The 230,686-nt window shown below is 48.1% G+C and carries 187 protein-coding genes, 14 tRNA genes, 7 rRNA genes, 1 other RNA gene and 1 pseudogene (2 of these 210 running past the window's edge); 58 read left to right on the forward strand and 152 right to left on the reverse strand.

Annotated elements, in window-relative coordinates; all coding sequences use genetic code 11:
* From tyrA to ubiT, 10 genes are all read right to left on the reverse strand, one after another.
* Positions 1–260: the start of a bifunctional chorismate mutase/prephenate dehydrogenase gene (gene tyrA, locus L9P36_RS10975; RefSeq protein ID WP_237466786.1), read on the reverse strand. 883 nt of this gene lie to the left of the window's left edge; 260 of the gene's 1,143 nt are visible here — the first part of the coding sequence; the start codon lies at positions 258–260; the stop codon falls past the left edge of the window.
* 30 nt (positions 261–290) lie between these two features.
* A complete protein-coding gene (locus tag L9P36_RS10980) occupies positions 291–1,364 on the reverse strand; it encodes a 3-deoxy-7-phosphoheptulonate synthase (protein WP_237466788.1) in 1,074 nt (357 codons plus the stop codon).
* A gap of 262 nt (positions 1,365–1,626) precedes the next feature.
* Entirely contained in the window at positions 1,627–2,508 is an 882-nt protein-coding gene (locus tag L9P36_RS10985; protein WP_237466790.1) for a DUF7916 family protein, read from the reverse strand.
* Positions 2,505–2,852 carry a PTS lactose/cellobiose transporter subunit IIA gene (locus L9P36_RS10990; protein ID WP_237466792.1) on the reverse strand — a complete coding sequence of 116 codons (348 nt, stop codon included), beginning with the start codon at positions 2,850–2,852 and terminating at the stop codon, positions 2,505–2,507. Before L9P36_RS10990 ends, L9P36_RS10985 begins: the two co-directional genes overlap by 4 nt.
* Positions 2,852–4,174 (reverse strand): PTS sugar transporter subunit IIC, encoded by a 1,323-nt coding sequence (locus tag L9P36_RS10995; protein WP_237466794.1) that lies wholly within the window; start codon positions 4,172–4,174, stop codon positions 2,852–2,854. Before L9P36_RS10995 ends, L9P36_RS10990 begins: the two co-directional genes overlap by 1 nt.
* Positions 4,175–4,198: 24 nt before the next feature.
* Positions 4,199–4,510 carry a PTS sugar transporter subunit IIB gene (locus L9P36_RS11000; RefSeq protein ID WP_237466796.1) on the reverse strand — a complete coding sequence of 104 codons (312 nt, stop codon included), beginning with the start codon at positions 4,508–4,510 and terminating at the stop codon, positions 4,199–4,201.
* Positions 4,511–4,727: 217 nt separating this feature from the next.
* A complete protein-coding gene (locus L9P36_RS11005) occupies positions 4,728–5,726 on the reverse strand; it encodes a LacI family DNA-binding transcriptional regulator (protein ID WP_237466798.1) in 999 nt (332 codons plus the stop codon).
* A gap of 533 nt (positions 5,727–6,259) precedes the next feature.
* A complete protein-coding gene (locus L9P36_RS11010; RefSeq protein WP_237466799.1) occupies positions 6,260–6,622 on the reverse strand; it encodes a DUF2799 domain-containing protein in 363 nt (120 codons plus the stop codon).
* 45 nt (positions 6,623–6,667) lie between these two features.
* Complete coding sequence (locus L9P36_RS11015) at positions 6,668–7,123, reverse strand: GNAT family N-acetyltransferase (protein WP_237466801.1); 456 nt, start codon at positions 7,121–7,123, stop codon at positions 6,668–6,670.
* A complete protein-coding gene (gene ubiT / locus L9P36_RS11020; RefSeq protein ID WP_237466811.1) occupies positions 7,120–7,632 on the reverse strand; it encodes a ubiquinone anaerobic biosynthesis accessory factor UbiT in 513 nt (170 codons plus the stop codon). The genes L9P36_RS11015 and ubiT overlap by 4 nt, the downstream gene beginning before the upstream one ends.
* 176 nt (positions 7,633–7,808) lie before the next feature.
* Between ubiT and L9P36_RS11025 the strand changes: the two genes are divergently transcribed.
* The 3 genes from L9P36_RS11025 to L9P36_RS11035 all read left to right on the forward strand — a co-directional run bounded on the left by L9P36_RS11025 (position 7,809) and on the right by L9P36_RS11035 (position 11,835).
* Positions 7,809–9,878, forward strand: coding sequence for a putative bifunctional diguanylate cyclase/phosphodiesterase (locus L9P36_RS11025; protein ID WP_237466812.1), 2,070 nt, complete (start codon positions 7,809–7,811; stop codon positions 9,876–9,878).
* 65 nt (positions 9,879–9,943) lie between these two features.
* Positions 9,944–10,951 (forward strand): ubiquinone anaerobic biosynthesis protein UbiU, encoded by a 1,008-nt coding sequence (ubiU, locus tag L9P36_RS11030; protein ID WP_237466814.1) that lies wholly within the window; start codon positions 9,944–9,946, stop codon positions 10,949–10,951.
* A gap of 11 nt (positions 10,952–10,962) precedes the next feature.
* Positions 10,963–11,835 (forward strand): U32 family peptidase, encoded by an 873-nt coding sequence (locus tag L9P36_RS11035; RefSeq protein ID WP_237466815.1) that lies wholly within the window; start codon positions 10,963–10,965, stop codon positions 11,833–11,835.
* A 112-nt stretch (positions 11,836–11,947) separates the two neighbouring features.
* On the opposite strand, the gene punR is transcribed toward L9P36_RS11035, so the two are convergent.
* A complete protein-coding gene (gene punR, locus L9P36_RS11040; RefSeq protein WP_237466817.1) occupies positions 11,948–12,847 on the reverse strand; it encodes a DNA-binding transcriptional activator PunR in 900 nt (299 codons plus the stop codon).
* Between the two features lie 142 nt (positions 12,848–12,989).
* Here punR and punC point away from each other — a divergent pair, with 142 nt between their 5' ends.
* The gene (punC, locus tag L9P36_RS11045) at positions 12,990–14,186 is read left to right on the forward strand and encodes a purine nucleoside transporter PunC (protein WP_237466819.1); all 1,197 of its coding nucleotides are present in this window, start codon (positions 12,990–12,992) and stop codon (positions 14,184–14,186) included.
* A 131-nt stretch (positions 14,187–14,317) separates the two neighbouring features.
* On the opposite strand, the gene dnaJ is transcribed toward punC, so the two are convergent.
* The 3 genes from dnaJ to grpE form a co-directional block, all read right to left on the reverse strand.
* A complete protein-coding gene (dnaJ, locus tag L9P36_RS11050) occupies positions 14,318–15,463 on the reverse strand; it encodes a molecular chaperone DnaJ (RefSeq protein ID WP_237466821.1) in 1,146 nt (381 codons plus the stop codon).
* An 80-nt stretch (positions 15,464–15,543) separates the two neighbouring features.
* The gene (dnaK, locus tag L9P36_RS11055; protein WP_237466823.1) at positions 15,544–17,454 is read right to left on the reverse strand and encodes a molecular chaperone DnaK; all 1,911 of its coding nucleotides are present in this window, start codon (positions 17,452–17,454) and stop codon (positions 15,544–15,546) included.
* A 190-nt stretch (positions 17,455–17,644) separates the two neighbouring features.
* On the reverse strand, positions 17,645–18,283 hold the full coding sequence (gene grpE, locus L9P36_RS11060; protein ID WP_237466825.1) for a nucleotide exchange factor GrpE: 639 nt from the start codon (positions 18,281–18,283) through the stop codon (positions 17,645–17,647).
* Between the two features lie 230 nt (positions 18,284–18,513).
* On the opposite strand from grpE, the gene nadK reads away from it, so the two are divergent.
* From nadK to bamE, 3 genes are all read left to right on the forward strand, one after another.
* Positions 18,514–19,395, forward strand: coding sequence for an NAD(+) kinase (gene nadK, locus L9P36_RS11065; protein WP_237466827.1), 882 nt, complete (start codon positions 18,514–18,516; stop codon positions 19,393–19,395).
* A gap of 158 nt (positions 19,396–19,553) precedes the next feature.
* Positions 19,554–21,218: a DNA repair protein RecN gene (gene recN, locus L9P36_RS11070; RefSeq protein WP_237466829.1), complete on the forward strand. Its 1,665-nt coding sequence runs from the start codon at positions 19,554–19,556 to the stop codon at positions 21,216–21,218.
* 245 nt (positions 21,219–21,463) lie between these two features.
* Positions 21,464–21,820 carry an outer membrane protein assembly factor BamE gene (gene bamE, locus L9P36_RS11075; RefSeq protein ID WP_237466831.1) on the forward strand — a complete coding sequence of 119 codons (357 nt, stop codon included), beginning with the start codon at positions 21,464–21,466 and terminating at the stop codon, positions 21,818–21,820.
* Between the two features lie 74 nt (positions 21,821–21,894).
* On the opposite strand, the gene luxS is transcribed toward bamE, so the two are convergent.
* From luxS to L9P36_RS11190, 23 genes are all read right to left on the reverse strand, one after another.
* Positions 21,895–22,404 carry an S-ribosylhomocysteine lyase gene (gene luxS / locus L9P36_RS11080; protein WP_237466833.1) on the reverse strand — a complete coding sequence of 170 codons (510 nt, stop codon included), beginning with the start codon at positions 22,402–22,404 and terminating at the stop codon, positions 21,895–21,897.
* Positions 22,405–22,429: 25 nt separating this feature from the next.
* Positions 22,430–23,032 carry a transglycosylase SLT domain-containing protein gene (locus L9P36_RS11085; RefSeq protein ID WP_237467916.1) on the reverse strand — a complete coding sequence of 201 codons (603 nt, stop codon included), beginning with the start codon at positions 23,030–23,032 and terminating at the stop codon, positions 22,430–22,432.
* Positions 23,032–24,609, reverse strand: a complete 1,578-nt coding sequence (gene gshA / locus L9P36_RS11090; protein ID WP_237466835.1) for a glutamate--cysteine ligase — start codon at positions 24,607–24,609, stop codon at positions 23,032–23,034. The genes L9P36_RS11085 and gshA overlap by 1 nt, the downstream gene beginning before the upstream one ends.
* 139 nt (positions 24,610–24,748) lie before the next feature.
* Positions 24,749–27,586: a M16 family metallopeptidase gene (locus tag L9P36_RS11095; protein WP_237466838.1), complete on the reverse strand. Its 2,838-nt coding sequence runs from the start codon at positions 27,584–27,586 to the stop codon at positions 24,749–24,751.
* A 13-nt stretch (positions 27,587–27,599) separates the two neighbouring features.
* A complete protein-coding gene (locus tag L9P36_RS11100) occupies positions 27,600–28,016 on the reverse strand; it encodes a YqaA family protein (protein ID WP_237466840.1) in 417 nt (138 codons plus the stop codon).
* Between the two features lie 20 nt (positions 28,017–28,036).
* Positions 28,037–28,990 (reverse strand): NADP-dependent oxidoreductase, encoded by a 954-nt coding sequence (locus L9P36_RS11105; protein WP_237466842.1) that lies wholly within the window; start codon positions 28,988–28,990, stop codon positions 28,037–28,039.
* Positions 28,991–29,123: 133 nt separating this feature from the next.
* Positions 29,124–30,422, reverse strand: a complete 1,299-nt coding sequence (locus L9P36_RS11110) for a sodium ion-translocating decarboxylase subunit beta (protein WP_237466844.1) — start codon at positions 30,420–30,422, stop codon at positions 29,124–29,126.
* A gap of 8 nt (positions 30,423–30,430) precedes the next feature.
* Positions 30,431–32,215: a sodium-extruding oxaloacetate decarboxylase subunit alpha gene (oadA, locus tag L9P36_RS11115; RefSeq protein ID WP_237466846.1), complete on the reverse strand. Its 1,785-nt coding sequence runs from the start codon at positions 32,213–32,215 to the stop codon at positions 30,431–30,433.
* Positions 32,216–32,250: 35 nt separating this feature from the next.
* Positions 32,251–32,490: an oxaloacetate decarboxylase subunit gamma gene (locus L9P36_RS11120; RefSeq protein WP_290368709.1), complete on the reverse strand. Its 240-nt coding sequence runs from the start codon at positions 32,488–32,490 to the stop codon at positions 32,251–32,253.
* A gap of 467 nt (positions 32,491–32,957) precedes the next feature.
* Positions 32,958–33,034 (reverse strand) — tRNA-Arg (locus L9P36_RS11125).
* Between the two features lie 17 nt (positions 33,035–33,051).
* Positions 33,052–33,144 (reverse strand) — tRNA-Ser (locus tag L9P36_RS11130).
* A gap of 10 nt (positions 33,145–33,154) precedes the next feature.
* Positions 33,155–33,231, reverse strand: a tRNA-Arg gene (locus L9P36_RS11135).
* A 49-nt stretch (positions 33,232–33,280) separates the two neighbouring features.
* Positions 33,281–33,357 (reverse strand) — tRNA-Arg (locus L9P36_RS11140).
* 54 nt (positions 33,358–33,411) lie between these two features.
* Positions 33,412–33,488: transfer RNA gene (locus tag L9P36_RS11145), tRNA-Arg, on the reverse strand.
* Positions 33,489–33,542: 54 nt separating this feature from the next.
* Positions 33,543–33,619 (reverse strand) — tRNA-Arg (locus L9P36_RS11150).
* A 54-nt stretch (positions 33,620–33,673) separates the two neighbouring features.
* Positions 33,674–33,750 (reverse strand) — tRNA-Arg (locus L9P36_RS11155).
* A gap of 33 nt (positions 33,751–33,783) precedes the next feature.
* Positions 33,784–33,876, reverse strand: a tRNA-Ser gene (locus tag L9P36_RS11160).
* 214 nt (positions 33,877–34,090) lie between these two features.
* Complete coding sequence (gene csrA, locus L9P36_RS11165; protein ID WP_237466848.1) at positions 34,091–34,288, reverse strand: carbon storage regulator CsrA; 198 nt, start codon at positions 34,286–34,288, stop codon at positions 34,091–34,093.
* Between the two features lie 91 nt (positions 34,289–34,379).
* Positions 34,380–35,561, reverse strand: a complete 1,182-nt coding sequence (locus L9P36_RS11170; protein WP_237466850.1) for an aspartate kinase — start codon at positions 35,559–35,561, stop codon at positions 34,380–34,382.
* A gap of 18 nt (positions 35,562–35,579) precedes the next feature.
* The gene (alaS, locus tag L9P36_RS11175) at positions 35,580–38,162 is read right to left on the reverse strand and encodes an alanine--tRNA ligase (RefSeq protein ID WP_237466852.1); all 2,583 of its coding nucleotides are present in this window, start codon (positions 38,160–38,162) and stop codon (positions 35,580–35,582) included.
* A gap of 239 nt (positions 38,163–38,401) precedes the next feature.
* Positions 38,402–38,875 (reverse strand): regulatory protein RecX, encoded by a 474-nt coding sequence (locus L9P36_RS11180; protein WP_435532780.1) that lies wholly within the window; start codon positions 38,873–38,875, stop codon positions 38,402–38,404.
* Positions 38,872–39,930 (reverse strand): recombinase RecA, encoded by a 1,059-nt coding sequence (gene recA, locus L9P36_RS11185; protein WP_237466855.1) that lies wholly within the window; start codon positions 39,928–39,930, stop codon positions 38,872–38,874. The genes L9P36_RS11180 and recA overlap by 4 nt, the downstream gene beginning before the upstream one ends.
* Positions 39,931–40,055: 125 nt before the next feature.
* On the reverse strand, positions 40,056–40,538 hold the full coding sequence (locus L9P36_RS11190) for a CinA family protein (RefSeq protein ID WP_237466857.1): 483 nt from the start codon (positions 40,536–40,538) through the stop codon (positions 40,056–40,058).
* 334 nt (positions 40,539–40,872) lie between these two features.
* Here L9P36_RS11190 and mutS point away from each other — a divergent pair, with 334 nt between their 5' ends.
* Entirely contained in the window at positions 40,873–43,422 is a 2,550-nt protein-coding gene (gene mutS / locus L9P36_RS11195) for a DNA mismatch repair protein MutS (protein ID WP_237467918.1), read from the forward strand.
* 81 nt (positions 43,423–43,503) lie between these two features.
* On the opposite strand, the gene rpoS is transcribed toward mutS, so the two are convergent.
* The 13 genes from rpoS to rlmD form a co-directional block, all read right to left on the reverse strand.
* A complete protein-coding gene (gene rpoS, locus L9P36_RS11200) occupies positions 43,504–44,472 on the reverse strand; it encodes an RNA polymerase sigma factor RpoS (RefSeq protein WP_237466859.1) in 969 nt (322 codons plus the stop codon).
* A 74-nt stretch (positions 44,473–44,546) separates the two neighbouring features.
* A complete protein-coding gene (locus L9P36_RS11205; protein WP_237466860.1) occupies positions 44,547–45,518 on the reverse strand; it encodes a peptidoglycan DD-metalloendopeptidase family protein in 972 nt (323 codons plus the stop codon).
* 2 nt (positions 45,519–45,520) lie between these two features.
* A complete protein-coding gene (locus L9P36_RS11210) occupies positions 45,521–46,150 on the reverse strand; it encodes a protein-L-isoaspartate(D-aspartate) O-methyltransferase (protein WP_237466862.1) in 630 nt (209 codons plus the stop codon).
* Positions 46,151–46,174: 24 nt separating this feature from the next.
* Entirely contained in the window at positions 46,175–46,921 is a 747-nt protein-coding gene (gene surE / locus L9P36_RS11215; protein ID WP_237466863.1) for a 5'/3'-nucleotidase SurE, read from the reverse strand.
* The gene (gene truD / locus L9P36_RS11220) at positions 46,902–47,924 is read right to left on the reverse strand and encodes a tRNA pseudouridine(13) synthase TruD (RefSeq protein ID WP_237466865.1); all 1,023 of its coding nucleotides are present in this window, start codon (positions 47,922–47,924) and stop codon (positions 46,902–46,904) included. The genes surE and truD overlap by 20 nt, the downstream gene beginning before the upstream one ends.
* A complete protein-coding gene (gene ispF, locus L9P36_RS11225; protein WP_237466868.1) occupies positions 47,924–48,409 on the reverse strand; it encodes a 2-C-methyl-D-erythritol 2,4-cyclodiphosphate synthase in 486 nt (161 codons plus the stop codon). Before ispF ends, truD begins: the two co-directional genes overlap by 1 nt.
* 2 nt (positions 48,410–48,411) lie before the next feature.
* Positions 48,412–49,113, reverse strand: a complete 702-nt coding sequence (ispD, locus tag L9P36_RS11230; RefSeq protein WP_237466869.1) for a 2-C-methyl-D-erythritol 4-phosphate cytidylyltransferase — start codon at positions 49,111–49,113, stop codon at positions 48,412–48,414.
* A 6-nt stretch (positions 49,114–49,119) separates the two neighbouring features.
* Positions 49,120–49,419: a cell division protein FtsB gene (ftsB, locus tag L9P36_RS11235; protein ID WP_237466871.1), complete on the reverse strand. Its 300-nt coding sequence runs from the start codon at positions 49,417–49,419 to the stop codon at positions 49,120–49,122.
* Between the two features lie 212 nt (positions 49,420–49,631).
* Positions 49,632–50,933: a phosphopyruvate hydratase gene (gene eno, locus L9P36_RS11240; RefSeq protein ID WP_237466873.1), complete on the reverse strand. Its 1,302-nt coding sequence runs from the start codon at positions 50,931–50,933 to the stop codon at positions 49,632–49,634.
* A gap of 78 nt (positions 50,934–51,011) precedes the next feature.
* Positions 51,012–52,652: a CTP synthase gene (pyrG, locus tag L9P36_RS11245; RefSeq protein ID WP_237466875.1), complete on the reverse strand. Its 1,641-nt coding sequence runs from the start codon at positions 52,650–52,652 to the stop codon at positions 51,012–51,014.
* Positions 52,653–52,790: 138 nt separating this feature from the next.
* Positions 52,791–53,588, reverse strand: a complete 798-nt coding sequence (gene mazG, locus L9P36_RS11250) for a nucleoside triphosphate pyrophosphohydrolase (RefSeq protein WP_237466877.1) — start codon at positions 53,586–53,588, stop codon at positions 52,791–52,793.
* A 23-nt stretch (positions 53,589–53,611) separates the two neighbouring features.
* Positions 53,612–55,825, reverse strand: coding sequence for a GTP diphosphokinase (gene relA / locus L9P36_RS11255; protein ID WP_237466879.1), 2,214 nt, complete (start codon positions 55,823–55,825; stop codon positions 53,612–53,614).
* 72 nt (positions 55,826–55,897) lie between these two features.
* Entirely contained in the window at positions 55,898–57,226 is a 1,329-nt protein-coding gene (rlmD, locus tag L9P36_RS11260; protein WP_237466881.1) for a 23S rRNA (uracil(1939)-C(5))-methyltransferase RlmD, read from the reverse strand.
* A gap of 100 nt (positions 57,227–57,326) precedes the next feature.
* Between rlmD and barA the strand changes: the two genes are divergently transcribed.
* The gene (gene barA / locus L9P36_RS11265; RefSeq protein ID WP_237466883.1) at positions 57,327–60,119 is read left to right on the forward strand and encodes a two-component sensor histidine kinase BarA; all 2,793 of its coding nucleotides are present in this window, start codon (positions 57,327–57,329) and stop codon (positions 60,117–60,119) included.
* Positions 60,120–60,275: 156 nt separating this feature from the next.
* The gene (locus L9P36_RS11270) at positions 60,276–60,827 is read left to right on the forward strand and encodes a hypothetical protein (RefSeq protein WP_237466885.1); all 552 of its coding nucleotides are present in this window, start codon (positions 60,276–60,278) and stop codon (positions 60,825–60,827) included.
* A 61-nt stretch (positions 60,828–60,888) separates the two neighbouring features.
* Here the strand turns inward: L9P36_RS11270 and acpS are convergent, their stop codons facing one another.
* The 11 genes from acpS to rpoE all read right to left on the reverse strand — a co-directional run bounded on the left by acpS (position 60,889) and on the right by rpoE (position 69,899).
* Positions 60,889–61,275 carry a holo-ACP synthase gene (acpS, locus tag L9P36_RS11275; protein ID WP_237466886.1) on the reverse strand — a complete coding sequence of 129 codons (387 nt, stop codon included), beginning with the start codon at positions 61,273–61,275 and terminating at the stop codon, positions 60,889–60,891.
* 19 nt (positions 61,276–61,294) lie between these two features.
* Positions 61,295–62,026, reverse strand: coding sequence for a pyridoxine 5'-phosphate synthase (pdxJ, locus tag L9P36_RS11280; RefSeq protein ID WP_237466888.1), 732 nt, complete (start codon positions 62,024–62,026; stop codon positions 61,295–61,297).
* Positions 62,023–62,733 (reverse strand): DNA repair protein RecO, encoded by a 711-nt coding sequence (gene recO / locus L9P36_RS11285; RefSeq protein ID WP_237466892.1) that lies wholly within the window; start codon positions 62,731–62,733, stop codon positions 62,023–62,025. The genes pdxJ and recO overlap by 4 nt, the downstream gene beginning before the upstream one ends.
* Positions 62,734–62,748: 15 nt before the next feature.
* Entirely contained in the window at positions 62,749–63,654 is a 906-nt protein-coding gene (gene era, locus L9P36_RS11290) for a GTPase Era (protein WP_237466902.1), read from the reverse strand.
* On the reverse strand, positions 63,651–64,325 hold the full coding sequence (rnc, locus tag L9P36_RS11295; RefSeq protein WP_237466909.1) for a ribonuclease III: 675 nt from the start codon (positions 64,323–64,325) through the stop codon (positions 63,651–63,653). The genes era and rnc overlap by 4 nt, the downstream gene beginning before the upstream one ends.
* Positions 64,326–64,339: 14 nt before the next feature.
* Entirely contained in the window at positions 64,340–65,236 is an 897-nt protein-coding gene (gene lepB, locus L9P36_RS11300; protein WP_237466911.1) for a signal peptidase I, read from the reverse strand.
* 8 nt (positions 65,237–65,244) lie between these two features.
* Positions 65,245–67,041, reverse strand: coding sequence for a translation elongation factor 4 (lepA, locus tag L9P36_RS11305; protein WP_237466913.1), 1,797 nt, complete (start codon positions 67,039–67,041; stop codon positions 65,245–65,247).
* Positions 67,042–67,127: 86 nt separating this feature from the next.
* On the reverse strand, positions 67,128–67,598 hold the full coding sequence (locus L9P36_RS11310) for a SoxR reducing system RseC family protein (protein ID WP_237466915.1): 471 nt from the start codon (positions 67,596–67,598) through the stop codon (positions 67,128–67,130).
* A gap of 96 nt (positions 67,599–67,694) precedes the next feature.
* The gene (rseB, locus tag L9P36_RS11315) at positions 67,695–68,711 is read right to left on the reverse strand and encodes a sigma-E factor regulatory protein RseB (RefSeq protein WP_237466917.1); all 1,017 of its coding nucleotides are present in this window, start codon (positions 68,709–68,711) and stop codon (positions 67,695–67,697) included.
* The gene (locus tag L9P36_RS11320; protein WP_237466919.1) at positions 68,695–69,297 is read right to left on the reverse strand and encodes an RseA family anti-sigma factor; all 603 of its coding nucleotides are present in this window, start codon (positions 69,295–69,297) and stop codon (positions 68,695–68,697) included. Before L9P36_RS11320 ends, rseB begins: the two co-directional genes overlap by 17 nt.
* 20 nt (positions 69,298–69,317) lie before the next feature.
* Complete coding sequence (gene rpoE / locus L9P36_RS11325; protein WP_237466921.1) at positions 69,318–69,899, reverse strand: RNA polymerase sigma factor RpoE; 582 nt, start codon at positions 69,897–69,899, stop codon at positions 69,318–69,320.
* Between the two features lie 323 nt (positions 69,900–70,222).
* Here rpoE and nadB point away from each other — a divergent pair, with 323 nt between their 5' ends.
* Positions 70,223–71,845 carry an L-aspartate oxidase gene (nadB, locus tag L9P36_RS11330; protein ID WP_237466923.1) on the forward strand — a complete coding sequence of 541 codons (1,623 nt, stop codon included), beginning with the start codon at positions 70,223–70,225 and terminating at the stop codon, positions 71,843–71,845.
* Positions 71,846–71,965: 120 nt separating this feature from the next.
* Here nadB and hemL read toward each other — a convergent pair whose 3' ends face one another.
* Entirely contained in the window at positions 71,966–73,273 is a 1,308-nt protein-coding gene (gene hemL, locus L9P36_RS11335; protein ID WP_237466924.1) for a glutamate-1-semialdehyde 2,1-aminomutase, read from the reverse strand.
* A 150-nt stretch (positions 73,274–73,423) separates the two neighbouring features.
* Here hemL and erpA point away from each other — a divergent pair, with 150 nt between their 5' ends.
* Positions 73,424–73,765, forward strand: coding sequence for an iron-sulfur cluster insertion protein ErpA (erpA, locus tag L9P36_RS11340; protein WP_237466926.1), 342 nt, complete (start codon positions 73,424–73,426; stop codon positions 73,763–73,765).
* 93 nt (positions 73,766–73,858) lie between these two features.
* Here erpA and L9P36_RS11345 read toward each other — a convergent pair whose 3' ends face one another.
* Together L9P36_RS11345 and L9P36_RS11350 are read right to left on the reverse strand one after the other, a co-directional pair.
* On the reverse strand, positions 73,859–74,629 hold the full coding sequence (locus tag L9P36_RS11345; RefSeq protein ID WP_237466928.1) for an ABC transporter permease: 771 nt from the start codon (positions 74,627–74,629) through the stop codon (positions 73,859–73,861).
* Complete coding sequence (locus L9P36_RS11350) at positions 74,626–75,549, reverse strand: ABC transporter ATP-binding protein (RefSeq protein WP_237466929.1); 924 nt, start codon at positions 75,547–75,549, stop codon at positions 74,626–74,628. The genes L9P36_RS11345 and L9P36_RS11350 overlap by 4 nt, the downstream gene beginning before the upstream one ends.
* Positions 75,550–75,656: 107 nt before the next feature.
* Here L9P36_RS11350 and can point away from each other — a divergent pair, with 107 nt between their 5' ends.
* The gene (gene can, locus L9P36_RS11355) at positions 75,657–76,343 is read left to right on the forward strand and encodes a carbonate dehydratase (protein WP_237466931.1); all 687 of its coding nucleotides are present in this window, start codon (positions 75,657–75,659) and stop codon (positions 76,341–76,343) included.
* Between the two features lie 69 nt (positions 76,344–76,412).
* Here can and hpt read toward each other — a convergent pair whose 3' ends face one another.
* Positions 76,413–76,943: a hypoxanthine phosphoribosyltransferase gene (gene hpt / locus L9P36_RS11360; protein WP_237466933.1), complete on the reverse strand. Its 531-nt coding sequence runs from the start codon at positions 76,941–76,943 to the stop codon at positions 76,413–76,415.
* 201 nt (positions 76,944–77,144) lie between these two features.
* Between hpt and L9P36_RS11365 the strand changes: the two genes are divergently transcribed.
* Complete coding sequence (locus L9P36_RS11365; protein ID WP_237466936.1) at positions 77,145–77,750, forward strand: TetR/AcrR family transcriptional regulator; 606 nt, start codon at positions 77,145–77,147, stop codon at positions 77,748–77,750.
* 83 nt (positions 77,751–77,833) lie between these two features.
* Here L9P36_RS11365 and L9P36_RS11370 read toward each other — a convergent pair whose 3' ends face one another.
* The 7 genes from L9P36_RS11370 to tolC all read right to left on the reverse strand — a co-directional run bounded on the left by L9P36_RS11370 (position 77,834) and on the right by tolC (position 85,327).
* Positions 77,834–78,895, reverse strand: coding sequence for an ABC transporter ATP-binding protein (locus tag L9P36_RS11370; protein ID WP_237466938.1), 1,062 nt, complete (start codon positions 78,893–78,895; stop codon positions 77,834–77,836).
* Positions 78,892–80,514, reverse strand: a complete 1,623-nt coding sequence (locus L9P36_RS11375) for an ABC transporter permease (protein ID WP_237466946.1) — start codon at positions 80,512–80,514, stop codon at positions 78,892–78,894. The genes L9P36_RS11370 and L9P36_RS11375 overlap by 4 nt, the downstream gene beginning before the upstream one ends.
* A 76-nt stretch (positions 80,515–80,590) precedes the next feature.
* Positions 80,591–81,607, reverse strand: coding sequence for a Fe(3+) ABC transporter substrate-binding protein (locus L9P36_RS11380; protein WP_237466948.1), 1,017 nt, complete (start codon positions 81,605–81,607; stop codon positions 80,591–80,593).
* A 156-nt stretch (positions 81,608–81,763) separates the two neighbouring features.
* Positions 81,764–82,990 carry an ammonium transporter gene (locus L9P36_RS11385; RefSeq protein WP_237466950.1) on the reverse strand — a complete coding sequence of 409 codons (1,227 nt, stop codon included), beginning with the start codon at positions 82,988–82,990 and terminating at the stop codon, positions 81,764–81,766.
* Between the two features lie 10 nt (positions 82,991–83,000).
* The gene (locus L9P36_RS11390) at positions 83,001–83,339 is read right to left on the reverse strand and encodes a P-II family nitrogen regulator (RefSeq protein WP_237466952.1); all 339 of its coding nucleotides are present in this window, start codon (positions 83,337–83,339) and stop codon (positions 83,001–83,003) included.
* 217 nt (positions 83,340–83,556) lie between these two features.
* Positions 83,557–83,928 carry a YacL family protein gene (locus tag L9P36_RS11395; protein WP_237466954.1) on the reverse strand — a complete coding sequence of 124 codons (372 nt, stop codon included), beginning with the start codon at positions 83,926–83,928 and terminating at the stop codon, positions 83,557–83,559.
* 64 nt (positions 83,929–83,992) lie between these two features.
* Positions 83,993–85,327: an outer membrane channel protein TolC gene (tolC, locus tag L9P36_RS11400; RefSeq protein ID WP_237466956.1), complete on the reverse strand. Its 1,335-nt coding sequence runs from the start codon at positions 85,325–85,327 to the stop codon at positions 83,993–83,995.
* Positions 85,328–85,581: 254 nt separating this feature from the next.
* Here tolC and nudF point away from each other — a divergent pair, with 254 nt between their 5' ends.
* From nudF to rluA, 11 genes are all read left to right on the forward strand, one after another.
* Positions 85,582–86,220: an ADP-ribose diphosphatase gene (gene nudF / locus L9P36_RS11405; RefSeq protein WP_237466958.1), complete on the forward strand. Its 639-nt coding sequence runs from the start codon at positions 85,582–85,584 to the stop codon at positions 86,218–86,220.
* Between the two features lie 3 nt (positions 86,221–86,223).
* Positions 86,224–86,646, forward strand: a complete 423-nt coding sequence (locus tag L9P36_RS11410; RefSeq protein ID WP_237466959.1) for a DUF1249 family protein — start codon at positions 86,224–86,226, stop codon at positions 86,644–86,646.
* 4 nt (positions 86,647–86,650) lie between these two features.
* Positions 86,651–87,487 (forward strand): 3',5'-cyclic-AMP phosphodiesterase, encoded by an 837-nt coding sequence (cpdA, locus tag L9P36_RS11415; protein ID WP_237466962.1) that lies wholly within the window; start codon positions 86,651–86,653, stop codon positions 87,485–87,487.
* Positions 87,488–87,490: 3 nt separating this feature from the next.
* Complete coding sequence (locus tag L9P36_RS11420) at positions 87,491–88,072, forward strand: YqiA/YcfP family alpha/beta fold hydrolase (protein ID WP_237466964.1); 582 nt, start codon at positions 87,491–87,493, stop codon at positions 88,070–88,072.
* 78 nt (positions 88,073–88,150) lie between these two features.
* Entirely contained in the window at positions 88,151–90,034 is a 1,884-nt protein-coding gene (gene parE, locus L9P36_RS11425) for a DNA topoisomerase IV subunit B (RefSeq protein WP_237466974.1), read from the forward strand.
* Positions 90,031–91,854, forward strand: coding sequence for a GGDEF domain-containing protein (locus L9P36_RS11430; RefSeq protein WP_237466976.1), 1,824 nt, complete (start codon positions 90,031–90,033; stop codon positions 91,852–91,854). The genes parE and L9P36_RS11430 overlap by 4 nt, the downstream gene beginning before the upstream one ends.
* Positions 91,851–94,136, forward strand: coding sequence for a DNA topoisomerase IV subunit A (gene parC, locus L9P36_RS11435; protein ID WP_237466986.1), 2,286 nt, complete (start codon positions 91,851–91,853; stop codon positions 94,134–94,136). Before L9P36_RS11430 ends, parC begins: the two co-directional genes overlap by 4 nt.
* Before the next feature lie 114 nt (positions 94,137–94,250).
* Positions 94,251–94,979: a 1-acylglycerol-3-phosphate O-acyltransferase gene (locus L9P36_RS11440; protein ID WP_237466988.1), complete on the forward strand. Its 729-nt coding sequence runs from the start codon at positions 94,251–94,253 to the stop codon at positions 94,977–94,979.
* Positions 94,980–95,034: 55 nt separating this feature from the next.
* The gene (gene idi, locus L9P36_RS11445) at positions 95,035–95,580 is read left to right on the forward strand and encodes an isopentenyl-diphosphate Delta-isomerase (protein WP_237466990.1); all 546 of its coding nucleotides are present in this window, start codon (positions 95,035–95,037) and stop codon (positions 95,578–95,580) included.
* 165 nt (positions 95,581–95,745) lie between these two features.
* On the forward strand, positions 95,746–98,664 hold the full coding sequence (rapA, locus tag L9P36_RS11450) for an RNA polymerase-associated protein RapA (protein WP_237466993.1): 2,919 nt from the start codon (positions 95,746–95,748) through the stop codon (positions 98,662–98,664).
* Positions 98,665–98,814: 150 nt separating this feature from the next.
* Entirely contained in the window at positions 98,815–99,531 is a 717-nt protein-coding gene (rluA, locus tag L9P36_RS11455; protein WP_237467919.1) for a bifunctional tRNA pseudouridine(32) synthase/23S rRNA pseudouridine(746) synthase RluA, read from the forward strand.
* Between the two features lie 24 nt (positions 99,532–99,555).
* Here the strand turns inward: rluA and L9P36_RS11460 are convergent, their stop codons facing one another.
* From L9P36_RS11460 to L9P36_RS11490, 7 genes and pseudogenes are all read right to left on the reverse strand, one after another.
* Positions 99,556–99,798: a hypothetical protein gene (locus L9P36_RS11460; RefSeq protein WP_237466994.1), complete on the reverse strand. Its 243-nt coding sequence runs from the start codon at positions 99,796–99,798 to the stop codon at positions 99,556–99,558.
* A gap of 159 nt (positions 99,799–99,957) precedes the next feature.
* Positions 99,958–100,290: a hypothetical protein gene (locus L9P36_RS11465; RefSeq protein ID WP_237466996.1), complete on the reverse strand. Its 333-nt coding sequence runs from the start codon at positions 100,288–100,290 to the stop codon at positions 99,958–99,960.
* A 266-nt stretch (positions 100,291–100,556) separates the two neighbouring features.
* Positions 100,557–101,329: pseudogene (locus tag L9P36_RS11470) on the reverse strand (IS3 family transposase).
* 132 nt (positions 101,330–101,461) lie between these two features.
* Entirely contained in the window at positions 101,462–101,842 is a 381-nt protein-coding gene (locus L9P36_RS11475) for a RidA family protein (protein WP_237467920.1), read from the reverse strand.
* Positions 101,839–103,023, reverse strand: coding sequence for a MalY/PatB family protein (locus L9P36_RS11480; protein ID WP_237466998.1), 1,185 nt, complete (start codon positions 103,021–103,023; stop codon positions 101,839–101,841). Before L9P36_RS11480 ends, L9P36_RS11475 begins: the two co-directional genes overlap by 4 nt.
* 11 nt (positions 103,024–103,034) lie before the next feature.
* On the reverse strand, positions 103,035–104,291 hold the full coding sequence (locus tag L9P36_RS11485; RefSeq protein WP_237467000.1) for an MFS transporter: 1,257 nt from the start codon (positions 104,289–104,291) through the stop codon (positions 103,035–103,037).
* A gap of 109 nt (positions 104,292–104,400) precedes the next feature.
* Complete coding sequence (locus L9P36_RS11490; protein WP_237467002.1) at positions 104,401–105,711, reverse strand: MFS transporter; 1,311 nt, start codon at positions 105,709–105,711, stop codon at positions 104,401–104,403.
* Between the two features lie 382 nt (positions 105,712–106,093).
* Here L9P36_RS11490 and L9P36_RS11495 point away from each other — a divergent pair, with 382 nt between their 5' ends.
* Positions 106,094–106,738, forward strand: coding sequence for a helix-turn-helix transcriptional regulator (locus tag L9P36_RS11495; RefSeq protein ID WP_237467004.1), 645 nt, complete (start codon positions 106,094–106,096; stop codon positions 106,736–106,738).
* A gap of 169 nt (positions 106,739–106,907) precedes the next feature.
* On the opposite strand, the gene L9P36_RS11500 is transcribed toward L9P36_RS11495, so the two are convergent.
* A complete protein-coding gene (locus L9P36_RS11500) occupies positions 106,908–108,374 on the reverse strand; it encodes a Na+/H+ antiporter family protein (RefSeq protein WP_237467006.1) in 1,467 nt (488 codons plus the stop codon).
* Between the two features lie 389 nt (positions 108,375–108,763).
* On the opposite strand from L9P36_RS11500, the gene L9P36_RS11505 reads away from it, so the two are divergent.
* Positions 108,764–109,222, forward strand: a complete 459-nt coding sequence (locus L9P36_RS11505; protein WP_237467007.1) for a GNAT family N-acetyltransferase — start codon at positions 108,764–108,766, stop codon at positions 109,220–109,222.
* Between the two features lie 576 nt (positions 109,223–109,798).
* On the opposite strand, the gene L9P36_RS11510 is transcribed toward L9P36_RS11505, so the two are convergent.
* Complete coding sequence (locus L9P36_RS11510) at positions 109,799–111,145, reverse strand: hypothetical protein (RefSeq protein WP_237467009.1); 1,347 nt, start codon at positions 111,143–111,145, stop codon at positions 109,799–109,801.
* 948 nt (positions 111,146–112,093) lie between these two features.
* A tRNA-Leu gene (locus L9P36_RS11515) sits at positions 112,094–112,178 on the reverse strand.
* A 215-nt stretch (positions 112,179–112,393) separates the two neighbouring features.
* Here L9P36_RS11515 and L9P36_RS11520 point away from each other — a divergent pair.
* Complete coding sequence (locus L9P36_RS11520; RefSeq protein ID WP_237467011.1) at positions 112,394–112,906, forward strand: RDD family protein; 513 nt, start codon at positions 112,394–112,396, stop codon at positions 112,904–112,906.
* Between the two features lie 93 nt (positions 112,907–112,999).
* Here L9P36_RS11520 and lptG read toward each other — a convergent pair whose 3' ends face one another.
* Entirely contained in the window at positions 113,000–114,070 is a 1,071-nt protein-coding gene (gene lptG / locus L9P36_RS11525; RefSeq protein ID WP_237467013.1) for an LPS export ABC transporter permease LptG, read from the reverse strand.
* Complete coding sequence (gene lptF / locus L9P36_RS11530) at positions 114,070–115,170, reverse strand: LPS export ABC transporter permease LptF (protein WP_237467014.1); 1,101 nt, start codon at positions 115,168–115,170, stop codon at positions 114,070–114,072. The genes lptG and lptF overlap by 1 nt, the downstream gene beginning before the upstream one ends.
* A 194-nt stretch (positions 115,171–115,364) precedes the next feature.
* Between lptF and pepA the strand changes: the two genes are divergently transcribed.
* The 4 genes from pepA to L9P36_RS11550 are packed head-to-tail and all read left to right on the forward strand — an operon-like array spanning position 115,365 to position 120,520.
* Positions 115,365–116,876: a leucyl aminopeptidase gene (gene pepA / locus L9P36_RS11535; protein WP_237467017.1), complete on the forward strand. Its 1,512-nt coding sequence runs from the start codon at positions 115,365–115,367 to the stop codon at positions 116,874–116,876.
* 30 nt (positions 116,877–116,906) lie between these two features.
* Positions 116,907–117,356: a DNA polymerase III subunit chi gene (locus L9P36_RS11540; RefSeq protein ID WP_237467019.1), complete on the forward strand. Its 450-nt coding sequence runs from the start codon at positions 116,907–116,909 to the stop codon at positions 117,354–117,356.
* A gap of 6 nt (positions 117,357–117,362) precedes the next feature.
* A complete protein-coding gene (locus L9P36_RS11545; protein ID WP_237467022.1) occupies positions 117,363–120,221 on the forward strand; it encodes a valine--tRNA ligase in 2,859 nt (952 codons plus the stop codon).
* Between the two features lie 47 nt (positions 120,222–120,268).
* A complete protein-coding gene (locus L9P36_RS11550) occupies positions 120,269–120,520 on the forward strand; it encodes a hypothetical protein (protein WP_237467024.1) in 252 nt (83 codons plus the stop codon).
* A 1-nt stretch (position 120,521) separates the two neighbouring features.
* Here the strand turns inward: L9P36_RS11550 and L9P36_RS11555 are convergent, their stop codons facing one another.
* Both L9P36_RS11555 and rraB read right to left on the reverse strand, forming a co-directional pair.
* Positions 120,522–121,805, reverse strand: a complete 1,284-nt coding sequence (locus tag L9P36_RS11555; protein WP_290368697.1) for a YjgN family protein — start codon at positions 121,803–121,805, stop codon at positions 120,522–120,524.
* Between the two features lie 333 nt (positions 121,806–122,138).
* Positions 122,139–122,537, reverse strand: coding sequence for a ribonuclease E inhibitor RraB (gene rraB / locus L9P36_RS11560; protein WP_237467027.1), 399 nt, complete (start codon positions 122,535–122,537; stop codon positions 122,139–122,141).
* Positions 122,538–122,751: 214 nt separating this feature from the next.
* Between rraB and argF the strand changes: the two genes are divergently transcribed.
* From argF to L9P36_RS11580, 4 genes are all read left to right on the forward strand, one after another.
* Positions 122,752–123,750 (forward strand): ornithine carbamoyltransferase, encoded by a 999-nt coding sequence (gene argF / locus L9P36_RS11565; RefSeq protein WP_237467029.1) that lies wholly within the window; start codon positions 122,752–122,754, stop codon positions 123,748–123,750.
* A 360-nt stretch (positions 123,751–124,110) separates the two neighbouring features.
* The gene (gene pyrB, locus L9P36_RS11570) at positions 124,111–125,040 is read left to right on the forward strand and encodes an aspartate carbamoyltransferase (RefSeq protein WP_237467030.1); all 930 of its coding nucleotides are present in this window, start codon (positions 124,111–124,113) and stop codon (positions 125,038–125,040) included.
* A gap of 14 nt (positions 125,041–125,054) precedes the next feature.
* The gene (gene pyrI / locus L9P36_RS11575; RefSeq protein ID WP_237467032.1) at positions 125,055–125,528 is read left to right on the forward strand and encodes an aspartate carbamoyltransferase regulatory subunit; all 474 of its coding nucleotides are present in this window, start codon (positions 125,055–125,057) and stop codon (positions 125,526–125,528) included.
* Between the two features lie 168 nt (positions 125,529–125,696).
* Positions 125,697–126,083, forward strand: a complete 387-nt coding sequence (locus tag L9P36_RS11580; RefSeq protein ID WP_237467034.1) for a Rid family detoxifying hydrolase — start codon at positions 125,697–125,699, stop codon at positions 126,081–126,083.
* A gap of 75 nt (positions 126,084–126,158) precedes the next feature.
* On the opposite strand, the gene pmbA is transcribed toward L9P36_RS11580, so the two are convergent.
* A complete protein-coding gene (pmbA, locus tag L9P36_RS11585; protein WP_237467036.1) occupies positions 126,159–127,502 on the reverse strand; it encodes a metalloprotease PmbA in 1,344 nt (447 codons plus the stop codon).
* A 134-nt stretch (positions 127,503–127,636) separates the two neighbouring features.
* Here pmbA and yjgA point away from each other — a divergent pair, with 134 nt between their 5' ends.
* On the forward strand, positions 127,637–128,167 hold the full coding sequence (gene yjgA, locus L9P36_RS11590) for a ribosome biogenesis factor YjgA (RefSeq protein ID WP_237467045.1): 531 nt from the start codon (positions 127,637–127,639) through the stop codon (positions 128,165–128,167).
* Positions 128,168–128,260: 93 nt separating this feature from the next.
* Here yjgA and acnB read toward each other — a convergent pair whose 3' ends face one another.
* Entirely contained in the window at positions 128,261–130,858 is a 2,598-nt protein-coding gene (acnB, locus tag L9P36_RS11595; protein WP_237467047.1) for a bifunctional aconitate hydratase 2/2-methylisocitrate dehydratase, read from the reverse strand.
* Between the two features lie 314 nt (positions 130,859–131,172).
* Here acnB and L9P36_RS11600 point away from each other — a divergent pair, with 314 nt between their 5' ends.
* On the forward strand, positions 131,173–133,089 hold the full coding sequence (locus tag L9P36_RS11600) for a methyl-accepting chemotaxis protein (RefSeq protein WP_435532781.1): 1,917 nt from the start codon (positions 131,173–131,175) through the stop codon (positions 133,087–133,089).
* Between the two features lie 223 nt (positions 133,090–133,312).
* Here L9P36_RS11600 and lpdA read toward each other — a convergent pair whose 3' ends face one another.
* The 5 genes from lpdA to ampD form a co-directional block, all read right to left on the reverse strand.
* Entirely contained in the window at positions 133,313–134,740 is a 1,428-nt protein-coding gene (lpdA, locus tag L9P36_RS11605) for a dihydrolipoyl dehydrogenase (protein ID WP_237467051.1), read from the reverse strand.
* Positions 134,741–134,868: 128 nt separating this feature from the next.
* Positions 134,869–136,755: a pyruvate dehydrogenase complex dihydrolipoyllysine-residue acetyltransferase gene (aceF, locus tag L9P36_RS11610; protein ID WP_237467053.1), complete on the reverse strand. Its 1,887-nt coding sequence runs from the start codon at positions 136,753–136,755 to the stop codon at positions 134,869–134,871.
* A gap of 15 nt (positions 136,756–136,770) precedes the next feature.
* Positions 136,771–139,434, reverse strand: a complete 2,664-nt coding sequence (aceE, locus tag L9P36_RS11615; RefSeq protein WP_237467055.1) for a pyruvate dehydrogenase (acetyl-transferring), homodimeric type — start codon at positions 139,432–139,434, stop codon at positions 136,771–136,773.
* Between the two features lie 68 nt (positions 139,435–139,502).
* Positions 139,503–140,264 (reverse strand): pyruvate dehydrogenase complex transcriptional repressor PdhR, encoded by a 762-nt coding sequence (gene pdhR / locus L9P36_RS11620; RefSeq protein ID WP_237467056.1) that lies wholly within the window; start codon positions 140,262–140,264, stop codon positions 139,503–139,505.
* A gap of 358 nt (positions 140,265–140,622) precedes the next feature.
* Positions 140,623–141,174, reverse strand: a complete 552-nt coding sequence (gene ampD / locus L9P36_RS11625) for a 1,6-anhydro-N-acetylmuramyl-L-alanine amidase AmpD (protein WP_237467057.1) — start codon at positions 141,172–141,174, stop codon at positions 140,623–140,625.
* Between the two features lie 168 nt (positions 141,175–141,342).
* Here ampD and nadC point away from each other — a divergent pair, with 168 nt between their 5' ends.
* The 8 genes from nadC (at position 141,343) to yacG (ending at position 148,752) form a co-directional block, all read left to right on the forward strand.
* Positions 141,343–142,245: a carboxylating nicotinate-nucleotide diphosphorylase gene (gene nadC / locus L9P36_RS11630; RefSeq protein WP_237467060.1), complete on the forward strand. Its 903-nt coding sequence runs from the start codon at positions 141,343–141,345 to the stop codon at positions 142,243–142,245.
* 563 nt (positions 142,246–142,808) lie between these two features.
* A complete protein-coding gene (locus L9P36_RS11635; RefSeq protein ID WP_237467062.1) occupies positions 142,809–143,222 on the forward strand; it encodes a pilin in 414 nt (137 codons plus the stop codon).
* A 69-nt stretch (positions 143,223–143,291) separates the two neighbouring features.
* Complete coding sequence (pilB, locus tag L9P36_RS11640; RefSeq protein ID WP_237467064.1) at positions 143,292–145,001, forward strand: type IV-A pilus assembly ATPase PilB; 1,710 nt, start codon at positions 143,292–143,294, stop codon at positions 144,999–145,001.
* 14 nt (positions 145,002–145,015) lie between these two features.
* Positions 145,016–146,227: a type II secretion system F family protein gene (locus L9P36_RS11645; RefSeq protein ID WP_237467066.1), complete on the forward strand. Its 1,212-nt coding sequence runs from the start codon at positions 145,016–145,018 to the stop codon at positions 146,225–146,227.
* A 76-nt stretch (positions 146,228–146,303) separates the two neighbouring features.
* Positions 146,304–147,170: a prepilin peptidase gene (locus L9P36_RS11650; RefSeq protein ID WP_237467068.1), complete on the forward strand. Its 867-nt coding sequence runs from the start codon at positions 146,304–146,306 to the stop codon at positions 147,168–147,170.
* Positions 147,160–147,789: a dephospho-CoA kinase gene (gene coaE / locus L9P36_RS11655; protein ID WP_237467070.1), complete on the forward strand. Its 630-nt coding sequence runs from the start codon at positions 147,160–147,162 to the stop codon at positions 147,787–147,789. The genes L9P36_RS11650 and coaE overlap by 11 nt, the downstream gene beginning before the upstream one ends.
* 11 nt (positions 147,790–147,800) lie before the next feature.
* A complete protein-coding gene (zapD, locus tag L9P36_RS11660; protein WP_237467072.1) occupies positions 147,801–148,535 on the forward strand; it encodes a cell division protein ZapD in 735 nt (244 codons plus the stop codon).
* Positions 148,536–148,560: 25 nt separating this feature from the next.
* Positions 148,561–148,752, forward strand: coding sequence for a DNA gyrase inhibitor YacG (yacG, locus tag L9P36_RS11665; protein ID WP_237467074.1), 192 nt, complete (start codon positions 148,561–148,563; stop codon positions 148,750–148,752).
* Positions 148,753–148,776: 24 nt separating this feature from the next.
* Here yacG and mutT read toward each other — a convergent pair whose 3' ends face one another.
* Together mutT and secA are read right to left on the reverse strand one after the other, a co-directional pair.
* On the reverse strand, positions 148,777–149,172 hold the full coding sequence (gene mutT, locus L9P36_RS11670; RefSeq protein ID WP_237467077.1) for an 8-oxo-dGTP diphosphatase MutT: 396 nt from the start codon (positions 149,170–149,172) through the stop codon (positions 148,777–148,779).
* 76 nt (positions 149,173–149,248) lie between these two features.
* The gene (gene secA / locus L9P36_RS11675; protein WP_237467078.1) at positions 149,249–151,978 is read right to left on the reverse strand and encodes a preprotein translocase subunit SecA; all 2,730 of its coding nucleotides are present in this window, start codon (positions 151,976–151,978) and stop codon (positions 149,249–149,251) included.
* Between the two features lie 316 nt (positions 151,979–152,294).
* Between secA and L9P36_RS11680 the strand changes: the two genes are divergently transcribed.
* Positions 152,295–152,750, forward strand: coding sequence for a DUF721 domain-containing protein (locus tag L9P36_RS11680; RefSeq protein WP_237467080.1), 456 nt, complete (start codon positions 152,295–152,297; stop codon positions 152,748–152,750).
* A 23-nt stretch (positions 152,751–152,773) separates the two neighbouring features.
* Here L9P36_RS11680 and lpxC read toward each other — a convergent pair whose 3' ends face one another.
* From lpxC to csrD, 40 genes are all read right to left on the reverse strand, one after another.
* On the reverse strand, positions 152,774–153,691 hold the full coding sequence (gene lpxC, locus L9P36_RS11685) for a UDP-3-O-acyl-N-acetylglucosamine deacetylase (protein ID WP_237467921.1): 918 nt from the start codon (positions 153,689–153,691) through the stop codon (positions 152,774–152,776).
* A gap of 132 nt (positions 153,692–153,823) precedes the next feature.
* Positions 153,824–154,996 (reverse strand): cell division protein FtsZ, encoded by a 1,173-nt coding sequence (gene ftsZ / locus L9P36_RS11690; RefSeq protein ID WP_237467082.1) that lies wholly within the window; start codon positions 154,994–154,996, stop codon positions 153,824–153,826.
* Between the two features lie 32 nt (positions 154,997–155,028).
* Positions 155,029–156,285, reverse strand: a complete 1,257-nt coding sequence (gene ftsA, locus L9P36_RS11695; RefSeq protein WP_237467084.1) for a cell division protein FtsA — start codon at positions 156,283–156,285, stop codon at positions 155,029–155,031.
* 11 nt (positions 156,286–156,296) lie between these two features.
* Positions 156,297–157,076, reverse strand: coding sequence for a cell division protein FtsQ/DivIB (locus tag L9P36_RS11700; protein ID WP_237467086.1), 780 nt, complete (start codon positions 157,074–157,076; stop codon positions 156,297–156,299).
* 177 nt (positions 157,077–157,253) lie between these two features.
* Positions 157,254–158,738, reverse strand: coding sequence for a UDP-N-acetylmuramate--L-alanine ligase (gene murC, locus L9P36_RS11705; protein ID WP_237467089.1), 1,485 nt, complete (start codon positions 158,736–158,738; stop codon positions 157,254–157,256).
* Between the two features lie 8 nt (positions 158,739–158,746).
* Positions 158,747–159,802: an undecaprenyldiphospho-muramoylpentapeptide beta-N-acetylglucosaminyltransferase gene (gene murG / locus L9P36_RS11710; protein ID WP_237467091.1), complete on the reverse strand. Its 1,056-nt coding sequence runs from the start codon at positions 159,800–159,802 to the stop codon at positions 158,747–158,749.
* A 47-nt stretch (positions 159,803–159,849) separates the two neighbouring features.
* The gene (ftsW, locus tag L9P36_RS11715; RefSeq protein ID WP_237467094.1) at positions 159,850–161,061 is read right to left on the reverse strand and encodes a cell division protein FtsW; all 1,212 of its coding nucleotides are present in this window, start codon (positions 161,059–161,061) and stop codon (positions 159,850–159,852) included.
* A complete protein-coding gene (murD, locus tag L9P36_RS11720; protein ID WP_237467922.1) occupies positions 161,058–162,404 on the reverse strand; it encodes a UDP-N-acetylmuramoyl-L-alanine--D-glutamate ligase in 1,347 nt (448 codons plus the stop codon). Before murD ends, ftsW begins: the two co-directional genes overlap by 4 nt.
* Positions 162,405–162,417: 13 nt before the next feature.
* Positions 162,418–163,500, reverse strand: coding sequence for a phospho-N-acetylmuramoyl-pentapeptide-transferase (gene mraY / locus L9P36_RS11725; RefSeq protein WP_237467096.1), 1,083 nt, complete (start codon positions 163,498–163,500; stop codon positions 162,418–162,420).
* Entirely contained in the window at positions 163,497–164,858 is a 1,362-nt protein-coding gene (gene murF / locus L9P36_RS11730) for a UDP-N-acetylmuramoyl-tripeptide--D-alanyl-D-alanine ligase (RefSeq protein WP_237467098.1), read from the reverse strand. Before murF ends, mraY begins: the two co-directional genes overlap by 4 nt.
* Entirely contained in the window at positions 164,855–166,372 is a 1,518-nt protein-coding gene (murE, locus tag L9P36_RS11735; protein ID WP_237467099.1) for a UDP-N-acetylmuramoyl-L-alanyl-D-glutamate--2,6-diaminopimelate ligase, read from the reverse strand. Before murE ends, murF begins: the two co-directional genes overlap by 4 nt.
* Before the next feature lie 40 nt (positions 166,373–166,412).
* Positions 166,413–168,287 carry a penicillin-binding transpeptidase domain-containing protein gene (locus L9P36_RS11740; protein WP_435532745.1) on the reverse strand — a complete coding sequence of 625 codons (1,875 nt, stop codon included), beginning with the start codon at positions 168,285–168,287 and terminating at the stop codon, positions 166,413–166,415.
* Positions 168,284–168,604, reverse strand: coding sequence for a cell division protein FtsL (gene ftsL, locus L9P36_RS11745; protein ID WP_237467105.1), 321 nt, complete (start codon positions 168,602–168,604; stop codon positions 168,284–168,286). Before ftsL ends, L9P36_RS11740 begins: the two co-directional genes overlap by 4 nt.
* A gap of 2 nt (positions 168,605–168,606) precedes the next feature.
* Positions 168,607–169,560, reverse strand: a complete 954-nt coding sequence (gene rsmH / locus L9P36_RS11750) for a 16S rRNA (cytosine(1402)-N(4))-methyltransferase RsmH (RefSeq protein WP_237467106.1) — start codon at positions 169,558–169,560, stop codon at positions 168,607–168,609.
* Between the two features lie 237 nt (positions 169,561–169,797).
* An RNA gene (rnpB, locus tag L9P36_RS11755) (RNase P RNA component class A) lies at positions 169,798–170,190 on the reverse strand.
* Between the two features lie 339 nt (positions 170,191–170,529).
* Positions 170,530–171,975, reverse strand: coding sequence for a metalloprotease TldD (gene tldD / locus L9P36_RS11760; protein ID WP_237467924.1), 1,446 nt, complete (start codon positions 171,973–171,975; stop codon positions 170,530–170,532).
* A 7-nt stretch (positions 171,976–171,982) separates the two neighbouring features.
* A complete protein-coding gene (locus L9P36_RS11765) occupies positions 171,983–172,810 on the reverse strand; it encodes a carbon-nitrogen hydrolase family protein (protein WP_237467107.1) in 828 nt (275 codons plus the stop codon).
* Positions 172,811–172,813: 3 nt separating this feature from the next.
* Complete coding sequence (locus L9P36_RS11770) at positions 172,814–176,653, reverse strand: YhdP family protein (RefSeq protein WP_237467108.1); 3,840 nt, start codon at positions 176,651–176,653, stop codon at positions 172,814–172,816.
* A gap of 10 nt (positions 176,654–176,663) precedes the next feature.
* Positions 176,664–178,133, reverse strand: coding sequence for a ribonuclease G (gene rng / locus L9P36_RS11775; RefSeq protein WP_237467110.1), 1,470 nt, complete (start codon positions 178,131–178,133; stop codon positions 176,664–176,666).
* Positions 178,123–178,704, reverse strand: coding sequence for a Maf family protein (locus tag L9P36_RS11780; RefSeq protein ID WP_237467112.1), 582 nt, complete (start codon positions 178,702–178,704; stop codon positions 178,123–178,125). The genes rng and L9P36_RS11780 overlap by 11 nt, the downstream gene beginning before the upstream one ends.
* An 88-nt stretch (positions 178,705–178,792) precedes the next feature.
* The gene (gene mreD / locus L9P36_RS11785; RefSeq protein ID WP_237467120.1) at positions 178,793–179,281 is read right to left on the reverse strand and encodes a rod shape-determining protein MreD; all 489 of its coding nucleotides are present in this window, start codon (positions 179,279–179,281) and stop codon (positions 178,793–178,795) included.
* A complete protein-coding gene (gene mreC, locus L9P36_RS11790) occupies positions 179,271–180,131 on the reverse strand; it encodes a rod shape-determining protein MreC (protein ID WP_237467122.1) in 861 nt (286 codons plus the stop codon). The genes mreD and mreC overlap by 11 nt, the downstream gene beginning before the upstream one ends.
* A 41-nt stretch (positions 180,132–180,172) precedes the next feature.
* On the reverse strand, positions 180,173–181,216 hold the full coding sequence (mreB, locus tag L9P36_RS11795; protein ID WP_237467123.1) for a rod shape-determining protein MreB: 1,044 nt from the start codon (positions 181,214–181,216) through the stop codon (positions 180,173–180,175).
* Between the two features lie 124 nt (positions 181,217–181,340).
* Positions 181,341–185,582: a polymer-forming cytoskeletal protein gene (locus L9P36_RS11800; RefSeq protein ID WP_237467125.1), complete on the reverse strand. Its 4,242-nt coding sequence runs from the start codon at positions 185,580–185,582 to the stop codon at positions 181,341–181,343.
* Positions 185,583–185,657: 75 nt separating this feature from the next.
* Entirely contained in the window at positions 185,658–186,140 is a 483-nt protein-coding gene (locus L9P36_RS11805) for an MSHA biogenesis protein MshP (RefSeq protein ID WP_237467127.1), read from the reverse strand.
* Positions 186,130–186,891, reverse strand: coding sequence for a PilW family protein (locus L9P36_RS11810; RefSeq protein ID WP_237467129.1), 762 nt, complete (start codon positions 186,889–186,891; stop codon positions 186,130–186,132). Before L9P36_RS11810 ends, L9P36_RS11805 begins: the two co-directional genes overlap by 11 nt.
* Complete coding sequence (locus L9P36_RS11815) at positions 186,891–187,490, reverse strand: type IV pilus modification PilV family protein (RefSeq protein WP_237467131.1); 600 nt, start codon at positions 187,488–187,490, stop codon at positions 186,891–186,893. The genes L9P36_RS11810 and L9P36_RS11815 overlap by 1 nt, the downstream gene beginning before the upstream one ends.
* Complete coding sequence (locus tag L9P36_RS11820; RefSeq protein WP_237467132.1) at positions 187,477–187,974, reverse strand: type II secretion system protein; 498 nt, start codon at positions 187,972–187,974, stop codon at positions 187,477–187,479. Before L9P36_RS11820 ends, L9P36_RS11815 begins: the two co-directional genes overlap by 14 nt.
* Before the next feature lie 17 nt (positions 187,975–187,991).
* Positions 187,992–188,417, reverse strand: a complete 426-nt coding sequence (locus L9P36_RS11825) for a type II secretion system protein (RefSeq protein WP_237467134.1) — start codon at positions 188,415–188,417, stop codon at positions 187,992–187,994.
* Between the two features lie 51 nt (positions 188,418–188,468).
* Positions 188,469–188,990, reverse strand: a complete 522-nt coding sequence (locus L9P36_RS11830) for a prepilin-type N-terminal cleavage/methylation domain-containing protein (RefSeq protein ID WP_237467136.1) — start codon at positions 188,988–188,990, stop codon at positions 188,469–188,471.
* A 30-nt stretch (positions 188,991–189,020) separates the two neighbouring features.
* Entirely contained in the window at positions 189,021–189,497 is a 477-nt protein-coding gene (locus L9P36_RS11835; RefSeq protein ID WP_237467137.1) for a hypothetical protein, read from the reverse strand.
* Complete coding sequence (locus L9P36_RS11840) at positions 189,475–190,689, reverse strand: type II secretion system F family protein (RefSeq protein ID WP_237467167.1); 1,215 nt, start codon at positions 190,687–190,689, stop codon at positions 189,475–189,477. Before L9P36_RS11840 ends, L9P36_RS11835 begins: the two co-directional genes overlap by 23 nt.
* Complete coding sequence (locus L9P36_RS11845) at positions 190,689–192,470, reverse strand: GspE/PulE family protein (RefSeq protein ID WP_237467176.1); 1,782 nt, start codon at positions 192,468–192,470, stop codon at positions 190,689–190,691. The genes L9P36_RS11840 and L9P36_RS11845 overlap by 1 nt, the downstream gene beginning before the upstream one ends.
* A gap of 9 nt (positions 192,471–192,479) precedes the next feature.
* Positions 192,480–193,688 carry a tetratricopeptide repeat protein gene (locus L9P36_RS11850; RefSeq protein ID WP_237467178.1) on the reverse strand — a complete coding sequence of 403 codons (1,209 nt, stop codon included), beginning with the start codon at positions 193,686–193,688 and terminating at the stop codon, positions 192,480–192,482.
* Complete coding sequence (locus L9P36_RS11855; RefSeq protein WP_237467180.1) at positions 193,685–194,533, reverse strand: ExeA family protein; 849 nt, start codon at positions 194,531–194,533, stop codon at positions 193,685–193,687. The genes L9P36_RS11850 and L9P36_RS11855 overlap by 4 nt, the downstream gene beginning before the upstream one ends.
* A 3-nt stretch (positions 194,534–194,536) precedes the next feature.
* Positions 194,537–196,180 carry a pilus (MSHA type) biogenesis protein MshL gene (gene mshL / locus L9P36_RS11860; RefSeq protein ID WP_237467181.1) on the reverse strand — a complete coding sequence of 548 codons (1,644 nt, stop codon included), beginning with the start codon at positions 196,178–196,180 and terminating at the stop codon, positions 194,537–194,539.
* Between the two features lie 9 nt (positions 196,181–196,189).
* Entirely contained in the window at positions 196,190–196,516 is a 327-nt protein-coding gene (locus L9P36_RS11865; RefSeq protein WP_237467183.1) for an MSHA biogenesis protein MshK, read from the reverse strand.
* Positions 196,509–197,240 carry a type II secretion system protein GspM gene (locus tag L9P36_RS11870; protein WP_237467185.1) on the reverse strand — a complete coding sequence of 244 codons (732 nt, stop codon included), beginning with the start codon at positions 197,238–197,240 and terminating at the stop codon, positions 196,509–196,511. Before L9P36_RS11870 ends, L9P36_RS11865 begins: the two co-directional genes overlap by 8 nt.
* Entirely contained in the window at positions 197,237–198,706 is a 1,470-nt protein-coding gene (locus L9P36_RS11875) for a hypothetical protein (protein ID WP_237467186.1), read from the reverse strand. Before L9P36_RS11875 ends, L9P36_RS11870 begins: the two co-directional genes overlap by 4 nt.
* A gap of 153 nt (positions 198,707–198,859) precedes the next feature.
* Positions 198,860–200,833, reverse strand: a complete 1,974-nt coding sequence (gene csrD / locus L9P36_RS11880) for an RNase E specificity factor CsrD (RefSeq protein ID WP_354004725.1) — start codon at positions 200,831–200,833, stop codon at positions 198,860–198,862.
* 202 nt (positions 200,834–201,035) lie between these two features.
* Here csrD and L9P36_RS11885 point away from each other — a divergent pair, with 202 nt between their 5' ends.
* A complete protein-coding gene (locus tag L9P36_RS11885; RefSeq protein ID WP_237467188.1) occupies positions 201,036–201,860 on the forward strand; it encodes a LysR family transcriptional regulator in 825 nt (274 codons plus the stop codon).
* Here L9P36_RS11885 and L9P36_RS11890 read toward each other — a convergent pair.
* Both L9P36_RS11890 and mpl read right to left on the reverse strand, forming a co-directional pair.
* Positions 201,845–202,480 (reverse strand): flavin prenyltransferase UbiX, encoded by a 636-nt coding sequence (locus L9P36_RS11890; protein ID WP_237467190.1) that lies wholly within the window; start codon positions 202,478–202,480, stop codon positions 201,845–201,847. The genes L9P36_RS11885 and L9P36_RS11890 overlap by 16 nt on opposite strands.
* 3 nt (positions 202,481–202,483) lie before the next feature.
* On the reverse strand, positions 202,484–203,851 hold the full coding sequence (gene mpl / locus L9P36_RS11895) for a UDP-N-acetylmuramate:L-alanyl-gamma-D-glutamyl-meso-diaminopimelate ligase (RefSeq protein WP_237467192.1): 1,368 nt from the start codon (positions 203,849–203,851) through the stop codon (positions 202,484–202,486).
* A 153-nt stretch (positions 203,852–204,004) separates the two neighbouring features.
* Here mpl and fbp point away from each other — a divergent pair, with 153 nt between their 5' ends.
* From fbp to L9P36_RS11910, 3 genes are all read left to right on the forward strand, one after another.
* Positions 204,005–205,036, forward strand: coding sequence for a class 1 fructose-bisphosphatase (fbp, locus tag L9P36_RS11900; protein WP_237467193.1), 1,032 nt, complete (start codon positions 204,005–204,007; stop codon positions 205,034–205,036).
* A 65-nt stretch (positions 205,037–205,101) separates the two neighbouring features.
* Positions 205,102–205,632, forward strand: a complete 531-nt coding sequence (ppa, locus tag L9P36_RS11905) for an inorganic diphosphatase (protein WP_237467196.1) — start codon at positions 205,102–205,104, stop codon at positions 205,630–205,632.
* Between the two features lie 50 nt (positions 205,633–205,682).
* Positions 205,683–206,123, forward strand: coding sequence for a rhodanese-like domain-containing protein (locus L9P36_RS11910; protein WP_237467198.1), 441 nt, complete (start codon positions 205,683–205,685; stop codon positions 206,121–206,123).
* A 6-nt stretch (positions 206,124–206,129) separates the two neighbouring features.
* Here L9P36_RS11910 and tamB read toward each other — a convergent pair whose 3' ends face one another.
* Positions 206,130–209,894 (reverse strand): autotransporter assembly complex protein TamB, encoded by a 3,765-nt coding sequence (gene tamB, locus L9P36_RS11915; RefSeq protein WP_237467200.1) that lies wholly within the window; start codon positions 209,892–209,894, stop codon positions 206,130–206,132.
* Between the two features lie 12 nt (positions 209,895–209,906).
* The gene (gene tamA, locus L9P36_RS11920; RefSeq protein ID WP_237467202.1) at positions 209,907–211,625 is read right to left on the reverse strand and encodes an autotransporter assembly complex protein TamA; all 1,719 of its coding nucleotides are present in this window, start codon (positions 211,623–211,625) and stop codon (positions 209,907–209,909) included.
* Between the two features lie 117 nt (positions 211,626–211,742).
* Here tamA and msrA point away from each other — a divergent pair, with 117 nt between their 5' ends.
* Together msrA and L9P36_RS11930 are read left to right on the forward strand one after the other, a co-directional pair.
* Positions 211,743–212,297 (forward strand): peptide-methionine (S)-S-oxide reductase MsrA, encoded by a 555-nt coding sequence (gene msrA, locus L9P36_RS11925; RefSeq protein WP_237467204.1) that lies wholly within the window; start codon positions 211,743–211,745, stop codon positions 212,295–212,297.
* A gap of 143 nt (positions 212,298–212,440) precedes the next feature.
* The gene (locus L9P36_RS11930; protein WP_237467206.1) at positions 212,441–212,992 is read left to right on the forward strand and encodes a YtfJ family protein; all 552 of its coding nucleotides are present in this window, start codon (positions 212,441–212,443) and stop codon (positions 212,990–212,992) included.
* Between the two features lie 329 nt (positions 212,993–213,321).
* Here the strand turns inward: L9P36_RS11930 and rrf (L9P36_RS11935) are convergent.
* From rrf (L9P36_RS11935) to L9P36_RS11995, 13 genes are all read right to left on the reverse strand, one after another.
* Positions 213,322–213,437: ribosomal RNA gene (rrf, locus tag L9P36_RS11935) — 5S ribosomal RNA — on the reverse strand.
* Positions 213,438–213,532: 95 nt separating this feature from the next.
* Positions 213,533–216,423: ribosomal RNA gene (locus L9P36_RS11940) — 23S ribosomal RNA — on the reverse strand.
* A gap of 239 nt (positions 216,424–216,662) precedes the next feature.
* Positions 216,663–216,738 (reverse strand) — tRNA-Ala (locus L9P36_RS11945).
* A gap of 52 nt (positions 216,739–216,790) precedes the next feature.
* Positions 216,791–218,343 (reverse strand): 16S ribosomal RNA (locus tag L9P36_RS11950).
* A 288-nt stretch (positions 218,344–218,631) separates the two neighbouring features.
* Positions 218,632–218,747: ribosomal RNA gene (rrf, locus tag L9P36_RS11955) — 5S ribosomal RNA — on the reverse strand.
* Positions 218,748–218,755: 8 nt separating this feature from the next.
* A tRNA-Thr gene (locus tag L9P36_RS11960) sits at positions 218,756–218,831 on the reverse strand.
* A gap of 44 nt (positions 218,832–218,875) precedes the next feature.
* A 5S ribosomal RNA gene (gene rrf / locus L9P36_RS11965) occupies positions 218,876–218,991 on the reverse strand.
* A gap of 95 nt (positions 218,992–219,086) precedes the next feature.
* Positions 219,087–221,977, reverse strand: a 23S ribosomal RNA gene (locus tag L9P36_RS11970).
* A 294-nt stretch (positions 221,978–222,271) separates the two neighbouring features.
* Positions 222,272–222,347 (reverse strand) — tRNA-Val (locus L9P36_RS11975).
* 30 nt (positions 222,348–222,377) lie between these two features.
* Positions 222,378–222,453 (reverse strand) — tRNA-Lys (locus tag L9P36_RS11980).
* A gap of 4 nt (positions 222,454–222,457) precedes the next feature.
* Positions 222,458–222,533, reverse strand: a tRNA-Glu gene (locus L9P36_RS11985).
* An 85-nt stretch (positions 222,534–222,618) separates the two neighbouring features.
* Positions 222,619–224,171 (reverse strand): 16S ribosomal RNA (locus tag L9P36_RS11990).
* Together the 16S, 23S and 5S rRNA genes with 5 tRNA genes alongside form the textbook arrangement of a ribosomal RNA operon.
* A 599-nt stretch (positions 224,172–224,770) precedes the next feature.
* Positions 224,771–225,727 (reverse strand): glycosyltransferase, encoded by a 957-nt coding sequence (locus L9P36_RS11995; RefSeq protein WP_354004726.1) that lies wholly within the window; start codon positions 225,725–225,727, stop codon positions 224,771–224,773.
* 75 nt (positions 225,728–225,802) lie between these two features.
* On the opposite strand from L9P36_RS11995, the gene L9P36_RS12000 reads away from it, so the two are divergent.
* The 5 genes from L9P36_RS12000 to L9P36_RS12020 all read left to right on the forward strand — a co-directional run.
* Positions 225,803–227,170: a lipopolysaccharide biosynthesis protein gene (locus L9P36_RS12000; protein ID WP_237467208.1), complete on the forward strand. Its 1,368-nt coding sequence runs from the start codon at positions 225,803–225,805 to the stop codon at positions 227,168–227,170.
* Positions 227,170–228,597, forward strand: coding sequence for an O-antigen ligase family protein (locus L9P36_RS12005; protein ID WP_237467210.1), 1,428 nt, complete (start codon positions 227,170–227,172; stop codon positions 228,595–228,597). The genes L9P36_RS12000 and L9P36_RS12005 overlap by 1 nt, the downstream gene beginning before the upstream one ends.
* Positions 228,518–229,258: an acyltransferase gene (locus L9P36_RS12010; protein ID WP_237467212.1), complete on the forward strand. Its 741-nt coding sequence runs from the start codon at positions 228,518–228,520 to the stop codon at positions 229,256–229,258. Before L9P36_RS12005 ends, L9P36_RS12010 begins: the two co-directional genes overlap by 80 nt.
* Positions 229,258–230,385 (forward strand): glycosyltransferase, encoded by a 1,128-nt coding sequence (locus L9P36_RS12015; RefSeq protein ID WP_237467222.1) that lies wholly within the window; start codon positions 229,258–229,260, stop codon positions 230,383–230,385. The genes L9P36_RS12010 and L9P36_RS12015 overlap by 1 nt, the downstream gene beginning before the upstream one ends.
* A gap of 75 nt (positions 230,386–230,460) precedes the next feature.
* Positions 230,461–230,686, forward strand: the 5' portion of a protein-coding gene (locus L9P36_RS12020) for a hypothetical protein (protein ID WP_237467227.1). 137 nt of this gene lie beyond the right edge of the window; only the first 226 of its 363 coding nucleotides appear in the window; its start codon is at positions 230,461–230,463; its stop codon lies off the right edge, out of view.

Genomic DNA, 230,686 nt, shown 5'->3' on the forward strand with positions numbered 1-230,686 from the left:
TTTTCACTGGCATAGGACTCACGCATGGTGCGACGTAAAATATCTTCTATCAGATCCCCTGGCACGCCACGTTGTTCGGCCTCTTGTCGACGTGACGCGAGCATCGCCGCTTCACGATCCGGCGCATAGATAGGTAAGCCATGCTGACTTTTCACCACGCCCACCTCAGCGACCAAAGCCAAACGCTGAGCCAGTAAGTCGATCATTTGCTGATCAACGGCATCTATTTTGTCGCGCAATTGTGTCAGTTCTGCCACCATGCTGATTGCTTCCTTGTTAAGTGATCCTTGTTATCCCTTCATTCGTTCCATCAACGGCCCAGCGAGCTCTTGATAAGCATGACGTAATAGTTGCTCAGTGGTGTCCCAATCGATGCACGCATCGGTAATTGAAACGCCGTAAGCCATCTGATCAATGGGTAATTCTGCAGATTGGCAGCCTTCATTTAAATGACTCTCCAGCATAATGCCAGTAATTGATCGATTGCCATGTTTAATTTGGTGTACCACATCTTCCGCGACCATGGGCTGACGGCGATAATCCTTGCGCGAGTTGGCATGGCTACAATCCACCATCAAAGAGGCCGTCAGGCCAGCAGATGCCATCTGCTCTTCACACTCAGCCACAGATACCGCGTCATAGTTAGTACGCTTGCCACCTCGTAAAATCACATGACCATTGGGGTTGCCTTGCGTTTTCAGCAGAGCCACTTGCCCCTCTTGGTTGATGCCCATAAAGCGGTGGCTGGACGCCGCAGCTTGCATCGCATTAATAGCGGTATCTAAATTGCCATCGGTGCCATTTTTAAAACCCACAGGCATCGATAGGCCACTGGCCATTTCGCGGTGGGTTTGCGATTCAGTGGTGCGCGCACCAATGGCAGACCAGCTAAAGAGATCCGCTAAATATTGCGGACTAATAGGATCCAAGGCTTCTGTCGCCAGAGGGAGCTCCATCTCGGTTAAGTCCAACAATAGTTGGCGCGCAATACGTAGACCTTTTTCAATATTAAATGAGCCGTTCAGCTCGGGATCATTGATCAGACCTTTCCAGCCTACCGTGGTTCTCGGCTTTTCAAAATAAACGCGCATCACCAGAAGTAAACGATCACCCAACTCTTCTGAGAGAACTTTCAATTTTTTCGCATAGGCTTTTGCTGCGTCCACATCGTGAATCGAACAAGGGCCGCAAACCACCAGCAATCGTGGATCACGCTTATTTACGACATGGGCGATACTATGTCTTGCTGAGCGAATAAAGGCTTCGCCCTCAGCAGAAAGTGGCAATTCGGTTTTGAGTTGTTTCGGCGTGAGCAGAACCTGCTCGTCGGTAATATGGATATTGGTTAGCGCGTCGCGGTGCATAATCTTTACAGTCCTTATGGTGTCGCCTTGATGTTTCAACTCCATGAAACACCTGACCTATGGCCATCCACCTTACCAGCTTTGAATTCAATGACAAGTATTTGTACAAATTTAATTACCGCGTGTAATTAAATATTTACGGATCATGTGTTTTCATAAGAAGCTATTGGCAGAAAATGTAGTCGCGCCACAACAAAAAACGGCATGGATATGTTTATCGATATCCATGCCGTCGATTATATATTTTTAGGGGGAAACGCGCTTAGCGACGATTGGCCATTCGTTTATATTGATGTCGCCGACCACGAATCGTCAAACCTAAACGCATAATATTTTCTGGTGGTGCAATGCCCGCATAGCCGCCATCACCAATATGAACAATGTCTGCGCCAGCGGCCTTACAAGCAATACCGACTTGTTCAATATAGCTCTCCGTTGCCCCCTCCTGAGACGTACCAATCGCCAACATCCCTAACATGCCAGCTTGATGGACTGAGTGCATCATCTCGCAGGCCATATCCGGTGTCACACCTGGTGTGGTATATGGCGCGGGGAACATCATAATATCTGCACCTGCCTGCGCGAACTCAGGCACAATGGCGAGGTTGTAATCATTGCCCACACCACCACCATGCATCTTGCCAGCAATAATGATGATCTCATTGGATACACTTCGCGCTAAACGAATCGCATCTAAAATGGTTTCTTGGGTGACACAGTTCCCTGGGTTACCTGTGAGCATGATGTAATCCAAACCCAAATCGATAGCTCGCTGCACGGTTTCACGCGTAACGGTTCGCCCCACACACAAGTCTTTTACATCCGCAGGAACGGGTTCCAAGTTACAACCAATCATACGGCCAGTCGCCGCTTTAATATCGGCGATACTCATTTGCGCTTCAGGATCATCCAACAGCACCTTGATTTCAGGATTCATCACATCTAAACAGTTCAAGGTGATCATATCCGCGCCAAATGCCGCAGCAATTTCAGCACCAGAAACCACGTCCAATGGCGGCGTAATCGCGACGACGTTTTCCACCATCAAGGTACGCCCTTCTGAGCGACGAATGCTATCTACAATTTCAGCACGATTTGCGTTTGCTAAATCTGCTGCGGTGTAATCAAAAATACGCTTTTTCATGCAAACTCCTTTTCTCGAATCAGCTGATGAATACCGACAATCTCTGCTGCTAAATCACGACACAGCATGGTGGTCATAATGTGGTCCTGAATATGCGTCAAGATTAAAGTCATGGTGACTTTGCCTTCACCTTCATCAAAACCGATCAAGGATGTTTGTGAACGATGCACGTCAATCAGTGCTTGATCGCCTTCATTTAAACAACGACTCGCCTCATCAAAATGACCTTGCCTTGCCGCACTCATGGCCTCCATAAATGCGGCGCGCGCTTCACCAACTTGACACAGCAAGGTCATCAGAAACTCTTCAGTGATATCGTCACTTGACTGAATCGCTTGAACCATTATGCAGCCCCCTCAGCAGCTTGTGGCATCGCACCACTTGCTTGTGCATCCTCACGCGCTTTTTCTTCTGCCACTAACTGCTTTTCATGCACCTTTAAGAAAGGAAGGAAAACCAACGCACTGACTACAATACTGCTACATACAACCAAAATGGCAGTACCTGAATTGGTGGCAATCATCGCACCAATTGGTGCCGGCATGGTCCATGGTGGCAAGGCAATAATTTTTGCAACAAAACCAGTTTTAAAGGCAAGCCAAACAATGGTGGTATTCAGCGCTGGTGCCAATAACCAAGGAATGAAATAAAGTGGGTTCATGACAATCGGTGTGCCAAAAATCACGGGCTCATTGATATTAAAGGACCCAGGAATAACCGACATTTTACCAATGGTTTTGAGCTGCGTTGATTTAGAGAAGATCATCAAACAAACCAGACCCCAAGTACCACCCGCACCACCAACAAAAATAAAGAAGTCCATTACAGGGTTAATAAAGATATGAGGTAGCACCTCTCCGGCAGCCAGTGCCGCTTGGTTCGCTTCCAAGTTAATGAGCAGCATGGGTGCAATGATCCCACCGACCACAGAGCCACCATGAATGCCGCTAAACCACAACAATTGAACCAGTAAAACCGCAACCAGACAGGCGATATAAGAATCGGACGCCACGACCAATGGCTGGAACAAGGTCATTACCGCAGAAGGAATCTGAAGATCGTAATTCGCCAAGATAACGTTAATAGGCATGATCACCAATGAGATCACCACAATGGGAATCAAGAGATCAAAAGAGGCTGAAATTTTTGGCGGTACAGCTTCAGGCATCTTGATGCGAATATTATATTTAATCAGTAGTCGCTGCATTTCAGGCACTAACAAACCACAAATAATCGCAGTAAAGGCACCGGCGCCACCGAGATAAGACGCGGGAATACCACCATCTTTAATCGGGGCCGCTGCAAGTAAGAAAGCAAAGACGCTAAGCATCCCGGTGTTCATTGGTCGTAATTTGTAAGATTCAGCCAAGCTAAACCCCATACCAAAGGTGGCATAAATGGCAAAGATCCCCATGCTTAGATTGAATGGCGCCATAATATTATCCATGCCAATCATCGCAATCAGACTATGCCAACCGCCAAAGAACCATCCATTCGATGATGGCGGGTAAGCAAAAACTAAGAGTAGTGAACCCACAATCAAAAACGGCATACTTGAAACAAAACCATCTTTAATTGCATTGATATGGCGCTGTGCGGAAATTCTGCCCGCAATCGGTGCCACAGAGTTTTCAACAAAATGCATTGTTTTATCAATCAATGACATAATCCATTCCCCCAATATTCTCTATTATTGATGCTCGGAATAAAGGGCCATGGCTTGCTCAAGCACCACATCCCCTTTCATCATTCCGTAGCTCATCATATCGATCAGGCCACATCCCTTACCTTGGGCATTGGCCAACTGCTTAAACTCTTCAAATTTAAACTTCACTTGTGGCGCAACCAGACAAACATCACTACGTGCCATGCACTCTTCAAATTCAGCAATGGAATGCGCAGAAATTTCACATTCAATTCCCTTCATCTCAGCTGCCTGCTCCATTTTATTCACCAACATGCTGGTCGACATGCCAGCGGCACAACATAGAAATATTTTCATGCTATCCCTCCTATGGGTTTGTCCTTGAAAATGACTATAACCAAAAGTGAAACCGGTTACTGTAACCGGTTTCATTTCTGAATGTCATATCGCACAAATCGGCAGAATTTAATAAATTTATGTAATCTGTATCAAATATTTAAGGCGGGAAAATAAATGCTTTATTTATTTTTTATAGTGAAATAAATAAAGCATCAAACAATCGAAAGAATGGCATTTAAATTGCTGAAGTTGACTCGCGAATAATTAACTCACCAGCAAAGGATTCAGGCAAAAATATCTCTTGTGAGGTAATTAATTTTTTCGCCACATGCAGCGCACGGTCAATCATCTCTTGAATTGGCACGCTCATCGTCGTCAATGCAGGTGTCATATAAGCAGAGTATGGGTCATTATCGATCCCCATCACGGATACATCCGCAGGCACATTTATACCCGCTTCTTTGAAAGCATGAATACAACCCACAGCGATATCATCACCAGCGCAAATGACAGCCGTGCAATTCCCTAGGTTTGAAGCTAGATGTTTGCCCATCATATAGCCCATATCAATACCGTGCATGCTTTCAATAAACTGCCCTTTACATCCCAAATCGCTGTACTGATCGATACACTCAAGAAAGCTATTGAGCCGTGCAACGTAGGCATGGGTCTCCCAAGATGGGCCGACATAGGTAATATTTCGATGGCCAGACTCAATCAAATAAGTGACTGCAGCACGCATCAACTGACCTTGATTGAGAGAAATAGAGTAGCCCGCCTCTGGTGGCAACTGTCGTCCCACATGCACCATCGGAACATCAATATCATGATTTAATTCAATTAATTGCTCGACAGTCAGTAAACTACCGTGAAGTACAATCACGCCACATTTTTTTTCATGCAGCGAATAGATGGCTTCAATCTCTTTTTCTGGTTGTAGATGACCATCTGCTATCAGCAGTTGCTTACCCACCATCTCAGAGCTAAGTGAAGCCTGTTTGAGCAAAGTCCCCACATAACTTTTAGAAAAGTCAGACAGCATTAAGCCAATACTGGTACCTTCCTGTTTCGCCAAAGCCTGTGCGACAGAACTCGGGCGATAATTCAGTTGTTGAATCGCGTCTTGAACTCGTGCGCTTGTGCTTTCTTTGACTTGCCCTGTTCCATTGATTACACGCGATACTGTCGCTTTTGATACCCCGGCAATACGGCAAACATCATTGATCGTGGCCATGTGCTTTTCTTGCACCCTTCATCGTTTATGTCATTTCAGCGCTATTGCAGTACTGGTGACTAGGTTATTATTTTTATCGACTCATCTTACTATCCACAGAGTATTGCAAATTCAAAAATTGAACGCATGTATTTTCTGAGAATCTAAGCACAATATTATTAATATATTACACAATAATGATTTAAAAGCTGTGAGCGAATAATAAGTTCAATATCGTCAATGACTGTCAACAAACCTAAATTAAAGTAAACATCAGCCATACTGCATCGCGATCCATCTCAGCTTCTTTCTTATTGCCCCTCAACATTAAAACTAAGCACTCAATCGCACAATATCTTGTTAGCCAAAGTGATATAAAAAGTTATTTTTTTGCGCCATCTTCGATCCATCATCCATAGATAGATGATCAATCAAGCAATGCGATGCATCATCCATAGATAGATGATCAATCAAGCAATGCGATGCATCAGATACAAACGGCAAGGCTAAAAAAACCAAGCCGAGGCTTGGTTTTTACTGTGCGTCAGGATGGATTACCAATCGTGCAGGTCACTGTAGAAAGCCTGCTCCCAATTAGAGCGAAAGTGCGCGCCATCGGGCATATCATCACACTGACCGAGATAGTTCACTTTCAACACACCCAGTCGGTAGGCATTTTCAAGTTGGCAAAACTCAAGCAAACCCGCGGCATAGCCAGCATCATAGGCAGCTTGATCGACGGCCATTCCTTGACTGAGGTGAGCCAATGTATCAGCAGATTTTTGTTTATGCCCTTTTTGGCCATCATAGAAACCAGCCGCTTGCCAGTCGCCATCTTGTGCTAAATGACGAACTTCAGATGACACGCAACCTGTGAGTAGCACAACCAAACCTAGGAATATCGAACGCAACCACATACAGCCTCCTCATCGAAACAACAGAATTGGGTGGTCACCCCAAGCCTAGCTGCTCTTCTCCATTTTGACCAAAGTTGGCAACTGGAAGTGCGCCAATGCATCCATCCCCTGCTCGGAGACCTCAAAATCAGCCTGCATCAATTGCCACTGCTGATCTTGCCATTGGTAGTATTGACCATCTTGATGACGAGCACACAAGGCGCCATAGCCAAGCTCCATCAGCATTTCCGCAAGCTCAATACACAATGCACTTTGCTGTTCAATGCTTTCCGCGACTAAAGACACCAAAACAGCGCGTGGAAAATCTTCACACCACACAGAAAGCGCTGCGACATGGCCGTGCAGTTCGCCGTCATCATCCACCAGCACCACACTTAGCGCGAGCTCGCCAGATTCTCGCAACTGATGAAACATCTGCTGCTGCGATTGACCCGCATATTCAGCGATTAAGCTGTCGATATGTAGTTGATCAACCGGCGCTTCAGTACGAATGAGCATCATAATGCCATTGCCTTTGATTGTTGATGAGCCATACCTTGCTCGACAAAGCCAGAGAGTTTTACTAGTGGCCAACTCATATAACTTGGCATCGCTTGCCAATCGATGTTATCCATCAGATTTTTCAGCTCAAGTCCTAATTCAGTATCACCTTCAATTCTTAATCGACGCTGAAAAAACAGTGTATCCGGATCTTCCTTACGACCAGCCACCAAAATGAGATCATTGGTGTTGGCACTAAAGCTGACATCAAATTGCGGAACCTGCTCAGCCATCACCAATGCATTGTCAACAAAGCTGATATAATGCACCACATCCAAATCGGTCACTTCGAGTTTGAGCCAGCGATCGCTAAGAAAATCGAGATCGCCCTCTTCAATGGCTTCTGCAAAGAGGCGATTGAGCAGTGGCAATAACAGCTGTTGCTTGGCTCGAAATGGCATCAGTTTCGCAGGATGACGAAGAAATTGCGGCGCTTTAGCCACGCAAGCGGCGTGAAGTTGTTTAAACACAAAGGCTCCTCTCGATATCAATGACAGTTTTTTGCGCATTATGACTCAATTCGCTTCAATCATTTCATGCTTTGAGTCAAAAAATGTAACTTCCTGCCGATACAACTCAAGATTATTTTTAACACCCGCGTTATATTATGTTTTCCATCAATAACTCGCCCACAGTAGGACCGGCCATGCCAATCAATGCGCTGCACCAATGGTTTCCAACGCTCACTGAGCATAGCCCTTTCATTTTTGCTGTTTTAGATACCCAGCACCGTTATTTGATGGTTAACGACCGTTTCTGCGAACTCTGTGGATTGGCACGAGAAGCTATTATTGGCCAAACCGACCGCGACGTTTTAGGCGATCAGTTCTACGCCTGTTTTTCACCATTTTATCAGCGCGCCTTTGATGGAGAGGTGATTGAAGATGAAGTGGTGCTCAATGATGGATTGGGTGATACCGCGCTGCATTTTAGTCTCTCGCCAATGCTCAATGAGCAGGGAGATGTGCAAGCCGTGGTCATTCATGCCGCAGATACGTCTGAGCGCTTGGTGCTGAATCACTCAGTGACTGATGCAGAAGCTAAATTTGGCTTGCTCAGCCAGCTGATTCAAGAAGGCGTTTGTTTGCTCGATGGCGATGTGGTGATCTCAGCCAATGATCGCGCCGCTCAGTTACTCGGCGTGCCACATCGTCACGATTTAATCACCGAGTCTTTAGGGCATTTTTTATCAGAGCGCCATTCGGAGCGCCCGCTGGAAAATCTCGATAACCTGATCAATAGCCCATCAGCCATTGAGTGCACCACCCGTCGCCGCCATGAGCCACAAACCCTAACACTGTCGCTATCGCCAACCACCTCCATGGGTAGCCCTGCCACTCTGGCACTGCTCAGCCCGCTACCACAATCGGTCGCAGTGGCTCACCAACCCGTGGAAATGGCGACGGTTGACCCCTTAACGAGCCTGCTCAATCGCCATGGTTTTATGAGCCAATTGGATCGCATGGTGAATCAGCAACAAGCGCTGACCATGCTCTACCTCGACATTGATAACTTTAAAAATATCAATGACTCGCTCGGCCATCATATTGGCGATCGCGTGCTCAAAGAGATCGCCCATCGTCTGCAGCGTCTGCTGTCACCTGAAGTGGTCATTGGTCACTTGGGGAGTGATGAATATGCCATTTTACTGCCTTGTAATATCGTGCCCGAACAAGAAGCCTTAGGCATCGTTGAGCAGATCATCACCTTAGTGAAACGTCCTTTTGACCTACAGCATTTTCGTAAAAACCTCGCCTGCTCTATTGGCGTGGTGAGTTATCCCAAAGATGGGGCGAGCGCGCGTATTTTGCTACAAAACGCCGATACCGCCATGCATGAGGCCAAAAGCCAAGGGCGTAATCGTCATGTCATTTTTGATGAACTGATGAACAAAGAAGCGCGTAAACAACTTTGGCTTGAGATTGAATTGCAACGCGCGCTGCTGCACTCACGTTTGCAAGTTTTCTTCCAAGCCAAGGTCAGTGCGCGTGATTATTCGATCAATGGCGCTGAAGCTTTGGTTCGTTGGCATCACCCGGTTGAGGGCTTTATTAGTCCAGGACAATTTATTCCCGTGGCCGAGCGCTCCGGTTTAATTGAAGCTGTGGGCCGCTTTGTGATGCGTGAAGTGTTTAAAGCGGTCAAACGTTGGACCCAACTGGGCATCCTTCCGGGGCGCATTGCCATTAACTTATCACCGCAACAGTTTCGTAATCCGCAGCTAATGAGCTACGTCAAACGCTTGCAGCAAGAGTCCGGTGTTAACCCGCGCAACATTACCTTTGAGCTTACTGAAAACGCAGTGATGAGTGATAGTGAGCACGCACTACAAATGCTTGATCACATCAAAAAGCAAGGCTTTGCGCTGTCCATTGATGACTTTGGTACGGGTTACTCTTCACTGTCCTATTTGGCCCGTTTCCCGCTTGATGAGTTGAAAATTGACCGCGCCTTTATCTGCGCGCTGGATGACACGCCAAAACAGATCACCTTGGTGGAAAACATCATCAATTTAGGCAAAGCGCTGAGTATGAACGTGGTGGCCGAAGGGGTGGAAACGCGCGAGCAAGCGACCCTGCTGTCCAATTTAAATTGCGACTGTATTCAAGGATTCCACTTTTATAAACCCATTGCACAACATGAATTTGAAGCACTTTTGTTAAAGAACAGTAAACAAACCAAAACAAAAACCCTAAACCCTGTATCACATCAATAAATTCAAAGGGTCCCATGGTTACAATGCTGGCTTTGTAAATTGTCAGCACAAGGACCTTTGGGTTTATGGAGTTGCTTTGTCCTGCGGGGAGTTTACCTGCATTAAAAACAACCATTGATAATGGTGCCGATGCGGTTTATATCGGCTTTAAAGATGACACCAATGCGCGCCACTTTGCCGGTCTGAACTTTAGCGGCAAAAAACTCGACAAGGCGGTTGAGTACGTCAAAGACAAAGGAAAGAACATTCACGTTGCGCTGAACACCTTTGCGCACCCCGATGGTTACCAGCGCTGGACACAAGCTGTCGACTTGGCTGTTGCCAGTGGTGTCGATGCTTTGATTATCAGCGATATCGCGGTGCTGCAATATGCCGCCACGCGTTATCCTGATATGGAAATCCACCTTTCAGTGCAAGCATCAGCCACCAATGCGGCGGCGATTCGCTTCTATCAGCAAAATTTTAATATCAAACGTGTGGTGCTACCGCGCGTGCTCTCCATTCAGCAGGTCAAACAGCTTTCTCGCGCCACCGATGTAGAACTGGAAGTCTTTGCCTTTGGCAGCCTGTGCATTATGGCGGAAGGCCGCTGTTATCTGTCCTCTTATCTGACCGGTGAGTCGCCAAATACCGTGGGTGCCTGCTCACCCGCAAAATATGTGCGCTGGCAAGAAACCGCCAATGGCCTTGAGTCTCGCCTTAATGAAGTACTGATTGATCGCTACCAAGCGGGTGAGAACGCGGGTTATCCAACCCTGTGTAAGGGCCGCTTTGATATTGAGATGAATGGCCAACAGCAGCGCTACCATGCGCTGGAAGAGCCAACCAGCCTCAATACCCTAGCACTATTACCTGAACTATTTGCTGCCAATGTCAGCTCGGTCAAAATTGAAGGCCGCCAGCGCAGTCCGGCCTATGTCGAGCAAGTGACCCGCGTTTGGCGCAGCGCCATCGACCGCTATCAACAAGCGCCTGAGCTTTATCATGTAGATCCAAGTTGGAACCAGTCACTGGATAAAGTTTCAGAAGGCCAGCAAACCACGCTGGGCGCCTATCATCGTCATTGGCAATAGGATTTTTCGTTATGCAAATTGCGCTTGGACCATTGCTTTATTACTGGTCTAAAACCAAAGTTTTTGAATTTTACGAGCAAGCCGCTGATAGCCAAGCGGACATCATCTATTTAGGTGAAAGTGTTTGTAGCAAACGCCGCGAGATGCGCGTCAATGATTGGCTCACCTTGGCAAAGCAGCTCAATGAGGCGGGCAAACAAGTAGTACTCAGCACCATGGCGCTCCTTGAAGCACCGAGCGAGCTCAAGATCATGCAGCAATTGGTGGATAATGGTCAGTTTGCCATTGAAGCCAATGATGTGGGCGCGATTCAAATGGCGCATGAAGCGGGTATTCCTTTCATCGTTGGCCCTGCGATTAACTGCTATAACGCCGAAGTGCTAAAACTCTTTCTCAGCCAAGGAATGACGCGCTGGTGTATGCCCGTGGAGCTATCCAAACAGTGGCTCGATAATCTACTGGTGCAATGTGATGCGCTTGGTATTCGCGATCAATTTGAGGTTGAAGTGTTTGCCCATGGCCATCTGCCACTGGCCTATTCAGCGCGCTGCTTTACCGCTCGCGCCTTGGATCGCCCCAAGGATGATTGTAAAACCTGCTGCATCGATTACCCGCAGGGGCTTAAGGTGAACAGTCAAGATGGACAGACAGTGTTTACCCTCAATGGTATTCAAACACAGTCCGGTGATTGCTATAACCTGATCAATGAAGTGGCAAGTATGCGCGATCAAGTTAATGTATTGCGTATTAGCCCTGAAGGTGAACATGCCTTTGCATTGATTGAGCAGTTTAAACAGCAAATTACTCAGCCTTCAATTCAGCTGCTACAGTCGCATGAATGTAATGGTTACTGGCATGGCGGCGCTGGCTTTCATCAAATGTAAAGTGGTCAGTGACAACCCAGCGCCTGTCATACCATGATGCCGTCCCCATGACTCAATATAGCTTTTGAGTCATGGGGTTCCCAAAGCTCAAAAAGCTGTACGGCGTCATCCATTAGGCCAGCCAGTCTTGATAAAGCTGCGCTGAATTACCGAGATAACTCACCAACCACTGCACCAATTTGTTGTTCGGCGCTTGTCGCCAAGCCATACAGCAACGACTGGGTGGCAAACTCTCAGGTAATTGCCGAGCCACCAACTCACCACTGGCGAGCAAAGGTGCCGCGATATGACTTGGCATATACCCTACCCCGACGCCTTGGCGCAAACAGTGAATCGCACTAAACCAATTGGGCAAAAGTAATCGGCGCTGCTGCGGATAGTGCCAAGTATGACGTTTGGGTAATTCACGTGAGGTATCATCCAAACAAATTGCAGAATATTGGCTGACATCACTTTCTGTGAGTACGTCCATTTCCGCCAGCGGATGATCAGCGGCCAGCACAAAGGTCCAGTTGAGCTCGCCCATATCCACCACGCCATAATCACCGCTTACCGGTATCGCTGCGGTGGCGCCAATCACAATATCAGCGCGCTGCTGAGCCAAGGCTTCCCAAGTGCCATTAAAGACTTCCATATTGATCTGCAACTCGGCAAAGGGAAAGGTGCGATAAAAGTCATCGATTAACTGTTTTAACCGCTCGAGTTTGACCACATTATCTAGCGTCAAACAGACCTTATCTTGCCAGCCCTGGGCCATGCGTTGCGTTTGACTGCGGATCTCAGCCATTTGCCGTAATAGACCTCGCGCTTCTTGAACAAAAAGTTCACCGGCAGGCGTTAACTCCACATGCCGTGGCAAACGGCGAAACAGTACCACATCCAGCTGCTGCTCAATCTGGCGAATGTTGTAGCTCACTGCCGATGGCACTTTATTCAATGCCTGCGCCGCTGCACTAAAGCTTCCTAAGCGCGCCACCATATCGACCAGCTCTAAAGATTGCACAGAGAACATACACACCTTTCAAAAAATTTGATTGATAACTACAAATTTTAGCGCCACTGACAAATATTGAAAGCAATACAATAGCAATGCCTGATTTAATCTGGCTCAAAAAACAATAGAACAATGAATTATTTTGATTGGTGATGATGTTATGAAAGTATCTCCATTGACCCTACTTTATCTCGCACTGCTGTCGATGCTTGGTTTCATCGCTACAGACATGTACCTTCCAGCCTTTAAAGCGATGGAACAAAGTTTTGCAACTGGCCCTGAGGCCATTGCCCTGTCGCTTTCAATTTTCCTTGCCGGTTTGGCCATGGGACAAATTGTTTGGGGGATCTTGAGTGATCGCTTTGGCCATGCACGCATGCTATTTGCTGGCCTTGTGATCTTTACCATCGCATCACTGGGCCTGGCATTTAGTCAAAGTGTTTGGCAATTACTGGCGCTGCGCTTTGTGCAGGCCATTGGCGTCTGTGCGCCAACGGTCATCTGGCAAGCCATGGTGATTGATCGCTATGAAAGCAAAGTCAGCCAACAAATTTTTGCCACCATCATGCCGCTTGTTGCGCTCTCACCAGCCCTTGCACCGCAACTTGGTGTGCAGCTTGCCAACCACTTTGGCTGGCCAAGTATCTTTATGGCGCTCACCGTCATTGGTGTACTGCTTGCTTTGGCAACCCTCAAGCAGCCACATAGTGCACGTCAGAGCAACCCTGAACCACTTGCACGCGCCATGAAAAATCTAGTCAGCAACCGCGCTTATTTGGGCAATGTGATGATCTTTGCCAGTGCTTCTGCGGCATTCTTTGCTTATCTCACTGGCATGCCAGAGATCATGGCCAAAATGGGTTATAGCCCAGATGACATCGCTAGCAGCTTTATTCCGCAAACCATCGCCTTTATCGTGGGTGGCTACGGCGGTAAGTGGGCTGTACAGCGCTTTGGTGAAGGGATTGTGCTACGTTTGATGCTCTCGCTCTTTAGCTTATCAGCACTCACCATTCTGGCTGCGTCGCAATCTGGTATTAGCCAAATTTGGCCACTGCTTTCGCCATTTTGTTTGATTGCTGTGGCAAACGGCGCTGTTTATCCAATCGTGGTTAACCGCGCTCTATCGCAAGCCAAAGAGAGCCCAGCCATGGCTGCTGGTTTACAAAACAGCCTACAAATCTGTCTTTGTAGCTTAGCAAGCGCCATTGTTGCCCGTTTTGCCAGCCAAGCCCTAAGCGTGACGGGGATTGTAATTGCAGTTTGTTTTGTCACCCTTTGGTGCGGTTACTTCCTTGCCAAGCGCCCAGCGCAAAACGCTGCACCGCTAAATCAAGTGGCGAGTGATAAGCTTTAATCGCTTCACTAAAAGAACATAGCTAAAACGCAATATTCGAAAAGCTAAGTTCAAAAGGCTGATCTCTAAAGCCCAGATAAAAAAATCCCTCGCAAGCGAGGGATTTTTATTGGCTGTAAATCAGTGTTTGATTAACGCGTTAGATCATCAAAGAACTTTTTCACGCCATCAAAGAAACCTTCTGATTTCGGTTTGTGTTTTTTCGCTGAACTGCCACCAAGTGACTCTTCAAGCTCAGACAACAACTCACGCTGACGCTCGCTCAAGTTCACTGGAGTTTCAACCACCAGCTTACAGATCAAGTCGCCGACAGCGCCGCCACGAACCGATTTCACACCTTTGCCGCGCATGCGGAACATGCGACCGGTTTGGGTCTCTTTTGGTACTTTCAGTGCCACACGACCATTCAGGGTTGGCACTTCCACTTCACCGCCAAGTGCCGCCATGGTGAAACTAATTGGCACTTCGCAATAAAGGTTGTTCTGGTCACGCTCAAAGATTGGGTGCTGACGCACACTCACTTGAACATACAAATCACCTGCTGGTGCGCCGTTCTCGCCTGCTTCACCTTCTCCGGTCAAACGAATACGATCGCCTGTATCCACACCGGCTGGGATTTTCACAGAAAGCGTCTTGGTCTTTTGCACTCGGCCATTGCCATGACAATCACCACAAGGATCGCTAATGGTTTTACCGCGACCATGACAGCTTGGACAGGTTTGTTGCACCGCAAAGAAACCTTGGCGCATCTGTACTTGACCTGTGCCATGACAGGTACCACAGGTTGATGCTGAGGTGCCTTTCTTAGCACCAGAACCACCACAGGTTTCACAACCCACAAGGGTTGGTACTTCAATCTCTTTGCTGCAACCTGCAACTGCTTCTTCGAGGCTTAGCTCCATGTTGTAGCGCAAATCAGCACCGCGTTGGGCGCGAGGTTGACCACCGCCGCGACGACCGCCACCGAAAATATCGCCAAACACATCACCGAAGATATCACCAAAATCAGCGCCACCGCCGCCGAAACCACCGCCACCAAAGCCGCCATGGCCTTGTTCAAAAGCGGCATGGCCATATTGGTCATAGGCTGCTTTTTTCTGTGGATCGGTCAGAATTTCGTAGGCTTCTTTTACTTCTTTAAACTTCTCTGGCGCATCCGCATCATGGTTACGATCGGGATGGAATTTCATCGCCAATCGCTTATATGCTTTCTTAATATCGCGCTCAGAGGCATCGCGGCCGACGCCTAGCACTTCATAATAATCGCGTTTTGACATAAAACCTGTCTGCCTCTAATGCAAGGACGGGCGTATGAGAGTTCCCAAACGCCCGTGAATATCACAAGGATGATTGACGATTATTTTTTGTCGTCTTTCACTTCTTCAAACTCAGCGTCAACAACGTCATCGTCTTGGTTGCTTTGACCGTTGTCTGCTTGCGCTTGCTGTGCTTGTGCTTGCTGTTGCGCAATTTCCATTAGCTTTTGAGACGCAGCAATCAGCGCTTGTACTTTCGCATCGATTGCTTCTTTGTCTTCGCCTTTAGACGCAGTTTCTAGCTCGCTGATCGCAGTTTCGATTTGCGCTTTGTCGTCTGCACCCAGTGCATCGCCAGCTTCTTCGATTTGTTTGCGAGTTGCGTGAACCATTTGGTCCGCTTGGTTGCGAGCAGTAACTAGCTCTTCAAATTTCTTATCAGCTTCTTTGTTCGCTTCTGCTTCTTGCACCATCTTCTCGATGTCTGCATCGCTTAGGCCGCCAGAGGCTTGAATGGTGATCTTCTGCTCTTTACCTGTGTTCTTGTCTTTTGCTGATACGTGCAAAATACCGTCCGCATCAAGGTCAAAAGTCACTTCGATTTGTGGCATACCACGTGCAGCAGCTTGAATACCTTCAAGGTTGAACTGACCCAAAGACTTGTTGTAAGACGCTTGCTTACGCTCACCTTGAAGCACGTGAATGGTTACCGCGCTTTGGTTGTCTTCAGCAGTTGAGAACACTTGGCTCGCTTTTGTTGGGATCGTGGTGTTCTTTTCAATCAACTTGGTCATCACGCCGCCCATGGTTTCGATACCAAGAGACAGTGGGGTTACATCAAGAAGAAGAACGTCTTTCACTTCACCAGCAAGTACACCGCCTTGAACGGCTGCGCCCATTGCAACTGCTTCGTCAGGGTTCACGTCTTTACGTGGCTCTTTACCGAAGAACTCAGTTACTTTGGCTTGCACCATAGGCATACGAGTTTGACCACCAACAAGGATCACGTCGTTGATGTCGCTAATAGATAGCTCAGCATCAGCCAAAGCAACACGAAGTGGCTCAAGTGAACGTTGCACCAAATCTTCAACCAAAGATTCAAGTTTAGAGCGCGTTACTTTGATGTTCATGTGCTTAGGACCAGTTGCGTCTGCAGTCACATAAGGTAGGTTCACATCAGTTTGTTGCGCTGAAGATAGCTCGATCTTCGCTTTTTCTGCTGCTTCTTTTAGACGCTGCATTGCAAGTGGATCGTTACGTAGGTCGATGCCTTGCTCTTTTTGGAACTCGTCTACCAAGTAGTTGATTAGACGGTTATCAAAGTCTTCACCACCAAGGTGGGTATCACCGTTGGTTGCCAATACTTCAAAGGTTTTCTCGCCATCAACTTCATCGATTTCGATGATTGAGATATCGAATGTACCACCACCCAAGTCATACACAGCGATAGTGCGATCGCCGCCTTTCTTGTCCATGCCGTATGCCAATGCAGCAGCAGTTGGTTCGTTGATGATACGTTTTACTTCTAGACCTGCGATACGACCCGCATCTTTAGTTGCTTGACGTTGTGCGTCGTTAAAGTACGCAGGAACAGTGATTACTGCACCAGTTACCTCTTCACCAAGGAACTCTTCTGCAGTTTTCTTCATTTTTTTCAAAACTTCAGCAGAAACTTGTGGCGCAGCCATTTTCTGGCCTTTTGCTTCTACCCATGCATCGCCATTGTCAGCTTTTACAATGTTGAATGGCATGATTTTGATATCGCGCTGAACTTCTTCATCTTCAAAACGACGACCGATCAAACGCTTGATTGCAAATAGGGTGTTTTGTGGATTAGTAACAGCTTGACGTTTAGCAGGCTGACCAACCAGGGTCTCACCGTCGGTATATGCAATTACCGAAGGCGTAGTGCGATCGCCTTCCGCGTTCTCAATCACACGGGCTTTATCGCCGTCTAGTACCGCAACACAAGAGTTGGTTGTACCCAAGTCAATACCAATGATTTTACCCATCAGGTTATCTCCAAATATGCTTTACATAATCGCTCGCACCGCGAGCGTCATTTCATCTGAGTGGTGAGCCGTTATATTGCTTCACCTTGCTTATGGCTTTTAAATAAGGGCGCAAAAATCCTTTTCAAGGGTCAAAACAAAAAAAACTCGTCAAAAGACGAGTTTTTTTTCAATCAGTGGACAAACAACATTATGCTTCGACGTTGATATTGCCTTCTGGCGCCTTAGAGACCATTACCATCGCAGGGCGAATCACGCGATCATTCAAGGCATAACCTTTTTGCATCACCAACATCACAGTGTTAGGCGCAAATTCGCTGCTCTCTTGAATCGACATCGCTTGATGCTGCTCAGGGTTAAAGGCTTCACCATGCGGATCAATCGGCTGTAGACCATGCTTGCTGATTGCAGAAACCATGGTTTTTAGCGTCAATTCAACGCCTTCAATCATTGGCTTGATGGCATCATTTTCTTTGTCTGCCATCTCTACTGCGCGCTCCATGTTGTCGATCACTGGCAACAACTCACCGGCAAAACGCTCCAACGCAAATTTACGCGCCTTGTCGATCTCTTGTTCCGTTCGACGACGCATGTTTTCAACTTCTGCCGCAGCGCGTAGCACGCTGTCTTTTTGTTCTAATACCTTCGCTTCGCTGGCAGCAAGTTGCGCTTCAAGCTCCGCAACTTGCGCATGTAATGCAGCAAGCTCTTCGATTACATCGGCTTGTGCATCATCAGCATCGAATTCCTCGGCGATGACTTCAACGTCTGCGGTTTGGGCATCCATTTGGGTGTCGTCGTGTTGGTCTTTTTTATCTTCAGTGCTCATGGTTACTCCGAACAATTCATGGGTCTGATTGGCTGTAACATCACAGGCCAATTAAATTTTAATCACAGTTGAAGCTTATTATGGGGATCAATCTAAATGATTCAAGCGGTGCGCGATGACAATAGGCGACAATTGTGTGATGACAACGTTATACTGGCCAAGATCCACCAAAAGCATCTGATTTTCCTAGCATGTGGTGGACGCCTGACCCTAACGCGAAGGATGGCAACATGTCCCAACTTTTTTCAACCATCGCTTTAATTGGCAAACCCCGCGATGAGCAAGCCTGTGCGACCCACGTTGCCATTTATCATTGGCTGATCGCGCAAAATTATCAGGTGCTCATCGATTCACGTCTACGCGATGTTTTGCCCAATCTAGACGCTGAATTTACCGGCCTCGTTGAGCTTGGCAATCGGGCTGATCTTGCCATTGTTGTCGGAGGTGATGGCAATATGCTTGGCGCTGCGCGGGTGCTTTCCCGCTGTGATATCGCGGTGATTGGTGTCAATCGAGGCAACCTTGGCTTTTTGACCGATGTCGATCCAGATGAGTTTGAGCAAACCCTTGGCGCGATGTTGACTGGCGAGTTCACCACCGAGCATCGCTTTTTATTAGAAGCGGAAGTGCATCGCCATCAGCAAATGAAAAGCCACAATGCCGCGCTCAACGAAGTGGTTCTTCATCCGGGTAAAATTGCGCATATGATTGAGTTTGAGGTCAGCATCGATGACCAATTTGCTTTCTCTCAGCGCTCCGATGGTTTGATTATTGCGACGCCAACTGGCTCAACCGCCTATTCACTCTCCGGCGGCGGCCCAATTTTAGGCCCCAAACTTGATGCCATCACTTTGGTACCGATGTTTCCACATACCCTATCCTGCCGCCCATTGGTGGTCGATGCCAAACAGCGCATTCGCTTAACGGTTTCACCGAACAACCGCGATCGCCTTGAAATCAGTTGTGATGGGCAAGTGACCCTACCCGTCGCACCTGGTGATACCGTCGAAATATTCCAAAGTGAGCACCGCCTTAAGCTGCTACACCCTAAGGATTATAACTACTATCACACCCTGCGACGTAAGCTGGGCTGGTCCAGCAAGTTGTTTTAAATGGGCTGAAGATACAAAAATTGAATGAAATGCCTGTACATTTGTGCAGGCATTTTTGCGATCCACACATAAAATCTGCATACAGCCATTTACTGTATAAAATTACAGTTTATACTGTTCATTCAAACAGTGTGTTTGTTTAAACAGGATATGCATTCATGTTGGTTCAATTAACGATTTCAAACTTTGCCATTGTGAAATCCCTTGAGCTTGACCTCAAACCAGGGATGACCACCATTACCGGTGAAACGGGTGCCGGTAAATCCATCGCCATCGATGCCTTAAGCCTTTGCTTAGGTGAGCGAGCAGAGGCCAGTATGGTTCGCCCTGGTGAAGAAAAAGCGGAAGTGAGCGCTTGTTTTCGTATTGAGAAAAACCCAGCCGCCAAACAATGGCTCGATCAAAATGATTTAGAGTCTGGCGATGAATGCATTATGCGCCGCGTGATCACCAAAGAGGGTCGTTCACGCGCTTATATCAATGGCAACCCCGTACCTGCAGCGCAACTCAAAGCCCTCGGCCATACCCTAATCAATATTCATGGCCAGCATGCACACCAACTGCTGACCAAACCCGAATCACAATTGGCGATGCTAGATCACTATGCAGGCCACCACCGCCTATTACTCAACTGCCAAAGCCAATATCGCCATTGGCAGCAACAACGCAAAGTTTGGCAAGATGCCATCAACAACCAAGCGGAATATGAATCGCAGCGTCAATTGCTCGAATACCAAGTGGCCGAGCTCAATGAGTTTGCCTTAGCTGAGCAAGAGTACGCAGAGCTTGAAGCTGAGCATCAAATACTCGCTAACAGTGGCCAACTCAGCGAGCATTGCCAAGCTGCGCTAGCGGCGCTGAGCGAAGCTGAAGAGGGTCATTGCCAGCAAACACTCAATGCCGCAATTAAAGCACTTGAGCAGCTAAGCGAACTAGATGAGCGTTTACAACCGCAATTAACCATGCTGCATGAAGCAGCCATTTTGCTTAGTGAAACCAGCCAAGAGCTGTGCCGTTATCAAGATGATATCGAGATCGATCCGGCGCGTTTCGATTATATCGAAGAGCGTCTTGGACAGATCCATCGTCTAGCCAAAAAGCATCAAGTTGAGCCAGCACAACTCTACGCGCAGCACCAACAGCTACTGGCTGAACTTGAGAGTATTAGCGGTGGTGATGAGCGCATTGAAGCGTTGGAAGCGGCCTGCCAAGAAGCCGTGGCACAGTATCATGATGCCGCCATGGCGTTGAGCGATAGCCGCCAGAAATTTGCCAATACGCTCAATGATAAAATCAGCAAGAGCATGCATCAGTTAAGTATGGAAAAAGGTCAATTCAAAATTGATTTTGAGACCGACATTAGCCACGCCAAGAGCAATGGCATGGATAAGATCAATTTCTTGGTTTCCACTAACCCAGGCCAACCGCTACAAGCGCTAGTCAAAGTGGCCTCTGGTGGTGAGCTTTCTCGTATCTCATTAGCAATTCAGGTGATCACCGCACAGAAAATCGATACCCCAAGTTTGATTTTTGATGAGGTGGATGTGGGGATCAGCGGTCCAACTGCCGCCGTCGTGGGTAAGATGCTACGTAAGCTTGGTGATTCAACGCAGGTTCTATGTGTCACGCACTTGCCACAAGTGGCTGGCGCCGGCCATCAGCAAATGTTTGTCGCCAAGCGCAGTGAAGGTCAAAGCACAGAAACTAGCATGAGCCCACTCAATCAGCAGCAGCGTATTAAAGAACTCGCTCGCTTACTGGGGGGCAGTAAGATCACCGAGTCCACACTGGCCAATGCCCGCGAGCTTCTCATTGCCGCTTAATGAGCGCATGGTTATAGGCAGATGCCCAATTTAAGAAAGCCCAGCAAGCCGCTGGGCTTTTTCTATACTCAAAATCAATTCATCAACCAAATGCGTCGGGAACTCTTGCCCAAATAGGTGCTCTAACTGCAAGATATAGCAATGCTTTATCAGGCTTAACGCACGTTTCCTGATGCTCCTTTTTACAACATCGCGCGAACTTGTATACTATGCGCCTCTTACGGATAGGATTGAACTGAGTAGTTATGCGATTGAAAACCACTGTTGCCCTTATCTTTGCCCTGCTTCTCAGTGGCTGCGGCACCATTGCCGAAAAATTGGTATACCGCATTGATATCGACCAAGGTAACTATATCGAGCAGAGCGCTGTCGATCTGCTGCGTTTCGGCATGACCAAAGAACAAGTCGCATACGTGATGGGCTCCCCGATGATCGTCGAACCAAGCACGCCCGACACCTGGTACTTCGTGCAGCATATTGAAAAAGGCACTGGGGAAGTCACGCAAAAAACCTTGATTATCGATTTTGATAAAAATCAGCGCTTGGTCGGCTTTAAAGGTGACTTTACGCCAGGGCCTAACTTCTTTACCCCACTTCAGTAAAACCAATCAATACCCATAAAAAAACGCAGCGAAAGGCTGCGTTTTTTATTCACGTGAAAATTTGATAATCACGCTTATAGGGTGTCTAGAATTTCCTGTGGCAACGCCAACTCATCATTCTTATTCACCCCAATCCCTGAAGCCAAAACGGCTTGCGCAATGGCTTTCGCCTCTTCCAATGAGTGCATCACAAAGGTGCCACACTGGTAAGCGTTAAGCTCAGGAATTTGGTCTTGATTTGGCACTGCCAGTACATCGTTCATTGCGGCTTGCCATGCATCGGCAACTTGCTGCTCTGAAGGTGTACCAATCAGGCTCATATAGAAACCTGTACGGCAGCCCATTGGTGATATATCAATGATCTCAACGGCATCACCATTCAAGTGATCACGCATAAAACCAGCATATAAGTGCTCTAGGGTGTGAATCCCTTTTTCACTCAAAATATCTTGGTTTGGGCGACAAAAACGCAAATCAAAAACAGTAATGGTGTCGCCTTTGGGTGTGGTCATGGTCTTTGCCACACGCACTGCAGGCGCCTGCATACGTTTATGATCAACGGTAAAACTATCTAAAAGTGGCATGAGCAAACCTCTACTTGGGGGTGACCTAAAACGGCCACCAGCTTCGATTGTCTTCAAGCTCAGCACGGCACTGCTTTAACTGCCAACCGTACGTCTCTGCTTGCTTTTGAACTTTTCTAGCCACTTGCTGTACCTGTGGCTTATTGCGGTAAGTTCCACGCTGATAACCACCTCGCCCTTCATGATAGGCAAGGTATTGTCGGTAGGCATCCCACTTCGAGATGCCGAGCAAGCGATTTGTTTCTGAAGTATACCAACCGATAAACATCATCGCATCGGCAAAATCAGTACGAGAGCCACCATAATCCGTGGCTTTCTGAAAATCAGACCATGCGGGATCCTGCGCCTGTGCATAGCCGTAGGCTGAGCTTGGCCGTCCAAGCGGAATAAACAGGAACCACTTACGCGGTGGTCTGGCATCGTGCACATAGGCACTTTCTTGACGAACAAAGGCCATGGCCACTTGAATCGGCGTGCCATAGGCTTCATTCATGTCAACAGCCCCTTCATACCAATCTGGATATTGGCGAAAGATACTGCAAATATTATCCGGCTGCTGTGGCGGGGCATTGGCACAGCCAACCAGCAGCATGGCGGCACTGACAGCGAGTCCCTTCATCCATTGCATCACGAGTGTTGCGACTCCTTGAGATAATGGAAGTAGTTCGCCAAATACGCATCCAAGGAACCTTGGTCGGTGGCTTCCATCTCAGCTTGGCGTGCCAATGAATCCTGCGCTTCTTGACGAAATTGCGCTTCACTAATTTGACGATATTCGCCCTGCTGCAAAGATTCAGTATGGGATTTTGCCAATTTTTTACCCAAGCCAATCACACACTGATCTTGCTGAATCTGCTCAAGGATACGTGCAGATAAAGTCTTACTTGGATCAACCAACCAAGATGCCAATTCATCACAGGTTTGCTGATAATGCTGACCACCATTGACCTGATCAAAGAGTTCAGCAATTTGGCGAAGCTCAGCAAATACACGCTCGCCCCAAACACGCTGGGTCAATTGCTCGCCTTGACAGCCAATGGTCAACATCAAATCAGGCTGACGGCCACGCAAAATAATCTCTTGCCAGTTTTTGTGCCAGCACTGCTGCTCGCACTGACTCATGGGCTCAGATTCAGTCAATCCACACCAAGTGAGGAACAGATCAAGGAAGTACACTTGCTGACGAGTGAGGCCAACTGCGCTAAATGGATTCACATCCAAAGCGCGCACTTCGATATATTCCACCCCACCACGCGCTAGCGCATCCGATGGTTTTTCACCACTTTTTGCGACGCGTTTTGGACGAATCGGCGCATAGAGTTCATTTTCAATCTGCAGAATATTGGTGTTTAGCTGGCGATATTCACCATCCACTTTAACGCCAATTTCCGCAAACTTATCAGAAGGCAGATGAATGGCACGGCGCACCCCATCAAGATAAGCATTTAAGCTGTTAAAACTAATGGCCAGATCGCTTTGCTCGCTGTTGGTGTAACCCAAATCACTGAGGCGCAGCGCTGTGGCATAGGGCAAATACAAGGTGCCTTCGCCTGCTTTTTCAAAAGGCAAAGTACTGGCTTTGTCTTTGACAAAAGATTGGCACAACGCAGGTGATGAGCCAAAAAGATAGGGAATCAACCAACCAAAGCGGTAGTAATTACGGATCAGTGCAAAATAACCCTCAGAGGTAATATCTTCATCCGCTGACGCTTGTGGAAATACAATGGGCCAAAAATCAGTCGGCAAAGAAAAATTAAAATGCACCCCTGCAATAATTTGCATCAAGCTGCCATAGCGATTTTTCAAGCCTTGACGATACAGGTGCTTCATTTGCCCCACGTGTGAGCTGCCATAATCAGCCAACTGAATATCATCTTGATGTCCCACAAAACAAGGCATCGACATTGGCCACAGGTGTTCATCGCCAATCTCATTGACGGTGAAATGATGAATATCGCGCAACTGCTCTAAAAGCGTATCCACAGAGTGGCTCACCGGCGTGATCATCTCTAAAAGTGGCTCAGCAAAATCTGTGGTGATCCATTTGTGGGTCAGGGCTGATCCCAAGGTTTGCCCATGCGGTAACTGAGACAGCTCTCCCCGTTCGGTCAGACGCAAAGCTTCACGCTCGACGCCACGGCCAATCTGACAAAGCAATTGAGGCTGGGCAGCTAATCGATTTAGCCGCTGAGAAAAAGTGCTCAAAAGTGAATCCGAAAAAATGCAAACAATGGCGTTAGCATAATCTCTATCGGCGTGAATAGCCACGGTTAATCAATTGTTAGCAACCGCAAAATGGATTGTTGCGCAATTGATTCCGTGGCTTTGAAAACGTCAGTTTGGCTTACTTTTCAACCTGTAAAATACGAACTGGCAAACCTAGCGCTTTCAATTTGGCTTCCCATTTTTGTCGGTCGGCAACCACAATGATCTGATAGTCAGAGGGGCTAAACCACTTGGCCGCAATCGCGTTGAGTTCAGCTTTGCTGATATTTTGTACTCGCGCATTACGCGCGGCGATATCCGCAGTTTGCAGATCAAACTCAAGCAGCAGTTGCAGTAATTTGGCTTTATCCGCTGGCGTTTCATATTTCAGCGCTTCTTGCTGACCTCGCGCCAAGCGCATAAAGGCGACCTCATCATCGGTCAAACCATGCGCTGCGTATTGACTCATCTCTTTGCGAATTTCAGCAATGGTATCAGCGGTTGCATCAGCGCGCACATCTGCACCAAAGCTAATCACCCCGACCTCTTGGCCGCCATAGCTATAGCCCCAAGCGCCATAGGTGTAGCCTTTATCTTCACGCAAATTTTGGTTAATACGACTATTGAAATTACCCGCTAAGTTAAAGTTACTGAGCGAAATATCATAGCCCTCACCCAAAGCCTCAAAAGGCAAACCACGACGCACAAAGCGAATCACACTTTGCGGTGCACCCGGTTTATCCACCAGCCAAATCTGTGAGTGTTTATAACTTGGCATTGGCGCCAGAGGCGCCATCGCCACGCTATCGCCTTGCCAGCCATTGAGTGCGGCGAGCTTACTCATCATCGCTTGTTGATTGAGATCGCCAACCACCACAATATTGGCCCCCTGCGGACGATAATGGCTGCGATAAAACGCCTGAACATCTTCCAAGGTCAGCGCTTGCAATGTTTGCAACGTACCACTACTTGGATAGCGGAAAATAGACTGTCCGTAGAGCACTTCTTTACTGGCTTGATCTGCCAGCCAGCCCGGACGCTGCTGCTCATAGGTTGCGCCTTCTAGGGCTTGCTTTTTCACCCGCGCAAAATCTTCCGCTCGAAAACCCGGGGTCGCTAAGCTTTCATACACAATGGCAAGGGTGCGATCGAGATTTTTGGTCAGCGATGAAATCGCCACTGTGGTGTAGTAGGTATTCACGTTAAAGGATACGCTACTGCCTAAAGTCGCAAGCTCAGCATGAATGTCATCGGTACTGCGGCTTTGGCTCGACTCATTCATCATCGCCGCGGTCAGCTCAGCAATACCTGCCTGTGCAGTGCTTTGATAACGACGACCAGCTGGAATATTTAGCTGCAGCTGAATTGTTGGTGTCTCGGTGCTATAACTCCCCACCACTTGCACGCCATTGGTCAGATTTTGCTGCCATAGTTCAGGGACTTTCACCGCCACGGCTTGAGTCGCACTTGGCATCACAGTGCGATCGAAGTGACTTTGAATTGGCTGATAGTTAAGCGCGCTATGCTGTTTATCTGCGCTTAAATCACGCTTTTCAGGCCAGTAATTTTGCGGTGCTACGGCCCACTGCGTTTTGCCCTGCGGCACAATGCTAAGTACCACATGCGCTTTATTCTCAAGGTATTTGCGATATACCGCTTTGACATCATTCGCGGTGACGGCATTAGCCGCCTTCAAATCTTGAACAAAATGGTTGGGATCAGCAAAGAAGGTTTCACCTGCAGCCAACTGCGCGACTTTACCGTGCACACTTTGCAAGCCAAAGATCGCTGCGGCTTGGTTGCTACCCTGAATGCGCTTCAGATCTTTTTGCGCAATATCTTGCGCAGCAAAATCACTGAGATGCTGCATCAATTTTTTCTCGATCACAGCTAAGTCATGATTTGCTTGGCCATCACCCATGGCATACACCACAAAGTTACAAGACAGCTCAGCACAATCAGAGAAAGCGCCGACATCTAAGGCTTCGTTGGTCATCACCATGTTTTGGTATAGGTAACTGCTCACACCGCCACTGAGTAGATCAGCCATCATGGATAGAGATGCATCGTCTTGGCTACCCATGTAGCTAGTTGGCCAGCTCAGTACCACCATCGGCTGAATAATACGATCTTCAAGGGTGATATAACGGGTTTGATCTAAGGTCACTGGCCACTTGTCCGCGCGCTCAACCGCAGGACCGGCTGGAATTTCACCAAAATATTTTTCAACCCAAGCCAAGGTTTGCGCGGGATCGATATCCCCACCAATGGTCAATACCGCATTGTTAGGACCATACCAACGCATAAAGAAGGCTTTCAGATCGTTCACATCCACGCGATTCAAATCGTCGACATAGCCAATGGTTTGCCAAGAATAGGGATGCTGACGTGGATACATCGCCTCACCCAGACGTTCAAATAGCAAGCCATAAGGACGGTTTTCATAGCTTTGCGCGCGCTCATTTTTCACCGTTGAACGCTGCACTTCAAATTTGCGCTGCGACACCGCCTCAAGTAAAAAGCCCATGCGATCGGACTCTAGCCACAGCACTTTTTCAAGCTGATTGGCTGGCACTGTTTCGTAGTAGTTGGTGCGATCGCGATTGGTGGTGCCATTGAGCGTGCCACCGGCTTCGGTGATGATCTTAAAGTGCTGCTGATCGCCAACATGCGCAGAGCCTTGAAACATCATATGCTCGAAGAAATGAGCAAAGCCCGATTTACCTTCGACTTCGCGCGCAGAGCCAACGTGATAAGTGACATCCACATGCACCAATGGATCGGAGTGATCCTCCATTAAGATCACAGTCAAGCCATTGCTCAAACGATATTTTTGGTAACCAATGGCAAGAGAGTCCGGGTTTTCTTGGACCGACTCAATCAAAGTCACGCCCTGAGGTAAAGGTGGATTTGGCGCAATCAAACTGCACCCGCTTAATGCCAGTGCAACCCCGATAGAAATCAACCAATGCTTCACGCACACACTCCTTTTAATGCAATACGAACCATGCAATCAGTGCATAGCGCGTACTTTTACCTATCAACATAAAGGCCACTGAAGGCCATAACCGGCAGCGAAACCATCCTGCAGCCACACACAAAAGATCGCCAATAATCGGCAACCAACTCAATAACAACACACCAGTGCCGTAGCGCTGCAGGTAATCCAATGCTTTTTTTTGTTTTTTACTGGGCGACATTTTTTGTGGTAGCCAGCGGCCAATCGCGTAGTTGACCACACCACCCAAGGTATTAGCCAAACTTGCTAAAACAACCAACAACCAAGGTGCAGGAGACGTTTTAACCAACCAAAGCAATAACGCTTCAGAGCCGCCAGGGAAAAGCGTCGCACTGACAAAACTGCTGGCCATCAAGCTCCAAGCTTGCAGCCAAAATTCAGAACTCACACAAACTATCCAATGATCTATTATGGCGTGACATTATCCAGATCGAACAACATCTTGCCACGCGTATGACCGCTTTCAATGGCTCGATGCGCATCAGCGCCGCGATAGAGCGGATAAATATGGCTAATTTCCACTTTTAAATGCCCTGCCTCAACGCGATTGAGCATCTCATGTAAAGCTTTTGGCTCCGCTTCAACTAGCAATCCCTGTGCTTGCATGGCTAAGCGCTCAGCGGCTTCAATCACTTGCTGCGCGGTCACTGTGGGCAGCGTCACGACACGGCAATTGCTGTGGCCACATTGCAGCGCCGCTAGGCCAACTTCGCCACCGATTAAATCGATAATGACATCCACCGACTCACATTGCTCAGCTAGCGGTGCTTGTCGATAATCTAGCGCTATCGCACCGAGCTCTTTGACAAAATCCACATTGTCACTTGAGCAACTCGCTATAACCTGCGCTTGCATCGAGTTGGCCAGCTGAATAGCTAAATGCCCCACGCCACCCGCGCCAGCTAATATTAAAACGCGTTCACCCGGGCGAATATTGGCTTTGGCCAGCGCTTGCCAGGCAGTCAAACCAGCCAGCGGCAAGCCTGCCGCTTTTTGGCTCGACACATGATTCGGCACAGCGCAAAGCAAAGCGGCATCTACCGCCACATATTGACTATAACCACCACCAGTCATCACCAGTCCAGCAACGCGCTGGCCCACAGATAGACCTTGAACCTTAGTACCTAGTTCAACAATTTCGCCTGCTATATCAAAGCCAGGCGTCCATGGCAGCTGATCGCCATAACGCTGCGCCGCCCAGCCAAGACCTGCACGCGTTTTCGCATCTACGGGATTAATGCCCGCATACTCCACTTTCACCAGCACCTGATGCGCAGCCAAAGGCGGTAGCTCTGCATGGGCAAGTGTCAGAGATTCTGGAGGGCCAAATTGAGTTAACTGCAGCGCAATATTTTGAGGCATCACAAATCCTTGCTGATGGTTTTGCCAACACTTTACCGCACTTTACCGACAAAAAAATGGGCAAGCTGTGCGCTTGCCCATTTACATTGAAATTTTGTGCGATGTTTCGGTCTATCGCTGCGGCAAAATCGGGTTAACCCACCAATGCCAACAGCACACCCGCCGCCACTGCTGAGCCCAATACGCCTGCAACGTTTGGCCCCATGGCATGCATCAACAGGAAGTTCTGTGAATTTGCCTCAAGACCGACCTTGTTCACCACACGCGCCGCCATTGGAACCGCAGATACACCGGCCGCACCAATCAATGGGTTGATTGGTGAGCGACTAAAGCGGCCCAAAATCTTCGCCATAATCACACCTGATGCCGTACCGATACTAAAGGCCACTGCGCCCAGCACTAAGATACCAAGGGTTTCAAGCTGCAAAAATTGCTCAGCCTGAAGCTTGGAGCCCACGGACAAACCAAGGAAGATGGTCACTATGTTGATCAGCTCGTTTTGTGCCGTTTTCGACAAACGCTCCACCACGCCAGATTCGCGCATCAAGTTACCCAAGCAGAACATCCCAACCAATGGTGTGGCTTCTGGCAAAAATAAAATGGTTGCACCCAGCACCGCAAGTGGGAACAGGATCTTCTCTGTTTTTTTCACTTCGCGAAGCTGGTCCATCTTAATTTGACGCTCTTCTTTGGTTGTTAGGGCTTTCATAATCGGCGGCTGAATAATTGGCACCAAAGCCATATAGCTATATGCCGCTACCGCAATCGCACCCAGTAGTTCAGGGGCCAACTTTGATGCCAAGAAGATCGCGGTTGGACCATCGGCACCACCGATAATCGCGATCGCCGAAGCATCGGCCAAGGTAAATTCCATACCCGGAATATAGTTGAGCAAAATCGCACCAAACAGGGTGGCGAAAATACCAAACTGCGCCGCTGCACCAAGCAGCAACATTTTCGGGTTAGCAATCAAGGCGCCAAAGTCGGTCATTGCACCCACGCCCATAAAAATCAGCAAAGGTGCCACGCCCGAAGCCACCGCCACGGTATAAAAGGTGTAAAGCACGCCAGCACCATAGCCATGCTCAGCAGCCAAAGCTTTCGCGGCGGCAAGCTGAGTCGGATCGGCGAGCTTCATCGCTTGCTGAACCGCTTCTTTGCTGATGTCAGTGACACCGACAATTTGCGCGAACTCTTTCAATAGATTGAGATCGGCGGCATAAAGCGCATTATCCAAGGCGGAGTTGGCCAAACCCACGGCAGGAATGTTGGCCAAGATCGCACCAAAACCAATAGGCAGAAGAAGCAAGGGCTCAAAGCCCTTGCGAATGGCTAAGTACAACAACGTCAGGCCAACAGCCATCATCACCATTTGTTGCCACTGGAAATGAGCTATCCCTGTGCTTTGCCAAAGTGTGTATAAACCGTCCATGTCGTCCTCTAAGCTAGGTTCAACAGCGGCGTACCCACGCTCACCGAATCACCCTCTTTCACCAATACGTCCTGTACTTTGCCGCTGCGCGCAGCGCGTACTTCGGTTTCCATCTTCATCGCTTCAAGGATCAACAACACATCACCTTCTTGTACAGGATGACCCGGCTGAACCACCACTTTAAAGATATTGCCTGCCAAAGGCGCAGGAACGGCTTCCACGGAGCCACCTGCAACAGGTGCCGCAGCTGCCGCAGATTGCGTTGAGGCAGCAGCAGGCGCTACCGCAGCCACTTGTCCTTGAGGACCCACTTGTACATCAAACACTTCACCGTTGACGCAAACGCTGTAGCTTTCTACACCGCCTTGCATTGGTGCAGCAGCGACCACAGGCACAGCAACTTCAGCGCTTGGCGCAGGTTCAAAGGCATCTGGATTGCCACGGTTTTTCAGGAATTTGAGACCTACTTGCGGGAATAGCGCATAGGTTAAAACATCATCCACCTGCGCTTCAGCCAAGCTGATATTCTCATCTTTGGCTTTTGCCAGCAGATCGTCAGTTAACGTATGCAGCTCATTTTCAAGCAAATCAGCTGGACGACAAGTGATCGCCTCAGCGCCATCTAATACACGCGCTTGCAGCTCAGCATTGACTGGTGCTGGTGTTGCGCCATATTCACCTTTGAGCACGCCTGCCGTTTCTTTGGTGATGGATTTATAGCGCTCACCAGTGAGCACGTTAATCACCGCTTGTGTTCCCACGATTTGCGATGTTGGCGTCACCAAAGGTAAGAAGCCCAAATCTTCACGCACACGTGGGATTTCATTGAGCACTTCATCGATGCGATCCGCGGCGCCCTGCTCTTTAAGCTGGCCTTCCATATTGGTTAGCATGCCGCCTGGTACCTGAGCGATCAAAATGCGTGAGTCCACGCCCTTCATTGCCCCTTCCCATTTCGCATACTTCTTACGAACTTCTTTAAAGTAGGCAGCAATTGGTTCAAGCGCATTGAGATTCAAGCCGGTGTCTCGATCGGTCCCTTCTAGCATGGCAACAACAGTTTCTGTTGGCGTGTGGCCATAGGTTTGGCTCATAGAAGAGATGGAGGTATCCAGCACATCCACGCCCGCTTCAATAGCTTTAATCGCAGTTGCAGTCGACAGGCCTGTAGTCGCATGGCAATGCAGCGCAATTGGCACATCACAGCTTTGCTTAATCGCACGAATCAGATTTTCAGCTTCATAGGGCTTGAGCAAACCTGACATATCTTTAATACAAAGCGAGTGACATCCCAAATCTTCAAGACGCTTAGCGAGATCAGTCCAAGTTTCAAGGGTATGGAATTTACTGGTGGTATAAGAGAGTGTGCCCTGAGCGTGCGCGCCAACATCCACAGCCGCTTTTACTGCGCGCTGGAAGTTGCGAACATCGTTCATCGCATCAAAAATTCGAAATACATCCATACCGTTGGCATGTGAACGCTCAACAAATTTTTCAACCACGTCATCGGCGTAGTGGCGATAGCCCAATAGGTTTTGACCGCGAAGCAGCATTTGCATCGGGGTATTTGGCATCGCTTTTTTCAGCGTACGTAGACGCTCCCATGGATCTTCGCCGAGAAAACGAATACAAGCGTCAAAAGTCGCCCCACCCCAAGTTTCAAGTGACCAGTAGCCAACTTGATCTAACGCTTCAGCAATTGGAAGCATATCTTCAATACGCATACGAGTCGCGAAGAGCGACTGGTGCGCGTCACGTAATACAACGTCAGTAATCGCAAGAGCCTTGGACATTCTGCCAACTCCTTGTAGTAGTCAAATCCAAAAAATTATGAGGTTGCACGTGCACGGTATTGGTGCACAGCGCTGCTAATGGCTGCCACAACTTCGGGGCGAACCCCTTGTGCGGTTGGGCGAGGAGATGAGGATTGTTCAGCTTGCGGCTCCTCAGGAACCCATTTCGCCATCATATTGATGACGACAATCAGTAAGCTGAGAAACAAGAAAACAAATCCCATGCCGATCACCATCAATGCAGCAGCATCAATCAGTGCGGCGGTGATATCGATCGTTGGGCCGTTTGCGCCTTGTGACGCCGCGATAGTCACGGCATCCACCACAACTGTGGTCTCTGTCATTTGTAGCTTCCCTTCTTTCAAACTGCGACAGGCGCTAACGATTATCACGCAGCACCTATGCAGTCAAACCCGAGCGAGTCAAAATGCAGTTAACGAATCAGTTACGAAACAAAATACATTTTTGTTGCATTCGCTGCTCTTTTAAGCAACTAGAGTACCAAGAAACGACTGAAAAACGTTCAATCCACCTCACAGTTCCTTTCATTTGCTCAAATAAAAAAATTCGAATTGATACAGATCAGGAAATATCACGACAAAACCGTACGAAAAAGTGCAGAAAAACAGCGCGTTCCAAGCAGAGATGAAAATGTAAGAAATTGATAAATAGATAAGAATTGGGACAACGGAGAATCAATAGATATAAAAAAACCCAGTCCGAAGACTGGGTTTTGTAAGAATGGCGCGCTCGGGAGGATTCGAACCTCCGACCGCCTGGTTCGTAGCCAGGTACTCTATCCAGCTGAGCTACGAGCGCGCAAATCTAAAAAGGGATGGCGGTGAGGGAGGGATTCGAACCCTCGATACGGCTACAAACCGTATACTCCCTTAGCAGGGGAGCGCCTTCGGCCTCTCGGCCACCTCACCACACAAATAATGGCGCGCTCGGGAGGATTCGAACCTCCGACCGCCTGGTTCGTAGCCAGGTACTCTATCCAGCTGAGCTACGAGCGCGCAGAATTCATGTATTCTATTCAACTTATTGAAATAAGTCGAGAAAGAATGGCGCGCTCGGGAGGATTCGAACCTCCGACCGCCTGGTTCGTAGCCAGGTACTCTATCCAGCTGAGCTACGAGCGCGCAGAAATCTTTAAATTTTAAAATCAATCCGTGCTATACGAATTGAGAAAAGAATGGCGCGCTCGGGAGGATTCGAACCTCCGACCGCCTGGTTCGTAGCCAGGTACTCTATCCAGCTGAGCTACGAGCGCGCAGAAATCTTTAAATTTTAAAATCAATCCGTGCTATACGAATTGAGAAAAGAATGGCGCGCTCGGGAGGATTCGAACCTCCGACCGCCTGGTTCGTAGCCAGGTACTCTATCCAGCTGAGCTACGAGCGCGCAGAAATCTTTTAAATTTTGTATTCAACAAGCCAAAGCTTATCAAAAAAATAATGGCGCGCTCGGGAGGATTCGAACCTCCGACCGCCTGGTTCGTAGCCAGGTACTCTATCCAGCTGAGCTACGAGCGCGCAACGCTTCAATAAATTGAAGCGACGCAAGAATGGCGGTGAGGGAGGGATTCGAACCCTCGATACGGCTACAAACCGTATACTCCCTTAGCAGGGGAGCGCCTTCGGCCTCTCGGCCACCTCACCATCTTGCGGAGGCACATATTACTGTGAGGCCAAAATATGTCAAACACTTTCTGGCAAAAACTCTAGAACAAATGCACGGTTGCGCACTTTGCACTCAATTGGTTGCGATTTTGAACAATTTATTTAAAAAAGAGAAGTCAGTCACACTGACGAGAAGAAAAGATATTGCTAAATGACAGGCAAAAAGAAGGCCAGCATTTGCTGACCCATCTCTTTAGAAGTTACCTTGATTTGTACTATCGGTACCTTTCTCCGCTTGAATTCGCATATAGATTTCTTCACGGTGAACGGAAACTTCTTTTGGTGCATTCACACCGATACGAACTTGGTTGCCTTTTACACCAAGCACAGTGACTGTTACTTCGTCACCAATCATCAGCGTTTCACCAACGCGACGAGTCAAAATTAGCATGAGTCTGCTCCTTGAGTTATCTCAGTCTTATTATGGATAACGAATCAACGTTATATCGTTTCTTCCATTAGCAGCGGCAAGCGATTCCTGCTTAAGATACCGCGAGAAGCGGCGCATTATCTATAAATTCGTCACAAACCACAAACTTTTCATGAAGTAAAGTTGCAGCCTGCGGATAGTCATCGCTATCAACCGTCAGACTTAATCGACTGTCCGCTAATGAGTACTGGTGTACCGCAATACCCTGTAAAGATAGTGCCTCAATTGCATGATGACGAATCGTTTCCGCACTCTGTCCCACAATTGATAATGTAAACACCTTGATAATATGACGTATTCTTTGTTTTAACTCTAGCGGAATTTTGCCTTCATCTGAGTCACAAACGATTAACGTCACGTCATCAGCTTGCTCTTGTAAGAGTTGAAACTGAAGGTTTAGTTCCGTCAAATTCGTTCTAAATTCAATCAGATATTTTGATGGAATTGTGATTAGTAATTGAGCGACACCCGCAAGGCCAGCAATGGGTTTCACCGGACAGAGATGATCAAAGGTGACCAAGGTACTATGACCGGCGGTAAATGAGGATAAGACGCGCAGCGGAACATTCAACTCATAAGCGCTATGCACTGACTGATACTGCAACACCTTAGCGCCATGCTCAGCCATTGCCAGCATATCGGTAAAGCGAATACAGTCATGACGTACCGCACTCGGTACGATGCGGGGATCTGCGCTATAAACGCCATCCACGTCAGTAAAAATTTGGCACTCATCAGCCGCCAAAGCAGCCGCTAGTGCAACCGCAGTATAATCTGAGCCACCACGCCCCAGGGTGGTAATCTCCCCCATGGCATCACAGCCCTGAAATCCCGCGACAATCGCAACCGCACCTTCAGCTAAGTTGGCTTCAAGTGCAGCTGTGTCGATATTTTCAATCATTGCACCACCGTGCACTGATGAGGTGACAATACCAGCCTGCCCCCCAGTAAAAGAGCGCGCAGGGCAACCACGCGCACTCAACACAGTGGCCAATAACGACATCGAGACTTGCTCCCCCGTCGCCATTAGCATATCCAGCTCTCGAGGATTGGGCGTCGCAGATAGGCGATAAGCCATCTCAACCAAGCGATTGGTTTCTCCTGCCATTGCGGAAACCACCACCACCAATTGATGCCCTAGCGAACGAAGGGCCATCACCTGCTCTGCAACCGCCTCAATGCGCTCAAGCGAGCCCACTGAGGTACCACCAAATTTAAGAACCAGACGAGACACGATGTGCAATCACTCCGATTAGAGTTGTTCAGTCAACCAAGGCACCACTGAATCCAATGCCTGTGGCAATGCTGCCGCATCAGTACCGCCAGCTTGCGCCATATCTGGACGACCGCCGCCTTTACCACCGACTTGTTGGGCCACAAGGTTCACCAAATCACCCGCTTTCACTTTGCCGATCAAATCTTTGGTCACGCCAGCAATCAGGCCAACTTTGCCTTCGCTGACATTGCCCAGCATGATCACACCGCTACCCATTTGGTTTTTCAGATCGTCAACCATACCGCGCAATGCCTTGTTATCCGCACCATCAAGTTTGGCAACCAGCACTTTCACGCCATTGATCTCTTGTACTTTGTCAGTCAGCTTAGCGCTGGCTGCTGCTGCAAGTTTATCTTTGAGCTGTGCGATCTCTTTTTCAAGCGCTTTTGCTTTGACTGCAGCTTCATCAAGCTTCAGCTCAGCTTTCGCCGCTTGACCATCCAAGTAATCCAGCGCAGCTTCACCAGTCACCGCTTCAATACGACGAATACCTGCTGCAATACCACTTTCAGAAGTGATCTTAAATAGGCCGATATCACCTGTACTTGATGCGTGAACACCGCCACATAGCTCAGTTGAGAAATCACCCATGGACAGTACGCGAACTTGCTCGTCATACTTTTCACCAAACAGTGCCATCGCACCTTTTTGTTTGGCTGACTCAATATCCATGATATTGGTTTCAATACTGTGGTTACGGCGCACTTCAGCGTTAACCATGCGCTCAACTTCTTTCAGCTCAGCTGCGGTCACACCCTCAAGGTGCGAGAAGTCAAAACGTAGATTTTCAGCTTTTACAAGTGAGCCCTTCTGAGTAACGTGCTCACCCAATACTTTACGTAGTGCAGCGTGAAGCAAGTGTGTTGCAGAGTGGTTCAAGGTAATAGCGGCGCGGCGCGCAGCATTCACCAATGCATTGGCTTTGTCACCTTTCGCCATGACGCCTTCAGTCAACTCGCCGTGATGCGCAATGGCATTACCAAGCTTTTGAGTATCTTCAACTTTGAACAAACCTGATTCAGTATTGATCACACCCGCATCGCCACACTGGCCGCCTGACTCTGCATAGAAAGGTGTTTGATCAAGAATCAAAATCGCTTTATCACCCGCAGATAGTGCATCGACTTCTTGGCCTTCAACGAACATCGCAACCACAGCGCTCTCACCTTCAGTACCGGCGTAGCCGCAGAATTCTGTTTGCGCTTCTGTTTTGATTGCGGCGTTGTAATCGGTACCAAATTGGCCCGCTTCACGTGCACGTTGACGCTGCTCTTCCATGGCTTTTTCAAAGCCAACTTCATCGATGCTAAAGTCACGCTCGCGCGCTACATCATTGGTCAAATCAGCAGGGAAGCCGTAGGTATCATAAAGTTTGAATACGGTTTCGCCGTCCAGCACTTTACCGTCAAGGTTATCAAGTGCATCATTCAGGATCGCCATGCCGCGCTCGAGCGTGCGACCAAAGTTTTCTTCTTCGATACGAAGCACTTTCTCAACCACAGCTTGCTGGCGTTTGAGTTCTTGACCCGCAGAGCCCATTACCTCAGCCAGCACGCCGACCAATTTATGGAAGAATGCACCTTGTGCACCCACTTTGTTACCGTGACGCACTGCGCGACGAATAATGCGACGTAGCACATAGCCACGACCTTCATTTGAAGGCATCACACCGTCCACAATCAAGAATGAACATGAACGAATATGGTCAGCAATAACGCGTAGTGATTGATTAGAAAGGTCATCACAACCTGTCACTTCTGCAGCGGCTTTGATCAATGTTTGGAAAACATCAATTTCATAGTTTGAATGCACACCCTGCATGATGGCAGAGATACGCTCAATCCCCATGCCTGTATCTACCGAAGGTTGTGGTAGCGGCTCCATGGTGCCATCGGCATGGCGATTGAACTGCATAAATACGTTGTTCCAGATTTCAATAAAGCGGTCGCCATCTTCCTCTGCAGAACCTGGAGGACCACCCCAGATGTGGTCGCCGTGATCATAGAAAATCTCGGTACATGGACCACATGGGCCAGTGTCACCCATTTGCCAGAAGTTATCTGACTCATAGGCTTTACCACCTTCTTTATCGCCAATGCGAACGATGCGCTCAGCTGGAATACCAATTTTTTTATTCCAGATATCAAAAGCCTCATCATCGGTCTGATAAACAGTCACCAACAAACGCTCTTTTGGCAGTTTTAGAATTTCAGTCAGGAATTCCCATGCATAGCTAATCGCATCATCTTTGAAGTAATCACCAAAGCTGAAGTTACCTAGCATTTCAAAGAAGGTATGGTGACGAGCTGTAAAACCAACGTTTTCTAGATCGTTGTGCTTACCACCGGCACGAACACAGCGTTGTGCAGTCGTTGCTCGTGTGTAGGCGCGTTTTTCCAAACCTAAGAAACAATCTTTAAATTGGTTCATACCTGCATTGGTAAAAAGCAGGGTTGGATCGTTATGCGGTACTAACGATGAACTGTCGACGATCTGGTGTCCTTTGCTTTCAAAGAACTTGAGGTACGCATTACGAACCTCATCTGTGCTCATGTACATTGGCAAATCCTAAACTGGTTATGGTCTTCAACAGGTCGCTCTGCGACGATATAGACGCTGTTAGAAATTTTTTCGGCCAACATTGTAAATCAACCTTTGCCAATGCGGGAGCTTTTTAACCATTTCTACTAGATTTCTCGCCAATTTCCCCTTCATTTGCTGGCAGCAAGACAATGCACGAAAGGCCGAAGCAAGGCTTTCTTTTTTTTGATATAAAAAAACACCACATGAGGCGGTGTTTATTCAGATTCACGATGTATCTCTAGCGCATACTGTACTTGGTCAAAACTAAACCCGCGATAGAGTAAAAAACGCATTCGCTTGCTGCGATCCTTGGCATCAACAATCGGCGTTGGCAAACATTCCCCCCACTGCGAATATTTTCGCAAATAGGTCGCTCTTGCCAGTTCAAACCAATCGACCTCACAATGCGCTAGAAGCGATTCTATTAAATCTTGCGCCAACCCTTTTTGCTGCATTTGCTGACGAATACGTTGGACACCATGGCCTTTATCTTGACCATGACGAATCAACATTTCGCCATAGCGCTGATCATCAAGGTAACGGTGTTCAATGCAACTTTGTAGGGCAAGTTCAATTTCCGTTTCGCCAAAATGCAAACTGCGCAGTTTACTGCGCAGTTCGGCTTGGCTATGTTCACGACGCGACAGATAGTTGATTGCCGCATCGCGTGGATTTTGCCAACGACTCAGAAGGCTTCCCCTTCTTCAGACTCAGGTGATTCCACTTCAGCTTCTGTTGCCTGCGCTGAAGCGGTTTGCGGCTGCAGCAACAATTCACGAAGTGATTTGTCCAAAGCATCTGAAATCGCTGGATTATCAGCAAGGTATTTACAAGCATTGGCTTTACCTTGACCGATTTTATCGCCTTGATAGCTATACCAAGCACCCGCTTTATCAACAAATTTATGCTTCACACCCAGGTCAATGAGTTCACCCAAACGGTTAAAGCCTTGGCCGTAAAGAATTTGTGTATCCGCTTGTTTAAATGGTGCCGCAATTTTGTTCTTCACTACTTTAATGCGGGTTTCGTTACCAACAACCTCATCGCCCTCTTTAATCGAGCCAGTACGACGAATGTCCAAACGAACAGAAGCATAGAATTTCAGTGCATTACCACCGGTAGTGGTTTCTGGGTTACCAAACATCACACCAATCTTCATACGGATTTGGTTGATGAAAATACACATACAGTTGGACTGTTTCAGGTTACCCGTCAATTTACGCATCGCTTGCGATAGCATACGCGCTTGCAGACCCATGTGGCTGTCACCCATCTCACCTTCGATTTCAGCTTTTGGTGTAAGCGCTGCAACGGAGTCAACAACAATCACATCCACCGCGCCCGAACGAGCCAAAGCATCACAAATCTCAAGTGCTTGCTCACCAGTATCTGGCTGTGACACCAATAGCTGGTCGATATTCACGCCCAATTTCTGCGCATAGATTGGATCCAAGGCATGCTCAGCATCGATAAAGGCACAGGTTTTACCTTGGCGTTGCGCTGAAGCAATCAGCTCAAGAGTCAAGGTTGTTTTACCTGAAGATTCAGGGCCGTAGATTTCGCAAATACGCCCCATCGGTAAGCCACCAGCACCTAAAGCGATATCCAAGGCCAATGAACCAGTCGAGATGGTTTCTACATCCATGGTACGGTTATCACCTAAACGCATGATAGAACCTTTACCAAATTGTTTTTCGATCTGGCCTAGGGCCGCAGCTAACGCTTTTTCTTTGTTGCTATCCATTTGACTCTCCGAGGGGGAACCGACAATCTGTGAATTGCTGTTAAGTATACTGTCTACTTATACAGTGTCTAGTCCTGACCGCCTGTTTTTTTCAAAATTTGATTGATTCGATATTTTTCAGCAGATTAACTCAACTCTGTGAGTCGTTCACAGCAGCCTGCGATGGCATAGGCAACTGCTTGTTGACGTACTGCTTGGCGATCGCCAGTAAAGTGCTGACATTGACTTTTCACCCAGCCAGCATGATCAGCCCAGGCAAACCATACGGTGCCCACAGGCTTTTCGTCACTGCCGCCACCAGGGCCGGCAATGCCACTAATCGATACCGTGAGTTTTGCATTGGAGTGGGTAATGGCCCCCTGTGCCATTGCACGGACGACGGCATCACTCACCGCGCCATGGCGACTAATAAGCGCTTCACTCACGCCAAGCATTTGAGTTTTCGCTTCATTGCTATAGGTAACAAACGCGCGATCAAACCAAGCTGAACTTCCTGCGATATCGGTCAATGCCATGGCGACACCACCACCGGTACATGACTCAGCAGTGGCCATTTGCCATTGCTTAGCCAAAAGTAGCTGCGCCAGCTGTTGTCCTTGATGATTCATCTCATTCAACTCCTTTTTGCGCTCAGTGTAGCAGCTTCAATTGAAGAAAAAAGACATCCCCTCACTGTTTACAATAAACGCGAGAGAGCAGTAAAAATTAGGCGCCATTGATTGCTTAAAAATAGCTGAGACATGAAATCTATCGCAGCATTGTCAACGCACTGACACGCAAAAATAGCGCGAGAAAATAACGCTTCGCGCATAAAGATTGACCTTTTGAATGACTCGCATTGCTTTCTCTGCCTATCAAAAATATGATGCCTGCAGTCTCTTTGCTTCCAATCGCCGAGGATTTTTCGTGCCCAACTCTCGCCCTTTAGAATCACACACCCCAATGATGCAGCAGTACCTTCGCTTAAAAGCGGAGCACCCAGAGATACTGCTGTTTTATCGAATGGGCGATTTCTACGAACTCTTCTATGACGATGCCAAACGCGCTTCGCAACTGCTAGATATTTCACTGACTAAACGCGGTCAATCAGCTGGCGAGCCAATTCCCATGGCCGGCATTCCTTATCATGCCGTCGAAGGCTATCTGGCTAAATTAGTCCAGCAAGGTGAGTCAGTCGCGATTTGTGAACAAATTGGCGATCCTGCAACGAGTAAAGGCCCCGTCGAGCGCCAAGTAGTCCGTATCGTCACCCCTGGCACAGTAACCGATGAAGCCTTATTGGCAGAGCGTCGTGATAACCTGATTGCCGCCATTGTTCAGCAAGGCGAACACTTTGGCTATGCCACCTTAGATCTCACTTCGGGGCGTTTTCTGCTGAGTGAAATGCAAGGAGACGAGCGCATTCAAGCCGAGCTCGAACGCACTCATCCAGTCGAGCTGCTATTTGCTGAAGATTTAGCCGCTGTTGAATTACTACGCCAACGTGACGGCAATCGTCGTCGGCCCGTATGGGAATTTGAATACAGCACTGCGCGTAACCAACTTTTACAACAGTTTGGCACCCGTGATTTAGTCGGCTTTGGCGTTGAAGATTATCGCCTAGGTATTTGTGCGGCTGGCGCCCTATTGCAATATGTCAAAGATACCCAGCGCACAGCACTGCCACACATTCGTAGCCTGCAGCTGGATAGCCAAGATCACAGCGTGATCCTCGATGCCGCTACGCGCCGCAATTTGGAGCTTACCCAAAATTTGGCAGGCGGTTATGACAATACCTTAGCATCCGTGCTTGATTGTACGGTCACCGCCATGGGTAGTCGTTTGCTTAAACGTTGGATTCATCAACCCATTCGTGCCATTGAACCTCGTCAAAACCGACTTGATGCGATTGCAGAAATTAAAGATGGTTTGCACTTTGAGAGTATTCAGCCTGAGCTGAAACCCATTGGCGATATTGAACGTATTCTCGCACGCTTGGCACTACGTTCAGCCCGCCCTCGTGATTTGGCGCGTTTACGCAGTGCGCTTAATCAACTCCCTGTGCTACAGGACACATTATCAGCACTTGAACATCCACAATTAATGCAACTACGCAGCGCAGCTCAGCCGATGCCCGCAGTAGCTGAGCTATTAAATCGCGCCATTATCGAAAACCCGCCAGTGGTGATTCGTGACGGCGGCGTGATAGCCCCCGGCTATAGCGCGGAGCTTGATGAGTGGCGCGATTTAGCATCAGGTGCCACCGAATTTTTAGAGCGTCTTGAAGTTCGCGAGCGTGAAACGCACCAAATCGATACCCTGAAAGTAGGCTTTAACCAAGTGCACGGTTACTACATTCAAGTCAGTCGAGGGCAAAGCCACTTGGTGCCAAGTTACTATGTGCGCCGTCAAACGCTGAAAAATGCTGAGCGTTATATTATTCCGGAACTCAAAGCTCATGAAGACAAGGTGCTCAACTCAAAGAGTAAAGCCTTGGCCATTGAAAAACAACTTTGGGACGCGCTCTTTGATCTACTGATGCCTGAGCTAGAGATGCTACAAAATGCAGCCCATGCCATTGCCGAGCTTGATGTACTTTGTAACCTTGCTGAGCGTGCGGACCAACTGGGTTATTGTCAACCGACCCTAGTTACAGAGCCGGGTATTCAGATTGAAGCGGGTCGCCACCCTGTGGTTGAACATGTGATGCAAGACCCTTTTATTGCCAACCCAATTTTGCTCGCACCTGATCGCCGCATGCTGATCATTACCGGCCCTAATATGGGTGGTAAATCAACCTATATGCGACAAACAGCCTTGATTGCATTGCTGGCTCATATCGGTAGTTTTGTCCCGGCGCAAAGTGCTGTGGTGGGTCCCTTAGATCGCATCTTTACCCGTATTGGCGCATCGGACGATCTCGCCTCTGGCCGCTCAACTTTTATGGTCGAAATGACCGAAACTGCGAATATCTTACATAACGCTACCGCACATAGCTTAGTGTTAATGGATGAGATTGGTCGCGGTACCAGTACCTACGATGGCCTCTCATTGGCTTGGGCAAGCGCGGAATGGCTGGCCAAAGAAATCGGTGCAATGACACTCTTTGCCACCCATTATTTTGAACTCACTGAGCTACCACAATTAATGCAGGGTCTTGCAAACGTACACCTGGATGCCGTAGAGCACGATGACACCATCGCCTTTATGCATGCAGTGCAAGAAGGTGCGGCCAATAAATCCTATGGTCTGGCTGTCGCAGCCCTTGCGGGTGTGCCTAAATCCGTCATTCGCCAAGCGAAAATGAAACTGCATCAATTGGAAAATCGTGATTTAGCCGAATTACCAGCGGCGCAATCCAATTTACAACAAGCAAGTTCGCAACCTGTGCAAACCAGCTTATTTGCAGAGCCTTCAGAGCTTGAAATTGCACTCTCAGCCATTGACCCTAATGAAATGACGCCGCGCCAAGCATTGGATGCGCTGTATCGCCTGAAAAAAATCAGCCTCTGAACTCATACTTGAATCGAATGACTGAAAGCAAAAAGGACGCCAAGGCGTCCTTTTTATCAATATGAAGCTTTTCATAGGGGCTTAAGACATATTGAAAATCGCTTCAATATTTAATCCCTGATGGGTCAACATATCACGCAAGCGGCGCAAACCTTCAACCTGAATTTGGCGCACACGCTCACGGGTCAATCCAATCTCACGCCCCACATCTTCCAATGTTGATGCTTCATAACCTAGCAAGCCAAAACGACGCGCCAATACTTCACGCTGTTTTACATTAAGCTCACCCAACCAAGTGACGATAGATTCTTTGATGTCATCATCCTGCGTAACATTCTCAGGACCCGCCTGATTTTCGTCAGGAATAATATCAAGCAGCGCTTTTTCAGTATCGCCACCAATAGGGTTGTCCACCGAACTGATGCGTTCATTGAGCTTGAGCATCTTGCTGACATCTTCCACTGGCTTATCGAGACTAATCGCAATATCTTCAGCAGTTGGCTCATGATCCAGCTTTTGTGATAACTCACGCGCCGTTCGCAAGTAAACATTAAGCTCTTTAACCACATGAATAGGCAAACGAATCGTGCGAGTCTGGTTCATGATCGCACGCTCAATGGTTTGACGAATCCACCAAGTGGCATAAGTTGAGAAGCGGAATCCACGCTCCGGATCGAATTTTTCCACCGCGCGAATCAAACCAAGATTGCCCTCTTCAACCAGATCAAGCAGTGCCAGACCTCGATTGCTGTATCGGCGAGAGATTTTCACCACCAAACGAAGATTACTTTCAATCATGCGTTTGCGTGCAATTTCATCACCACGCAAAGCGCGGCGAGCATAGAGCACTTCTTCTTCGGCGGTTAATAGTGGAGAGTAACCAATTTCACCCAGATAAAGCTGAGTGGCATCCATGGTCTTCGTAGTGAGGGCATCTTGCTGTGCTGATTCCACCTCAGTAGACACTTCCTCTTCCGTATCTAGTTCGATGTCCTCGATATCAAGTTGCTCGATTGTGTCTAATTGCTTTACTGCGTTACTGCGGCTCATAGGCGCCTCCCCGTATCCAGATAGCAAGACAATACTGCGAAATTTGTCTCTCTCAGCCCGCCCTGCGCTATCTGTTAAGGTAGGTAACGCTGTGGGTTGACTGATTTTCCCTTGTAGCGAATTTCAAAATGTAAGCGAACATCCTGTGAACCCGAGCTTCCCATGGTGGCAATCTGCTCACCTGCAGCCACTCGCTGATTTTCCTTCACCAGAATTCGCTCGTTATGGGCATAAGCACTTAAATAATCATCATTGTGTTTGATAATAATTAAGTTCCCGTAGCCTCGTAATGCATTGCCGGCATATACCACTGCGCCTTTCGCTGTTGCTACAACGGGTTGGCCGCGGCGGCCTGCAATATCAATTCCTTTGTTCCCCTGTTCAGCATTGGAGAAGCGAACCACCACGCGACCTTTAGTTGGCCAAAGCCAATCGGTCACCTTTCCTGAAACCGCCGGCTTAGGTGCTGGTTTCGGCTTCATTGGTTTTTTCTCTGCTGCTGTCACCTTCGCCGTAGACTGTGTAGTACTTGGCTTGGGTTTATTGTTAACAGTTTGTTTATTTTTTGTTTGCTCAGAGTAACGAGTCGGCTTAGGTGAATCAAGACCTAAATTTGAGACAGGTGTCGAGATTACGGAAATTGTCCCTGAGATCGCTGTTGTTTTCGCAGTTGAACCAACATATTCCGCTACAACTTTTGGATCGGGATAGAAGTTGATCGCAGTGGTTCTAGAAGGAGTAGGATAAACGTACTTTTTTTGCCAAAGTCGCAGTTTTTGTCCCGGATAGATCGTGTAAGGATATGAAAGATCGTTGTTTTCTATAATTTCTTGCACATCTTTATCTGTGATGTAAGCAATGAAATAAAGGGTATCTCCCTGATTCACTTCGTAATAGCTACCTCGATAACTACCGCGCTGAAGATCATCATAATTTGGCCCTAAACCAGACACTGGTGCCGGCGACTGTGCACAGCCCACAAGGCCAGCAATCATACTAGCCAAGCCCAATTGTTTTAGCCAAAAGCGACCCCGATTTCTTTTCATACTTACCCCAGTGCACCCGCAACAAGCGGTACAAAATGCACAGATTCGATCAATTCTGTAACAAATGTGTCACCTGTGCGTGTCATGCGCTTCAATTGTTGCGCATTCTCACCCTCAGGTAACACCAATACACCACCATCTTTGAGCTGAGCTAAGAGCGCCTGCGGAAGGTAAGCTGCTGCTGCTGTTACCAAAATCGCATCAAATGGTCCTTTTGAAGCCCAGCCTTCCCAGCCATCCCCATGACGGGTTGAGACATTATGAATATCCAGCTGTTTTAAGCGACGTTTCGCTTGCCATTGTAGCGTCTTTATTCGCTCAACAGAAAAGACGTGGTTCACCAATTGCGCCAAAACTGCGGTTTGATAGCCTGAGCCAGTTCCGATTTCCAACACAATATCCGTCGGCTTCAAATTCAAAAGCTGGGTCATTTTCGCCACAATATATGGCTGTGAAATGGTCTGCCCTGAACCAATCGGTAAGGCATTATTTTCATATGCTTGATGGGCAAATGCTTCGTCAACAAATGACTCTCGCGGAAGATTTGCCATGCTCGCCAACAAGGTTTCATCATGAATCCCTTGGCTACGAAGAAAAGCAAGCAAGCGCTGCTTATCCCCTGGTACTGCCATGAATGTTCTCTCTTATTGTTGTTTTTAATCGAGCCACTGGCGCACATTGGCCATGGCTTGATGTGCTGTTAAATCTAAATCAAGCGGTGTAATGGATACCCAACCCTGATCGACAGCGTAAAAATCAGTGCCTTCACCCGCATCTTGCCGTCCGCCTGGGGGACCTAACCAATAGACGGTGTGTCCACGTGGATCAAGCTGTTTCACCATAGGCTCTGCGCGATGGCGTGCACCCAAGCGGGTCACTTGCATCCCCTGAATTTGCGCCAAAGGCAGATCTGGCACATTGACGTTCAAAACTTGCTTTAGCGCCTGCGGATTTTGCAGCCAACGGGTCACCAATTGCGAAGCAATGGCTGCTGCAGTATCAAAATGGTGTTTGCCCACCAAAGATAAAGCAATGGCTGGACATTGTAGAAAAAAGCCTTCAGTTGCAGCAGCGACAGTGCCGGAATAGAGCACATCTTCCCCCTGATTGGCACCATGATTAATGCCTGTTAATACTAAATCTGGCGGACTGCTCAGGAGCAATTCATTTAATGCAAAATGCACACAGTCTGTGGGCGTACCTTCCACTGCATATTGATTCAGCGCCACTTGCCGAACCCGCAGTGGCTGATCTAAGGTCAGTGAATTTGAGGCGCCAGAACGATTACGATCTGGCGCAACAACAGTCACACGCGAAACCAAAGGATGGGTTTCAATTGTTTGTGCAAGCGTCTGTAAGCCTTCAGCAAAAATGCCGTCATCATTACTCAGCAGAATATGCACGGCCATCCTCCGAGGTAAGCTGCGCAAGCTCACGCATCACGGTGGTGGCATAAGCACCCGCAGGCAGCGCAAAGGCAACCAACAGATCGCCCTCTTGCCATGACCATTGCATGGCTTGCGGATAAAGTAGCAAGGAACGGCGCTCTTGGCGCATACGGTTATCACGCAGTACCTGTAATAATTCTGGGTACTGATCCAAAATCGCTTGCTCAAACGCCTGCGCATCCGCTTGCGTTGGTAAGGCGTTATCACCCGCCATTGGGCCAGAAAGCAGCCAATCGGCTGGCATCTCACCTTGCCATGCTTGCGTTTGACCTTGCGCATCAATCAATAGATCGCCGGTCATTGGCGCTAAATTCATATCCGCAATCAAACGAGCAGAAAGCACTTCATTAAATAGATGACTACGTGCGGCTGAAAGATAAAAGCTACGCTTTTTCTTATCACGAACTCGAATTTCACCCGCGCCCCAACGCACGGCTTGCGTCACATTGTTACCATCGTGACCAAAACGCTGCTCACCAAAATAATTCGGTACACCTAAATCACGAATTTGGCTTAAGCGAGCATCGAGATCCTCTTTGGCATCAAGCTCAGTCACACGCAATTCAAAACGGTTCCCTTGCAGATCGCCAGGACGCAATTTTTTGTTATGACGACGCAGCGCCAGCACTTCTACACCTGGGTGCGTGGCCACAAATTCACTCAAATCAGGATCAGCTTGTCCTGGTAAATGAACACTCAGCCACTGCTCTGTCACGGCATGACGATCTTTTAAACCCGCCCAGCTGACTTCGCGAGATGAAACACCGCAGGCCTTTGCTAACTCATTAGCAACATATTGGGTATTTTCACCGGTTTTGCGAATATGCACCATCAAGTGCTCACCTTCGCCAGTGAACTCGTAACCCAGTTCTTCAACCACCACAAAATGTTCTGGTTTTGCTTTCAGTTTGCCAGTGCTCTTTGGCTCGCCAAAGCGATAGTGCCATGCTTGTTGCATTATTGATTCTCTTGTTTAGGCATTAGCAACACCACAGCTTCTGTGGCGATCCCCTCTTTTCTACCGGTAAAACCCAGCTGCTCAGAGGTGGTTGCTTTGACATTAATTTGATCGCGCTCAACGGCTAAATCAAGGGCGATGGTTTGGCACATCTGCTCGATATAGGGTGCCATTTTCGGCGCTTGCGCAATGATGGTGATATCCGCATTACCAAGCTGGTAGCCTTTTGCTTGCACCAATGCATAAACATGGCGCAGTAAGGCGCGGCTATCTGCCCCTTTAAATTGTGGATCAGTATCAGGAAAGTGCTTACCGATATCACCGGCCGCTATTGCGCCTAATAGCGCATCACTCAGTGCATGCAGAGCAACATCACCATCAGAATGAGCCAGCAAGCCTTGTTCATAAGGTATGGCAACACCGCCAATAATCACTGGGCCTTCACCACCAAATTTATGCACATCAAAGCCATGACCAATTCGCATCGCTAACTCTCCTGTTGGGCCCGGCGCATTAGATAAAACTGCGCTAAGGCTAAATCTTCGGGTTGGGTGATCTTGATATTATCGCCGCGTCCAGCTACTAACAGTGGGGCTAGACCATTGGCTTCAAATGCTGAAGCTTCATCGGTCAGCTGTAAACCACGCGCTTTCGCTGATTGCATATTGGCAATCAACTGCTTGGCTGGAAACAGCTGCGGCGTTAAAGCGTGCCATAAACCATTGCGATCCACACTATGATCACTGCACTGCTGGGCGTTAGCACTCTTCATGGTATCGCGCACTGGCATCGCTAGAATCCCACCCACAGGATGGTTAGTGGCTTGCTGAATCAGTTGATCAATATCTGCTAAATCTACGCAAGGGCGCGCCGCATCATGCACCAATGCCCAATCATCAGACGCAAGTTTGGCTAACGCTGCAAGCACCGAATCATCGCGCTCATCACCACCGATGACAGTTTCTACCTGTGGGTGCGCTGAAAGTGGCAAGGTTGCAAAATGTTGATCATTGGGATGCAAAGCAATCACCACCCGCTCTACGCGTGGGTGGCGCAATAATTGATGCACGGTATGCTCAAGTACGGTCTGCTCACCAATCATTAAATATTGTTTGGCGATATCCGCACGCATTCGCTGACCGATCCCTGCGGCAGGGACGACAGCAACAATAGAAATGGATTGTGTCACGGGTAATTACTCGGCTGTATCATCAAGATGACTTTCAGGCTCAATCACGCGGTAAAAGACTTCATCCGGCTTAATCATGCCAAGCTCATGACGGGCACGCTCTTCAATAGCGGCATTGCCTGATTTGAGATCATCAATTTCAGCCCACATTTGTGCGTTGCGCTGTTTTAACGCAACATTAGCTTGCGTCTCATGCGCAATATCTTGCTCAAGCTGATGATGATCACGCACCCCGTTCTTGCCATAGAGCAAAATACTACTCAGAAGCAATAATATAGCCGCAAAGAATAGGGTCAGCAGTCGCATTACTCGTGTTTACCTTAGGCTTCAAAGCCAACCGTGATTGAACGATAAAACTGAGGGCTAATCCTGCCATAAAGGCAGCATGGGCGCTAGCGTCTATGTCGCACTGGCGCATCCTCGCTCCATCTCAATTTTATCTTCTGCTGGCAAAAACAAAAACGCCCCGCAAAGCGAGGCGTTTTGTTCAGCTAAAAGCTAAGCCATTCAATAAAGAATTAAGCTTGGCCTTTCACTTCTTTAAGACCGTTGAAAGGCGCTTTAGAACCTAGAGCTTCTTCGATACGGATCAATTGGTTGTACTTAGCAACGCGGTCAGAACGGCTCATAGAACCAGTTTTGATTTGGCCGGCAGCAGTACCTACCGCTAGGTCAGCGATAGTTGCATCTTCAGTTTCGCCAGAACGGTGAGAGATAACTGCAGTGTAGCCAGCGTCTTTCGCCATCTTGATTGCAGCTAGAGTCTCAGTTAGAGAACCGATTTGGTTGAACTTGATAAGGATAGAGTTCGCGATACCTTTCTCGATACCTTCAGCAAGGATCTTAGTGTTAGTAACGAATAGATCGTCACCTACTAGTTGGATCTTGTCGCCAAGAAGTTGAGTTTGGTGTGCGAAACCAGCCCAATCAGACTCGTCTAGACCGTCTTCGATTGATTTGATAGGGAATTGCTCAACTAGACCAGCTAGGTAGTGGTTGAACTCTTCAGAAGTGAAGGTTTTGCCTTCGCCTTTCATGTTGTAGATGCCAGCTTCTTTGTCATAGAACTCAGATGCTGCACAGTCCATAGCAAGTGTTACGTCTTTACCTAGAACGTAGCCAGCTGCTGCAACTGCTTCTGCGATTACTTCTAGTGCTTCTGCGTTAGACTTAAGGTTTGGCGCGAAACCACCTTCGTCACCAACAGCAGTGTTGTAGCCTTTAGACTTAAGAACTTTTGCTAGGTTGTGGAATACTTCCGCACCGATGCGTAGTGCTTCTTTAAGAGTAGATGCGCCAACTGGTTGAATCATGAATTCTTGGATATCAACGTTGTTGTCTGCGTGCTCACCACCGTTGATGATGTTCATCATTGGTAGAGGCATAGAGAATACGCCAGGAGTGCCGTTTAGCTCAGCGATGTGCTCGTAAAGAGGCATGCCTTTTGCAGCAGCTGCTGCTTTTGCGTTTGCTAGAGAAACCGCTAGGATTGCGTTTGCACCGAAGTTAGATTTGTTTTCAGTGCCATCTAGATCGATCATGATTTGATCGATTTCAGCTTGTGCTTTCGCATCTTTGCCTAGAAGCGCTTGTGCGATTGGGCCGTTAACCGCTTCAAGAGCTTTAAGAACGCCTTTACCTAGGAAACGTGATTTGTCACCGTCACGTAGCTCAAGAGCTTCGCGTGAACCAGTAGAAGCACCTGATGGTGCTGCAGCCATACCTACGAAACCGCCTTCTAGGTGTACTTCTGCTTCTACAGTTGGGTTACCACGTGAATCGATAATTTCACGACCTAGAACTTTAACGATCTTAGACATTAATGTTTCCTCTCGTTGAATTTAAATGTCAAAACTAAAGGGGCGCTGCACCCTTGCAACTGCCCCATATCCTTTTATTTATTGCTCTAATTCACCGCGCTGATACTGACCAGCTGCTTTAACGAAACCAGCGAATAGCGGGTGGCCATCACGTGGTGTCGAGGTAAATTCAGGGTGGAACTGCGCAGCCACAAACCAAGGATGCGCTGGGTTCTCAATCACTTCCACCAGCTTCTTGTCCGCAGACAAGCCAGAGACTTTTAGACCAGCTTTTTCAATTTGCGGACGAAGATTGTTATTCACTTCATAACGATGGCGGTGACGCTCGTGAATGGTATCGCTGCCATAAAGTTCACGTGCTTTGGTACCTTTTTCAAGGTGACAAAGTTGTGAGCCTAGACGCATGGTACCACCCAGATCAGATTGCTCTGTGCGCTCTTCCACTTTACCTTCGCTATCCACCCACTCAGTGATCAAACCGACCACTGGGTACTTGGTCTCTTTATTAAATTCAGTTGAGTGTGCACCGGTCATACCCACAACATTACGTGCGTAGTCGATCAATGCCACCTGCATACCCAGACAAATGCCTAGGTATGGAATCTTGTTTTCACGTGCATATTGCGCTGCTTGAATCTTACCTTCAATACCACGGTCGCCAAAGCCACCAGGAACTAAGATTGCATCCAAACCTTCCAATACGCTCACGCCTTTGTTTTCGACGTCTTGTGAATCCACATACTTAATATGGACATTCAAACGATTTTTCAAGCCCGCATGTTTCAATGCTTCGTTTACAGACTTATATGCATCTGGTAGTTCGATGTATTTACCCACCATACCAATGGTCACTTCGCCCGTTGGATTGGCTTCTTCGTAAATCACTTGTTCCCACTCAGATAGGTCAGCTTCTTTTGCAGTGATACCAAAGCGGCTCACCACAAGATCATCCAAACCTTGAGATTTGATCAATTGTGGAATCTTGTAGATTGAATCCACATCTTTCATCGAGATCACAGCTTTCTCTTGCACGTTACAGAACAGTGCAATTTTCTTACGCTCGTTTGCTGGGATCATGCGATCGCTACGACAGATAAGAATGTCAGGCTGGATACCAATTGAAAGCAGCTCTTTTACAGAGTGTTGCGTTGGCTTGGTTTTCACTTCACCCGCAGCCGCAAGGTATGGCACCAAAGTTAGGTGCATAAACATCGCGCGCTCACGGCCTAGCTCAACAGCAAGCTGACGGATCGCTTCCATAAATGGTAGAGATTCGATATCACCTACAGTGCCGCCCACTTCCACGATCGCAATATCATGGCCTTGAGAGCCAGCGATCACGCGATCTTTGATCGCATTGGTGATATGAGGGATCACCTGAATGGTTGCACCAAGGTAGTCACCACGGCGTTCTTTGCGAAGTACATCGGCGTATACGCGGCCAGCAGTGAAGTTGTTACGCTTGGTCATTTTAGTGCGAATAAAACGCTCATAGTGACCAAGGTCAAGGTCAGTTTCAGCGCCATCTTCCGTGACGAACACTTCACCGTGTTGAGTTGGGCTCATAGTGCCCGGGTCAACGTTGATGTAAGGGTCAAGCTTCATCATGGTCACATTCAGACCACGAGCTTCTAAAATCGCTGCCAATGATGCAGCAGCAATACCTTTACCTAGTGAGGATACCACCCCGCCAGTCACAAAAATGTAATTCGTTGTCATGCGTAACCTGAGAATTGGTTTGTAAGAGGGTTTACAGAGTCTTTTACTGGACGGGAAATTAGTATACCAGAGCCCCTATCTTGCGACAACGTGAAAACTATCACAGACGCTCAACTAATTTGTTGTGGTATATCAAATTCACTCAGTCTGTTTGACTTTTTGCCAGTACGCTTCAAGGGTAGCCAAATCACACTGGCTCAGTTCTTTTTTTTCCGCGCGAGCAAAATCCTCAACACCGCGAAAACGTCGCATGAATTTATCATTGGCTTGGCGCAGTGCCATTTCAGGCTTCACACCCACATGACGGGCTAAATTAACCACTGCAAAAAGGAGATCACCCACCTCTTCTTGCACCTTGTGTGGATTGACTTGCGCCGCTTCAACCTCGGCCATCACCTCATCAATCTCTTCGCGAACCTTATCCACGACAGGCGGCAGTTGGTCCCAATCAAAGCCCACTTTGGCACAGCGTTTTTGAATCTTTTCCGCTTGCATCAAGGCAGGAAACTGACGCGGAATATCATCTAATAGATGCACTTGCCCTTTGGCTGCGCGCTCTTTCGCTTTTTCAGCTTCCCAAATCGGCGACACCGCCTCAGCGGAGCTTGGTGACAATGCAGTATTAGCAAAGACATGGGGATGACGACGCGTGAGCTTCTCTGCCAAATTGGTCAGAATATCCGCCATCTCAAAGTGACCTTGTTCTTTGCCCATCTGCGCATAAAAGATCACCTGAAATAGCAAATCCCCCAACTCATCTTTGAGCGCAGGCCAATCCTGTTTATCGATGGCATCTAGCACCTCGTAGGTTTCTTCGAGGGTATAGGGCGCAATGGATACAAAATCTTGCGCGCAATCCCAAGGACACCCCGATTGCGGATCGCGCAGCTGCGCCATGATGGACAAAAGGCGCTCTAGGTGTTGCTGCTCACTCATATGATTCGTTCCACAATCTTTGATTAGTACAAACGGCTGGCTTCGAGCACGTCATTAATGCCTTCGATGCGCAATGCAACGCGCTGCATGGTTTCCACATGGGCAAGCTCGAGCTCAAAATCCATCACGGTGAGATGCTGCTTGTAATCGGTACGGCTTTTCATACCCGCCACTTTGATTTTTTCATTGGCGAGAACCGTGGTGATATCTTTCAAAAGACCAGTACGCTCATTGGCAGTGACGCGTAAGGTCAGAAGATAGCTGCCTTTAAACTCATCGCCCCAGACGGTTTCAATCATGCGTTCAGGCGCATGGTGGCGCAGCTCTTCAAGCTGTTCACAATCAGCGCGGTGCACTGAAATACCGCGACCTTGGGTCACATAACCGACAATTTCATCCCCCGGAATCGGCTGGCAGCAACGAGCCAAGTGCGACATCAGGTTATCCACGCCTTGTACCACGATGGCATCTTGGCGCACTTTTTTACGTGGCTTGTTGTCAGTGTCACTGAGCTTTTCTAAAAGCTGCTGATCTTCCTCTTCCGCCGTTGGGCTATTGAGCAAGGTATTGAGATGATTGGTGAGCTGATGAATACGAATATCACCACTGCCCACACCAGCGCACAGCTCCTCAAGCGAGTTGACATTAAAACGCTTGGTGGAGTGTTTCTCCGCATCCTTGATCGATAAGTGCAGTTTCTCGAGCTCTGTTTCAAGGATCTCTTTCCCTGCTGCGATGTTTTTATCGCGATCTTGTTTGCGGAACCACGCGTGGATCTTAGCGCGTGCACGGCTTGATTTGACAAAACCTAAGTTTGGATTGAGCCAATCACGTGATGGATTGGGCTCTTTTTGAGTAATAATTTCGACCTGATCGCCCATGCTGAGCAAATAGGTAAAGGGTACTATACGGCCGCCGACCTTGGCACCAATACAGCGATGCCCCACTTCCGAGTGAATATGGTAAGCAAAATCGAGCGGTGTGGCTTCACTCGGTAGGTCAACCACATCGCCTTTGGGCGTAAAGGCATAAACGCGATCATCAAAGACTTGGCTGCGAAGCTCATCCAGCACTTCACCAGCATCTTGCATCTCTTCTTGCCATGCCAGCAATTTGCGAAGCCATGCAATTTTCTGATCATAGGCAGAGCGACCACTGCTGCCCTCTTTGTATTTCCAGTGCGCAGCGACGCCTAGCTCAGCATCATCATGCATCTGCTGGGTGCGAATCTGAATCTCAACCGTTTTACCGTTAGGGCCAAGAACTACGGTATGAATTGACTGATAGCCGTTGGGTTTAGGGTTGGCGACATAGTCATCAAACTCACTAGGAAGATGACGATATTTGGTATGCACCACGCCCAGCGCGGCGTAACAATCTTGCAGACGCTCAGCAATAATACGCACGGCGCGCACGTCAAAGAGCTCATCAAAGGCCAAGCTCTTTTTCTGCATTTTGCGCCAAATGCTGTAGATATGTTTAGGGCGACCATACACTTCAGCACGGATCCCGCCCTCTTTCATCGCCTCATCAAGGTCGGCAACGAAATGCTCAATGTATTGTTCGCGGTCAATACGGCGCTCAGCCAACTGCTTAGCGATGGTTTTATAGGTATTGGGGTGCTGATAGCGAAAGGCGTAATCTTCAATTTCCCATTTAAGCTGACCAATGCCCAAACGGTTTGCTAGTGGCGCATAGATGTTGGCACACTCGCGCGCGACCAACAGACGCTCTTGCTCATCATGGCTTTTCACTTCACGCAAATAACAGATACGTTCAGCAAGCTTGATGATCACGCAGCGGAAATCTTCCACCATGGATAGTAACATGTGACGCACGTGGTCCACTTGGCTCGACGACGCTGAGCCTTCCGTGGTGGCGTTGAGCTGACGAATGGCGGCCATCATCTGCACACCATCGATCATCTTAGCAATGCTACTACCGTGCTCTTCAAGGACAGTTTCACGGTCAAGGACGCCGGCTTCAACCAAAGGAAAGAGCAAGGCGGCAAGCAAAGTGTCACCATCCATACTCAAGGTATTGAGGATCTCCACCATCTCGCGGCCGCGCCACAGCAGCAGCTCGGCCTGCTCATGGCCGGATACGGCTTGCTGACATTGAGGATAAGCCTGTACTAATCGCTTGGCTATCGCATCATCCAATGCCAATAAATTCACCCAAGTCTGCCCATCAAGGGGCTGCGCATCGGTCAAATGCGCACCGCGAACTGCAACCATGTTCTTTCCTAATTCCTATACGCCATCAACGATCCTAAATGACACCACCCGCCCTTGGATGACCTCAATCTTTTAAGTTTCGCGAACAAAAAGCGCCATTGATTCTAAGTGGCCAGTATGCGGAAACATATCCAACATGCCAAGCCTTACCAGTCGATAGCCAGCGGCATAAAGTGCTTCACTATCCCGTGCCATCGTCGCTGAATGACAAGACACATAAACAATATGAGTAGGCGCTAAAGTAATGATTTGACTCATGACTTCACGCGCACCTGCGCGTGCTGGGTCAAGCAGCACTTTATCGACGCCTTGCTGCGCCCAATCAAACTTCGACACATCCGCACTGAGATCCGCATGATAAAACTGCGCATTGTTGATCCCTTGCGCCTTGGCATTTTCACGTGCGCGCAGCACCATCTCTTCAACGCCTTCAACACCAATCACCTGCTGGACATGCTTGGCCAGCGGTAAGGTGAAATTGCCGAGGCCACAGAACAGATCCAACACCCGATCGCTGCTTTTTAGCGCGAGCCAATCAAGGGCTTGTGCCACCATTTGGCTATTCACCTTGGCATTGACCTGCATAAAGTCATTGGGACCCACGGCAATTTGGCATTGCGCTACCTCATAGTGATCAGCATGCCCGAGCAAGCACTGATAATCTTTACTGCTTTCAGCAAAATAAAAATTCAGTTGGTGTTGCTTAGCAAATTCGAGCCACAACGCTTGGTCACAGGCTTTCATTGGCCCTTGGTGACGAAGGCTTAATTGTACGCCATTGGCCAGTAACGCCAGCTGAATATGACCCAGTGCGCGTTTCTGGCTATGCTTTGCAACCAAAGCTTGAAGCTGCGGTAATAACGCATTGAGCTCAGCAGCCAGTACCGGACAATCATCCACCACCACCACTTCTTTACTGGCGCGGGCACGAAAACCTAATTGATATTCACCTTGATGATTCGGCGCAATACTCAAACGCGCGCTGCGACGGTAGTGCCAGCAATCACCTTCAACGGGTTGTGCTTGCGCTGCCACGGCAGCTGCATCGCCACCTTGACGCATCAGCTGCGCTAGACTTTGCTGTTTATGCGCGACCTGCGCATCATGAGGTAAGTGCTGCAAATTACAGCCACCACAACGGCCATAGTGCGGACAAGCAGGCGCAACACGATCAGCGCTTGGCTCAAGAATGCGAATTAATTTCGCCTGAGCGTAGCGACGTTTATCTTCGATAATTTGCGCCAGCACCGACTCTCCGGCCAATGCGCCAGGAATAAATACCGCCTTGCCTTGCCAGTGTGCAATGCCCACACCTTGATGGTCTAAGCGCTCAACCTGCATGGTTTGATGCTGCTGCGAAACTGATTTTTTACGAGGTGTTGGCTTAAAAAAACGGGCCATGGTGCGGTGACTCACTGAATTGAAGATGAAAAATTGTCGAATGCGGTGAACTTCTTTAAGCTAAACGCAAGCTTGCTTATTCTCCCATAGATGATTGCCAATGACCAAGTATGGACTGCGCGCGCGCGTCATTACCCTTACCCTAGCCCCGACTTTGATCATCGGGTTACTCCTCAGTGCCTATTTTACGCTCAACCGTTATCACGACTTAGAAAATCAACTAGTCGAAACGGGCGCCAGCATTGTCGAGCCATTGGCGATTTCAACTGAATATGGCATGAGCGCCAATAGCCGTGAAGAGGTGCGTCGCCTTCTCAGCTATGTCCATCGCAAACACTCTGACATCATTCGAAGTATTGCAGTGTTTGACGATGACAACCGACTATTTGTCACCTCAAATTTTCACCGTAATTTTGATCTGCTGAAATTTCCTGACAATCAACCGATTCCGCAATCACTGTCCATTAGCCAGCACCAAGACCATTTGGTCTTACGCGCGCCCATTTTAGCCGAAGCGCGATTTGACCAAACCGACAATCAGGTCACCATGGCCGTACTGGGTTACGTCGCCTTAGAGCTCGATTTAGCGCCGCTTCGCTTAGCCCAATATCGTGAAATCAGCGTTGCACTCAGCGTGCTACTTTTTGGCCTGCTGCTTTCCGGACTCTTTGCCTATCGCCTATTAAAGGATGTTTCACGTCCAGTGCGACATATGGTCAATGTGGTGGACCAAATTCGCCGTGGCCATTTAAACGTGCGCATTGAAGGAAAATTACTCGGTGAGCTCGACACCCTGAAAAATGGCATTAACGCCATGGCTATTTCATTGTCCGATTATCATGTGGAGATGCAGCAAAGCATCGATCAGGCCACCTCTGATCTGCGCGAAACCTTAGAGCAACTTGAGATTCAAAACGTCGAGCTCGATATCGCGAAAAAACGCGCGCAGGAAGCAGCTCGCGTGAAATCAGAGTTCTTAGCCAATATGTCGCATGAACTGCGCACGCCGCTCAATGGGGTAATTGGCTTTACTCGGCAAATGCTCAAAACACGGCTCAGCCCAAGTCAGCAAGACTATTTACAGACCATTGAAAAATCAGCCAACAACCTGCTGACCATCATCAATGACATTCTTGATTTCTCAAAACTAGAAGCCGGCAAGCTGGTTCTAGAAACCATTCCTTTTGATTTCTACGACAACCTCGATGAAGTAGCCCGCCTACTTGCGCCAAGTGCCCACGATAAAGGCTTGGAGCTAACTCTTAATATCGATCCGGCGATTCCTGCGGGCTTGGTTGGCGACCCACTGCGCATTCAGCAAGTGCTCACCAACTTGGTGGGCAATGCGGTGAAATTTACCGAGCGTGGCAATATCGATATCAGCGTCGAGGTCAAAGCCCAACATGACGATGGTATTGAGCTGCAATTTATCGTGAAAGATAGCGGCATCGGCATCTCTGAGCGCCAGCAAGCTGAGCTATTTCAAGCCTTTCGACAGGCTGATGCCAGCATCTCTCGGCGTTATGGCGGCACCGGCTTAGGACTGGTGATCACCCAAAAATTAGTCTCTGAAATGGGCGGCGAAATTAATATGAAAAGCCGCCTACACAAAGGCTCAACGTTCTGGTTTAACCTGCGTTTGCACAAAACCGATTTACCCGTTTCTCAGCATTTGGATATTTCACAATTGCAGGGACAACGCATTTTGCTGATTGAGCCCAATCGCCAAGCTGCCGCCGTACTTCAGCAGCAGCTTAGCTTTGCCGGTTTGCAAGTCACCTATCGCTCAACCCTGCCCGAGCGCATGGTTCAACACGATTACGCCCTGCTCTGTCTCTCACCCGGACCGCAGCCACCAATCAGCAGTTTGCTGGCGCAAATTCAGCACATTCAGATGCACAGCAAACACTGTGTAGTGAGCCTACCAAGCACTGAACTTGCACTGTCAGAGCAGCTGCTCAATAGCGGCATCGATGCCTGCATTGGTAAACCGCTATCACCGCGCAAACTTTATGAAGCGCTGCTGAGTCATCGCCCGCAGCAACTTCTTTCAAATCCTGCGCCTGAAAGTGAAACGCCAAAGCTGCCACTACGCGTACTGGCTGTTGACGACAACCCAGCCAACCTCAAACTCATCGCGGCGCTATTACAAGAGCGCGTCGAGCAGGTCTATCGCGCCAGCTCTGGCAGACAAGCGCTACAACTGGCGCAGGATCATAGTTTTGATTTGATCTTTATGGACATTCAAATGCCCGAGATGGATGGCGTGACCACCCTTAAGCAGTTGCGACAGCTCAAACGCCATGGCCAGACACCGGTCATTGCCGTGACGGCTCACGCCATGGCAGGTGAGCGAGAGCGCTTGCTCGCTGAAGGAATGGATGACTATTTAACCAAACCCATTGAAGAAGCGATTTTGGAACAAACGCTGATTCGTTGGGGTGGACAAATGGATCCCGCAACACCATCACTCACCACACTAACCATTGAGCAACCGACGGTACCTGCACCCGTGCGCTCAACCAAGGTGATTGATTGGCCGCTGGCACTTCGCCAAGCAGCCGGTAAAGTAGATCTCGCGCGCGAAATGCTGAGCATGCTGATCGATTTTGTACCGCAAGTACAACAAGAGATAGAGCGCGCACTCAAGGATCTCAACACCGCGGATGGCCAAGCCCTCACCGCCATTATTCATAAATTGCATGGCAGCTGCGCCTATAGCGGAGCACCGCGGGTTAAAGCGTTATGCGCCACCCTAGAAACCGCGCTTAAATCGGGACAAACGTTGCCGCAACTTGAGCCTGAATTATCTGAGCTGGTGGATGAGCTGAAAAATCTGTGCAAAGCGGCGCCCGAATATTTGCAGCAACATACCGCGCAACATCCGCATTAACACAATGGCTGCAAATCGTTTTTGCTGCATTATGCAATCGAAGCCTCAGTGCATCGTTCACACAGGGACAGCGCACAAACTCTCACCAAGGCGATTTATTTTTTGTAGTGAATTAGGTATAACCACAGCCATTGCAAATCAGTGAGCATGAATCAAATGGAACAAAAGAGTGCGTCCTTTTTTCTAAAACGCGGCCTTAAAATCATCGTCTCTGCAATTTTTCCACCCTATGGTGTGTATTGGCTGATTCATAGCGGTTTGTGTCGAAACCACCCCAATCGCTTTAAATATGCCATTGCAGGAGGCGCGACTACCGCAGCGCTACTGATTGGTTATGTGCAATATATGCAGCACCAAGAATCCACACATGCCGCCTCTTTAGGGCTCAGCATGGAACAATATCGCGCTTATGCGGTTTGCGAAAAATACATGCCAGTTGCGCAGTTTTTGCAAATCGAAGCGGACGCAAAAGCGATGAACCGCCCTGCGGCCTATGAGTATTTATTCCAATGCGATTTAGCCAAAATGACGCCAAATGCACGTGCAGAATTTGAAGCCATGGCGGCCAAAGAAGGCTTAACCCTGCGTCAGCTTCACAGCTATGAGCAATTTAAAGAGCAGCTCTCTTTGGCTCAATACAAAGAAGCGCTCGATAAAAAAGCGAATAATCTGCCATCGGATGCAAATACCCCTGAAATCGCAGATTAGTCGCTCATATCAGCCATAAAAAAACCGCTCATTTGAGCGGTTTTTTTATGTGGTTTGCAGCCTATAAACGAGATTCAAAAATCACCGTCGCCACGGCATAGCGCTTTTCATCAGAAATCGATAGATGATGTGCAATATCGCCTTGCGCAGCGAGCAGAACTTGCGCCTGACCCGTAATCACAAGATAGGGCTTTCCCTGTTCATCATTGCGCACTTCAAAATCATGCAAACTCACGCCCGCAGCAATCCCTGTTCCTAAGGCTTTTGCCGCTGCTTCTTTAGCGGCGAAACGCTTGGCCAAATAACGTGCTTGGCGTTTTGAGTCGGTAAAACATTGATACTCAAATTCAGTCAAAATACGCCGAGCCAAACTGTCACCCGTGCGCTCAAGTGCCGCTTCAATACGTGCGATTTCAGCGATATCTGTTCCCAATCCAATAATGGCCATAAACTCTCGCGTAGAATTGTTAAGCGCGGGCGCTCTCAACCAATTGCTTCATATCAGCAACGGCTTTTGCCAAACCATCAAACAGGGCGCGGCCCATAATAGAATGGCCGATATTCAGCTCATAAATCTCAGGTAGCGCTGCAATCGCTTGCACATTGTGATAGGTCAAGCCATGACCTGCATTAACCATCAAACCAATGCTATGGGCATAACGCGCGCCTTCGGCGATCTCAGCCAATTCTTTGGCCTGCGCTTCTTCAGTTTCAGCATCTGCATAATGGCCAGTGTGCAGCTCAATAAATGGCGCGCCACAGGCTTTTGCCGCATCAATTTGCGCTTTATCTGGCGCGATAAAGAGTGACACTTTAATCCCAGCGGCGCTCATTTTTTCAGTGGCCGCTTTGACGCGCGCAAATTGCCCAACCACATCCAAGCCACCTTCAGTGGTTACTTCTTGGCGTTTTTCTGGTACCAAGCACACATATTCAGGCTGGGTTTCAAGGGCGATAGCGACCATTTCATCGGTCACGGCCATCTCAAGGTTCATGCGTGTTTGTAGAGTTTCACGCAAAATACGCACATCACGATCTTTGATATGACGACGATCTTCACGCAAGTGAATGGTGATGCCAGCAGCGCCTGCGCGCTCAGCGACTTCAGCTGCATGGACGGGATCGGGATATTTGGTGCCACGTGCATTTCGCAACGTTGCGACGTGATCAATATTCACGCCAAGTAAAGCGGGTTTCATGATGGACCACTCCTTCGCTGTGGTAAGAATAATTCTCTGCTTTTTAACGGCTTAGAGCCAAGATACGGCTTTAATGCTAAGCGTGTAAAGCGTTTTGCTGCCTGCAATTGGTCACGATCTGTAAACTCACGGCTGGCCAATGCTTTGAGCTGATGGCCAGTAAAGGACCACTGGCTGGGTTTTAAAGAGGCGATAAAGCCAAGCTGCTCGCGATAAAGGTAAGTCATGGTGTCGCTCACCGGCTCACCACTACCAGCGCAGTGCAAGAAATCAACACCATAGCCAAGATGCTCAAGCAGTGCTAATTCAAAGCGGCGCAACGCCGGCTCAGGATTATTGGCTTGCGCCAATTCGCGCAGCGCATTGAGGTAATCAAGGAAAAGTTCGGGATAGGATGTATGAGGTGCAAGCACACGAGCCAGCACCTCATTGAGGTATAAACCAGAATAGAGAATGGGGCCAAACAGGGGTAAACCCAAGCTCAGCGCTTCAGCATGGGTCAGAATCGGCAAACTGCCGCGGCCTGACCATTTTCCAAGCAGCGGAATAAAGGGCTGAAGTGCACCCTTCACACGCGAGCGTTTGGCTCTTGCCCCTTTCGCGATCACCGTCAGGCGACCCTCTTTTTCAGAAAAGAGATCAACCAGTAAGCTGGTTTCGCTATAGGGACGGCTATGGAGCACGAAGCAGCGTTGGAGTCCCTCCATCCCCCATATCCTTATTTAGAGATCGTCGATATAACCTAGGCTACGCAGCGCTCGTTCGTCATCTGCCCAACCTGATTTCACTTTCACCCAAAGCTCTAGATAGACTTTGCGCTCAAACAGCTCTTCCATATCCAAGCGCGCTTGACGACCAATGGTTTTGATCTTCTCGCCCGCTTTACCGATGATCATCTTCTTCTGACCTTGGCGTTCCACCAAAATCAGACCGTTGATCTCAAAACCATCGGTGGCAGGGTTATAGTCAAAACGCTCAATCTCAACTGTCACTGAATAAGGCAGCTCATCACCAGTAAAACGCATCAGTTTTTCACGGATGATTTCTGAAGCCATAAAGCGCTGTGAACGGTCAGTCACATACTCTTCAGGGAAGTGGAATGGCGCTTCAGGAAGATACTCACGTACACGTTTTTCAACGGCGTCTAAGTTGGTGCCGTGCTTCGCAGAAACAGGAATCACATCGACGAAATCCATCTTCTCAGAAAGCTGCTGCAGATGCGGGAATAGCTCTGCTTTTTCTCTCACGTTATCCACTTTGTTCAAAAGCAAAATGGTTGGGAAGTTAGACTTGCGCAGCTTGGTGAGTACCATCTCGTCATCAGCGGTCCACTGGGTGCCATCAACAAGGAATAGCACCAAGTTCACATCACTCAAACTGGAGTTGGCCGCACGATTCATCAAGCGGTTAATCGCGCGTTTTTCTTCAATATGAAGTCCCGGTGTATCCACATAAATCGCCTGATAATTATCGCGGGTATCAACCCCCATAATACGGTGACGCGTGGTTTGCGGTTTGCGCGAGGTAATCGAAATCTTCTGACCAAGCAGACGATTCAACAGGGTGGATTTGCCAACATTTGGTCGGCCAACGATGGCGATAAAGCCACAGTGTTCTTTTTCGATCATGCTTCTAACTGCTGTAGTGCCAACTCAGCTGCTGCCTGCTCTGCTTTGCGTCGGCTGCTGCCTTTACCAATGACAGGGGCATCCAGCCCAGCCACATCACATTGCACCGTAAACTGCTGGTTATGCGCCTCACCTTGAATATGAATCACGTTATATTCAGGCAATGGCTGACGGTGCCCCTGCAAGCGCTCTTGCAGGCGAGTTTTCGGGTCTTTTTGATTTACCCCAGGCTGAATTGTGCTCAATCGGCTTTGGTACCAGGCCAGAACAATGCTCCGAACCGTTTCAATATCACTATCGAGGTAAACAGCACCAATGATAGCTTCAACGGCATCGGCCAAAATCGACTCACGACGGAAACCGCCGCTTTTTAGCTCACCTGGGCCAAGGGCCAGATGATCGCCAAGCTCAAATTCACGGGCCAATTCGGCCAAGGTTTTACCACGCACTAAAGTTGCACGCATGCGGCTCATGTCGCCTTCGTTTACTTTTGGAAAGCGGTGGTAAAGGTCATCAGCAATGACCAAACTCAAAATTGAGTCGCCTAGAAATTCTAGACGCTCATTGTGCTGGCTGTTGGCGCTACGGTGAGTCAACGCCAACTGAAGGTGCTGAATGTTTGTAAATTGATACCCCAGCTTGCGCTGAAGTTTGTTATTAGGAGAAGTCATCGTCTCTAATTTGTTTATTCAATGGCACCAATGCGTTCAAAGCGAATGTTACTTGGAACAAAGCTTAAAACGCTCTCTTTTGGTCGGTTAAATTCAAAGCTAGTCCAGATTGCAACCGCTTTCCCCACCAAGTTTCCTTCTGGCACAAAGCCCCAGAAACGGCTATCAAAACTATTGTCGCGATTATCACCCATCACAAAGTAGTAACCCTCTGGCACCACCCATTCACCACGACCAGGAATCGGACGATAGTTCATCACAGGTGTTTCTACCGCAGGGTTTTTCAAAATCTGATAGGCGCGATCGCCCTGTTTTTCCGTTTGCTCCGTAAGCATCACCCCATCTTGGTAAAAACCACTAGGTTGCTGCTGACTTTGCGGCAAGATATGGCAAGTATGATCGCCTTTTGGCTGCACACACAAACGCTTATCTCGGCTATAACGAACAGTATCACCCGGCAAACCAATCACACGTTTGATGTAATCGGTATTTGGCTCTGGTGGGAATTTAAATACCACCACATCGCCATGCTCAGGCTCACCTGTTTTCACCAATTTATGACGAAAAACAGGATCGCGAAGACCGTAGGCAAATTTCTCCACCAGAATAAAATCACCTTCCAATAGGGTTGGCATCATGGATCCTGATGGAATTTGAAATGGCTCGTAAATAAACGAGCGTAGAATCAAGACAAAAGCCAATACCGGAAACACTGAGGCTGGCGTCTCAATCCATGATGGAATTGGAACCAGCTTATCTAGCGTTTTTTCATCAACTTGCTCACCAAGCTCCGCTTTAGCCTGAGCACGCTTTAACGCGCGCGCTGGCGCAAAACGAAACTTATCCAACGCCCACACAATACCTGTGGCAAGCGTTAGCAGGGTTAAAATGAGTGAAAAGGTATTGGCCATTGTTTGTCCTACTTATCCTTGCCCACGTGCAAAATGGCCAAAAACGCTTCTTGTGGCAGTTCGACGTTACCGATCTGCTTCATACGTTTTTTACCTTCTTTTTGCTTCTGCAATAGTTTCTTCTTACGGCTTATATCGCCACCGTAACACTTAGCGGTTACGTTTTTACGCAACTGCTTCACGGTTGAACGCGCGATGATATGGTTACCAATCGCCGCTTGAATAGCGATATCAAATTGCTGGCGTGGAATGAACTCTTTCATCTTCTCAACCAAATCACGACCACGGCCTTGTGCGTTGTCTTGGTGAGTGATCACCGCAAGCGCATCGACACGGTCGCCGTTAAGAAGAATATCCACACGCACCATTTTCGAGATTTCATAGCGCTGGAAGTTGTAATCCAAAGACGCGTAACCACGTGAGGTTGATTTCAAGCGATCGAAGAAATCAAGCACCACTTCCGCCATTGGAATATCGTAAGTCAAAGCGACTTGGTTACCGTGATACACCATATCCACTTGCATACCGCGTTTTTCGATACACAGGGTAATCACGTTACCGAGGTATTCACTTGGCACCAAGATATTACAGCGCGCAATCGGCTCACCGATGGTATTGATATCATTGACCGCAGGTAGTTTCGCAGGACTGTCGACATACAGCATGGTGCCGTCTGTCTTTTTCACTTCATACACTACGGTTGGCGCTGTAGTGATCAGCTCAAGATCATATTCACGCTCTAGACGCTCTTGAATAATCTCCATGTGCAACATGCCAAGGAAACCACAACGGAAACCAAAGCCAAGTGCTGCTGAGTTTTCTGGCTCATAGAACAAGGACGCATCGTTGAGGCTCAATTTACCCAGCGCATCACGGAAGTTTTCATAATCATCCGAGGAGATTGGGAATAGGCCCGCGTAAACCTGAGGTTTTACTTTTTTAAAGCCCGGTAGCGGTGTATCACTACCATTTTTCGCCAAGGTCAAGGTATCGCCCACAGGCGCACCAAGAATATCCTTGATACCACAAACAACCCAGCCCACTTCGCCGGTATTCAGTTCGTTCGTGTCGACTTGTTTTGGCGTAAAGATACCCAAACGATCCACACCCCAAACTTGGCCTGTGGTCATCACTTTGATCTTGTCGTTTTTCTTCAGTGAGCCGTTTTTAATGCGCACCAAAGAAACCACGCCAAGGTAGTTATCAAACCAAGAGTCGATGATTAGCGCTTGTAGTGGAGCATCTGGATCGCCTTCTGGCGCAGGAATACGCTTAACGATATCTTCCAGAACCAAATCCACACCAAGGCCAGTTTTGGCTGAGCACTTGGTTGCATCGAGAGCGTCAATACCAACAATCTCTTCAATCTCTTCTGCCACACGCTCAGGATCTGCCGCAGGCAAATCGATTTTATTGAGGACGGGCACGACTTCAAGGTCCATCTCAATTGCGGTGTAACAGTTTGCCAAGGTCTGTGCTTCCACACCCTGACCGGCATCGACCACCAATAGCGCACCTTCACAAGCGGCTAGAGAGCGGGATACCTCGTAGGTAAAGTCAACGTGCCCTGGAGTATCAATGAAGTTCAATTGATAGGTTTCGCCGTCATTGGCTTTGTAGTTCAGGGTCACACTTTGGGCTTTAATCGTAATACCACGCTCGCGCTCAAGATCCATTGAGTCGAGTACCTGGTCGGCCATTTCACGATCAGTTAAACCACCACATACTTGGATAAGGCGGTCAGATAAGGTCGATTTGCCATGGTCGATATGGGCAATAATCGAAAAGTTACGAATATGCTTCATGGATGGGCGTGAAAACTCGCAATTAAAAATGTATGTAAAATTCGAAGATCAATCTGGCGGATTCTAACCAATTTCCAATGCCGCGGCTATCTTTCGATGAAGGATTCACCACAGTTGGCCGCGGGTTGACTCAGAATGCGTAAAATTTGCGGCTGATAATGTAACTGTTGCTGCCAACGCTGCGCCAATCGACGACTCAGCCATAGCGAGCCAAGCGCAACCAACAGACCACCAGCAATCGCGGCAAGCTCGTGAGCAAAGAGCCACTGGCCCACAATCGCGCCAACAAATAAGCCTAAAATCGGCAACAGATAAACCAATGCGGCAGCATGCAGCAAAGAGCGCTCGGTTAGTCCAAGCTCAACTTGCTGTCCCACTTGTAGTGACAGTTCACTTTCAAGCTGCCATTGATGCACCTTGCCGCCAATCGCTTTTGAAACAACGCCAGTGGCACAATGACTTTGATGCTGACAATGACCACAGCTCGATTGCTGCGCACTCTGCAGCGTGATGCGTCGTCCTTGAATCGCCACCACAGTGGCAATAGCTTTCAACATAAATTGCGCCTTATCGAATCAAAGGGGCTCAAGTGTACCATAGAAAACAGGCGCCTTGGCGCCTGTTCAATGAGAGGAGATCACTTTGCCATGCCATTATTTCTCTGGTTTTGGCGCAGTTGACATGGCGCGAAAAGAGTCTGCGATTTTGCGCGCTGTCGTTGGTGGAATATCACCCACCACAGTGACCTCAACATCCCCCATCATATTGCTATAGAGGGTGCGACGGCCTTGGCGTGCCAGCTGCTCCTTAACGCTTAAACTATCAGCTTCCGCAACGTATACCGAGAAGCTAAACAAGCCATCACTAAACAGCATGCTCTCCACCGGACGCTCAGTCATAATCAAACGATGGCGATTTTCACTCACTGCAACAAAGCCTTCCGGCACCCAAGTTAGCTGCCAAGGCAATTTCAGATGATTTTTCTTCTCTGCACCTTTAATCGCAGGGGGTAACTTCATCTCCGCCATGCCCGTTGCAAGGAACTGACCAATACGCGGATCAACCGCATAGGCGATAGCGCGATACTGCTCTAAGGGCGCACCATTGCGATCCAATAAATCAGCGCGAAGCGGCAAGCCGGAGTGTTCATCAACCCACACCACGTAGCTGTAGCGCAAACCATCTTTAGAGGCGATACGAATCACTTGGCAAGCAGAGCCAGCCTCTCGGCCACGCCCAAGGGCGATAAAGTTATAATGCTTAGCAAGCTGCTCAACCTTCACTTGCAACAGTGCAGGCAAGGGGCCCACCATTTCACCGCTTCGCACGGTAAAAGGCTCAAGATTGTGCTCAAAGTAGCTGACATCATCACCGCGGCGAATTACTTCACGGCGCGGCCCAGATAAAAACAGCAGCTGCGCATAGCTTTCCCCTTGCTCAACGCCATGTCGATAACGCAGGGTTTCAATGCTGTTACTGCGCATCACATAGTAAGCCAGCTCATAGTTTTCTTGTGCCACCGCTTGCACCATCTGCTGCAAACGTTGCTCTGGTGGCATTGTTTTCGGTGCCGATTCACTCGGCGTATTACTTGCCTGCGCCGAAGCAATCAAACAAAAGGAGGCGAATAGGATCCAGCCTCGGCGAAACCAATTACTGTGCTGTTGCACCAATTTCCTGCTCCATGACCGGGGTCGCGTGTAAACGAAGCTGCAGCTCATGATCTTGCATCAATGAGTGAATACGGCGACGCTGCTGATCTTCCATTTGAATGTGCTGCGCATCGGATGTTTGTTCAGCATCGAGATTTAAGCTCACTGGCTCAGCACTACCAAAAAATGGCACGGTATGCAGCACTGGCTCAGCGCTTTGCACCGCTTGTGGCATATCGCCTTGGCCAGAATATTGCACGCCAAGCACCACAGCTAATGAAACACAGGCGGCAACGCCCATTTGTGCCAAGTTCGAAAACCAACTCGGTAAGCTACGTTTTGCTTGCACTGGCGTAGGCTGCGACTGCTGCAATGGCACCACATTCTCTTCGGCCACACCTTGATGTGCTGGCTCATCTTCAAGCGCTGCGGCAACACTGGCTGCAATATCAAATTGCATCGCTTCACCTTGCATCACATCGCGAATCAGATGATGGCGTTGCCACTGCGCCTGCATCGGTTGATCAAGGCAAAGTGTATCAATCGCCTCAGGCGTTTGATCTTCACCATCCATCAACGCGGAAATCTGAATTTGTTTAGACATAGTCAATACCCATCATCTGATCATTCAGGTTGCAATAAAGGTTCAATCTTTTTATCAATGGCTTCACGCGCGCGAAAAATTCGCGAACGCACCGTCCCCACAGGACAAGCCATAATCTGCGCAATTTCGTCATAGCTCAGACCGTCAATTTCACGCAGGGTGATCGCGGTTTTGAGATCATCAGGCAGCGCTTCAATGGTTGAAAAAATGACCTGCTTTAATTGCTCAGACATCATTCGGCTTTCAGGGTTCGCAATTTCTTTTAAAGCGTGACCGCCTTCGTAAAATTCCGCATCTTGCGCATCCACATCATGACTCGGTGGACGGCGACCCTGCGCCACTAAATAGTTCTTTGCTGTATTGACCGCAATTCGATAAAGCCAAGTATAGAATGCACTCTCACCTCGAAAACCAGGCAGCGCACGGTAAGCCTTAATAAAGGCTTCTTGGGCTATATCGGGAATATCACCAGAATTTTGGCAATAGCGGGCCACGAGGTTGCATACCTTGTTTTGGTATCGCACCACCAGCAAATTAAACGCGTTTTTATCCCCTTGCTGAACGCGCTCAACAAGGGCTTGATCCGTTATCTGCTCGCTCATTCGAGCACTCACTCCTCTATCCTTTCTCAATTGCGCTTTTCTTACGCCACAACTGTTTGAGCATGGCCATCGATTGGGCAAGCATGAGTAAGATAATACTTGGCGAAAAAAGTTCCGTTAGGGCGAAAAAATCAACATTAATTTTTAGCCCTTAAGATGCATCCGTACGCTTTATATGATAAAAATTGAGGCGAAAGAAGACGCCACTGCGACCCGTCCTCGGCGCATTCACACTATGCCTGAAAATGGCCATGCATAAAAGTGAGTCTCGACTTCAACGGATTTTGACTTGGGTGGCGCCAGTACAGGGAAAAGACAGATTTATGACAACTCAACGAGAGCACCTTTGTGACGTCCTCGTCATCGGTAGTGGTGCTGCCGGTCTCTCACTCGCACTTCATGTTGCCTCTCAATATAAAGTGATTGTTCTCAGTAAAGGTCCATGTAAAGAAGGCGCGACCTTTTATGCCCAAGGCGGGATTGCCGCCGTTTTTGATGAAACTGACAGTGTTGAATCGCACGTCGACGATACGATGATTGCCGGCGCCGGTTTATGCGAACGCGATACCGTACAATTTATTGCTGAAAATGCTAAAGAGTGTGTGCAGTGGCTCATCGATGGTGGCGTGCCATTTGATCGCGACGGCCAAGATAACGCCGGGAAGCCACGCTATCACCTCACCAAAGAGGGCGGCCATAGTCATCGCCGTATTTTGCATGCCGCCGATGCCACAGGTCAGGCGATGCAGCGCACCTTGCTCGATAATGTTCGCGACCATGACAATATCACCCTGCTAGAGCGCCATAATGCCTTAGATTTGATTACCCTTGGTCGTCAAGACAAGCAAATTGCGGGTGCCTATGTTTGGAACCGTAACGAAGAGCACGTAGAAACCGTACGTGCGAAATATGTTGTGCTTGCCACAGGCGGTGCGTCTAAGGTCTACCAATACACCTCCAACCCAGATGTATCTTCTGGCGATGGGATTGCTATGGCATGGCGCGCAGGTTGCCGTGTTGCCAACCTTGAGTTTAACCAATTCCATCCCACTTGCCTCTATCACCCAGACGCACGCAACTTTTTGCTCACCGAAGCGCTGCGTGGTGAAGGTGCTTACTTGCGCCGCCCAGATGGCAGCCGCTTTATGCCTGATTTTGATGCGCGAGAAGAGCTGGCACCGCGTGATATCGTGGCGCGTGCTATCGACTATGAGATGAAGCGCTTGGGCGCTGATTGCATGTATCTAGATATCAGTCATAAAGACGCAGCATTTGTGCGCAGTCATTTCCCAATGATTGATGAAAAACTGCGTGGCCTCGGCATTGATATGACCAAAGAGCCCATTCCTATTGTCCCAGCCGCGCATTACACCTGTGGTGGTGTAGTCGTCGATAAAAAAGGCCGCACCGATATCCACGGCTTGTACGCTATTGGCGAGGTGAGCTATACCGGCTTGCATGGCGCCAATCGTATGGCTTCAAACTCACTGCTTGAGTGCGTGGTTTACGCCAAAAGTGCGGCCGAGCATATTATGGATACCATCGCTCATGTTGAAGCGCCGCCGCGCTTACCAGCGTGGGATGAGAGCCAAGTCAACTGCTCCGATGAAGAGGTGGTGATCCAGCATAACTGGCATGAACTGCGCCTATTTATGTGGGACTACATGGGCATTGTGCGCACCGACAAACGTCTTGAGCGGGCGCTGCGCCGTATCAATATGCTCAAACAAGAGATCCACGAGTACTACAGCTACTTCCGTGTTTCAAATAACCTGCTTGAGCTACGTAACTTGGTGCAAGTGGCTGAATTAATGGTGCACTGCGCCATGCGCCGTAAAGAAAGCCGCGGCCTGCATTACACCTTGGATTATCCCGATATGCTACCTGAGTCTAAACCAACCATTTTGGACCCAGCTGAATTAATGAAAGCCAAGGATACGCATTAATGTCTTTACAGAGACTCAGCTACTTGTTTAGTCTCAAATGACAGCCAATAAAAAAACCGAGCAAGGCTCGGTTTTTTATTGGCTTTAAAATCGTATGTTGATTGCTGCAATAGTTGACGATTATTCGGCTGAATCCGCCAATTGTGCAAAGGCACGATCCATAGCTGACAAAGTGGCTTCAATTTCACGAGAGCCATGTGCCAAAGACATAAAGCTTGCTTCAAAGGCTGATGGTGCAAGATACACCCCTTGATCCAACATCAAGTGGAAGAAACGTTTAAAACGCTCAACATCACAACGCGTCACATCCGCATAGCAAGTCACGCTTGGTTGATCGGTAAAGAAGAAACCAAACATACCGCCCGCCGCATTGATCACCAAATCAATGCCATGGCGCTCAGCAAGTTGTTTCATGCCTGAGGTAAGCTGCTCAGTACGCTTTGCTAAGCGCGCCTCATTGCCCTCTTCAGACAAAATTTTCAAACAGGCATAACCTGCGGCCATGGCTACTGGGTTACCAGACAACGTCCCTGCTTGATAAACCGGGCCCGTTGGCGCGATATATTGCATCACATCTTTGCGACCACCAAAGGCACCCACAGGCATACCGCCGCCAATCACTTTACCCAAAGTGGTGAGGTCTGGTTTGACGCCAAAGTGCGCTTGCGCGCCGCCCAATGCCACGCGAAAACCTGTCATCACTTCATCAAAAATCAGCAGTGCACCAAATTCATCACACAGTGCACGCAAACCTGGCAGAAAATCAGGATTTGGCAAAATACAGTTCATATTGCCGGCAACTGGCTCAACAATGATGCAGGCAATCTCATCTGGATGCTGCTCAAAAGCTTGGCGTACAGAATTCAAATCGTTGTAATCACAAGTCAGTGTATGCTTGGCAAAATCCGCCGGTACACCCGGTGAGTTTGGCTGACCAAGGGTCAATGCGCCTGAGCCTGCTTTCACTAGCAAGCAGTCAGCATGGCCATGGTAGCAGCCTTCAAATTTAATGAACTTATCACGACCGGTAAAACCACGCGCCAAACGAATCGCACTCATGGTCGCTTCGGTACCAGAGTTCACCATACGTACCATCTCCATGGATGGCACAAGGGTGCTGACCAATTTGGCCATTTCAATCTCTTTGGCCGTTGGTGCGCCAAAGCTCAAACCACGACGGGCAGCATCAATCGCGGCATCGCGAACCACCGCATGGTTATGACCCAAAATCATTGGCCCCCATGAGCCAACATAATCAATATACGCATTGCCATCGGCATCAAACAGGTAAGCACCATCTGCGCGCTCAATAAAAAGTGGGTGACCACCAACCCCAGCAAATGCACGAACTGGAGAGTTGACCCCGCCCGGAATCACATCCTGAGCATCAGAAAAAAGTTGAGCAGATATTGCTTGTGAATGAGACATGACTGAATCCTTTAGCGGCTGTGCAAAGTGCTGGCATTGTATGCCCATTTGCTGCAAGATGCGAACCCTGCCGCAAACCGGTAAATACTTGAACGATTGACTCAGGTATTAGATAATCCCCCCTAAAAATAGGCGCAATGTGAGGCAACCATGAGTGATAACGCTATTCCTTTGGCATTTACCGATGCCGCTGCCAATAAAGTCAAAACGCTGATCGCGGAAGAAGAGAATCCAAATCTAAAATTGCGCGTCTATATCACCGGTGGGGGTTGTAGTGGCTTCCAATATGGCTTTACCTTTGACGAAAACGTCAACGAGGGTGATCTCACCATCGAAAAATCAGGTGTCACGCTGGTAGTTGACCCAATGAGCTTGCAATATCTGATTGGTGGTGAAGTGGATTACACCGAAGGACTGGAAGGCTCACGCTTTTTCGTCAACAACCCCAATGCCACCACAACCTGTGGCTGCGGTGCATCCTTTAGCGTTTAATACGCTTAAGAAGATGGCGAAATACAGCTTGCAACAAAAAACGCGCTTAAAGCGCGTTTTTTTATGGCCGTTATCATGGCTATCTGCGAGCTTTTAAGTTCTTAGCCCCACCCCTTTGCTAATCAAACGATAAGCCAAGGTATAAAGCAGCGCAATAAAGGCAAACAGCACGATAAAGGCATGACCAATGCTGATATCCGATACCCCTAAAAAGCCATAGCGAAACGCATTCACCATGTACACAATCGGGTTAATCTTAGAAACCCATTGCCAAACTTCAGGCAGCAAACTTAAGGAGTAAAAAACGCCGCCTAAGTAGGTCAGTGGCGTCAGCACAAAGGTGGGCACAATAGAGATATCGTCAAAAGTGCGGGCAAAGACTGCATTAATGAGCCCCCCCAAGGCAAACACCACCGCGGTTAAAAAGACAATGGCAATCACCACCGCCCAGTGCGCAATGGACAGTTTGACAAAAAATAGCGACACCGCAGTCACCAGCGCGCCAACAGCCAAACCACGGCACACGCCACCGCCAATATAGCCCAGAATAATCACATGATTAGGGACAGGTGCCACCAGCATTTCTTCAATATTGCGCTGAAATTTAGCGCTAAAAAATGACGACGCGACGTTAGAGTAAGAGTTGGTGATCACCGACATCATGATCAAACCCGGAACGATATAGGCCATATAACTAAAACCTTCCATATCACCAATTCGACTGCCAATCAGGTTACCGAAAATAATGAAATACAACGTCATGGTGATCACGGGAGGCACTAAAGTTTGCACCCAAATACGGGTAAATCGATTGATCTCTTTGTGAATAATGCTAACAAAGGCAATCCAGTAGGGATGACTCACTGTGCAACCTCCTGCGCTTGGCGTACCAATGTGACAAATAGTTCTTCAAGACGATTGGACTTGTTGCGCATCGATAGCACGTTCACCCCTTGCTCGCTTAAGGTAGCAAACAACATATTGAGCCCCATGGTCTTATCGACATCCACCTCCAAGGTGTTTTCATCAATTTGCCGCATCATCACCCCATCAATTTCAGGTGTTTTCAGCATCGGCGCCACATCCAAAACAAAGGTTTCTCGCTGAATTTTTGCCAGCAAAGCTTTCATGGAAGTGTGCTCAATCAACTGACCACGGTTGATAATGCCAATGTTACGACACAGCATTTCCGCTTCTTCCAAATAGTGGGTGGTCAAAATAATGGTGATCCCTTGCGCGTTAAGCTGCTGCAAAAACGCCCACATGCCGCGACGCACTTCGATATCTACCCCAGCTGTCGGCTCATCTAAAATCAGCAGTTTTGGCTCGTGCATTAAGGCACGCGCAATCATCAAACGGCGTTTCATCCCACCCGATAGATTGCGCGCTCGCGCATCACGCTTTTCCCAAAGCTCTAACTGCTTGAGGTATTTTTCAGCACGCTCAATAGCAACCGTACGCGGCACGCCATAATAGCCCGCTTGGTTCACCACTATCTGCAATACGGTTTCAAAGGGATTGAAATTAAATTCTTGCGGCACCAGGCCGAGGTGACGTTTGGCTTTTGATTTATCTGTCTCCAGATCATCACCAAAAATGGTCACGCGGCCGCCGGTGGGATTGACCAAAGAGCTGATAATGCCAATGGTGGTGGACTTGCCCGCACCATTGGGCCCTAGCAGGGCAAAAAAATCACCTTGAGCGACATTGAGGTCGAGCCCCTTAAGCGCTTGAACCCCACCGTCATAGGTTTTGGTCAAGCCTTCGATCTTTAATGCAAACATGATTTTCAATAATCTGTTACTAAAACATACAAAAAGAATACACAACTCGGATCTGTCTTGCAGCAAAGCCGTGTATAGTATGCTCGGTTAACGACGAAGAATGGATTATGCCTGATATCAAACAGATATTCGCCAACAACCAAGCTTGGGCGAACAAAATCAAGGATGAGCAGCCAGAGTACTTCTCTGAGCTAGCCAAGGAACAAACCCCAGAATACCTATGGATTGGTTGTGCTGATAGTCGCGTCCCTGCTGAGCGTCTCACCGGCCTACACAGCGGCGAACTATTTGTTCACCGTAATGTGGCCAACCAAGTGATTCATACCGATCTCAACTGCCTTTCAGTCTTACAATACGCGGTCGACGTACTTCAAGTCCGCCATGTTATTGTTTGCGGCCACTATGGCTGTGGCGGTGTCAACGCGGCCATTGATAATCCCAAACTGGGTTTAATCAACAACTGGCTACTCCATATTCGCGATCTTTATCTCAAGCATCGCACCGTTTTTGGTGGTATTCCACGCGATCAGTGGGGTGATACCCTATGTGAAATCAACGTCGCAGAGCAAGTCTATAACTTAGGCAACTCGACGATTTTGCAAAGTGCTTGGGAGCGCGGTCAGGACATTCGCCTGCATGGCTGGGTCTACGGGATTCACGATGGCGTACTTGGTTCCATGGGACTCAATGCCAATAGTCGCGAAAGTCTCGAAATCGCCTATCAAAGTGCCATGGCTCGTATTAAAGAAGCCGGCACTGGTCGATTAGAACTGACTGAAAAAGAATTTAAATAATCCAATAAAAAAGCGGCTTTAAAAGCCGCTTTTTTATTTTGAAATACTATCAGAAAAAATCGACCGCGATTATTCCTGTGGCACCACTTTACCGATAAATGGCAAATGGCGATATTTTTGCGCGTAGTCGATGCCCACACCCACCACAAATTCATCTGGAATTTGAAAGCCAATCCACTCAACTTTCACATCCACTTCACGGCGAGATGGCTTATCAAGCAACGTACAGATCTCAATTGAATTTGGTTCACGCAAACGCAAAATTTCGCACACTTTGCTCAAGGTATTACCGGTATCGATAATATCTTCAACCAACACAACATCTTTACCTTTGATGTCATCATCAAGGTCTTTCAAAATGCGAACATCACGTGAACTTTCCATGCCATTGCCATAGCTAGACGCGGTCATAAAGTCGATTTCATGCGTCAAATTCACCTGACGGGCTAGATCGGCTAAGAACACAAAGGAGCCACGAAGTAGACCAATTAAGACTAAATTCTCACTGCCTTGATAGCGCTCAGTGATCGCTTGACCCAATTCAGCAACACGGGCATGTACCTCTTGCTCTGAAATCATTACTTCGATGGTATGTTTCATTATTCCTCTCTACATTTGCGAAAAGCCAAGTGCTTTCCGAGATGGGTCACATTCTAGCAAAAAATAGCTGAAATAGTGAAAACACAGTCATTCGAAGTTTCGAGCTGATTCTCTAAATTAACATTGCTCGTCCGGTAACCAATTATTACTATTTATCTTATGCAACCACGACCCTAATTAGCAAAGGATTTGTATAAACAAATGGACACGTCAACCAAACGACGCCGCACCCGACTATCCCCAGAACAACGGAGAGAGCAGCTGTTAAATACGGCCATGGAGGTCTTTGCTCTACGTGGTATCGGCCGAGCAGGTCATGCTGAAATTGCTGAAATTGCCCAAGTATCTGTCGCAACCGTCTTTAACTATTTTCCAACCCGTGAAGATTTAGTCGACGTAGTGCTAGCGCAAGCTGAACGCGAATTTGCCTTGGTATTAAAGCGCTGTTTTCAGTCTGCAGAAACACCTCTCAAGCAGGGTGTCACTGCACTACTAGATGGCCTAATGGTCTCAGTGCAGCAGCAAGTTGCATGGGTTCGCGTTTGGTTTGAGTGGAGTACATCCACACGTGATGAAGTTTGGCCAAAGTTCCTTCAGGGTCACAATGAAACCAACCAATTCTTTATTGAAAGCTACGAAACAGCGAAGCGCCAAGGCGAAATTCGCACTGAAGCGCTTCAAGCAGATACCTTTGCAGACTACCTTCACGGCATTTGCTACGTGCTATTTATTCGCGCGACCGTCAGTCGAGATGAAGCTTTGATTCGTCGTAAAACCAATGAGTTTCTTGAGCTTATTTTTAACTAAAACTCAATTTTAGTTCACCCCGATTTTGCTCAAGCCTGCGTATCCCTCATGATGAGGGATACGCTTTTTTATATCCGTCTAATTTATCCCGCCAGCGCCATATCATCTTGGCTCGCATCCGTCGCAATGGCATGAACTGAATCAGTCAAAACCGTCACATGCGGTAAAGCTAATTCAGGCCAAAGCTGAGATTGTTGCGCCCAACATTGCTGCCCTTTGAGTTGCAGCTGATAAAGATGATAATCACCGCGAAATTGATGTTGAAGAATATCGGCTGCAACCCCCTGCTTGGCGATGCCAAGATGCTGTGGTCGAAGCATTAACTGCACCAGCGCGCCTGCCTTAAATCGCCGATTCAGACGCAGCGTTCCCAGCTCGCATTGCGCGCTCAGCCCAGAGTCATCCACTTTACCAGGCAACAAACTACAACGCCCGAGCATTCTTGCCACCATTTCAGTACTGGGTTGCTGATACAGCTGCTCTGGTGGACCCACCTGCAAAATACGGCCTTGATGCATCACCGCCACTTGGTCAGCAAAAGCAAAAGCTTCTTCTCGCGCGTGAGTGACAAATACCGCACTCACCCCTTCTAGACGAAAGATCTCCCGCAGCTCAGCAATCATTTCATAACGAACTTGCGAATCAATATTGGAAAAAGGCTCATCCAATAACAGCAATTTAGGTCGATTTGCCAAGGCACGAGCAATGGCTACACGCTGCTGCTGCCCACCAGAAAGCTGATGTGGATAGCGAGCGCCGAGCCCTTGAAGATGCACCAATGCTAATAATGCCTCGACTCGCGCAGCTTTTGCTTGGCGCGTCAATTTGCTCAGTGAAAAGGCAATATTCTCAGCCACAGTTAAATGGGGAAACAGCGCATAATCTTGAAAGATCATGCCAATTTGTCTTTGTTCCGGCGGCATATCGAATTGCTCACTGGCCACCAACTGTTGATGCAGATAAATCTCGCCTTGGCGAATCGGCTCAAGGCCTGCAATCGCTTTTAACAAGGTGGTTTTGCCGCAACCACTAGCGCCAAGCAAACACAGGATCTGTCCGGCTTCAAGCTGCAGTGAAAGATCGCGCAACACCACGGTATTTTGATAGTGGCAATGGATCTGTTTTAAATTTAAGGCAAGAGTCATGCGCGCTCCAAAGAACGATTCAACCAAATCAATGGGATCAATCCCACCGCAACCAACAACAACGCGGGCAGTGCGGCAATATAAAGCTGGTCATCCGATACGTAATGATAGACATGGGTGGCCAGTGTATTGAAGTTAAAGGGGGCCAAGATCAATGCGGCATTGAGCTCTTTCATCGACTCAATAAACACCAACATAGTAGCCACTAACAAACTGCGCTTTAACAGCGGAAGATGCACACGCCAGAACAGCGTGAGGCCATGGCAGCCCATAGTTTTTGCAGCCATATCTAAACTGGGTGAAAGCTTGCTATAACCACTCTCAATCGCACCAATCGCGACCGCAGCAAAACGAATCACAAAGGCAATCACCAAGGCGGCGATAGTTCCAGAGATAAATAAACCGAGCGGACGGTATCCCAAGGCAACCCATTGATCATTAACCCAGTGTTGCAGCGCACCCGCTGGCAATAAAATCCCAATCGCCAGTACCGTTCCCGGTACAGCATAACCAAAAGAAGCCAGTCGCATCGGCCATACCGAGCGCGGTTTGGTTGCATATAAACGATGATAAACATTCACCGCTAGTGCCAGTATCAGTGCCACTAGCGCGGCATAAATCGAAAGACTAAAGCTATGCCAGCTAATCTGCGCAAAATCATCATTCCAACTTTGCTGCCAATACTGCCAGCTGTAATCCACCAGCTGTAATACTGGGAAAATAAAGGCGGCAGCCAACAGTCCCCAACACCATAGTAAAGCGATGACTTGTCGCCAGCCGCGCAATATTTGTTTCTCGCTGCCCTGCGCTTGTCCCTTGGCAAACACTTTTAGCTGACGGCGGCTATAGCGCTCTAGCGCCAATACCAGAACCACAGCAAGGAGCATCAAGCTGGCTATTTGGCTCGCAGCATGGACCTGTGAGTATCCCAACCAAGCATCATAAACAGCCGTGGTGAGCGTGTGCACAGCAAAGTAATTCACCGTACCAAAATCACCCAGCGCCTCCATCGCCACCAAAGCGCACCCTACAACTAAAGCCGGTCTTGCCATGGGTAAATGAATTCGCCAAAAACGCTGCCAAGGTGTAACACCAAGACTGCGCGCAGCCTGCGTCATTGTTGCAGGCTGCTCTAAAAAAGCGGCACGCATTAACAAATAAATATAGGGATAAAGTACCAAGGCCAGGACAATCATCGCACCGGTTAAAGTGCGAATATCAGGAAACCAGTAATCATGAATAGATTGCCAACCAAACCATTGGCGCAGCGCGATTTGAATGGGGCCTGCATAATCAAACCAGTCGGTATAGATAAATCCAATGATGTAACCTGGCATCGCCAGTGGCAATACCAAAGCCCATTGTAAAAAAGATGCGGAAAAAAATTGATAGCGCGCCAGTAACCAAGCACAAGGCAATGCAAAAAAGGCAGCAAAACCAACCACACCCGCAGCTAAAAGCAGGCTATTTTTAGCATAAATAGGCAATACGGTATCAAGCAGTGAATGAAACACCGCTGTATCTGCGCTCAAGGCGCTGTAACCAATCGCCACGATAGGCGACACAACCAGCAACGCGACTAACCAAGTCAGCGCAGGCAATAGAGAAAAACGCTTCATATCTCTCGCTTACGCGCAAAAGGGGGCCATCGCCCCCTTAAAAAATTAATCCAAATGAAATGCTTTGATCTGCAATTTATAGGTCAAATTGAACTTCATCAAGTAAACGAATGGCATCACCATAGTGCGCAGCGATTTGCGGCAATGGCAAACTATCGATTTTAAATTCACCCCATGACTGCACTAATTCAGATGGCTGCACACCCACCTTAATTGGATGCTCATAGTTCACTTCCGAGTACATATGTTGCGCAACATCACCCGTTAAAAAGGCAATCAATTGCTCCGCATTAGCTTTGTTCGGCGCATATTTTGCAAGTGCAACACCACTGACATTTACATGTGTACCTTGTGCTTGCTGACCAGGGAAGTTGAGATAAACCGCATCAGCCCACGCTTTTTGTGATTCATCATTGAGCATTTTGCCAAGATAGTAGCTATTGCCTAAGGATAGATCACAAAGTCCTTCGCTGATTGCTTTGACCTGTGCGCGGTCATTGCCTTGTGGTTTACGTGCTAGGTTAGCTTTCAAACCTTCAAGCCACGTTTTGGTTGCCGCTTCGCCGTGCTCAGCAATCATCGCAGCCACCAAAGATACATTGTATGGATGCTTACCAGAACGCGTACAGATGCGCCCTTTCCACTGTGGATCAGCGAGATCAAAATAATCAAAATCAGCAGGTAAACGACCGACCCGATCACGAGATGAATACACACCACGGGCACGCAAAGTCAAACCCACCCACTGATTCTCTTTATCACGATACTTCGCAGGAATATTTTCATCAACCTCAGCAATATCAATCGGTTGCACTAAACCTTTATCAACTAAGTTGGTTAGACGACTAATATCAACGGTAAGAATAACATCGGCAGGGCTATATTCACCTTCGCTGGCTAAACGCTCAGCAAGGCCTTTTTTCGCAAACAGAACATTTACTTTAATCCCTGTTTGCTCAGTAAATTTGTCAAAAAGCGGCTCAACCAAAAACGGCTGGCGATATGAGTAAACATTCACTTCCTTGTCTGCGGCTTGCGCATAGCCAGTGAAGAAAGAAGCGACGAGCAATAGTGCTGATCCTAACTTTTTCATTTCAACTCCATAAAAGCTAACGATAATAATTATCAATTGTTTTTCGCGAGTATACGATGTTTCCAATTTGTTGCAAGCAATAATCAATTCAGTCAGCAGGCGAACAACAAAAAGCCCAGCAATCGCTGGGCCTTAAGTCTGTTACAAAAGGTATCGTTATTTGCCCATAAACTCTGGATAAGCCTCAATACCGCAGTCGTGTAAATCCATGCCACTGCGCTCTTCATCTTTACCTACGCGAATACCCACAGTTCTTTTAAGGATAAACCACAGCAATAAACTTGCACTAAATACCCAAGCAAAAATAACCAAAGCGCCTAGAGCCTGAATGGCAAAGCTTGCATCGGTATTGCTCACTGGCACTAAAATCAGCCCGAGCACACCACAAACCCCATGTACAGAAATGGCGCCCACTGGATCATCAATATGCAAGCGATCCAGTGCCACAATGCTGATGATCACCAGCACACCAGCCAGTGCGCCCACGGTCATTGCCCAAATTGGTGATGGTGATAGTGGATCAGCCGTGATCGCCACCAACCCAGCCAAAGCGCCATTAAGGATCATGGTCAAATCCGACTTACCCCAGCGCAATTTACAGAAAATAAGCGCCGCAACCGTCCCCGCTGCTGCCGCTGCATTGGTGTTTAAAAAGATCTGCCCTACTGCTTCAGCATTGGCGCGATCGGAAACCATCAATTGCGAGCCGCCATTAAAGCCAAACCAACCAAACCACAGCACAAAAGCGCCCAGTGTCGCCAGCGGCATACTGGAGCCAGGAATCGGGTAGATTTCGCCTTTCTTACCATATTTACCCTGACGAGCGCCCAGTAGCAGTACGCCAGCAAGCGCTGCAGCCGCACCGGCCATATGCACCACACCTGAGCCCGCAAAGTCAGTAAATCCTAGCTCACTTAAAAAGCCGCCGCCCCAAACCCAATAACCTTCAATAGGATAAATAAGGCCAGTCAAAACCACCGCAAAAGCCAAGAACGCCCAAAGCTTCATGCGTTCAGCCACCGCGCCAGAAACCACCGACATCGCAGTGGCAACAAAGACCACTTGAAAGAAAAAGTCAGATTCTAAAGAGTGATCGGCATCCGCAGCCTGATTACCAATAAGCGTGCCAAATGAGGGTAGCCAACTTCCCTCTGCGTTACCCACATACATAATGTTGTAACCCACCAGCAAGAAAACACAGCAAGCAATGGCATAAAGGCAGATGTTTTTCGTCAAGATTTCAGTGGTATTTTTAGCGCGCACCAAACCCGCCTCGAGCATGGCAAAGCCTGCCGCCATCCACATCACTAGCGCGCCAGATAAACAGAAAAAGAGAGTATCGAGGGCAAAACGTAATTCAGAAACAGAAATTGCAAGTTCCATGGGTCACTCCTTATAGCGCATCGTGGTCAAGTTCACCGGTACGGATTCGCACCGCTTGGGCAACATCACTGACAAAAATTTTGCCGTCGCCGACCTTTCCGGTGTAAGCCGCATCAATGATCGCTTGAATGACTGCATCCACTTCATCAGTGGCTGTGACCATGGTTAATTGTACTTTGGGAAGAAAATCCACTTGATATTCGGTCCCTCGATACAACTCTGTGTGCCCTTTTTGTCGACCAAAGCCCTTCACTTCGGTCACCGTCATCCCTTCAATCCCATGTCGTGCGAGGGCTTCTCTCACCTCTTCGACTTTAAAGGGCTTAATGATGGCTTGAATCATTTTCATCGCTGAGCTCCTATGGTTTCATCCATATCGTGTGACCTCACGCCCCACGCATAGCAAGCTGGTTTCAAATTTGATGCCAGTTTTTTAACACCTATTTTTCAACACCTTACAGCGATAACATCAAGGCATAAAAAAAGCGTGCACTGTTGTGGTGCACGCTTTCACTATTTTAGACCAAATTTTCACCCATCGCGGGAAAGGCGCAATTTCATTGCGCTCAAGCTGAATAGCGCTCAATAAATGCCAGCCAGCTTTGCATCATCTCAATAAAATCTTCAATACCACACAGCGCATAACTCTCGGCATCATAAAAATTATCCACTTCCTCAGGAAGCTCCTGCTCATGGTGCAAATGATGGGCGGTCAAACTCACTTCACCCGCTTCAAAATGAAGGTCAATTTCATGGCCTAACCGCTGCCAAGGCTGATCGGCCTCGGCCGCTTGCATTAATGCCGTAATGATCTGTTGCACAGCGATCGGCGAGCATGCGATCTCATCAATTAACCAGCGCCCTACCAATTCGTGCCCCATGGAAAATTGGGCACGATAGCCGCCATCAAAGGTGCTGTGGCGAAACTCATATTCCATGCAATTACTCTCTTTTAAACATAAAAAAAGCGCCGAGTTCGGCGCTTTTTCTCACGACATCGTTCTATTTACGCGTCGCTTTTTTTACCGTCAAGCTCTTGTTGATATCAACAATATCTTGATCGCTCAACGTACCCACTGCAAGTTTCAATTGCAGCACGCTGAGAATATAGTCGTAACGAGCATCGGCTAGGTTGCGATTTGCATCGTACAAACGGCGTGTCGCATCGAGCACATCAACAATGGTACGGGTACCCACTTCAAAACCAGCTTCAGTTGCTTTCAATGCACTACGCGCTGACACGACTGATTGCTGATAAGCACGCAAAGCACCCATAGTGGCATTGATATTGTTGTAGAAAGCACGGACATCCTTGATCACTTCGCGATAGCTCGCTTCAAGATCTTGGCTTGCCGCTACATACCCAAATTGCGCCTGTTTCACCTGTGAGCTCGTTGCACCACCACTAAAGAGTGGCAAGCTTGCATTGATGCCCATGGTGAGATCGGTCGCTGAGATTTCATCAGGCAAGGCACCAGGGACTGGGTGATCATTGTTTACATGGTTATGACCATAGTTGGCAGTAAAGGCAACGGTTGGTAGATGGCCACCTTGCGCCAAGCTAATTTGCTCTTTCGCACGATCGCGTGCAATGCGTTGCGCTAATAGCGTTAGGTTTTTCTCTTGCGCCGTGGCTTCCAAATCGGTAATCGGTGTGGTTTCACGCTGCGCTGAGAATTGACGGGTATTGAGCGCATTGATCTCTGCGTACTCTTGACCTGTCAATTCACGTAGACCTTCATAACTGTTGGTCAATGTGTTGCGCGCAATAATCTCTTGTGCCAATACGCTGTCGTATTGTGCTTGAGCATCATGCACATCGGTAATGGCTGACAAACCCACTTCAAAACGTTGTTTGGTTTGCTCTAACTGACGCCCTACAGCAGCTTTTTCAGCGCGGATAAAATCAAGGTTATCCATGGCGCGAAGCACTTCAAAATAAGCGGTCGCTGTACGTAAAATCAGACCTTGTTGCTGCGCTGCATAACCGGCATCCGCTTGACGCGCGCTCATCTCGGTAATATCTAGGTTGCTCCAGCTTTGTTGGTTATAAATCAGCTGGTTCAATGATACGCCTGCAGACAACACATCATTTTCATTGGCATCGCGGTTTGAAAGCGTCTTGTTGTAGCCTGCGGTCAAATCAATCTGAGGCAACAACGCAGCGCGTGATTCGTTGATGGCCTCAAATGCAGCATCCTTCTGCGCTGCTGCACTTAAAAGCTGAGGGTCATTTTCCTTTGCTTGCTGATAGACTTGCGCCAAGTCTTCAGCTGACACTAGATTGGCTGTGCCCGCCAAGGCCAAACCAATGGTCAGTGAAAGTAGCTTTTTCATCCGGTGCTGTTCCTAGAAAGAGTTGTCAATTTTCTTATACGATATACGAATTCGGTAACATATCCCAACCAAACTGACGGGAAACTGAATGCCGCCCTTTGATTTTGTTAAGTCTAGCCACGAAACATGAGAGTCACGAATGGAATTTCACTCACAAAACTTAACTAAAAATACAATTTTTATGAGAAAAGTTTAAGGCGATAATTGAGTTCCTCATCATGAGCTCGATACAATATGCTGCCCGAGGAGGAATCATGAGTTGTCACATGTCCGCACTGCAAGATGAACAATTTTACAGCAATCATGATGTAGAAATCATCCAAAAATCTCGTCATTACAATGGTTTTTTAAAAATTGACCATTACCAGTTTCGCCATCGATTGTTTGCTGGTGGCTGGAGTGACCCGATTGTGCGTGAATGTTTAGAGCGAGGCGACGCGGCAGCATTACTGCCCTACGACCCAATTGCTGACACTGTGGTGCTGATCGAACAAATTCGAGTGGGTGCGCTTGGCGGTGAACAGCCTTGGCAGCTTGAAATTGTTGCAGGAATGATAGATAAAGCTGAATCTGCTGAACAAGTGGCTCGCCGTGAAAGCGAGGAAGAAGCTGGCATCAGCATCGAGCGTAGTGAATCAATTTGCAGTTACTACCCAAGCTCTGGCGGCTGCACCGAAAAGCTGTATCTGTTTGTCGGCGAAGTCGATAGCACCAAGGCACAAGGCATTCATGGTTTGGCCGAAGAAAATGAAGATATTCGAGTGCATGTAGTGGCTCGCGAACAAGCGCTCAAATGGCTGCAAAACGGCCGAATTGAAAATGCCGCCAGCATCATTGCACTACAATGGTTAGCATTGAACCACGCTCGATTACGGCAACAATGGCAAGTATAAAATATGAAGTATCGCGTTGATTTCCCAGCATTGATGCGACTATGTGAAGGGAATTACGCAAAATTGATAGGCTTGGTGCCACGACAACAAGAGGTCGGCGCTCAATGTCACTATCAGGTGGTGCAAAACCATTATCGACTCACCATTGAAGAGACGACTAAATACACCACCCTTATACAAATTGAACAGATGGACAGCCAACCTGGCTTTTTGCTATCGCAATTACAAGTTCGTTTATATCATGATGCACGTGTTGCAGAAGTGTGTACCAGTCAACAGCATGGTAAACCACAGCCACGGTATGATTACCCGAACCAAAAGATGTATCAGCAAGATGAAAAACATCGCGTGAATCATTTTTTATCCGAATGGCTCACCTTTTGTCTTCAACATGGCATCCATCAACAACCGCTAATGGAATGGTAACGGAATGACACTTTTGTCTCGCTACAATTTGCCTATAACGCACAGTGACGGTGAGGTTCGCCTTTTGCAAATCACCGACACCCACCTGTTTGCTGATCCAGCAGGCCGGCTGCTTGGCGTAACTACCGCACAAAGTTTTACCGCGGTTGTTGAGGCAATTGGCGAGCGCGCCAACCAAATGGATGCAATTTTGGCCACTGGCGATATTTCTCAGGATCATTCCGCAGCCTCTTACCAACGCTTTGCGCAGGGCATTGCCCATTGGCAATCGCCTTGCTTCTGGCTACCGGGCAATCACGACGATCAGCCCAATATGCACAGCCAGCTGAATCAACATAATATTCAGCCAGCACAACACGTACTGCTCGGTGAGCATTGGCAGATGATTCTGCTCGATAGCCAAGTACCGGGCGTGCCGCATGGTGAACTCAGCGACGCTCAATTGCAGCATCTTGAACAGTGCCTAACTGCACACCCAGAACGCTTTGCCCTGATTTTACTGCATCACCATCCACTACCAGCTGGCAGTCATTGGCTGGATCAGCATCAACTGAAAAATCAGCAAGCGCTATGGCAAGTACTCGCCAACTACCCGCAAGCCAAAACCATTATCTGCGGTCATATTCATCAAGATTTGGATTGCTGTTACCAAGGTGTGCGCATTATGTCTGCACCTTCGACCTGCATTCAGTTTCTACCTGATTCCTATGATTTTGCCTTGGACACCACCAACCCAGGTTGGCGTGAGCTTACCTTACATGCAAATGGTCACGTGAGCACACAAGTGCACCGCATTGAGGGCAACCGTTTCTTGCCACAACTTGATGCAGGCGGTTACTAATTCGTGACTGTTCTAGCTTATCTTCACGGTTTTCAAAGCTCTCCTAAATCGCATAAAGGGGAGCTATTGGCACAAGCCTGTGCCCAGCAAGGGATCACCTTACTGCGACCACAAATTCCAGACTTGCCAGGCGAAGCAAAAGCGATGCTGGAAACCTTTGTTGCCAGTGAAAAGCCCACAGGACTCATTGGCAGCTCGCTTGGTGGCTACTATGCCACTTACCTCAGTGAACGCTTTGCTCTGCCTGCTGTTCTAGTAAATCCAGCGGTGCGGCCTTACGAACTGCTCGAAGACTTTCTTGGTCCACAGCAGAATCCATATACGGGTCATCAATATACGCTGACCCCAGAGCACATGCAGGCTCTCCGTGATCTCGACGTTCCCAACCTCAGCTTGAGTATTCCTCGTTGGCTATTACAACAGACCGAGGATGAAGTTCTGGATTTTCGACAAGCTGCGCAAAAATACCAACAACATCACTGCACCATAGAGACTGGCGGCAATCACGCTTTCGTCGATTTTGACCGCTACTGTCAGGCGATTATCGCTTTTTTACAGGGCGATCCCTCCTTCACAAAAGCGTAAGCCTGCGCTGAGTGAAACTTGACAATAGAAAGTGCCCCGCCGACTATTGGTGCCAACAATTTGTGACTTACCAAAATTATGACTGAGCAATATAACGCTGGAGCCATTGAGGTTCTCAATGGCCTTGAGCCCGTGCGTCGCCGTCCAGGGATGTACACCGATACAACACGCCCAAACCACTTGGGCCAAGAGGTGATCGACAACAGTGTCGATGAAGCCTTGGCTGGTCATGCGCGTCGTGTCGAAGTAATTCTTCATGCTGATCAATCTCTTGAAGTGATTGATGATGGCCGCGGTATGCCAGTAGATATTCACCCTGAAGAGGGTGTATCCGGCGTTGAACTCATTCTTTGTAAATTGCACGCTGGCGGCAAGTTCTCCAATAAGAACTATCAGTTCTCCGGTGGTTTGCACGGGGTGGGTATTTCTGTGGTCAACGCCCTGTCGAATCGTGTTGAAATCACGGTGAAACGTGATGGCCAAGTATACGATATCGCCTTTGAACACGGCGAAAAAGTACAAGAACTAACCATCACCGGCACCTGTGGCAAACGCACCACGGGAACCCGCGTGCAGTTTTGGCCAGATACCAGCTACTTTGACAGTGGCAAATTCTCAGTCAGCAAATTACTCACTATTTTAAAAGCCAAGGCCGTACTGTGCCCGGGCTTAACCATCGTCTTTCAAGACAAAGTCAACGATCAGCGCCATGAATGGTTCTTTGAAGATGGCCTACGCGATTATTTAAGCGATGCCGTCAAAGAGTTCGTTTGCCTGCCAGAGCAACCTTTTACTGGTGAGTTCTCCGCACAAGGCGAAGCCGCTGACTGGGCGGTGGTCTGGCTACCTGAAGGTGGTGAACTGGTCACAGAAAGCTACGTAAACTTGATCCCAACCCCACTTGGCGGTACTCATGTCAACGGCTTGCGCCAAGGGCTGTTAGAAGCGATGCGTGATTTTTGTGATTATCGCAACTTGCTACCACGTGGCGTGAAACTGACCGCCGACGATATCTGGGAGCGCTGCGCTTTCGTGTTGTCGATCAAGATGCAAGATCCACAATTTGCCGGTCAAACCAAAGAGCGCCTGTCTTCTCGTCAATCAGCCGCCTTTGTGTCTGGCGTGGTCAAAGATGCCTTTACCCTGTGGCTCAACGAACGCCCGCAGGTTGCCGAGCTACTCGCTGAAGTTTGTATTGCTAACGCCCATCGTCGTATGCGCGCGAGCAAAAAAGTCGTGCGCAAGAAAATTGCCTCAGGCCCAGCGCTACCCGGCAAGCTGACTGACTGTAGCCAGCAAGATCTCAATCGCACCGAACTCTTTTTGGTCGAGGGTGACTCAGCGGGCGGTAGTGCAAAGCAAGCCCGTGATCGTGAGTTTCAAGCAATCATGCCGCTGCGCGGTAAGATCCTAAACACCTGGGAAGTGTCTGCTGACCAAGTGCTTGGCTCGCAAGAGGTGCATGATATCTCAGTGGCTCTGGGCATCGATCCAGATAGCGACGATCTCAGTGGGTTGCGCTACGGTAAAGTCTGTATTCTTGCCGATGCGGACTCCGATGGTCTGCATATCGCCACCCTATTGTGTGCGCTCTTCGTCCGTCACTTTAAAGCCTTGGTAGATGCCGGCCACGTTTATGTCGCAATGCCACCGCTGTTTCGTATTGATTGCGGGAAAGAAGTATTTTACGCCCTCGATGAAGCAGAAAAACAAGGCATTTTAGATCGTCTCGCCAACAAGCGCAGCAAGGTCAATGTGGTGCGATTTAAAGGTCTGGGTGAAATGAACCCACTGCAACTTCGCGAAACCACCATGGATCCAAATACCCGCCGTTTGGTTCAGTTGACCATTGATGATCATGAGCAAACCCATGAGATGATGGATATGCTACTCGGCAAAAAACGTTCGGAAGATCGCCGCCACTGGCTTCAAGCAAAAGGTGATTTGGCGGAAGTACAATGATCCACCCCTTTCGGCTTTTTGTTTGCCTGATCATATTCCTATTAAGCCCTGCTGCCTCAGCGGGGCTTGCGTCCATTCGTGAACAGGCAAAATCTGAGCCTTGGCAAGCACTCAATACGCTCAGAGCGCTTGAGGTTGATCCCCAACTGAAAGGGGCCAAGGCGGTACTGAAATGCCATATCGAGATGAAGCTGGGTCAATTTCCTGAAGCGCGAAAAACCGTGCGTCATGCCAATGAGCAGTTGAAATTATCCAACATTGAACAAATTCATCTGGAGCTTTGTGCCATTGAGGCTGCGATTGGGATGGGCCATTATGACCGCGCGCTGATTCGTGCAGAGCAACTCGATCCATACCAAAAAAATATACCACCAGAGCTCAAAGCCAGTATGTTGCTGCATATTGGCCGCGCTTGGCTAGCCGTCAACCAAAGTGATGAAGCGTTGCAGTATATTCAAGACAGCCGCTTTTTAACTTATCAATATGAACTGCCAACGATTCGTAACAGCACAGATTTTATGATTGCGCGGCTCTACTCTGAGCTGGGCAGTTATGATCGTGCAGCAGAGCTTTATAGCTTGGCTATCACCCAGTTTAAACAACAGGGCGATCTTTGGGATGAGCTACTGGCCCGCTATTACCTCACTCAATCCTATGTTCGTTTGAACCAAAATGCGGCAGCGGCGCGTCAAGCTAATGCCATTCGCCAATTGGCAAAAACCCTGCATACCCCGCAGAGCCAACTCCTTTACCATCTCAGCTATATCAAAATTTCAATGTCGCAGCATCGTTATGATCAGGCGCTTGAACAAGCAAAGATGGCAAAGCCCTTGGTTCTCAAGCTTGATGCCAGCACCTATGCGACCTCCTATTACTTGCTATTGGCGGATATCTATCAGCAGCGCCACAATCTCGAGGCTGCGCTCACCAGCCTTGAATCAGCCTGTCATTTAGCTGACCAACTCGGCCACTTTGACCGCTATCGCTACCGCGCTCGTATCTTGCAACGACGTAGCGCTATTTTTGCAGAGCAAGGCAAGTTTGAGCTCGCCTATCAAGCAAGCAAGGATTACAACATTCAACTACGTCAGCGAATGACGCTGCGTAACGACCTGATGTCAGCTCTTTTTAAAGCGCAATATAACGTTGAGCAGATGATGCTTAAAAATGCGCTGATGAAAAGTAAAGAACAGCTCGAAGAGCAAAATGAGCAAAAAAAAGTGATCATCATCATCAGCTTTATTTTGTTCCTACTCTTTTTATTGGTCTTGAGCCGCACACGAATTCAGCGATTAAAACGCGATGTCTCGCGTGACCCGCTGACAGGTTGCTACAATCGCCACCACTTTGAGTCGAGCAAGGTTCAGATTTGGCGTCATAATCCACAACTCGCGGTGATCCTCTTTGATATCGACCACTTTAAAGTGATTAACGATAACTTTGGTCATCCCATCGGGGATCAGGCACTCATCACCTTGGCGCACCTATTTCATGGCTCTCTACGTGATAACGATGCACTGATTCGTTTTGGTGGTGAAGAGTTTTTGATTATCTGCAAACACACCGATTACAAAGATATTGAGATGATCGCAGAGCGCCTACGACAAATTTGCGCCAACTACTCGTGGTCAAGCATCGCGGAAGGACTAAAGGTCACCGCAAGCTTTGGTATTGCAACCCGACAAAGCCAAGATCAAAATTTAGCCCAATTAATTCGTCGCGCCGATGCGGCGCTCTATCAAGCGAAGACAGCTGGCCGTAACTGTGTGATCACAGCAACCCCTGCGCCAATGTCCAAACCGATGGAACAACAACAATGACCGAACTAACCATGGACGGGGTGGAACAGCTTCCCCTTCGTCGCTTTACAGAAGACGCATATCTCAACTACTCCATGTACGTGATCATGGATCGTGCGCTGCCACATATCGGTGACGGTCTCAAACCGGTACAGCGTCGTATCATCTATGCGATGTCCGAGCTTGGCCTTAATGCCTCTGCCAAATATAAAAAATCGGCGCGTACCGTCGGCGACGTACTGGGTAAATATCACCCCCATGGTGACTCGGCCTGCTATGAAGCCATGGTATTGATGGCGCAGCCCTTCTCTTATCGCTATCCATTGGTCGATGGCCAAGGAAACTGGGGCGCACCGGATGATCCTAAATCCTTTGCAGCGATGCGTTACACCGAGTCAAAACTCTCACGCTTTGCTGAAGTGCTACTCGGTGAACTAGGTCAAGGCACGGCAGATTGGACCCCAAACTTTGATGGCACCATGAAAGAGCCATGCGTGCTACCTTCACGTTTACCGCATATTTTGCTCAATGGCGTCACCGGTATCGCCGTGGGTATGGCCACTGATATTCCACCACACAACGTGCGTGAAGTAGCCAATGCCGCAGTGGCACTTTTAGATAATCCAAATCTTGAACTGAAAGATGTACTGGATTACGTCAAAGGTCCTGATTATCCAACCGAAGCGGAAATCATCACCCCAAGCAGCGAGATCACCAAGATCTATCAAAGCGGCCGTGGCAGCATCAAAATGCGCGCGGTATGGCAAAAAGATGGCAATGACATTGTGATCACCGCGCTACCGCATCAAGTGTCTGGCGCTAAATTGCTTGAGCAGATCGCCAACCAAATGCGCGCTAAGAAATTGCCGATGGTGGATGATCTTCGTGATGAATCGGATCATGAAAACCCAACCCGCATTGTGATTGTACCGCGTTCCAATCGTGTGGACTGCGAACAGTTGATGAACCACCTCTTTGCTTCCACTGACTTGGAAAAGAGCTATCGCATCAACCTCAATATGATCGGCTTGGATGGTCGTCCACAGGTCAAAGGCTTACTCACCATTCTTAATGAGTGGCTGACCTTCCGCCGTGATACAGTGCGTCGCCGCTTGCAATATCGCCTAGATAAAGTACTGGCTCGCTTACACCTTTTGGATGGCTTGCTGATCGCTTATCTCAACATTGATGAAGTGATTGAGATCATTCGTAGCGAAGACAATCCGAAAGCTGAGCTCATGGCGCGCTTTGGTCTGTCCGATAAACAAGCAGAAGCGATTCTTGAAATTAAATTGCGCCAGTTGGCCAAACTTGAAGAGATCAAGATTCGCGGTGAACAAGATGAACTGAGCAAAGAGCGCGACAAGCTAGAGCAACTGCTCGGCTCTGAGCGCCGCATGAGCACTTTGCTGAAAAAAGAGATTTTGGCTGATGCCAAAACCTATGGCGACGATCGCCGCTCACCATTGGTTGAGCGTCACGAAGCCAAAGCATTGAATGAAAAAGATCTGATCCCAAGTGAACCGATCACTGTGGTGCTCTCTGAAAAAGGCTGGATTCGCCACGCCAAAGGCCATGATGTTGATGTCGCTGGCTTGAACTACAAATCTGGTGACCAGTATCTGGCATCGGCGCGTGGTAAGAGCAGCCAACCTGCAGTGTTTATCGGCACCGATGGTCGCACCTACGCGTTAGAATCACACAGCCTACCCTCTGCTCGCAGCCAAGGTGAGCCAATTACCGGCCGCCTTAACATCACGCCAAATACCACAGTACGTCAGGTAGTAATGGCTGAAGATGAACAATTGTGGCTAATGGGCTCAGATGCGGGTTATGGCTTTATCTGTAAGCATAGCGATCTGCAATCGAAAAACCGCAGCGGTAAAGCGATGCTGAGCTTGCCAGCCAATGCCGAAGTGCTACCGCCACAAGCGGTCACCAGCTTGGCAGAGGATGAGCTGCTCGCGATTACTAATGAAGGCCGCATGCTGCTGTTCCCAATTCAGGACTTGCCACAATTGCCGAAAGGTAAAGGGAATAAGATCATCAATATTCCAGCAGCACGCGCCAAAGCGCGAGAAGAGGTCTTGGCATATCTCACCGTGTTGCCAAAAGGCGCGCATATCACCCTCTATGCAGGTAAGCGTAAGCTCGGTCTGAAATGGGACGATCTCGCCAACTTCCGTGGTGAACGCGGTCGTCGCGGTGCCTTGTTGCCTCGCGGTCTACAGCGCGTTACCGGAATTGAAATTGAAATGCACGGCAGCGCAAGCGAGGAGCAGACATCGCAAGATGTCGAGTAACCCGTGTTGCTTTGTCCTCAATGAGCGCGCCCATGGCGCGCTCATTGCTAAAAGGCAGTGCATTTTTTCTCCGCATCGTTATACTGCCGTCACTTTGTTTGTAAGGAAGCCAACATGATCCTTGTGTTTCGTTTGTTGATGCTGGCTATTTTCGCCATTGTCACCTTTGTTTTTGGCACGCTGTATTGTTTGTTCAGCCCACGCAATCCTAAACACGTGTTTACCTTTGGTCGTCTATTTTCCAAACTCGCGCCTCTCTTTGGTATCAAGCTTGAGCTTCGTTTACCTGCCGATGCCTATCAGCGCGGTCCAAGCGTGTATATCGCCAACCACCAAAGTAACTGGGATCTATTCACTGTTTCCGCAGCCGTGGTTCCCAATGTGGTTACCGTCGGTAAAAAAAGCTTGGTTTGGCTTCCTCTTTTTGGCCAAATTTACTGGATCACAGGTAATATCCTGATCGACCGCGCTAATCGCAGCAAAGCGGTCAATACCATCAGCCAAGTGGTCGATAAAATTAAAGAACGCGCTGTTTCTATTTGGATGTTCCCTGAAGGCACCCGTTCACGTGGCCGTGGCTTATTGCCTTTTAAAACCGGTGCATTCCACGCCGCAGTCGCTGCCAAAGTGCCTGTCACACCAATTGTTTGTAGTGCCACCGATCAGGTAAAACTCAACCGTTGGAATAATGGCGTGGTGATTGTAGAGATGCTGCCGCAAATTGATTCATCGCAATATGCCAAAGAAAGCGTGCGTGAATACGCCAACCACTGCCACCAACTGATGGCAGAAAAGATCGAACAGCTCAATGCTGAGATCGCAGCGCGACAAAAGTCGCAGTAAACTTAACTCGTGTTGCTAAGGCACGCCTCGCGTGCCTTTTTTTGTGGAGTGCGATATGACTGAATTTGTCGTTTTAGTCGATCAGCAAGGACATCCCTGTGGAACGCAGGAAAAATTAACCGCGCACGAATTAGGTCAACGTCATCTGGCGTTCTCTGTACTTCTCTATCGTCGTCGCGGTGATGTGACTGAGCTGTTACTGCAACAGCGCGCCTTGCATAAATATCATTGCGGTGGTTTGTGGACCAATACCTGCTGTTCACACCCGCGCCCTGATGAAGCCATTGAAGCTGCGGTGTATCGCCGCCTGCGTGAAGAGATCAATCTCACCCTCACCACGCCTTTGGTTGACCTATCCCCCTTTGAATATCGAGCGGCGCTGAGCAATGGGCTGGTTGAACACGAATGGGATCACTGTTTTCTCGCCCCCTATGACGGTCCGCTTCCCCCGGCCAATCCTGATGAAGTGATGGCTTTGGAGTGGCAGCCCCTAAATCATGTTTGCGAACACCTTGCCGCCCATCCACACTGTTATACACCGTGGTTTGGTCAAGTGTTGGCAAAAGCAAGCACTTGGTTACAACAACATCAAGTGACCTGATATTGATCAATTGAACGGATAAAACATGGATTGAAAGGTGATCTCTGTCACGCCTTCCATTACCATGTGCCCCTTTTCGCCCCAGCAGTTTATCGGCAATACCCCATAGACTGCTCCGTCGCCACCGCGCGACATTTACAAGGTTTGTACTGAGGTTTGACATAGATGCCATTTGCATTGGGACAGCGCTGGATCAGCGACAGCGAAAGTGATTTAGGTTTAGGTACTGTGATTGCGGTTGAAGCCCGCACTGTAACCCTTTTGTTTCCAGCCAGTGAAGAGAATCGCGTCTATGCACGCAATGATGCCCCTTTAACCCGTGTGATGTTTAATCCCGGCGATCAAATTCAAAGCCATGAAGGCTGGGAGCTTTTAGTCGCGCAAGTGGAAGAGCAAGGCGGCCTACTCACCTACCACGGCACTCGTATTGATACCAGCGAAACTGACGTCGCACTGCGTGAAATTTTGCTGTGCCACACCATTCAACTGAGCAAACCTCAAGACAAACTCTTTGCTGGTCAAATCGATCGCATGGATCGTTTTGCCCTGCGCTATCGCGCTTTGCAACATCAACAGCAGCAACAAACCGGTGAACTGCGTGGCCTCACAGGCATGCGCGCAAGCCTGATTCCACACCAGCTGTACATCGCCCATGAAGTGGGTCGCCGCTATGCGCCGCGTGTACTCTTGGCTGATGAAGTTGGCTTGGGTAAAACCATTGAAGCTGGGATGATCATTCACCAGCAAGTGCTATCACACCGCGCTGAGCGCGTGCTGATCGTGGTGCCTGAAACCCTACAGCACCAATGGCTAGTCGAGATGATGCGCCGCTTTAACCTGCATTTCTCTATTTTTGATGAAGAGCGCTGCCTGGAAGCCGATGCCCGCAACCCATTTGAGACCGCGCAATTTGTGTTGCTGTCTATCGATTTTCTGCGTAAGCATCGCCAGCGCTGTGAAGAGCTCTGCGCGGCTGATTGGGATCTTTTGGTGGTGGATGAAGCGCACCATCTCACTTGGTCTGAAGAAAAAGCCAGCCGTGAATATCAAATTATTGAATCGCTCGCAGAGCACACCCCAGGCGTACTATTGCTAACTGCAACACCAGAGCAGCTTGGCCACCAAAGCCACTTTGCACGCCTGCGTTTGCTCGACCCAGATCGTTTCTATGACTACCCTGCCTTTGTTGAAGAGGAAAAAGCTTACGCGCCCGTCGCAGAAGCGGTCAATGCGCTCAACCAAAGCGCCGAACTCCCCGCGGATGCTGAGCAAACCCTTCGCGATAAACTCAACGATGCCGTTAGCCTAGAAGCACTAGCTGTTTTAACCGATGCCAATAGCGATTCAGCAGCGCAGCTCAATGCGCGCCAAACGCTGGTTCAGCAACTAATGGATCGCCACGGCACGGGTCGTATTTTGTTCCGCAACACCCGCGGCGGCGTCAAAGGTTTTCAGCAACGTCAGCTAACACTCATTCCACTGGCAATGCCAACCCAGTACGAAACAGCATTGAAAGTTGCCTCGATCATGAACAAGCGTTTAGATGACGCAGGCAAGACCAAGCAATACCTCTATCCAGAAGAGATCTATCAACAATTTGAAGGCGATGGCGACAGTGCAACCTGGTGGCGTTTCGACCCTCGTATCGACTGGCTGCTTGAACATCTCAAAGCCAATCGCCAAGAAAAAATTTTGGTGATCTGTGGTAAAGCCAGCACCGCACTCAGCATTGAGCAGGCGCTGCGTGAGCGCGAAGGGATCCGTGGCACTGTCTTCCATGAAGGCATGACCATTATCGAGCGCGATAAAGCGGCCGCTTACTTTGCGCAAGAGGAAGCTGGTGCGCAGGTGCTGATCTGTTCTGAAATTGGCTCTGAGGGTCGTAACTTCCAGTTCGCGCACCAATTGGTGATGTTTGATCTGCCAATGAACCCAGACTTGCTCGAACAACGTATTGGCCGTCTTGATCGCATTGGTCAGCGTCAAACCATCGAAATTTTCGTCCCGCTACTTGCTGGCGGCGCACAGGAAAAATTGGCAACTTGGTATCATCAAGGCCTCAATGCCTTTGAAGAAACCTGCCCGACAGGTCGCGCAGTCTATGATCAATTTGGTGATGCCGTCGTCGCATCGCTCGCCAATAATCAGCCTACAGATAGCGACTTTGAAGCGCTGGTTAACGATAGCCGTGAGCTGCATAATGCACTCAAAGCAAAACTAGAAGCCGGACGCGATCGCCTATTGGAGCAACACTCAAACGGCGGCGCAGCTGCTGAAGCATTGGCAGAACGTATTGCCAATCATGATGGCGATACCGAACTCGTTGCTTTTGCCTTGGGCTTGTTTGATACCGCAGGTCTGCATCAAGATGACAAAGGCGATAACGCCATTGTGCTGCATCCATCAGAGCATATGCTGTTAGCAAGCTATCCGGGTCTACCACAAGATGGTTGTACCATCACCTTTGAACGCGATGTCGCGCTTTCTCGTGAAGATGTGCAATTTGTCAGCTGGGAGCACCCGCTGGTGCAAGGCGGCATTGAAATGCTACTGGCTGAAGGTGCGGGCACCACAGCTGTTTCCGTGTTGAAAAATAAAGCGCTACCTGCAGGCACCCTATTCCTTGAACTCATTTATACCGTTCAAGCACAGGCACCAAAACGCACCGGTATTCATCAGTTCCTCCCTGCTACACCCATTCGTGTACTGCTGGATAACAAAGGTAACGATCTTGCAGCGCAGGTTGAATTTGACAGCTTCCACCGTCAGCTCAGCCCAATCAATCGACATCTTGCCAGCAAGGTGGTGAACTCAGTTCAAACGGCGGTTCACCAACTGATTCAACATGGCGATATTGCGGCAGAAAAACAGGGGCTGGCGATTCGTGAACAAGCCAAAACCACCATGCAGCAGATGCTTGGTAACGAGCGCGATCGTTTAGTGAATTTAAAGGCAGTGAATCCCAACATTCGCGATGTGGAAATTGAACAGATTGCTGAGCAGATTGAAACCCTCAGTCAATCCATCGATAGCGCGCAGATTGGCCTCGATTCGCTACGCCTGATTGTGGTTTCGCACAATTAATCCACTGCAACAAAATGCGGATAAGCGGTGTGAGATCTCACTTTTGAAAAAAGTGTGCTCACACCGATTCGCGCTCAGAAATCCCCACATGCTACAATCTCCAACCTTTTTAGCCTTGTTATGAGTAAACGCAAAGATATGAGCAATCCTTTGCCCGCCTTTGAATATCATCCACCAACAGATCCTTGGTTGTCTGTTGTGTATGAAGATGATGACATTATCGTGATCGATAAACCCTCTGGGCTACTCTCTGTACCAGGGCGCGAGCCTGAACATCATGACAGCGCTTATTTGCGCGTGGTGAGTCAGCACCCATTGGCGCAAATTGTTCATCGCCTCGATATGGCAACCTCTGGCATCGTTCTTTTTGCTAAGCACAAACAAGCCGAACGCCACCTCAAAGCACAGTTTCGCGATCGTATTCCACAAAAACGCTATATCGCGCGCGTTTGGGGTCATCTCAAACAAGATGCAGGTGAAATCGATTTGCCACTGATTTGCGACTGGCCAAATCGTCCAAAACAGAAAGTTTGCTTTGAGCAAGGTAAGCCGTCACAAACAGGCTTTGAAGTCTTAGCACGGGAAACCCGTGAAGATGGCATGACCACCAGCGTAGTGGATCTCAAACCCATTACAGGCCGCTCGCACCAGCTACGTGTTCATATGATGAGTTTGGGACATGAAATTATTGGTGATGGCTTTTACGCGCGTCCAATGGCGCAAGCCATGACCCAGCGTTTAGAGCTGCATGCGCTTGAATTGACCTTAAAACACCCACGTACCAACCAGTGGTGTCACTTCTTTGCACCTTGCGATTTCTATCCTGAAGTCAGCGCTAAACTCCACACCGAACTACCGCAAGATTAACGCTTAGCAGATAAGCGAAAAAAATCAGCGACCTAAGGTATACCATTGCATGGCTTGCTCACGCAGCCGTGCAATCATCTCCTTTTCCGGCGGCATTACCTTGATTTGTGGCCATCCATATTGTTTCAGCACATGTTTCACCAATAGCGTTTGCCATGCATGACGTTTGATTTGATCTTGCATACTTGCCCCTGTCTTATGGGAAAAGACATAGATCTCGTTGAGCAAAGCACGGTGCTGCTGCAATACATCCTCAACAACCGTCATAAAAGCTAAATCTTCGCGCATGATATTGAAAATGGATGGAAAAAAAGAATTATGCCCCATGGCACATATTCACATCCGTGAGGTTAAACACAGTTCAAAAAAAATGCGCCAAAAGGCGCATTTTCTTGAATATAAACCGAAAAATATCAGTTTATCGAACTATTGAATGGTCACAATACCATCCACTTCAACATACTCAACCGCACTATCACAGCGCAGTTGCTGAACCGCATTTGGTGTACTGTCGATTACAAAGGCTTGAATCAATTCAAACTGCATCACCACGGGCGCTTGAATCATATTGGCAAGACGCGTGGCCTCTTGCGCGGTATTGCTCCCCTCTTTCAAACCAACGATAAAACGAGTGGCATCAGCGAGCTCACCTGAAAGTGGTGCAGGGTCTGCGCAAGGTGGCGGGTCAATGGTCAACACACACCCCGAAAGGCCGAGTACAATCGAGCACACACTCATCACCATCAATAAACGCTTCATAACAAAATCCCTTGGTTATTTGTTCTCAATGAGACAGGAGCAATTCATTGATTGCTCGATTAATTTTAACAGTATGACAGGCATCTGTTAAAACACAACCAATGCTATCTGCAGGCCAATTCTTCATATATTAGTTTTGCGCTGGCTCTAAATCTTGTCATCCAAAATAGAGATATTGCTTTATATCCAACGGGAGCTCATAGCACTGTGAAAAATTGCTGCGTCTGATTAACATAATGTCCCGTCCTGATATAGGTTGGCACATTTTAAGTATAAAACGCCCGATGTACTTCATCGGGTGTTTTGTATTTCAGTCCCGTATGAGGTCGCTGTTCGTTATACAAAGTCACAGATTCAGCCACCATTCTTCTGGCTTCCTGCAAATCCCTTGGTTTTATCAACAAATACTCCTGCTTTAAAATCCCATTTACTCTTTCTGCTAATGCGTTTTGATAGCAGTCATAGCCATCTGTCATTGAACATGTAATGCCATGTTTTTGATGCAGTGCTTGATACTCTCGAGAGTAGTATTGAATGCCTCGGTCTGAATGATGAATCAGCGCTGTGCTTCTTCGTTTACTCTTCAGTGCCTTAATGAAGGCTTGCTTTACTGATTGGGTCTTTAAGTTGTCGTCCACGTGATAACCCACGATTTTCTGAGAGTAGGCATCAGTGACAAGGCTTAGATAGGCTTTACCCTTGAGTGTGGGAAGGTAGGTAATATCTGCTACCCACAACTGCTCAGGTTGATTGGGTTTAAAGCCTGCTTTTAGATAGTTTTGATGACAATAGAAGTGATGTCGACTGTGCGTCGTTCGATGATAGGCGCGTTGGTTAGGCACTAGTAATCAGGTGTTCCTTGATTCCAATCTAGACGGCCATACTTACGAAGCCAACCTAAAACCGTACTTCAACCTTGGATGCCATAGCGCTCTTGCGCTTGTGTGTAGCTTAGCTCGCCTTTTTCTACTTGGTCGACAACAGCGAGTTTAAAGGTAAGGGAATAATCTCTTTGTGTTCGCTTGTGGGTTGATTTCATAACACTCTCCAATTTGATGGTCAGAAAGTGTCAACCGTATTTAGGACGGGTCACACAAAATATAAAAGCCAGCGAAGCATACCTCGCTGGCTCAAACACAAATATTAATCGTTCAAATTGAGTGGTTGATATTTAAGCGATTTCAGCAATCACTTCAATTTCAACCTTAGCCTCCATGGGCAAACGAGCAACCTGAACACAAGTACGCGCCGGATAAATCTCATTAAAATGCTCGCTATATACTGCATTTACTGCAGCAAAATCAGCCATATCACTGAGAAAAACACTCGCTTTCACCACGTTATTCAAGGTCAAATCACGCGTAGCTAAAATTGCTTTAATATTCTGAATACTCTGTTCTGCCTGTTCAGCTACATCAGCAGAAATCACCGTCATGGTTTCTGGAACCACAGGCAGTTGCCCAGATACAAAAATCAAATTCCCTGTTTGCATTGCCTGCGAATAAGGACCAATTGCTTTCGGTGCGTTTTCAGAGAAAATTACTTGCATTATTTATTTTTAACCTCTTGTTCATATGCTTTTTTTATAGCATTCATTGCGCCAATTAGGGTGTCCATGTGACAAGCGGTATTCATACGAACAAAGCCCGCACCACCCTTGCCGAATTTTTCCCCCTCGTTGATGCCTAAGCCATGTTTTGCCAGCAATTGCTTGAGCCCTGCGCCTGGAATATTCCACTGCGAAAAATCCAACCAAACAAGGTAAGTTGCATCGGGCTCAATCAACTGCACAGCAATATCGTTATCTTTAAGAAAAGCGCGAATGTAATCCAAATTCGTTTGAAGATAACCAACCAAGCCATCAATGTAGTAGTCACATTCACCGCTGTACGCGACCGTATTGGCCAGAGCGCCAAGAATGGAATAATCAAAGTGCATACGTGAAGCCGCTTGCTGGAAGCGCGTCTTCAACTCTTCATCGCAGATCATCAAATAAGATGCATACATACCATGAATATTGAAGGTCTTTCCTGACGCACTCACAATCATCGCGTGCTGCTCAACATTTTCACCAATCGATAAATATGGAACATGCTGCTTTCCGTCATAGTAAATATCGCCATGTACTTCATCACTAAATACCATAACGCCATGACAACTACAGATACGGTGAATTTGCAAAAGCTCTTCTTTAGAGAAAGCTTTACCTACAGGGTTATGCGGATTACACAACACCATCACTTTACAACGCGGGTCGCTAGCTTGTGCTTCAAGCTCTTCAAAATCGACTTGATATTGGCGAGTTTGCGCATTAAATACCAATTCGTTTTCCAGCATGATACGACCATTCACATCGAGTAAATGCCCAAAATTGTGGAACGCAGGCGTTTGAACAATGACCTTATCACCGGCCACCGTAAACGCGTCTAATACAATTTTCATCGCCACGATAATGCCCGAGAAGTAGATAAAGTGCTGTGGCGCAACGCTCATGTTATGACGACGCTGATAATAGCCTGCCAAGGCCTCATTCAATGCGCTTGGCACCCCTTCACCGTATGCCAAAATACCTTCATCAATTTTTGATTTAAGCGCATCAACAATTTCTTGTGGTGCACGAAAATCAGTATCAGCACAACCCATTGGATAACTCACGAGTGAACCTTCTTGGTCCCACTTCCAACATTGTGTGCCTTTACGATCAATGAATTGCTCAAAATTATGTTTCATCATAAATACTCCAATTATGCCGACGCTTCAGTTGTTTGTTTTTTTGCTTTTAATTTGAGGATGCCGAGCACACCGACAAAGCCCACGCAAGTCATCGCCACCATGTACGTGAAAATCATTTTGTATGCTGTTTCTGCAGGGTAAGCGTCAAGCCAGCCACCAACTTGGCTATAGATAAATGCATCTGGTGAATAACCAAGAACAGAGATAATACCAACGGCTGCGCCAGTCGAGCCCACAGGGATTTTTGCTTCGTTCATCGTTGCAAATTGGATGCCGCGCAAGCCGTATACCATAAACGCTGTCGATAGTGTCAGCATGATGATGAACCAGTAAGATGCTGTATTCGGTAATACCACAAGACCAACACCAGATAGCGCAGCAAACAAAAGGAAGATAGCAACTGATTTTGTTGGTGAACCTATTTTATCTGCAACAGTACCAGCCAGTGGGCTAGAAAGGATACCGATGCCATATTGACGAATGATCGAAACAACACCAACCAGCGCAGTAGGAACCATGAAGACGTTTTGCATATACGGCGTGGTGTAAGATTGCAGCGCGTACACACAGTAAGCCGCAAATACAATCAAAGAAACTAACCACAATCCAGGCGTCATCAAAAGCGCTTTAATTGCAGCCACAGTAATAACTGGCTCAGAGTCTTCATTACTCTCATCATTTGGCAACAAAAATAGTGTCAATAGACCAAGGCCAACATATAGCGATCCGTAGAAAATCAGCGTAGTACGAATGCCGCTCACCGCAGAGCTTGCCAGTTCAACAAATGCTAGAGCAGCAAATGCTACGCCCATTCCCATAGCAGCACGAATACCTTCTGAATAACCAAAGAATTTACCTTGATCTTTCTCACCGCCCAAAATGCGAACTGCCTTCACGAATGCCGACCAGAAAGTCAAAATAGTCGTAATCGCCATTGCCCCCATGATAATTACCATCGAGTTATACGACGGTAATGTTGCATACCAGAAAGTTAATAATCCGGTACCAATCAAAGAAAATACAAGAAGAGACTTAGGTTTAAACTTATCAGCGACAAAACCACCGGGGATATAACACATCAAAGAAACAGTACCAAAGATACTACTCAGTGCACCAATTTCAGCATTAGTTAAAGAAAGCGCCTGCATCAATGGTTCATAAAGAACCTCTCGAAGATACGCAACCTTATAAATAATACCAGCAGCAGTTCCAAGAACAAACAGCGTCAAATAACGCTGAAATGTAGTTAGTTGTTTATTTTCAGACATTTTTATTTCCTTTTAAAAAAATTACATTTTCGAAAGCAAAGCGATACCAACTCCACCGCCGAATAGAATAGAGAATTGACATTTTATATACCAAGCGACTTGATATCTTTTATTTGAATTTTGTCTCCGGTGCATAACGAGTACAGACAATCGCACCAAACATTAATGTCACGACGCAAATCTTCAATGCGAAAGCAACACCATAATCTTCAGAAATAATAGGGAATAGGAAAGTTCCAAGACCACTACCTAGTCGACTCATCGAAACTACAAAACCAACACCGGCACCTATTGATTCATTAGGAAACAACTCCGGCGGATACACAGTATCTAATACACAAGAAGCAGATAACCCCAATGAAAACAATCCAAAGAAAATTGACATAGCTACAAATGAGTGTTCCATCATCACGATAACTAGCGATAAAGTAATTGCCGAAAAATAAAACCCACCAATTAGAAACTCACGCCTAGACAATCGATTAACAAGAAATACACCAATAAGAGATCCAATCACGAGCGCGCTATTATAAATCAACCCAGTATAATATACCGAATGAACACCAACGCCTTTTAAAATAACAGGAATAAATGTGCCAATAGCAAAGTAAGGAATCACCTGACAAGCATAAAACACAGAACCTACAAATGTATTCGCTCGCAATTCTTTACCAAAAATCGAACTAAATGATGTTGTCTGTCTATCATTTTCATAATGTTCTAATCGAATCGGATTAGAAAAATAACGTTCAACTACTTGTTGAGCTTTTTCAGGATAACCATGACTGAAAAGCCAATTGGGTGATTCAGGGGTCTGCCAGCGAACGAGCATCGTTAAAAAAGCTGGGACTGAACTTGTCGCCAAAACTAAACGCCAATTATCGCCAGTAGATTCACCGAGCCAGTAGCCAATGCAAAATGACAACATATAACCAAGCCCCCAAGTCACAATCATTGAGCCCAGCACTGATCCTCGATGGCGTTTCGGTAAAATCTCACTAATCAGCGATAAACCCACTACGTAATCAGCACCGAGAGATAAACCAATCAACAAGCGAACAACTAATAAAACTTCAGTCGTATGAACAAAACATTGGACGACCGATAGCGCAAAAATCGCAACCATAGACCATCGATATAAATTGAGGCGACCAAGACGATCAACAAAAATACCAGAAATCAAGCTCCCAAATAGAAGTCCCAGTAACGATGCTGCGCCCAGCAATCCCAACCAATAGGCATTTAGCGTTAATTCACTTCCTGCCATTCCAAGTGCAATACCAATAATACCAAGCACATAACCATCTGTAAGGTGCCCCCCCATGCCTCCCAATGCGGCATAAACATGAACAGATTGAAACGGAGCATCATCTAACGTGGTCTCGCTAGGTATTCGTGCAAGTTTTCTGGATATATCCATGCAGAGCATCTCACAACATCCGACATTCATCGATGCCAGATAAGAAATTATCAATCAAGGATAATAATTTATACGCATTCACTTCCAATTAACACGCATCAGATCACAGATCTTCTGAAAGACCATCTTAAACACCATCAATAAGTGATGAATATCACAAACTGATGGTTATATAATAATTTTTTACTTACAGGACTTACACCAATACCGCCAAGATTAGAAACAATAAAAAGCTCTTATAAAACAATCATTAAAAATATACAGACTCAGATCACACCCTACCAAAGCCTTCAACATTCATGCAGAGAATTGTGTATAATAAATTATAATTTATACGACTTATCGTAAGCAGTAGCTTGCAAGAATGAATTAGGAGGTAAAATTGGATTCCGTATTTCAACCATATGAGGTCATGGTCGATTTTCTCGCCGATTTTCTGGGTGAAAATGCCGAAGTTGTTGTTCACGACTTCACTGATTTACACCAATCGATCCGAAAAATTCGCAATGGCCATGTGACAGGCCGAAAGGTAGGTGATCCTATTACTGATTTAGTTGTTAAGACGCTAGGGGATAAGGAAAACGCAAATACACTCTATCGCTGTAATTATCGTGCGATTACTAAAAATCAAAACATCCTCAAGTGTGCGACTTATTTTATTCGAAATTCAGAAAAAAATATCATTGGAGCCATGTGTATCAACATGCTAGTTGATGACTACGTCCGAGTGAAACAAGTACTTGATAGTTTTTTATGTGGCGTATTACCACAATCAGATATTCAGCTCGATGAAGTTGATGAAAATTTAGGTCAAACAGTACCTGAGCTTGTTGATAGCCGTATTACAAGTGTCATTCAATCTGCAGGAATTCCTGTCGAAACGATGGCACAAAATGATAAGGTAGATATCATTTCTCGCCTCAATGCTGAAGGTGTTTTTTTACTAAAAGGAAGCGTTCATCGTGTTGCTAACGAATTAGATCTTTCTGAACCCACGGTATACAAATATCTTCAAAAATTAAAATAACTATAACGCTTCACAACGGAAGCTGCGCAAACTGTAATGATTGTACCAGCCGATGTCACAGCAAACCGCTACCACGGATCGACTTACGTCACAGCAGCAATCCGCATAAAGCCAAATAACGCGATGAAAAAAGACCGCAATCAACTGCGGCCTTTTTTATCAAATATCATTAAAGAATCAGTGCGGCTAACCATGCAAATAACACCATCCCCACATTGGCATGTAAAAAGGTCGGGATCACCGAGTCATGTAAGTGATCATGCTGACCATCTGCATTTAATCCAGAAGTCACCCCTAAAGAGATAGTTGATGCCGGTGAGCCGGCATCACCCAATGCAGCTGATGCGCCCAATAGTGCCACTGTCGCCATGGGCGAAAATCCTAGCGATAGCGCTAATGGTACATAAATAGGCGCGAGAATCGGCACACTAGCAAAGGAATCCCCAAAACCGATGGTAATAAACAACCCAACGAGCAACATCATCAGCGCTGCAAACATCTGATTATCACCAATCATCGCTTTGCTGGTTTCAATCAATGCTGGAATTTCATTGGTTGCATTTAAAACACCAGAAAAGCCGGCAGCAAGTGTAATGATGATGGCAATTTGTACCATCATTCGCATCCCTTCGGTAAAGACATCATCTTGCTGCTGCCAAGTAAAGACGCCTGAAAAAGAGAGAATGACAAAGCCAAGCATGGCGCCAAGCAGTAGCGAATCAAACCACAGCTGACAACAGAGCGCGACCACAACCGCAGCAACCACAAACAGCAGCTGAGAGAGGGCAATGGGCGATGGCGCCACATCTTTCGCCGCATCGACTAGCAACTCTGATTTAGAGGACGACTGATAACGGCGCGGCCTGCGATAGCTAATGAAGACTGCAAACAACATACCCGCGACAATGCCCATCACGGGTAAAAACATCGCGTGTGGTACTTGCTTGGCAACAATATTGAGGTTGAATCCGGCTCCTGCCTCATTGAGATTTGGTAGCAAGATTTCAAAAAGGTAAATGGCACCAAACCCTGTAGGAAGCAATAGATAACTGATGCTGATGGAGCAAGCGATCACACAAGCGATGGCACGGCGATCAATCCCAAGACGATTAAAGGTCGCCAGCAGTGGTGGAATCATCACTGGAATAAAGGCGATATGCACAGGCACCAGATTTTGTGAGATCACTGAAACAATGACAAAAATTGCATACAGCCCCCACTTTAATCCCCTTGCCGATACGCCACATGACACTGCCATCGTCACTTTATTTGCAAATAGATCCAAAATACCGCTTCGGGCTAATGCCACCGCAAAGGCACCGATCATCACATAGGTCATCCCGACCTGAGCGCCTGCACCTAAATTTGAATTGTATGCTTCAAGTGCCTGCGAAACAGATAAGCCGCTATTGATCGCCCCCACTAAGGCGCCACCAATTAATGCAATGGGCACAGGAACACGTAGTAGACACATCACGATCATCAAACTAATCGCTAATATTACCGAATTAATAGGGAATATGCCGGGCTGAAAAACCACAAGCGCGCACAACAGAACAACAACGCCAATGGCTATTTTTTGAAATGACTTCACTGACGATGCCTCTTTTAGGCTCGCCTCTACTGCAACTGTCATATAGACCTTCCATGGTACTGATGAATGACTCAATTTTGTGCAGTCTAATCAGACAAATTGGCGCAAGCAATTGCCCAAAAAATAGCAGCAACACCGCCACTCAGACGATTCACCAAATGAACAACAAAATAGCCAACGCAATGCATGGCAACCAGCCATGCCCGCAACACATACAGTCACCAATACGTCATTTGTCTATATAAAATAAATCTAGATTTTGGTTCGTATTCTTAGCGAAAAAGAACAGGGATAAGAAGGATTAAATGCTACAAATCTTCAACGATTGGACAGATGTAATCACTACAATAAAGACACCACAGCTGAAATGAAGCTCATCACATGGGCTAGGTGTCAGCGAATGTAAACCAATGAACATAAGAAAAAGACAAATGAATAAATTCGAAATCCAGCTTGCCGATAGATCACACTTACCTGCAATATCAAAACTTTATGAAAAATATTTAGACTTTTATCAGGTTGATATAACAGGTAAAAATCCACAAGACTATCTAGAACAACGTTTAATCAACAATGAGTCGTATATTTTTTATGCTGTGACAGAAACGGGTGAATACGCTGGGTTTGCACAGCTATATCCACTCTTTTGCTCATTAGAAATGAAACGCGCCTGGCTACTCTACGATCTATACGTAGATGATCAATATCGAAAAATGGGCGTTGGCAAACAACTTCTTCAGCGTGCAGAGATCTTCGCTAAAGAAAAAGATTCGGCTTATATCATGCTCAGCACAGCAACCGATAACTTTAGAGCGCAAAGTCTATATGAAAAAAGTGGCTACGAAAAAGACACGGAATTTTTAACTTATCTAAACCATCTAAAGCCTTAACCGCTTCCTTCATGCTTGCTGATGCATCGGCAACATGCGCAGGTTAAGCTTTCGCGTCATAAGGGTCGTAGTGATTACGACCTTTGAAGGTCAACATAGCGAATAATTGAATCTGAGAAATAAGCTTGAGCATCTGTTAGCGATACTCTTTTGCGATCTTTCGTAAAGTCACTATGTTGGTTTCGGGATGCTTGCCAAAACCAATGGATACTTTCTTCCCCGTGATAGGGCTGATATATCACAGCAAGAAACGCTTGTTACCAGACTTACCCACTAGGCACCAAACACCAATTGGCAAGCCACTATCTTTCATAGCAGACAAGTTCACTTCGTAGTCGGTAGATATCGCGTTGGCTGGGTTAGGCTTGAGATTATTTAGGAATGCGATGGTGAGTCGTTATGATTTACTCATTCAAACCTCCATTAACTAGATATTCAATTAGTTAATATGTGTCCGAATGGTTGGTTGTTAGGGTTCAAAAATAAAAACCGAACGATACAACATGTAGTTATATGGTTCGGCTTTCCCCTCGCTCTCTCAGAGGTGCTCGAAAAAATCAGACCATCACGTTCTGCTCACAATTCTTCCGCGTATTCCTCAGCAAATTCACGAACTTTCTCATAGACCGCCGTTTGAGCTAAACGCTCAAGTTGAGGTTTGAATCTTTTCTTACCTGATTTACCTAAGACTCGACATGCCCATGCATAATAATCTGTCGACGCATATGTTCGGTATGAAATTGGATTCGTTGCATTCTCCAGTTCCTTACTCACCACATCCAGCAACACCTCATTACTTAGATAATGCCGGTAAATCTCTTTGACCGCTCGCTTTTGCAAATCAACATTATCAACCCCAAACGCAGTGGCCCGTGTCATGTTATAGAGCTGCTGCTCTTGCCAAGACAACACAATACCATCAGGCAAGGGTTGGTGAATCACAAAAGAGCTCAAATGACGCTCCCGCAGCGTTTCGATTGCGTCAACGGCCATCTCACGAATATCAGGAGAAACGGCACTTTGTGCGACTTTCTCTAAAACCGGTAAGTATTCTTTTAAGCCGGCTTGAGCAATAGTTTCAATCTGAGCTTCTAACTCTTCTTTCTCGTTATCTGATAATGGGCTGATGAATTTCGCCTCTATCTGCTTAACGATATAATCAAATAATTGAGGGCTATTGAACCATTGCTCTTGTATTTTTTCATAGCCATCCATTCGCTGCGAATAATCAGAACTACGAATCTGGGTAAGCAGGGGGTCAATGACACTATCAGGAATATAATTTCTATCCGTGACAGGATCAAAACTACGCTCATAAAACGATTTTTCTAACGCGACATACCCAAAAAATCGCTTTTTGTTTACATCACCATCTGATAAATGATTTTTTTTATTAGAGACGGTTTGAAGCAGACTATCAGCCATGTAGTAGCCAAATTTATAGGCGATATAAATCTCTTTTGCATACTGTTTGAACAATAACCTCTGCTGAGTTAGGTCGCGCTCACCAACAATATAGTGCTCACCCGCCGCATTTTCTTCAGTTAGCGAATACGACATTAAAGGTTCACGAAGTGACCAGGTTGGTATTGGCGTCCCATCACCTATAAATCGACGCATATACGTTGCTCGAACATGCAGTGGCTTTGCATTTGGATCATCTTTATCTGCAAGTAAATTAGCCTGTTGCAGTCCATCCTCTAACCCCTGCAAAACGATTTCACGAAATTCAGCTTCACGCAAAAGATCAGGAACATTCACAGTATTCGACAAGGTGAAGTCAAATTGAGATATCGTAAACTTATCGTTTGGACTGAGTTGTGCATGTACAACTTCAGGAACGGTTCGCGTTGAACCACAACCAGTCATCAAGACTATGAATGATAGACTGGCTAAACCAATCCACTTTTTTAAACTCCCCATAATCTCATTTCCCTCCGAATAAATTATATAATGACGCATTCATCACACTGATATTGCACCAAAACAAACATTACATTTATAACATGAGGTAGTTTCATAAAATTGAGGGGTGACTCGAAAAGAAGTAGTTCATCAACATTTAAAATAGACAAATCATTAAGATAACAATTGAAGAAAGCACTTCGCGCACTTAACCACTAAAATAAAGCCCCAACTTGCATCGTGGCTTTATCGTTTAATGAAGTTACCGATGAGAGTTCATGAATAACCCTGTGCTTAATTCATGCATCGAGCCGTTTCTACAATCGCTTGCCAGTAGGCTTTCATATCAGCAAAAGAGCGTGCAGTTACTAGATCCCGATCAACCACCACATGATTTTCAGCAGGTACATAATTAGCACCGGCATTGAGCACATCTGCCAACACAACGGTATGGCAAATTACGCTTCGCCTGTGCAAAAAACTGAACTGCTCGCGCGATATTGACTTCCTCCGGCGAACCAAGACTTCCCATCGGCGGAATGTCCCTTAGCCGAACAGCCACATAGTTTGCTGCACAAAGAACAATATCTTAATCATTAACATCAACCAGGGGCACGCACTTGCTTACCATCAAAACGATCAGTAACCTTATAGCAGCCAAACCAAAACCGCATAGCACCGTAAAGTCACCATGGTCGCACATGGTTCTGGTCGCTAAGCGTGCTTCGTAATACTCGCTGCGAGATTGCAGCTTTTAGCAGTTATTGGATTTACTGGGATTCCCTTGCGCACAGAATCTGCATGCGATGAACCATAAATGGACCATGAGCGAAATCTCAAGAATGATGAACGGCGCTTATCGAGTGGAAAAATGATCGGATAATAGAGAGAAAAACTGAGGTAAGCTTTTGATTATGCTAGATACAACAAAGCCCCGACTTTCGTCGAGGCTTTGTCATTTTAATATGGTACCGGTGGGCGGACTTGAACCGCCACGCCCGAAGGCAACGGATTTTGAATCCGTCGTGTATACCAATTTCACCACACCGGCATTGCTCTTAAGCAAGTGCGGCCATTATACAAAAGCGCGAAGGGTGCGCAACAACAAAATGCATTTTTTTATTCGTTTGCCTCTTTTTTGCTCGACCCGCCGTTTTTATCGACAAAACTGCAAGCTAATCCTGCTATTTTTGCGCCAACAGCCCCTGCTATCCCTATTCCGCCACTGGACTGCTCTTGATACACTTCGCCTAATAGGGGGAATTTATGTTCAAGCAAACCAATCCACGGAAAAAAAATGCGGTCGATGCTGTGATGGATCTTCACGCTGGATTTGTGCGTCGCATACTAGCGATGATCTATGATGCTTTTTTGGTTGCCGCCATTGCGCTACTTGCCTCTGGCATTGGCGTTGGGGTGGTCTATCTGCTCAATATGATGGGATTTATCGAACTCACTGGCTATCAAGATATCAGTGACTATCTCGCAAGTGCCTCACCTGCCTCAAGCATTTTCGCGCTCTGGCTATGTCTCGCCATTTTAAGCTTTTATCTCTATTTTCTGACCAAAGGTGGTCAAACCTTAGGAATGCGTGCTTGGAAAATCAAACTGATCAATGCACGCCCAGGGGAAAGTGAGCAGTTAAGCCCATCGCAAATCCTCATTCGCTTAACCACAGCCGCCTTTGGTTTGGGTAATTTGATCTGTCTGTTTGATTCCAAAAACCGCGCTTTTCAAGACTACTGGGCCGAAACAAAAATGGTTCAGCTCGATAAATAGCGCGATCCTTTCGGTAAATCACACCCAAACAAAAAGGCGCTTTTGCGCCTTTTTTATCTTGGAATGGATGGATTCTGCTTTTGTTTCTACCCGCTAAATACGTCGATTGAGCAGCATCACCGCCAGCGCTAAAAACACCAAACTTGGCGTCACCGCACCAATAATTGGTGGCAAGCTGTAAACCAAAATCATCGGGCCAAAGACTTCATTGGCAATATAAAAGCCAAAACCAAAGATAACCCCAGAGAGAATACGTGCGCCCATGGTCACGCTGCGTAGCGGACCAAAGACAAAGGACAACGCCATGAGCATCATCACCGCAATCGACAGCGGCTGAAATACCTTGCGCCAGAGCGCCAATTCATAACGGCTGGCATCTTGCTTGGAATCACGCAGGAAGCTCACGTAATCGTAAACACCAGACAATGAAAGCTCCTCTGGCTTCACCGTCACCACCGCAAGTTTGTCAGGCGTTAACACGCTATTCCAAAAATATTCCGGCTGCTTGGTTTCGCTAATTTTCGCATTGGTAAAATGAGTGACAGTCACGTTATGCAGTTGCCAACCTTGATCGGCTAAATAAGTTCCTGTAGGCGCATAGAGCGACTGCGTCAGTGCGCCTTTGTCATCAAACCGCCAAATATTAATGCCATGCAGCTGGTTATCCTCTTTGACCTGCGCCAAATAGATAAAATCTTGCCCTTCTTTAGCCCACACGCCATAACGGGAATTCATGATGCTGCCGCCAGAAATTGCCGTGGCACGCATCTCACGCGCCAGTTTCTGCGCTTGAGGTGCACCCCATTGACCTAATAGAGTCACGAGCAGCATCAGTGGAATAGCGGTTTTCAGAACCGAAACGCCGATATTGAGCTTGGAAAAGCCCGCCGCTTGCATCACCACCAGCTCAGAGCTTGATGCCAACATACCCAAGCCAATCAATGCGCCAAGCAATACCGCCATGGGAAAGAACATCTCAATATCTCGCGGCATACTGAGCACCACGAAATAAAAGGCTTGAAGCAAATCAAAGGTACCTTCGCCCACTTTACGGAGCTGCTCAACATATTTAATGATCGCCGACAGCCCTACCAATGTCGAAAGCGTCAGCATCGAGGTCGCGATAATGGTACGGCCGATATACCAATCTAAAATCTTAAACATCAGGCTCCTCGTTTTAGGCTGGCACGCAGTTTACGCATCGGCAAGGTATCCCAAATATTGAGGGAAACCGCAATTAAAAAGACCATAAAATTCACTGACCAAAGACCAATATAAGGCGGCAAGCTACCCTCTTCGAGCGCTGATTTCGCCGCACTGATACAAAGGAAGTAAGCAAGGTAAATTAAGACTGCCGGTACCAACTTGGCAAAACGCCCTTGCCGCGGGTTCACATGAGATAGCGGCACCACCACCATGGTCAAGATTGGAATACAGAGAAAGAGCGAGATACGCCATTGCAGTTCAGCCTGCGCTTCCAGCTCAGAGCGCTTCATTAGCGCAATGGTTGGCATCGCATCCCAGTCACGACTGCGATGACGCACTTCACGCTGACCAATCACCGCTTGATAGCCATCAAACTCTGTAATGGAATAATCAAGTCGCGTCGGAATGCCTTCGTAACGCACGCCATCTTTCAGATCTAATACTTGGCGGCCATCAGCTAATTCAGAAACATGACCACGCTTTGCCACCAGCACGCTTGGGCGAATCGAGTCACGAGCAGCGACTTGCGCGACAAAAACGCGATCCAAATTCTTACCTTTGTCGCGAATGTCATCGACAAAAACCACGGCTTGACCGTCCGGCGAGCGCTGGAATTGACCTTTAACAAGCAGCTCTAAACCGCTATCAGATTCAATTTTCTCCAACACTTGCGTTTCTTTATCCGCGCTCCAAGGTGCCAACCAAAGGGCGTTAAATGCCGCCACAGAGCCAGTAAGGAGTGCCAAAAAGAAAGCCGCACGCACCAACAGGCTATTGCCCATGCCAGTAGCATTCATCACGGTAATTTCACTTTCGGCATACAACTTACCAAATGTGAGCAAAATACCGATATAGATACTCAGAGGCAGCATCAATAGCGCCATCGAAGGCAAATTGAGGCCCACCAAGGTGAGAATAATATCACTCGGAATGGAGCCATCAGTTGCACTTGCCAGTACGCGAATAAACTTTTGGCTGATAAAAACCAGCAACAAAATGAAGAACACTGCAAACTGGCTTTTTATGGTCTCTCGAATTAGATAACGGACAATAATCACGCCATAACACCTATAGAAAACTTGTTTTTTTACCTAAATCGCTATAGTTTTTCGCCTAATCCACTATTTTTAATTATTTCTGGGTAGTGTCTTTGGCTCACTGAATGCGCCGCCAAATGCGGAAATTTTAGCCGTAGTCAGCCATTATCTATCAAAACCCGTAATTTGTCTTTCGTAAATGTAGGAGTCTGGGCATGGAGTTTAATGTCAAGAGCGGTAGCCCCGAGAAACAACGCAGTGCCTGTATTGTCGTTGGTGTATTTGAGCCACGCCGTCTCTCTCCGGTCGCCGAGCAACTCGACAAAATCAGTGATGGCTATATTAGCTCACTGTTACGCCGTGGTGACCTCGAAGGGAAAGCAGGCCAAATGCTACTGCTACACCAAGTTCCCAATATTTTGTCTGAACGCGTCCTGTTGGTCGGCTGTGGCAAAGAGCGCGAACTCGATGAGCGTCAATACAAACAAATTATCAAAAAGACCATCAGCACGCTGAATGAAACCGGCTCTATGGAGGCGGTATGCTTTTTGACTGAGCTTCATGTCAAAGGCCGTGATACTTATTGGAAAGTTCGCCAAGCCGTCGAAGCCACCAAAGAAAGTCTATACACCTTTAATCAATTTAAGAGTCGCAAACCTGAAACACGTCGTCCGCTGCGCAAAATGGTCTTTAATGTGCCAACGCGCCGTGAGCTTGCTTTAGGTGAGCGCGCCATTGCCCATGGTCTTGCCATCGCATCTGGTGTGCGTGCCTGTAAAGATCTTGGCAATATGCCACCAAACGTTGCCAATCCAGCGTACCTTGCTTCGCAAGCGCGCCGTCTAGGCGATGACTTTAATACCATCAACACCAAGATCATTGGTGAGCAAGAGATGGAAAAACTGGGTATGACCTCATACCTAGCGGTTGGTCGTGGTTCGCGCAATGAATCCATGATGTCTTTGATTGAATACAAAGGCCCTGGCGTTGCTGAAAACAGCAAACCGATTGTCCTCGTTGGTAAAGGTTTGACCTTTGACTCCGGCGGTATCTCATTGAAGCCTGGTGAAGGTATGGATGAGATGAAATATGACATGTGCGGTGCAGCATCTGTCTTTGGTGTGATGAAAGCGCTTGCACAGCTCAACCTACCACTTCATGTGGTCGGTGTGCTGGCTGGCTGTGAAAACATGCCTGGCAGCAATGCCTATCGTCCTGGCGATATTCTCACCACCATGTCAGGCCAAACCGTTGAAGTATTAAATACCGATGCAGAAGGTCGCTTGGTGCTTTGTGATGCCCTCACCTATGTTGAGCGTTACGAGCCTGAGTGCGTCATTGATGTCGCCACCCTCACTGGCGCCTGTGTGATTGCCCTTGGCCATCATATTTCCGGTTTAGTAGGCAACCACAATGCGCTGGCATCAGAGCTTGTCAACGCATCTGAGCTTGCGGGTGACCGCGCGTGGCGCATGCCAATGACCGATGAGTATCAAGAGCAAATCGCCAGCCCATTTGCTGATATGGCAAATATTGGCGGTCGTCCTGCGGGCACCATTACCGCGGGTTGTTTCTTGTCTCGCTTTACCAAAAAGTACAACTGGGCTCACCTTGATATTGCGGGTACAGCTTGGACTTCCGGTAAAAACAAAGGCGCAACCGGACGTCCGGTGCCCATGCTGGTCCAGTTCCTACTTGGCCGCATCGGCGAAGAAAGCGCAGAATAAGGAAAGGGGCGCAAGCCCCTTTTTTGATCCATGAGCCAAGCCCTGTTTTATCTTCTTGATCAAGAACAAAGCCAAGCCCCCCATTGGCATGCTTTGATCTATCGCTGTCTCTCGCAAGCAGTTGCCGAAGGACAGCGCGTGCTTTTGTACTGCCAAGATCAGGAACAAGCAGAAGTCATGGATGAAATATTGTGGCAACAACGCTACGGCGAATTTATTGCCCACCAATTATGCGGTGAAGGGCCAAAATTTGGCACTCCCGTTGAAATTAGCTGGCCGAACTGTCCACTCACCGGTCGTCGTCAATTGCTGATCAATCTGGCGACAGAAGCACCAATTTTTGCGGTTCGCTTCCCACAAGTGGTAGACTTCGTGCCAAATGATGAAACCCTAAAACAGCACGCCCGTGATCGTTATGTGGCCTACCGAAAACAAGGTATCCATGTAACCACCACGGCGGCAGCAGATAGGCCCGAATAGAGCGCTATGGAAAAGACATATAACCCAACTTCAATCGAACAAGCTCTGTATCAGACTTGGGAAGAGCAAGGCTACTTTAAGCCCCACGGTGACACCACGAAAGAAGCTTACAGCATCATGATTCCACCACCGAACGTCACTGGTAGCCTGCATATGGGCCATGCGTTCCAAGATACAATCATGGATACACTGATTCGCTGCGAGCGTATGAAGGGTAAAAACACCCTTTGGCAAGTGGGTACTGACCATGCTGGTATCGCAACTCAGATGGTTGTTGAGCGTAAAATTGCTGCCGAAGAAGGCAAAACCAAACATGACTACGGTCGTGACGCTTTCATCGACAAAATCTGGGAATGGAAAGGCGAGTCTGGCGGCACCATCACCAAACAGCTCCGTCGTCTTGGCGCATCTGTCGATTGGGATCGTGAGCGCTTTACCATGGACGATGGTCTATCCAATGCAGTAAAAGAAGTATTCGTTCGTCTATACGAAGAAGATCTCATTTACCGCGGCAAGCGTCTTGTGAACTGGGATCCTAAACTGCACACCGCAATTTCAGATCTTGAAGTTGAAAGCAAAGATACCAAAGGCCACATGTGGCACTTCCGCTACCCGCTAGCAGATGGCGTGAAAACAGCCGATGGTAAAGACTACATCGTTGTAGCAACCACCCGTCCAGAGACCATGCTAGGTGATACTGGCGTCGCGGTTAACCCTGAAGATCCACGCTACAAGGATCTAATTGGTAAAGAGATTATTCTACCTATCGTTGATCGTCGCATCCTGATTGTGGGCGATGAGCACGCCGATATGGAAAAAGGCACTGGCTGTGTGAAAATCACACCTGCGCACGACTTCAATGACTATGAAGTTGGTAAGCGCCACCAGCTGCCAATGATCAATATTCTGACTTTCGACGCAAACATTCGCGACGCAGCAGAAGTTTTTGATACCAATGGTGAAGTAACTGACGTTTACAGCAGCGAACTACCAGCGAAATACCAAGGTATGGAGCGCTTTGCGGCGCGTAAAGCGATCGTTGCTGAATTTGACGAACTTGGCTTGCTTGAAGAGATCAAAGATCACGATCTTCAAGTGCCTTACGGCGACCGTGGCGGCGTGGTTATTGAACCAATGCTTACTGACCAATGGTACGTTCGCACAGCACCACTTGCGAAACCAGCCGTGGAAGCCGTTGAAAACGGCGATATCCAATTTGTACCAAAGCAATACGAAAACATGTACTTCTCTTGGATGCGTGACGTTCAAGACTGGTGTATCTCTCGTCAACTTTGGTGGGGTCACCGCATTCCGGCATGGTATGACAACCAAGGCAACGTATATGTCGGTCGTGATGAAGAAGAAGTCCGTCAAAAACATAACCTCGCACCTGTGGTTGTACTTCGTCAAGATGACGATGTTCTCGATACTTGGTTCTCTTCTGCACTTTGGACCTTTGGTACACAAGGCTGGCCTGAAAATACAGAGGCACTGAAACAGTTCCACCCATCTGATGTATTGGTGTCAGGTTTTGACATCATCTTCTTCTGGGTTGCCCGTATGATCATGATGACGCTGCACTTCTGTAAAGATGAAAACGGCAAGCCACAAGTACCATTCAAAACCGTTTACATGACAGGTCTGATCCGTGATGAAAACGGCGACAAGATGTCGAAATCAAAAGGTAACGTGCTTGATCCAATCGATATGATCGATGGTATCGACCTTGAGTCTTTGGTTGAGAAGCGCACGGGTAACATGATGCAACCTCAACTTGCGGCCAAGATCGAGAAGAACACCCGTAAGACCTTTGAAAATGGTATCGACGCATACGGTACTGATGCACTACGTTTCACTCTTGCAGCGATGGCATCCACTGGCCGTGATATCAACTGGGATATGAAGCGCCTAGAAGGTTACCGCAACTTCTGTAACAAGCTATGGAACGCTAGCCGTTACGTGATGATGAACACAGAAGAGCAAGATTGTGGCTTTAACGACGGTGATATCGAATTCTCACTGGCAGACAAGTGGATCGAATCTCAGTTTGAATTGGCTGCCAAAGCGTTCAACAACCATATCGATAACTTCCGCCTTGATATGGCAGCGAACACGCTCTATGAGTTCATCTGGAACCAATTCTGTGACTGGTACCTAGAGCTAACGAAACCAGTGCTATGGAAAGGCACAGAGGCGCAGCAACGTGGTACACGTCGCACGCTAATTACTGTACTTGAGAAAACTCTCCGTCTTGCACATCCAGTGATCCCTTATATCACCGAAACGATTTGGCAAAGCATCAAGCCATTGGTTGACGGTGTTGAAGGCGACACCATCATGCTGCAAGCACTACCACAATTCGACGAAGCAAACTTCCACCAAGAAGCGCTTGATGATATCGAATGGGTGAAAGGCTTTATCACCAGTATTCGTAACCTACGTGCAGAATATGACATCGCGCCAAGCAAAGGTTTGAACGTGATGCTCAAAGCTGCTAATGCACAGGATGCTGCGCGTGTTGAAGCCAATACTCAGGTACTGATGTCTCTGGCTAAGCTTGACGAGATTCGTGTACTGTCTGAAGGTGAAGAAACGCCAGCATGTGCTACTGCACTTGTGGGTCAATCAACGCTGATGATCCCAATGGCAGGTCTGATTGATAAAGACGCAGAGCTTGCTCGTTTGGACAAAGAGATCGCGAAAACTGAAGGCGAGATCAAACGCATCGACGGTAAACTCAGCAACCAAGGCTTTGTTGCCAAGGCACCAGAAGCTGTCGTTGCCGCAGAGCGCGCCAAACTTGATGGCTACAAAGAAACCTTGGTTAAACTTGCCGAGCAAAAAGCCACCATTGCCGCGCTTTAATTAGCGACTGCAATGAACGATAAAAACGCTCTTCGGAGCGTTTTTTTATGCCTGAACAATTGCAGCCAAAACAAAGAACAAACGAATACAGCGTAAAAAGTAAAGACTCAAAGCCTCAATTCAGTATTGCTTTACCCATAACTAATCCTTTGCCATTCATGGTTTATCAGCTGATCATCATCGATACTCAGCCCAGTCTCTACCACTGTATTTATCTTTTCGGTATCTATCTCTATCGACAAATTTTGAGCATAAAAAAAGCCAGCATGGCTGCTGGCTTTGAAAGAGTGGGAAATTGAATTAACTGATACCGATTTGACGACCTTTTTGCGTGGTCGCTGCCACAGATGCCGTTTGCTTCTTGCGGGTATAAGCAGCCAAATCAGTTGGTGCCACCGTCAATTGCTGCGCTTTGAGCATCTTCTCATGCTCTTCAGCAAAGACGCGATCTTTACGCTCATCATGCTCATGCTCATTGAGGATCGCGATGTCCCCTTTGACATAAGTACAATCAGCCATATAACGCATCATACGAACCACACAGAATGGACGCGCTAGACCCAATGAGAACAAAGTCATCATATGGTTGGTTGCGATAATCCATACATAGTGTGCTGCGTTTAAATCTGCTGATAGCGCAAAAGCTTTCTTACTACCAATAAAGGTATGGTTCATCATGTGGTTGTAGATACGACCACGGATAAAACCATGAATACATGCGCCGGTAATAAAGAACAGGGCGTAAACCAAATAGTGCTTCACTTCCAAAGCAGCAAAGGTGCCTGGGAACATGAAGTCATAGAGTAGCTGACCTTTCACCGCAAGCAGCTCCAAGGCGGAACCAGTCTCAACAGAAACTCGTAGGCTTGCCCCCAACATCAACAAACTCAAGGCAATTGATGATAGTGAGATCATCGCAGCCGCAAAGTAAGTGGTGAAAAAGAAGCTGCTTGAAAGACGCGCGGTAAAATTCAACTTACCGTAGCTGCGGCCACTGAGCATGTAATCAGAAATACCGGCAACAACCCAAGAAAGCATCATCACTGCTGTAATCGCAGAGAAGATAAACACAGGCACAGATAGGAACGGGTTCACCATGCCTGAGCTTGGCAAAATCGCTAAACTCAATAGCCAGTAAACAGCGGTAACCACTGCTGTCGCAATCACTGGACGCAGCAAGAAAACCTTATAACTATCTTTTAGCGAGCCAGTAAAACGAAAACGCACCCAGTTATAACTGGTCACGCTCGCATTAAATTGTGCATTTTTATGAACGAGCCAAGGCACACCCAAATACATCAATGCTGCAACCATCAAACCAATCTGTGGCGAAAGGTAAAACAGGCCAGCAATAAATGCGATGCCAAGGATCATCATCAAGCGACCTTGCAAAATCTGCATCGGGGTCGCGTGATATTCAAACTGTTCGCCTGCAACCTCAGTTTTGCTGTAAAGGTAATTACGGCTACGGACTTTCGACCATGGCGAAAATAGACCGAGGGTACAGATCGTTAGGATCATATTTACGATCCAAATTTTGAAGTAGTCTTTGCCACTTCCGTGGAATGACACTGGATTTTTCATAAGCTTACGTTTCCCCACTCATTCATTATTTTGTCGTTATCGCTTATTTTTACTGGTGGTCTTTATTGGCATTTTGCGCATTATTCCACCATGCCTAGCCAGTTTACTAAAGCTTTCGAATTCAAGGAATTGGCTTAATTATTCAAGGGTCATGACTTGGAGTTTGGTCACTTTTTAACAGCAAGAATGAAAGGTCGTTACATTGATCTGAGATCCGCTGAAGAAGCTTTTCGAGCAAGAAATGAAAAAACGACGAGACCCATCGAGAGATAAAAAAAGAGGCCGCATAAAAATGCGACCTCATTTCAAAATCAGTAACAAAGAAACAGTTGATTATGCGTCTTCATCCTCGTCATCATAATCATCATCGCCTTCTTCGTCAGACTCAAAGTAGGTGCCCCAACCATCGTAATCGATGTTGTGCTTTTGCGCTAAAGCCACCAGCTTTTCCACTTGCTGATCAATAATTTCAGCATCTAGTGGGCTCTCCATCACGGCATCAAAACAGATGATGGTGCCACCCTCTTCCAATGGAAGCTCTTCTGCTTCAAGGACCTCAAAACCCATTTTGAACGCTTCTACCGCAGCATTTTCAAGATCTTCAAAACGATCCGCTGCAAAGTGGTGTTCAATGGTATAAAGGGCATCTGGATCGCTGCCATCTTCAAGCAAATCTTCAATGATGTCGCGGGTTTCTTGCTTTTGTTCAGCAAGTAATTGTTCAATTGACATGGTGGCTCCAAGGATAATTTTTCCGCAGCAAATATGGCATGGAATGAGCTGAAATACCAGCAGCAGAGAGGCCGTACCGAATCACAGCCATGACTGTTCGAGATATAAAACAAAGCTTGCGCAGCGGTGAAAAGGTCAATAGTATTGTATTTATATTCATTTGATATGTATTTATATTCATTTAATTTTTCAAACACACGCAAGGAAGGGTGTTATGAGCTTTAATCTTCGCAATCGTCATTTTCTTAAATTGCTGGATTTCACTCCGCAGGAGATCCATCACCTACTGACACTCTCTGCACAGCTCAAAGCAGCAAAGTATGGTGGCTATGAACAACCTCGAATGCGTGGCAAAAATATTGCGCTGATTTTTGAAAAATCCTCCACCCGCACTCGTTGCGCCTTTGAAGTAGCCGCATTTGATCAGGGCGCGCAAGTTACCTATTTGGGACCATCTGGTTCACAAATTGGCCATAAAGAATCGATGAAAGATACCGCGCGCGTGCTCGGTCGTATGTATGACGGCATTCAATATCGCGGCTACGGTCAAAGCAAAGTAGAAGAGCTAGCAGCCTACGCCGGCGTTCCTGTGTGGAATGGTCTGACAGATGAGTTCCACCCAACGCAAATTCTGGCCGATTTTCTCACCATGCAAGAGCACAGCGAAAAGCCACTGCACGCCATTCAATTTGCTTATTTGGGTGATGCCCGTAATAACATGGGCAATTCATTGATGGTGGGCGCAGCAAAAATGGGCATGACCATCAAACTCATTGCGCCAAAGGCTTACTGGCCCGAAGCGGCGCTAGTTGAGACCTGCCAAGCCATTGCCCAGCAAACAGGTGCCACGATTGTGCTCAGTGAAAATACCGAGGATGTTGATGGCTGTGACTTTATCTACACCGATGTTTGGGTGTCCATGGGCGAAGCGGAAAGTGCTTGGGCTGAGCGCGTACAAACCATGCTACCCTATCAGGTCAACAGCGCACTGATGGCCAAATGTAACAATGCCCAAGTAAAATTTATGCACTGCTTGCCTGCTTTTCATAATGATGAAACCACTGTGGGTAAAACTGTTGCAGAGCAATATGGACTGAATGGTCTCGAGGTGACCGAAGCGGTGTTTGAGTCTGAGGCATCCATTGTTTTTGACCAAGCAGAAAACCGCATGCACACCATTAAAGCGGTGATGGTCGCCACCTTATGTCAGTAATTACTAACTTAGGTCAGCAATCGCCATCTTTAGCCCATCACTGTCATCGTAAAAATCACGATTTCAGGAAAATTCAGTATGCATACAATGGCCAGTTATACTGACAAATAGCGGCGCAAATGATGGCTGGAAAATTGAGCAAATCGGCTTGCGCCAATCAATTTTCCCCGTATAATCAGCGCCAATTTGCCAATAGGAAAGCAGAAATGTCTCAGCACTATCCATCTACTGTGTTTCGCTTAGCGCGTCGTGATGCGATGGTGATCCTATTGTATTGAAATTAAAACCTCCATTTGGGAGGTTTTTTTTTGCCTGCAAAACTGAACGCTCCAATTAATTTTGCCAAAGGGAACTGTGAATATGGCCAATCCTCTGTTTAATAAACACATCATCTCTATTCCCGAGCTCAATCGCAGCGAGCTAGAGCTGATTGTCAAAACGGCCGGTGAGATCAAACAGACACCGCGTCCGGATCTGCTTCAAAATAAAATCGTAGCAAGCTGCTTTTTCGAGCCATCCACACGAACTCGCCTCTCTTTTGAAACTGCGATTCAACGTCTTGGTGGCTCAGTGATTGGCTTTGACAGTGCCGGCAATACCTCACATGGCAAAAAAGGGGAAACCCTGATCGACTCAGTTCAGGTGATTAGCAGCTACGCCGATGCCTATGTGATGCGCCACCCCAATGATGGTGCCGCCCGTCTGGCCTCTGAGTTTTCCAACGGTACGCCAGTGATCAACGCGGGTGATGGCGCCAATCAGCACCCAACTCAAACCCTGCTGGATCTGTTCACCATTTATGAAACCCAAGGTCGCTTGGACGAGATTCATATCGCCTTTGTTGGCGATCTCAAATATGGCCGCACGGTGCACTCACTGACCCAAGCGCTGGCGATGTTTAATAAGGTGCGCTTTTACTTTATCGCCCCTGATGTATTGGCGATGCCTGAGTATATTTGCCAAGAGCTCGCCGCTGCCGGCATTGAATACAGCATGCATGACAGCATTGAAGCGGTGATCCCAGAGCTTGATATTCTCTATATGACACGGGTGCAAAAAGAGCGCTTCGATCCCTCAGAGTACGCACATGTAAAATCAGCCTTTGTCCTTACCGCTGATACGCTTAAAACTGCGAAAGCCAATTTAAAAGTGCTGCACCCACTGCCTCGCATCGATGAGATCACGCTGGACGTGGATCAAACGCCCCATGCTTACTATTTCCAACAAGCCGAAAACGGCGTTTACGCACGCCAAGCCTTATTGGCGCTTGTGCTCAATGAAACCCTTTGATTGTGGAGACCATCATGAACCCAAATAAAGACCACAAACTACAAGTTGAAGCGATCAAAAACGGCACCGTCATCGATCATATTCCCGCGGGTATGGCGATCCAGATCCTCAAGCTATTTCATATTGAGCAAGGCAAACAGCGCATCACCCTTGGCCTCAACTTGCCATCATCAGCGCAAGGTGCCAAGGATCTCATTAAGATCGAAGATCTATACGTGAGTGAAGAGCAAGCCAACCAACTGGCTCTGCACGCACCGAAAGCCACCGTCAATCAAATCGAAAATTATGCGGTGGTAAAAAAGATGACGCTCTCGCTTCCCAAGGAAGTTCTCGGTGTATTCCAGTGTTGTAACAACAACTGCATCACCCATTTAGAGCCCGTGGATAGCCGATTCTATGTGCTGCAAAAACATGAGGAAGTGCATCTCAAGTGCCACTACTGTGAAAAGGTCTTCCCACGCAAGATCGTCACAGATCGTCAAAATTGATCCTTCAATATTGATCTCAATAGCATTGATAAACGGCGCGAATTCGCGCCGTTTTTTTATCTCATTTCAAGCGCGATTCAATCATCAAGCATGGGTTCACATTCCCTGCGATGCTGGTTATAGTGGCGCTTCAATTGATCCCACATTGTGATGAAAAGGATATCTCCAATGAGCAAAATTCTTCATACCAACCACGCACCGGCCGCTATTGGCCCCTACGTTCAAGGCGTTGATCTTGGCAATCTAGTCATGACATCAGGGCAAATTCCGCTACATCCGCAAACCGGTGAGATTCCAGCGGATATTCAAGCGCAAACTCAGCAATCTTTAGAAAACGTCAAAGCCGTCGTGGAAGCCTCTGGTTTAGGCGTTGCCGATATCATCAAAATGACGGTGTTCGTCAAAGACCTCAATGATTTTGCTGCGGTCAATGAAATCTATGGCGCTTTTTTTGATGCGCACAATGCGCCCTATCCTGCGCGCTCTTGTGTGGAAGTGGCTCGCCTACCAAAAGATGTTGGTATTGAAATTGAGGCCATTGCCATTCGTCGCTAATCGCTTTATTCAGCGACAAAAAAACCACAGCCAAGGCTGTGGTTTTTTTATATTCATCGATAGAGAGCGCCGTTATTACGCGCCAGCGATCTTCATCTTCTCAATCAGTACGGAACCGGTTTGAATCTGGCTGCGCGTTTCAATATCACTACCGACAGCGACAATCTTTTCAAACATCGATGCCAAGTTACCAGCAATGGTGATCTCACTGACTGGATACTGAATTTGACCATTTTCAACCCAGAAACCAGCCGCGCCACGTGAATAATCGCCCGTCACCATATTCACACCTTGCCCCATCAACTCAGTGACAATCAAACCGCGATCCATGGTTTTGGCCAATGCTAAAAGATCGCCATGATTGGATGAGACAAACCAGTTATGAATGCCACCCGCATGACCGGTTGGCTGCATATTGAGTTTGCGACCTGCATAAGAAGTGATGAGATAGGTCGCCAATTGCCCCTGATCGATAATGGTACGATCAACGGTGGCCAAACCTTCGCTATCAAAAGGAGAGCTGGCAAGGCCGCGAAGCAAATGCGGCTTCTCTTCGATATTCAGCCAAGTTGGGAAAATGGTTTCCCCTAGCTTATCGAGTAAAAAGCTCGATTTACGATACAGGCTATTACCGCTAATTGCGGAAACCAAATGACCAAACAAACCGGTTGCCACAGGCGCTGCGAAAATCACTGGCACTTCACAGGTGGCAATTTTCTGCGCATCAATGCGATTAACGGTGCGACGCGCTGCATCACGCCCCACTTGTTCAGGCGTCCAGAGCTCATCGGCACGGCGCGACAGGGTGTAGCTGTAATCACGCTCCATCACCCCATTTTGTCCCTGCGCAATCACGCTACAGCTGAGGCTATGACGCGTAGAAGCATAGCTACCCAACATGCCATGGCTGTTACCGTAAACACGCAAACCATAAATGCTATCGTAGCTCGCACCATCGCTTTGCTTAATGCGCGCATCGTAGCGCATCGCCGCTTCTTCAGTGGCAATGGCTATATCGCGAAAACGATCTGGATCCAATGGGTCTGGATGGAATAGATCAAGGTCTGGAATCTCTTTGACCATCAACTCAGCTGGCGCCGGTCCTGCGCAAGGATCTTGCGAGGTATGCTGGGCGATATCCAATGCCGCTTGCACTGTTTTCTCAATGGCCAGTGGTGACAAATCGGATGTCGAAGCACTGCCCTTGCGCTGATCGCAATAAACGGTGATCCCCAGAGCGCCATCACTATTGAATTCGATATTTTCAAGCTCCGCCATATTGGAGGAGACACTTAAGCCTGTGCTTTTGTGAATGGCAACTTCTGCGCCATCAGATTTCTTGCTCGCTAGTTCCAGCGCGCGTGCAACGGCTTGTTCAAGCTCTTGTCGCTGCTTTGTTACTTGCTGTTCAATACTCATGATCACAACTTTTTCCATACAATTGGCTATAGCATACCATTGCGGCATGAAAATTTGCCGCTTTATTCCTTCGTCTTGGCTGGAATCTTGTTAAACTATGGCAAATACCGAGTCCTTAATGAAAGAGAGGGGTTATGGCCCGTAAAAATCAGCGTGATCCTTGGGAAGAAGAAGAGGAAATCATCTGGGTAACCAAATCCGAGATGAAACGTGACATGACAGCACTTCAAGAGCTAGGCGAAGAAATTGCTGAGCTCAAACCTGCCGTGCTGGCTAAATTGCCACTGCCTGAAGCGCTTCATGCTGCCATTTTGGATGCACAGCGCTTCAAAAACGAGGCCAAGCGCCGTCAACTTCAGTACATTGGTAAATTGATGCGCTCCATTGATCCAGAGCCACTCCAACTTGCTCTGGATAAAATTCGTAACAAGCATGCGCAAGCAACACTGCAACTGCACAAACTTGAGCAGCTTCGTGATGCCATTGTTGCTGAAGGCGACAGTGCGATTGAGCAAGCCATGGCGCTTTATCCTGAAATGGATCGCCAGCGTCTGCGCCAATTAGCGCGCCAAGCGAAAAAAGAGCAAAGCCAAAATAAACCGCCAAAATCTGCGCGTGAAATTTTCCAAGTGCTAAAAAACAGCTACCTTGAGCAAGACGCATAAATTAGCCCTTGATACTCAAAACCCATAAAAAAGCCTCGCAATTGCGAGGCTTTGTTTTAGTTGGGTTTTAGCACACCAACCCGTGCAAAGCACTTAGGCTGGTTGCTGAACAATCACTTGATCCGCGACATCGGTATATTGCGGCAATTGATCAAAATTGAGATAGCGATAGGTATCGGCGGCCGTAGCATCAAGCTGCGCAGCATACTGCAAATACTCAGCTGGTGTTGGCAGCTTGGCCATAATCGCCGCAACCGCAGCGAGCTCTGCCGAGGCTAAATAAACATTGGCGCCCGTTCCCAAACGGTTCGGGAAGTTACGGGTAGAGGTCGATACCACAGTGGCACCATCAGCGACACGGGCTTGGTTCCCCATACACAATGAACAGCCTGGAATCTCAATACGCGCCCCTACTTTCCCAAAGATGCTGTAATATCCCTCTTCAGTCAGCTGATCGCGATCCATCTTAGTTGGCGGTGCAATCCACATACGCGTTGGCAACTGACCTTTAAATTGATTGAGCAGTTTACCCGCAGCGCGAAAGTGACCAATATTGGTCATACAAGAGCCAATAAAGACTTCGTCGATATTTTCACCCGTCACCTCAGAGAGCAAACGTGCATCGTCGGGATCGTTTGGTGCACACAAAATTGGCTCTTTGATCTCCGCCAAATCGATATCGATAATCGCAGCATATTCTGCATCGCTATCCGCTTCCATCAATTCAGGGTTCGCCAACCATTGCTCCATATCGACGACGCGGCGCTCAAGCGTGCGCTTATCGCCATAACCTTCAGCGATCATCCATTTCAGCATCACGATATTTGATTGCAGATACTCAGCAATCGGCGCTTGATCCAGCTTAATGGTACAACCGGCCGCAGAGCGCTCAGCTGATGCATCAGCAAGCTCAAAAGCTTGTTCCACTTTCAGCTCAGGCAAACCTTCAATTTCCAAAATGCGGCCAGAGAAGATGTTCTTCTTACCAGCTTTTTCAACGGTCAATAGACCTTGCTGAATCGCATAATATGGAATGGCATGAACAAGATCGCGCAAGGTAATGCCCGGTTGCATCTTGCCTTTAAAGCGAACCAATACCGATTCAGGCATATCTAGCGGCATCACCCCAGTTGCCGCAGCAAAGGCCACCAAGCCAGAGCCAGCAGGGAAAGAGACGCCAATTGGGAAACGGGTATGTGAATCACCGCCAGTACCCACAGTGTCTGGCAGCAACATACGGTTGAGCCATGAGTGGATCACGCCATCACCAGGACGCAGCGATACACCACCACGATTCATAATGAAATCTGGCAACGTATGATGGGTATTCACATCAATAGGTTTTGGATAGGCAGCGGTATGACAGAAAGACTGCATCACCAAATCAGCAGAGAAGCCAAGACAAGCAAGATCTTTGAGCTCATCACGCGTCATAGGACCCGTGGTATCTTGCGAGCCTACCGTGGTCATCTTCGGCTCACAATATTGCCCCGGACGGATACCCTCTACGCCACAAGCTTTACCCACCATTTTCTGTGCTAGCGTAAAGCCTTTATCACTTTCACAGGCCGCCGCAGGGCGGTTGAACACATCCGATGCCGGTAGATTCAAAAACTCACGCGCGCGATCCGTCAGGCCGCGACCGATGATCAATGGAATACGACCACCCGCACGGACTTCATCAAGGAGTACGTCGGTTTTTAGGCTAAAGGTAGATAGCACTTGCTCTGTGCCATGTGCGCACACTTTGCCTTGATAAGGGTAGATATCAATGACATCGCCCATATTGAGCGATTCAACATCAAGCTCAATCGGCAGCGCACCGGCATCTTCCATGGTGTTAAAGAAAATTGGCGCAATCTTGCCGCCCAACACAAAGCCACCACCGCGTTTGTTTGGCACATGAGGAATATCTTCACCCATAAACCAAAGTACTGAGTTGGTCGCAGATTTACGTGACGAGCCCGTGCCCACCACATCACCGACATAGGCCAGTGGATGCCCTTTTTCTTTCAGTGATTCAATCAGTGCAATCGGACCCACCACGCCCACTTCATCAGGCTCAATGCCATCACGCGGGTTTTTCAGCATCGCTAATGCGTGCAGTGGAATATCAGGGCGTGACCAAGCATCTGGCGCCGGTGAAAGATCGTCTGTGTTGGTTTCGCCCAGCACTTTAAAGACGGTGACGGTGATCTTCTCAGCCAGTTTTGGCTTTGAAAGATACCAATCGGCATCAGCCCATGACTGCACCACTTGCTGCGCATGAACATTGCCTACTTTGGCTTTGTCCGCCACATCATGAAATGCATCAAACATCAGCAGCGTGTGTGACAGCGCTTTAGCGGCTAACGGTGCCAATGCGGCATCATCAAGCAGAGTGATCAACGGCTCAATGTTGTAGCCACCTTGCATGGTGCCCAGCAGTTTCACTGCATGCTCAGCAGAGACAATCGGCGATTGGGTTTCACCTTTGGCAAGCGCAGTCAAAAACGCAGCTTTGACATAAGCGGCTTCATCAACGCCAGGGGGAATTCGGTTTTCCAGTAAATCGATGAGAGTAGACTCTTCACCTGCAGGGGGATTTTTTAGTAGCTCAACCAATGCGGCCACTTGTTCTGCGTTGAGTGGTTGGGCAACCACACCATCCTGGGCACGCTCTTCGACGTGTTTGCGGTAGGCTTCAAGCACGACATCATCCTCTTTTTTGGTTTGATCACGATGATCAAACTTCCTTGTAGTTTTGCGTCTATAAACCGAAATCGCCATAGGAAATCAATTAACGAAACCGATAGACGCAGACGCGTGGCATCAGCATAGCAGTTTTATTCAATAGAGAAAATCGCACTGAAACCATACAGAATGCGCAAAATCACAGCAAGCAAACGCGAAGCAGCAATGATTCAGCAGTTTTTAACAGTGAATTAACGATTGCGTTCAACTCAAACTCAGCACAAATGTGGCAACATGCCCGCTCTGCTTGTTCCGAATCCTTGATAGTGAATATAACAATGAAAAATCTTTCAATTAAACAAAAGCTGATCATTGCGATCATCGCTGCGGTTTTGATTCCCACAGCGATTGTTGGCTGGATCAGTCAGCAGCAAGCGCATGACGTTGTAGCCGAGCGACTCAATCAAATTGAGCTGCCTACCGCTTCAATGGAGATTCGCGCAATTATTGAGCAAGAAGTGAGTGGACTACAAAATGCCGCGCATCAATTTGCACTAAGCCCTTTTACTCAGCAGCAACTCAGCAGTACCGATATTGCAACGCGAAACACTTTGCTTACCCAAGCACTTCAACAACTGAAAGCGCAATATCAACTCACAGATGCGTCCATTGCCAATCGTCAAACCGGCGATTATTGGAATCAAAACGGATTTTTACGCCGACTCAATCATCAACAAGATGGTTGGTTCTTTAAATTCCGTGATAGTAAACAAACCCAATCGCTTAGCATCTTCCAAGAGAGCAATGGCGATACCAAGCTCTTTATCAATTACCAACAGCCGAATGGTCTAGCGCTTGCCGGTTTATCGAAAAGCATCGACGAGATGGTTCAATTCATCCATCAATTTAAAATTGAGCAAACTGGCTTTGCCTTTTTAGCCGATGCACAAGGCAAGGTACAAATTCATCCCGATCGCCAAATGATGGGGAAAGCACGTCTTGCACAAATCTACTCGCCACAAATTGCCGAACAGCTGCTACAAACCAAAGATTTCAATCTGATTCACACCACAATCAATGGTCAGGCGACCATTTTAGTCAGCAGCTACATTCCAAATATGGATTGGTATGTGTTGTTGCAAGTGCCATTGGATGAAACCTTTGCCAGCTTAAATCAAGCGCGCAACCAGATGGTGATCACCACAGTTGGTATTGCAGCTATCTGTTTGATCCTTGCGATCTGGTTTGCCAGCCACTTAACCCAGCCGATGACTCGATTGGCAGATATTTTCCAAGATCTTGGTCAAGGTGATGGCGATCTCAGCCAACGCTTAGAAATCAAAGGACAAGATGAGATTGCCCAGTTGGCACAAGGATTTAACCAATTTATTGAAAAGATCCACGACTCTGTCAAAGCGGTAGCCCAAACCGGCGCTGAATTGCAGCAAGCCGCGCAAATGCTCAACCAGCAAGCGGAAGCAACCCTTGAAAATAGTCACGATCAGCGCGATCGCACTTTACAAGTGGTCACCGCCATCAACCAAATGGGCGCAACCGTCAATGAGATTGCCAATAATGCCGCGCAAGCTGCAAAAACTGCAGAGCATGCTGAGCAGCAAGGCATTGAGGGTCAAAATTTGGTGAATCAATCTCGCGCCAATAGCAACCAACTGGCCGATGATATTCAGCAAGTGAGCCACGTCATTAGCTCGCTCGCGGAGAACACCCAAGCCATTGGTTCTATTTTGGATGTGATTCGCGGCATTTCAGAGCAAACTAACTTGCTAGCACTCAATGCGGCCATCGAGGCAGCGCGTGCTGGTGAGCAAGGTCGTGGCTTTGCCGTTGTGGCCGATGAAGTGCGCAGTCTAGCCAGTCGCACCGCCAACTCCACCGATGAAATTCAAACCATGATCAATCGTCTGCAAATTGAGGCGCAAAATGCCGTGCAAGCGATGCAGCACAGTCAACTGCTCACAGTGGATGGCGTCGATGCTGCGGATCAAACCTCGCAAGCATTGGATCAAATCGCAGAGCAGATTACCTCTATCTCCGATATGAACAACCAAGTCGCGACGGCAACAGAAGAGCAAACCGCTGTGGTGAACGATATCAATATCAACATTGATGGCATTAACAATGCGACGCTGCGTAACAATGACTACGCAGAAAACTTGCTGAACTCAAGCCAGCAGTTACGAATGCTATCAGAGCAGCTTGAACGCATGGTGAGTACCTTTAAGCTATAAGGCTTTAAGCGATATGGATTGAAACGATAAGGCTTTCAACTTCACATGCAAGTTATCGTCAAAACTCATCGTCGGTTACTCTGACGATGAGTTTTTTTCGTATTCCGGGTAAGCGTCACACTCTTCTTGTTTCAACAGGCTCCGCTTATTTCAAATAAAAAGACAAAAACAAAAAAGCGCACCAAGGTGCGCTTTTTCGATTCATTGATTTTTTAGAAGAGGCTTATTTCTTCTTCACCGCTTTGGCATTTGGCAAGTCGGTAATCGACCCTTCAAACACTTCTGCAGCAAGGCCAACCGACTCATGCAAGGTTGGGTGCGCATGGATGGTCAATGCGATATCTTCTGCATCGCAACCCATCTCAATGGCCAAACCGATTTCACCAAGCAACTCACCACCGTTGGTACCCACAATGGCACCACCGATCACGCGGTGTGTTTCTTTATCAAAGATCAGCTTGGTCATACCGTCAGAACAATCTGATGCAATAGCGCGACCTGAAGCAGCCCATGGGAAGGTTGCCACTTCGTAGCTGATACCTTCGGCTTTGGCTTCTTTTTCAGTCTTACCAACCCAAGCCACTTCTGGCTCAGTGTATGCAATTGAAGGGATCACTTTTGGATCGAAATAGTGTTTCTTACCTGAGATCACTTCTGCAGCAACGTGGCCTTCGTGCACACCTTTGTGCGCCAACATTGGCTGACCAACGATGTCACCAATTGCAAAAATGTGCGGCACGTTGGTGCGCATTTGCTTATCCACGTGGATAAAGCCGCGATCATCAACTTCAACGCCTGCTTTTTGTGCGTCGATCAATTGGCCATTTGGCACACGACCGATAGCAACCAAGACGGCATCATAACGCTCAGCTTGTGCTGGCGCTTTTTTGCCTTCCATCGAGACATAGATACCATCTTCCTTGGCTTCAACCGCAGTCACCTTGGTTTCCAGCATCAAGTTAAACTTGTTCTGAATACGCTTGGTGTACACCTTAACGATATCTTTATCAGCCGCAGGAATCACTTGGTCAAACATCTCAACCACATCAATCTGTGAACCTAGCGCGTGGTAAACCGTACCCATTTCTAGGCCGATAATACCGCCGCCCATGATCAGCAGTTTTCCTGGTACTTCTTTTAGTTCAAGCGCGTCAGTTGAGTCCCAAATACGTGGGTCTTCATGTGGAATAAATGGCAATTTGATTGGGCGTGAGCCCGCAGCGATGATCGCATTATCAAAAGTAACCGTTGTGGTTTCATCCGCGCCTTCCACCTCAATAGTGTTGGCACCCGTAAATTTACCGAAGCCTTCAACCACGGTCACTTTACGCATTTTGGCCATACCACCCAAACCACCAGTCAACTGGCTGATCACCTTCTCTTTCCAAAGGCGAATTTTATCGATATCGGTTTGTGGCTCACCAAAAACAATGCCGTGCTCAGCCAAGGCTTTTGCTTCTTCAATCACTTTTGCAACGTGAAGCAATGCTTTAGATGGAATACAGCCGACATTCAAACACACGCCACCCAAGCTTGAGTAACGCTCAACTAAAACGGTTTCTAAACCCAAATCGGCACAACGGAATGCGGCTGAGTAACCCGCAGGACCTGCACCTAATACGACTACTTGAGCATTAATTTGTTTACTCATTTTGACCTCGTTGTCGTTTTGTCGTTATCAGATTTGTGAATGGCTCAGCCTAACACACTCCAGTGTGTCTTGCTGCGCCTCCCTGATACGTAAACAAGGCCTTTGCAGCAACAAAGGCCTTGGCAATGTTATAGGACGAGACGGCGAATATCAGACAACACACCGCTAATAAAGGTGATAAAGCGTGCGCCTTCTGCGCCGTCAATCACACGGTGGTCATAGGATAGTGAAAGCGGTAGGGTCAAGCGAGGCTCAAACTCTTTACCGTTCCAAACCGGTTTCATCTCAGATTTAGAAACACCCAAAATACCAACATCAGGTGCATTCACAATTGGTGTAAACGCAGTACCACCAATACCACCTAGGCTTGAGATGGTGAAACAGCCGCCTTGCATATCTGCTGCAGTCAATTTACCTGCACGCGCTTTTTTGGAGATTTCCATTAGCTCTTCAGATAGCTCAACGATGCCTTTTTTGTTCACATCTTTCACCACAGGAACCACCAAGCCATTTGGTGTATCTACCGCGATACCGATGTTCACATAGTGCTTGAGGATCAAGCTTTCACCGTCTTCAGACAATGACGAGTTAAAGGCAGGGAATGCTTCAAGCGCTTTAGCAGCAGCTTTCAAGATGAACACCAATGGGGTGATCTTCAAGCCTGACTGTTTCTTCGCTTCAAGGGCATTTTGATCTTTACGGAATACTTCAAGCTCTGTGATATCGGCATTATCCCACTGAGTTACATGTGGAATCATCACCCAGTTACGATGCAGGTTGGCACCAGAGATCTTTTTGATCTTCGAAAGTGGCTGAATGCTAGTTTCACCAAACTTGCTGAAATCAACTTTTGGCCATGGCAACAGACCCAATGCACTGCCATCGCCTTTGCCGGCACCGGCGCCAGATTCTAGACGTTTCAGTGCTTCTTTCACGTAGTTTTGCACGTCTTCTTTTAGAATTCGGCTCTTACGACCACTGCCTTTTACTTTGGCAAGGTTGACACCAAATTCACGCGCTAAACGACGAACCACAGGTGATGCATGGGCATATTCGTTGTTCTCAACAAACTCACTGCTGCTTGCAGGTGCCGCTTTTGCGCTTTCTGCTTTCGCAGCAGGCGCTGACGCCGCAGGTGCCGAAGATGCTGCAACTGGCGCAGCCACAGCAACAGGTGCACTGCCCGCGACTTCAAAGACCATAATCAGTGAGCCGGTAGACACCTTGTCACCCGCAGCAACTTTGATGGCTTTTACTTTACCAGCAAATGGTGCAGGAACTTCCATGGACGCTTTGTCGCCTTCAACGGTGATCAAAGATTGCTCTTCTTCCACCATATCGCCAACAGCAACCATGATTTCAGTTACTTCAACTTCATCGCCACCGATATCTGGCACATTGACGTCTTGATCGGCAGCGGCTGCTGGTGCAGCTGATACTTCTGCAGCAGGTGCCGCAGCAACTGGCGCCGCGCCTGAGCCCGCGACTTCAAAGACCATGATCAATGAACCGGTTGACACTTTATCACCCGCAGCTACTTTCAGCTCTTTCAGTACACCGGCAAAAGGTGCGGGTACTTCCATTGAGGCCTTGTCGCCTTCAACGGTAATAAGAGATTGCTCTTCCGTGATGCTATCGCCAATCGCAACCATGATTTCGGTCACTTCAACTTCATCGCCACCGATATCTGGCACAAATACTTCTTTCATTTCGCTTGCGGCAGCAGGCGCTGGTGCAGCTGCTGGCGCCGCGGCAGCTTCAACTGGTGCAGCTTGCGCTGCACCTTGGGCTTCAAAAATCATAATCAGTGAGCCTGTTGAAACTTTATCGCCTTCTGCGACTTTAATTTCTTTCACTACACCAGCTTGCGATGCAGGGACTTCCATAGATGCTTTATCGCCCTCTACGGTAATCAGTGATTGATCTTCTTCAACGGTATCGCCAACGCTGACAAGGATTTCGGTCACTTCAACCTCATCGGCACCGATATCGGGTACATGAATTTCGATGGTCATGATTCTTTCCTTTGATTACGCGTGAAGCGGATTAGTTTTTTCTGTATCGATATTGAATTTAGCGATCGCTTCAGCCACCACTGATTTCTCAATATCACCACGTTTTGCAAGTTCAGAAAGTGCTGCAACAACCACATAGCTTGCATTCACTTCAAAGTGACGGCGTAGATTGTCACGGCTGTCTGAACGACCAAAGCCATCAGTACCCAGTACTTTATAAGACTCAGCAGGTACATAAGCGCGCACTTGCTCAGCATAGTTCTTGATGTAGTCAGTTGCAGCAATCGCTGGTGCATCACCCAGTACTTGCGTGATAAATGGCACTTGCACTTGCGCTTCTGGATGCAGCATGTTGTAGCGCTCTGCTGCTTGACCATCGCGAGTCAATTCGTTGAACGAAGTCACTGAGAATACGTCAGATGCAACACCGTAATCATCACTCAGGATTTGCGCCGCTTTGCGCACTTCATTCATGATGGTACCAGAGCTCAATAGCTGTACTTTCGCTTTGTCACCGGTGTAGGTTTCTAGTTTATAGATACCTTTACGAATACCCTCTTCTGCACCTTCTGGCATTGCTGGCATCGCGTAGTTTTCGTTCATCAAGGTGAGGTAGTAGAACACGTTCTCTTGGTCACCATACATGCGACGAATACCGTCTTGCATGATCACTGCCACTTCATAAGCGAAGGTTGGATCATAAGAGATACAGTTCGGTACTGTGCTTGCAAGAATATGTGAGTGGCCATCTTCGTGCTGTAGACCTTCACCATTCAAGGTCGTACGACCGGCAGTTGCGCCCAATAGGAAGCCACGCGCTTGCTGATCGCCTGCCATCCACGCCATATCACCCACACGTTGGAAACCAAACATTGAGTAGTAGATATAGAAAGGAATCATTGGCAAGTTGTTGGTGCTGTATGAGGTCGCAGCTGCAACCCAAGATGACATCGCACCTAGCTCGTTAATCCCTTCTTGAAGCACCTGACCTGACGTTGCTTCTTTGTAGTAAGAAACGATATCGCGGTCTTGTGGGGTGTAGTTCTGGCCGTGTGGGTTATAGATACCAATTTGACGGAACAGACCTTCCATACCAAAAGTACGCGCCTCATCGGCAATAATTGGCACAATGTTTTGACCAATTTGCTTGTCTTTCAGCAGGATATTCAACGCACGAACAAATGCCATGGTTGAAGAGATTTCACGTTTTTGCTCATCCAACAGTGGTTGGAACTCATCGAGTCCTGGCACTTGGAATTCACCTGTGAATTTAGGCAGACGTTTTGGTGTGTAGCCATGCAACGCTTCACGACGTGCGTGTAGATAAGCGTGCTCTTTTGAGCCCTCTTCTAGTTTGAGGTATGGCAACGCTTTTACTTCGTCATCAGAGATTAGATCTTGCAAGCCCAAACGGTCACGTAGGTGAAGCACATGGGTCATATCCATTTTCTTCACTTGGTGCGCAATGTTCTTACCTTCAGCTGCATCACCCATGCCATAACCTTTCACTGTTTTCGCAAGGATCACAGTTGGTTTGCCTTGGGTCTCTTGTGCGTTTTTAAATGCCGCATAGAGTTTTGATGAATCATGACCGCCGCGTTTTAGCGCGAAGATCTCATCATCAGTCATATTGGCAACCAAGGCTGCTGTTTCAGGGTATTTACCAAAGAAGTGCTCACGAACATAAGCGCCATCTTTAGACTTAAAGGTTTGATAATCGCCATCAACAGTTTCATTCATCAGCTGAAGCAATTTGCCTGAAGTATCTTTGGCAAGTAGTGAATCCCAGTTGTTACCCCAGATCACTTTCACTACGTTCCAACCCGCACCTTTAAATAGACCTTCAAGTTCTTGAATGATCTTACCGTTACCCATCACAGGGCCATCAAGGCGCTGAAGGTTACAGTTGATAAGGAAGCATAGGTTGTCGAGCTTTTCACGCGCAGCAAAAGAGATCGCGCCGCGTGATTCTGGCTCATCCATTTCGCCATCGCCAAGGAAGGCGTAAACGCGCTGTGCTGTGGTGTCTTTCAGACCACGGCCATTCAGATATTTCAAGAAACGTGCTTGATAGATTGCTGAGATTGGACCAAGACCCATAGAAACAGTTGGGAACTGCCAAAATTCAGGCATCAATTTAGGGTGTGGGTATGAAGGAATCCCTTTACCATCCACTTCTTGACGGAAGTTATCCAATTGATCTTCAGTCAAGCGACCTTCAACAAAGGCGCGTGCGTAGATCCCTGGAGAAATATGACCTTGATAGTACACCAAGTCACCACCATCAACCTCGTTTGCCGCGCGGAAGAAGTGGTTGAAACAGGTTTCATAGAAGGCTGCTGAAGATTGGAATGACGCCATATGGCCGCCCAATTCCAAATCTTTTTTCGATGCGCGCAGCACGATCATCACGGCGTTCCAGCGGATGATTGCGCGAATACGACGCTCAAGATCTAGATCACCCGGATACGCAGGCTCCTGATTTACAGGAATGGTATTGAGGTAATTTGTGGTGATGCCAGTTGGCATATCCACACCATCAAGGCGAGCTTTGTCGAGGACTTGCTCAAGGAGGAATTGGGCGCGTTCGACACCTTCTTCACGGACAACGGAGGCCAAGGCTTCAAGCCACTCTTGGGTCTCTAACGCATCCACGTCATTTTTCATGACTTCAGACATGGTGATCTATCCTTTTTTGTCGGTATACAAAACCAATAAAGAGCACGAAGCGAAGCTTGTACTCTCTATCATCTCGTCGTTGCAATACGTCGAAGTGCGCGTTCACGACGCAGCTCCTCTCGACTTAATTGCAACAAGGTCTCTTCTAGATAAGCAAGATGGGCATGGGCCGCATCACGGGCCTTTTCAGGCTGACGCGATAAAATTGCGTCCACAACCATTGCTCGATGTTCACTGACTTTTTCTATCACCTCTACACGGCGATAAAGCAGGCCAAAGTTTTGTAATATGTTTTGCTCTAACAGGGGTGAAAGAGCGCGAACCACATGCAACAACACCACATTATGGGTGGCTTCAACCACTGCATTGAGATAACGCACCACAGCACTTGCTTCTTGTTCTTGTTGGCCTTTTTTCTGTGCGTTCTCAATCGCCTGTTGGGCATGCTGAATATGTTCAAAATCTTCTTCTGTCCCGCGCAGTGCTGCGTAGTAAGCACTCACACTTTCTAGTGCATGGCGAGACTCAAGTAAATCAAATGGGGCTTCAGGATAAGTGGCCATTAAAGTCGCAAGGGGCTGACTAAAATCAGGCCACAGAGTATGGGTCACAAAGGTGCCGCCGCCCTGTTTTCGGCTCAAAAGGCCTTTTGCTTCTAACTTTAAAATGGCTTCACGCAAGGAGGGACGAGATACATCAAATTGCTTAGCTAACTCTCGCTCAGGTGGCAACTGCGCACCCGCAGCGAAGTGACCTTCTAGAATGAGGCGCTCAAGCTCTGTGGCGATCATATCGGCCAGTTTTGGTGCTCGAATCGGCACATGGCTCATATTCAGCGTCCTCTCCCCTGCTTCACCTCGGTTTGAAACCTCAAAAATTGGTATTACCAATTTCATTGGCAAAAAGTTAACAAAGGAGCGGCAAAGTGTCCACTCAAAAATTGATTAAAATCATTTTTTGACATTCGTCGAGAATTTTTGAGGGTCGAAATAAACAATAATTTAACATTCACGCAAATGTTTGCGCGTCGCATATGACAAAATTGATGCAGATATCGCGGGTGTTTCCGGCAAAATCGGTGCAAAAAATATGCTATGCGTGCCACAAAAAAAGAAGGGTGTTACATTTTGTAACACCCTTCTTTTTTTAAGGTTATGCACAAGCACTCATATCAAAATTTGCTGCTCACTATGACTTTATATCGCGGAAATAACGAGACCAGTCAAAACTGAGCCCCGGATCGCTTTTACGCAGCGGCGCTATAAATTGATGTCCCGTAATTCGATTATCGCTGATTTGAGGATAATGCTGCTGCAACGCTTGAGTGAGCATCGCCAATGTTTGATATTGAGCTTCGGTATAAGGCTGGGTATCTGTCCCTTCCAATTCAATGCCAATGGCGTAGTCATTGCAATTGGTGACCCCTGCAAAGCTTGATGCGCCTGCATGCCATGCCCGTTTATCAAAGGGCACAAACTGCAATAGCTCACCCGTTCGTGAAATCACACAATGCGCTGACACTTCTAAGCCACGTAAATAATGAAAATAAGGGTGGGCATCACAATCGAGTTGTCCCAAAAACAGATCGGCAATATAGCCTGTGCCAAATTGTGCTGGCGGCAAACTGATGTTGTGGATCACCAATAAACTGATCGCTGTCCCTACTGGGCGCTGATTAAAATAAGGCGATGGCAATTGCTTGGCTTGGTTGACCCAATGCTGCGAAGAGATAGTAAACATATCATCAATAACAATGTTCCATACCTCACTTTACCATCAACGGCGCAATGAAAGCTGTATAAAAAAACGGCAACCGCAGCGCAACCTCGCAATTAATCGCTGAAATAATCACCATTGCAGCGTATGATGCCGCGGTTTCATCTTTGTCGCGTCACAAGAGCCAAGACTATGACCTTTCGAGAAAAAAATCACGATAGCCAAGCCCGTCTGCAGTATTTGAAAAGCCAATTGCCAGAGGAAGTACGGCGCACCGTACGCGAATCGCTGCTTGAGGATCTCGGAGGTGAATTAGATCAAAACCGCGATGTCACCGCCTGCCTTATCGCGCCAGAAACGCAAGCCACTGCCACCCTCATTACCCGCGAACCCGGTATTTTTTGCGGCCAAATGTGGGCAGATGAAGTATTCGCGCAGCTCGGACATCAAGTCACCATGACTTGGCATGTGCAAGATGGTGAAAGTGTGACGCCCAATCAAGTGCTATGCACCTTGCAAGGCAATGCGCGCGCCATGCTCACTGGTGAACGTAATGCCATGAACTTTATTCAAACGCTTTCTGGCTGTGCCACCCAAGTTGCGCGTTATGTTGAGCGCTTAAATGGCACTCAGACCAAACTACTAGATACGCGAAAAACAGTACCCGGTCTTCGCAGCGCGCTAAAATATGCGGTGAGCTGTGGCGGCGGTTTTAATCATCGCATTGGTGTCTTTGATGCTTTTTTGATCAAAGAAAACCACATAATGGCTTGTGGCTCTATCGACAAAGCCGTGGCGCAAGCCAAAATCATCGCACCGCAAAAACCGGTAGAAGTGGAAGTAGAAAACCTTGAAGAGCTTCAACAAGCTATTGATGCTGGCGCGGACATTGTGATGCTGGATAATTTCAGTGAAGCGCAAATGCGCGATGCGGTAGAGATTAACCAAGGGCGTGTCGCACTCGAGGTTTCAGGCAATGTCACTTTAGACACCATTGCTCGCTTTGCCGCCACTGGCGTGGATTACATCTCAGTGGGCGCACTGACCAAACATGTACGCGCCATGGATCTTTCCATGCGCATGCAAAGCGCTTAACCCCTAAATACCATTTAATGAAAACTGAACGCTCAAGGTTAAATCGAGAGCGTTTGGTTTTTAAATCTCCCACTTAACGCCTTCTCACTTATCTTTTTTACTTACCTTTCTTTTTTCTCTTTTCTCTTTTCTCTTTTCAGTCCTTCGATCTGCTCATTGATATTATCAAGCTCGCAAAATGGCATTTTTTCATTCAGGTCCTGCATTTCGCAATTACACTTTTGAGTTTTACGCAACGCCTTTTTCTTATCCCTCAAAAGCCAATCGATTGCTTATAAAACACAATCTTCGTCACAAAAATTAACCCTGTAGTTCAAGTGGTTAGATTAAATTTATGCACATAATTAAATGCCAATTTTTCTTTGACATTTCACTAGCATAAAGCGTGACTTATTTCCCAAAACAAAATGTCATCTTGCAAAAATAAACGATAGATCCTATCGCTGCTCGAACATTTGCGTTTTGTGGATTTAGTTCTAAGTGATGCACATTTAATCTTAATTCAGTGCAGAGTCAGCTTTGCACCAAACCAAAAAATAAAAGTGACGTATCGGAGATATCCTATGAAAAAAATGCAAAAGGGTTTTACCCTCATCGAATTGATGATCGTAGTTGCAGTAATCGGTGTTCTAGCAGCAATTGCAGTTCCCCAATATCAAGACTACATGAAAAAAGGTGCGATTGGTTCTGCCATTGCAACTGCAGGCGCTGTTAAGAATGAAGTTGAAGAATCACTTGCATTTGATAGCTCTTTCCCTGCATCAACCAACGTGAAATTTGACCTAGGCACAATTGCTGTAAAAGGCGCTGACACTGGAATTGGTACCATCGAAGTCACGATGACAAAAACATCCGCTAAAAACGCGATCATCACTTTATCTCGTGATGTTGATGGCGCTTGGACATGTTCACACTCTCTCATCGCTGACGGCGTGAAAGTTGCTGGCTGTGAAGGCGCTGCAACCCCAGCTCCATAAGTGATTAATTAATTTACTTGTAAGGCGCCAGCTGGCGCCTTTATTTTCGGTTCAACCTAGATAATCACTATGCCATCAACAAAACTCGCGACCATTCTTCGCCAAGCTGATTTGATTACCCTTGCGCAGCAACAAGAAGTGATAAAGCAAGTAGGCCAATCACAACGCACCGTACCAAGTGTACTCATTGCCAATGAAATGTTAGATAGTAGTGAGCTTGCCACACGTCTCGAGAAAATTTTTGGCCTCAAATTAGTCAATATTGATGATTATCCCTTTGAAACATTGCAACGTCAGCTTGGTTTAAAAGAGCTGATTCAATCACATTGCGCCTTGCCACTCCGTATTGCCAATAATCGTCTTTATCTAGGCTTAGCTGATCCCACCAACATTGAAGCTTTGGATGAGTTTCGTTTTGCAACCGGCCTGCAAACCCAAACTCTTCTAGTTGAACAGCTGCAGCTTGAAGAAGCCATTACTAAACTTTTTGGCCGTTCTGGCCCCATTGAAACCCCTGAAATAGCAGAAGTCAGCGACAGTGAGCTATCAGCTATTGCTGTTGCTGATGAACAAAACATCACCAATACAGGTACATCTGACATCAGTGGTGATGACGCGCCAGTAACACGCTTTATTAACCGTATTTTAATTGATGCGATTAATAAAGGCGTTTCCGATATTCACTTTGAGCCCTATGAAAAAGTGTATCGAGTGCGATACCGTCTCGATGGTATTTTGGTGGAAACGGCTTCACCACCAACCTCGCTCAGCCAACGTATTTCAACTCGAATCAAGGTAATGTCACGCTTAGATATCTCAGAGCGTCGTAAACCGCAAGATGGCCGTATTAAGCTAAAAATTTCTGAAAACACCTCCATCGATATGCGTGTTTCGACTCTGCCTACACTTTGGGGCGAAAAAGTAGTGCTTCGCTTGCTCAGCAACGATGATGCATCACTAGACATCAACATGCTTGGTTATAGCGAAGAGCAGAAAAACGATTACCTTCAATCTCTTAAGCAACCTCAAGGGATGATTTTGATTACCGGCCCAACAGGTAGTGGTAAAACCGTTTCTCTTTATACTGGCCTAAATATTCTAAATACTCCTGAGCGTAATATTGCAACTGCTGAAGACCCAGTGGAAATCAACTTAGTTGGCGTCAATCAGGTACAGATCAACCCCAAAGCTGGCCTTGGTTTTGCTGAAGCGCTGAAATCATTCCTACGTCAAGATCCAGATATCGTGATGGTGGGGGAAATTCGAGACTTCGAAACGGCTGAAATTGCGATTAAAGCGGCACAAACTGGACACTTGGTATTATCAACCCTGCATACCAACTCGGCAGCCGAAACTCTCACTCGCTTGGCCAATATGGGGGTGGCAGGCTTTAATATTGCCTCATCCATGTCGCTCATTATCGCACAGCGACTGGCGCGCCGATTATGCAAGCATTGTAAACAACCCGCCAAGCTGACCCCAACACAAATGGTTCAACTTGGGTTTACACCCGAAGAATCTCGTAATGGCGCCGATATTTATCAACAAAATGAAGATGGTTGTGACAAATGCTCCAAAGGTTATAAAGGCCGTACCGGTGTTTATGAGGTGATGAAATTTTCACCTCTACTTGCGCGAGCCGTCATTGAAAACCGTTCCAGCGATGTGATTGAAAAAGTGGCGATGAAAGAAGGGATGAGAACCTTACGTCAATCTGGTCTTTCGCTCATTTTACAGGGAATTACCAGTGTCCAGGAAATTGAACGTGTAATTCGCTAATAGGATATAGCAAAATGGCAAAAGCTCCGAAAATACTGCATTTTAAATATACTGGTCTCAATAAATCAGGGCGCAAGGTTCAAGGTAAATTACAGTCAGCTAGCAAAGGTGCCGCTGCAGCTGAACTTTCTAAGCAAGGCTTACAACGAGTGAAGCTACAACAAACTTCAGCGCCACCGTTCCAACCTAAAATTACAGGACAAGATATTACCATAATCACACGCCAATTGAGCACCATGCTCAAAGCGGGTGTCCCAGTGGTACAGTCACTACAACTCACAGCTAATAGCCACACAAAAGCACCAATGCGAGCAATGCTGAATCAAATTGTGACGAAAGTTGAGGGAGGGAATTCATTAGCCTCAGCGTTACGTGAACACCCTCAATACTTCGAATCATTTTACTGTGATTTGATGGAGTCTGGAGAGCAAACAGGTCATTTAGAGCACTCCTTTGAGCGTTTAGCGACTTACCGCGAAAAGTCAGAAGAGCTTCGTCGTAAAGTAAAAAAAGCAATGATCTACCCTTCAATGATCATGCTCGTTGCTGTTATTGTGACCTGTGTATTACTGCTTTTTGTAATCCCACAATTTGATAGTATTTTTAAAAGCTTTGGCGCAGACTTACCTTGGTTAACACAAGTAATGATTGATCTATCACACGGTCTAAGCCGCAATGGTCCAATATTCGTGATTGCTATCGTACTTGCTGTTTTTATGTTTATTTCAAGCTATAAAAAATCAATTAATTTTAAGCGTAGAGTTACTGCTTTTTCACTAAAAATCCCTGTCTTGGGTTCAATTTTTCAAGAATCAGCAATAGCACGTTTTTCACGAACCCTGGCAACCACCTTTAGCTCTGGTATTCCACTGCTTGATGGTATTGATTTGGCTGCAAGTACCAGTGGTAATATTCTTTATGAAGAGGCATTGATCAGCGCCCGCAATGATACCGCGGGGGGGATGATGTTTTATCTAGCGATCAAGCATACCAATCGCTTCCCAGAATTGGTTACTCAAATGGTGATGATTGGTGAAGAGTCCGGTGCACTGGATGAAATGCTCAACAAAGTCGCATCTATCTACGAAGACAGCGTCGATAACACCGTGGATAACCTCAGCCAGTTACTTGAGCCAATGATCATGGTGATTATCGGTGGCCTAGTCGGCACACTGGTTGTTGCTATGTATCTACCGATCTTTAGTATGATGTCAGTCATTGGCTAATTCATGATATTATTTTTTAAGCCACTTCATTGTAAGTGGCTTTTTTCTTTCAGCTTTCTATTTAGGAATATTCATTGTGGCTGCGCTGTTTGAACTTTATCCTTGGACCTACCCATTTTTAATTACATTTTTTGGCCTGCTGGTCGGCAGCTTTCTCAATGTGGTGGTTTACCGCCTGCCGATTATGATGAAAAAACAATGGCAAGCTGAAGTTGAAGAGTATCAACAGCAGCCTCAAGAAGACTTACCTGAAGGCACCTTCAACCTTGTGGTACCCCGTTCGCGCTGTCCTCAATGTAATCATGCCATCTCTGCACTTGAAAATATTCCGGTCATTAGCTGGCTTTGTTTAGGCGGCAAATGCCGTAGCTGTAAAAGCCCTATCAGTAAACGCTATCCCACGGTTGAACTCATCAGCGCAATCATGGCGCTCACAGTTGCCTGGGTGCTGCCATTTTCTTATTGGTCTTTAGCGCTGGTATTTGCCACCTTCGCGCTAATTAGCCTGACACTAATTGATTTAGATGAAATGCTGCTGCCCGATCAAATTACATTACCGCTGATGTGGGCAGGTATCTTGCTAGCGCTGCTCAATCTCAGTCCTTTGTCACTAGAGCAATCCGTCATTGGAGCCATGGCTGGATATCTATCGCTTTGGAGTGTTTATTGGGCATTTAAACTACTCACTGGTAAGGAAGGGATGGGCTATGGCGACTTTAAACTGCTCGCAGCCCTTGGCGCATGGGGCGGCTGGCAAATTTTACCTTTGGTGATTCTGATTTCATCACTGCTTGGCGCTGTTGTTGGCGTGATCATGATGCGTCGCAATCCTGAGCAAGGCGGCGCGATTCCATTTGGTCCTTACCTTGCAGCTGCAGGCTGGATTGCGCTACTCTGGGGGCCTGAAATTATCGCATGGTATCTTGGCCTTTATGCCGCATAAACTGGCGCAACCACAATCCTCATTCATTCTCGGTATCACCGGTGGCATTGGCTGTGGCAAGACCACGGTCACTAACCAATTTGCAGCGCTCGGCATTGATATTATCGATGCCGATATTGTCGCTCGTGAAGTTGTTACCCCACCATCGAGCGCACTAGATAGCATTGCAGCCCATTTTGGTCCAAGGGTCATTCAAGCTGATGGCACGCTGAATCGCGCAGCACTGCGCGAAATTATCTTTGCTGATGACAGCTCAAAGCTCTGGCTCAATGACCTATTACACCCCATCATTCGCCACTCTATTGAGCAACAGCTGCAGGCATCGCAATCGCCCTATGTAATTTTGGTTGCCCCTTTGCTCTTTGAAAATCAGCTAGAAAAGCTAGTTGATCAAACCTTAGTCATCGATATTAGTGAGGCGGAACAGATTGCACGCACCTGTCTACGAGACCAAGTCGATGCAGTGCAAGTCAAAGCCATCATTGCTAGCCAAATCCCAAGACAACAGCGACTTGACCGCGCAGATCATATTCTTTGTAATGATGGTGATAAAGACCGACTCGAAGCGAAAATTAAGACCCTACATCAACAATTTTTAACCTTCGCTCAAGCAAAATAATAAGGCCCTTCATGTCCATCTACTTCTATGAGCACCCACTCAACGAGCGGGTTCGCAGCTATTTACGCGCCGAACAGCTCATCCAAAAAATTAACGGACACCCTCAACACCAAGATTGCTGTAGCTATGCTTTCTTCCAGCCACTCTTTGATTTTTTAGAACTGATTGAGCAGAGTAATTTACGCAGCGATCTTATTCGCGATCTTCAGCGCTGGCAGCAGCAGTTGGTGCAGTGGCGTAACTTACCTCAAGTCGATTCAATCACACTCAATGCCCTTCAACAGCAGCTAGACCAAAATATTGAGACGCTACAACAGCAGCGCCAGCCGACACACGGACTCCGGTCAGATCGCGTTTTAAGCGCGTTAAAACCACGAATGAGCATTCCTGCTGGCAGTTGTGATTTTGATGTGCCGGTGTTTGGTTACTGGCGACAGCTGCCTGATATGGAAAAACAGAGTCAAGTACACCATTGGCTTGAATCTTTGCAACCTTTAATTCAAGGCCTCAAGCTATGGTTTCAGCTCACTCGCGAAAGCCAAAGCTTTGAGCGGCACCTCGCGCAGCAAGGTGTTTACCATGTGGAATGTGAAGGTAGTCAGCTCCTACGCATTCGTATCGCGCAGCAACACCAGTGTTATTTAATGGTTTCAGCACATCCCAAACGCAGCACCCTTCGTTTTCTGCCTTGGAATGAGCAAGACAAGGTTGCCAGCCAAATCCCTTTTGAATTAGCCTTATGCTGATTCCCGCTATTAAAGGATATCGAAAATGCCTGAATTAACTTATGTGAAATGTCCCACCTGTCAAAACCAAGTGGCTTGGCAAGAAAGCAGTGAGTTTCGTCCATTTTGCAGCAAGCGCTGCCAACTGATTGACTTAGGTGAATGGGCTGATGAAGAAAAGCGGATTGCAGGTGCACCGGCCCATGAAGATGAAGACAGTGAATATTGGAGTGAGTAACCTCACTCCCATTTACAGATCATATTAAAATTGTGTCATTAACGCTTCAATCACAGCTTTGTTTGCTGCGGGGAATGAGTAATCCTTTAACTGTGCGATAGCCGCCCAATGGCCAGGTTGCCCCTCTTTCCCATAGGGCTCACCAAGATAAGTCTCAACCAAAAAGAAGTGCAAGATTAGCTGCTTATCACCGTAATCATGCTCAATCACTTGAAATGGCGATGCTTGTGTTACTTCAATACCCACTTCTTCATGTAACTCACGCTGCATAGCTTGCTCGGGCAGCTCATTAAATTCAATTTTTCCGCCAGCAAATTCCCACTGATTACCTTGATGGCTTTTTGCATCTCGCTTAGTCAAAAAAATATGCGTATTCGCTTGATTTAAAATGATCCCAATGGCGACTTCTGTTTTCTTCATTTGATTCCTCACTGAAAATTAAGCGAATAAAAAGGCCGCTATGCGGCCTTTATAAGTAATGATTCAAGATCAGCGCTTAGTTAATTTTACCATGGCACTGTTTGAATTTTTTGCCTGAACCACATGGACAAGGATCATTACGCCCAACCTTTTTGCCCTCACGAACAAAAGGTTGCTCCATAGCACCATGAGATTCATCTTCATCCGTCACTTGGTTATCCGCTTGTGCATGTTGGTATTGCTGATGACGAGCTAAGGCTTCTGCTTGTTCAAGGCGCATTTGCTCAGCGCGATCGATCTCTTCAGGTTTTTGCACTTGCACCTTACTCAACACAGAAATCACATCTGATTTCAGTGCTTCAAGCAAACCTTGGAAGAGCTCAAAGGATTCTCGCTTGTATTCTTGTTTCGGGTTCTTCTGCGCATAACCGCGCAAGTGGATACCTTGACGCAGGTGATCCATCGCTGCTAGATGCTCTTTCCAAAGATTATCTAAGGTTTGTAGCATCACTGTCTTTTCAAAATTGCGAATGACAGCAGCACCAACAACATCTTCTTTCTCTTGATACACTTGTGTCGCAGCATCAATGATACGCTCACGAAGTGCTTCTTCGTAGAGTTTGTCATCTTCTTCAAGCCATTTCACCACAGGCAGTTCCAGTGCAAAATCAACGCGTAGGCGTTCTTCTAGCCCTGGAACATCCCACATCTCTTCCAATGATTGTGGTGGAATATATTCATCAATAACCGCTTCAAATACGTCAGCACGATTGTATGCAATCATCTCGCTGATATCGGCTGCATCCATCAACTCATCACGAAGTTCGTAAACCACGCGTCGCTGATCGTTGGCAACGTCATCAAACTCAAGAAGCTGTTTACGAATATCAAAGTTGCGACCTTCCACTTTACGCTGCGCATTCTCAATAGCGCGCGATACCAGTGGATGCTCTATGGCTTCGCCCTCTTCCATACCTAAACGTTTCATCATTGCAGTCACACGATCAGATGCAAAAATTCGCATCAAACCATCTTCCATAGAGAGATAGAAACGAGATGAACCGGGGTCACCTTGACGGCCTGAACGGCCACGCAACTGATTGTCGATACGGCGAGATTCATGACGCTCAGTACCAATGATGTGCAGACCACCGGACGCAATTACAGCATCATGAGAGAGTTTCCACTTGGCTTTAATCTCTTCAATTTGCGCATCCGTTGGATTTTCGAGCGCTTCAACTTGCGTATGCCAGCTACCACCGAGCACGATATCGGTACCACGACCCGCCATGTTCGTAGCAATCGTTACGCTACCAGGGGTACCTGCTTGGGCAATAATATCTGCTTCTTTTTCATGGAATTTGGCGTTCAAAACCTGGTGCTTGATCTTACGTTCACGCAGCGCATTAGACAGCAGCTCAGATTTTTCAATGGATACAGTACCCACCAAGCAAGGCTGGCCAGCCGCAACTCGCTCTTGAATATCTTCAATGATCGCATTGAATTTTTCGCGCTCAGTCATGTAGACCAAGTCACCCATATCCTTACGAACCATTGGGCGGTTGGTTGGGATCACCACTGTTTCAAGACCATAAATGGACTGGAACTCAAAAGCTTCAGTATCTGCGGTCCCTGTCATACCTGACAATTTTTCGTATAGTCGGAAATAGTTCTGGAAAGTGATCGACGCCAGCGTCTGGTTTTCGTTCTGAATCTTCACACCTTCTTTAGCTTCTACCGCTTGGTGTAAACCTTCAGACCAACGACGCCCCGGCATGGTACGGCCGGTATGTTCATCAACGATCACAACCTCATCATCTTGCACGATGTAGTCAACGTTGCGCTCAAACAAAACATGCGCACGCAAGGCAGCATTCACATGGTGCAACAAGCTGATGTTGGCCGGTGAGTAAAGGTTATCTTCTTCGGTCATTAAGCCCGATTCTTTCAGAAGCTGCTCAACAAACTCTTGACCATTTTCGGTCAAATGCACCTGTTTTGATTTTTCATCAACGGTGTAGTGACCATCACCACGATACTCTTCGCTGTCTTCTTTATCTTGGCGCTCTAAGCGAGGGATCAATTTATCAACGCTCTTATAAAGCTCAGAGCTATCTTCCGCAGGGCCTGAGATAATCAGTGGCGTACGCGCTTCATCAATCAGGATGGAGTCCACCTCATCGACCACGGCAAAGAAGCGTTCACGCTGCACGCGATCTTCAGCGCGAAAGGTCATATTGTCGCGCAGGTAGTCAAAACCAAATTCGTTATTAGTTCCGTAGAGAATGTCGGCCGCATAGGCTTCTTTTTTCTCAGGTGGCATCATGCCAGCCAAGTTCACACCAACGCTCATTCCCAAGAATTCAAACAGTGCACGGTTGGTTTCGGCGTCACGACGTGCCAAATAATCGTTGACGGTAACGATATGTACGCCTTTACCAGTCAAAGCATTGAGGTAAGCAGGCAAGGTCGCTGTCAGTGTTTTACCTTCACCAGTACGCATCTCAGCGATTTCACGGCTGTTAAGCACCATACCGCCAATAAGCTGCACATCAAAATGACGCATGCCAAAGACACGCTTAGAGGCTTCACGAACGGTAGCAAATGCTTCAGGAAGCAGGCTATCTAGCTCAGTACCTTGGGCCAAACGGCCACGATACTCTTGCGTTTTCGCCTTTAATTCAGCATCGGTGAGCGATTCAAACTGGGGCTCTAAAGCATTAATTTGTTGAACAATCTTACGCAGACGGCGCAAAGTGCGGTCATTGCGGCTACCAACAATCTTCGTTAGCAATTTCGTTATCATGGGATGGCCGTTTCTCTGAACATATCCTCTGATGAGGATGCAAATAAAAATACGAGCGTGGTTGGCACTCACTCCAATGTGCCGCTCAAATCACAGAGCAGCAACCAGTTCTACCATGGGAGATGGGGATCCTTTATTTTGTTTTCAAGGCTCTAGGTAATATACACCCATCTACCACAGTGATTTAGCTGGGTTATAATACGGCATATACAGGAGGGCAGCTAATGGTTACCATGGTTTTGCTGACATTCTTAGCGCAAAACTGAGAGCTCAGCCCAGTTGTCTAAGCAATTCGATTCCAAAATGAGCGTTTTTTATGCGTGATCACCGCCCAACCAAAACCAATCAATTGCTCCAGCATACGTTAACCGGGCAATTCCAGCGCCACCTTCATGAGCTGCAAGAGATTCAGCAGTGGCTCGATACGCAAATTACCAGCATTCCCTCAGCGCATTGGCGACTTGCCAATTACCGACAGCATTGGCTGTTTCTAGAAGTAAGTTCGGCGGCAATGAAATACCGCTTGAATGGTCAAAAAATGCAAATACAAACAGCGATGCGTCAACATTTGCCGCAGCTCATGGGTATTGAGATTCAAATCAACCCAGCATTGAATAAGCAAACTGAGCATCCAAGTGCTGTGATGAAAAAGTCAACACCGCCTAAAGTTAGCCATGCAATGGCTCAGCAACTCACACAATTTGCCGATGTACTGCCTGAAAAGATTGCCGAGCGGTTAAAAAAAATCGCGGCTCTTGCGAGCCGCGATTAATTCAATATTTAACGCTTTACGAATTAAGCTAGCACCATGTTCGGCGCAACAAATGCAACCGGCGATTGCTCTGATTCATCAAAGGTTGCCCATTCCCAAGCTTCTTGGTCGGCAAGCACTGCGCGAAGTAAACGGTTATTCAATGCATGACCAGATTTGTGCGCGCGAAGCTCGCCAATCATATTAAAGCCACACATAAATAGATCGCCTACCGCATCCAATACCTTATGCTTCACGAATTCATCATCAAAACGTAAACCATCTTCATTTAGAATACGGTAATCGTCGAGTACGATGGCGTTATCAAAGCTACCGCCCAAACACAGATTCTGTGATTGAAGGTACTCGATATCACGCATAAAGCCAAAAGTACGAGCGCGACTGATCTCTTTGATAAAAGATTGCGTCGAGAAGTCTAGCAGCAGATTTTGATGCTCTGCATCAATCGCTGGATGGTCAAAATCAATGGCAAAATTGATACGGAAGCCATTGTATGGCACCAATTCTGCCCACTTGTCACCATCTTCAATGCGCACAGGTTTCTTAATGCGAATAAAGCGTTTCAATGCATTTTGACATTCAATACCCGCTGATTGCAGCAGGTAAATAAATGGGCTCGCACTACCATCCATAATTGGAATTTCAGGTGCGTTCACTTCAACAACAATGTTGTCGATTCCCATACCCGCAAGCGCCGCATTTAAATGCTCAACGGTTGAGATACGAACGTCGTCATCATTGACCAATGCTGTACACAGCATGGTATCACGCACAGCATTTGCATCGGCCTTAAAATCAACCGGTGGATTCAAATCGGTGCGGCGATAAATAATGCCTGTATTGGCAGCCGCTGGGCGCAAAGTGAGTTTCACCTTACGACCTGAATGCAGGCCAACACCAGTTGCCTCAACGATAGTCTTTAATGTGCGTTGTCGAATCATCATCACGATCTCAACTGCTAATAAATTTCACCTAAGTTAAACTTAGATTCCGAAAGCTGCCATAAAACAATGACTAGCCAAAATTTGGCCAGCCATTATACCGCAACTTTTACTAAAGGCAAAAATGTGACCTTAGTCAGCCTGTTTGCGCAGAAAAGCAGGAATGTCGAAATAGTCATCATCCGCCTTTGGCTTAGATGCTGGCGCAACACTTGATTTCGCCACTGCCGCTGGGGCTGGCTCTGGTTGCACTTCAACTTTCACTGGCTCTTTTTTCTCTTGCAAAGGCTGTGCCGGTTTTACTGGCGCTGCTTTTGTTCCAGGAACCAAAGTGATATCAGGCTTACGCTCGTTACCAATGCCGGTTGCAACAACAGTTACACGAAGCTCATCTGACACTTCTGGATCCAAAGAAGAACCCACCACAACGGTTGCGTTGTCTGATGCGAATGCTTTGACCGTATTACCTACAGTTTCAAACTCGTCCAAACGAAGATCGAAACCTGCAGTAATATTGACAAGCACACCGCGCGCGCCAGCCAAATCGATATCTTCAAGTAGCGGGCTTGAAATTGCCATTTCAGCAGCTTCTTCAGCACGGTCTTCACCGCTTGCCACACCGCTACCCATCATTGCGTGACCCATTTCAGACATCACAGTACGGACGTCTGCAAAGTCGACGTTGATCAGGCCAGGGCGCGTAATCAATTCAGCAATACCTTGTACTGCGTTACGCAATACATCGTTCGCTTTGGCAAATGCATCCAGCAAAGAGATCCCTTTACCAAGTACTTTCAGTAGCTTTTCGTTTGGAATCGTAATCAACGAGTCCACGTGCTGCTCAAGTGCTTCGATACCTTGCTCAGCGTAGGTCATACGCTTTTTGCCTTCAAAGTGGAAAGGTTTGGTCACCACCGCAACGGTCAGGATATCCAACTCTTTTGCCACTTCAGCAATCACAGGGGCTGCACCAGTACCAGTACCGCCACCCATACCTGCTGCGATAAATACCATATCGGCACCATTGAGCGCTTCTTTAATCGCATCACGGTTTTCTAGCGCAGCTTCGCGACCCACTTGTGGGTTTGCACCTGCACCAAGGCCTTTGGTGATCGAATTACCGATTTGAATCACTTGAGTCACACTTGTTTTACGCAGCGCCTGCGCATCTGTGTTCACGCTGATAAATTCAACGCCTTCAATCGATTCGCGGACCATATGCTCAACAGCATTACCGCCACCGCCGCCAACGCCGATGACTTTAATGACTGCTTCATCGGATATATCCGTAGTCGGTTCAAACATGTGTTCTCTCCGTTCTTCCTGTTCGCATCAGGTTAAAATTCTTTTTTAAACCAGCCGCTCAATTTTGAGAAGACAGATCCTACTGAGCGTTTCGGCTCAGAGTAGCTCTCTTCTTCGAGCTGACTTTCCTTCCCGTAATGAAGTAACCCCACCGCGGTTGAGAAATCTGGAGCTTGCACATAATCGGTCAGACCTGCGATATCGATGGGATCACCGATTCGCACTTGGTTACGGAATACGCGCTCGGCACATCCCACAAGCCCTTCCATTTTTGCTGCACCGCCCGTTAAAACGATCCCTGCTGCTAAGTGGTGTTTGACACCATTACTACGTAATTGTTCTTGTATATCAATAAGTTTTTGATGAACCAGGCCCAAAAGTTCACTGTAACGTGGTTCAATCACTTCTGCTAAGGTTTGTCGTTGTAAGCTGCGAGAAGGTCGCCCACCTACACTTGGTACCTCAACAGAGTCATCCTTGCTTACCATCTCTCCCAGAGCGCAGCCATGGTTTACCTTAATCGCTTCGGCATCCCCCGGAGGTGTACCAAAAGCATAAGCGATATCACTGGTGACCACATTACCTGCATAGGGAATCACTTCCGCATGTCGTAACGAGCCGCCGGTCCATACCGCAATATCCATGGTGCCGCCGCCAATATCAACAACACAAACACCGAGCTCGCGCTCATCAGGTGTCAATACTGCATTACTGGCTGCTAGCCCAGAGAAGATCAACTGATCAACTTTGAGGCCACAACGCTCCACCGCTTTTACGATGTTTCGCGCCATATCATTGTGGCAAGTGATCAAGTGCACGCCCACTTCCATGCGTACACCCGATAAACCAACAGGGTTTTTAATGCCCTCTTGATAATCAATAGCAAACTCTTGAGGAATCACATGCAAAATGCGATGTTCGTCGCTAATTTTTACCGATTTGGCGGTATGAATAACATTATCCACATCATCTTGCGTCACCTCTTCATCAGAGATCGGCACCATCCCTTTTTCGGTTTGGCTGCGAATATGTTTACCCGATAGCGATAAATACACTGATGAAATTTGGCATTCAGCCATCAGTTCCGCTTGATTAATCGCACGTTGAACTGATTTCACCACGGATTCCAAATCATTCACGCCGCCTTTGTCCATCCCTCGAGATGCACAACTGCCAACGCCAATAATGTTGATACGGTTATCAGGCAGCACCTCGCCAACCAAGGCGACTACTTTTGATGTGCCAATATCAAGACCGACCAATAGTTGTTGTTCTGTAGGTTTTGTCATGATTGCCTGCTTTATTTACTTCGGCCGTCAGGGCTATCACGCCATTTGACTGCGGCCCCCGTATCATAGCGTAAATCGATATAGGCGATCTCTCGCCCCTCTTTCTGCAAAATTGGATATAACCCAACAAAGCGTCGAATACGTTCTTTTACTCGCTCTTGACCCAATTCAATGACCACACCATCAGCAAGAACGATGTGCCATGCGCGGCGTGGCGATAAACTCAATTGCGCCACGTTAAATTTAGGCCCGAGGGTTTGATCGATGTAGTGCCACATTGCAAGCACTTCATCACTCCGCTGATCCGGCCCATAGAGGCGAATCAAATTTAACGGCAAAGCATTGGCGTTTTTAGGGGCGAAAATTGTCCCTTCACTATTCAGGAGGGCATTGTCATTCCATCGCGCCTTCGCTTGCTGCTCTACCATATAAAGCTTGAGCTGATTGGGCCATTGCTTACGTACTGCAACTTGTTTGACCCAAGGGAGTTGCTCTAATTGCTGCTGAATCTCATCGACATTTTGCAGCATAAAGCTGTCTAGCCGACCGAGCTGACCAATGGCGCTACGAATTTCATCGACATTGGTGTATTTCAGCTGCCCCTCAATCACCATTTGCGAAATCGGTAGTCGGTGGGCATCACTCATCCAGTGAATGGTTCGCCAACCGCCCCAGAACAGCAGCACAATCACACAGATAAAGAAAATCAAACCACTCCACCAACGCCACTTTTGCTGTGGCAAATCTATAGCGTATTGAGGTTGTGGTTCGATTAAATCTGCTGTTAACACGTGTTCGCCTTGATCATTCTCTATGTCCAATCACCAATGGCGTGACCGAGAGCTTAGCTCGCAGATTATAACTGTCTATGTGACCAGCTCCAACAGTCAATGAAAAAAACAGCAACAAAGATGTTAACTGCAAAGCCTTTTTTCAGAAAGATCTGCTCAAAATTATGAGCATTCGCACTATTTTGCGACGCATTCCTCTGACTGAAAAACCCTCATTGCATCAATATCTAGCTGTAAGCCCGCCAAAGTGCGCGCGAGTTTACCCACATCACCTGCACCTTGTGTTAGCACCATGTCATTTGCTTGCATCACATTAGCTAAAGCCGCTGGTAATGCATCAATTCCCGGTACAAAAATAGGATCCACGAGACCACGGCCACGAATCGTGCGGCATAGCGAGCGACCATCAGCGCCAGGAATCGGCGCCTCACCCGCGGGATATACATCAAGCATGAGCAATACATCCACTTTTTCCAGCACATTAGCAAAATCTTCATAGAGATCGCGAGTACGTGTATAGCGGTGCGGTTGGAAAATCATCACCAAACGCTTGTCAGGCCAACCTTGACGCGCCGCATCAATAGTTACATCCACCTCACTTGGGTGATGGCCATAATCATCCACCAGCATCACATCACCACCAGGGACATTGAACACGCCGAGGTGATCGAAACGACGACCTGTGCCCGCAAAGGCTTCAAGACCTTCAACAATATGCTGGTCACTAATACCTTGCTCAGTCGCTACTGCAATCGCAGCCGTTGCATTTAACGCATTGTGACGGCCAGGTACGTTCAGTGTGATATCCAAGTCAGGCATATTATGACGCAATACCTTAAAGGTACCTTGCTGACCTTTTTGTTGATAATCCACCAGCTTAATATCCGCATCGTCGCTAAAGCCATAGGTAGTGACATGGCGGCGAATACGCGGCAATAGCTCACGCACCATAGGGTCATCAATACACATCACCGCCAAACCATAGAATGGCAGGTTATGTAGAAAATCGATGAAGGTTTGTTTCAGCACTTCAATATCGCCGCCATAGGTATCCATATGGTCAGCTTCGATATTGGTGACAATGCTCACCATTGGCTGCAGGTGCAAAAATGAAGCATCACTTTCATCTGCTTCAGCAATCAAATAACGGCTGCTACCCAAGCGCGCATTGGTGCCCGCAGTTTTCACTAAACCACCATTGACGAAGGTTGGATCAAGCTCTGCAGCGACAAAAATCTGAGTCACCATGGCTGTGGTGGTGGTTTTACCATGGGTACCAGCGACCGCGATGCCATGACGAAAACGCATCAATTCAGCTAACATTTCTGCACGGCGCACCACAGGAATACGACGCTCGCGTGCGGCAATAAGCTCTGGGTTATCCTCTTTAATCGCAGTGGATACCACCACCACGCTGGCATTCACCACATGCTCTTGTGCATGACCGATAAAAATATCCGCACCAAAACGCTCTAGGCGCTCAGTGACCGCATTCGCTGCAATATCAGAGCCAGTCACATGATAGCCTTCATTGGCCAACACCTCAGCGATACCGCACATACCGGCACCGCCAATGCCCACAAAGTGAATAGTTTCGACACGGCGCATCTCTGGCACCATGGTTCGAATTTGGGCTAACTGTTTGGGGTCAAGCTTACTCATTATTTGTCTCACTTTGCTTGGTCAATGATTGCATTGGCAACGCGCTCAGCAGCGTTATCAATCGCGCAGGCTTTGGCTTTTTCCGCCATCGCGACAAGTGCTGAACGATCCAGTTGTTGCAATCGCGCTGCTAATTTCTCAGCAGTTAAATCTTTTTGATAAATCAGTTCTGCAGCGCCAGCTTCTACCAAGTGGCGCGCATTTTTTGCTTGCTGCTCATCTTTATGCATAAAAGGCACAAAAATTGCGCCAAGGCCCGCGCAGCTCAGCTCAGATACCGTCAGCGCGCCAGAGCGACAAACAATTAAGTCCGCCCATTGATAAGCGCCTGCGACATCAGCGATAAACTCAGTCACCTTAGCATTGGTGATGCCAGCATCTTGATAGGCTTGCTCAGTGCTCGCCTGATTATTTTTACCCGCCTGATGCCAAACCTGTAGCGACTGGCCACTTTGTGCCACCGCTTGAGGCACCACGCGATTCAAAATTTGCGCACCCTGACTGCCGCCCATCACCAGTACGCGAATAGGTTCATCGCGCTCGGCAATGGCTGCCGCCTGACCCGGCAATGCTGCAATCTCATCGCGTACTGGGTTACCCACCACAGGGCGATTGGCAAAAGCACCTGGAAAGGCTTGCAGCACCACTTTGGCAATGCGCGAAAGCCAGCGATTGGTTAGGCCCGCCACCGCATTTTGCTCATGCAAAATCACCGGCACACCACACAACCAAGCCGCAATGCCGCCAGGACCGCTAACATAGCCACCCATCCCGAGCACGGCATCCGGTTGGTAGGCGCGAATATGACGCTTGGCTTGACCAATCGCCTTTACAATCTGAAACGGCGCTTTGATCAGGCGCAGTAGTTTTTGTCCGCGCAATCCTTTGATCTCGATAAAATCAATCTCGATACCATGCTGCGGCACCAATTGCGCTTCCATACGATCAGCCGTGCCAAGCCAGCGAATCTGCCAGCCTTGCTGCTGCAGTTTGCTCGCCACGGCCAACGCAGGAAATACGTGACCGCCAGTACCACCAGCCATCACCAATAACTTCTTACTCATTTCATTGCCTTCTTTTATCGCCTAAATGCCACATTTGTTTCGACCAACTAAGTCGTAGACTGCTCGTCTTCAGGGCTTTCATGTGATTGCCCCGCAACATAGGCTTGCTGCTTCGCGCAGCGATATTCAAAGTCGATACGAAGCAACACGGCTACCGCAAGCGACATCATCAGCAAACTAGAGCCACCATAACTAATCAGCGGTAAGGTCAAACCTTTGGTGGGAATTAATCCGGATGCAGCGCCAACATTGACCAGGGTTTGAAACGCAAACCAAACACCAATGCCAAAAGCTAAAAAGCCACCAAAGTAGATATTACTTTCTAAGTTCTTTTTGGCGATGGTCAGTGCTTTAAAGACCAGAGCCAACAACAGTAGCAACACCGCAGCCACGCCAAACAAACCCAACTCTTCAGCCAAAACCGCAAAAACAAAGTCCGTGTGTGCTTCTGGCAAATATTCTAATTTTTGAATCGAGTTACCAAGCCCTTGACCAAACCAACCACCACGGCCAAAAGCCATCAAAGATTGCGTCAGCTGATAACCGCTGCCAAAAGGATTTTGCCATGGGTCTAAAAAGGCCGTAAAGCGGCGCATTCGGTAGGGCTCAAAGACGATCAACATGACGATCAATGACAGCCCTGCCACCATCAGTGCTAAAAATTGCCACAACCTTGCGCCAGCGACAAATAGCATGCTGGTGACCGTGATAAACATCACCACCACTGAACCTAAATCCGGCTGAGTGATGATCAATCCGCCAAATAAAATGAATACTACCAATGGCTTAGCGAAACCCCAAGAAGTTTCAACCACTTCACTATGCCGCCGTTCGAGATAACTCGCGACATAGATAAAGAGCACCAACTTGGCAATTTCCGCCGGTTGTAGGTTAAAGAGCTTGAGGTCAATCCAGCGCTTGGCACCATTGACTGAACTGCCGATCAAGTGCACCGAAAGTAGCAGAACAATCGCCCCCACCAACATGTAAGGGCTCCAGCGTTGCCACCAAGACATGGGAAATTGCAATGCTACCGCCGCGACACCCAAGCCTAAAAGCAAAAAGATGCCATGACGAACAGCGTAATGGTATGGGCCGCCAGTATAACGAACGGATACAGGCGCAGATGCAGAGGTCACAATCACCAAACCCACCGCCATCAAAATAAATGACAGCCAAACCAATTGACGATCAAATAAAGCGCCCGGAGTGGGCTTGGTCATCCAAGCTTTGATGCCATGGCAAAACTGCCAGATCATTGCAAAGCCACCACTGAATCACTGAGTTTTTCCGCTAGCTTGGCAAAAGTTTCACCGCGCACCATAAAGTTGGGGAACTGATCCCAACTCGCGCAAGCCGGTGACAGCAGCACCATATCACCTGATTTCACCACTGATGCAATGGCGGACATGGATTGCTCTAAGGTTTCAAAACGCTGCGCCGATGGATGCAATGGCATCATTTGATCACCATCTCGACCATAGCAATAGATCGCCACATTCAGCGGCGCCAGCAAAGCGGCTAGCTCACTAAAGTCCGCGCCTTTGCCATCCCCGCCCAAAAGCAAATGTAAGCGGCCTTCCAGCATCAAACCATTGAGCGCGGCACCCGTACTCGCCAGATTAGTCGCCTTTGAATCATTCACCCAGCGAATGCCATGTGCTTGGTGCACGCACTGGCAGCGGTGTGGCAAGCCATGATATTCACGCAGTGCCTGTGCGCAAGCCGCCAAAGAGATTCCCACTTGCTGCGCGAGCGCAATTGCCGCCAGTGCGTTCGCAACATTATGTCGGCCAATCAAAGCAATCTCATCAATGGGCATCACCCATTCACCACGCGCTTGTAACCAAGCTTTGCCTTGATGCTGTGCCAGCACATAATCCCCTTGCTCAAAACCAAAGGTCAGGTATTCGCGATTCGACTTTGGCCAAGTGGCGGGATCATCTTGGTTGGCAATGGCCACTTCGCATTGTGCAAATAGACGCTGCTTAGCCGCATCGTAATCAGCCATCCCTTGATAGCGATCCATATGATCTTCTGAAAGGTTGAGATAGACCCCAGCCTTCGCATTTAAATGGGACGTGGTTTCTAACTGGAAACTCGATAGCTCAAGCACATAAAGATCCTGCGGCTCTTTGAGCATATCCAGCGCCGCAAAACCAATATTGCCTCCCACGCCCACTTGGCGACCATCCGCTTTGGCCATTTCACCGAGCAGACTGGTGACCGTACTCTTACCATTTGAGCCAGTGATTGCCAAAATCGGCGCGTGACCTGAAGCACTTACCGCTAAAGCAAATAACTCAATATCACCGACAATAGGCACACCTGCTTGCTGCGCCTCTTGCAGCGCTGGCGTTGCAAGGCCAATACCAGGACTTGCGACGATTAAGTCCGCTTGATTGAGCCAGCTTTGCTCAAAGCCACCACAATACAAGGCAACATTGGCGGGTAATTGCTCGGCACCCGGCGCTACCGCGCGCGTATCAATCACATAAATTTCAAGCTCAGGTGCTTGGCGGCGCAAATAATTCACCACCGAAAGGCCAGTCATACCCAGACCGACAACACAAACACGCTGAAGATTGGCAAACCCTGGAATCATGTTGAAATCCTTAACGCACTTTGAGCGTCGCTAGTGCGACCAGCACCAGCATTAAAGAGATAATCCAAAAACGAACGATTACGCGTGGCTCTGGCCAGCCTTTGAGTTCGTAGTGGTGGTGAATCGGTGCCATACGGAAAATACGCTGACCGCGTAGTTTATAAGAGCCCACCTGCAGGATCACTGACAGGGTTTCAACCACAAACACACCGCCCATAATCACCAATAGCAGCTCTTGACGAACCAATACGGCAATCACGCCCAGCGTACCACCCAGTGCCAATGAGCCCACATCGCCCATAAACACTTGTGCTGGATAGGTGTTAAACCACAAAAAGCCCAAGCCAGCACCAACAATCGCGGTACAGATCACCATCAATTCACTGGCTTCTTTGATATGTGGAATATGTAAATAACTGGCGTATTGCACGTTACCGGTTGCCCAAGCAATCAGCGCCATACCACCGGCTACCATAATAGTTGGCATAATCGCCAAGCCATCAAGGCCATCGGTCAGGTTCACCGCATTACTGGTACCAACGATGACAAAATAGGTCATGATGATAAATAGCAGACCAAGCTGCGGCATCACATCTTTAAAGAAAGGCACCACCAACTGAGTCGCAGCAGTGTCTTTGCCGTAGGCATACAAAGCAAAGGCGACGATCAGCGCAATCAATGACTGCCAGAAGTATTTCCAACGCGCCACCAAACCATCGGTATTTTTGCGCACCACTTTGCGATAATCATCGACAAAACCAACCGCACCATAGCCAAGCAACACAAACAGCACGGCCCATACATATGGATTGGAGAGATCGCACCACAGCAGGGTGGTAATGGTGATTGCGGCAAGGATCATGATCCCGCCCATGGTCGGCGTACCGCGCTTACTAAAATGCGATTCAGGCCCTTCATTACGTACTACTTGGCCAATTTGCAGCAGCTGCAAACGCTGAATCAAACGCGGGCCCATCCACAAAGAAATTGCCAGCGCCGTCAAAATACTCATCACACCGCGAAATGTCAGATATTCAAAGAGCCTAAACGCTGGATAATATTGCTCCAAAAGGCCTGCTAACCAGATAATCACGAATAGGTCTCCACTAATGCTGTTACCACTTGATCCATTGCACTACTGCGTGCGCCTTTCACCAAAACGGTAATATTTTTGCCTGTTAACGAATTAATTTGTTGTTTAATTTCAGCGATTAAAGCCGCTTTATCTGAAAAATGTGAACCATTGCTAAGTTGGCTGATCACTGCGCTATCACGACCAAAAGTAAATACGTGTTTGATCGAGCTTGCGGCAACGCATTCACCAACGCTGCGATGCATCGCTTCGCTATATTCGCCAAGTTCGGCCATATCGCCGAGCACAAGGATGGTTTCATCTTGATAACTGTCCAGTAGCGCAGCGGCTGCTTTCATCGCCGCAACACTAGCGTTATAGCTATCATCAATCACTCGAAGATTGGCGCTAATTTGCTGCACATCGACGCGACCCTTGACCGATTTCAGCGCACTTAATCCCGCTTTCACCTGCGCTAAATTAGCGCCCGATTCCATAGCCAGTGCCGTAGCCGCCACCGCATTGGTCACATTATGTTGGCCGGCAATAGGTAGCGCGATGGCAGCATTGCCTTGTGGCGTATGCAGAGTAAAGGCACAAGTACCTTGCGTGTTTAAGCGCACATCAGCGGCGTAATAATCCGCAGATGTATTTTCAAAGGCAAAATGAAGAACGCGCTTATCCGCTAAATCGGTACGCCAAATATTGGGGTATTGGCTATCTAAATTGATCAATGCGATGCCGCCGCTGCGTAAACCTTGGAAAATTTCGCCCTTGGCTTTTGCAACACCTTCTAAAGAACCAAAGCCCTCAAGGTGCGCAGCTTCCACGTTATTGATCAATGCAATATGCGGCTCGACCAAAGCGCTGGTATAGGCGATCTCACCTTGATGATTAGCGCCAAGCTCAATCACTGCATAATCAATTTCAGGGGTAAGGCGAAGCAAGGTCAGCGGCACACCAATTTCATTATTGAAGTTACCCGCCGTGGCCAGCACTTTACCTTTTTGTGCCAAAATCGATGCCACCATCTCTTTGACTGTGGTTTTACCGCAGCTACCCGTCAGTGCAATAGTATGGCAATGGCTATGCTGTCCCACCCATTGACCCAATTTACCAAGGGCTTTTTGCGTATTATGCACCAGAATCTGTGGCAGCTCAGTTTCAAGCTGACGTGAAACCAACAAAGCTTTCGCGCCATTGGCTTTCGCTTGCTCACTAAAATCATGGGCATCAAAACGCTCACCAATCAATGCCACAAATAAAGATTGCCCCTCACACTGACGCGAGTCTGTGGTCACTTGGGTAATGGGGCCATCGGCACCAAATAACTGTCCATCCACGACGGCAGCCAGTTGTGACAACAACAAAGAGATCATGCTTTTCGTCCTAGTAGCTCGGCCAGCGTTTCACGATCCGAATAGTGACGCTTGTCCTGACCATAAATCTGGTAATCTTCGTGACCCTTACCGGCCACTAAAATAATGTCTTGTTCATTGGCGTTCGCCAGTGCAAAGGCGCAGGCATCAAAGCGACTGTGAATCACAGCCACACGCTCAGGATGCTGCATCCCAGCTTGCATATCGGCAATAATGGCGTCAGGCGATTCACTACGTGGATTGTCATCGGTCAAAATCACGCGATCGGCCAAACGTTCGGCAATTTCCGCCATCATTGGGCGCTTACCGCGATCACGATCGCCGCCGCAGCCCACCAAGCACCACAAATCGCCGTCACAATGATGGCGCAGCGCTTTCAAAGCTTGCTCAAGGGCATCGGGCGCATGTGCGTAATCCACAACCGCCATGGCTTGACCTGGCTGATGGAAAATCTCCATCCGCCCCACCACAGCTTGAAGCGCCGGCGCGCAAGCCAGTAGCGCTGATTTGTCATGCCCTAACACTAAAAGTGCCGCTAAGGCGCACAGTAAATTAGCGACATTAAATGCCCCGACCAAAGCTGCGTTAAACTGACCGCGGCCCCAGCTAGAATCAAAGGCAATGGTGACCCCTTGCTGACTATACTGCACTTCAGTCGCCCAAATTTTCCGGCCACAGTGCCCCTGCACTTGCATGGCATTTAGCCCAACAGCAACGGCATCCGGCAAATCAGACAACCAAGCATGGCCAGTTTCATCGCCAGCAAAAATCACCGCATGACGACAATCATGCTCAGTAAATAGCAGTTTTTTTGCTGCGGCATAGCTAGCCATATCGCCGTGATAATCCAAGTGATCACGGGTGAGATTGGTAAAAATACCCACATCATAGTGCACCTTGGCAATACGCCCTTGGTGCAAGCCATGCGAAGAGACCTCCATGGCAACAAAATTAGCGCCTGCCTGCTTTAGCGCGGCCAGTTGACGCTGTACCGTGATCCCATCGGCGGTGGTATTGGCGCTTTCTTGCAACTGTCCCAATAAACCATTGCCATTGGTGCCCATCACACCTGCACGGCAGCCCAATAGCTGCGCCCACTGCGCCAAAATTTGTGAAATCGTAGTTTTACCATTGGTACCCGTCACCGCAGCCATGGTCATTTGTTGGCTTGGCGCTTGATAGAAAAAATGCCCCAATGCGGAAAGCTCAGTGGCCAGCGCATCAAGCCACAGTACAGGTACATCACCTTGCCAATCACATTGACCATGTGCGTGTTCGCTATCGGTTTCGGCAAAAACGGCCACTGCGCCTTGCGCAATCGCTTTATCAATAAACTGACGCCCATCCACCTGATGACCGGCGATTGCAACAAAAGCATCGCCAGCCGTCACTTGCCGGCTGTCGATGTATAAATTGGCGATCTCAATAGCTTGCCACTGAGCAAGCTGAGGCAATGCTGGCAACCATTGGCTCAGCAGCACTGCGAAATTCACTTTGGGTTGCCCTTGCAGCATGCCCCTATCCTTCTGTGTATTTTGTACAACGCGCCAAGCATCACTGCTTGACGATATTCATCTGTCCACTAGTGGCTGCATCAGGCGCTACATTCAATAGCTGTAGCGCGCTTCCCATCACTTCAGAAAATACTGGCGCGGCAACTTGACCACCGTAATAGCGATCGCCTTGCGGCTCATCGATGACCACCACCAAAGCCAAACGTGGGTGGCTAATTGGTGCAACACCGGCGGTTAAAGCTACATATTGATCGCTATAGCCACCACTGCGGGCTTTGCGTGAGGTCCCTGTTTTGGCACCCACACGATAACCATCAACCGCTGCAGCACGAGCCGAGCCACCTTCTTGGGTTACCGTTTCCAACATCGCCAATACCTCTTTGGCATGCTGACGAGACGCAATCTGAGTTCCTTGCACATCACCTTTGAGCTTAAGAATGGAGATATCATGGCTTTCACCATAAGCGCCCAAAGTGGCATAGGCTTTCGCCAGTTGCATCGCAGTCACCGATAAGCCATAACCAAAGGAGAGTGTGGCTCGCTCAAAATCAGACCAACGCGTGCGATATGGGAAAAATCCAGCCTGCTCACTTTTTAAGCCTGTTCCCGGGTGATCGCTCAGGCCCACACTGCTATACATCCCCAACAGTGCTTGTACTGGCATGGCTAGTGATAGTTTACTCACCCCGATGTTACTGGACTTTTGTAAAATCTTGGTCAGGCTGGCGTAACCAACACGCGAAACATCACGCACACGACTACCGCCAATTTGCATAATGCCATTGCCGGTATCAATCATGGTGTCTTTGGTGGCCACGCCATTTTCAAGCGCCGCAAGCACCACAAAAGGTTTCACCGTCGAGCCTGGCTCCATGGCATCGGTAATCGCGCGGTTACGCATACGAAAACTTTGGCGATCATTACGATTATTGGGGTTGTAGGAAGGCGCGTTGACCAATGCAATCACCTCACCCGTAAGCACATCAATCATCACTAAAGAACCCGCTGTGGCGCGAGTATCGGCTACTGCTTGCTTGAGTGCGCGATAGGCCAGCGCTTGAATACGCTGATCAATACTCAGGTGTACTTCCTGCGCCAATTCACGATCTTCTGTGGCGATATTCTCAACCACACGACCATGACGGTCTTTACGCACCGTCAGTTTGCCCGCTTCACCAGTCAAGGCCTGGTTAAAGCTCAGCTCAACGCCTTCTAAGCCTTTACCATCAATGCCGGTAACCCCAACTAAGTGGGCACTTACTTCACCCGTTGGATAAAAACGGCGAGATTCATCTTTCAGGCTCACACCTGGAATATCGAGTTTTTTCACGTAAGCCGCCATCGCAGGGCTCACTTGTCGCTGCAAATAGATAAAACGACGCTTAGGGTGTGATTGCACGCGATCAATCAGCTGTTTACGATCCATCCCCAACACATCAGCAAGCGCATACCAAGGGGTAAGATCATCCAAACCATGCTCTTTATGCACAGTATATGGGTCAGCCCAGATGGCTTGTACAGGGACACTCACGGCCAAGGGCTCACCATTGCGATCGGTGATCATCCCGCGCGCAGAAGGCATGGTCTTCACCCGCAGCGAGCGTAAATCACCTTCATAAACCAAACGGTCTGGCTCGATCACTTGAATAAAGGCAGCACGACCAATCAGCAGTGCAAATACGCCGATCAAACCAGCGCACATCAACCAATAGCGCCACTGAACAAAGGCAGCAGGCTCTTGGCGACGACTGCTCGTGGCGGTCGCAGGTGTTTTGCTATTGGGCTTGGCGACAACCTTGTTCGCCGCTTTGGTCGGTGTTTTAGAGGAATGACGCGCAGCATTGACGCGACGCGTATTGGGTTTGCGTTTTTTATCTTTATTATCGGGCGCTTTGCGCCATGGCCAGTTGATCATGGCAATCTCACCACTTTCTCATTGGCACTATTGGGACGAATAAAACCCAAATCATCTCGCGCTATGGTATCGATTCGGCTGTGATCGGCCAATGCATGCTCTTCCAGCAATTGGTTTCGCCACTCGTTATCCAGCGCATCACGCTCAAATAACAATTGGTCACGCTCTGTAATTAAGCTGCGCGTTAAACGGGTGTAGTCAACAACAGCAAAGGCCACCGCAATGGTGGCCAATAGAAGAAACAGCGCAACCAGCCCATGCTGTTTTAAATCACGCGCGATCAATAAAAGCAGTGATGGATGGCGAGCCGGTTTCATCATTAATCCTCAAGACGCTCAGCAACACGAAGGACTGAGCTGCGAGAGCGGCTGTTGTATTCAATTTCTTGAGCGCTTGGCTTAATCGCCTTGCCTACGGTTTTCATTTTGGCTTTGCCAAGCTGGTCAATCTGCGCTTGGGTCAAAGGCACGCCGTGTGGCACCTCAGGTCCCTTGCTTTGGTTGCGCATAAAGCGTTTGACCATGCGATCTTCCAAGGAGTGGAAACTGATCACCGACAAGCGACCTTGCGGTGCAAGAATCGACATCGCGCCCATCAACGCGCGATCGATCTCTTCTAACTCGCTGTTGATATAGATGCGGATCGCCTGAAAACTACGGGTTGCTGGATGCTTTTTCTTTTCACGAATGGGCACCGCATCTTCAATCAGCTTGGCCAGCTGTGACGTGCGCGTCAGCGGCTCATTCTCTTCATTTTCACGATGCGCCACAATCGCCTTAGCGATACGCCATGCAAAGCGCTCTTCACCAAAGGTTTTTAGCACCCAACTAATATCATCGGCTTCCGCTTCCAGTAGCCACTGCGCGGCAGATTGGCCTGTCGTGGGATCCATACGCATATCCAATGGGCCGTCTCGCATAAAGCTAAAGCCACGTTCAGGATCATCAAGTTGCGGTGAAGACACCCCAAGGTCAAATAGCACACCATCCACCTTGCCAGCGAGGCCGCGCTCGGTCAGGTATTCTTCAACCCCAGAAAATGGACCATGGATAATTTGAAAACGCGGATCGTCGATAGTTTGCGCTTCGGCAATGGCTTGCGGATCGCGGTCGATACTGTATAGACGACCCTGCTCGCCTAAACGCGCCAAAATAGCACGACTATGGCCACCACGACCAAAGGTGCCATCGACATAGATACCGTCGGGACGAATGGCCAAGCCATTCAGAGATTCTTCTAACAGCACGGAGATATGGGAAAATTGGTCGCTCATAGCAAGTCTTTCTTTGTTGCGGTGATTCGGCGGCAGTCGCCTTACCGATAACCTCACAGCATAGCATGATGCAGTTACCAGCAAATGGCATTTCTACCTTTGGCCGCAGAGAACGCGGACTAGCGCTCATTTTCCCATAAATGCTGCAACCATGTGAATGCAGCAAATAAAAAAAGCAGGAAAAATCGACGCTCTGCGCCAAAACGACACAACCCAGCCGAAGCTGGGTTGTGAAATGTGGGGAGTCGGCCTATAAGCCGGGTTCTGTCCTGATTGCTCAGCGGTAACCATTCATCTAGGCCAGCAATCGCTCACTGGCTCCAGCAACCTACCCGTTCCCAACGCGGGCCGCGCCATAGGGAACCTATTTGGTCTTGCTCCGAGTGGAGTTTACCGTGCCACGAACTGTTACCAGCCGCGCGGTGCGCTCTTACCGCACCCTTTCACCCTTACCTGTACGCACAAGGCGCCATCGGCGGTTTGCTCTCTGCTGCACTAGTCGTAGGCTTGCGCCCCCCAGGCGTTACCTGGCACTCTGCCCTGTGGAGCCCGGACTTTCCTCCCCTTCATCAGTCTCCCCAACATAAGGTCAAGGGACATCAATAAAGCAGCGGTTACCCGGCCAACTCCGGCGCGGAGTATAACCTAGGCGAAGAGTGTGTGCCAGTCTTAACTCCGAGCTTTTCCCCTTCAATTGCGCCTTGCTCGATTGACCTTGCGTTGTATGGATGGCAAGGATGCCATCCAAACTTTGCCTGTGTCAGGAACACATGCAAAGTGGTACAACAATGCATAGGACTATCGCGCAAGAAAACGCGCAATTCAGGGGCCAGTTTTTGCTTACTTTTTGCTGGTCAAAAAGTAAGTTGCCGCTCGGGCAAGTCCGAGGCGCAATAAAAGGGAAAATGAAAAAAGAGACAAAAAAGGCGATAGTGCAACCTATCGCCTTTCTACCCAATAAAAGAATCTTTACTGAGTGCCACCAACGGTTAATGCATCCAATTTCAGGGTCGGCTGCCCCACACCGACTGGCACACTTTGCCCAGCTTTACCGCAAACACCGACACCGCGATCCAATGCGAGATCATTACCAACCATGGAGATCTGCTGCATCGCTTCAATGCCACTACCAATCAAGGTGGCGCCTTTCACGGGGCGGGTTATCTTACCGTTTTCAATCAAATAAGCTTCCGAGGCAGAGAACACAAATTTACCGGAGGTGATATCCACCTGACCGCCGCCGAAGTTTGGCGCATATAGGCCTTTTTTCACCGAAGCGATAATCTCTTCAGGTGCGTGCTCACCCGGCAACATATAAGTGTTGGTCATACGTGGCATCGGCAAGTGCGCATAGGACTCACGGCGACCATTACCCGTCGGCGCCACACCCATCAAGCGGGCATTTAGCTTATCTTGCATATAGCCTTTGAGCTGCCCCTTTTCGATCAACACATTGTATTGGCTCGGCGTCCCTTCATCATCAATGTTCATTGAGCCGCGACGATTGGCCATGGTGCCATCATCCACAATGGTACACAGTGGTGAGGTCACTTGTTCGCCCACGCGACCACTAAAGACAGAAGATCCCTTACGGTTAAAATCACCTTCCAAGCCATGACCCACAGCTTCATGGAGCAATACGCCTGGCCAGCCAGCGCCCAGCACCACCGGCATCATACCTGCTGGCGCATCGTCGGCGTCAAGATTCACTAAAGCTTGACGCAGCGCCTCTTCTGCCAAAGACAACGCCCACATTTGACCGTCTACCTCAGCAAAGAAAGCTTGATAACCATAACGACCACCGCCGCCTGCACCGCCACGTTCACGGCGGCCATTGTGCTCAACCAGCACGCTCACCGATAAACGCACCAAAGGACGAACATCGGTACCATAAGTGCCATCTAATGCAGCAACGAGCACTTGCTCATACACACCAGAGAGGCTGACACTCACTTCACTGACTCGCGGATCACGACTGCGAATATAGGCATCAACCTGTTTAAGCAGTGAAATTTTCTCACTACGCTCAATGCTTTCGAGCGGATTAAGCGATGCATAAATTTGTGGCACCTGATGCGGGGTAAAGGCTTTTACCTGCCCATCACCACCTGCAACTGCGATGCCACGAGCCGCTTTCGCGCTTTGCATTAACGCTTCTGGGGTGAGCTGATCAGCGTAGGCAAAACCTGTCTTTTCACCGCTGACTGCACGCACGCCCATACCGCAATCGATATTAAAGGAGCCATCTTTGATAATGCTGTCTTCCAGCACCAAAGATTCATGCCAGCTACTTTGCAAGTAGATATCGGCATCATCCACCACGCGGTGGCTAATCGCAGCAAGGGTTTGGCTTAAACTGTCACGCGACAGCCCAGTTTGCTCAAAAAGATTCTGTTCTACCTGATCTAGCATCATCTCACTCTTATTTGGATTGGCGCCACTGACTTGTAAAACGGGCATGGTCAGCAACCGGCATTCTTTCGCGCAAAGCGTACACTAATGACAGATCAATCTCACCCCAAATTACACCGGTACCCGCTTCTTGCACTTCTGCGATACGGCCCCAAGGGTCAATGATCATCGAATGCCCCCAGGTTTGACGACTTCCTTCATGCTGGCCCGATTGCGCCGCTGCCACCACCCACACTTGGTTTTCAATGGCGCGAGCGCGCAGAAGTGGCTCCCAATGCGCCTCACCCGTGACCTTGGTAAAGGCAGCTGGCACCACGATAATTTCAGCGCCTTTGGCCGCGAGTTCTTGGTACAGATGCGGAAAGCGCAAATCGTAACAAATCGATAGACCGACTTTGCCGCAAGGGGTATCGATCACCGCGACATCATCACCGGCTTTAAAAACGGCGGACTCTTGATAAGCGCCATGAGCATCTTTCACTTTGGCATCAAAAAGGTGCAGCTTGTGGTAATGCGCGCGGCAATGGCCTGCACCATCATAAACCAAGCAAGTGGCCGTTAGGCGGCCATCATCATGGCGAATTGGCATTGAGCCGACAATCAGCCAGATACCAAGTTTATGGGTAATATTTTCGCACCAATCTTGCAGTGGCCCTTGCCCCAGCTCTTCGGCATGAATTTCGTAGTCGCCTTTATCGCCAAAAACAAAGCAGTTTTCAGGCAACAAGATCACACGAGCCCCCTGCAGTTGCAGGCCGCGAATTTTCTTTTCAAGCGATTTTAAATTGTGCTGCGGATCTGAGCCCGCATTCATCTGCACCACACCAAATTTTGCCACGAATTAATCCTTCTGTTGTTTCAACTCACGCTGATAACGCCGCGTGGTCTCTTCTGGCACTGTCACTTCGGCTTGATTGCGCGAAGTTTCCTTGACCACAGGATCCGCCAAAGGACCTGTGATTTGATAATTCACTTGGGTGATCACTTCTAGCACAGGGGTTAGTGCCGTGGTGATCGCAAATACTGCCACTGCGGTGGTTGGCGTCACCGCAAAGGCGGTTAATACCGGAATACCCGAGGTGATATCTGGGGTAAATTGCACATGCGCATTGACCATACCCGTATTGAGGTTAGCCCAGCCTTTTAAGGTCATCTGCCCAGCAATGGCATCCATCTCAATGTTATCGCTGAGGAACACGCCTTGAGCAAAGGTACCACTGCCGCGAATATGACGAAACGCCAAGCCCTCATCAAAGACGCCTGAAAAATCAAGCTGCATTTTGCGCACGATGGAATCGAGACTAAACAGCCCCAATAGGTTCCCCGCGCCACTAATGCTGGTGATCACCCCGCTTTCTAAATCGACAGACACCGAGCCTTGAATGGTATTAATTTTCGGCGCCCACAAGGCACCTTGCCACTGCAAACGACTTTCCAAATCAAAGTGTGCACTTTGAATACCGCTGCTAATACCAAAACGCTCCATCAATTCACTGTTGTTATCACCCAGTAGATGCAAGCTCGCCTCAGTATGGTGACGACCGTTATTAATCGCCCATTGTCCCGCAAGGCTTAATTGCGTTTTACCGGAAAGAATCGACACCTCTTTCCACTCGATTCCTGCATCACTACGACGCAATTTGCCGCTCACTTTGCCCAGCTTATAACCTTGCAGCCAAGCATCTTGAATCGATAGATCCATATCAGGGAGCTTTTGATAAACCGCGATTTCAGCTTCAGTAGCGCGCGTATCCACGGTCTCGTCAGTCAAATTGATGTGGGGCTCACCTTCTTGCGATTGCAGCCAAGCGTCCAATTCAGGGAAGTTAAGATGGAAATGCTCTAGCGTGATATCCACTGGCCCTTGCTCTGGCCAAGTGACTTGTCCTGCCATTTCGCGGCTATCAAAAAGCGCATGCCAGCTGTGCGGCTGCGCACGCAGCGCTAGATTGAGATCATGCCAACGCAAGCTGAGATAATCCAGTCGACCAATTTTGGCATTGATATGGGTTGGTGCTGGAATATCAATGGCACTGTTATCCGCCTTGGTATCCGCGCATTGCTGTAAAAATTCCAACCATGGTTCAAGTGCGAGATGTTTTTGCTCAATCACCACCTGCTGTCCAGTCAATGGAATTGGCGCAAAATCACCGTCACCGACAGATAAATAACTGGCGTGAATCACTGGCTTTTGTTGCAACAGCACTTCAGCTTGGTATTTCAAATGCGGCCAGTCCAGCTTAACGGCCAACCAATCTTGCGTGCCTTGACCTGTCACTTGCGCTTCTTTGCGATCAATTTGATCAAGTGGTGCTGGCAGCTGGCTTTGCATCTTGGCCAGCTGGCTGGTCAGGGTAAAGCGGTAGTTCAAACCGACATCAAAAAGCTCCATGCCCACCTTAAGCTGCCATGGTAAATTGCCATCAAGCTTGGCGAGTAGCGGTGACTGAAACTCTTGATTGATTTTCTCAAGTGCCCAATCACCTTTAAGCTGCACCTGTAATTGATAATCTTTAGGACGATTTTTCCCTTGAAAAGCGACATCCACACGCTGACCAAATAATTCTCCGCGAATGCCACGCGCATTGAGATTATCTTGATCAAAGGTCAGCCCACCGCGCACCTTATCAAGGGTGATGCCAAGCGTATTTAGCGTCACTTTATTTTGCTTAAGCGCGACGTTTCCTTCGACGCCAATAGGTCTTGGGTCAAAGGGTACCGTAATCTTAAATTGGCTGCTGACCTCGCCATCTACTTGCACCTCAGTCAACGCAGCGCCCACGCTATCGACCAAAGGCGAGGCCATCATATAATCGACGACCTGTTTGCCCTTGGCAGACAAGTCGATATTCAGGGTTAGGACGCCAGCTTCACTGAGACGATCAATATAACCTCGCACGCGCTTTGCCTTGGCGCCCATGGTTTCCACTTGCCAGCTATCAAGCCACATACTGGCATTTTCAACACGCAAGTCCATGGCCATATTTTCAAGAAGCGGCCACTGCGAATCAAAGTTAAACCGCCCTTCGCGATATTGCGCCGTCGCGGCAAAAATGCCGTTATTTTGCCCGTAAGGGTATTGGTTGAGCTCACCCAACCAAAGCAATCGACCATGATTCACTCGTCCCGCTTGAAATGCACTAGAGAGATAATCTGTGAGCTCTTGGCCCAGCGCTTGCTGCGGCAAATAACGCCACAACTGCTTGGCATCTGAGAGGCTCAGCTCACCATAAAGCGATAAACGCGGTGATTGCGATGCATCCCCATCAAGGCGTGCCTGAATCTGAGTTGTCAGTTCTGGCGTGCGCAATGACAACTGACTAAGATCCAACTGCCATCGCGCACCATCGTGCTGCCAGCCACCTTTAACAGCCAAATCGCGGATCACCAAGGGCGCTTGAAATTCACCTGCGGTCGGCCAAATATCATCGATCACTTGCAGTGCAAATCGCCCCTGCGCTAAATCGCCCGCCACATGCCCAGACAATCGATTGATCCCCGGAATCCCCATACTGGGATCGATGCCAATTTGCGCCAATTGCGCAGAAAACTGCATGGGTGATTGCGCTTGCCATTGCAACTTCAGCGCTTGAATCTGCCCCTTGGGACTAAGTTCATCAAGCAGATCGACATTTTTCTGCTCAGTCACAAACAAAGGTAAAAGCGGAGCCAAGCGAGACAAATCAAGCTGATTGATATTGAGACGCTGGTACTGTGGATTGAAATCTGCGGTCAGCGCTAACTCAGGCCATGGCTGACCATCGGTTTTCAGCTTTAAGCCATGGCTGTCCATCAGCCAGTGTTCACCTTGACGCTGAATATCAATTTGGCCAGCAAGTAAATCAAGACGGTGCGGCGATTTCACATCCCATTGCAGATGGCTGGGCAACAAAGAAAGTGCGCCTGATTGCACCCGACCTCGTTTGAGGTTAAACCACAACTGCGCACTCAGCTCACCGCCACTGAGGCGTGAATGGTCTTTGATTTGCGGCAAAATCCAAGGTGACACATCAATGGCATCGACATTGATATACACCTGACCGCTGCTTCGCCGAATGTCGCTGCTATCACTGAGATCAGCCATCACCGTAGCATGACTTTTCCCGTTCGCGTCCAACTGCACCAAGCCCTTGGCACGATGCAATTTGCCTTGGTTCAACCAAGCCAAACGGGGAATGACTATTTCGCGCGGTTTATTGTCACTTAAGGCAAGGTAGCGGACGACACCATCTTCCAGAATAAAGTCGCCCAAGCGCGCTAAAAACAGCTGCTCAAGATCAAAGGTGACGGGATCATCAAAGTTGACGTGAGTGATATCCACCAGCAAATGGTCAATATGCACGGTTTCAAATTGCGGGCGAAAATAGAGCAGTGAACGCCATAAATCGAGACGTAACTCCGCCTGCCCGACATGCACCAACACAGGCTTGTCAGCGCTTTGCCGAATCTCAATATCGTGTAGCAATAAAGAGGGGCCAAGGCTGTGCCAACGCCCAGAGACGCTGCCGACTTCGACAGGCAAACCAGCATGCTCTGTCACCCAAGCGTTGATCACTGCGCGGTGATCATTGAGATGGGGAAAAAGAAAACGAAGCCCAGTGACGGCCACGGCACCAAAAATCAGGACCGCAAGTACGAACCACAACAGCGCGCGAATCAAACGAACGGTCCAAGCCGACACTTCAGGCTCCTTACATCATGACGACGTCAAACTGCTCTTGCACATAGAGCGGTTCAACTTGAATAGTCACCTGTTTACCAATAAAGACTTCAAGCTCAGCCAATGCGTGAGACTCATCGCCCTCAAGCATATCCGCCACAGCAGCAGAGGCGTAAACAATGAAATTGTCGGCATCATAGGCACGGTTGACCCGCGTAATTTCGCGCAAAATTTCATAGCACACGCTTTCCACGGTTTTCACCGAGCCACGGCCAGAACAAGTTGGGCAAGAGCCACACAGCACATGTTCCAAACTTTCACGAGTACGCTTGCGCGTCATCTCGACCAAGCCAAGATGGGTAAAACCATTGATATTGGTTTTTACCCGATCCTTACTTAGTGCCGCTTCTAAAGATTGCAATACGCGGCGCTGATGATCGCTGGAGGCCATATCGATAAAGTCGATAATGATAATGCCACCCAAATTGCGCAAACGTAGTTGGCGAGCAATGGCGCGCGTTGCTTCGACGTTGGTATTGAAAATGGTTTCTTCTAAGTTGCGACGACCAACAAAGGCACCAGTATTGATATCAATGGTGGTCATGGCTTCGGTTTGATCGATGATCAAATAGCCGCCAGACTTCAACTCCACCTTACGATCTAAGGCGCGCTGAATTTCATTTTCCGTATCATAGAGATCGAAAATCGGCTGCTCACCCGCATAGTAGCTGAGCTTATCTTGTAGCTCAGGCACAAACTCTTCGGTAAAGCCGTGCAGGGTTTGAAAGGCTAAGCGCGAGTCCACCAAAATCTGGCTAATCTCAGTGCCAAAGAAATCACGCAATACCCGCTGTGCCAAATCGAGTTCACCGTAGAGCATTGATTTAGCTTTGTATTTGCTACGGCGCTCAATCACTTTCTTCCACAGGCGTTTGAGGAACTGCGCATCTTGTGCAATCTCTTTTTCCGTCGCGCCTTCCGCGGCAGTACGGATAATGAAGCCACCCAAGTCATCGCAATACTCTTCGACAATGGCTTTTAAACGCAGACGTTCATCTTCGCTCTCAATACGCTGTGACACGCCCACGTGCGCAGCACCTGGCATAAACACCAAATAACGCGAAGGCAAGGTGATATCCGTCGTTAAGCGTGCGCCTTTGGTGCCCAGTGGATCTTTGACCACCTGTACCACCAAATCTTGGCCTTGGCGTACCAATTCAGCGATATCGCGCACCTGAAATTGCTGCTTCTCATTTTCTGACACACACTCAGTGTGCGGCACGATATCAGACGCATGCAGAAAGGCCGCTTTGTCTAAACCAATATCAACAAAAGCAGCTTGCATCCCTGGCAATACGCGGCTGACACGTCCTTTATAGATATTACCAACAATGCCACGTTTCGCTTCACGCTCAACGTGAACCTCTTGCAACACGCCACTTTCAATCATCGCCACACGTGTTTCACTGGGCGTTACGTTAACCAGTAATTCAACACTCATGTGTTTCACCTTCTAATTTTGAAATCAGTTGCGCCGTCGCATGAAGGGGTAAACCCACCACATTGTAATAGCAGCCCTCAATACGAGGAATAAACTGCCCGGCGAGCCCTTGGATGCCATATCCCCCCGCTTTGTCGCAGGGCTCTTGGCTTTGCCAATAGGATTCAATTTGTGCTGCGCTTAAATCGCTAAACCACACCTGAGTGGTTTCTAAATGTACCCAAGCTTGGGTGGGTGTAACCAGAGCCACAGCCGTCATCACTTGATGTGCGCGGCCACTCATGAGCTGCATCATGCGCTGAAAATCTGAAAAATCACGCGGTTTTTCAAGCACAAGATCATCAACCACCACCACAGTATCAGCACCAAGCACAGGCCAAGGTTTGCTTGCCACCGCCAAACCGGCTTGCGCTTTTTCGAGTGCAAGGCGCTGTACGTAGGCAGCAGCGCTTTCATTGGGCTGCTTTTGTTCTGGAATAGACGCAGAAAGCACCTCAAATTCGACATTGAGTTGTGCTAACAGTTCACGCCGACGTGGCGACTGCGATGCAAGATAAAGCTTGAATGACATGAGACCTCGATCCTATTACCCGCATGATGCGCATACGGGCAATAAAATGCGCAAAATGAAAGCTTGCGCAGTATTCGCTTAATTGCGGTTACTTAATTCTAAAATGACGGCGTACGCGGCGAAGCAACAGGAAGATCCAAGGCCATAGTAAAAAGTCAAAAAGACTGCCCCAGAGCATATCTGGCGCAAATTGAATATCGCGCACCACATACTGAAGCCAGAACTCCATCAATTTACCAATCATCGTCATAAAGGCGATGATTGCCGCTTGCTGCCATAACGACATATTACGAATGACTTGGAAATTCAGCGCCAAAATATAGGTCAACACAGACACCATCATGCCGCGGACCCCGAGCGTCGAACCTAATAATAGATCCCAAAGCAAACCGATAAACAGGGCACTACCCACATTCACCCGATGCGGTAATGCTAATACCCAGTAAAAAAGGACAAGCAAAATCCAAGAGGGGCGAAATGGCTCAATGGCAGCAGGCCAAGGTGCTGCTTGCAGTACCATGGCCAAAATCAAGGAGCACCAAATAATCCCGCGACCTTGCAACAATCTATGCAGCATTGGGCTCTCCTTGCTGAATACTCAACTCACGCTGGTTTGGCCAAATCAGCAACAAATAACGCAGGCGGTTAAAATCAACCACAGGCTTGGCTGTCACTTGCGCAAAAGGACGTTGGTTATCAAAGCTAAAGGAGGTGACATAAGCCACAGGATATCCTTCAGGGAAACGACCACCGAGACCAGAGGTCACCAGCAAATCGCCGTTTTCTATATCGGTACTACTTGGAATATTTTCTAGCTCAAGCTGATTGAGATGTCCGCGCCCCGAGGCAACAACACGAATATCATTGCGCACCACCTGAACCGGAATCGCATGACTGCTATCAATCAATAGCAAAACACGACTGTTATGCGCACCGACATGGATCACTTGGCCGACTACGCCTTTTTCATTGATTACCGGTTGGCCTTCAAAGACACCGTCGATATAGCCTTTATCGATCACCACTTGCTTGCTGTATGGATCGGAGTCCACCGACATCACTTCAGCGACCATCTTACGATCATCACGCACCAGCGGCGATCCCAGCAATGCGCGCAAACGTTGGTTTTCTTGTTTGAGCTGTTTGAGCTGCTGTAGTTCGCTTTGGGTGATCAGCAATTGGCGTTCAAGGTGCTGTTTTTGAGTCAGCAGATCTTGATGAGAGGTGAATTGATTGGCGACATTGTCGAGCATAGCTCGCGGCATACTGGCGAGATACTGAAGCGGGGCAACCATGGAGTTGAGGTAGTAACGCACTTTTGCAAATGCGTCCAAACGGCTATCGGCCAGCATTAAGCTGGCCGAAATTACAATGGCAATAAGCAGCCGAAGTTGTAACGATGGACCTCGACCAAAAATAGGCTTCATGGTCGAGCTCCTAATTCAAAAAGAGATTGCATCATCAGCAATTACTCTTCACTGAACAGGTCACCACCGTGCATATCGATCATTTCTAGGGCCTTACCACCGCCACGCGCTACACAAGTAAGCGGATCGTCAGCGATAACCACAGGAATGCCGGTTTCTTCGGTCAATAGACGATCGAGATCGCGAAGCAGTGCACCACCACCGGTGATCACCATACCGCGCTCTGAAATGTCAGAAGCCAGTTCTGGTGGACATTGCTCAAGGGCAACCATCACCGCAGAGACGATACCTGTTAGCGGCTCTTGTAGCGCCTCAAGGATCTCGTTTGAGTTCAGTGTAAAGCAACGTGGCACACCTTCAGCGAGGTTACGACCACGCACTTCAATTTCACGTACTTCGTCACCGGGATACGCTGAACCGATTTCGTGCTTGATGCGCTCTGCGGTTGCTTCACCGATCAAGCTGCCGTAGTTACGGCGCACGTAGTTGATAATCGCTTCATCAAAGCGGTCACCACCGATACGAACAGAAGAAGAGTAAACCACACCATTCAATGAGATCACCGCAACTTCAGTGGTACCACCACCGATATCGACCACCATGGAACCGGTCGCTTCAGACACTGGCAAACCAGCACCGATTGCTGCCGCCATTGGCTCATCGATCAAATACACTTCACGCGCACCAGCGCCTTGCGCTGATTCACGGATAGCACGACGCTCAACCTGAGTTGAACCACAAGGTACTGCCACAAGCACGCGTGGGCTTGGACGAAGTACACTGTTGTCATGCACTTGTTTAATAAAGTGCTGCAGCATTTTTTCAGTCACGTAGAAGTCGGCAATTACGCCATCCTTCATCGGTCGAATCGCAGCGATATTGCCCGGAGTACGGCCCAACATCTGTTTGGCTTCATGACCCACAGCCGCAACGCTTTTAGGCGCACCGGCACGGTCCTGACGAATAGCAACTACTGATGGCTCATCGAGAACGATGCCCTGTCCTTTCACATAAATCAGCGTATTGGCGGTACCCAAGTCGATAGAGAGATCGTTTGAGAACATGCCGCGAAGTTTTTTAAACATAATTTAGGGCTAATCCTGCAAGCATGGTGATTTGTTAAATTCGGCTAAATGTATCAATGGAACTAAACCGCAGCAAGAAAGGATGTGTCAAACCTGCGTTAGATCAGAGTTTTTCTAATCCAATTCACGGATTACTCTGTATCAAGTCAGTTTCACCACGATAAATCACGCGATCGTTACCACGATATGTACCGAATGTCACAAGGGTAAAGGGATCTTCATCCCCCTCATTGCGCCAATTGTAACGCAACCAAGCCTGAGGGGAAGGAATTAAACCAACACAATCGCGTGCAACATTTATTCCAGCTGGCGGGTTTTGTGCTAAACGCAACCAAAATTGTACTTGCTCACGATACAGCGGATCACTCGCTGTGCGATTGGCATCGGCATATAAAACATTGGAAGCACCTGAATTTACAGTACCTTTCCCGTTTAAACTAGAGCGAGACGAACCTGTTCCACGAGACCAAAGCACCGCTTTACAATAATTGGATCCATCCACTTCACTGCTTTGATCATCACGATTTAAAGTAAAATATTTACCATTCCAGTACTCCACACGCGTCGGGATCGTCAATTGACCGGCATCATAGGTGCCACCAACGGAATCTAATACCATTCGACCATAGCGCTGCGTACTACCTTTTAAGTCCTCACCGGGCATGCCCATGACTTGCGTTGCAAAGTCCACACCATCGGGTTTCGTTTTGGCGTAAACCGCCATCATCAAGGAATCAAATGGTCCATCTGGCGTCGTGGTTCTTGGTGATGCCTGAATCACCTTGCGATCAAAATACACACCCAATGCCTGTGCTTGACCTAGTCCATTGCGAAGCATCAACTCACTTTCACCGCGATCCCCTGTACCGCGCCAATCACTCAATTGATAACCACCCAATGGTTGGCCATCCATTAAATAGGTGCGTGAGGTTTGCCATTGCGGCGTTGCACTTGCATTTGAACCATCTTTGCCGTAACTGGCCAAGCCCACCGTTGCCCTTAACGCTGGCGAGAAATTGTCGTAGTTTTTCAGTGCGCCACCTTGCTGGTTATAGGCATAGACGGTATAGCCCAGCGCAAAAGGCTGCATCATATAGGTAAAGGCACCACTGCCTTCACGCAAATCTGAATCATTGACCCCTAAGTGATGGGGATAAAAGCGGCCAAGCGCGCGATCACCGTTATTGATCCGCATGCCTAAATACTGCTGGTTACTGGCACTCATATCCATGTAAGCAAAACTGCGCAGCGCAATCGTACCTACTTCACTCCAAGTCAAATCAGAGAAACTCAAATAACCATATGCGCCTGCAGGCTGATTGCTCTTAGGTGCTGGCGCACTAAAATCGCCAGCGTCACCATTGGATGGTGATAACACCCCCATCCAATGAATACCATTGGTCGCCGGCATCGATGAAGAAAAATAGTTGGCGGTCACAGGTCGCTGACAGAAATTCTCAGTTCGCACCGAACGAATCGCGCTGTTGTTTTCATCTAGCGTTGAGGTGCCATCACTACTTTGCCACACCACTGGTTTTAAACTCAGGCTAAACGGCGTACCTGCAGCAATAAAACCAGGTCCACCTTTTGCGTCACCCGAGCCCCACAGTTGACCTTGGCTGTTTTTGGGCTCTTCACCATTTTGATCACAAATCGCAAGGGTATATGGACGACTATGAAGCGTCGTTGTACCACTCAATACCTGCGGCATGGTGCGTGCACCCATTTTACTGCGATAGAGCGCACGAGTCGCTCGAGGTAAGCAAGATTGCCCTTGCCCGGTTTGATAACAATAAGGATCGCTAACCAGTGCTTGGGTGACCCCCGCATCTAAATAACGCAATTCAATTTGCGCCTGATCATTCACAAAGTTGACCTGTTTGCGTGTCGAACCATCGGCAAAAGTAATCGCCTTTTGGCCTGTCGATGGATACTGATAATGCGTATTCAACGTGAGTGTTTTTTGTCCTTGATAGCCAATATGTTGGCTCGCTCTGGTTGCTGTTGCACAAGCGCGCGCCGTGACCGTGACAAGCTCAGGCTTGCCCGCCACCATTTTCACAGGATTCGGCGTTAGCTCAAAAACCGCAGGCAAAAAGTCATATTGGCCTTTCACCGGATATTCCGGCATCAAGGCTTCATTGATTAAGCTGTCATCGGCTAGTTTCACCGAAATAGCGGCTTGCTGAATAACCTCACTTTGCAAGTACAAAGTCAGTGATGGCGGACGCTGAAGGTAATCTTCGCCGGATTCTAGAGGATCTTGTACTTTGGCTTTTATCGAGAGTGTGTTTTGCCCCGGAGCCAAAGCGCTGCCGCCGACTGCGGCTGCAAACCAATGAGCTTGAGCTGGTACACTCACCTCAATGCTCTCTTCAGCTTCAGCGCCCTGTAGCGGCGCATCAGCAAAGAGGTAAAAATCGACACGTTGGCGCTCACACAATAGGCCTTGGCTACGCTGCGGATGCACTTTGAGCACATAGGTTTTGGCATCAAAGCACTTACTGTTCCCTTCGATTCGGCTGTTATTGAACATATTTAACTGGCAAGCCGTCACCGAGCCAACCACATGCGCGTTGTTTGACATCTCCACGGGGCCCTCAGCATATACACGCCCCGAAAATTCACCACGGGTATCAATTTTCAAATTGTAATGAACATTACTGGGATCGGTTGGCACTGGACAGCCCCCAGCGTAATAGCCAAAGACCGTCAGCTGATCTGGGGTGTTGGCAGTCACCACGTTGCCACCCAAAGCACTGTAGCGATGCGGCCCCTCATTACGAGGAGAATTTAAATGAAAAGTCACATCCCCCAAAATGGTCACAGTTGCGCCTTGCGTAATATTCACACCTTCATCAAACCAAAAGTCGCCACTTTCAAAAGTCACGTGATCGCCGTAGGAAAGCCCCATGGATGTTTTAAATGCTGAGTTAGCGCCCTTATATCGAAAATAGTGGCAGCCTTGAAAATACTGGCCATCAAAGCTTTCATGTGGACCATGATCAGGTTTGAGCCATATCCCGTGAAGGACATCATGCACTTGACAGTTACTCGGGATATTCGCTGGCCACTCCAGCGCTTTTTTCTGTGCTGGACGCCCGTCGATACTACAGGTAACCAGTTTCCCATCACGGTCATAACACTTGGTGTCTCGCTCAAAGGTCGCGCGGTCAAATCCTAGCTCACCATGAGCTCGACCTTGGTGCAGAACACGATTAAAGCCTGAGATTTTGGCATTGCCGCTCAGTAATACCTGATTATTGGGTTGATAGTTAAATTGCCCTGAATTGTTCGATGATTCTTGCCAAGTTTGAGCGGGTCCAGGGAACAATTCGCAGTGATCCACGGTAATCGGCGCAGGCTTTTTCGCGCGCATAAAATAACCCACCGCCTCACTGGTGTGCTCTCGACTATTGTCACCACGATTTTTAAATTCATCGTAAAAAAAGCTCACTTCCCAAGGCGCTCTAGGGATATCGCTGGGTTGTAGCAAACAGCGTTTTAGCCAGCCGCCATCAGTACCTTTACGTGATTGCGCAGAGCCCACCAGAATCGGTGCGCTTGAGGGATCAATATCGCCATAAATGGGATGTAAAGATGATGAATAACCAATGGCCACGCCGCAGGCTTCTTCCACCGGATAATTGGTGCGTAGCGTATTCGCCGTTGAAATACCGTTGGTTGCACGATAGAGATAGGTGCCATCATCATAAGTTTGATTACCAGTCACCGCCAAAATACCGATCACTTCATCTTCATCAAGCTCTCGACTATCGGACTGCCAATAGGCACCGGAACGCTCAAGTAAGACATTCACACTGCGATCAGTTACATTATTTTGCGCTGTGGTTAGCCATGCCGTTGATGGCTCGCGATCCTCAAGCTCTTCCTCATAATTGTTCTGAGTTTGAATTTGGCTAATCACCACAGCGTTGCGAATTGATGAACCAAAATTAACGCGATTCCATTTTACTTTTTTGTCGCGGTCGCCTTGTAAAATGGCGCGATCGGTTTCAATGGTTGTGGCCACAACCGTCAAATCACCCAGCTGATGGGTACCAGGTAATACCGCAATATAGTCAAAGCTTTTACCCAAGTTTTGATTATGGTCCACGGTGTATCCAATCCGTCCACCATAGGTTCGCCGCACAACGGCGTAATCAAAATCAACTTTCCAATCCCCCGAGCGAGAGAGATAAACCTGACGCACAAATAGCTTCCCGCGCGGCTCTTGCTCTGAGCTATAACGGTTAGGCGTCATCAAAAAGACAATAGGGGTTTGTTTATATTGATTTTGCAAAACCAGATCCCCTTGGCTGGGATCCCATCGACCAAATTCTATCCATGAGGTTGCATTTGCCATACTGGTAACGCACAGCAAACAAAGAGTTAAGCACAATGACCGCAGCAAGCTCATAGCATCCTCATGTTATTGGTTCTAGTTATGGAGATTTTTGGCCCACACATCTTGGTGGCGTGACACTTGAAACATATCAGTGCCACAGGTCCCAGTACTCAAGATGCGATAGGCGGTATAGCGTTGATCTCTGTCGATCACTTCAGTACTGGTGCAACTCACCTGCACCGCACAACCGTAGAGTCCCGTTGCCCCCGGCATTTTGGTACTCGGTGCACTGAGATTGTGATATTGGCACACGGCTGGACCGCCGCTCAAAGGAAATAGCCGAGTCAGCGCCCAATCAGCGCCGCTTTGCGCTGCAAACCAAGCACGAGTCGCCATCACCTCTTTGGTGGTGGTATCGACGCTAGAGGCATTAATTCGCATCATGGCAATGGCCAATGATGCCATCACCACCAAAATAAAGACGATGAGCACCAGCATATTACCGCGCTGGTGACGCAGCCCTTGAACACCACATGGCTGGCCAAGTTGTTGCCTAGCTTGTTGATTAAGGAACATTGATCACCTGCACATCGTTGCTGTATCGGCTCTCTTCACCTTCCGCACTAAAGCGCAAATCAAAGTGAACCAATGCACTTCGCACCAAACTTGCCGCTTCATAGACAAAGCCACTACTCGCGGGCACCAATTCATCAGCCAGTAGCGCACGCTGACCAAACTGCTCACGGGTCAACTCACCCTGAGAATTGACACAAAATGTAACCCAAGCCAAACGATGATAAAGGTATGCACGTTGTCCTGGCGAACCCGATAAAAAGGCACTTTGATTAGCGAGATCAGGGATAATCGTGAGCTGCTGCTGGCCATAAGAAACCGTCGGTGTCGATTGACGCAAACTATCATCACGCAGCTGCCTTGGGGTCATTGCATTAATAGCAATACGATATTGTTTGAGATTGAAAGGTAAGCGTTCAGGTTGCCAAAACACCACAGGAAACTGGTGCTCCCCAGGATTGGGCAAGCGAAGGTAAAACCCCACTTCGGTAATGGGCATAAATTGCAGGCACTGATAGCGACCATCGGCAATTGGATTTGTGACCGAAATACTGTTGGGCAGTGCGTGACGCAGCTCTTTGGTCAATCGCGCCACCGCGAAACGTGCTTGTGATTGCAAACGCTCACGCACCACAGTTTCTGTATAACCACGCGCGCCAAGCTCAACATAATTACCAATCGCCAAGGTTAAAATACCTAAGACAATCAGGGTTACAACCAGCTCAACTAAGGTAAAGCCACTCTGGCGCTTCATCAATAATTCCCCTTATAGGCTGCATATTGATACTCACCCCAATGCTGTGTTTTCACTTCAAGCTCAACACGTTTAAAGAGGCGATTGGCTTTGATGGTTGGATTATCGGCACGCGCATCAAAGTTGCTGTCATAAATCACAGACACATCGACGACAAATTGGTTGTAATCATCAGCAATACTTTCACCCAAAATATCACTTAACCGTCCTCGCCATGGCGAGCCGTTACATTCGCGTGCGCTATCAGCCCAGCAGCCAATGTAATCATCCACATCGGTCAATGCAAAACGCGCTTCGCCCACATCTGGACCAAGTGTCGATGAACAAGTTGGGGGCGTGGGAAACTCAAGGCTGGGACTTTGATCGCAGCGAACAATGCCACCATCTGGGTCACTATTTTGATCATATTGACGCGCTAAAATTTCATTGAGTAGCGTCTCAGCCAAAGCACTGGCACGCGCTTGATAATGCGGCTGCGCTGATTGCTGCCATTGTGGAAAAAGCATGCCAGTCATAATCATCAACGCAAAACCAAGCACCACAATAGCAACGATGCTTTCGATAAGCGTAAAACCCCGTTGTTTCTTAGGAGCAAGCATCAATAAAGCCCTCACTATAGATACACAACGCAGCGCGCTCTTCATCCACAAATTCAATGCGGCAAGGGAAATTAAAACACAGCCTTGCACCAGAAGATTTGATTGGCTGGCCTAATGCTGAAAAATAGATACGATTCGGGGTTTGATGATCGCGCTTCACTTGCACGCCATCCAAGGGCAAGACCGCTGAAGCGTCTGCGGGTAGATTGGGACACCCAGAAAGCACACGGCCAAAGGTGCCAGCCGCACTTTCAACTTCAAGAGCATAACATTGAGGCGCATTGCCTAAACGGGCGCTTGCATGCTGCATCGCGTACAGCTGCACCTGCCGAGCAATGGAAATTGCTTGGTCGCGTTTAGCAATGGCTTCAAAACCACTGCGGCCAGCAAATTTGCTGACCGCATAGAGGCTTAATATCGCCAGCAAAACAATCACCACCACCAGTTCCATGAGCGTGAAACCAGCTTGGCGATTATTTTGCATATTGCACTGCATCGATATTAGCAACCACTCTCAACAACAGTAATTGTTGGTGCGTCACCATCTGCTGCAGGTGCAGCATAAGTCACTTTACAGTTAGTAATTGCAGGCTTGAAGTTGATTTCACCAGCAGTCCCCAAATCCCAATCAGATAGCTCAACTACTTTTGAAAGATCAGCTGCAGTCACATAACCAAATGTAGTCGCTACTTTAGTACCATTAACATCGATTTCGCCTGGATTTGCTTTCTCTTGGCCTGCAACCGCTGCTTTTGCGTAAACTTGTGAGTTCGCGCCTTTCACTGCAGCTACGACGCCTTGAAGTGCTGCACCACGTGCATCTTCTTGCATACCCAAGAATTTAGGTGCTGCAGTCACAGCCAAAATACCAAGGATCACGATAACGACCACTAGTTCAATTAGAGTAAAACCAGCTTGTTTTTTCATATTACTTCTCCACTTTCGCTATAAGTGTTTATTTTTGAAGCCATTGCTGGCTCATTGTAAATTCACTTTAACTCGCCCCAAATTTGGGACATAGGTAAAGTTGTGGTGGGGGCGCATCCCCTGGGTATAACGACAGCCTTGATGGCTACCGTCGCTATAGGTTGAAACCTGATAATCAGTGCCAGCATTCGAGTGAATCGAACCACTTGGCCCGTTTTGTAACAAATTCTGCAATAGTGCCGCGCAGTCTTGCGCTGATGGCACACCGACCCCAGCATTTGAACCCTGCAATGCATAGGGATAACCCGGACGATCTTTCGTTAATAAAAAGATCACCCCGTCATAATTCACTTGATTATGACCCGAGCTATCACTTGGTCGACCACGCGCTTCCCATTGCGCGCGAGCGGCAATAACCGCGGAGGAGAAACTACCACTAACCCCCTCAATACTCGCTTTTTTTGCCTCTTCACTGACATCAAAAAAACGAGGCAAAGCAACTGCCGATAAAAGACCGATAATCACAATCACAATCACCAATTCGATCAGTGAAAAGCCGCGACTTTTATTCATTTTAATTGTCCTCGCGTCAAAATTTTGTGCCTAATGCGTTGCTTTTAATACGAAGCTAAATTCTTCATTTTTCCAGAAAATTTGCAAGACATATTGTGATATCAATCCAAATTCACAAAGCAACCCTGGTGCCAATGGATTGGCGCTTTGGGCGCGCAATTGTACGGCCTCTCCGAAGAATTGACCGTTTTTATCCGCTAATAGCCGATATTGCGCTAGGCAAGAAAAGTTGCCATTTTCCATCGCAAATGGCCAACCTTCTCCATAGTAGCGAATCGTACCACTGCAATTTTCTGCCGGCTTATTGGCTAACAGCCAATCCCCGCGCTGCGCTTGAATGCTGATATCAATCTCTTGCAATAATAGATCCAATGCGGCCTGTTCACTGGGTTTCATTAATTGCATCACCGCGTGAATCACGCCACCGATGAGCACCACAACCAGCGCGGCCCAAAACCAAAACGCCATGGATGCAAAATGGGCTTTAAACGCCGCGCGCGACATCATAAATATTCCACATCGGCAAGAAGATCCCGAGCGCCAAAATCAGCACCATACCGGCAACCAACATCAGCAAAATCGGCTCAATCCGCGCAGTCAATGTGCGTAGATCGTAATCCACCTCACGATCGTAAAAATCCGCTACTTCCAATAACAAATCATCAATCTGACCCGTTTCTTCGCCAACAGCCAACATTTGTTGTACCAAAGGGGTAAACACGCCAATTTGTGTCGCTGTAGCAGCAATGGACGCGCCACTTTCAATGGCACTTTTCATCTCCGCTAGGCGCGTCTCAAGATAGCGGTTACCCAGCGCTTCTGCTGCCAACCCAACCCCTTGGTTGAGCGGCACGCCAGCTCTTGTCATCAGCGCAAAGGTGCGACTAAAACGCGATAATTGTGCGCGGTTGACAATGGAGCCCACAATAGGAAATCTCAATCGCCAGTGATCCCAAATTAACTCGCCTTTTTCACTACGTCGCCAATGAGAAAAACCAAGGGTCGCGACTAACACCAAGCCCAATAACAAAGGCCAAAAGTCGACGAAAAAATTTGAAGTCCCTAGTAGCAACTTAGTGACCCAAGGCAGCTCCACACCAAATCGAGCAAACATGGAGGCAAATTTCGGAATCACAAAAATATTCAACACCACCATCGCTAAAGCGATCGCAGATAACACGAAGAGCGGATAGCGCATCGCTGATTTAATGCGTTTGCGTGTTTCCAACTCCTGTTCGTAATAGTTCGCTAATTGCAGCAAAGATTGATCAAGACGACCGGTGTTTTCACCCACATGCAGCATGGCGATAAATAAGCGGCTAAAAATACGCGGATGCTGCGCCACCGCGCTCGATAAACTATGGCCATTGGTCAGGTCAATGCCCACTTGATTGAGGGTTTGTCCTAATAATTTGTCATCGGTGCTTTGTGCCAAACCATGAATCGCCCGCAAAATTGGCACCCCAGCCTTGGTTAAGCTATAAAGCTGGCGACAAAAGATCACCATCAACTCTAGTGGTACTTGGCGATGAAACAGTTGGCTCAAATCAGGCAATCCCGCTTTTGCGGGCTCTATGCGATCAGCCATAATGCCTTGGCTGATCAATTGCGCCATAGCACTGTCGGTGTGCGCAGCTTCAATATGACCGCGAACATTTTTACCTTGGCTATCTCGCCCCTGATAGGAAAACCGAGCCATTAGACCTCCGTAGAGTGATCATTGGCGAGCGCCATGGCATCCACACCATGAAGCCCTGCCGGCTCATCATCAAGGCTGACCCCTTCACCCAAGATCATCACTTCATCCAAACTGGTCACTGCCGTGATCGCCAGTTCCATCGCAGAGCTAACCAAAGGACGGAAGTTTGCAGAATGAAGCGCAAGAGACGCAAATTGCGCAGTATCTTCACGGCGCAATGCATCCATCATCTGACGATCCAAAACCAGCAGTTCAAAGACACCCACCCGGCCCTTATAGCCAGTTAAGTTACAGTTTTGGCACCCTTGGCCACGATAAAATTTCGCGCCCACATGATGGGGAAAACGGCTACGCAACCATTGCTGCTGACCTTCATCAAGCTGATGCTCGGTTTGACAATCAGGACAAACGCGGCGCACCAAACGCTGGGCAATCACCGCACGCACCGCACTGGCAACCAAATAACCTGGTGCGCCCATATCTAACAAACGCAGCGCACTTTCAACCGCGTTGTTGGTATGCAAAGTGGAAAGCACTAAGTGGCCGGTCAGCGCCGCGCGAAGACCGATATCGACAGTCTCTTTATCACGCATCTCACCCACCATGATGATATCGGGGTCTTGACGCAAAAATGTGCGCAAAATAGTGGAGAAATCGAGGCCAATCTTATTATTGACCTGAACCTGATTGACACGCTCAAGGCGATATTCCACAGGATCTTCAGCGGTAATAATCTTTTTACCCGGCACATTAAGCAAACTGAGCGCAGCATAAAGCGTGGTCGTTTTACCTGAGCCCGTAGGACCTGTTACCAGCACCATGCCATGGGGGCGTTTCAATTGCTGCTCAAGCGCGTCCAGCTGGTAAGGCGGCATGCCAATATCTCGAAGGCTCAAAATCCCAGAAGATTGGTTTAGCAAACGCATCACCACCGACTCACCATAGGCCACAGGCATAGTCGAGAGACGCACATCCACAGATTGACCGCGAACATTAAGATTAAAGCGGCCATCTTGCGGCAAGCGTTTTTCTGAGATATCGAGCCCCGCCATCAACTTCAAGCGCAGCACCAACGCACTAGCGACATTGACTTCGTTGATTAAGGTTTCGTGCAAAATGCCATCAATACGCTGACGAATGCGAAGCACTCGTTGGTCTGGTTCAATATGAATATCTGATGCGCCCACCTGGATAGCATCAGCAAATAGTGAGTTGATAAGCTTAACAACGGTGACCTCATCGGTGTCAGCCGTATGCTCATCCAACAGGCCACCAAAGAGGTGATCACCACTATTTTTATGCTCGGCATGGAGCTGCTCAGCAAAAGAAACGATCTCTTTGGTGCGTCGATAATAGCGATCAAAACAGTTCACCAACTGGTGCTCTGGTGCAATCACCAAGCTCACGCGATAGTCGCGAAGCTGATCATACAGCGCTTCTTGCGCGTTAAGATCGGCAGGATCGCTCATTGCAACTCGCAGCTGATCGCCATGGCGATCCACCACCATGGCACGTAAACGGCGGGCATGCACTTCCGGTAGCAAAGCAACGGCATCGGGATCCACACTCACGCGCGCTAAATCAACTAAAGGCAAATCCAATTGACGGGCCAAAAATTGCAACATCTGCTGTTCGGTTAGCGCCCCTTGATGAATCAGGGTGTCACCTAATTTTTGTCGCGTTTCACTTTGTTTGTTGAGCGCTTGTTCGAGCTGCGCCTGAGAAATGATGCCCTCTTCAACCAGCAAATCGCCCAGACGTTTTCTTAATTTAATCGCCATGCTGCGCTCCTATTTTTGCCCTAACGCCTCTAAGCGCTTAGCAATAAATTGCTGTGAATTAAGAGACAAGCCAGAACCTTGCTGCGCGTGACGATAGGCTTCAACCGCAGGCTCACCGAGACGTTCAAAGGCGATAGCCAATCCAAGCCACCAGCGACCATCATAGGGCTGGCGCAGCGTCAATAATTGATAGCTTTGTTTGGCAAGCTCATTTGCTTTCAGCTGCTGTGCCAATGCACCGCGCATCGCCAAATATTCAATTGGCGCATGCCCAGGTAAATACTGCATCACAGAGAGCGCAGCTGCAGGTTGCTTCTCTCGGGCAAGCAACTTAGCGAGCATCAAGCGCAATTGGGTATCTTGCGGCATCAATGCAATCCCCTGCTGAAGCAAGGCAACGGCTTGTGCTGCTTGGCGCTGACCATAATATAAGGCCGCCAATTGCTGACGCGCGCTCACTCGTTCTGGTTCATACTCTAACGCGCGCGTTAAAGCGGCCGCTGCGCGTTTGCGATCGCCTTTATCAAGTGCAAGCTGAGCCTGCTTTTCAGCAAGTGTGGCTAATTCTGCTGGCGAGCGCTCAACCACCTGTAAAGTCATCTCGCCTTCTGGCGTTTTCACATCTGTAGCCACTGCAGGCTCAGTTTTTGCTGTAACCTTGGCAAGCGCAACAGGCTGAGTACGAGGTGATGGCGTTGGATTTGCAACGAATGGTTTAGCCGCTGCTGCTCGTTTGGTTTGCGCTGACGCAACAGGTTTCGAGTGCTCTGTCGTAGTCTTTTGTTTATGCGCTACAGCAACATGGCGCGGCGCATGCTCAGTGTGCGTTTTTGCACTATGCTCAGAAGGTTTCGCAGATTGAGCAGAGGATGTCGAAGCTAAAGTCACTGTTTTGACTGGCGTTGCCTGGGCAACAAAATCAACCGTTGGCGTGACTGATTTTTGAGTGAGCGCATGTTCATCCGCGGCATTGACAGGCTTTTGGACGTTTGAGCTACTCGCCGCCGCGGTTGATGTGATTGTCGCGGTACTCGCGTGCGCAGGTGTGCTTTGCTGAATCAAACTAAAGGAACCAATGCCCACCAAAGTCACGACACCAACCGCGGCTAAACCATAGCGCCACCATGGCGAGCGCACAGGCTTTACCGCCGCAGGAGTCAATGAAGCAACCCCTTGCTTTTGCGCTAACTGACTTAAAGTTTCATTCATCTGACTCATGCTTTATTCCAACCTAGCGCCCCAAGCCAAGGTAAAACAGGCTGTGACGCATCAAGTGTTGCTTTTGCTGCTGCCACCACATGGCGACGACAAACTTTTTGTTTTCCTTTGCTGTAAGCCAGCAAAAGTGCTTTATGACAAATTTGATGGATCAACCGTGGCACGCCACGGCTAGCGTGATAAATCGCTCTTTTCGCGCTATCGCTAAATTGTTCTGGGCGCCCACCGACACTTTGATTGCGATACTGAATATAGGCAAAAGCTTCAGCCAAACTCAGCGGACGCAAGGTGGCATAAAAACTGATACGCTGGCGCAATTGGCGCAACTGATGATTGGCTAATCGCTCATCGAGTTCAGGCTGCCCCAGCAGGACAATTGACAGCAGCTTTTCTTGCTCTGTTTCTAAATTGCCAAATAAACGAATCAGCTCAAGCACGCCATCACTGAGTCCCTGCGCCTCATCAATCACCATCACGGCATGGCGACCTTCCGCTTTAATTTGCAATAACGCCTGCTGAATCGCATCAATCAAACGATGTCGCTGCTCAGGCACAGGCCGCGCCAGCTCTTGCAGCACCGCCTCACACATTCCCGCGCCATCTAGGCTTGGGTTGGGCAGATAAATCAGTTGATACTGCGCATCTAACTGCTGCATTAAAACGCGGCATACCATGGTTTTTCCCGTACCCACCTCACCGGTCACTTTGATCAAACCTTCACGCATCGACAGCGCCATCAAAACGGTTTGAATCGCCTCAATATGAGGTGTCAAAGCATGAAATAACGCAGTATTGGGCGTTAAATCAAAGGGGCGCTGCTGAAAACCAAAGTGCGCGCAATACATGGATTACTCAGCTTCTTCCGGGAACCACTGATTCAGCAGATCCTGTGAACGTTGAATCTCTTGCTGCCACGAATCATCTTCAACCACTGTTGGTTTGAGTAAAATCACCAATTCAGTTTTACGTTTCACCTTAGCGACATTGCGGAACAAATGACCAATGGCTGGAATATCACCTAGACCCGGCACTTTACTAACCTGATCCACCAGCTCAGATTTCATCAAGCCACCGATCACCACCACATCACCACTTTTGGCATGAATGATCGAGTCTGATTCACGAATTGAGCTTTTTGCCAAAGGCACAGTCAAATCACCAAATTGACCCAATGCGATATTTTTCTCTTCGCTGGTGACATCAATGACAGCGGGATGCACATGCAGCATCACGCCGCCTTTGCTATCAATCTGCGGTGTCACGTCTAAAGAGATGCCTGAGAAAAATGGTGTTAATTCAACTTCTGGCGCCACATTGGCACTATCGCCGCTACCCGCAACACTGGAAATATCAGTAACAAAGTATTCATCTTGACCTACTTTAATCACTGCTTTTTGGTTATTTGATGCAGTGACACGAGGACTGGAAAGCACGTTTAAATCGCCTTGCGTGGACATAAAGCTCAAGACAGTTTCAAAATTGCCATCACCAATGGTGATATTGGTTTGCCCACCAAGTAGATCACTAATCGGTGAAATAGATGGCAAAGTACCTGAGCCCGCTGGCTGGTTAATGGTAATGTCTACACCACCAATCGCACTGGTTAGATTGCTCCAGTTGATTCCTTGCTGATAGCTGTCACTCAACGTGACCTCTAGAATTTTCGCTTCAAGAATCACTTGGCGCTTCAAACGAAGCTGCGTTTCATTAAGGAATGATTGCACTTGGCGAAGCTCATCAGGATACGCACGAACCGTGAGCAAACTCGCTTGAGGCGATGCTGTGACACTGCGACCATCACCGCCACCAATCATGGCCATCACAGCGCGTTCTAGCTGTGGCCAAAAATCACTATCACTGCTGGTTTCAATGACAGTACCACCCACCAAGCTACTGGTGTCAGTGTAATTGTTATCGCCGCCATTTCCGCTCCAACTGTTGTTATCCGAACTGGAATCATCGTTGCTGCTCTCATCACGATTGGTAACCGAACCAGTGGTGATTGCAGTTAATGAACGACCGACGCGTTTGAGCTGCAAGTAGTCAATCGGGAAGGTTTGAGTACGCATACCCGCAGGGAAAATTTGGATAATGTTGCCACGGCGCTCAACTTGATAGCCATAAATGTCAGAGACAACGCCTAGGACTTCATCAATCGTGACATCATTCACCGCAAGGGTAATACGACCACGAACGTCTGGGTGTAGCACCACTGAATAGGGTGAGCCTTGAACAAGGCTGGTAAAAAAGGTTTTCGCTTCTAGATTGCGCGCATCAATTTTAAAGCGACGCTGCATCTCAAGGCCGCTTGTTTTCTCGCTATCTTGTAGACCTGGCATCAAGTCGGTTTGCACTGCATCGGGCAAATTTGCCAAAGGATCATTGGCTTGGTGTGCTTGTTCTAATGCCGCTTTGATCTCAGTTGGATCTTGATGCCCCATGGCACAGCCAACCAGTAAGGAAATCGTAAAAAAAACAAAGGCTATACGCATGACTTATCCTTATTGTTTGAGGTCAGTTGCAACAAGCGTTAATCGCCATTGGCGCTGGCCACGGCGAAGTACCACCCCTTCGGGGTTAATTTGAGTCACCTGATAACCGCGAACACGGCTGCCCACTGCGACTAGGTCATCATTTAACACCGCCTGACAGCCTGACTCGGCACAAAAAACGGCTGAAAGCTGTGGCAAACTTGCCGTACGCTTCACCGAGTGATGCGTCGTCGTCGGCACGTTTTGCCAGTTTAACGGCTTGGTTGGATCCTGCTCCGTTGCCGCCAAACAGCTTGGCGCAACCAACAAAATCAAATAGATAACAAATCTAGCCACCGATAAATGCCTCCCTTTGACCCAAGGTATAGATTTGCAGCACCACTTTGGCGCGTGGGAAATCACTGACTTGATAATCCAAAGATTGCCAATAAAAGCGCTGCGGCATTTGCTCTAGTTTGAGCAGGTAGTTCGCAATGTCAAAATAACGGCCAGTAAACTCAATTTTCACTGGATGTTGATACAGAGTCATCGCTCTAACAGAAGGTTGAATCGGTTGTTCTGTCGGTACTGAATCGCTGTTTTTAGCTTCATCAGTACTGGTATTAGACGCTTGCGCCGTTTCTTGACTCACATCGGTAATCGGCTGTGGCTGCATGGAGCGAATAGATAACAATCGAAGTTGATGGCTCTCTTTCATCATGGTTTCTAACAGCGGCGCCATCTGCTGCGGTGATAACAAGGCTCCCATGCTGTTTTCAAGCTCGCGATTTAAGCGCACTAATTGCACATCTAGCTGCTGAATATCTTTGCGTACTTGCTGGTCGGGATCCTTGGCTAAGGCCTGATCAAGCGCATCAATGGTCAATTGCAGCTGTTGTTGCTCACTTTTAACCGCTTCAAGCTGACGCTGTGCACCAATTTTTTGATCCATTTGCGGATCCAGCCACAGCATCATAAAGAGAACAATCAGTAACACTTGCAGCAAAACAGCAATCAACACACGCTCACGTGGTGAGCGCTCAGCAAATTGTTCGCTCAATTTTTGCAAAAATGACATCATCGACGAACCTCCGCCTGTGCCTGCTTTGGTTGTGCCAGCAATGAAAAATTCAGACGGCCTTGCTCATCACGAGAGAGGTCAAAATGGCCAAAATCACGTCCTGACAATGCTTGGAAAGACTCAAAGCTTTGCACCCAATTAGGCACGGCGCTGACACTGGTGGTCTGGCCCTGCAATTCAACATGCTTGCCAAATACACGAATATGACTAAGCGCAATATCATTACGAGCCGCTTTGGCTAAATCCATCATCACGCCGGCATAACCTGCATTTAAATGAATGTCGTGACTGGCAACCAACACCATCAATTGCTGCAAATTTTCGACTCGCTGCTGCTTTAACGCCAGCGACTCCAAAAGACCTAAGTTCGGCTGCAAGCTATCAAGTTGCGCTTTTTTCTGGGCAACCAACTGCTTGGACTGCGCCAATGACTGAGTTAATTGATCAGTTTGATCTTCAATCTGCTGTAATTGCCATTGCGACCACAAACCATAACCAAGTAATACCGCAAAAACGGCACCAGACAGCGCAAAAGTACGCGGCAAGGTCAGGCGAATTTTTTTCGGCTTAAGATATGCAGGATAAAGGTTATGACTAAAAGGCTGGCCAGCTGCGGCCGCTTGCGCCACGGCATAAGCAAGATACTGGCCGCTGACAGTAAGCTGCGCATCCGCCACAGGCAAAGGCTGCGCTTTAATATTCAGGCGCTCAGTAATGGCATTAGCAAGGATTTGATCATCGTCGCTATCACAACAAACAAACACTTGATTAAGCGGCGTTTTACGAAGCTGTGATGATAAATAATCGAGCGAGCGTTGAAGCTCTAGCGCGAGACCATCAAGCTGCAAGTCATCCTGTGCAAAAGGCGCATGAAAGCCACGAAGTTCACGCTGCAAACAAGGATGTTGCTGCTGAAAAGCAAGTAACAGTGGGTTGCCATCGCCATGGCTGCAAAGCAACATTTGACTTGGCGTTTGTGGCATCACCTGCGCCCAAATCATCTCTTCTGCCTGTACTGAAATCAGTTCAGCATCCGCAGCATCACAGGCCTCCGCCAGTGCTAAGATTTGCGCTTTTTGCACCACATAACATTGCAGACGATCGCCTTTGGCGGTTTCAACACCATCCACCACAATATTTTGCGGCGGCTGAGAAACCAACTCTTTCACTAAAAAAGGAAGGGCTTGTGCGCGATCGGCTGGGGCTACCGCAGGTGGTTCAACTTGTAAACTTTTGGTGACATCATCGCTCACCACTAAATGAACCGCAGCGCCGCTGGCATTCATTTTGGCAATCTGCTGCTGCAATACAGTTGCCCATTGCTTGACGCCATCCACCGTACAGGTTTGCACGGAAACCAGTTGCTGCTGGCGGCACAAGACGAAGTGCATACTATCTTTAAATAGCGCAACCCCAAGCTGCAGCTCTTGGTGATTCGCTGATGTAAATAGTGAGCGTAATCCCATTCCCTTTACCCTGATGGCGTCAAAATTTTTAACGACTGATTAATATAATTTTTGTTTTTGTAACTTTATTTTGACTATCAGCGTGATATTACACGCATTTTTAGTGCTATTTTGCCAAATTCTATCTCTTTTCCTGTGCAATTGGAACGAGTGTCATTTCTTTGACCATCTTGTTCTTGGTCTTTGATAGGAATTTGGGCGAGTCCTCACAGTTCTTTGCTGCGACAATTCCGCACCAAAATAGCGGCCTTGTACCCCTTGAACCCCCAAATTACGCACCACTTGCCACTCTGCTTCAGTTTCAACCCCCACCGCAATCACGGATACCGGACTTGCGCCACAAGCGCCAAGTAGACTACGTATAAATAGTTGATTTTCTGGCCGATGGCCAATATCTCGAATCAAACTACGATGCAATTTCACCACATCAACTTTGAGATCCTTGATGTAGTAGGTACTCACCACAGTGCGCCCCGCTTGATCCACCACCAACTTGCAGCCCATGGCCACCAAAAAGTGTGCGATGGGGCGCATGGCGTCTAAATGCTGGACCAAAAATCCTTCCGTTGTTTCTATATAGATTCGGGGTAAATAGGCACGCGGCAAAGATAACAACTCATAGCGCAACCAACGTTGGAAGGCTTCATTGATCAGGCTCTCGCCCGACAAATTCAAAGAAATGGCCATCTGATCTTGTCGCGCCAACAGTTTTTTCAGTCCTTGCTGCACCACCGCCTTATCAAACGCGATATTCATCCCCACATCAGAAAGTGCGGGCATAAAGCGAGAAGCCTTAATGATCACCCCGTTTTCATCGCGAATACGCGCAAACAGTTCATCATGCAGGCGTGTTTTGCCATCGGTCATAAACACGGGCTGCTCAAACAGCGCAGGACCACCTTGCGCAAGCACCGCCTCAAACAAGGTTCGCCAACGCACACTACCGCGACTATTGTGCGGTTGTGAGGGTTTATCAAAGCTATGCCAGCTATTGGCACCATCGAGCTCCGCGCTGCGTAGCGCCATCTCCAGCTCATCCATTAAGCGGCCACGACTATCTCCTTGCTGATAGGTGGTCATGCCAATATGGAACCAATTGTCTTTATACACAGGTGCAGGCGGCGCAATACGTGCGAGTAAACGCATCAGATGGGCGGCAAAAGAGGCACTTTCCTGCGGCGCTTGCTGCGCTAACATAATCGCAAAAGCGCCATCAAAATAGCGAGAGAGCACGGCATCTGGATAACGCTGAACAGCATTAGACAGCACGACACTGACCTCTTGAATCAACTCATCACACTGTGGATGCCCCAATTTATCGGAAAGATCTTCCCAATCAGTCAGGCGCACAAAGATCACCCCGCCATAGCTCCCTTGCTCTTGCACCACAGCTTGCAAACGGCTATCAAAAAGCACGCGATTGGCTGCGCCCGTTAGCTGATCTAAAAAGGTATGAGTGCGAATAAAGGTATCAAATCGGCTGCGCTCTTGGCGGGCATCTTTGAGCTCCAGCATTAAATTATCAATCACTTGACTTGCAGCGGCAGGCCACTCAGATGGGTGTCCTTGACTGTATTTTTCGCCGCGACCAGCGAGGATCATTCGCGCGCGATACTCCAGCAATTCGGCGCCAGCAAACTGACGGCGCAACCAGCCGCCGCCCCAGACCAAACCCGCCATCACTAAAATTAGCGCAATGGACAATGCGGATAGTGCCTCAAAACTTTCGGTGATCTCTTTATAGGCAGGCTGCACCACTAAATGAACCTGATAGCCGGGCTGACTTGGTAATGGATAGTCAAATTGCAGCGCCAGATCGTGATTGATTTGTGTGGATTGATATTCAAAGACAACTTGCTGATCGCGCTGGATCACCAATTTCGTAATATCAGATCCTTGCAAGAGCGTCGGCAACCACTGGGCGATTTCAGCCTTGGATTGACCGCGGGCAAGCTGACGATCCAACACGGTCACCATGTTAGACATGCTGCGCTCGATAAAGGCATTACCGAGCCGTTGAAAACTAATCGCGCCACCGACGAAAACGACAAAAATCGCACCGACAACGATCAATGTGACAAAGGCCACCAAGCGATTGGTTAATTTCATCCCTGGATTTGCGCTCACATCCATTCCTATTTGGCTTGCAAGAAAAATTGCTGCTTTGATAACAGCATAACGAATAGTTTTTATTGACTGCGCAGAGAACATCACGTTCTAACCGTGTGTTTTCATCTTTTTTGCCAAAATGTGGCAGCCATCGCGCAGCTTCACGCATATGATGGCGCTATGATACCTTGAACTTTTTGTAAATACAGATGGAATCACTATGGATTGGGTGACATGTAGTCAAAGCTTTCTGATCATTTGGCAACAAGGCAGCTTAGCAAAAGCCGCAGAAACCTTAGGTTGTGCGCGCTCACAGCTGACCAAACGCCTGCAATGGCTAGAGCAACAACTCAGTTGCCAATTGTTGATTCGCGATCGCCAGCAGCTACAGCTCACCGATGAAGGCGCGGCTTTTTTACAGCGCTGCCAGCCATTCTTACAAAGTTGGCAACAGCTCAGCGCACCACTGGACCAGCCCAGTTTGCATCTGTATCGAGATATCAGCTTACCGAGCTGCATTTTGCTTAGCTGGACGCAATTTTGCCAAAGCACTTGGCCCGATGTGCATTTTACTTATTTAGGCGCCAATGATTTGATGCAAAACCAAGCCAGTACCGATGAGTTCTGGCTCAGTGCTCGCCCAAGCCTCAATCCACTTCATCAAAATACGCCACTGATGCGCTGTGAATGGCACCTTTATCGCTCGCCAGCTGCCACGCAGCAACCCCATTTATTGACGTTACCACCTTTTCAGCATTCACAAATCCCACCCTATTTAGGCCTGCAAAAAACCATCCAAGACTATGATTTTGGCTTGTTGATGCAATTTGCCCAGCGAGGTCAAGGCTATCTGCTCGGTCATCCGTTACTGATGGCCTGCCAGCCGCAGCAATTGGTGAGGCATGATGCCGCACTGCTCATTGAGCCCATTGAACTTTATTTGGTGAGCTGTGCCAGCGACGATCAAAAAACGCGCCTATGGCAGGCGCGTTTACAACAATGGTTACTAAGTTTAGGGCTCAGCCCCGCTCAACTCGAGCGCTGATCATAACCCCAGCGCGGCACCAAGACTTGTTCAATCTTCAGGTGGTCCAAAATACGGGCCACCATAAAATCAACTAAATCATCAATGCTTTGTGGCTGGTGATAAAAACCAGGCGCGGCAGGCATAATGGTTACCCCACGCTGCGAGAGTGCATGCATATTGGCTAAATGCTGTGTAGAAAATGGCGTTTCGCGGACTACCATAATCAGCTGACCTCGCTCCTTTTGCACCACATCGGCGGCGCGCTGAAGCAAGTTATCAGACAAACCATGTGCCACCGAAGCGACGGTGCCCATGGAGCAAGGGCAAATGACCATCTGCTTAGGCGCAGCTGAGCCAGAGGCCACAGGCGAGAACCAATCATCCTTACCACACACCTCAAGCAATGCGGAATCACACTCAAGGTGTGCCACCAGCTGCGCTTTGGCTTTTTCTGGATTGCCAGAAAGCTTTAAACCATGTTCGGTTGCCAGCACCACCCGCGCAGCTGAAGAGATCAACAAATTCACGCGGTACTCAGCGGCAATCAGTTGCTGCAACAATCGAAGTCCATAGGGCGCACCAGAGGCCCCAGTCCAAGCAAGCGTAATGGTGCGCGGATTCAATGCAGAGTCAGACATAAGCTAAAGCGCCGCTTCACGCGCTAACAGCGCACTCAGCAATTTATTGTGAATACCGCCAAAACCGCCGTTACTCATCACCAAAATTTGATCGCCTGGTTTCGCCTCTGCCACTATCGCCGCCACCAGCGTATCAATATCATCGCTGACAAAGCTTGATTGCACACAGCCATCTGCTACATCTTGTACGGACCAAGGAATATTATCCGGCTGATACAAGAACACGGCATCCGCCGCTTGCAAGGCGTCTGCAATTTGCGCTTTATGAACACCCAGCTTCATGGTCGCAGAGCGCGGCTCAAGCACCGCCAAAATACGCGACTCACCCACTTTTGCGCGCAAGCCACCGAGGGTTAATTCAATTGCCGTTGGGTGATGGGCAAAATCGTCATAAATCGAGATATCCTGCACGCAGCCTTTAAGCTCAAGACGACGCTTGGTATTGATAAAACGGCCCAATGCTTGGCAAGCAAGTTCAGGTTGCACCCCGACATGACGCGCAGCTGCAATGGCCATCAACGCGTTGTGCACGTTGTGATCGCCCACCAGCAGCCAATTAACCTCACCCACAGCTTCACCTTCAAAATAAACCGTGAAGGCACGACCATCGGCATGATGTTTTTTCGCCTGCCAATCGCCCTCTTCACCGACGAACTCACGCTCACTCCAGCAGCCTTGTGCAAGCACCTCTTCAATGGCTGGGGTTTGCGTTGGCGTAATGATACGACCGATGCCTGGTACGGTGCGCACCAAGTGGTGGAACTGACGCTGAATATCGCTAAGATCTGAGAAAATATCCGCATGGTCAAATTCAAGGTTATTGATCACCAATGTGTTGGGATGGTAGTGGACAAATTTGGAGCGCTTATCAAAGAAGGCGCTGTCATATTCATCGGCTTCGACCACAAAGAAATCAGACTCACCAAGGCGCGCAGAGACGCCAAAGTTACCCAGCACGCCACCGACTAAAAAGCCCGGCGCATAACCGCAATCTTCCAAAATCCAAGCCAACATGCTCGACGTGGTAGTTTTACCATGGGTACCAGAAACGGCCAGCACCCAGCGATCCTTGAGGAGAAAATCATGCAGCCACTGCGGCCCAGAAACATAAGGCAATTTATGGTTCAGCACATATTCAACACACAGATTACCGCGACTCATGGCATTACCAATCACCACCAAATCTGGCGCAGGATCAAGCTGCTCAGGGTTATACCCCTCAATAATCTCAATCCCCTGCTCTTCGAGCAGCGTACTCATGGGAGGGTAGACATTGGCATCGCTCCCTGTGACTTTATGCCCCATCTTGGCGGCCAAAACAGCGGCACCGCCCATAAAGGTGCCACAGATTCCCAGAATATGAATATGCATTCGCGTGCTTACCTAAGCTGCTAAGTGCGGAGGATCCTGCACTTAAAGAATAAAAATAACATACAATTATATTGCACAGTTCAAGTCGTTGGGTAAAGCGCACCATGCAATTGTGGCGCGCCTCATTGAATTCGCGCTGCCATTGGAGGGTTTATGTCCCATATTCTCACACTTGGTGAATTTATCATCGCCAATCAACACAATTTTCCACACGCTAAAGGTGAATTGAGCTCCCTGCTCAGTGCCATCTCGCTCGCCGCCAAAGTCGTTCACAGAGAAATTAACAAAGCCGGTTTAATCGATATTTTAGGCCCCACGGGCAGTGAAAATATTCAAGGTGAGCAACAACAAAAGCTCGACCATTTTGCCAATGAGGTATTTAAACAAGCGATGGCTGCGCGCGATCAAATCTGCGGCGTAGCCAGTGAAGAGGAAGATGACATCATCTGCTTTGAGCACAATCGCGATGCCAACTACGTGGTACTCATGGATCCGCTGGATGGCTCATCAAATATTGATGTGAATGTTTCTGTGGGGACGATTTTTTCCATCTATCGCCGACAAACCCCACGGGGCAGCGCTGTCTCTATTGAAGATTTTCTACAACCGGGTCGCCAGCAAGTGGCCGCAGGTTATGTGATTTATGGCTCTTCAACCATGCTAGTGTATAGCACCGGGCATGGCGTTCATGGGTTTACCTTTGACCCCAGTGTCGGCGAGTTCTATCTCTCCCACGGCAATATGAGCACACCCAAGCAAGGCAAAATCTATTCCATTAACGAAGGTCATTACCAACGCTTTCCGCAAGGAATTAAAGACTATCTCAAATATTGTCAAAGCGAAGATGCCAGCACGCAGCGCCCTTACAGCGCGCGCTATATTGGCTCCCTCGTCTCTGACTTTCATCGCAACCTTTTGGTTGGCGGCATCTTTTTATATCCCAGCAGCCAAGCACACCCGCAGGGAAAATTGCGCCTTCTCTATGAATGTAATCCCATGGCTTTTTTGATTGAGCAAGCCGGCGGTAAAGCCAGTGATGGCCAGCAGCCTATTTTGGATCTATCGCCTCAGGATCTCCACCAGCGGGTGCCGCTGATCATCGGCTCTGCGAATATGGTGAGTCATGTGGAACAGCTACTCAATCGCAGCCAATCGCTTGAGAAACATATTGAAAAACAAGCTTAAGCTACTGATATTGCAAAATTCGCTATACTCGATAAACCATCACTCACGGTTACAAGGATGCCCACATGAGTTTAAAGAACGTTCCTGCTGGTAAAGCACTGCCCGATGATCTCTACGTTGTCATTGAGATCCCAGCCAATGCCGATCCCATCAAATATGAAGTGGATAAAGACACTGGCGCGCTGTTTGTTGATCGCTTTATGACGGCACCGATGTTTTACCCAGCCAACTATGGTTATATTAACAACACCCTATCGCTCGACGGCGATCCAGTGGATGTACTGGTTCCGACCCCCTATCCCTTAGCGCCGGGCAGCGTGATCCGCTGTCGCCCCGTGGGCATGCTAAAGATGACCGATGAATCTGGTGAAGATGCAAAGGTGCTAGCCGTGCCACACAGTAAAGTCACCCCGATGTTTGATCATATTCAAGGGATTGGCGATGTATGCCCACAGCTCAAAGCGCAAATTCAGCACTTTTTTGAGCGTTACAAAGAGCTAGAGCCAAATAAATGGGTTCGTGTTGAAGGCTGGTCTGATATTAGTGATGCGCGTGATGAGATCCTCACAGCCTATGAGCGAGCGCAGCAGTCGTAAGCCTATCGCTTATAGGCTAAAAATATCATCAGCAATGAAAAGCACACACCATGGCGCGCGCAAGCGCGCTTTTTATTGCCATTGTTCAAGGAAGGAAAAAAGAAGTGATGTACCGACTGAATTTAAAACAAGCACAACGCCTTTTGGCTCTAGGTCTTGCCCTACTGGGAACAAACGCTGCACAGGCTAAAATTGTTTCCGAAGCTGAATTTTGGCGATTGGCCAAAGCGCCTGAAGCAGTGATCATCGATGTGCGCACCGCGCAAGAATTTGCCGATGAGCACCTCACCGGTGCAATTAATATCCCCTTTGATCAAATTGAGCAGCGCCGAAGCGAATTACCCCGAGACAAAAGCCAGCCACTACTGATCTATTGTCGGTCAGGGCGACGCGCGGAAGTCGCTGATGCAAGTTTAAACGCGATGGGCTATCAGCACGTTGCCAATGGCCTTGGCTACCAACAACTGCAGGCAGCCAAGCCAACAAAATAAAGCCTATCAATTAAATTCAAATTGATAGAGCAAGTCGACAGCGCTATCGACACCTGAGACGGCTTCTAGATAGAGATCCTTCATCAAGCGATAGCGCAAAGTAAACTCACCCAGCGAGTTAAAGATCCCGACACCATATTTAAGCTGTAAATCCGGCAAAATATAACCACTCACGGTCACTTGCGTGTCATCACCGGAACCTGCGGTATCTAGCGCGAGCTCTTGCACGCCAAAGGCTTCACCAATCTGCCCCACTAATTTACCGCTTTGTGCTAAGCCCAAACTAATCAAGGCTGTGGTCATGCCATTGGCATCAGAGTCGCTATCTAAATTACGACCGCGTAGCAAATAGGAGATCGCATTCACCTGCGGCATCGAAGGCTCCGAGAACACTTCTGCAATCGGCTCTTCAGCAGGACCTGTCACCTTAATACCGGCAATCACATCATCTTCGGTATTATCTGGATTACGAATCGCCTCAATGGCTAAATATGGCTGCTCTGGCGGACCACTAAAGAGGATCTGACCTTTACGAATCATCAGATCCTGACCAAAGGATTTATAGGTACCGTTATTAATGGAGATCTCACCATTGATTTGCGGCCCTTTCTTGGTGGTTTGCCGAATTTTTAAAACACCATTGAGATCGCCTTTTAAGCCAAAGGCTTCAATTCGCACATCATCACCAATGGACAACAAAACATCTGAGGTCACATTCAGTGTATAGGCAGGATCTTCACTAATGGGCTGATATTGCTCATTCAAGATCACCAAATCGGGCGATAAACCGCGTGCAGAATCAGGCAATGCTTCGACCTGAATACGCCCCCACGGTACATCAATGCGGCCACTGATATGCGCCTTGCCCGGAGAAGCAGTCAAGGTTAAATTTGGCGACACGCGCAAACTCACTTCCGGTGGCACCGCTACTTCCAAATCTTTCCCTTGTACCAATAAGTTCGCTTGCCAAGTATCTAAATTTGGCCAGCTGGCGTCGCCTTTTAAGGTCAATTGCCCTTCAGGCGTTTGCAGCTTCCCTCGCAAATCAGCTTTTTGCCCTTGCAGGTTGAGATCAATATCGCCTTGATTGACGATCACTGGTGAGTTGTCACCCTTCATCGCTAATTTTTCAAGACGAATACTGCCATTCACCAGAGGCTGTAATACCGGCCCGGCCAATTGAACATCACCGGACAGCTGTCCAGATAATAGGCTGCGCTGACCCAAAATTGGCTGCAAGAAATCAAGCTGAATCGGCGTCAGTGACAAACGGCCATCAATATTGGCACGCGCCATATCAACACTGTCAAAATTGGCAACACCAGAAATAGCGCCGTTATCTTTAAGGTTCAATTGCCACTGGGTTGCTACTTTCTGATGATCAACAGAGGCTTCAATCTGAACATTTTGCCAAGGCACGCGTAGCCAATCATCATAACGTTGAGAAAACTGACCATTGGGGCTATCGACTGATACTGTCATTTGTGGCGTCTGACCGCGTAGCCATGCGCCTTTGGCATCCGCATTCAGCACACCGGAAAGCGCCATATCATTAGAAAGATAGGGTTCCAATTCCACGAGATTGAAATCACGCATGGTGAAATGGAACTGTCCTTTTTCGCCAAGCTCCATGGCTGTCACTTGGCACAGTGATGAATCATTATGATTCCAACAGTGCGGCGAGACTGACAACTGCTGTTTTTTCTGTTGCCATTGAATTTGCGTCGCTTTGTCTAGCAACCACGGACCAAGTGGCGTGGTGATCTCAGCCGATGCCAATTCACCCTGCCAACCCGTTTTATCTTGATAGCCACCGGTTAATTTAAGTTTGGTGGCCAGTGGTGTCCCTGACATATTCAAGGTCAATTGGTGCTGCGCAAGATTCCCCGTTAATGCCAAGTTGGCCTGGCGAATATCAATGGGATCTGCTTTGACTTTCACCACGCGCAACGTCAATTTATTCTGCGCCTTCTCCCCTTGATACAGGCCATCCACATCGACTTGCGCCACCCGATACTCATCTTGCCAAATCAGATTTCGACCCGTTAAGGATGTTTTAATCTTGGGTTGTTTCAGCGCACCGCGAATTGACACATCACCCATAACCGAACCATGCAATGGGGGATAGCTATCGGCTAAATTGGGTCCATTCAAGCTCATGGTTAAACGCCATTGATCGGTCACATAACCTTTCACCAATACTTTGTTGGGGCCATGGCTCAGGGTGAGGCCATCACTATCAAAGCGCATTTCATCTGCAACCGTCAGTTTGGCATCCCCAACCAACTGCAATGGTAGCTGGCGATGACGACCATTGAGCGCGACATCCTTAAAGTCGATATGGGTTTCGCCATTGCTGCCGATATCGCCATCAATGGACAATCGTCCCTTTAACGTCCCATCCCAATCTGGCCGCCAGCTTGCAATATTTAACCCAGATAACTGCCAAGTGGATTGCCAATTGACTTGCTTGCGCCAATCTACTTTGCCCTGCACCGCAATGGTGCCATCAAGCAGGTTAAAATCACCCTGCTTTAAGGTCAGCTGATTAAGATCGCCAAAGCCTTTGGCATTGACGAGCACTTTAGGAAAATCGTCATATTGCACATCACCTTTTAGTGACAGCTGATAACGATTGAGGTTGCCACCCGCAGTAAATTGCAGATCATTCACCTTGGTGGCGCTTTCCCCTTTTACTGGCGTAAAAGGCCAACTGACTTGACGACTATTGAGTGATAAACGGAAAGGAAACTGCTCAGTAAAAGGCTCAAAACTCGCCTTGGCTATCGCATTGAGCTCACCTTTGGCGCGCAAAGAAACCGCCATCTTCATCAGACTACCACTGACATCGGCAGTGAGCTTCGTTTTCGTAAAAGGCGTAAAGTTGGGCTGCGCTTTTAACTGAACATCCAAAGGATAATCACCTGCAAGCCGAATATTGCCATGTCCTGATACATCGCCATATTCACGGCTCTCAACTAACAATTGACTGATGTTGATATCACTTCCCTGCATCGCCGCACTCACTCGGCCATTGGGCAACGTGACAAAGCGCATTTTGTTTTTCGCAATCTGCTCTTCAACATAGATATTGCGTACAGCAAAGTCATCCAGCTGAATCGGGAAAGGTACGGCAATGACTGGCAATGGCAATTGTGTCGGCTCGTCACTATAGCCCGTTAAAATAATGCCCAAGCCATCAATAACGGTTGGCAATACATGCACGCCCTGCGCGTCACTGAGCTGTGCACCCGTCTCAATTTTTTTCCATTTGATCTCTGTATTTGGAACTTTTACATCACCGTCTTGAAGTAGCAGTTGATCAACGGCAATGGTAATTGGCAAGGAAAGTGAAGCAGAAGGCTCTACTTCAGGCGCACTCTGAGCAGCCTGTGACTGTTGATTTGTTTTCGGCGTTTGGGGATTGGTTTCTGCCATCGCAAATTGAAGGCCCAGCGCAGCCAGTCGCTGCACATGTAAGTGACCTTCAAGTAAACTTTTCGCCTGCCAGTCAAACTCAAACTGTGCAAGGGCAAAATCGACGCCTAACTCAGGATCTTTGAACTGAATATTGGTCAGAGAAAATCCGCCCAATACACTGCCTTGATGTGATTCAATGGATAGCTCAGGCAATGCCTTTTGTGCACTCCACAACCCCAGAGACAAGCCCCAAGGCGTTGCGATCACAAAGAGCGCCAATACAAGTAAGAATAGGCAGAAGCAAAGCACTGGCCGACAGACATAACGCCAAAGCTTTTTCAGAATCAACAAAACAAAACCACCTTAGAATTCAGGCCCTAAAGCTAAATGAATTTGAAAATTATCGTCCACCTCTTCATCTAGCCCCCAGGCAAAATCAAGGCGAATCGGCCCCAGCGGAGAGGCCCAGCGAATGCCCACACCAGTGCCTGTATACCAAACGGGCTCGTCGGTCCAAGCGCTACCGCTATCGACAAAGGTTGCAAGCCACCAATTGCCCATAACTCGATACTGATACTCAAGCGATCCTGTTGCGAGATATTGACCACCGGTTAGCTGTCCAGAAGCATCGCGCGGCGACAATGATTCATAGCTATAGCCGCGAATACTATTATCACCGCCAGCAAAGTAACGAATCGAAGGCGGGACTTCACTAAATTCACCCGTCATCACGATACCGCCATCCAAACGTGTTAAAAAACGATGGTTTTCACCAAGGCTGCGAATCCATGCGGTACGTCCTCGTAAACGCGCCAGCTGCACATCAGACAGCCAAACCTCATCTGAAACCTCAAAGGTGATTTGCTGCTTATCCGCCCACGTCGGCATGCTGCCACCACGAGATCGCGTACGACTGTATGAGATCCCTGGCAGCACCAGATTGGTAATACCTTCATCTAAGCCTTGCACAAACTCTTCACGCGACCAGCGGACAAATGCAGTCCGGTGCCAGCCAGATTCCAGCATCCAATGCCGCTCAAAACTTAAGGTATATTCAGTACTGTCGGTATCGTTATTGTTTAGATCCCGCCAACCAAACTGCACCTGATAATAGTCATTGAGCACATCATTGAGCGGGAATTTATAGGCAATCTCAGCCGTTTTCTCAGGTCGAGAAAGTGACAGTTTAGTATCGATACTATGCCCTAGGCTGTTGATCCAGGGCTTTGACCAATTGATCTTAAAACGCATCCCTTGGTCTGTTGAATAACCCAAACCAGTCTCGACCTTGTTTTCAGCAGCAGGTGCTACTTGCACGCGAATCGGAATAGCGAGGCCTTTTAAATTGTCTAATTCAGGCTGAACCACCAAAGAAGAGAACCAATTGGCATTGGACAAACGCTGTGTATATTCACCGAGGACATCCGCATCATAGGGATCACCCGGCTGAAATGGCAGCATGGATCGAAGGCGGTTTTCGCGAATTTGCGCACCTTCAAAGGTGACATCGCCAAAGTAATAGCGCGGGCCTGAATTAAAATGCAATCGTAAAAAGCCCTGAAAATGGCTCGGCGCAATTTCGAGTTTACTTAAGCTAAAATCAGCATCGAAATAGCCTTTACGCAACGCCAACGCACGCAATTTGGATTTTAAATCATCATATTTATACTGCGCGACAATATCACCCACCTTGGGTGCGCTCTCGATGATGGTCTTAAAATCAGGATCATCTTTTGCCGCACCTTCAATACTGAGATCAATTGTTTGGTAACGAACTGGACGTCCTGGTGTGATATGCACATAGATAGTGCCCTTGTCCGCTTCACCATCCATCTTGATTTCATAACTTGGCTGATAATAGCCCAGAGCGTTTAAGGCATGATTAAGCGTTGACTCAAGCTGTCGCTGAAAGCGCTGCGAGATCTCAATATCACGCGTTGAAAGGCTATCAATATATACCTGAACATTATCGGCCAATGCACCTTCAACACCTGAAACCTTAATTTTAGGCGCAGCAATACTTGTTGCTGAAAACAATAAACAGAAGAGAAAGGTAATCAGTGAGTCGCGTATACGTAGCATCAGTTATCTATGTTGAAAAGGAGATTGCCTGCATCCCTTGGCAGGTGGTGCTAATGTTAGCTTACATCAAGTAGAAGCTAAACCTCACTTGGCTTTTTTCTCAACGAGGAGTCACCCATGTCAACCTTGCATCCCATCTATCAAAAACCATATGGTGATATTCCACAAACAGCCGCCTCTCTTGTCGTTGGCATGGGATGTTTTTGGGGCGCTGAGAGATTGTTTTGGCAACAGCCAGGGGTGTGTATGACGCAAGTGGGATACGCTGGCGGGTTTCATGAGTCAGCAAATTATGCAGACGTATGCGCCGGAAATAGCGATCATGCTGAGGTCGTGAAAATACACTTCATACCCTCTGAAGTCACGCTAACACAATTACTCGCGCTCTTTTGGGAGTCGCATAATCCGACACAGGGCTGGCGCCAAGGCAATGATGTAGGGCCACAGTATCGCTCATTACTGCTTTATCAAAATCAACAGCAACATCAGGCAATGCAAACCTCACTGGTGCATTACCAACATAAGCTCCAAGCCGCAGGTATTCAACAGCCGATTGCCACCGAAATTGCCCAGCTACAGCATTTCTTTATCGCAGAAGAAAAACACCAACAATATTTAAATCAACATCCTAATGGCTACTGTGGCTTAGGTGGATTGGGCATCGAATACTAATAAAGGCACAGATGCCTAGGTAAAAGATACACTCAGAAACATTAATAAATTCACACTGAGTAATAAATCAGCAAAAAAGCAGGAAGCCAAATAAATTTTGAATTAAAATCTGTTAAAGATCGTTAATTTTGAAAGGATTTTATATGCGATTACGCCAAAGTCTTATCGGCCTCGCAATGCTGTTTCCGCTTACTGCAGCAGCACACAATATCACCATGGGTAGCACACTTCCTGCAGTAACCGTTAACCAAGCCGGTGAATTGATGCTCAACGGAGATAGCTTAGAATATGCACCATGGCGTAGCTGGCAGCTAAAAGATCGCGTGTTTCTCATTCAAGCGATTGCTGGACGCACGAATGCTAAAGAGATGAACGCTGCAATGATCGATGCGATTAAAGCGCAAAACTATGATCGCATGGACTACCAAACAGTCACCATCATCAATAAAGATGATGCCGTTTGGGGTACTGGTCGCATGGTTCAATCCTCAGCAGAAGACAGTAAGCGTGAATACCCTTGGTCAGCATTTGTTCTCGATAACGAAGGTAAGGTTGCTAAAACTTGGGATCTTCCAGATGAAAGCTCAACCATCATCCTAATTGATCGTTATGGTGAAGTTCTTTTCGTAAAAGAAGGGCAACTAAGTCAATCTGAAGTCGACCGTGTTATCAGCCTTATAGACGAGAATTTATAAGTCAGACATCCAACAATTTACAAAAAGGCCGCGCATGCGGCCTTTTCTATATCTCTTGTTCGTATCAATCATACTTAATTCAAGAATATGTTTTAAATCTTAAAAAATTGAAGACGAAAAAAAGCCCTTCACTTTCGTGAAGGGCTTTTTCGGATTTGAAGCCTGGCGGTGACCTACACTACGTAAAGCATCCTGCCTTACGCCCTGCGGGCCAGCCTTCGGCTGTTCCAATTTGTTCCCGACAAATTGGTCACTTCGTTCGAGTAGGCTTAAATTCAACGCAAACTAAAAAGGCCATCCTTTCGGATGGCCTTTTTAAAGTATTTGAAGCCTGGCGGTGACCTACTCTCACATGGGGAAGCCCCACACTACCATCGGCGCAGCTGCGTTTCACTTCTGAGTTCGGCATGGAATCAGGTGGGTCCACAGCGCTATGGCCGCCAAGCAAATTTGTTAAATCTGGAAAGCTTTATTCGACTAGTTCTTGCTTCGTTCTCAACACAATCAAGCTTGTGTACGTAAAACCCTCTTGGGTGTTGTATGGTTAAGCCTCACGGGCGATTAGTACAGGTTAGCTCAACGTCTCACAACGCTTACACACCCTGCCTATCAACGTTCTAGTCTCGAACAACCCTTTAGGAGACTTAAAGTCTCAGGGAAGACTCATCTTGAGGCTCGCTTCCCGCTTAGATGCTTTCAGCGGTTATCGATTCCGAACTTAGCTACCGGGCAATGCCACTGGCGTGACAACCCGAACACCAGAGGTTCGTCCACTCCGGTCCTCTCGTACTAGGAGCAGCCCCTCTCAATCTTCCAACGCCCACGGCAGATAGGGACCGAACTGTCTCACGACGTTCTAAACCCAGCTCGCGTACCACTTTAAATGGCGAACAGCCATACCCTTGGGACCGACTTCAGCCCCAGGATGTGATGAGCCGACATCGAGGTGCCAAACACCGCCGTCGATATGAACTCTTGGGCGGTATCAGCCTGTTATCCCCGGAGTACCTTTTATCCGTTGAGCGATGGCCCTTCCATTCAGAACCACCGGATCACTATGACCTGCTTTCGCACCTGCTCGAACCGTCATTCTCGCAGTCAAGCGGGCTTATGCCATTACACTAACCTCACGATGTCCGACCGTGATTAGCCCACCTTCGTGCTCCTCCGTTACTCTTTGGGAGGAGACCGCCCCAGTCAAACTACCCACCAGGCACTGTCCTCACCCCAGATAATGGGGCCAAGTTAGAACATCAAACATACAAGGGTGGTATTTCAAGGTCGGCTCCACAGAAACTAGCGTCTCTGCTTCAAAGCCTCCCACCTATCCTACACATGTAGGCTCAATGTTCAGTGCCAAGCTGTAGTAAAGGTTCACGGGGTCTTTCCGTCTAGCCGCGGGTACACTGCATCTTCACAGCGATTTCAATTTCACTGAGTCTCGGGTGGAGACAGCGTGGCCATCATTACGCCATTCGTGCAGGTCGGAACTTACCCGACAAGGAATTTCGCTACCTTAGGACCGTTATAGTTACGGCCGCCGTTTACCGGGGCTTCGATCAAGAGCTTCGAGTTACCTCTAACCCCATCAATTAACCTTCCGGCACCGGGCAGGCGTCACACCGTATACGTCTTCTTTCGAATTTGCACAGTGCTGTGTTTTTAATAAACAGTTGCAGCCACCTGGTATCTGCGACTCTCAGCAGCTCCATCCGCAAGGGACTTCACCATCAAGAGCGTACCTTCTCCCGAAGTTACGGTACCATTTTGCCTAGTTCCTTCACCCGAGTTCTCTCAAGCGCCTTGGTATTCTCTACCCGACCACCTGTGTCGGTTTGGGGTACGGTTCCTGATAACCTGAAGCTTAGAGGCTTTTCCTGGAAGCATGGCATCAATGACTTCACCACCGTAGTGGCTTCGACATCAGGTCTCAGTCTTAAGTGTCCGGATTTGCCTAAACACTCAACCTACACCCTTGAACCAGGACAACCGTCGCCTGGCCCACCTAGCCTTCTCCGTCCCCCCATCGCAGTTATCAGCAGTACGGGAATATTAACCCGTTTCCCATCGACTACGCTTTTCAGCCTCGCCTTAGGGGCCGACTCACCCTGCCCCGATTAACGTTGGACAGGAACCCTTGGTCTTCCGGCGAGGGAGTTTTTCACTCCCTTTGTCGTTACTCATGTCAGCATTCGCACTTCTGATACCTCCAGCAAACTTCTCAGTTCACCTTCAACAGCTTACAGAACGCTCCCCTACCCAATATACTAAAGTACATTGCCGCAGCTTCGGTGTATTGCTTAGCCCCGTTACATCTTCCGCGCAGGCCGACTCGACCAGTGAGCTATTACGCTTTCTTTAAATGATGGCTGCTTCTAAGCCAACATCCTGGCTGTCTGAGCCTTCCCACATCGTTTCCCACTTAGCAATACTTTGGGACCTTAGCTGGCGGTCTGGGTTGTTTCCCTCTCCACGACGGACGTTAGCACCCGCCGTGTGTCTCCCGGATAGTACTTACTGGTATTCGGAGTTTGCAAAGGGTTGGTAAGTCGGGATGACCCCCTAGCCTTAACAGTGCTCTACCCCCAGTAGTATTCGTCCGAGGCGCTACCTAAATAGCTTTCGGGGAGAACCAGCTATCTCCGAGTTTGATTGGCCTTTCACCCCTAGCCACAAGTCATCCGCTAATTTTTCAACATTAGTCGGTTCGGTCCTCCAGTTGATGTTACTCAACCTTCAACCTGCCCATGGCTAGATCACTCGGTTTCGGGTCTATATCCAGAGACTAAACGCGCAGTTAACACTCGCTTTCGCTACGGCTCCCCTAATCGGTTAACCTCGCCACTGAATATAAGTCGCTGACCCATTATACAAAAGGTACGCAGTCACACCACGAAGGTGCTCCCACTGCTTGTACGTATACGGTTTCAGGTTCTATTTCACTCCCCTCACAGGGGTTCTTTTCGCCTTTCCCTCACGGTACTGGTTCACTATCGGTCAATCAGGAGTATTTAGCCTTGGAGGATGGTCCCCCCATATTCAGACAGGATACCACGTGTCCCGTCCTACTCGATTTCATCTAAAGTGCACTTTCAGCTACGGGGCTATCACCCTGTATCGCCGTCCTTTCCAGGAACGTTCGCTTAGCACACTAAAAACTTAAGGGCTGGTCCGATTTCGCTCGCCGCTACTTTCGGAATCTCGGTTGATTTCTTTTCCTCGGGGTACTTAGATGTTTCAGTTCTCCCGGTTCGCCTCTTACAGCTATGTATTCACTGCAAGATACTTGCTTATGCAAGTGGGTTTCCCCATTCGGAAATCCATGAGTAGTAATGACTCTTACCGTCTCCTCATGGCTTATCGCAGGTTAGTACGTCCTTCATCGCCTCTGATTGCCAAGGCATCCACCGTATACGCTTAGTCACTTAACCATACAACCCGAAGAGGGCTATATGAACAGTCACCAAGATTTCTAGTTTTCGCCGTACTCAAGACACTTGATTGTGTTTTTGAGAACTCGTTTATTCATATGGGTATATGAATAAACATTTTTAGTTATTCATTGAACTTACATTCAAATGAATTTACTAGTCAGCTTTCCAAATTTTTAAAGAGCATGTGTTTCTTTCGAAACCATTTTTAAAAGCACTTAAGCAAATGCGTTTAAAGATGGTGGAGCTATGCGGGATCGAACCGCAGACCTCTTGAATGCAAATCAAGCGCTCTCCCAGCTGAGCTATAGCCCCTTAAACTTATAACCAAATCAATCTGTGTGGACACTTGTCAGTAGTCTTTAGGTAAGGAGGTGATCCAGCCCCAGGTTCCCCTAGGGCTACCTTGTTACGACTTCACCCCAGTCATGAACCACAAAGTGGTGAGCGTCCTCCCGAAGGTTAAACTACCCACTTCTTTTGCAGCCCACTCCCATGGTGTGACGGGCGGTGTGTACAAGGCCCGGGAACGTATTCACCGTGGCATTCTGATCCACGATTACTAGCGATTCCGACTTCATGGAGTCGAGTTGCAGACTCCAATCCGGACTACGACGTACTTTTTGGGATTCGCTTACCATCGCTGGTTCGCCGCCCTCTGTATACGCCATTGTAGCACGTGTGTAGCCCTACTCGTAAGGGCCATGATGACTTGACGTCGTCCCCACCTTCCTCCGGTTTATCACCGGCAGTCTCCCTGGAGTTCCCACCATTACGTGCTGGCAAACAAGGATAAGGGTTGCGCTCGTTGCGGGACTTAACCCAACATTTCACAACACGAGCTGACGACAGCCATGCAGCACCTGTCTCATAGTTCCCGAAGGCACCAAAGCATCTCTGCTAAGTTCTATGGATGTCAAGAGTAGGTAAGGTTCTTCGCGTTGCATCGAATTAAACCACATGCTCCACCGCTTGTGCGGGCCCCCGTCAATTCATTTGAGTTTTAATCTTGCGACCGTACTCCCCAGGCGGTCTACTTAACGCGTTAGCTCCGAAAGCCACTCCTCAAGGGAACAACCTCCAAGTAGACATCGTTTACGGCGTGGACTACCAGGGTATCTAATCCTGTTTGCTACCCACGCTTTCGCATCTGAGCGTCAGTCTTTGTCCAGGGGGCCGCCTTCGCCACCGGTATTCCTTCAGATCTCTACGCATTTCACCGCTACACCTGAAATTCTACCCCCCTCTACAAGACTCTAGATGACCAGTTCCAAATGCTATTCCCAGGTTAAGCCCGGGGCTTTCACATCTGGCTTAATCATCCGCCTGCATGCGCTTTACGCCCAGTAATTCCGATTAACGCTCGCACCCTCCGTATTACCGCGGCTGCTGGCACGGAGTTAGCCGGTGCTTCTTCTGCAGCTAACGTCAAATGATAAGAGTATTAATCTTACCACCTTCCTCACTGCTGAAAGTGCTTTACAACCCGAAGGCCTTCTTCACACACGCGGCATGGCTGCATCAGGCTTGCGCCCATTGTGCAATATTCCCCACTGCTGCCTCCCGTAGGAGTCTGGACCGTGTCTCAGTTCCAGTGTGGCTGATCATCCTCTCAGACCAGCTAGGGATCGTCGCCTTGGTGAGCCTTTACCCCACCAACTAGCTAATCCCACCTAGGCGTATCCAGTAGCACAAGGCCCGAAGGTCCCCTGCTTTGCTCCAAAGAGATTATGCGGTATTAGCCATCGTTTCCAATGGTTATCCCCCTCTACTGGGCAACTTCCTAGGCATTACTCACCCGTCCGCCGCTCGCCGCCCATAAACGCACCCGAAGGATTGTTTATGTCGCTGCCGCTCGACTTGCATGTGTTAGGCCTGCCGCCAGCGTTCAATCTGAGCCATGATCAAACTCTTCAATTAAAAGTTTTTTGGTCTTTCGACCGACTCAATGAATACTGATTACATTACTATCGTAATGTGAATTGACTGTGCCAAATCTTTCGATTTGTTTGGTCACTCAGCTCATTGATTTAAATCTTTCGACTATCAATAACGAGTGCCCACACAGATTGATTGGTTACATTGTTAAAGAGCGTTGACTCAGCAGCTTCGCTGCTTTGTCAGGGAGGCGTATCTTACGCTTTCCTAACTTGAAGTCAAGATAATATTCTTAAAATTAAAAATATTATTTTCACTTCAAGAGTGAAAGTTTGATGGTGACCTACTCTCACATGGGGAAGCCCCACACTACCATCGGCGCAGCTGCGTTTCACTTCTGAGTTCGGCATGGAATCAGGTGGGACCACAGCGCTATGGACATCAAACAAATTCGTGGTGCTGATACCCAGATTTGAACTGGGGACCTCACCCTTACCAAGGGTGCGCTCTACCAACTGAGCTATATCAGCACTAATTCTTTATCTCTCGACTCAGTCGCTAGATTAAATTTGAAGCCTGGCGGTGACCTACTCTCACATGGGGAAGCCCCACACTACCATCGGCGCAGCTGCGTTTCACTTCTGAGTTCGGCATGGAATCAGGTGGGTCCACAGCGCTATGGCCGCCAAGCAAATTTGTTAAATCTGGAAAGCTTTATTCGACTAGTTCTTGCTTCGTTCTCAACACAATCAAGCTTGTGTACGTAAAACCCTCTTGGGTGTTGTATGGTTAAGCCTCACGGGCGATTAGTACAGGTTAGCTCAACGTCTCACAACGCTTACACACCCTGCCTATCAACGTTCTAGTCTCGAACAACCCTTTAGGAGACTTAAAGTCTCAGGGAAGACTCATCTTGAGGCTCGCTTCCCGCTTAGATGCTTTCAGCGGTTATCGATTCCGAACTTAGCTACCGGGCAATGCCACTGGCGTGACAACCCGAACACCAGAGGTTCGTCCACTCCGGTCCTCTCGTACTAGGAGCAGCCCCTCTCAATCTTCCAACGCCCACGGCAGATAGGGACCGAACTGTCTCACGACGTTCTAAACCCAGCTCGCGTACCACTTTAAATGGCGAACAGCCATACCCTTGGGACCGACTTCAGCCCCAGGATGTGATGAGCCGACATCGAGGTGCCAAACACCGCCGTCGATATGAACTCTTGGGCGGTATCAGCCTGTTATCCCCGGAGTACCTTTTATCCGTTGAGCGATGGCCCTTCCATTCAGAACCACCGGATCACTATGACCTGCTTTCGCACCTGCTCGAACCGTCATTCTCGCAGTCAAGCGGGCTTATGCCATTACACTAACCTCACGATGTCCGACCGTGATTAGCCCACCTTCGTGCTCCTCCGTTACTCTTTGGGAGGAGACCGCCCCAGTCAAACTACCCACCAGGCACTGTCCTCACCCCAGATAATGGGGCCAAGTTAGAACATCAAACATACAAGGGTGGTATTTCAAGGTCGGCTCCACAGAAACTAGCGTCTCTGCTTCAAAGCCTCCCACCTATCCTACACATGTAGGCTCAATGTTCAGTGCCAAGCTGTAGTAAAGGTTCACGGGGTCTTTCCGTCTAGCCGCGGGTACACTGCATCTTCACAGCGATTTCAATTTCACTGAGTCTCGGGTGGAGACAGCGTGGCCATCATTACGCCATTCGTGCAGGTCGGAACTTACCCGACAAGGAATTTCGCTACCTTAGGACCGTTATAGTTACGGCCGCCGTTTACCGGGGCTTCGATCAAGAGCTTCGAGTTACCTCTAACCCCATCAATTAACCTTCCGGCACCGGGCAGGCGTCACACCGTATACGTCTTCTTTCGAATTTGCACAGTGCTGTGTTTTTAATAAACAGTTGCAGCCACCTGGTATCTGCGACTCTCAGCAGCTCCATCCGCAAGGGACTTCACCATCAAGAGCGTACCTTCTCCCGAAGTTACGGTACCATTTTGCCTAGTTCCTTCACCCGAGTTCTCTCAAGCGCCTTGGTATTCTCTACCCGACCACCTGTGTCGGTTTGGGGTACGGTTCCTGATAACCTGAAGCTTAGAGGCTTTTCCTGGAAGCATGGCATCAATGACTTCACCACCGTAGTGGCTTCGACATCAGGTCTCAGTCTTAAGTGTCCGGATTTGCCTAAACACTCAACCTACACCCTTGAACCAGGACAACCGTCGCCTGGCCCACCTAGCCTTCTCCGTCCCCCCATCGCAGTTATCAGCAGTACGGGAATATTAACCCGTTTCCCATCGACTACGCTTTTCAGCCTCGCCTTAGGGGCCGACTCACCCTGCCCCGATTAACGTTGGACAGGAACCCTTGGTCTTCCGGCGAGGGAGTTTTTCACTCCCTTTGTCGTTACTCATGTCAGCATTCGCACTTCTGATACCTCCAGCAAACTTCTCAGTTCACCTTCAACAGCTTACAGAACGCTCCCCTACCCAATATACTAAAGTACATTGCCGCAGCTTCGGTGTATTGCTTAGCCCCGTTACATCTTCCGCGCAGGCCGACTCGACCAGTGAGCTATTACGCTTTCTTTAAATGATGGCTGCTTCTAAGCCAACATCCTGGCTGTCTGAGCCTTCCCACATCGTTTCCCACTTAGCAATACTTTGGGACCTTAGCTGGCGGTCTGGGTTGTTTCCCTCTCCACGACGGACGTTAGCACCCGCCGTGTGTCTCCCGGATAGTACTTACTGGTATTCGGAGTTTGCAAAGGGTTGGTAAGTCGGGATGACCCCCTAGCCTTAACAGTGCTCTACCCCCAGTAGTATTCGTCCGAGGCGCTACCTAAATAGCTTTCGGGGAGAACCAGCTATCTCCGAGTTTGATTGGCCTTTCACCCCTAGCCACAAGTCATCCGCTAATTTTTCAACATTAGTCGGTTCGGTCCTCCAGTTGATGTTACTCAACCTTCAACCTGCCCATGGCTAGATCACTCGGTTTCGGGTCTATATCCAGAGACTAAACGCGCAGTTAACACTCGCTTTCGCTACGGCTCCCCTAATCGGTTAACCTCGCCACTGAATATAAGTCGCTGACCCATTATACAAAAGGTACGCAGTCACACCACGAAGGTGCTCCCACTGCTTGTACGTATACGGTTTCAGGTTCTATTTCACTCCCCTCACAGGGGTTCTTTTCGCCTTTCCCTCACGGTACTGGTTCACTATCGGTCAATCAGGAGTATTTAGCCTTGGAGGATGGTCCCCCCATATTCAGACAGGATACCACGTGTCCCGTCCTACTCGATTTCATCTAAAGTGCACTTTCAGCTACGGGGCTATCACCCTGTATCGCCGTCCTTTCCAGGAACGTTCGCTTAGCACACTAAAAACTTAAGGGCTGGTCCGATTTCGCTCGCCGCTACTTTCGGAATCTCGGTTGATTTCTTTTCCTCGGGGTACTTAGATGTTTCAGTTCTCCCGGTTCGCCTCTTACAGCTATGTATTCACTGCAAGATACTTGCTTATGCAAGTGGGTTTCCCCATTCGGAAATCCATGAGTAGTAATGACTCTTACCGTCTCCTCATGGCTTATCGCAGGTTAGTACGTCCTTCATCGCCTCTGATTGCCAAGGCATCCACCGTATACGCTTAGTCACTTAACCATACAACCCGAAGAGGGCTATATGAACAGTCACCAAGATTTCTAGTTTTCGCCGTACTCAAGACACTTGATTGTGTTTTTGAGAACTCGTTTATTCATATGGGTATATGAATAAACATTTTTAGTTATTCATTGAACTTACATTCAAATGAATTTACTAGTCAGCTTTCCAAATTTTTAAAGAGCAATGTGTTTTTCTCTTACGAGATAAGCACTTTCTAATATCTCTCGGCGTCGAAAATTCCGACTCAACAATTAAATCGCTGAATCTTCATCGCTGAAAACCATTAGAGAGTGGTGGGCGATACCGGGCTCGAACCAGTGACCCCCTCCTTGTAAGGGAGGTGCTCTCCCAACTGAGCTAATCGCCCACTGTAGTCCATCTAGCTAAGAAGAGTAGATGGTGGGTCGTGCAGGATTCGAACCTGCGACCAATTGATTAAAAGTCAACTGCTCTACCAACTGAGCTAACGACCCATAGTGGCGTCCCGTAGGGGAGTCGAACCCCTGTTACCGCCGTGAAAGGGCGGTGTCCTAGGCCTCTAGACGAACGGGACACTTGGGATGTTTTGTTTACACAAAACGTCTCTTTATCTTTATAACCAAATCAATCTGTGTGGACACTTGTCAGTAGTCTTTAGGTAAGGAGGTGATCCAGCCCCAGGTTCCCCTAGGGCTACCTTGTTACGACTTCACCCCAGTCATGAACCACAAAGTGGTGAGCGTCCTCCCGAAGGTTAAACTACCCACTTCTTTTGCAGCCCACTCCCATGGTGTGACGGGCGGTGTGTACAAGGCCCGGGAACGTATTCACCGTGGCATTCTGATCCACGATTACTAGCGATTCCGACTTCATGGAGTCGAGTTGCAGACTCCAATCCGGACTACGACGTACTTTTTGGGATTCGCTTACCATCGCTGGTTCGCCGCCCTCTGTATACGCCATTGTAGCACGTGTGTAGCCCTACTCGTAAGGGCCATGATGACTTGACGTCGTCCCCACCTTCCTCCGGTTTATCACCGGCAGTCTCCCTGGAGTTCCCACCATTACGTGCTGGCAAACAAGGATAAGGGTTGCGCTCGTTGCGGGACTTAACCCAACATTTCACAACACGAGCTGACGACAGCCATGCAGCACCTGTCTCATAGTTCCCGAAGGCACCAAAGCATCTCTGCTAAGTTCTATGGATGTCAAGAGTAGGTAAGGTTCTTCGCGTTGCATCGAATTAAACCACATGCTCCACCGCTTGTGCGGGCCCCCGTCAATTCATTTGAGTTTTAATCTTGCGACCGTACTCCCCAGGCGGTCTACTTAACGCGTTAGCTCCGAAAGCCACTCCTCAAGGGAACAACCTCCAAGTAGACATCGTTTACGGCGTGGACTACCAGGGTATCTAATCCTGTTTGCTACCCACGCTTTCGCATCTGAGCGTCAGTCTTTGTCCAGGGGGCCGCCTTCGCCACCGGTATTCCTTCAGATCTCTACGCATTTCACCGCTACACCTGAAATTCTACCCCCCTCTACAAGACTCTAGATGATCAGTTCCAAATGCTATTCCCAGGTTAAGCCCGGGGCTTTCACATCTGGCTTAATCATCCGCCTGCATGCGCTTTACGCCCAGTAATTCCGATTAACGCTCGCACCCTCCGTATTACCGCGGCTGCTGGCACGGAGTTAGCCGGTGCTTCTTCTGCAGCTAACGTCAAATGATAAGAGTATTAATCTTACCACCTTCCTCACTGCTGAAAGTGCTTTACAACCCGAAGGCCTTCTTCACACACGCGGCATGGCTGCATCAGGCTTGCGCCCATTGTGCAATATTCCCCACTGCTGCCTCCCGTAGGAGTCTGGACCGTGTCTCAGTTCCAGTGTGGCTGATCATCCTCTCAGACCAGCTAGGGATCGTCGCCTTGGTGAGCCTTTACCCCACCAACTAGCTAATCCCACCTAGGCGTATCCAGTAGCACAAGGCCCGAAGGTCCCCTGCTTTGCTCCAAAGAGATTATGCGGTATTAGCCATCGTTTCCAATGGTTATCCCCCTCTACTGGGCAACTTCCTAGGCATTACTCACCCGTCCGCCGCTCGCCGCCCATAAACGCACCCGAAGGATTGTTTATGTCGCTGCCGCTCGACTTGCATGTGTTAGGCCTGCCGCCAGCGTTCAATCTGAGCCATGATCAAACTCTTCAATTAAAAGTTTTTTTGGTCTTTCGACCGACTCAATGAATACTGATTACATTACTATCGTAATGTGAATTGACTGTGCCAAATCTTTCGATTTGTTTGGTCACTCAGCTCATTGATTTAAATCTTTCGACTATCAATAACGAGTGCCCACACAGATTGATTGGTTACATTGTTAAAGAGCGTTGACTCAGCAGCTTCGCTGCTTTGTCAGGGAGGCGTATCTTACGCTTTCCTAACTTGAAGTCAAGAAGAAATTTTCAATTTATTTTCGAGTCATTCTCGAAATTAAAAACGTCTTATTGACTTCGCTTTTTAGTGATTCGCATCACCCTTAAGCGAGGCGGCCATTCTACTGAGAAGAAAGTCAGTGTCAAACACTTTTTTGAATTTTCTTTTTCAGCTTCAAGCCTTACTGGCTCTGGCTTCGTGCTTTGTTTGCGTCCGCCGTGTCAGTGGGGTCGCATTATAGGGCGACGATTTTCTTTGGCAACCCTTTTTGTGAAAAAAATCACTTTTTTTCGTTGTTCGCTCAGATTGTGAGCAAATCGCTTCAGAAAGGCACATTTTGCTAACCATTTGGTTACCAAAACGAGGTGCTTTGATGGTTATTTATTCAATATGGGCAGGGCATCTTTAAGCATACGTTTTAGCATTCTCGTCTGCGGCCAGTGCAACCATGCCACCAGCTCATAAAGAATAGCAGTAAATATCGCCTTTGCTTCACGTCTTTGTTCAGCGCGACCTTCATACCAGCGCTGATACGCCCGAAGCCGATTGAACATCGTTAAGGGTTGCGCTTTGCCATGGCGAGTCAGTATCACTGATATTGCATCGATACGTTTTTGTCTTGCTCGCGTAATAGAACCTGGGCGTTCAACCCAATAGTGCATACCGACAAATGGCATCACTTGAATTGTTCCTTGCATCGCAACCTTTAACCATAAATCCCAATCAGATGCTGAGCTCAGCTCGGTATCAAATCCACCCACATTTTCTAAAGATTGCTTTGCGACAAGAACGCAGGAGGTCCCCACAAAGTTCTCTTGATACAGCGCCGCAAATAGCTGGAATTCATGTACCCCCATGCCAGCTGCGTGTCGTTTTTTCCAGAGACGACCAAAGTAAGGCCAAACGACAGGCGTAAAACATCGGCCCAGATTTTCCCCTTCATTACTCATATGGCGAAAATCCGTAATATTCATGACCGCCGAGGGAGATTGCTCTAACTGAGCATATTGCCTTGCGAGCTTATGCCCTAGCCAGTAATCATCAGCATCTAAAAATGCGATCCATTTTCCTTTTGCATTGCGAATTGCATAATTGCGCGCACCTCCGGCGCCTAATCTGTTTGTTTCTAGTAAACGAACATCGCTTTGCTGGCGTAACCATTGGCGAGAACCATCAGTTGAACCATCATCAACAATCATAATTTCTCGCACCGCGCCTTGCCGACGAATGCTGTGCAACGCGCGCGGCAACCAAGCTAAACAATTATAAGTGGGCATAATCACACTAATGTCCATGACATCCGCGTTCTGTCCTTGTCCATGCTGTTGATTCATCTGGCACCAAATTTGCTGTTTCAATGCAATAAGCCTAGTTGAATTCACCCCTATCGCATGGAGACGCCAAATCGAATGATTCGAACAATCTTGACCTATGGCGTTGGACTGGCACTTTGCAAGCTCATCGCTCTCATCTTACAACCTTGGACCACGCGTTGGTTGGGCGCAGAAGCTTATGGTCGTTATGATGTACTACTCACCTTTATTGCCTTAGGCTCTTGGTTACTCACGCTAGGTCTCATTGAAGCCATCTACCGTTTTGTGCATCGCCAATGCTATCAGCCACAGCAAGTACTCTCCGTGGCCATACAGCTCACCTTTGTATTCGGGGGCACTCTTGTTGTTTTAGGCTGTCTTTTTGCGCATTGGATTTGCGCCCAGCTGCCCACACAGCCTGAGCCATGGCATTTACAAATATTACTCATCACACTTTTTCTGAACAGCTTGGCCGCAATCCCCCTAACGGCCATGCGACTGGCCGATGCAGCAGGCGCATTTATTCGTGCGCAGCTACTCATTGCGATCACACAAGCCAGTCTGATTGTTTGGCTTACGCCGCAATATGGCATCAGTGGATTAGTGATGGCTGGCCTTGCGGCGCAGAGTATTCAATTGATCGCACTGATCCGTTGGATGCCAAGGATTCAATGCGGGCCCTATGGTGCTATGCTGCGATACGGCGGTCTGATTACACTTTCTGGTATTTTAGGATTTGTCTATTTAGGCGCCGAGCGCTGGGTCATCGCAGAAACGCTTGGGCCAACAACACTCGCGCCCTATGCCATCGCGATGCAATGGACCATTGCTGCGACGCTGCTACTCGAGCCTTTTTCAATGTGGTGGCTACCCAAACGATTTGAAAATGCAGAGCAAGCCTTACAGCAACATCGCTTAGCGCAATTCAATTTTTTCGGTGCCCAGCTTGGGATCTGGCTGGCGGCGAGCTTAATCCTTTTTGCCCCGTTTATTTTTAGCAAGCTCTTTGCTGCAGATTTTCATGCGAGCCAAAGCTACATTGGGATTTTACCTTGGTTCTTGGCGCTACGTTATGCCACTGTCATGGTGAACACAGGCACACTGTATGAATTAAGCGGCCGTAGTAACTTCTTGATTGCCATTGCCACCGCACTATGTGCCATTCCCGTTCTTTTTTATCTGATCCCTCACTACCAAATGCAGGGGGTGATCTTTGGTGGTATTGCCCTTCAGCTATTTCGTTTTGTGCTGACATTTCTACGCAGCCAACAGCTGCTACATCTCCCCTATCAGTACAAACAATGGCTGTACTTCTTTGCCCTGCTTTTTGCCATCACACTTTGTGTTTATCTAGAACAACCTTGGCTTGCCAGCGCAATCTGGGGATTACTCACAGCGCACATTCTAATGTCATGTGCAGGCATTAGCTTGCAAAGTAAGCTGGCTCGGATTCAGGCCTCCTGATGACTCTCTCACCGAGCCACCAGCAACTCACCGCCAGTCTCTTTTGTCTGAGTTTGGCGCTGCTCTGGCTCCATTTCGGTCCCATCGCCGCCCTATGTTTACTTGCGGTTATTGGCAGCCTCTTATTACCCTACTTCGCGCGCTTCGCCTTTTTTGCTTGCTGTTTGTTTGTGGTGTTTTCCTATTTTCGGATTCACGAAGCCATTCCCGTTCTCTATCCATTTCGTATTCCACAAATGCTAGCGCTGGCAAGCTTGGCATTACTGGTGATGCAAATTTGGTTTAATCGAAGTCTATTTTATTGGCACCCGCTTCATTCTGTGGTGCTGCTATTTGTGGCTTGGGTCGGCGTGAGTGTTTTATTTGCAACCAACACATCACTGGCCATGGCTTACTTCAATGGCCAATACATAAAGATGATATTGATGATGTTTGCAATCTCGTGGCTTACCCAATCGCTCAATGCCGTTTATCGTTTGGGTTGGTTACTGATCATGGCTGGATGTTTGATTGCGATGATTGCGCTATATAACAGCTACCATGGCATTGGCCTAGTGGAAGGTACCCGCGTGACCATTAGTCGCAATCTAGGGTCGATCATTGGCGATCCCAATGATTTAGCCTTGGTGCTGCTCTTTCCTCTCTCCTTTGCTGTCGCTTATCTGCAGCACAGTGACTGGCGGCGTTATCTCTCTTTTACCGCAATAACATTATTAATACTCGCCATTCTCGCTACTCAAAGTCGCGGCGGCTTAATTGGTATTGCTGGCATTTTATTTGTCATGCTATCGCTGCATTGTCGAAACAAAATGATTCCCATCTTAATCAGCATCGCCGGTTTATGTTTACTTGTGGCTTTTGCGGGTATTAGTGATCGCGCCTCAGGCGGCGCCGCGGAAACGGGCGTCGATGAATCAGCCATGGGACGACTCTATGCGTGGAGCGCGGCATGGCGAATGGCACTCTCACACCCCTTTACTGGCGTGGGTATTGATAATTTTTATGTGAACTACTATTTCTACTCCAATCACTGGGACGGCAAAAACCACGCCGTACACAGTACCTGGTTTGAAATTTTGGCAGAAACAGGATTTGTCGGTTTTGCGCTCTTTGCCCTTTTGATCATCATGGCTTTGAAACGCATTCGCCATTTACTATTACGCTTTACCCAACCCCAAACACAGCATCTATTGAATGCGCTGTATCTTGGCTTTATTAGCTTTTGCATCAGTGGTTCTTTTCTAACCCAAGGCTTCACCTGGCCGCTCTATATTCTGCTAGCTTTATTAATAGCAACCGAACGGCATTTACAACGGTCTGATTTCACCTTAAAGGATCAAGGTCAGCATGAAAGCATGGTTCAAAAAACATCTCAGTCCAGCGCAATGGCAGCGAGTCAAAACTGTCACCGCGCCCATTCGCCATAGTGCTTTCCCCACTGTACCTATCCTCCACCCACTGCTCTATCGCATCCATCAAGGCATTGTCGGGGTGTGGCAACTACTCATCCAGCGCATCTATTTCACGCCCCTATTTCTGAGCCAAGTCAGCAACCGCCCCAAAAGACTTTACCTCTATTCAGGTATGCCGCAGATCCTTGGCCAACTACAAATCACCCTGGGTAATGACTGTCGAATCTCAGGTATCAGTACCCTCGCAGGACATATTGGTGCGCACCCACCCGCACAGCTCACCATTGGCCACAATGTGGATATCGGCTGGCAAAATCATTTGGCGATTGGTCATGCGATTATTCTGGAAGATAACGTTCGATTGGCAGGCCGAGTATCTTTAGTTGGCTTTCCCGGTCACCCGCTAGACCCGACTGCTCGCGCCGCAGGCGAAGGTGAAACAGCGAATCAAATTAGCACCATTCATATTGGTAAAGATGCATGGATCTGCAGCGGCGCAACCATTGTCGGTCATGTCACCATTGGCGAAGGCAGTATTGTGGCCACTGAAAGCGTAGTCACCAAAGATGTTCCGCCCTTTACTTTGGTCGGAGGAAATCCAGCCAAAGTGCTGCGTCAACTGTCGAACCCGCATTCAGCGCTGAGCGATACAAAAGATGAAAAGGAAACTGCGTGATGAAACCGCAGTGGATCGTCTTTGCTGAAGACTGGGGGCGTCATCCATCCAGCTCACAGCACATCATGCAGCAGATGATGCGGCATCACAGCGTGCATTGGATTAACTCCATAGGCCTTCGTCGTCCCTCATTTGCTTGGCGTGATTGCAAACGTATTTGGGAAAAGCTCAAACAGCCGAAACGACACGAACAACACAGCGCTTTGCCACAACCCACACAGATTTATGCCCCAAAAGTCTGGCCGCTGGCACAGTGGTCGTGGTTGAAAACTTGGAATAATCACCAGCTCAAAGCGCTCGCACAACTACCCAAGCACTATCCTCGTATTGTCTGGGCGGCCTTACCAAGCGCGGTGGATTATCTTGATCCGCTGGATGCCGACTTAGTGATCTACTACTGCGGCGATGATTTCTCAGCATTAGCGGGGGTGGATCATGCCCGTGTCGCAGCCAAAGAACGCGCTCTGGTTGAAAAGGCCGATCTCATTTTGGCGGCAAGCCCAGCCTTAGCGCAGCGATTTCCAGCCACAAAAACGCAAATCCTGACGCACGGCGTCGATCTTGATAGTTTTGCTCCCAATCCTGCCATTCATATTGAACCCAATGTGATCGGATTTTATGGCAGCCTCAATCAATGGCTGGATCAACACTTACTTTGTCAGCTCGCTGAGCAGTTTCCGCAGTACCAATTTGAATTGGTTGGTCGTATTGACTGCACCATCCATCAGCTTCGCGCCCATCGTAATATTCATTTATATCCCGCGCAGCCACACGAGCAATTACCCGACCTACTTGCACGCTGGCAAATTGCGATACTGCCTTTTAAAGACAACCGACAAATTCAAGCCTGTAATCCGCTTAAACTGCGCGAGTATTTGGCATCGGGCACCGCCGTCATTAGTAGTGATTTTGCTGCCGCTCGAGATTTCACTCCTTGGGTTCATATTGCAAATACACCCACCGATTGGTTTCAGTGCATTACTCAGCACTTTCATCATCAACAGCAGCAACCCTCACGATATAAATCGCTGTCCACTCAATTACAGCAACGACTACAACAGGAAAGCTGGCACAACAAAGGTCAGCTCGTCATGGAACATATCTGCAAGCAATTGAAAAAGCATTAGATCATTGTCCACCTAATCAGGCATCGATGAGGAGAGCGGCTACACTCAATAAAAGGAATGTGAGGGATGTGTATGATGATCAAGCAATACACAAGATGGCCATGGGGTCGATGCTACTTGGGATTGATGGTGTTCAGCCTACTCATGGGCTGTGCAGGATTGTATCAAGCAAAAATGACCCTGCATTATCAGGCGCAGCAGATTGCCCTCACCCCGCAACAAAAGCAGCAACTCAGCACCTACTTTGAGCAGCATAATCAATATCGCCTATTACTGACCATTGGCCCCAGCACCGATGAAT

Source organism: Vibrio stylophorae, assembly GCF_921293875.1.
GTDB classification, from domain to species: Bacteria; Pseudomonadota; Gammaproteobacteria; order Enterobacterales; family Vibrionaceae; genus Vibrio_A; species Vibrio_A stylophorae.

Coding starts and splice junctions, on each gene's coding strand:
- L9P36_RS10980 (WP_237466788.1), bottom strand. CDS start 1,364: ATGCACCGCGACGCGCTAACCAATATCCATATTACCGACGAGCAGGTT.
- L9P36_RS10985 (WP_237466790.1), bottom strand. CDS start 2,508: ATGAAAAAGCGTATTTTTGATTACACCGCAGCAGATTTAGCAAACGCA.
- L9P36_RS10990 (WP_237466792.1), bottom strand. CDS start 2,852: ATGGTTCAAGCGATTCAGTCAAGTGACGATATCACTGAAGAGTTTCTG.
- L9P36_RS10995 (WP_237466794.1), bottom strand. CDS start 4,174: ATGTCATTGATTGATAAAACAATGCATTTTGTTGAAAACTCTGTGGCA.
- L9P36_RS11000 (WP_237466796.1), bottom strand. CDS start 4,510: ATGAAAATATTTCTATGTTGTGCCGCTGGCATGTCGACCAGCATGTTG.
- L9P36_RS11005 (WP_237466798.1), bottom strand. CDS start 5,726: ATGGCCACGATCAATGATGTTTGCCGTATTGCCGGGGTATCAAAAGCG.
- L9P36_RS11010 (WP_237466799.1), bottom strand. CDS start 6,622: ATGTGGTTGCGTTCGATATTCCTAGGTTTGGTTGTGCTACTCACAGGT.
- L9P36_RS11015 (WP_237466801.1), bottom strand. CDS start 7,123: ATGATGCTCATTCGTACTGAAGCGCCGGTTGATCAACTACATATCGAC.
- L9P36_RS11025 (WP_237466812.1), top strand. CDS start 7,809: ATGCCAATCAATGCGCTGCACCAATGGTTTCCAACGCTCACTGAGCAT.
- ubiU (WP_237466814.1), top strand. CDS start 9,944: ATGGAGTTGCTTTGTCCTGCGGGGAGTTTACCTGCATTAAAAACAACC.
- L9P36_RS11035 (WP_237466815.1), top strand. CDS start 10,963: ATGCAAATTGCGCTTGGACCATTGCTTTATTACTGGTCTAAAACCAAA.
- punR (WP_237466817.1), bottom strand. CDS start 12,847: ATGTTCTCTGTGCAATCTTTAGAGCTGGTCGATATGGTGGCGCGCTTA.
- punC (WP_237466819.1), top strand. CDS start 12,990: ATGAAAGTATCTCCATTGACCCTACTTTATCTCGCACTGCTGTCGATG.
- dnaJ (WP_237466821.1), bottom strand. CDS start 15,463: ATGTCAAAACGCGATTATTATGAAGTGCTAGGCGTCGGCCGCGATGCC.
- dnaK (WP_237466823.1), bottom strand. CDS start 17,454: ATGGGTAAAATCATTGGTATTGACTTGGGTACAACCAACTCTTGTGTT.
- grpE (WP_237466825.1), bottom strand. CDS start 18,283: ATGAGCACTGAAGATAAAAAAGACCAACACGACGACACCCAAATGGAT.
- nadK (WP_237466827.1), top strand. CDS start 18,514: ATGTCCCAACTTTTTTCAACCATCGCTTTAATTGGCAAACCCCGCGAT.
- recN (WP_237466829.1), top strand. CDS start 19,554: ATGTTGGTTCAATTAACGATTTCAAACTTTGCCATTGTGAAATCCCTT.
- bamE (WP_237466831.1), top strand. CDS start 21,464: ATGCGATTGAAAACCACTGTTGCCCTTATCTTTGCCCTGCTTCTCAGT.
- luxS (WP_237466833.1), bottom strand. CDS start 22,404: ATGCCACTTTTAGATAGTTTTACCGTTGATCATAAACGTATGCAGGCG.
- L9P36_RS11085 (WP_237467916.1), bottom strand. CDS start 23,032: ATGCAATGGATGAAGGGACTCGCTGTCAGTGCCGCCATGCTGCTGGTT.
- L9P36_RS11105 (WP_237466842.1), bottom strand. CDS start 28,990: ATGCCTCAAAATATTGCGCTGCAGTTAACTCAATTTGGCCCTCCAGAA.
- L9P36_RS11110 (WP_237466844.1), bottom strand. CDS start 30,422: ATGGACGGTTTATACACACTTTGGCAAAGCACAGGGATAGCTCATTTC.
- oadA (WP_237466846.1), bottom strand. CDS start 32,215: ATGTCCAAGGCTCTTGCGATTACTGACGTTGTATTACGTGACGCGCAC.
- csrA (WP_237466848.1), bottom strand. CDS start 34,288: ATGCTAATTTTGACTCGTCGCGTTGGTGAAACGCTGATGATTGGTGAC.
- alaS (WP_237466852.1), bottom strand. CDS start 38,162: ATGTACATGAGCACAGATGAGGTTCGTAATGCGTACCTCAAGTTCTTT.
- recA (WP_237466855.1), bottom strand. CDS start 39,930: ATGGATAGCAACAAAGAAAAAGCGTTAGCTGCGGCCCTAGGCCAGATC.
- L9P36_RS11190 (WP_237466857.1), bottom strand. CDS start 40,538: ATGAATCATCAAGGACAACAGCTGGCGCAGCTACTTTTGGCTAAGCAA.
- mutS (WP_237467918.1), top strand. CDS start 40,873: ATGATGCAGCAGTACCTTCGCTTAAAAGCGGAGCACCCAGAGATACTG.
- rpoS (WP_237466859.1), bottom strand. CDS start 44,472: ATGAGCCGCAGTAACGCAGTAAAGCAATTAGACACAATCGAGCAACTT.
- L9P36_RS11205 (WP_237466860.1), bottom strand. CDS start 45,518: ATGAAAAGAAATCGGGGTCGCTTTTGGCTAAAACAATTGGGCTTGGCT.
- L9P36_RS11210 (WP_237466862.1), bottom strand. CDS start 46,150: ATGGCAGTACCAGGGGATAAGCAGCGCTTGCTTGCTTTTCTTCGTAGC.
- truD (WP_237466865.1), bottom strand. CDS start 47,924: ATGCAACAAGCATGGCACTATCGCTTTGGCGAGCCAAAGAGCACTGGC.
- ispF (WP_237466868.1), bottom strand. CDS start 48,409: ATGCGAATTGGTCATGGCTTTGATGTGCATAAATTTGGTGGTGAAGGC.
- ftsB (WP_237466871.1), bottom strand. CDS start 49,419: ATGCGACTGCTGACCCTATTCTTTGCGGCTATATTATTGCTTCTGAGT.
- eno (WP_237466873.1), bottom strand. CDS start 50,933: ATGTCTAAGATCGTTAAAGTTCTAGGTCGTGAAATTATCGATTCACGT.
- pyrG (WP_237466875.1), bottom strand. CDS start 52,652: ATGACAACGAATTACATTTTTGTGACTGGCGGGGTGGTATCCTCACTA.
- mazG (WP_237466877.1), bottom strand. CDS start 53,588: ATGAGTGAGCAGCAACACCTAGAGCGCCTTTTGTCCATCATGGCGCAG.
- relA (WP_237466879.1), bottom strand. CDS start 55,825: ATGGTTGCAGTTCGCGGTGCGCATTTGACCGATGCGCAGCCCCTTGAT.
- rlmD (WP_237466881.1), bottom strand. CDS start 57,226: ATGGCCCGTTTTTTTAAGCCAACACCTCGTAAAAAATCAGTTTCGCAG.
- barA (WP_237466883.1), top strand. CDS start 57,327: ATGACCAAGTATGGACTGCGCGCGCGCGTCATTACCCTTACCCTAGCC.
- L9P36_RS11270 (WP_237466885.1), top strand. CDS start 60,276: ATGGAACAAAAGAGTGCGTCCTTTTTTCTAAAACGCGGCCTTAAAATC.
- acpS (WP_237466886.1), bottom strand. CDS start 61,275: ATGGCCATTATTGGATTGGGAACAGATATCGCTGAAATCGCACGTATT.
- pdxJ (WP_237466888.1), bottom strand. CDS start 62,026: ATGAAACCCGCTTTACTTGGCGTGAATATTGATCACGTCGCAACGTTG.
- recO (WP_237466892.1), bottom strand. CDS start 62,733: ATGGAGGGACTCCAACGCTGCTTCGTGCTCCATAGCCGTCCCTATAGC.
- era (WP_237466902.1), bottom strand. CDS start 63,654: ATGATCGAAAAAGAACACTGTGGCTTTATCGCCATCGTTGGCCGACCA.
- rnc (WP_237466909.1), bottom strand. CDS start 64,325: ATGACTTCTCCTAATAACAAACTTCAGCGCAAGCTGGGGTATCAATTT.
- lepB (WP_237466911.1), bottom strand. CDS start 65,236: ATGGCCAATACCTTTTCACTCATTTTAACCCTGCTAACGCTTGCCACA.
- lepA (WP_237466913.1), bottom strand. CDS start 67,041: ATGAAGCATATTCGTAACTTTTCGATTATTGCCCATATCGACCATGGC.
- L9P36_RS11310 (WP_237466915.1), bottom strand. CDS start 67,598: ATGTTGAAAGCTATTGCCACTGTGGTGGCGATTCAAGGACGACGCATC.
- L9P36_RS11320 (WP_237466919.1), bottom strand. CDS start 69,297: ATGTCTAAACAAATTCAGATTTCCGCGTTGATGGATGGTGAAGATCAA.
- rpoE (WP_237466921.1), bottom strand. CDS start 69,899: ATGAGCGAGCAGATAACGGATCAAGCCCTTGTTGAGCGCGTTCAGCAA.
- nadB (WP_237466923.1), top strand. CDS start 70,223: ATGACAACTCAACGAGAGCACCTTTGTGACGTCCTCGTCATCGGTAGT.
- hemL (WP_237466924.1), bottom strand. CDS start 73,273: ATGTCTCATTCACAAGCAATATCTGCTCAACTTTTTTCTGATGCTCAG.
- erpA (WP_237466926.1), top strand. CDS start 73,424: ATGAGTGATAACGCTATTCCTTTGGCATTTACCGATGCCGCTGCCAAT.
- L9P36_RS11350 (WP_237466929.1), bottom strand. CDS start 75,549: ATGTTTGCATTAAAGATCGAAGGCTTGACCAAAACCTATGACGGTGGG.
- can (WP_237466931.1), top strand. CDS start 75,657: ATGCCTGATATCAAACAGATATTCGCCAACAACCAAGCTTGGGCGAAC.
- hpt (WP_237466933.1), bottom strand. CDS start 76,943: ATGAAACATACCATCGAAGTAATGATTTCAGAGCAAGAGGTACATGCC.
- L9P36_RS11365 (WP_237466936.1), top strand. CDS start 77,145: ATGGACACGTCAACCAAACGACGCCGCACCCGACTATCCCCAGAACAA.
- L9P36_RS11370 (WP_237466938.1), bottom strand. CDS start 78,895: ATGACTCTTGCCTTAAATTTAAAACAGATCCATTGCCACTATCAAAAT.
- L9P36_RS11375 (WP_237466946.1), bottom strand. CDS start 80,514: ATGAAGCGTTTTTCTCTATTGCCTGCGCTGACTTGGTTAGTCGCGTTG.
- L9P36_RS11380 (WP_237466948.1), bottom strand. CDS start 81,607: ATGAAAAAGTTAGGATCAGCACTATTGCTCGTCGCTTCTTTCTTCACT.
- L9P36_RS11385 (WP_237466950.1), bottom strand. CDS start 82,990: ATGGAACTTGCAATTTCTGTTTCTGAATTACGTTTTGCCCTCGATACT.
- L9P36_RS11390 (WP_237466952.1), bottom strand. CDS start 83,339: ATGAAAATGATTCAAGCCATCATTAAGCCCTTTAAAGTCGAAGAGGTG.
- L9P36_RS11395 (WP_237466954.1), bottom strand. CDS start 83,928: ATGGAATATGAGTTTCGCCACAGCACCTTTGATGGCGGCTATCGTGCC.
- tolC (WP_237466956.1), bottom strand. CDS start 85,327: ATGAAAAAGCTACTTTCACTGACCATTGGTTTGGCCTTGGCGGGCACA.
- nudF (WP_237466958.1), top strand. CDS start 85,582: ATGAGTTGTCACATGTCCGCACTGCAAGATGAACAATTTTACAGCAAT.
- L9P36_RS11410 (WP_237466959.1), top strand. CDS start 86,224: ATGAAGTATCGCGTTGATTTCCCAGCATTGATGCGACTATGTGAAGGG.
- cpdA (WP_237466962.1), top strand. CDS start 86,651: ATGACACTTTTGTCTCGCTACAATTTGCCTATAACGCACAGTGACGGT.
- parE (WP_237466974.1), top strand. CDS start 88,151: ATGACTGAGCAATATAACGCTGGAGCCATTGAGGTTCTCAATGGCCTT.
- L9P36_RS11430 (WP_237466976.1), top strand. CDS start 90,031: ATGATCCACCCCTTTCGGCTTTTTGTTTGCCTGATCATATTCCTATTA.
- parC (WP_237466986.1), top strand. CDS start 91,851: ATGACCGAACTAACCATGGACGGGGTGGAACAGCTTCCCCTTCGTCGC.
- L9P36_RS11440 (WP_237466988.1), top strand. CDS start 94,251: ATGATCCTTGTGTTTCGTTTGTTGATGCTGGCTATTTTCGCCATTGTC.
- idi (WP_237466990.1), top strand. CDS start 95,035: ATGACTGAATTTGTCGTTTTAGTCGATCAGCAAGGACATCCCTGTGGA.
- rapA (WP_237466993.1), top strand. CDS start 95,746: ATGCCATTTGCATTGGGACAGCGCTGGATCAGCGACAGCGAAAGTGAT.
- L9P36_RS11460 (WP_237466994.1), bottom strand. CDS start 99,798: ATGACGGTTGTTGAGGATGTATTGCAGCAGCACCGTGCTTTGCTCAAC.
- L9P36_RS11465 (WP_237466996.1), bottom strand. CDS start 100,290: ATGAAGCGTTTATTGATGGTGATGAGTGTGTGCTCGATTGTACTCGGC.
- L9P36_RS11480 (WP_237466998.1), bottom strand. CDS start 103,023: ATGATGAAACATAATTTTGAGCAATTCATTGATCGTAAAGGCACACAA.
- L9P36_RS11485 (WP_237467000.1), bottom strand. CDS start 104,291: ATGTCTGAAAATAAACAACTAACTACATTTCAGCGTTATTTGACGCTG.
- L9P36_RS11490 (WP_237467002.1), bottom strand. CDS start 105,711: ATGGATATATCCAGAAAACTTGCACGAATACCTAGCGAGACCACGTTA.
- L9P36_RS11500 (WP_237467006.1), bottom strand. CDS start 108,374: ATGACAGTTGCAGTAGAGGCGAGCCTAAAAGAGGCATCGTCAGTGAAG.
- L9P36_RS11505 (WP_237467007.1), top strand. CDS start 108,764: ATGAATAAATTCGAAATCCAGCTTGCCGATAGATCACACTTACCTGCA.
- L9P36_RS11510 (WP_237467009.1), bottom strand. CDS start 111,145: ATGGGGAGTTTAAAAAAGTGGATTGGTTTAGCCAGTCTATCATTCATA.
- L9P36_RS11520 (WP_237467011.1), top strand. CDS start 112,394: ATGTTCAAGCAAACCAATCCACGGAAAAAAAATGCGGTCGATGCTGTG.
- lptG (WP_237467013.1), bottom strand. CDS start 114,070: ATGTTTAAGATTTTAGATTGGTATATCGGCCGTACCATTATCGCGACC.
- pepA (WP_237467017.1), top strand. CDS start 115,365: ATGGAGTTTAATGTCAAGAGCGGTAGCCCCGAGAAACAACGCAGTGCC.
- L9P36_RS11540 (WP_237467019.1), top strand. CDS start 116,907: ATGAGCCAAGCCCTGTTTTATCTTCTTGATCAAGAACAAAGCCAAGCC.
- L9P36_RS11545 (WP_237467022.1), top strand. CDS start 117,363: ATGGAAAAGACATATAACCCAACTTCAATCGAACAAGCTCTGTATCAG.
- L9P36_RS11550 (WP_237467024.1), top strand. CDS start 120,269: ATGCCTGAACAATTGCAGCCAAAACAAAGAACAAACGAATACAGCGTA.
- L9P36_RS11555 (WP_290368697.1), bottom strand. CDS start 121,805: ATGAAAAATCCAGTGTCATTCCACGGAAGTGGCAAAGACTACTTCAAA.
- rraB (WP_237467027.1), bottom strand. CDS start 122,537: ATGTCAATTGAACAATTACTTGCTGAACAAAAGCAAGAAACCCGCGAC.
- argF (WP_237467029.1), top strand. CDS start 122,752: ATGAGCTTTAATCTTCGCAATCGTCATTTTCTTAAATTGCTGGATTTC.
- pyrB (WP_237467030.1), top strand. CDS start 124,111: ATGGCCAATCCTCTGTTTAATAAACACATCATCTCTATTCCCGAGCTC.
- pyrI (WP_237467032.1), top strand. CDS start 125,055: ATGAACCCAAATAAAGACCACAAACTACAAGTTGAAGCGATCAAAAAC.
- L9P36_RS11580 (WP_237467034.1), top strand. CDS start 125,697: ATGAGCAAAATTCTTCATACCAACCACGCACCGGCCGCTATTGGCCCC.
- pmbA (WP_237467036.1), bottom strand. CDS start 127,502: ATGAGTATTGAACAGCAAGTAACAAAGCAGCGACAAGAGCTTGAACAA.
- yjgA (WP_237467045.1), top strand. CDS start 127,637: ATGGCCCGTAAAAATCAGCGTGATCCTTGGGAAGAAGAAGAGGAAATC.
- lpdA (WP_237467051.1), bottom strand. CDS start 134,740: ATGAGTAAACAAATTAATGCTCAAGTAGTCGTATTAGGTGCAGGTCCT.
- aceF (WP_237467053.1), bottom strand. CDS start 136,755: ATGACCATCGAAATTCATGTACCCGATATCGGTGCCGATGAGGTTGAA.
- aceE (WP_237467055.1), bottom strand. CDS start 139,434: ATGTCTGAAGTCATGAAAAATGACGTGGATGCGTTAGAGACCCAAGAG.
- pdhR (WP_237467056.1), bottom strand. CDS start 140,264: ATGAGCCATGTGCCGATTCGAGCACCAAAACTGGCCGATATGATCGCC.
- ampD (WP_237467057.1), bottom strand. CDS start 141,174: ATGTTTACTATCTCTTCGCAGCATTGGGTCAACCAAGCCAAGCAATTG.
- nadC (WP_237467060.1), top strand. CDS start 141,343: ATGACCTTTCGAGAAAAAAATCACGATAGCCAAGCCCGTCTGCAGTAT.
- L9P36_RS11635 (WP_237467062.1), top strand. CDS start 142,809: ATGAAAAAAATGCAAAAGGGTTTTACCCTCATCGAATTGATGATCGTA.
- pilB (WP_237467064.1), top strand. CDS start 143,292: ATGCCATCAACAAAACTCGCGACCATTCTTCGCCAAGCTGATTTGATT.
- L9P36_RS11645 (WP_237467066.1), top strand. CDS start 145,016: ATGGCAAAAGCTCCGAAAATACTGCATTTTAAATATACTGGTCTCAAT.
- coaE (WP_237467070.1), top strand. CDS start 147,160: ATGCCGCATAAACTGGCGCAACCACAATCCTCATTCATTCTCGGTATC.
- zapD (WP_237467072.1), top strand. CDS start 147,801: ATGTCCATCTACTTCTATGAGCACCCACTCAACGAGCGGGTTCGCAGC.
- yacG (WP_237467074.1), top strand. CDS start 148,561: ATGCCTGAATTAACTTATGTGAAATGTCCCACCTGTCAAAACCAAGTG.
- mutT (WP_237467077.1), bottom strand. CDS start 149,172: ATGAAGAAAACAGAAGTCGCCATTGGGATCATTTTAAATCAAGCGAAT.
- secA (WP_237467078.1), bottom strand. CDS start 151,978: ATGATAACGAAATTGCTAACGAAGATTGTTGGTAGCCGCAATGACCGC.
- L9P36_RS11680 (WP_237467080.1), top strand. CDS start 152,295: ATGCGTGATCACCGCCCAACCAAAACCAATCAATTGCTCCAGCATACG.
- lpxC (WP_237467921.1), bottom strand. CDS start 153,691: ATGATTCGACAACGCACATTAAAGACTATCGTTGAGGCAACTGGTGTT.
- ftsZ (WP_237467082.1), bottom strand. CDS start 154,996: ATGTTTGAACCGACTACGGATATATCCGATGAAGCAGTCATTAAAGTC.
- ftsA (WP_237467084.1), bottom strand. CDS start 156,285: ATGACAAAACCTACAGAACAACAACTATTGGTCGGTCTTGATATTGGC.
- murC (WP_237467089.1), bottom strand. CDS start 158,738: ATGAGTAAGCTTGACCCCAAACAGTTAGCCCAAATTCGAACCATGGTG.
- murG (WP_237467091.1), bottom strand. CDS start 159,802: ATGAGTAAGAAGTTATTGGTGATGGCTGGTGGTACTGGCGGTCACGTA.
- ftsW (WP_237467094.1), bottom strand. CDS start 161,061: ATGATCTGGCAGTTTTGCCATGGCATCAAAGCTTGGATGACCAAGCCC.
- murF (WP_237467098.1), bottom strand. CDS start 164,858: ATGATCTCTTTGTTGTTGTCACAACTGGCTGCCGTCGTGGATGGACAG.
- murE (WP_237467099.1), bottom strand. CDS start 166,372: ATGCTGCAAGGGCAACCCAAAGTGAATTTCGCAGTGCTGCTGAGCCAA.
- L9P36_RS11740 (WP_435532745.1), bottom strand. CDS start 168,287: ATGATCAACTGGCCATGGCGCAAAGCGCCCGATAATAAAGATAAAAAA.
- ftsL (WP_237467105.1), bottom strand. CDS start 168,604: ATGAAACCGGCTCGCCATCCATCACTGCTTTTATTGATCGCGCGTGAT.
- rsmH (WP_237467106.1), bottom strand. CDS start 169,560: ATGAGCGACCAATTTTCCCATATCTCCGTGCTGTTAGAAGAATCTCTG.
- tldD (WP_237467924.1), bottom strand. CDS start 171,975: ATGATGCTAGATCAGGTAGAACAGAATCTTTTTGAGCAAACTGGGCTG.
- rng (WP_237467110.1), bottom strand. CDS start 178,133: ATGAGTGTTGAATTACTGGTTAACGTAACGCCCAGTGAAACACGTGTG.
- L9P36_RS11780 (WP_237467112.1), bottom strand. CDS start 178,704: ATGTCATTCAAGCTTTATCTTGCATCGCAGTCGCCACGTCGGCGTGAA.
- mreD (WP_237467120.1), bottom strand. CDS start 179,281: ATGCTGCATAGATTGTTGCAAGGTCGCGGGATTATTTGGTGCTCCTTG.
- mreC (WP_237467122.1), bottom strand. CDS start 180,131: ATGAAGCCTATTTTTGGTCGAGGTCCATCGTTACAACTTCGGCTGCTT.
- mreB (WP_237467123.1), bottom strand. CDS start 181,216: ATGTTTAAAAAACTTCGCGGCATGTTCTCAAACGATCTCTCTATCGAC.
- L9P36_RS11800 (WP_237467125.1), bottom strand. CDS start 185,582: ATGGCAAATGCAACCTCATGGATAGAATTTGGTCGATGGGATCCCAGC.
- L9P36_RS11805 (WP_237467127.1), bottom strand. CDS start 186,140: ATGTTCCTTAATCAACAAGCTAGGCAACAACTTGGCCAGCCATGTGGT.
- L9P36_RS11810 (WP_237467129.1), bottom strand. CDS start 186,891: ATGAAGCGCCAGAGTGGCTTTACCTTAGTTGAGCTGGTTGTAACCCTG.
- L9P36_RS11815 (WP_237467131.1), bottom strand. CDS start 187,490: ATGCTTGCTCCTAAGAAACAACGGGGTTTTACGCTTATCGAAAGCATC.
- L9P36_RS11820 (WP_237467132.1), bottom strand. CDS start 187,974: ATGCAAAATAATCGCCAAGCTGGTTTCACGCTCATGGAACTGGTGGTG.
- L9P36_RS11825 (WP_237467134.1), bottom strand. CDS start 188,417: ATGAAAAAACAAGCTGGTTTTACTCTAATTGAACTAGTGGTCGTTATC.
- L9P36_RS11830 (WP_237467136.1), bottom strand. CDS start 188,990: ATGAATAAAAGTCGCGGCTTTTCACTGATCGAATTGGTGATTGTGATT.
- L9P36_RS11835 (WP_237467137.1), bottom strand. CDS start 189,497: ATGATGTCGCGCGCGGCGTTTAAAGCCCATTTTGCATCCATGGCGTTT.
- L9P36_RS11840 (WP_237467167.1), bottom strand. CDS start 190,689: ATGGCTCGGTTTTCCTATCAGGGGCGAGATAGCCAAGGTAAAAATGTT.
- L9P36_RS11845 (WP_237467176.1), bottom strand. CDS start 192,470: ATGGCGATTAAATTAAGAAAACGTCTGGGCGATTTGCTGGTTGAAGAG.
- L9P36_RS11850 (WP_237467178.1), bottom strand. CDS start 193,688: ATGAGTCAGATGAATGAAACTTTAAGTCAGTTAGCGCAAAAGCAAGGG.
- L9P36_RS11855 (WP_237467180.1), bottom strand. CDS start 194,533: ATGTATTGCGCGCACTTTGGTTTTCAGCAGCGCCCCTTTGATTTAACG.
- mshL (WP_237467181.1), bottom strand. CDS start 196,180: ATGCGTATAGCCTTTGTTTTTTTTACGATTTCCTTACTGGTTGGCTGT.
- L9P36_RS11870 (WP_237467185.1), bottom strand. CDS start 197,240: ATGATGTCATTTTTGCAAAAATTGAGCGAACAATTTGCTGAGCGCTCA.
- L9P36_RS11875 (WP_237467186.1), bottom strand. CDS start 198,706: ATGGGATTACGCTCACTATTTACATCAGCGAATCACCAAGAGCTGCAG.
- L9P36_RS11885 (WP_237467188.1), top strand. CDS start 201,036: ATGGATTGGGTGACATGTAGTCAAAGCTTTCTGATCATTTGGCAACAA.
- L9P36_RS11890 (WP_237467190.1), bottom strand. CDS start 202,480: ATGTCTGACTCTGCATTGAATCCGCGCACCATTACGCTTGCTTGGACT.
- mpl (WP_237467192.1), bottom strand. CDS start 203,851: ATGCATATTCATATTCTGGGAATCTGTGGCACCTTTATGGGCGGTGCC.
- fbp (WP_237467193.1), top strand. CDS start 204,005: ATGTCCCATATTCTCACACTTGGTGAATTTATCATCGCCAATCAACAC.
- ppa (WP_237467196.1), top strand. CDS start 205,102: ATGAGTTTAAAGAACGTTCCTGCTGGTAAAGCACTGCCCGATGATCTC.
- L9P36_RS11910 (WP_237467198.1), top strand. CDS start 205,683: ATGGCGCGCGCAAGCGCGCTTTTTATTGCCATTGTTCAAGGAAGGAAA.
- tamA (WP_237467202.1), bottom strand. CDS start 211,625: ATGCTACGTATACGCGACTCACTGATTACCTTTCTCTTCTGTTTATTG.
- msrA (WP_237467204.1), top strand. CDS start 211,743: ATGTCAACCTTGCATCCCATCTATCAAAAACCATATGGTGATATTCCA.
- L9P36_RS11930 (WP_237467206.1), top strand. CDS start 212,441: ATGCGATTACGCCAAAGTCTTATCGGCCTCGCAATGCTGTTTCCGCTT.
- L9P36_RS11995 (WP_354004726.1), bottom strand. CDS start 225,727: ATGAATCAACAGCATGGACAAGGACAGAACGCGGATGTCATGGACATT.
- L9P36_RS12000 (WP_237467208.1), top strand. CDS start 225,803: ATGATTCGAACAATCTTGACCTATGGCGTTGGACTGGCACTTTGCAAG.
- L9P36_RS12005 (WP_237467210.1), top strand. CDS start 227,170: ATGACTCTCTCACCGAGCCACCAGCAACTCACCGCCAGTCTCTTTTGT.
- L9P36_RS12010 (WP_237467212.1), top strand. CDS start 228,518: ATGAAAGCATGGTTCAAAAAACATCTCAGTCCAGCGCAATGGCAGCGA.
- L9P36_RS12015 (WP_237467222.1), top strand. CDS start 229,258: ATGAAACCGCAGTGGATCGTCTTTGCTGAAGACTGGGGGCGTCATCCA.